Here is a 214,660-nt window from a genome sequence, read left to right as displayed (position 1 = left end):
CAGTTCAAAGGCGATCCGGAGGCCGCCGAGTCCGCTGCCGAACGCATCCCGCAGGGGATGCAGACCGCGCTGGGGTTCCAGGACCTCTCCAGCGGCGCCGGCTACCTGCAGGCCGTCATCTACACCGTGTTCGTACCACTACTGCTGATCATGGCCGCGACCGTGTTCGGGACCCGCGCGATCGCCGGACCCGAGGATGCCGGTGTGCTCGACCTGCTGCTGGCCAACCCGATCAGCCGCCGCCAGTTCGTCCTGCAACGCTTCGCCGCCCTCACCGCCGCCGTGGTCGCTGTCGGCGCGACCGCCTGGCTGCTCGTCCTCGCCCTCGCCGCCGCGTTGGACATGAACGTCGGCGCGAGCAGGATCAGCGCCGCCTCCCTCGGCCTGCTGCTGGTCGGGCTCTGCTTCGGCACCCTCGCCCTGACCGTCAGCGCGTTCGTCGGACGACGTCCCGTCGTACTGGCCACCACCGGCAGCGTCGCCCTGGCCACGTACCTGCTGCACACCCTCGGCAACCAGTTCGACGCCATCCGCCCGCTGCGCTGGCTGTCACCGTTCCACTACTACCTCGGCGCCGACCCGCTCCACACCGGCTTCCACGCCCGCTACCTCCTCGTCCTGGCCGGCATCATCGCCGTCCTCGTCGGTGTGGCCGCCGCGGCGTTCGAACGACGCGATCTCGCCGTCTGACGTCTCGTCCGGTGCCGCCGGTTACACGGCGGCACCGGGCAAAGGAAAACCGTCCGTGACCATACAGTTCTCGCCGTGGAGCCCACTGTGAGCGACGAGCCGTCCAGCCCGTTGGCTGACACCACCTCCAACGTGCCGGCCGACCTGCTCCACGGCTACCTCGACGCCATCGCCGCCGCAGCGGCGACCGGCCGGCGTCCGCAACGCGCCGACCTCGACGCGTGCCGCCGCCAGGGCGAGCGGGCCGCCGACCTCAACATCACCCTGCGCGCCCTCACCGCCGCCTACCTGCACGCTACCGAGGCGATACTGCCCACCCTGCCCGGCCTCGCCGACGCCCCAACCCCCAGCGCAGCCCGCGCCGCGGCCGTTACGGTATGGAGCGCGGCGCGGCGCCTGCTCGACGCCGCCGCGGAGGGACACGAACGCTCACAGCTACACGCCGCCCGCCGCGACCACACCGCCCGCCGCGAACTCATCGACGACCTACTCTACGGCCACGGCCACCCCGGCCGACTCGCCGAACGCGCCCACCGCTTCGGTGTCCAACTCGCCGGCCGGCACCAGGTCACCGTCACCCGCGCCGACACGCCGTTCACCGACCCCGTGGTCGAGCATGTCGAGGCCGGGCTCGCCGCCCGGTTCGGCAGCCGGAACATCCTGACCACCACCCACGACGGCCTGCTGATCTGCATCACCCCGGGCGCACTCCGCGGCACCACCGGCGAAGTCGCCCACCACCTCCTCACCGCCCTCGGCACCGACAACCGGTGGCAGATCGGAGTCGGCCGCCCCCACCCCGGACCCGGCGGCGTCCAACAGTCCTACGAAGAAGCCCGCGACACCCTGCAACTCGCCGACCGGCTCAGCCTCACCGCCCCCGTCCTACGCGCTGCCGATCTGCTCGTCTTCCCCGTCCTGCTCCGCGACCGCGCCGCCATCACCGACCTCGTCCACACCGTCCTCGCGCCACTGACCGAAGCCCGCGGCGGCGCCACCCCGATCCTGGACACCCTCACCACCTTCTTCGCCTGCCACGGCAACACCACCGCCACCGCCCGGCAACTACACATCAGCGCCCGCACCGTCGCCTACCGACTCGACCGGGTCCGCCACCTCACCGGGTACGACCCCGACGACCCCACCCAACGCTTCACCCTGCAAGCCGCCGTCCTCGGCGCCCGCCTACTCAACTGGCCCACCGAACCGTAGGGACCCCTACCGGAACCAGGCGTTCGCCGACGGAACCGCCAGCAGGATGATCACCAGCACCGAGCCGGCGGTCACCAACGCGAACCGCGTGATCACAAGCGGGCGGAGCAGCCTCGGGAAGGCCCGCTGAGCCGCCCCGATGAACGCCTGAACGTCGATGCCCCGCGCCGCGTCACCCGACTTGGCGAAAGCGGGCGCGACGTAGCGGACCGGAAACACCTGCGCGGCGGTGGTAAGGCCGCCTCCGACGAGCAGGATCGGCTGGAGGATCCAGGTCAGGATCCGGCCGACGTCACTTCCGGCGAGGTTGAGCGTGCCCAACACCGTGAGACATACGGCGATCCCGAACGGGAACAGAGCGTCGACCGCGCCCTCGGAAAACTTGACCCGATGCCGGGCCAGAACCTCGACGGGGAAACCCTGCCTCGCCACCTCGGCCTGAGCAGCCCGCTGGGCATCGGTGCCGTAGCGATAGGCGATGACAGTGATGACCACGAAGGTCGCCGCGATCAGGTACTGCAGTACCGATGCGGCGATGACGACAGGTGGCGCCACGAACACTCCCCCCAACCGACTTGCACACCGTTCAAGTCGAGCGTACGAGCTACTTGAACAGTGTGCAAGTCTGGTCTCGAACGCTGTGCAAGAGCCCATTTATCCTGGGTGGATGCCGCGTGACACGTTGAGCCGGGAACAGATCGTCCGGGCCGCGATCGAGCTGATGGACACCGAGGGGATCGAGGGCCTGAGCATGCGGCAGCTCGGCCAGCGGCTCGGCTCCGCCGCCACAGCCGTCTACTGGCACGTCACCAGCAAGGACAACCTGGTCGTGCTCGCCAGCGACGCGGTCTGGGACGAGATCGACCTACCCGACCTGGACACGGTCCCATGGCGCGACGCGGCCACCACCATGGCCCAGGGCCTGTACGCCATGATCATCCGACACCCGTGGCTGGTGCCGGCCATGAGTACCCATCTCCTGCACGGCCCCGGCAAGGCGCGACACGACGACCACCTACTCGGGGTCTACGAGGCGGCCGGGTTCACCGGTCCGGACGCGGCGCAAGCCGCCGGCGTCGTCGTCACGTTCGTCCTCGGCACCGCCCTCGGCACGGCCGCCGAAACCGCATGGCAGAACCGGCTACGCCGCACCGGCCAAGAAGACCAGATCCAGGACCTGATCACGCAGGCCACCGAAACCGCGATGCAGTTCCCCCGACTACGCGCCCACGCCACGGCGTGGACCAGCGACGACCCGGCACTGAACCCCGCCCAGGATCTCGAGTTCGGACTTCAGACGATCCTCGACGGCCTGCAGACCCGACTCGCCGCGCCTTCCTAGACCCCGGTGGTGGCACTCGCGACCCCTCGCACAGAAGGCCGTCCCAAGCGAAGCACGCAGTTCGCGCCCGGTCCGACAGACGAGCGAGGGCTGCGCAAGGCCCTGGCTGGTCACCGCGGCGGTCCCCAGGAGGGCAGCAGGGGCGGCAGATCCGTCAGCAGAGCCGACGAGTTGCGCGGGACCGCCACCACCAGCAACCTGCCGGGCGGTTCCGACACCGGAAACAGTGCCGCCGCCAGCAGCGCCGCGCCGACGACAAGCCCCGCACCAGCCGCTGTGCTGATCCCTACCGGCGTCCGGTTCCCGATCGCCCGGGCGTAAGGATTTCGGATGACAGGCACGGCGCGCCTCCGCCGGAGGCTGGTTACGTGAAACGGGCGTCCCGACTCGGCTACCCACCCCAACGCTGGTAGCAGCCCACCACCCCTCCGGGCGGGGCCGCCTACTCGGTGGCGGGGACAGCGACCCGCGAAGTCTTGGCGTTCACGCCGCGATCGCAATGGCTGGCAGCGTTGCGCGGGCCTGCCGGCCTACGTCGTGCGGGATGTAGACCACGACCTGCGGGCGATCCTGCGGGACGGCTCTGCGAAGAGCTACCACCGCAGCAACGACGAAGCCAACATCGCCCGCGCCACCAGACGCGCCAACGGCCGCCCTCATGACCTGCTCAGTGCCGTAACCAGCACAACGAGAACGCAATGACCCTGTTTACTCGGCCGGTTTATGCTGTGAGTGACCTGGGCAAACGTGCGTGAGCATGCGCTGGGCCACCGGACTACTGGGGGTCAAGGGGTCGTCGGTTCGAATCCGGCCGTCCCGACAGAGAAGAAGCCCTGACCAGCTAAAAGTTGGTCAGGGCTTCGGCCTTCTTCTATGAATTTTGAGTCTCACCCCAAAAACCCCTTACAGGGATTCGCAACCAAGTTCGTCATCAGTTGCATCGGTCTGTCCTACCGACGAGGACCGCCCGTCGTGGGTGGCGTCGAGTCGTTCGAGGAATCCCTGCTCGCAGAAGAGTTCGCCGCCCTTTACACCGGCTCAGGAATGAACCGACTCGCTAGCCCGGCCGTACGCACGGGTTGGTGAGCCGGTACGTCGGGCTCTCTCCGGTACGGCCGTCGCTGGCCGTCGCCCGTACCGTCCAGGTCAGCGTCGACGCGCGCAACCGTCCCACGGTCCCCCGGGCGGCGGATCCGTCCACGGTCATGGCCTGACTGGACGTGGCGGCCCCGGCTGGCGTCCAGCGCACCTGTGCGGCCCCGATCGCGGCACCGGCGGTGGCCTGTACGACCAGGCTGTACGTGTCCTGACCACACCGGACGTGCGCGCTCGCCGTAACCGTGAACGCGATGGCCAACTGCGGCCCGGCGGTCGGCCGTGGCGCGGTTGGCCGGGGTGCCGTCGGCCGGGACGCGGCCGGTTCCGGCGCGGCCGGCGACCTGGGCGGTGTGGGTGACTCGGCCGAACCGGCGGCCGGGCCGGTGCGCCCAGCCGCGGCGCCTGGCGTGCCCGGGGTGACGGACGGGCCGTCGGCGCCGACCGGGCCGGGCATCGACGCCGGTCGGGCTACCGGACCGGCGGCGGGGGTGGTGACCGCCGGCAGCGACGGCCCGCCGGCCGGGGGACCGGACCTCTCGACCGGTACGCCGGAGGTCGCCGCCGCCTCTCCGGCGGTTGGTCGGTCAGGCCCGAACGCCCAGACTCCCACGGCGAGGACTACCAGCAGACCGGCGGTCGCGGCCAACCGCCGTCGACGCCGGCCACGGCTCGCCACGTCGGAGGTCGGACGGACGGGATGGGCCGCGGCTGTCGGCGCCGCCGCGCCGCTCGCCGGCCGCGCAGTCGGTCCGTCGGCCAATGCTGGGATGGGCCCATCGCCGGACCTCGCGCTCGCCCCCTGCGCTGCCCCGGCTTTCGCCCCGTCCCCGGACGCCTCGCCCGGCGCATCTAGGGGTTCCTTGCCCGGTTCGTCGCCGGATTCCTGGCTCGGCTGCTGCCCAGATCCTGGGCCCGGTTCGAGCGCTGTCCCGTCGTCCGCCGGGTTGGTGGGTCCGGCTGGCGGCGCGGCGGGAGACGGCTCGAGTCCGGCCTGGCCGCCGGTCGCGTCGTCGCCGGCCGCGTGGCCGGCTCCGTCCGGCGGGCCGGCTGGGACATCGGTCGCGTCCGCTGGATCGTCGACCTCGTCTGCCGAACCACCGTCGGTGTCCGCCGGGGCGCCGGTCTTGGCCAGTCTCGACCACACCGGGCCGGCGACGGCGAGGAACGCAGGCGCCGTGTACGCGGACAGCAGTGCCGCCGGGTTGAGCTGTTCGCGTCGGAGCAGACCACAACTGGCGCAGCCGTCGATGTGCCGGGAGACCCGCTTGCGCAGGGTCGGGGTGAGCCGGCCCTGCCAGCCGTCCAGCAGGTCGGCCAGCGCCGGGCAGTCCCGGGCGCCGCTGCGGGCGACGAGCAGCGCGCCGAGCGCCCGTTCGAGTTGTGACCGGGCCCGGGACAGCCGCGCGTGTGCGTGGTTGGTGGGCACTCCGAGCGCCGCGCCGATGTCGACGGCGGACAGGTCGTGCCGGATCGCCAGGTGGACCACCTCGCGGTCGCCGGGGTTGAGGGCGGCGGTCGCGAGGTGTACGAGGTCGCGCACCTGGTCGGCGTTGACGCCGGTACCCGGGTCGGCGGTGTCGGCCACCGGCTCGTCGGCCTCGTCCAGCGGCGAGGAGCGGGACCGTTCCCGCAGTTGCCGGAGGCATTCGGTGCGCACGATCGCGTAGAGCCAGGGGCGCAGCCGGTCGGGATCGCGGAGCTGGTCGATGCGCTGGCCGGCGACGAGGAACGCGTCGTGCAGCGCGTCCGCCGCCGCCTCCTGCTCACGCAGCATCGCCCGGGCGTACGTGTAGAGCCGGTCGGCGTACCGCCGGTACAGCCCTTCCAGACCGGCCCGGTCGCCTCGACGCATCGCCTCGACCAGTGTCCGGTCGTCCGGTTCCGCCCTATCCATCAGTGCTCCACCGCTCGTCGACCGGTCCAGTAGACCGAAGAAAAAATTTCCTGGGGTCTTTCTGTTGGCATACCGACCCGCTCGGGCTCCTACCGGTGTCACCGCACCGACGGGATCGAGGAGACGCCCATGACTGTGACACGTTCCGCCCGCCATCCGGTTGCCGGCCCGCGCCGGCTGCTGGCCGCCGCCGTGGTGGCGGTGCTCGCCGGTGGGCTCGTCGCCAACACCACAGCGGACGCTGCCGCCGCGGCGACGGTACCCGGCAGCCCGGCCAGCACGACCCGCGAGGAACCGCTGGCCTTCCGGGTCGACCAGCGGCTGTCCGCGCCGCGGCTGCCGCTCGACCCGGTCGGTCGGCTTGGCACCAACCGGGAGATCGGGGTAGTGGCCGGACCAGACGGCGCGCCGGCCGGCCTGGTACTCGACGAGGTGATGGTGCGGGTGGCCGACCAGGCGGCGTTGGATGCCTTCCTGGCCCGCTGGGACGGGCAGGTGCTCGACTCGTTCGCGCCGGACGAGCAGGGTCAGGACCATCTGGTACGGGTCGACGCCAGCCTCGCCGACCCGGCGGGACTGGTCGCCGACCTGCTCGCCGCCGAGCCGGGTCAGTCCGGGGCGTACCGGGTCGGCGACGAGCGGACCCTGCGGCTTCTCGCGCTGGCCGCGGCCGAGTGGCGGGCCGGGACCGAGCTGGTTCTCGACTGGCTGGTGGAGCCGTCCGGCATCGCCGACGGCGAGGTGTTCGAGGCTCCCGACATCGCGAAGAACGTCTTCGACTGGTCGTACATGCGTGCCGGCGGGGCGATGGACATCGGGGTCGCGCCGGCCTGGCAGCTACTCCAGTCCAAGGGCAAGCTGACCAAGCAGGTGACGTACCTGGTGCTCGACGGCGGATTCAAGTCCAATGCCGACTTCCCGACCAAGGTGTCGCTGCACGGGGCGGAGTGGGGCGAGCCCAACGTCAACGACTGCACCGGCGGCGCTGCCTGTCCGTGGCACGCCACCGACGTGACGCTCGCCGGGATGGGGCGGGTCGACAACGACTACGGCACCGCCGGACCGGCCGGACCGGTGGTCGAGGAACTCGTCGCCGTCCGCAACGGGATCGACTACTGGACGGTCCTGCGCCGGTTGGAGAAGGCCGCCGAGGCGACCCACCCGGACGTGGTCAACCTCAGCTTCAGCCGTCAGGTGAACATCGGCAAGGCGTGGGCCAGCCACTTCACGGACCGGCGGATGAAGCGTGTCCAGGACACCGGGGCGCTGATCGTCGCTTCCGCCGGCAACGACAGCCTGAACATCGACGCCGGCACCCTGCACGTACCGTGCGAGAGCCCCCAGGTGATCTGTGTGGGCGGCATGAACACGGACGCGACGGTGTCGGGGGGATCGAACTTCGGCACCAGCGATCTCGACACCTCGGTGGAGATCTACGGCCCGATGTGCGTCCGGACCCTCGCCGACCCTGGAAACCCGGCGAACAACGCGACGAAGAGCACCTGCGGCACCAGCGTGGCCGCGCCGTTCGTGGCCGGCGTCGCCGCCCTGGTGCGGGCCGCCGACCCGACCCTGACCTCCGCCGAGGTCCGCGACATCCTCCACAGCACCGCCCACGTCGGCGGGCTCGGTGCCAAGGTGACCGGCAGCCAGCGCCGGGTCGATGCCCTGTCCGCCGTCGCCAAGGCGCTGGGGGTCAAGGTCGAGAAGCCCTCGGTGAGCATCACCACGCCGAAGACCAAGCAGCAGTTCGGCGTGCACCAGTCGGTGGACCTGTGGGGTACGGCGACCGACTTCCTCGGCAAGGAGATCCCGCTCACCTGGACCAGCAACCTCGACGGCAAGCTGGGCGAGGGGTCGATGACGTTCGTGCCTTCGCTCTCCGCCGGCACGCACGTCATCACGGCCAGCGCCACCGACAGCCTGGGCCGTACCGGGTCGGCGGCGGTCACCGTCACGGTGCTGGACAGCCCGACCAAGGCGGCCATCGTCTCGCCGCCGGCCGGGCTGACGCTCGCCGCCGGTCAGTCGGTCAGTCTGGTCGGCACCTCCGTCGACCCCGACACCTTCAACCCGGTGCCGGACGCGGAGACGTCCTGGACCGTCCGCCGGGGTGACACGGTGGTACTCCAGAAGACCGGCCACCAGACCAGCCTGCCGGCCAACCTCGTGACCCCGGGGACGTACACCGTGACGTTCACGGCGGGCGGGCCCAGTGCGCAGCGCGTGTTCATGGTCGCGGCGGTGCCCGCCGGGCAGGCCCGGCCGATCGCCACGATTGTCCAGCCAGCGTCGGCGCTGAAGCTGACCAGCACCGGCGAACCAGAGTCGATCACGTTCGCCGGCACCGGCACCGACGCCGAGGACGGGGCGATCGCCGGGACCCGCTACCGGTGGACCGCGTACGGCAACGGCGGGGTCAAGAAGGTGCTCTGCCAGGGCAGCGCGGTGCCGACCGGTGGGCCGCTCGACAACGACGTGGTGTTGCCGAAGAGTTGCGCGAACCTCACCGCCGAGCTTGTGCTGCTGGACAGCGGAAGCACCATCACCACCTGGTCGGTGTGGCTGGAGGTCTTCGACTCGACCGGGCTGGTCGGGGTGGACTCCGTACCGGTGGAGATCCTGGCGGTCACGCCCTGACCGCAGGTTCGTCCACCACCGCACGTCCCGGCGGCACCTGGAAGACGTCCGCGTACCCCGCCCGGGTAACCTGACCGACCGTACGGGCCCGTGGTTCCACACCACGGGCCCGGCGTCATGGTGCCGCGGGATGGCACCGATCCGGAGGGTGTCGGAGCTCGGTCGGCCCCGGCACCTGAACAGTTCAGCCGACGGGTGGGTCGGTCCAGGAGGACCGGATCAGCGCCCGCTCGGTGGCGGCGAGGTGGGCGGTCGCGGCGAGCCAGGCCCGGGCGTACCGGTCCGGGTCGGGATCGGCAAGTCGGCCGAACACGTCCCGGCCACGCCGGTCGGACTCGTGGGCGAGCGCGGCGGCCACCGTGGCGGCGGTGGTGAAGCCGGCCCGGCGCAGCGGACCGGCCAGCTCGGCGCCCTCGCTGCGGGCCGCCTCGCCGACGGCACGCCGACCGCCGGAGACGGCCAGTTCCACCAGCCGGCGGACCCGCCACAGCGGGGACTCCGCAACCGCATCGACGCCGGCGGCGAGCACCGGCTGGGCCATCGCGGTAGGGTCGCGGGGCGGGAGGTGGCCGCCCTGGAGCTGGTCGTAGCCGAGGTCGGCCCGGCCGTGCCAGTCCGGCGGCAACCGCAACGTGACGACAGCACCGGGCACCGGGCCGACCGCGAGCGGGTGCAACGTGCTGGGCCGGGCCGGGTCCAGCCGGCCGACCACCCGGATCCGCAGACCTGGCCAGGAGGCGAGCCGTCGCAGGTTGGCCACGTGGGCGAGTACCGGGTGGGGGTTGACCGGCACCAACCGGATCACCGGCCCGTCCGGCACCGGCGTACGGTCCGGCCCGGCCTCGGTGCCGGGGGCCAGTTCGCGGGCCAGCACCTGGTCACCGGCGGCACCGACCACCATCAGGTCACAGCCGACCAGTGCCGTTCCGGCCCGGGCCGGATCCTCCGGGTCGTCGGCGGCGAGTTGGGCGGTCACCACCTCGGCGAGCGGGCGGGCGAACAGCTCCGCCAGCGGTCCGACGGACCAGTCGGTCCCGCCGAGCGGGGTGGCCCGGACCCCCTTGCCGGCGCCGAGCCGGCCGTCGGGCGAGACGGTGGTGCCGGTGATCCGCAGACCGCCGCGGGCCAGCACCGCGTGGTTGACCGCGACCGCGCCCATCTCGGTGACTGCCCGGGCGCAGTCCCGTGCCCGGTCCGGGCCGCCCGGTTTCACGTCGTTGAAGGAGAGTTGGCGCCCGTCGGCCGCGATCAGGTGGGTGACCACTCCGGCGTACCCGGTCGTGCTGATCACCGGCTCCCGGCAGACGCCGTACACCTCCAGTGTGCCGTCCGGCTGGTAGGTCCGGCGGAGGATGCCGACCAGCGCTGGATCGGGGTCGCCGGCGGCGAGCCGGCCGGCCACGTACAGCAGGTCGTGCAGCACGTCGACCAGCTCGGCCAGCCGGTGACCGGCCTGTCGTTCCCGGTGGGCGCGCAGGCCGCGTACCGCCCGTAGCGTGGCGCTCTCGGCTCTGGGTAGTCCGGCCAGCCGGGCACTGTGCGCGGCGCGCAGCAGTTCGGCCTGGGGAACCGCGCCGACGGCCGGCGCGCCGGCCGCGAGCACCGCGGCGGCGGCCCGCCACAGCGCGGTGGCGGCGGCCCGTTGCGCCTTCGTCGGCGCCGTGCTCCGGCCGGCGGGCGCCCGGTCCGGGCCAGCCGATTTCCCGGTACGCCCGGACCGGCCCCTACGCCCGGTGGGCGCGCCGGTGCCGCCCGGCGTGGACGATGCGGCGGGGTGGGACGCCGGGTCGGGGTGGGCGGCCGGGTCGGCGACCGGAGCAGCGACCAGGATGGCGGTCCGGTGCAGGCAGCGGGGCGCCAACAGGCAGCTACACCGTGCCTGCTCCGGGTCGGTGACCACGCCGGTCGGTCCGGGCGTCAGCGTGACCAGGGCCTCGGGGCCGCAGTAGACCGACACGCCGCGGTCGATCCGGTCGGCCGGTACCCCGGCCAGCCGTTCGATGGTGGCGTCCAGCCGCTTGTGCAGCCGGGGTGGCAGGGCCGCCACCGCCGCGGCGGCGACCCTCGGCAGCACCGGCGGCAGCCGGTCGGCGTCTGTGGTGGTGGGCGTGCGTGGCGTCAACGTGATCCTCCGCGTACGCGGTCGCCCACCCAGCGGGCGAGTTCGAGCGGGCTGAGAGCGGCGACCGGCATCCCGGCCGCGACGAGCTGCTGGGCGACCGGTACCGAATAGCAGGGCACTCCGCTGTCGTTCAGCGCGGCACAGCCGAGCAGGTGTACGCCGGAACTGGCCAACGTGCGCACCTCGCCAAGCAGCCCGGCCAGCGGGTACCCCTCCTCGAAGTCGCTGACCACCGCGACGATGGTGCGGCTCGGTACGGTCACCAGTGCGCGGGCGGCGGCCAGTCCGGCGGCGATGTGCGTACCGCCGCCGACGCGTACCTCCAGCAGCAGTGACAGCGGGTCGTCGACCCGGTCGGTCAGGTCGGCCACCATGGTGGAGAAGGCGAGGAAGTGGGTGGAGAGCGTGGGCACCCCGGCCAGTACGGCGGCGGTCAACGCCGACCACACCACGGACGCCTCCATCGAGCCGGACACGTCGACCACCAGCACCAGCCGCCAGTCGGCCTCCTTGCGGACCCGGGTGTTGAAGACCGGGCGTTCCGGCACCACCACCGTCCGGCCGTCGCCGAGCCGCTGGGTGTGCGCCAGGTTCGCCCGCAGCGTCCGGGCGAGGTTGATCCGGCCGCCGGGACGGCGGGACGGGCGCGGGTTGGTCAGCCCGGTCAACGCCGGGCGCAGCTGGGTGGCCAACTGCTTGGTCAGCTCGTCGACGAGCCGCCGGACCAGTGGCCGTAGCTTGGCCAGGTGCCCCTCGGGCAGGCCACCGGCCAGCGACAGCACCGAGGTCAGCAGCTCCATCGAGGGGCGTACCGCGGCCGGGTCGAGTTCGGTGAGCACGTCGGTACGACCGTTCTCGGCTGCCCGGGCGATCACCTCCTCACGTACCGAGGTGCCGAACAGTGCCTCGAGTTCGTCGGCCCACTCGCGCGCGGTCGGGAAGGAGGCTTCCTGGCCACCGCCGGCCGCCTGGCCGAGGTCGATGACGCCCTCGCCCTGGCCCGCCCCGTACAGCTCGTCGAGGGCGCGCGCGTAGCGGCGGGCGTCGGTCGGCAACCGGTCGGACTGACGGCCGAGCAGCAGTCGCCAGCGGTGGGTGGGGGTGAGCTGGGCGGCCGACGCGTCGTCCGAGCCAGGTTCGGCGTCGGTGCCGGCCGGGGCCTCGGTGCCGGTCGGCGTATCGAGGGCGTCGGTGCCGGTCGGCGTATCGAGGGCGTCGATGCCGGACGGCGCATCGGGGGCGTCGGTGCCGGTCGGCGTATCTGCGGAGCCGGCCGGCGCGTCGGCGGAGTCGGTGGGCGTGCCCGGGATCGGGATGTTGCGGGCGACCAGAGCGGCCCGGCCAGCCCCGTCGGCGGCGGCCCAGCGGGCGAGCAGTTCGGGCGAGGCGGGCAGGGTCAGGTCGAGCCGGTCGGCCAGCCGATCGGAGACGGTGTGCAGCAGTCGGTCCCGGGCCGCCGGGGTGAGCACGTCGAACCCGCCACGCAGCGCCGGCAGCCGGTCCAGGAACTCGGTGTCGGTGAGCCGCTCGATCCGCTCCAGCAACGGGTCCAGCGCGGCCGGGGCGGACTGCAGCAGCGGGTGCGCCGCGGTGAGCAGCCCACCGAGCAGCCCGCGCAGGTGTCGTCGGGTATCCGGTCCGGTCGCCGTATCGACCCAACCGGCCACCCGGGTGCCCAAGGTCTCCAGATCGGTCAGGTCGAGCAGCACCCGGGCGGCCAGGGCGGCGCCCTGGATCAGCGACGAACCGGTCCGGGCCAGCTGATCGAGCGCCTCGTCCAGGCGCAGCCCGATCCGATCCTCGCCGGCCCGCACCGCCAGGTCGACCAGTGCGGCGGCATCGGCCGGAACATCGCTGCCGGCCACGCCGGGCAGCCCGCGTACCGCGGCGTCCAGCAGTACGACGGCCAGCTCGGCCGCCCGGGCCCGGCCGGCGGAGGTGGTGCCGGGCAGGTGTTCCCGGCGCAGCGCCTCCAGCAGGTCCAGTGCGGCCAGCAACTCGGGCAGGGTGCCGGTGTCCGGCAGCACCGTGGCGGCCAGTTCGAGCCGGTCGGTGACCATCTCGGGCAGGTCGCACCGGGCGGCGTCGCGCAGCCCGGTGAGCAGTTGCGCGGCGGTGGGGCCACCGTCGGCGGCCTCCCGGCGGAACCGTTCCCGCAGGGTACCGGCCGCGGCCAGCGCAGCGGTCACCCCGCGTACGCCGACCAGGTCCAGCCGGGCCGCCACGGACGGCGTCCAGGCGAGCTGCCAGCGGGTGGTCAGGGCCGCACCGTCGCCGGTGCCGGAGACCGCGATCGGCTCGCCGTAGCCGACGCCGCAGAGCTGGAGGCGTTGCAGCAGGATCTCCCGCCGCCCGTCCAGCTCGGTGCGCAGCGGGTCCAGCCGGAACTCGCGGGACTTCGGGTTGTCCGGGTCGGGCAGCCGCAGCGCGCTGAGTTCCGCCTCGACCGCGGGGCCGAGCCCGGACCGGGGCGTACCGGGGGCGATGCGGCCCCGCTCGGCACCGACCAGCACGGTCTCCAGCGCGGTGGCCAGCGCTCGGCCGCGGCCGAGCAGTTCACCCTGGCCGAGCACGGTGGTCACCGCCTCGAGCACCTCGCCACGGCCGGGGGCGGGCAGGTTCCGCAGCCGGGCCAGGTCGTCGGCCAGCCGTACCGTCTCGGCGGCCTCGCCGGTTCCGGCGGGGTGGCCGGCCGAGCGGAGTTCCCGGCACAGGTCGGTGACCGCCCGGGCGGCGGCGGCCCGGATCCGTTCCGGGTCGCCGCCGGCGCTGAAGACGGACTGCTGCCAGCGCGGGTCGCGGATCCCGGCCGGGTAGCCGGAACGGGAGTCGAGCAGGTCGAACGCGTACGGCACCAACGAGGTGATCGCGGTACCGTCGCCGCCGTCGGTGGTGGCCGGCCGGGGCTGGCTCGTCACGGACCGGACCGGAGCGGACGGGGCGGCGCCGGTCCGGGTGGGCGCGGCGGCGGCCACCGGATCGCCGCCGACCGGGCCGGGCGTCCGATCCCCGCCGTCATCCACGGTGTACTCCGGCGTGATGCCGCCGACCGTGCCGGCGGCCCGCGTCGGGCGGCCGTCGGCGCCGACGCCGGTCGACGCGGCAGCGAGCAGCGCCGGGGCGTGGAAGGCGCCGACGACGGCGGCGACCCGCCGACCGGTCGAGCCGGCCTCGGCCAGCACCCGACGCATGTGCCGCTCGCGCGCCAGGTCCCGGGCCGGTACGCCGTCGCCGCTGGCGCTGTCGGTGCGCATCGCCCAGCCGACGCCGAGGGCCGCCCGGCGGACCGCCTCGGGCGGGCAGCCCGGGGCACGCACCTCGACCACCCGGTCCCACAGGTCGTCGCCGTCCCGGCCGGTGCTGCTGGCGCCCAGCGCGGCGGCGTAGCCGGACCGGCGCGGACCGGAGACCGGCGTACCGGCGCCCGGGGCGGGATCGCCACCGGCAGCCGGCTCGGACCCGACGGTCGATTCCGACCCGGTGGTCGGCTCGGAACTCGCGGCCGACTCGGACCCGGTGGTCGGTTCGGTGTCGGTGTCGGTGTCGATGGCCGGGGCGGTGGCGTCCGCGGTCCAGCCGGGGTCGGTCAGCGGCAGGTCGCAGCAGACCACCTCGACGCCGCGCTGCCGGGCCCAGCGGATCGCGGCCAGTTCCGGCGAGAAGTCGGCGAACGGGTAGAAGCCCATCGGCCCGTCCGTGCCGTGGCTGCCGACCAGGGCCAGCGGGGCCCGGGCGGCGGGGTCGGACAGATACGGCAGCCAGCGCTGGAAGTCGGCCGGCAGTTCGATGCAGACCACCTCCGCCCCGGCGGCGTCCAGCAGGGCCGGGACCATCGCCGCGAGGGCCGGGCTGTGGTGCCGCACCCCGATCAGGTACGGCCGGACCGAATCGGCGAGCGTGTCGACCACGGCTCGCGGGTCGGCCGGCGTCGGATCGACGGTCCGGGGCGCGGCGGCCGGGGCAGCCGCACCGATGGACGAACTGGAGAGGGTCGTCACCGCAGGCTCTCCCGCAGGTCCCAGAGCCGGCGCCACATCGCCGAGCCGTCCTCGGCGCGGCGGCGCACCGGGCCGTCCCAGTAGCCGAGCAGCCGGGCGTGGTCGTTCTCGTCGTCCTTGCGGACCACGCCGAGCAGGTGCCCCGGGACCAGGTCGAGCGCGTCCCCGGCGGGCAGGTACGCGGCGGCCAGTCCGAGCGACACCGCCACCTGCACGGCCTCGGCGGTCGACATCACCGTGCCGGGCCGCTCCACGTCCCAGTTCTCGCCCGACCGGCCGGAACGCAGGTCGCGGAACACGGTGACCAGCGCGTCCAGCACCGCGTCGTCCACCGTGTACGCCGCACCGGCGCGCTGCACAGCGGCGGTGGCCTGCCGGCGGACCAGGTCGGTCTCGGTCTCCGCGTCGGAGATCGGGTGGATGGTCTCGAAGTTGAACCGGCGCTTGAGTGCCGAGGACATCTCCGACACGCCCCGGTCCCGCAGGTTCGCGGTGGCGATCACGGTGAACCCGGGCATCGCGCGGATCAGGCCGTCCCCGGTGCCGACCAGCTCCGGTACGTTCATCCGCCGGTCGGACAGGATGGACACCAGCGCGTCCTGGACCTCGGGCAGGCAGCGGGTCACCTCCTCGATCCGGACCACCCGGCCGGTGCGCATCGCGGTCAGCACGGGCGAGTCGACCAGCGCCTGCGGGGTCGGGCCCTGGGCGAGCAGCAGGGCGTAGTTCCAGCCGTACCGGAAGGCGTCCTCGGTGGTGCCGGCGGTGCCCTGCACGGTCAGCGCGCTGGTGCCGCAGACCGCCGCGGCCAGCAGCTCGGAGAGCATCGACTTGGCGGTACCGGGCTCGCCCACCAGCAGCAGCCCTCGCTCACCGGCGAGGGTGATCACACACCGCTCGACCAGGCTCCGTTCACCGACGAACTTCGGCAGGATGGTCATGCTGGCCGGCAGCTCGGTGCCGTCCGGACCGGTACGCCGGTCGGCGGGCAACTTCAACGCCTCGCCGTCGCTGCCCTGGACGAAGGTGACCACGGCGCGCGGGGTCAGCGCCCAGCCCGGTGGCCGGGCTCCGCCGTCGTACGCGGCCAGGAAGGCGAGTTCGTCGGCGTACCGCTGTTCGGCGGAAAGGACCTGGGAAGCGGTCTCCGGCACCGCGGTGGGGCGGACGTGTTCCGTCACGGTCACGGGATTCCTCGATCTCTCTGTGGTTCGGATGGGACGTGCGGGACAGGGACGGCGCCGCAACGGCCGGGTCGGTCGTCGCGGATGTACCGCCTGCGGGGTTGACGTCAGCGGCGGGTGCGGCCGGTGGGCAGGCTGTCGAAGCGGGGGCGCTCGCCGTCGCGGATGCGTTGCCAGGCCCGTCGGTAGAGTTCGGCGGCCGGTTCGAGCGGCACGGTCACGCCGAGCCCGGCCGTACCGTCGGGTGCGAGGTCGAACAGGGCGACCTTCCAGCCCTCGATCGGCGCCTGCCCGCTGCCACGCTCCAGCCATCGACCGGGCAGGAACAGCGACCGGCCGGCCCGGGACCGGGTGGCCGCGACGACCAGGTCGGTGCCGGCCAGCTCGGCGCGAGCCGCCTTCAACCGTGCCGGCTTCCAACCGGTCCACTTCGCCGTGTTGCGGTCGGTGGGGTCTGGCATGGCCAGCAGCATCAGGTACACCGCCGCCGCGTCGACGCCGAGGCCGTGTTCCGTGGCCACCTCGGCCACCAGGTCGGGCACCGACCGGGTCGGATCCTGCGGCCACCACGTCCCGGCCTCCGCCCGCGCGCCGCCGACCGGCTCACCCGGGTCGCCGAGCAGCGCCGCGAACCGCGGGTCGCGGACCAGCCGCAGCGCCACCTCCGTCGGGTACGGCTTGGCCGCGTCCCCGCGCAACGCGGGCAGGTACGGGTCCGTCCCGTCGGCGTCGAGCAGGTCCGGCCGCAACGCCGGGGACGGCTGGTCGTCGTAGGTGGCCAGGACGATGGCGCCGTACCGTTCCCAGCCGGGGCCGGTCTCCGACGGGGTGCCCGCCACCTGCCGGAACCCGGACAGCCTGACGTACTGGTCAAGGTCGAGCAGCAGTTCGCGGTTGGCCAGCCGGTCCCGGATCGCGGCCAGCGCGGCCGGCAGCGCGGCCCGGCACGGGTCGCCGGCCGGCGTGTGGTGGGCGACCCAGGCGGCCAGCGAGACCGTGGAGCGCAGCACCTCACCGGTGAAGCCCACTGCCCGGCCGTCGACCTGCCGGGCCCGGTCGCCCTTGATCCGGAAGACCAGGTCGGTGCTCAGCTCGGCCGAGCGGGCCGGGTCGAGCAGCGCCGGCAACGCCTTCGCGGGTCCCCAGCCGGACCGGACCGCGCGGACCGCCTCGGCGAGTAGCTGTTCGGGCACCACCACCCGGCGCCCCAGGGCGGTGTTCCAGACCGCCGCCGCGGCGGCCACGTCCGGGCCGTCGGTCCACAACCGGGCCGGGTCGTCCGGCAGCAGCGCCGAGACCACGGCACGCCGCAGCTCCGGCCCGGCCTCGTTCAGCATGCCGAAGGCCAGCTTTACCTCGCCGACCTGCTTGACCCCGAGCGCCTTGCGCAGCTCGACCGGCACGGTGTTCGCCGAGTCCGCGTACGGCAGGCCGGCCAGCACCAGCTTCGCGGCGGTCGGGGTGACGCCGGTCAGCTCGGCGAACGACTCGGCCGCTTCCGGCCGCCAGGGTAGCGGCCCACGCGCGGTCCACTCGGTCAGGAAACCGTCCAGCCAGCCGGCCGGCCGGCCGTCACCGACCGACGCCGAGGACTGCACCGTGTACGGCTCGGGCACGGCGAAGACACCGGCCGGATCGTGGTACAGCGCGCCGAGGGTGTAGCCGGTGGACGTGCCGCCGGAGGTGAGGACGGCGATGAACGCCCCGTCGGACACCGGCAGGAGGCCCGGCCCGGGGTACCGGCGCGTCCCGTCGGGCATGGTCAGGTCCTCGTCCAGCAGGTGCAGCGTGAACCGGCGCCACCGGGACGGTTCGGCCGCCCCGCTCAGGTCGAGCCGGTCGAGCTCGGTGAGCAGGGCACGCAGCGTCTCCCGGTGTTCGTCCGGGGTGACCGCCGCGACGGCCCGGTAGGCGACTGCCGCGACACCGTCGAGCAGCGGCGACCAGTCCAGAGCGCTCGGCAGCGACGGTCCGTCGAGGTGCAGCCGTACGGCGGGTTCGCTTCCGGTGGTGGCGGCCCGCTGGGTGGCCAGCGCATGGAACTGGGTGAAGACGTGGGTCGAGCCGCTCGCCCCGTAGACCGAGCCACGGAGACCGTCCAGCACCGTCGCGAGCTGCTCGTCGGTGGGGCCGGTCGCGGTGGCCACCGGCGGCACCGCCTTCGGGGCGGACAACGAGGTGTTGAGCTTCTCGGTCACCGCTTCCAGGTCGGTGCACACCCGGGCGGCGAGCCGCAGCATTCCGACCACCCCGGCCAGCATCGCGTCGTGGCCGACCGCCGGCAACGTCGAGCGGACCAGCTCGACCAGCGCGTCCTTGTCGTCCTCGTCGGTGGCTGGTCCGGAGCCGCCGACCGGTGCGCCGGAGCCGCCGACCGATGCGCCGACCCCGGACGCCGGGACGGCGGTGCGGAGGCCGGTGGTGGCGTGCGGGGCTCTGGTCGACCCGGCGCGGGTCGCGGCCTGGGCCGCGGCTCGCGCAGCCGCTTCGGCGAGGGCAGCGCGGCGTTCGTCGAGCGCGACCTTGAGCAGCGCGGCGGCGGTGTCCCGGTCCATCCGGCGCAGGGCGGCGGAGCCGGCCGGGTCCCGAGGCAGCATGTTGCCGAGGAACGAATGCCCCGGCAGCGGAATCGTGCCGGCGCTGTAGGACCGGCTGGACGGCGGCCCGGCGGCGGCCGACACCACCCCGTCCGGGTCGACCAGGACGAAACCCTTGAGGACGGCCCGCGGTCGGTCGTCGCCGGGCAGCACCAGCGCCGCGATCGGCTCCTGGCCCGGGGCCACGGTGACGGTACGACCGGCCAGGTCCTCGCCGCGTACCGAGCCGTCCGGCAGGGTGACGACCCGCCAGCCGAGTAGACCGTCCACCGGGACGGCAGCCGGGGTGGCCCGGTCGGACAGGGCCGGCCGCAGCCAGCTGTCCGACTTCCGGAGTTGGCTACCGTCGACCGGGAGGTCGGCCAGGAACCGGGGCAGGCTGCGCCGGCCGTGGGTGTTGCCGACCGGGTCGTACTCGCGCCAGCCGTAGCCGCCGTCGTCCACGCTGTGGTCTTGGACCCAGTGCGAAATGCCGTCGGTGATGACCGGCCGCTGCGACGGGACCACGGTGTCGCCGACGTGCAGCACGCCGTCGCCGGTGGTCCGTCCGCCACCGGGCAGCGGCAGGGTGATCTCGTGCCCGCGCCGCTGGCCGTCCTGGATGGGCTGTGGCTCGTCGGGCGAGGAGTGCCAGTAGCCGCGCGGGTCGTAGCCGAGCGACCTGGAGCGCCAGTAGACCAGGAGCTGGCCGTCGACGTAGTGGTAGTCGGGCTTGCCCCACATGTCGCCGGCCGGGATGCGCAGGTCGTGGCGGAGCACGATGCCCTCCGCGCCGAGCACGCGTACGGTGGTCGGCCCGGCCAGGATCACGTACGGCCAGGCTTCCTGCCAGGTCCACTCGACCCGGTGGTCGCCGCCGGTCACCTCCTGCCAGGCCAGCTCCCACTCCGGCCAGCCCAACTCGTCGATGATTCCGCCACGCAGGCTCCGGGCGACGTGCTCGGCGAGGTCGACCCGGACGGCCTGCCCGGGGTCGCCGCCCGCACCGGGTTCACCGGGCTGGGGGAGGTCGTCGGCGACCAGGCGCACCGCCTCGACCGGGAGCCTGCCCAGCCAGTCCACCGACTCCGGCAGGTACGGCAGACCGGTGCTGAACCGGTGGCGGATCCGGGCCCGCAGCCAGTCGGTCAGCATCGGCCGGATGCCGGCCGTCTCGGCCACCCGGCGCAGGGCGTGTGGCTGGCCGTCGAGCTGGTCGAGGCTCCGGCGCAGAGCCCCGACGAAGCGGTCGTCGCCGGCCACGGCCAGCAGTTCCCGCTCTCCCTCGGTCTTGACCCACTGCGCCAGGTCCACGGAGTCGTCCTTCGGCGGAGCCACCGGCACGTCGAGGAGGAGCAGCAGGTCGGCTAGGTCCAGGTCGCCGTCGGCGGCGAGGGTCTCGCCGTTGTCGGTCAGTTCGGCGCGGAGTCGGTCGGCCATCCGCTCGACGAGCGGGTACATCTCCGGCACTCGGCGGCGGTAGTGGCCGGAGCCGGCTCGGCTCACGAAGCGGCGCAGCCAGCCGACGGAGCCGTCCTGCGGCCGGGCCGTGTCCGGCACCTCCGGGTCGGTGAGTCCGGCGAGCGCACCGGTGTCGGACAACAGGGCCAGCCAGCTGGTCAGGTTGTCCCGGTCGGTGGGCATCAGGTCGAGCAGGCTGCCCCGGATCGCGGGGTCGCGGTCGGCCAGCGCCTTCACCGCCGGCAGGTGTGCCTTCCACCAGCCGGCCGGCGCCTGGGCGGCCACCGGCAGCCGGAGTACCTCGGTCAGGTAGGCCGCCTCACGATCGGCGCCGGCCTTACCGGCGGCCCGGACCAGCCGCTTCACCGCGTTGGCCGACTGCGCGGACGGGACCACGCCGGCGGCCGCGGCCCGCAGCGCCAGCCGGCAGAACCGGTCCAGCGCCTCGTCGGCCGGCAACTGGGCGGAGAGTTCCTTCGCGTACCCGGCCAAGCCGGTCGCGGAGACCACCTTGGCCGACGCGAACTCCAGGTAGACCTCGTCCAGCCGGTCCAGGTCGACGGGTAGGCCGTGCTGCGCCTCCGCCTTGCGCGCCTTGTTCAACAACTGCGTCGCGTAGGCGTCCTGTCCGGCGGCGAGGAACAGCCGCGCCGCCTGCTCGAAGAAGGCCGGCAGGAAGTGCGGCAGCGTACGGGCGAATCGGTCGGCGATGGCCTGGTGCCCGTCCAGGGCGGCCTTCGGCCGCGACCGTGCCTGTTTGGCCAGCTTCTGCAACTCCGGCACCACCGCCAACGCGTGCCGGCCGTCCGCCGGGTGGTGTACCAGCACCCACTCCGGAAACGCCAGCGATCGGCGCGGACCCAGCCCGACGACGGCAGGCTCGGCCGCCGTTGCCAGGCCCAGGAACCCGACGGCGAGGTCCTCGCCCTCCCCGAGTACGGCGTCGACCACGCGGACCACCAGCCGGTCGCCGAGGGCCGGGTGCCGGTAGGTACGGGCGGTGAGCGGTACCGCCCGATCGCCGGCCCCGGCGGTGTCGGTCGGCAGTACCGCGCCGGCGGCCAGCAGGCTCTCCGCCGTCTGCTCGCCCGACCTGGTCGTCATCCCGGTCACGCCGCTTTCTCCGTCTTCGTCGCGGCGCCGGACAGGGCCGTCGCCATCCGCATTCCTTCCGACCACGCCACCGGCCCGACTTCGGTCAACCGCAGTGTCGGTCCGTCCACCAGCGACCAGGAGAGGGTGCCTAGGGTCGCTTCGGAATCCCAGTAGTCCTCGTCGAACCACATGGCGGCCTCGACCGTGCGGCCGGCCTCCCAGACCCGGCAGGTGACCTGCGAGCCGGAGACCCGGAAGCCGAGCGTGGCGGCCCGGGCGGCCAGCCGGTTGGGGACCGCGGTACCACGGAAGTCGGTGATCGTGGTGTCGCGGTCCTTCAGATCGGTCGGTTTGCTCCAGGTGCCCCGGTGCAGTTGCTCGATCCGCTGGGTGATGTCGAGTTCGTCGGCGAACTCGCGCAGCTCGGTCAGGTCGGTCAGGCGTACCGGGTGGGGCAGCGTGGCGCTGGCCGGCGAGAGCCGGACGGTTTCCCCGTCGAGGTTGACCATGCGCAGGTCACCGGTGTCGGTGACGTCTCGCAGGAAGCCCGGCTCGGCCGGATCGTCGCCGAGCACCACGAGGTCGCGCAGCGCGTCCTGCCAGCTCGGGTCCGGCCAGACCCGGGCCAGCAGCCCGGTCGGCACCGGCAGCGAGGACACCACCCAGGCGTCGATCCGGGCCAGGCATTCGGCGGTGTGCCGGTCCAGCCACTGGGCGAGCTGGCGTAGCCGGTCCACCTCGGGGTTGTCGCGCAACACCTTCGGCAGGGTCTTCAGTGGGCGGCCGGTAGCCCGCAGGCCGGTGGACCGAGCCGTCACCTTTCCGTCCACGAGGGAGATCTCGTGTGAGTCTCCCACCGGTAGCCAGCCCATCAGGAATACCCTCCGTAGCGGAAAATCAGCTAAATTTCAGGAGATATCGCCCGCGATCGACGACGTAGGGGACGCTAACAGTAGTGACCGACACGGCGGGGTCCGCCGGCCGGCGCGGTGGGCGTACCGGGGGTCGAGTGTGGCCCGAAAGAAGGCCCGGATCTGCGAGAGTCCGCAGGTCCGGCCGGTTCGGGACCGCCACGGACGGCTGGGCGGTGACCGGACGAGAGGCTGGGAAGTGGCCTAGGTCACATCACCGCGTCGCCGGGCTCCCAACGAATGGCACAGCGTCGCCGTGTGCGGTGCGTGGGTGGCCGGGGCGAGGCCCGGTCCGGCGGGTGTTTTGACCATGGCCTAATCCGCGGCAGTTCGAGGCCCAAGAAAGCGGGACCGATGTTGCTGAAGGGGTTGGCCTCTTTCCGGAACCCGGTCGGCCCCCTCTTGTCGCCCTCTGCTCGGGTTCTAGGGGTCGTTGCAACGCCTGACCTGATCAGGGGTTGCAGTGTTCGAGGTCCGTGGGGACCGCCAGCCGCAGGGACGGAAGAAGCCTCGCGCGGAGCGCCAGGCATATTTGGATCTTGTGGCGTGGGGTGTGAGTACGAGTGAGGCGTGCCGGCTGGTCGGGATCAATCGCAAGACCGGTCACCGCTGGCGGTACGGCCGCACGAGCCAGACGAGGGCCGGGCAGCAGGGAGTACGTCCCGCTGCATGAGCACGTACCAGATCGGTGCGGATTCGATTGGGCCGGCAGCGTTCGGCGCTGGCTACCGGGATACGTCCTTGGCGAGGCAGGTGGTTCCGTCGGGGCCGGCGAGCGGCATCGATTGGTACCCCTCGCTGCGGTAAAGGTCGATGTTCCGCATGCTCTTGGCGCCGGTGAACAGCAGGATGCGACGGCAATCCGGTTCTGCTGCGGCTTCGGCGGTGCGCAGCAGCCACCGGCCCAGCCCTTGGCTGCGCAGGTCAGGCACGACGGCGAGCCGACCGATGTGCCAGTCGGTGTCGAGGCGACGGGTCCGCACCATGCCCAGTAGCCGGCCGTCCAGCCAGATGCCCGTGGTGTGCCAGGTCGCCAGCCATTCGCGTACCTCCTCCGGCGACTCATGCAGGGCCGGTATGGCCGTGGTGTCGTTGACGACGGCCTCGTCAACCCAGCAGCACAGCTGCAGTACGGTGACCTCGGGCGCGTCGTCGGGGGTCAGCCGTCTCGCGTAGGACCCTGGCAGCGGGCCGGAGAGCGTCCCGGATTGTGCACGTTCGCGCATCGGCCGTAAGGCTTGGGCGACCCGGACCAGTTCGTCCAACAGGCCGACGGCCGCCGTGTCGCGGGTGGCGTCGGGCCGCAGTCGCCCATTCTCCGTTGCGTCGCCGATGCGGAGCGCGACCGTGGCGCCCAACGGGACCAGGCGCAGCGTAGTCACCACCTGCTTGGCGTGCTGGACCGACCGGGTGCCCGCCGACGTGTTGCCGTAGCTGACGAAGCCGATCGGCTTCCACGCCCATTCGCCGCTGAGGTAATCCAGCGCGTTCTTCAGGGTCGCTGGCATCCCGTAGTTGTACTCCGGCGTGACCGCGATGAACCCGTCCGCGGCGTCGACGATCGCGCTCCACCGACGTGTGTGCTCATGCTGGTAGACACCCGACGACGGATGTTCCTCTTCGTCCAGGAACGGCAAGTCCAGGTCGCCGAGGGCCAGCGGTACGAGCTCTACGCCGAGTTCCGCCGCACGAGGGGTGATCGTCTCGATCAGCCACTGTCCGACCACGGGGCCGAGGGCGCCGGGGCGGGTGCTGCACATGAGCGCCAGGACACGGATCGGTTTCGTTGACATGGAAACGAAGCTTAGATGCTAGATTGATTACATGTCAACGAAACGGCCGGCCAGCACCGTGCGCTGGTTGAGCCCCGACGAGGAGCGGGCGTGGCGCGCGTTTCTGCGTGTGATGGTCACCGTCCAGACCGGCACCGCGCGCGATCTGGCCGCGATCGGACTCTCCGAGTCCGACTACGAGGTACTGAGCACGCTGTCGGAGCGGCCCGGCCACACCAGCACCCTGGGGGAACAGGCCGACAAGATGGGCTGGTCACGCAGTCGGCTGTCCCGGCACGCCACTCGGATGGAAGCGCGTGGTCTCCTGAGGCGCACGCCCGACCCGACCGACGGCAGAGGCTGCTTTCTCGTACTCACCGCGCAAGGTCTGGACGTACTCGACAACGCGGCACCGGCCCATGTCGAGTCGGTACGACGCCACTTTGTCGACCGGCTCGCCCCGGAAGACCTCGTCGCCATCGAACAGATCGCCCGGAGGCTGGAAGAGCCCCAAGCCGGCGACGATCGACCACCCGAACGGCCCCCATCGGCATGATCATGGATGGGTGACGCACTGAACTCGGCTTCCGCAACGGGTTGATCAACGAATACTCCCAGGTGGCGTAGCTCTGACCGACTTTCCGAGCGGTACAGCGAGCCGACCCCGAAGATAGAAACTCCGAGCTCCCGCGACGTCTGTTGTGGTCCGGACCGCTGCTCCCACCGGCCTCATCCGTCCGCTGTTCACAATCCCAACCCACGCCCGTCGCTGTCTGAAAGCGGATTTTCGCGGCGACGAGACCTCACATCGCCTTGACTTCGCGTGGGCGAGACTGGCGGCGCCTGCGATGTCAGGCGATATCGATGTGGGCACGGCGGACGGAGACGGGGTATGCCGGAACGAGAGCTACGAGATCGAGGCGATCTCACGCAGGCCCTGCTGGACAACGCAATCTGGCCAGATGGCCTCGTCGCGGAGGCCGGCATCCCGGTGTACGACGTGCCGCTGGTCACGGTGGGCGGCGGCATCGGCTCGTTCGTACTGGTCGACTACCTGCGCATCGCGGGGGTGCCGACCGCAGACATCTGCGTGCTGTCCAATATCGGCTCTCCGTGGCAGACATACGAGTACCTGACCCGCGTTTCGCAGATTCCCGGGCCGGAGCGCATCCGGTCCGACTCGTCCTCGCGGCCGGACAACATCTGGGGCTTCCCGTCGTACGCGCTGAGCGAGGCGTGGCGGGAGCGGACCCTCCGGCCGCTGGTGCACGTGCTCGGTGAGCCGATCTTCGCGGACTACTGGACGCCGCGCGTGGGCGACGTGTTCAAGAGCATGGCCCGCGAGTCCGCGCGTATCGGGTACCCGACGATGCTCGTGAAAGGCGTCGTGCGGATGGTGCGGCGGCGGGCGGGCGGCGGCTACTTCACGGTGCTCACGCCACCGGGCGGCACCGGCCCGACCAAGCGGGTCGCCTACCGGTCGCGCTTCGTGCACCTGGCGGTCGGGTACCCCGGACTGCGGTTCCTGCCCGACCTGCAAGAGTTCCGGGAGAAGTACGGTGACTTCACGCGCGTGGTCAACGCGTACGAGTCGCATGAGCACGTGTACGAGGCGCTGCGTACCAGGCCGGGCACCGTGATGGTGCGTGGCGGCGGCATCGTCGCGTCCCGGGTGCTGCAGCGGTTGATGGACGACCGCGAGCGGTACGGGCTACAGACGAAGATCGTGCACATCTTCCGCACGTTCGTCACCGGCAGTCACGGGCCGCACCTGTGGTCACGGCGCAAGGGCGGCGACGGCTGGGCGTACCAGGGATTCAACTATCCGAAGTCGGTGTGGGGCGGGCAGCTGAAGGCGAAGATGCGGCGGCTCGACGGCGCCGAGCGGGTGACCGAGTACAAGCGGATGGGCGGCACCAACACGCCTAAGCGCCGCCGCTGGCAGCAGCAGATGCGCGCCGGCCGCGAGGGCGGGTGGTACGAGGCGAGCCAGGGCCTCGTGGAACGGGTCGAGCCGGCCGCCGACGGCACGCTCGTCAGCCTGGTCACCGGCGACGCGGGCACGCGGAAGATCGGCGCCGACTACATCATCGACTGCACCGGGCTGGAGGCCGACATCGCCGAGCACCGCGTCCTCGCCGACCTGCTCGCGCACGGCGGCGCCGGCCGCAACCCGCTGGGCCGGTTGGAGGTCGAGCGGCACTTCGAGGTCAAGGGGACGGCTAGCGGCGACGGCGCCCTGTACGCCACCGGCGCGGCCACGCTAGGCGGGTACTTCCCGGGCGTGGACACGTTCCTCGGGCTGCAGATCGGTGCCCAGGAGATCGCCGACGACCTCGCCCGCCGCGGCTTCGGTCGCCGCATCGGGCCGGTCCGCTCCACCACCCAGTGGGTGCGCTGGGCGCTCGGCCGGCCGGTCCAGGAGGGATGAGACGTGGTGCCAGTGCTGTCCGGAAGGATCCAGACCCGGTTGGTCCTCCTCCTGGTAGTGGGCTCGGCCGTCACCGCGGTCGTCACGCCTCTCGTGGGTGCCGACTACCGGACCACATTCGCGGTGCTCGCCGCCGTGGCGGTGCTCGGCGTCGGCTGGGAGCTGCTGTACCACCTGCTCATGCAGTTCCGCTGGGAGAAGGACTGGCCGTCGCTCTTCGGCCTGCTGACGGCGGTGCCCGAAGGCCTGCTGCTGTGGCTGCTGCTCGACGCCGGCCTGCTGCCCACAGTGGATTCCGCGCCACTCGCCGCGTACGTCATACACTTCGCCGCCGTGTGGCTGGCAGTCTGGCTCGTCGCGAACGGTCCGATGCGGGTGCCGTTCCTGCGCTGGCGCTTTCGCGGAGGGCGGCTGACATGAGGCAACCCGACCGCAACGCGCCCTTCGAGGCGGTCCTGCTCCTTCCCGGAGCGGCGGACGCGCCGACGGAGGTGACACCGCGGAACGAGCTGACGCGGCTGCTTGTCGAGGGTGTGCACTGCGCCAACGGCCACTTCAACGACCCGGCCGTGCCGTACTGCCAGATGTGCGGCATCTCGATGGCGCAGCGTACGCACATCACCGTCCTCGGCCCGCGGCCGCCGCTCGGCGTGCTGCTTGTCGACGACGGCGCCACGTTCCGGCTGGACGCCGACTACGTGGTGGGGCGCGAGCCGCACCGCGATCCCGCGGTGGCGCACGGGGCGCGGCCGCTGCGCATCGCCGGGCCGGCGAGCGGCGTGTCGCGGCAGCACCTGCGGATGGCGCTCGCCGGCTGGACCGTCCGCGCTGTCGACCTGGGATCGGCCAACGGCACGGTCGTCGAACCGCCCGGCGACCCGCACCCCCGGCGGCTCCAGCCGGGTGTACCGGCGGAGATCCGGCCCGGCACCCGGGTCGTGTTCGGGACGCGCTGGCTGCGCTACGAGTCCCACCGAAACCCGTGAACACCCCAGGGGAGCAGATGCGCGGCATCGCCGACTACGAGTTCATCCGGCCGCTCGGCTCGGGCAACCACGGCCAGTACTTTCTCGCCCGCCGGCCGGCCCGGCTGCCCGTCGAGGCCGCCGAGGTGGCGGTGAAGGTGCTGGCCGCCGAGTCGACCGGGGTGGCGTTCCGCCGAGCTACCCGCGAGCTGCGCGCGTTCGCGGCGGTACGCTCGCCGTACCTCGTCGCGCCGTACGACGCCGGGCAGCAGGACGGCATCTTTTACTACTCGACCGAGTACCTGCCGGGCGGCTCGCTCGCCGCGCCGGCCGCGCCCCTCGACCGGCCCGCCGCGCTGCGGGCGGTGGCACACGCCGCGCGGGCGGTCGCCGCCCTACACGCCGCCGGCGTCGTGCACCGGGACGTCAAGCCCGGCAACGTGCTCCTCCACGAGGGCAGCGCGCGACTGTCCGACCTCGGACTGGCGCACGTCTTCGCCGAGGGCGTCACGATCACCGGCATGGGAGCGCTCGACTCGGTGGAGTACGTCGATCCCGCGCTGCTGCTGGGGGAGCGGCCGCAGCCACCGCACGACGTCTGGTCGCTGGGCGTGCTGCTGCACCGCGTGGTGGCCGGCACCGGCATCTACGGCACGCTGCCGGAGGGCGACGGCCTGCTGGTGCTGCGCCGTGTGGTCTCCATGCCGCCCAAGCTGAGCGCGGAGCTGCCGGAGCCACTGGCGGCCCTGGTACGCGAATGCCTCGCGCCAGCCGCCAACCGGCCCACCGCGGCGGCGCTGGCCGACCGCGTCGAGCGGTTCGCGGAGGCTGTCTCATGAGCGCGCACGCCCTCATCAACTTCCTGCTCGCGGTCGCGGCGATCATCGTGCTGGCCCGGGCCTTCGGCTGGTTGGCCCGGCTCGTCGGCCAGCCACCCGTGATCGGCGAGCTCGTCGCCGGTGTCCTCATCGGACCGACGCTCTTCGGCACGGCGGTCAGTGACTGGCTGCTGCCCGCCGACGTCCGGCCCGCGATGTCCGGCCTGGCCAACCTCGGCCTGGTGCTGTTCATGTTCATCGTCGGGTACGAACTGGACCACGCCTCGCTGCGCGGCCGAGGCCGTACCGCCACCTCGGTCTCCATCGGGTCGATCTTGGCGCCGCTCGGGCTCGGTGTGCTCCTCGCCATGTGGCTCGCCGGCCGCCACGAGGTCTCCGCCCCGCTGCCGTTCGCTCTCTTCATCGGCGCGGCGATGGCGGTCACGGCGTTCCCGGTGCTGGCCCGCATCCTCACCGACCGCGGCATGGTACGCACGCCGGTCGGCGGGCTCGCCCTCGCCAGCGCCGCCGTGGACGACGTCGCCGCGTGGTCGCTGCTCGCCGTCGTGGTCGCCGTCGCCGGCGCGGACAGCGCCAACCCGTGGCTGCCGCTGCTCTGCGTACCGTACACGCTGCTGATGCTGCTCGTGGTGCGGCCGCTGCTGGCCCGCGTCGACGCCGCGCGGGCGCGCGCCGGCCGGCTCACGCCCGACATCCTGGCCGTGGTGCTCGTGGGCCTGCTGCTGTCCAGCCTCGCCACCGAGTGGCTGGGGCTGCACGCGATCTTCGGTGCGTTCCTCTTCGGCGCGGTCATGCCCCGGGCACGCGCCGGTGCGGCGGAGCCGAGCGGCGCGGACAGGCTCCGGGTCGAGATCCTCGAACGGCTCGAACAGGTCAGCGTGCTGCTCCTGCTGCCCGCGTTCTTCGTCCTTTCCGGTCTGCGGGTCGACCTCTCCACGTTCGGCGGGACGGGGCTGCTGGAGCTCGCCGCGATCCTCGTCGTGGCGATCGGCGGCAAGTTCGCCGGCGCGTACGCGGCTGCCCGTCTGAACAAGGTGGCCGCCCGCCCGGCCGGCGCGCTCGCCATCCTCATGAACACAAGGGGGCTCACCGAGATCGTGATCCTGACGGTCGGGCTGGAGCTGGGGATCATCGACGAACGCGTGTTCTCGATGATGGTGGTGATGGCGCTGGTCACCACCGTTATGGCCGGCCCGCTGCTCAGCTTCGTCTACCCGCGATGGATGGTCGAGCGGGACGCACTGGCGGTGCAGCGGCCCGAGCCACCGCCGGCCGGCTACCGCGTGCTCGTCTCGCTGCCCGGGGGGCTGGCGCCCGCGCCGGCCCTTGTCGACCTCGCCGCCGACTTCGCCGAGCGGGGTGCCGCCGCCGCGGGACACGGCATCGGCGAGGTGGTGCTGAGCCGGCTCGTGCCGTACCCGGCGCGGCCGCTTGACGTGGGCAGCGGCCTGTCGGAGGAACTGCTTGGCATGACCACCGCGATGGGGGAGCTGGCCGGCCTCGCCGAGTCGGTACGGGCCCGCGGGCTCGGCGCGCCGGTGCTCGCCCGGTTCAGCCGCGACCCGGAGGCCGACCTCGCCGCCCAACTCGCGGCCGTCGAGCCCGACGTGCTGCTCCGCGGCGGCGAGCCTGCGGTCGTCGTACCACTGGGATCCGGCGCGGAGGCCGTGCGGCGCGACGCGGCCGAGCTCGCGGCTGCCCGCGGGTTCGATATCGTCATCCAGTGTGGAGGGCCAGCGGAGCCCCGGACGAGCGGGGTGACGAGCGGATGACCGGCGAGGAAGAGCGGCGGTCGGCGGCGCTGCACCCCGGCGACCCACGGCGGCTCGGCCGGTACGAGCTGGTGGGGCGGCTCGGCCAGGGCGGCATGGGCACCGTCTACCTGGCCCGCGACGCCGGCCGGCCGGTCGCCGTCAAGGTCATCCGGGCCGACGTCGCCGCGCACGAGGAGTTCCGGCGACGCTTTCGCGGCGAGGTCGAGCGGGCGCGGCAGGTACCGCCGTTCTGCACGGCCGAGGTGCTCGGCGCCGACCCCGACCACGACCCGCCCTACCTCGTCGTGGAGTACGTCGACGGCCCCAGCCTCGCCGACGTCGTGGCCGAGCGCGGCCCGCTCAGCCCGGCCAACCTGCACGCGCTCGCGATCGGCGTGGCGACCGCGCTGACCGCGATCCACGGCGCCGGCGTCATCCACCGGGACCTCAAGCCCAGCAACGTCCTGCTCGCACCCGGCAGCCCGAAGGTGATCGACTTCGGCATCGCGCGCGCGGTCGAGGCGACGAGCCACCACACCCGCACCGCCCAGATGCTCGGCACCGTGGGATATATGGCACCCGAGCGCTTCGGCTCCGACGCCGCCAGAGTGATCAGCCCGGCGGCGGACGTCTTTGCCTGGGGTGCGGTGCTCGCGTACGCCGGCACCGGCCACCCACCGTTCGGTGTGGACACCCCACCGGTCGTGGCCGCACGCATCGTCACCCAACCACCCGACCTCGCCGGGCTGGTGCCCCCGCTGCGCGACCTTGTCGAACGCGCCCTGGCCAAGGACCCGGCCGCCCGCCCCACGTCGCGCGAGCTGCTCGACATGTTGCTCGCCCCCGGCCAGGTACGCCCGCCCGCGGTCCAGGCCGCCCTGGCAGGGCAGCCCGCCCTGTTCGCCGCTGCGGCCGAGGCCAAGGCGGCCACGGAACACCTCGCCACCCGCCCCGCCGGCCACGACACCACCCGCCTGGCCGGCGGCACTCCGGGGGCCGTGCCCGCGCCACCGGCGCCTCAGCCGCCGGCCCCGCCCGCGCGCACCGGCCGGCGCTGGGGGAGGGTCGCGAACGTGGCGCTGGCGGTGGCGGTACTCGTCACGTCGCTGACCGTCGCGGGCATCGCCAGCGGCGTGCTCCCATTCGACGGCGACTGGTCGAATGGTGTGACCCCGACACCCACGGCGACCTCGCAGGCCACCGCGGCCGCTATGAGCTCGCCGCCCACCCCGCCGGCCACGAACTCGGCCCTGCCCGGGCCGCCGGTCGTGCGCGACCCGCTGACCGCGCCCGGGCTGTGGCAGGTCCGCGAGGACGAGGCACAACGCACCACGTGCACATTCGACCAGGCGCTGGTGGTCACCCGCGACAGCACCGGTCCGTACCGCTGCCCGGGCCCGACCAGCGCCTACACCGACGTCTCCGCCGCCGTCGACGTACGGCTCCAGACACCGGGTAGCTGCGCGGCGCTGTGGTTCCGCTTCGCCGGCACCGCCGGCTACCTCGTGCGCGTCTGCGCCGACTCGGTCGAGCTCGCCACCCACGGCATCGGCGACGGCGCGAGCGTGACGGTCCTGCGGACCATGGCCCTCGACGACCCGATCCCACCCGACACCACAACCCGCATCGGGGTTTCCGCCCGTAGCACCACCATCACCGTCGACCGCGACGGCCAACGCGTCGGCACCGTCGACGACGCCACCTTCACCCAGGGCCGCGTCGTACTGGGCACCTTCCCCGCCACCACCGAGGAGGAGTCACCGTTCCGAGTCGCCTTCACCAACGTCGAGATCCGCCCCCTCGGCGACTGACGGCCCACGGTCTCTTTCGGACGAACGGATTCGTCCGGACCAACCGGCCGCCAGTACCGCGGCGCGTGCCTGTGCCAGCACATCGCCCGGTCGGTGCTGAACAATTGAACCTTTTTCAACCTGGACCGCGGGGAAGCGGAGCAGCCGCTCGCCGACGATCGCGTTCAACTGACAACTGTCGACAGCAACCCGTTTCCTGGCCAGTCTTCACAGTACGTGGCAACGCCACCGTGGACCGGTTGTTGACAAACCGATGGCGGCGCGGTGATGTCCGAGAACCACGACACATGGCCGAACGGGACGAGGTTGAGCACAGTGCATCGCCCAAGGCGGGGACCACTGAGATCCGCTACACTTCGCTCGCCCGTCCGTCCGGAGCAGGCGCTGTGCACCGAGTGATCGGGCGACCACAGTGGACGGGCGATTGAGCCCTCCGCTCTCCAACGCCTTAACGCCTTCGCAAAGGAAGCCGAATGGCCGCGATATCAGCCGAGTCGGAGTTGTTGCTGCTGCTCAGCAGACAGCATGTAACAGACCCGCAGATAGCCCGTCTGCGCGAAATCCTCGGTCAGGACGAGCCGGTTCTGGACTGGGGACGGATCGCCGGTCAGGCCGCTCAACACCGCGTCGCCGCCCTCGTGGGATGGCATGGATGGCGCCTCTTGACCAGGGAGGCGATGGCTGGCTTGGACGCCGCCGTCGTGTCGCTTCTCTACTCCGCTTACCGGGACACCCGGCGGAGCAACGAACTCATGCTGGACGAGATCCAGGCGATCAGCGACGCCGCGGCGGCACAGGGCATCACCGTGCTCATGCGCAAGGGCGGCCATCTGGCCTTCGCGGTCTACCAGGAGCCGGGCATGCGGCCTATGGGCGACCTGGATGTCCTCGTCACCAGAGCGCAGGCGCCCGCCCTGGTGGAGGTGCTTGAGCGGTTGGGCTATGCGGAGGGAAACCCAACAGAAACCGGCATCGTCCCGCTGAGCAAGCGGGACCGGGCGTTCTGGCGCCTGTACGGCAGCGACCTGCCCAAGTTGAACAAGCTGACCGGCCAGCTCGACCGCCCGATCATCAGCGTCGACGTCAACGTGTCGCTGGCGCTGCCCGGTAAGGGGTACGACGTTCCGGTCAGCGCCGTCCTGGCGAACGCTCGTCGGCACCGGTACGGTGACGCCTCGTTCCTGGTGCCATCCCCCGAGGACGCGGTCATCGACCTGTCGGCCCACATCTACAAGACCTCGACGACGCTCAGGTTCATGAACCGTGGCAGCAAGCACCGGCGTCTGATCAAGTACGTGGACATCGCCGAACTCGTGCGCTCGGCCGGACAGGACTTCTCCTGGGACCTGTTCCGCAAGCGCGTTGACGAATACGCGGTCGCCGGGCCCGTGTTCTACGGGCTCGCTCACCTGCAGATGCTCTTTCCGGGCGTCATCCCTCCGGACGTCCTCGCCGCGCTCCGGCAACAGTGCCCGGAGCCGGAGCGCCTGCTTACCGAGTACGGCCAGTGGGATCTGCCACAGCCGCGTGTGTGGCAGCAAGACTTTCTCACCCGGTTCTTCGACCCGGCCACCGATCGCGACCTGCCTGCCTCGAAGTCACTCGTATGACGACAGGAGGCGCCTGAGCGACTCCACTCAAGCGCCTCCTGCTGGCTACCGGCTATTGGCAGGCCTTCGGACCGCCGACGATGTCGTCCAGTTCCTCGTCAGCCATCTCGCGGATGTCGACGCCGTCGAACTCTACCTCGGTCATGTGGGTTCACCCCCTTCCGGCATCATCGTGTGGCTTGGGTTTGTCTCCACCGCAGCGGGGTTCGGACCCGCAGTCGAGTCGGCGCGTTCGACTTGTCGGCTCCACTGTGGATCCGGTATACCGAAATGGAGGGTGGATGCCACAGGATACCTCCGATATGCCCCGAAGAATGCCGCGTCGACCGCGTTCAACCGACAACCGTCAGCGGCCATCAGCCCGACTCCAGGTCAGCCTTGACCGCATGCAGGAACGCCACCGCCGACCGACCGTTGACGAACCGATGGTCGTACGCCAGACCGAGATGGAAATACTCACTGCTCGTGATCGGACCGTCGTCATGACGTACCAACTCACGCTGCATCGAGGCGAGAGACAACGCACACATGTGTCCCGGGAAGATGAGCGGCTGCGCGTACACGATATCGGCGTCCGCGTGTATCGCGAGCGCGATGTTCGACCCGGTCAGATCTGCCTCAGTGAATTGGCCCCGCATCGCGGCAAGCCGGAACCGTAACAGATCGGCCGCAATGTCCCGCAGCGGCCTGGTGTCGGCGTCGGCGACGACCGGCAGGTAGAGACCCTTTCCCACGTCGATCGTGACCCCGACGTGCGCCCCCGGCCGCACGGTCACCGTCTGGTCGTCCACCGCGTGCGCGAAGAAGAGCCGGAACTGCTTCCGTCGCGCCGCGATCGCCTTGACGACCAGTTCCGGGACGCCGAGGAAGCCGACGGTCGCCGCCTCGTCACGCAGGCGCTGTTTCAGCCGGTCGGCGACCACCTTCACGACCGAGTAGGCGGCGGGGATCTCGCGATGCGAGGCGGACACCGTACGGGCGACCCGTCGCTGGGCAGCCGAGACGGGCACCCGCTCAACTGCGGCCCGCCCCGCCTGCCCGGCGACGAGTTGCTCGATGTCCGACCGCGAGATGACCACCTTGCCGATCGACCGTACCGTCTCCTCCGCGACACCGTATTCGACCATCAGCTGCCGGGCTGGCCGGGTGATGGTGATCGGATCCGGGTCGGCGTTCCGCTGCGCCTGCACTGGACGGTCGTCCCTGGCGAGGGTTGCCACCACCTCCCCGGGACGGCAGGTTGAGGGCGCGTGGATCCGTTGCCACAGGGTGCCGGCCTCCTCCGCGACGAGCTCGTGTGCCGCCTTGGAGGTCTCCACCAGAGCCACCGCGGTGCCCGCACCGACCGACGCGCCGTCACCGACCAGCCACTCGAGAAGCGTGTACTCCTCGTCGGTCGCATTGAGCCGGGGAAGGCGGATGTCACCCACCGGCGACCGCCGTCACCATGGCGCGGATGTCGTCTTCCTGGACCAGCACCGCACGCTCGAGATGAGGGGCGGCCGGGATGGTGCGGGATGGCGCGTGGAGCAGATGGACGGGCTGGGACAGCAGCCCCCACATCTTCTGGTGGATGGTGTGGGCGACCTCGGCCCCCCACACCCCGCCGGCCGTCGCGTCCTCGACGACCACCACCCGCCGAGCCTGGGCGACGAGTGGGGCCAGTGGCGTGGGGTCGAACGGGTAGAGCCGGGACGGCACCACGGCCCGCACCGCCGTCTCGGCACTGAGGTAGGCACCGCGCATCGCACCGAGGACCCTGCCGGTGAGGCCACCCGGTGCGATGACGACGACGTCCACCGCGTCCACCCCGTGGATACCCAGCACGGCGAAGTCGCAGTCGCCGCCGATCCGTTCGCAGTGGAACAGCTCGTCTCCGGTGGCCGCGCCGAACCGCCGCCGTCCGTAGAGCACCTTGTCCTCGAAGTACATCGCCGGGGCCGCGGAGTCGAGGATTCGGGCCAGCGTGGCGTGCCCGTCGTGTACCGGGCTCATCTCGTAAACCGCGAGGTTGGGGATCCCTACGAAGTGCTTCTGGAGGCTCTGGCTGTGGGTGGGGCCGTAGCCGCGGTGGCCCCCCGTCGGGCACCGGATCACCAGTGGCATCCGCACCGACTGGCCGTACATGCTGACCACCTTGCTGGCGAGGTTGACGATCTGGTCGAAGCACAAGGTGGCGAAGTCGGAGAACATGACCTCGACCACCGCTTCCCGGCCGCGCAGGGCCAGGCCCACCGCGAAGCCCAGGATCGCCTGCTCGCTGATCGGCGTGCTGAGTACCCGTCCGGGATGGGTGGTGGAGAGCCGGCGGGTAACGCCGAAAGCGCCGCCGTATGGGTCGACGATGTCCTCACCGATCAGGAAGAGATCCGGTCTCTCGGCGAGCAAGGTGGCCAGGCCGCGGTTGAGGTTCTCCCCGACCCGCTCCATCGCCCGGTCATCCACGGCCGGCACCGATCAGCGGCCTGGCGAGTACGTCCTCGACCACGGCCCGGATTCCCGCGGTCGCCGCGGCATCGAGCCGGTCGACCTGCTCGGGAAACGCCGAGCGATAGTGCGGGTACCAGTCGCGCCCGGCGATGGCGTCGAGCTCCGCCGAGGTGCGGGTGTCGTCCCCCTTGCTGTGCGGCCCGAGCCGTACCGTCTCGAACTCGACCACCAGCGGCGCACCGTCCTGGCGTACCTCGGCGACGAGCGGCGCGAGAGTGGTCCGGATACTACCGACGTCGATACCGGTCACCTTGACGTGCCGGATGCCGAAGCCGGCACACCGGTCGGCGATGGTACCGGCCATCTGTGCCGGCGTCGGGGTGGACTGGGCGATCCCGTTGTGCTCGACGACGACGACCATCGGTACTCGCCAGAGGGCGGCGAGGTTGAGCGCCTCGTACACCACTCCCTCGCCCCAGGTGCCGTCTCCGACGTAGACCACCGAGATCGACGCCGTGCCGGTGCGCCGCATGTCAAAGGCGGCGCCCACTGCGACCGGCGCCAGTTGCCCTTGGATTCCGGTGGACATGAACCCGGCGCGGCGGATGTGCTGCGAACCGCCCATCCCGGCACACACCGCACCTTCACGGCCCGCGAGCTCGGCGAGCAGGCCGGCCGGATCGTCGTACCTCGCCAGGTAATGCCCGTGTCCCCGGTGGTTGCTGAACACCTCGTCGTCGCGGCGGAGCAGAGACTCGACCGCGACCGGGATGTACTCCTGGCCCAGGCACGTGTGCGTGGTGCCCCTGATCAGTCCGCGGCCGAGCAGGTCGAGTACGGCGTGCTCGAAGCGGCGGATGGACAGCATCGCCCCGAGCTCGGCGTCGGCGAGCGGGCACAGCGGCGGGCTCTCAGGCATGGGCGACCTGTTCGCCGGCCAGAAGGTCCCGGGCGCGCGCGGCAAGCGCCGCGCGGTCTATCTTGCCGTTCGCGGTGTGCGGGAGCGCGTCAACGTCGTGACACAGTCGCGGCACCATGTATCCCGGCAGGATCGAGGCGATCGGGCGACGGATGTCGAGGCCCGGGGTACCGACATAGAACACCGCCAGCTCGGTCCGCCCGGCTGCCTCGAACGCCACCGCGACCGCGCGTTCCACCCCGGGCAGCTGCCCGACGTGCCACTCGACCTCGTCCAGCTCGACCCGGTAGCCGCGGACCTTCACCTGCCGGTCCATCCGGCCGAGATAGCCGAGTTCGGCGCTGGCGAGCTGCCGGACCCGGTCGCCGGTGCGGTACCACCGCACGCCGTCACCGTCGTAGAAGCGCCCCTGGTCGTCGGCGGTGTCGAGGTATCCGGGAAACATCTGCGGTCCGGTGACGCACAGCTCGCCTTCGGTACCATCGGCGCCGTCCTCGGTGATCCGGTACCGGAGATGCGGGTACGGCGTCCCGATGGGAACGACGCCGTGCACGGCGAGCTCGGCGGACTGGTCGGACAGCCGATGCGCGGAACAGGCGATCGTCAGCTCGGTCGGGCCGTACAGGTTTTCCACTATGGATCCCGGCGCGGCCCGCTGCCAGTCCTGGGCGTCTGTCAGCCGCAGCGCCTCACCACAGAACAGGCTCCACCGCAGCGTCGGCATCGCGCCGGGCGTCAGCCCGCCCCGGCGCCGTACCACCTCGATGGCGCTGGGCACGGAGAACCAGAAGGTCACCCGCTCGGAGGCCAGGAACTGCGGCAGCGCGGTGAACACCTGCGGCGGCGTGGACACCACGGCCGCACCCGCGCCCCAGGCCACGAACAGGTCGAACATCGCCAGGTCGAAGGTCTGGTCGAAGGTCTGTGAGCAGACGTCGTCCGGGCCGAGGTCGTATCGGTCCAGGTTGTACCGCAGGAAGCTGTCCATGTTGGCGTGCGTGACCGGAGCACCCTTGGGGCGGCCGGTGGAGCCCGAGGTGAACAGCACGTAGGCCGCCCCGTCGTACCCGGCCCCGGGCAGGGTGCCCAGAGGCGTCGCGGCCGGCGCCGCCACCCGAAGGCCGGGCAGGGCCGCCGCAAGGTGCGGGAGCGTTGCCGCCGCCGACCGGTCGGCGATCAGCGTGTCGATCCCGGCCATCGCCGCCATCCGGCAGGTACGTGCGGCGGGGAAGCCCGGACTGAGCGGCACCGCCGTCGCGCCGGCGTAGAGCGTGGCGAGGAGCCCCGCGTACGACTCGATGCTGCGCATCGCGAGGATGCCGACGGTCCGCGCCCCGCACGCGGTCAGTCCGCCGGCCCAGCGCCGAGCCACGTCGTCCAGCTCAGCGTAGGTCCATTCCTGGCGGCCGATCCGCAGTGCGACGCGGTCCGGCGCCATTGCCAGGCCGGCGGTGAACCACTCGTGCAGCATCCGCCGCGGTGGCTGGCCGGTCACCAGGCGACCATGCTCTCGGTGAAGAGTCCCATCCGGCTGAAAAACCGGGTGGTCTTGCGCATTACGGTCCGGTGGAACTCCTGACGGTACGGGTCGTCGATCACTTCGGAGCGGATCTGCCTGGCTCCGGTGAGCGCCGCGTCCGCGTACACCGCAGGGTTGTAGAACGCCCGCAGGCACGAGCTGACATATCGCGACAGATACGCCGCGGCGCCCGCGACCTCCTCGGGTGTCGCGCGGTGCGTGGCTTCCTCGTACAGCGCCCGCATCATCTGCCGGCCGAACGCGATGTGTCTCGACTCGTCCTGGTGATGGACGGCGTTGATCCGCTGCGCGATCGCCGGCAGTCGGTCGTCGGTCGCCATTTTCGCGTTGTAGTAGTCGCACAGCTCCTCCGCGATGAGGATGCGACCGAAGATCATGACGTCGCGTACCGCGTCGTTGCCCTCGGCGGCGTGCCCGATGACACGTTTGGTGCGGTAGACCTTCCCCCCGTACCGGTTGCAGAACTGGGCGAAAAACCACATGTGTTCGTTCTCTTCGTGGATGAAGTCGTGGAAGAACTCCGAGAGGCCCGGGTACCGCGTGTCGTAGATCCGCCCGGCTACCTCGCCGATCAGGTCACGGATGAGATGGACATTGAGGCTGAAGAAGTTCACTGCCTCGGCCTGGGTCAGGCGCAGCCGGTCGGCCTCCGACAGGCGGTCCCACACCGGGGTCCCGTAGCACGTGGTCAGCTCCGGACTCATCCAGAACTGGTCGGCCGGCAGCTCGTCCGGCCAGTCGAAGATGTCGAAGACGTGGTAGCGCTGGTCCCGCGACTGGCTGCTCAGCTTGGCGGCGACCGTGGTGAGCCGTGCCCATGTCTGCCGCACCGATGCCTGTCCCTCCTCGGCAGTGCCGGTCACAGCAGGCCCCTGACCGCGTGCCAGATGGTGCCCGGCGTCGCGAACACCTCCGGCTGCAGCAGCTCGGGTGGGAGCTCGATGTCGAACTCGGCCTCGAGATTGACGATCAGCTCGACCACTTCCAGCGAGTCGACCCCCAGCTCGGCCAGGCCGTGGTCGGGGTCCAGGGGCGCGGCGGCGCCGAGCAGCCGGCTGCGCTGCCGGATAAGCGATTCAAAGGCTGGTGGCCAGTCCACCATGTCATTCTCCTGTGTCGCGGTAGGTAGGAAATCTCGCGGCGACCGGCTGACCGGCGTGGGCCACAAGATCACGTCGGTGGGCTCCGATGCGGCCGAGAACGCCGCCGAGCGAGCGGGTCCGGTGCCACCGCGGCCCGGCGATACCCCACTGCCGCAGGGCATCCACCAGCACCGGGTCGACGGGAACCCAGACCCCGTCGACGTGGAACTCCGCCCACGAGTGCGACGCGGAGATCGGCGGGGTCAGCGACCTGCCGAAGGAGAACCGGGCGGTCAGTCCCCGGTTGGCGGCCTCCTCGACCAGCATGCGGGCCACGCCGACGCAGTCGCCGATGCCGGCGGTACGAACGAAGGCGGTGTCGGCGCGCAACGTCTCCGGGAGCCAGAGGAACCGGATGTGCCGGGTCTCCTCCAGCAGGTCGAGCAGCGCGTCCGGCAGGTCGGGCCAGGTGCGCGGCCGATCGAACGTCACCGAGTGCAGGGCACCGCCACGGGCCGGCGCCGAGGCCGTCTCATGCCAGCCGTCCTCCGGCACCGCCAGGCGGTACCGGCACGGCCCGTCATGCCCGGGATCCGGGCACTGCGCCAGGTAGTCCATCCGGTAGCGGGCGTGGGCGGTAGGGCGCTCCAGCTCGCGGATCCACCAGGAGAGCACCTTTCGCTCGCGGGACCGCGCATCCAGGTGTACCGCGACGTTGCGCAGGTCGGTGGCGTCGAACCGGGCGCCCTCCGCGCCGGACGCCGAGGGCAGGCCGGCGTCGACGAGGGCGGCGACCGTCGGCCCGTCGATCTGGTACTCGGCGGCGGCAGCGGCGGCGTCGACCTCGAACCGCCGATGGGCGTCCGGCACCTGCAGGATCAGCGCTACGACGGCGTCGAGCTCCCGGCGCTCAAGGCTCAGCGACGACGTCACGGCGCGAGTCCAGCGAGGCGGCGGTACGGGCCGTCCTGTGTGATCAGTTCCTCGTGCCGTCCCCGCTGGACAAGCCGGCCGTTGCTCATCACCAGAATTTGATCGGCGTCCTCGGGGTGGGAGAGCCGGTGCGCGACGACCACCAGGGCTTGACCCGTGCCGCGCAGGTTGGTCACGATACGGTCCTCGGTGCGCCGATCGAGGGCGCTGGTCGCCTCGTCGAGGATCAGCAGCTCGGAGTCGCGAATCAGGGCCCTGGCCAGCGAGACGCGTTGGATCTGTCCACCCGACAGGCCCGCCCCGGCCGCACCGAGCAGCGTCTCGTACCGCATCGGCATGGCGTCGATGTCGTCGTGGATCTCGGCCAGCCGCGCCGCCGCGATGACGTCGTCGAGGGAGCACTCCGGCCGGCCCAACGCGATGTTCTCCCGGATGGTTCCGGCGGAGAGCCGGGCGTCCTGGCGCACGAACGCCATCGACCGCCGCACCGCTGGCCGGTCGAGCTGATCGGTGGGCACGCCGTCGATGAACACCGTGCCGGAGCTGGGCAGGTAGAGCCCGGCCAGCAGCATGGCCAGCGTCGACTTGCCGGAGCCGGACTCGCCGACGATGAGGGTGAACTGTCCAGGCGCCATCTCGAAGTCGATGTCGGCCACTGCCGGTGACGCGGCGCCGGGGTAGGCGAACCGCACGGCGTCGAGCCGGACCGCGCCGGTGACCCGGGACGGTGCCACCGCATCCGGCCCGGCCTCGGGTTGCGCGTCAAGGATGTCGGCGAGCCGGGTCAAGGTCGGTCCCAGACCGGCGATCTGCAGCCCGGTCTGGGTCAGGCTCGCCAGCGGTACGAACATGCCCATGGCCAGGGCGGAGAAGCCGACCACGCGGGACAGTGAGATCTCGCCGCGACCGAGCAGGACCAGGCCAGCTCCGAGCACGGTGAGGGGGGCCAGAAACTGAATCGCGGTGCTGGCGGCCTCGCACACGGCGAGGAACCGCCGGCTGCGAGTCCTGGCGTTCACCTCGTCGGCGAAGGTGTGGCTCCAGTTCTCCGCCGCGGCGCCCTCGAGCCCGGACGCCTTCAGCGTCGGCACGCCGTCCAGCAACTGGAACAGCTCGGTGTGTGCCCTCGCCTGCGCCTCCAGCAGAGCGGCGGTGAGGTACTCCTGCTTTCGCCAGCTAGCGGCGAGCAGGCCGACCTGGGTGACGGCGAGGGCAAGCACCAGCGCGCCGAGGCGCGGTTCGGCGATGACGACGAGCCAGCCGTACACCAGCACCAGCACCCCGTCGAGCACGGCCGACAACGCGGATCCCGTCAGGACCTGCCGTACCGCGTTGCTGGTCCGGACCCGAATGGCGAGGTCCCCGGTGTGACGCCGGGCAAAGTAGTCGAACGGCAGGGAGACAAGGTGGTGAACTGTCCCCAGGGTCACCGACTTGTCGGCGAGGGTCTGGATGGACAGCATGGCCATCCTGCGGGCGGTCTGCATCCAGAAGTACATCGCGAACAGCACGATCGGCGCCGCGACGAACAGCCACGTGCTGACCGGCTCGCCGGGCTGGTTCGCCCGGTCCACGACGTAGGAGGAGGCGATCGGCACGACCAGGCTACACAGGGTAAGGGCGACCGAGGTCACCGCGAGTGGTACCCACGCGCTGGTGCGAGGGAAGAACTTGCCCACATAGGGCATGCGGCTCGCACCGAGGCGCTGGCGGCCGGACCTTCGCCGCGGTGTCCCGGCGCCGACCGGCGGGTGGAACTCCAGCGCCACCCCGGTGAACGCCTTGCCCGCCTCGGCCAGGCTGACCTTGCGGCGCCCGAAGGCCGGATCGACGATGTACAGGTGGTTGCCGGTCACCCGTTCCAACACGACGAAGTGGACGAAGTTCCAGAACAGGATGGTGGCCGGAGCGAGGTGGCGCAGCCCGTCGAGGGAGACCCGGACACCGCGGGCGGCCAGACCGCGACGCCGGGCCGCGGCCAGCATCGAGCGGGCCGGAACCCCGTCCCGGCCCGTGTTGGTCTCGATTCGCAGCGCGTCGAGCGGCTCCGGCCGACCGAAGTAGGCGAGGACCATCGCCAGGGCGGCAGCTCCGCAGTCGCTCATCTGCGCCTGGAGCACGAGTGGAACCCGGTTGCGCCGGACCGTCAGCGCGGCCCACATGTCGCGCCACCGCAGGTCGCGCCACCGCAGGTCGCGCAGCAGGCCCAGGCTCGGTAGCGCCCGCCAGCCGACGTCCACCGCTTCCCCGGCATCCCGGGTGAGGCCGTAGTTGCGCACCGCCTCGCGCCGGAAGCGCTGGCGTCGGTCCGTGAACTCCGTCGGTGGACTGGTTGCCGCCGGTGGCGGGGTGCGCTGTTCCGCGTGTCCACGCTCGTCCAGCGTGCTCATCCGGCGCTGCCCGAGTCAACCCGGATCACCTGCGCGGTGATGGCCTCCGCGGCAGGCGAGAGCAGGAACTCCACCGACCGCGCCACATCGGCGGGTGTGGCACCCCGGTCCAGCATGTTGCGCCGGTTGATCGCGGCGCGGAGGTCGTCATCGATCGCCGCGGTCATGGCGGTATCGATGAAGCCCGGTGCGACACAGTTCACCGTGATACCCCGGCCGCCGACCTCGGCGGCGAGCACTCTGGAGAACCCTTCGAGAGCGCACTTCGTCGCGGTGTAGGCGCCGAGTCCGCGGAAGGTCCGGTGGGCCGCGATCGACGAGATGTTGACGATGCGTCCACCGCCGCGATACATCGCCTTGACCGCCGCCTGGCACAGGGACATCGGGACCTCGACATTGAGCTGCCACATCCGGCTCACGTCCGACCAGGCAGTGGCTACGTGCAGGGCCCCACTCGCGACCCCGGCGTTGTTGACGAGGCCGTAGAGGTCGGCGCACTTCCGGAGCCGGTTGGCCACCGCGATCCGGTCATCGCCGGAGGTGAGGTCGGCGGCAAGGAATGTCAACGGGTCGCCGACGGCCTCCCGCAGCGCCGCGAGCTCGCTGGAGGCGGTCCGCGACACGGCGACCACCCGATACCCGGCGGTGAGCAGCTGACGGGCGACGGCCAGCCCGATGCCCCGCGAACCGCCGGTGACGAACACCGTCCCGAGCGCCTCACCCACCACGGACCGCCTTTCCGGACAAGGTCATCGGGATCTGGTCGACCACGGTGACTCGGCGCGGCTGTTCCGCCGGGGCCAGTACGCGGCGGGCATGGGCCTTGACCCGCTGGACGACCGCGTCGTGGTCGCATTCCGGCAGTGTGACGATGTCGGCGCCGACAACGGCACCGAGCACGCTGCTACGGACCGGATAGACCCGGGCCGCGACGACCTCGGGGTGCTCCTGCAGCAGCCGAGCCACATGGCCGGGTACGACTTTCGTGCCACCCACGTTGATGACCTCGCCGCGCCGTCCGAGAACGTGCACCCGTCCATCATGGATGGTCGCGGCGTCCCCCGTCGGCAGGTACGGTGCGCCCGGACCGGGCGACACCAGGAGTTCGCCGTCGCGTATCGCCAGTGCCTTCCCGGCCGGCCCGTACCCGTCGAGGACGGAAAGAGGCAGGCCCGGAAGTCCGTCGGTGACGGTGGCGATCCGGCCGAGTTCGGTGCTGGCGTAGATCTGCAGGACGCGCCGCGGCGCGAACGCCGCCCCAACCAGCCGAAGCAGGCTCGCGTCCACCGGCTCGCCGCCCATCGAGACGGTGTCTACCCGCGGCCGGGCGGCGTCGGTCCCGCGGTGCAGCGCCGCCATCCGCCAGAACGACGGTGTGCCGGCGACGACCTCGTAGCGCGCACCTGTGCCGGCGGCGAGGTCGGTGGGCGCGAGGAAGTCGATGCGGGCGGCCCGTCCGAGCGCCTGACTCACGGCTTCCACGCCGGCGTAGGTGAAGGGGGCGTATCCGACTCCCCACCGTTCGTCGCCGTCCACGGTGTCCCAGTCGACGCCGCGGGCCAGGTCATGCCACCTCCAGTGGGTCGGCGTGGGGGTACCGGTGGTCCCGGACGAAAAGATCCACAGTCCTCCGGGCCGTTCGCCGCGGCCAGGGTCGGCCGCACCGGTGTGCCGGATCCGGCCGCCCGCGACGTCCAGTACGGCCTGCGGTCGCAGGGCCGCCAGCGCCGACGCGGCGATGGTCGGGCCCACCACTACGACGGACGCGTCGAGCGGACGGAGCGCGCACAGCGCGACGACAAGGTCCGTTCCGGCGGTCACCTCGACCGCGAGGTGGCGCAGGCCGGTCGCCGCGACGGCGGCTCGCAGTCGGGCGCCCCGCCGCCGCAGCAGATCTTCACGGGTGACCACGGACACGGCTCAACTCGCCGCCGGCCGCAGGGCCCGGCAGAGGTCGCCGAGCGTCTCCATGCGGTCGACGGCGACGACGTCCAGCAGTACGCCCAACTCCTGCTCGAACTCGACGATGAGTTCCGCCATGACGAGGCTGTCGATCTCCAGATCGACCAGCCGCATGGCGCCGGCATAGCGTGCCGCGGCACCGGGCGGCGGCCCGGTGAGCACCCGCTTGACCACCGCGTCAAGGGCCTTTTCGTCGATCACTGTGTCCGCGCGGGTGCTTTCCACCGGTCAACCAACTCCATCCCTGGATAGCGCCTCGGACCGTTCGCCGCAGGCTGTGCTGGGCACCACCGCAATCCGCCCGGGAACCGCCAAGAACGGCCGACTCGCGACCGTGGAACGGATATGGTTGGCGAGATCGTCCGGCGTGACCTCGACACCGGCAACCGTGACCTCGGCGGCGAGCAACGATCCACCATCCTCCGCGATCTCTACGAAGGCCCTGGACGAGACAACCGCGGGATGTGTGTCGAGGGTCGAGGTCACCTCGGCCAGGTCGACGACCAGCAGGACCGTACCGTCGGGTGCCCGCAGCGGCGTGAGCTGCGAGCCACTGCCCGTTGTCGGCGTGATCCGGCAGGAATCTTCCCCACGCAGTTGTGCCCGGAAGGCGGCGACGAACCCGGCGAAGCTGGCTTCCGACATGGTCGCGCCATCGACGGTCAGCCGGATGCGCAGCCCGTCGGGCCGCTCGTTGGCGGCGATCCGCAGGCCGTCGGCGGTCCGGTGGAACTCGGGGGTGTACGCGCCACGCTCGACGGTGATCGCGCTGCCGTCCGGAGAGTCGTGGTCGGCGTTGTCCGCCAAATACGTCATGACCAGGGTGCGGTGGACCGGATGGCCCAGGCGCTGCGCCACTGTCGCCCACATGTCGTCCAGTGCCTGCGGCGCGACGTTGCGGCGCGAGGTGGCCGTCAACAACTCCCGCCGGGTCTGCACCAGCAGGTCGACCGGCCTGGCCGGCCTGTCCAGTACGACCGGCACGGTGACGTCGAACATGCCGACGACTTCCCGCTCCACGTGACGCCTGCCGTTCAGGCTCATCGAGACGGCGATCCGATCCTGCGGCGTCGCCAGGAACACGGTGGTGGCGAACACCGCGAGCAGCCATTGGACCGTGGTGAAGCCGGACTCCTGCCAGCGGCCGCGCACATCTTGCCACTCGTCACCGACGACGAGTAGCAGCTCGGTCTGGGCGACCGGTGCGGCCGGTTCACCGAGGCTGGGCAGGAACTGGCACCGGGGCGGCAGCCATGGGCCGCGCCGCCGCCAGTACGTGGACACCGCGTGCGACCGGTCGGTGGCGGCGGTCGCCTGGCCGGTCACCGCAGCGACATAGCCGGCGTCCTCCGGGTCGGTGTCGGTCGCCCGGCCGAAGTAGGTGTCCCACAGTCCGCGTACGACGATCATCCGGGCAGTGGCGTCGACGGCGAAGCCGGAGAACACCCCGATCACCGCGTGCAGCGTCGGCGAGAACCGCAGCAGGCGGAAAATGAACGGGTACTCGACCGCCAGGTCGAAGGTGTGCTTGAGGTCCGCCGCCAGGACTGCGCGCACGTACCGCGCGAACTGCGCGGCGTCCTTGGCTGTCACCTGCGTCAGTGCGACGAGTTGGCGATTGTCCGGCATCGGCCGGATCCACTGGACGGGTACGCCGTCAAGGGTGGTGACGCCTATCCGCAGCGCTGCATGCCTGGCGACCGTCGAACGCACCGCGGCGAGGAGTGCCGCAACGTCCAGTGGACCACTGACCCGGTAGGACATGAAGAGTGACGTACTGCCGTCCGGCCGTTCCAGGAGCGCGCGGTGGTGCGCGAGCTGGCCCGGGAGCAACGGATGGACCGCGTCGGTGTCGAGGCTGACTGGCTCAAGGCGGGCTTGCCGCGATGGCATACGGGTCCTCATTCCAGCAGTGAACCTCTTTCAACCTGGACCGCGCGGCGCTTACGAACCGCATCCGGCATTGCGATCCGGCGGACCGCAAGGAGAGGTTGAAAATGGTTCACTGGTCACCTACCGGAGGGCAACGTTCAGCATGGCCGTCCACGTCGGCACCGGTCATGCTCAAGATCGGCACAGTACCAACTCCCTCGGTACCGTCAAGATCTCCGCATTTGAACGGAGGTCGACGATCGGTGCGGTTGCACGATCGCACGGATCCGTTTCCGGTCCACTTTGCCGTGTGGGGTGAGCGGCAGGGCATCGACCGCGACACAGCGGTCCGGCACCTTCGCCGGTTCGAGGCGGCGGGCCAGTTCCGTCAGCACGTCGTCCTCCGGCAAGGCAGTGGCCACCACGACGGTGAGCGGGCCGTCCTCGTCCGGCGGAACAACGGCGGCGCCCTCGACGCCGGCGATGTCCAGGGCCGCCGCTTCGAGCTCGGCGACGCTCGACCGCACGCCGCGGTGCTTGAAGACGTCGTCGCGCCGACCATGCAGGTACAGGTAGCCGTCCCCGTCCAAGTGGCCACGGTCGCCCGTATGCAGCCGCCGACCGTTCGCGGTCACCCGGAAGGTGGCGGCGCCGAGCTGCCGGTCGCGCCAGTATCCGGCCATGACGTTTCCACCCTCGACGACGACCTCACCGACTTGGCCGGCGGGCAACGGTCGACCCCGGCGGTCGACGACGTGCACGACGGTGCCGGGAATCGCGCGCCCGACCGACCCCGGGCGCACCAGGTCGCCATCCGGCTCCAAGATGGTGGCTCGCTTGCACTCCGTCAGGCCATACATGTGCACCACCGCGGCGCCGGGGAACGTACTACGCAACCCGTCGGCGAGCCGCGGCGGCATCCGGGCGCCGGTGCTCGTGAACATCCGGACCGACTGGGCCACCGCCGGTGATGTCCTGGCCGCCAGCCGGAGCAGTGCGGTGGCGATCTCCGGCACCACGGGCACGATGGTGGCCCGAGAGCTGTTTATCCGCTCGAGAAGGGCCATTCCCTCTCCTGGCCCAAGCGTCTCCAGCCGCGCGCCGGCGGCCGTAGTGAGCAGGATCTGGTAGAGCCCGTAGTCGAACGAGGGCGGCACGCAGGAGAGCACGACGTCGTCCGGCCGGTAACCCAGGACCTGCCCGATCGCCCTGGTCGCGAAGAGGACCCGGTCGTGCGGGCACACCACGCCCTTCGGTCGCGCGCTGCTGCCCGAGGTGTACATCAGGAGAGCGGGCGGCCCAGGGTCGCGGTCGGTGCGGCCGGCGTCGGTCGGGCGCGAGTCCGCGACGGCCCCGTCGAGCCTACTCAGGATTTCCCCGAACCGCGCCGGTGACCAGGTGGGGGCAGGGACGTCGACACTTGCGGGGTCGATGCCCATCACGAGGGCCGGAGCGATGTCGGCAAGTACCATCCGGAGCTGGAACGGGCGCATTCCGGCCGACAGCGGCGCCAGCGTCAGGTCCGCATAGGCCGCCGCGAACAGGATTGTGGCGAACCCGGCACTGCCGGACCGCACTGCGATCCGGTCTCCCGGTCGCAGGCCCTGTGCGCGAAACAAGCCGGCGAGGTTGACGCTACGCCGCCGGAGTTGTTCGTAGGTCCACCGATGGACACCGTCAACGACCGCGATGCGATGGGGATGCCGTCGCGCGGCAGTGTCCAGCAGGGTATGGATCCGCATGTCAAACAGGTATTGAAGCATGGCGGGGCGACGACGGGGCCACTGAGGTTCAACCGACGACGCCGTTCAACTCCCAGCCAGGGGCCGCAGGCTCCGGTCTTCGGACCGCGGCACGGCCGGATCGGCCGCGTGACGCGGAGCCGAACGGCTACTCGGCCGGGCTCGGGTCGCTGGCCGTCGCGTTTTTCGGGCGGTGGCCCGCCGAGGCGACCTATTCGGACAGCATCTCGCTGAACTGGTGCCATCCGCCGGCACAAGCTTGGGCGACAGCGCGAAGCGGCTCATGGCAGTGCGCGGGAACGGTCTCCGCGGCGTTCGCAGACTGCGAGATGAACGCAAGCGTCGCCGAAAGCAGCCGGAGTAATGCCTTGCCATGATCTGTATACCGCAGGGAAGGATCCTCGATGAGCCGTGCCAACTGTGGCCGGATGACGGCTTTGAGGTCCTGTACCGTCGCCGGCAGCCTGTCGGTGGACGACGAGCCCCGCATCTCAGGTGACGGTCCCGCCGCAGCCGCCTCGGTCGCTGGGGCACGAGCCTCGCCGAGCGTCTTGCGACGAACGTCGAACGCCGTTCCGACCGAGATGCCGGACCGGCGCGCCATCTCACGCAGACTGACACCAGGCTCACGGCGCACGATCTCCTCGGCCAACCGCCTGCCTTCCTCGACCGAGACCGGATGCCGGCGCCCGTCCCGGCCGATCCGGATGTTCAGGTGATGACTCTCGTCGGTTGAACGCCGCCGAAGCGCGGCGACGGTCTTTGCCGCGACCCCGCACACCGACGCTATCCGGCGGTCTGACCACTGCGGATGCGAGGCGAGGATCCGTTCAGCCGCGGCCAGCCGGTCCCGCGTGGTCAGCGGCAAGCCGTGCTCGACGTTCAACTGCACCGCCGCGACGAACGCGTCGACATCGGAGCCGTCGAAATAGACGACAGGTATCTGCCTGTCCCCTCGCGCACGCGCGGCGCGCAGCCGATGCATGCCGTCCACCACCCGCAGCGAGGACCGCTGGACAACGATCGGGGGTACCTCGTCGGCCAGCTCGACGAGCAGCCGCGCGTGCCTTGCGCTGACCCCGTCCAACCTCGGCGAGAAGCCGGCCCGCAACGAACCTACATCAACCGTATCGACATGCCGAACTGCATGAGCCGCCTCGCTGCCTGCCTTACCAAGCTGCGCGGTGTCGCCGCCATCCGGTCGCCTCTTCATCTGCCCCTCGTGCCGGTTCATCACCATGAGAATGGTTGCCTTGGCGCCCGCCGCCCGCGCGCCGACGAGAGCCTGGAGCCAGGGCGGTGCAGAGCCGGATTCGGAACCTCCCCGCCATTGCCCGTCGGCAACGACGCATCCGTGTCGAAGATGGTACGACCGCCTGCGTATATTTGGAGTATATAAAAGGCACATTCGATACACCCTGTGTCTGTCGCGTGACGCATAGCGGATGGTGGCACGCTTGCTCAGAACAGGCGTTGATCAGGGCTTGTGGAGCATCGTCGTAGTGGGTATCGTCCAGGACCCAAAGCCTCCGGCGAGCAATTCAGGGTCAAGGATTAGGGCGGCGAGGAAGAAAGGTCGTCCACCTCTATCCTGAGGTACTTAGGCGCCTCAAGAACCTACTCAGGACGCACGGGCGGGATAGCTGATGTCACGGAAGTCAGAACTGTCGACCACAGATAAGGGCGACCTCCTAGTTACGCCATGGTGGTAGCAGCGATGACGTCACAGCAGTCGACACTACGTACACCCGGGCCGAACGAACCGTTGTCGGTGATCTTGAAACTCGTCGGGGACGCCTGCAACATCAACTGCTACTACTGCTACGAGAAGCGTAAGCCCTACGCCGGCTACGACAAGCTCTCCCTCGAGACCGTCGCACGCCTGCTGGACCTGGCAGACGGCCGACCACTGAGCCTGGAGATGCACGGCGGCGAGCCGCTGCTGTACGGCATGGAGGCGACCTCCGGCCTGCTGAGGTTGCTGCGGGGCTACCCGGGAAACGTGTCCTTGAGCGTACAGACGAATGCCACCATGTTGACGCCGGCATGGTTCGACCTGTTTGCCGAAGAATGGCCGGAGATCGACATCGGAATATCTCTTGACGGGGATCCGGAGGCCAACCGCAGCCGTGTCGACTACCGTGACCGGAGCACATCCGAGCAGGTACACCAGGCGCTGGAACTGGCCGCTGAGCGCGGCCTCGCAGTTGGCTTGATCTCGACCGTGACCAAGGACGTGTCGCTCCGCCCGGAGGAGACGCTCGACTTCGTCGCACGGTTCGAGGCGGTGAAGGCGGTGAAGTTCTCACCCTGCTTCGACTTCAACGTCATGCCAAAACGAATTCCGGTCGGCAATCGCGAGACCATGCTGCCCCTGTTACCCAAGGGCGAGGAGCATGCCGGCTGGGCGATCACGCCACTTGAGTTCTCCGCGTTTCTTGTCAGGGCGTACGACCACTGGCGCGGTACCGGCCTGTTCCGACGGTTCCTGCTCGAGCCGTTCACCAGCGTGATCCGGGTGCTCGCCGGCCGCGACACCCGATTTTGCCACTTCACAGAGCAGAAGTGCGCCTTCGTCCTGACCCTCTACCCCGACGGTCGGCTTGGCAGCTGCGACGAGTTGGGCGTACCCGACGGGTTGCTCGGTACCGTCCACGACCTACCGTCGCTGGCCGCGGCGACATCCCTCGTCACCAACCCTTCGCTGCGTACCGGCCTTGACGAACTGCTCGACAAATGCACCGACTGCGACTACCGGCAGACCTGCGGCGGAGGCTGCCTCGCCACCCGCCTGCGTTACCGGAACAGCGCCTTCTACGAGGACTACTGCACCCATCGCATCGAGATCATTGATCACATCGCGGCGGATATCGCCGGAGAGCGGGCAGCCCGTGAGCACTGACGTCGCCCTCACAAACGTGTGGCCGAGCCTCGCCCATGACCTGAAGGACCTACGCGAACGTCGCGCGGCACAGGTGCGGGCCGCCGCGGCACGCCTCGACGAGCGCTTCGTCGTTCCACCGACGCTCGATGCGCGGCAGTACGCCCTACTGCACCATTTCACCTATGCCATCACGGCCGCCGTGCGCGCGCGGCGCCTTGACGACGCACGTGACCTGACCCGACGTTGGGAGACGGCATCCACCGCGAGCGGCACCTCGCTGCTGCCAGGGCATGACGTACGCATCGTCGCTGCCGACGAGTGTGAGCGGTCCGACGACGACCGGTACGAGTCGCCGCTATTCCTCCACCTGGACCCTGCGCCACGAACGGTGCCATCGGCGCCGTGGTCAGGTGCCGGGGAAGCGATCCAACGCGCCGGACTGGACCACTTCATTACCTCCGTGACAGGTGTCGTTGTCACCATGCAGGTGCGCGGTCGACGCGACACCACACAGAGTTATGCGTTGAAGGCTCTGCCCGGCACGATCTTCATCGACGTCGTGCAGGATCCCGTCCGCCTGGGCGAGTTGATCCTTCACGAATCGGCCCACACACTGCTGAATGAGATCTTCGCGGCATGCGGGGTGGACTTGGACCCCGAAGCGCGCTGGTACTCGCCTTGGAAGCAGGCCTACCGGCCCGCGTACGGGTTGCTGCACGCCGGCTTCGCCTTCGGCGTCCTTCAGAAGTACTTCGAGTTCCACGCGGCAGCCGGCGATCGGCCGTCCGCGTACGCCCGAATCCGGGCAGAGATCGGCGCGGAACAGTGGGACCTCGCGCGCGGCTCCGTGCGGGACGCCCTGGCCGAGGTCCGCGATGAGCGGGTGGCGTCACTGCTGTGGAACTTCGTCGCCTGATGGCGCCCGTTCCCAGCGGCAGGCGCCAACCGGTCCATGTCCCCAACCAGCCGCAGAAAGGAGCAGCATGAAGTCAGACCAGGAGTTCGAAGAGTTCGTGGACGCGATTCAGTCCGCCAACTTCGATCCTCGCGACACCCGCGCGACCGCCCACACGGCGGCCGTCTTCGCGAGCGACTGGGATCGCGTCGAAAAGGCGATCGAAGCTGACCAGCCCGACAACTGAACCTTTTGCAAAGGTTCACTGGTCAGCCACGGCCGGTGGCTTCCGGGCTACCGGTGGCCACCGGCCGTTCCCCCGTCGACAACCTCGGAAGAGCCCATTGATCATGCTGTCCAGCCCCACCGAAGAGGCCGTGTTGGCGGCGGCCCGTGCCTGGTCCGCCAGTGTGGGGGTGACCCGTAGCAGCAGCATCACGCGTCTCGACCGCATCGGCGTGCCCGTTGCCATGGCCGTGCGGCCCGGCGCGCTGGCCGGATCACTAGTCGTCACGGGCGGTAAGGGAACGACCGAGGCCGCGGCCGAGATCGGGGCCCGGCTTGAGGCGGTGGAGTTGGCGGCTGCCGAGCACACCCGATCCCAGGTACCGCTCGTCCGGACTACCTACCGGGCAATCGCCGCCCAGCTCGGCGGTCCCGCCGCGCTCCTGCGGCTGTGTCCCCGCATGGACGTACGAATTCCACTGGACGAGGAGGTGACTGCGGCCCAGGGAACAGACCTGTGCACTGCCGCGCCCCGCTGTCTCCCCAGCGAGCTGGTCCTCCTTCCGCCGCCGCCCGACGCGGCCGTCCGGCCGTACTTCGCGGCGAGCTCCTTCGGACTCGGATGTGGCCTGACGCTGGAGCAGGCCACCATGCACGCCATGCTGGAGGTGCTGGAACGCGATGCCCTCTCGTTTCCATCGCACGCCGGTCAGGAATGGGCCATCGACGAGTGCTCGCTGCCCGACCGCCTCAAGGACCTGGTGGCGCGCGTTCGCCAGGCCGACGTCGCGGTGCGGCTGCTGGTCGTCAGGCAGGAGTTGGGACTGCCGGTCGCGCACGTCGTGCTCTGGGATCGGGCCGAGACGGACCGGCGGTTCGTCAACGGCGGGCACGCCTGCGCGCGTTCACTCGAAGCGGCTCTGGAGCGTGCCCTGCTCGAGGCGCTACAGAGCCGTGCCGCCTTCATGCACGGCGGCCGCGAAGATCTACCGAGCCTCGTCGAGGTCGCGACGGAGCAGCCCCGGCCGGGTGACGGATGTTCACCGAACCTTTTTCAACCTGAACCGCACGGCGCTCACACACCGCGTCCGACCTCGCGCTCCGACGGACCGCAAGGGGAGGTCGACAAAGGTTCACTGTCCGACGTCAGGCATCAATTCAGCCAGCCGATACCCGACGACTCCGCCGGTCTCGCACACTGGCTGGCCGAACGCGGCGTCGGTCCGACGATCCGGTTCGTCCTCCGTGACGGGAGCATGGGCGGGCCGTGGGTGGTACGCACCGTCATTGTCGGCTGCGAATCATACGTACCCCGGCTCTCGCCCCGAGTGGGTCCGAGACTTGCGGCGTGGTCGCATGGCTGACCGTGACCTGATCTTCGTCGGGCCGACCGGCTACCAGTCGAACCGTCTCGGCGCCGTCTCCGAGCGGTACTCGGTGTTTCCGCCGTTGATCCGAGGCATGTTGGCACCGGTACTGCACGATCACCCCTCAGGCCGGGTGATCCTTGTCGACGGTGGCTTCTACCACGAGTACGCGGTGGACCACCGGGAGATTTGCGCCGCGTTACGGGACGGACGCGAAGTGATCGGGCTGGGCTCGATGGGAGCGTTGCGCGCGGTCGAACTGCGGTCCCACGGCATGCGCGGCTACGGCGCGGTGGTGGAGCTCATCGGACGCTACGGGCTCTACGACGACGAGGTCATGCTCCTACACGGAGCCGAGCCGCCGTACCGGCCGGTGACTGTTCCTCTCGTGGAGGTTCGCGCGGCGCTCGGACATCTGCTGCTCGCCGGGCTCGTGGATGCCGACGATGTGGCAGGTGTCATCGCCGAGATAGCCGGCCTCTGGTTCGCCGACCGCAGCATGCCACGGATCCTGCAGGCACAGCAGCGCCGGACTCCCGGCCGTCCCCAAGCTGTGGAGGCGCTACGCAACCAGTTGCAGGGACCGGCGCTGTTGAAACGAATCGACCTGGAGTGCCTGCTCGCCGGCTCACCACCGCCTGCGGTCCGCATGCTGCCATGCGGCGCGGTCGTTCCGGACTCACCGCACGGGTTCGAGCCGGCCTGATGTTCACCGCACTCAGCATGCCCGCAGACTGGGCCCACATCTCCGCCAACGGCGTTCCCTACCATGATCCGGTCATCGGGCCCCGCCTCGCCGAACTGCAGTGCCGCGACGACAGCGAGGTCGCCGGTCGCAGTACGGCGGCGGTGCGCCGCGAGCTGAACTGGCTCGGACTCACCGGCGACGAGCGGATCTTCCACCCCTGTTGCGGCCCGGGAACCTACGCCCGCGAGATCGCGAACGGCACGGGCTGCCGCGGTTACCTGGGCGTCGACATCAACCCGGCAGCGATCGCCGCGGCGACTCGTCGCTGCACCGATCGGAGGTGCCGCTTCCACGTCGGCACGTTCGGAACAGACTCCGCTGTGCCGGCGCATGACCTCTGCCTGCTCAGCTACGAGCTGATCAACCAATTCGAACCGCCGGCGCTCGTGGCGACGCTCGGTCACATCGCCGCCGGGCTTGCGCCCGGTGGCCGGGTCTTCGCCGACGTGCGCACTCGGGCGGGCTCCGGGATGCACCCGGTCGACAGCGAGTCGAGTCACTATCCTGCCGGCACAGGAATCTTCCTGCCCGACGAACACGACGTCGAGTTCCAGGCCCGGTTCGCCGCCGAAGGGCGCCTCTACGTGCAGCGTTTCCGGATCATGCGTGACGACGGCACGAGGCGAGAGTTCTACTCCTGGCTGTGGCTGTACGACCAGGACGAAGTCGCACGTGCGGCCGCATCGGCCGGCCTCGACCTGGCCGCGGCCGCGCACGTTCATGCCGGCACCGACATGCGGCCGCCGTCCGCGGCCGGCTCGATCCAACTGGTGTTCGTGAAGAAGAGGAAAGGCGCACGACCATGTTGACGACCTCGGAATCGCTCCTGGTGCACAGTATCGAGCAATTCCTGACCCCGACCGAGTGCCAGGCGATCTGCGATGCGGTGGATGAGCAGATCGAGGCTGAGGGTCGTTCCACTTTTGAAGGGGAGCGCACCGTGTCGGTTCACGCCGTCGACGGAATGAGCACCCGGGACGTGATGGACCTCTATGAGCCGGCGGGCCGCCTGGAGCTGTTTCCGCTGCCCGAGGCGGCGACGACGGTACTGGATGAGGCGGCGAGGCGCGCTCTTCCCCACCTGTGCAGCCTGTTTCCCACGGGTCGCCGGCTGACCTCCTGGATCTATCTCGAGTACGGTGTGGGTCAGTACATCACGCCGCACATCGATATGCCGTTCGACGAGAACCAACCGGATCACGTAAAGGTCGCCGGAGTGAGCATAGCGCTCAACGACGGCTTCTCCGGCGGCGAGTTCGTTGTCGAAACCTGCGGCAGCCCGGACTTGTGGACCGAGCCTACGGATGAGTTGCGAAGAGTCCGCGAAGGAGGGGACTACACCACGCCGTGGTACAAGGCGCTGCCGCGGACTCAATGGCGCACCCGCGTAGCCACGGGCAACCTGGTCATGTTCGGCAGCCAGCTCAGCCACAGTACGGAGCCGGTCACCCAGGGACGGATCAAAAAAGTCATCGGCTTCTTTACCAACTGACGGAGAGTGCAATGGACGCGCGTCTCGCATACGAACTGGCTGCGCTCAATTCCAATATGTCCGATGTAGAGCGCCTGGTCTCACTGCACTGGGGCCTGTCCTCGGTCTTGCGGGCCGGGGTCGCGGGCGACGTTGTGGAGATCGGTTGCAACGCCGGTTATACCAGCGTCTGGCTCGCGACAACCATGCTGGCGCTGGACCCCGAACGTGAACTGGTGCTGTTCGACAGCTTCGCCGGGATGCCCGCACCAGGGGAACTGGACACCCATCTGCCAGAGGGCGAGTGCCTGGCGTCGGCGGACCAGGTCGAGCAGAACTTCCGCGCCAGGAGTCTGCCGATGCCTCGCATCGTCGCCGGCTGGTTCGACGAGACACTCTCCCAACTACCCCAGCAGGTGTGTTTCGGTTACCTCGACGGCGATCACTACCGCTCCATCCAACTGAGCCTGGAGCAGGTGTGGCCGCGCCTGGAGCCCGGCGGGCTGCTCGTCATCGACGACTACTGCGACTTGAGCCGCAACGAGCGGGCCTGGGATGGGCTGCCCGGTGTGAAGAAGGCTTGTGACGAGTTCTTCGCCGGCACCGGCTGCGTCGTAGAGGTCGTCCCAGGCACCTCCGATCTGACCCTCGGCTATGTGTACAAGCCCGCACCGCAGGGCGAGTCCCGATGACGGCCGACACGCCGGCGATGCACCTCGAGTCCCTGGCAGGAGTCTCGCCGACCCACGTGTTCCGCGACGTGCTCGAGACGACCACGGCCTACAAGTCCAGGTCGGTGGTCTCGTTCACCGGATGGAGTACCCTCCTGCTGGTCGAGCGGGCCGACGTCCCGGGCGCGGAGTTCGTCGCCAAGGGGTTCTTCGGCTACCACAGCGTCATCGACGCCGCCCCGGTCGAGCTGCGTCCGGAACTTCATGGCTACTACTGGTACCGGCAACTGCCGGAACAGGCACACCGATATGCGCGGGACCAATTCGTTCAGGAGGCGAACCTGCTGTCGCGGCTGAGCGGCTCGCCGTACTTCCCCCGCCTGGTGGAGATGAACCTCGCGGCCCCGGTGCCGCATTACGTGATGGACTACCTACCGCTCGGCTCGGTGCGTCAATGGCTCGCCGCGCACGGGGCACCGTCGACGAACGCCGCCGTCGCCTTTGCACGCCGGCTGCTGACCGGGTTGGCCGTCCTGCATGACGCCGGGTATGTCCACCGGGACATCAACGCCGAAAACGTGCTGATGGCCGACGACGGGCCAGTCATCGCCGATCTGGGTTGCGTCCGTGCCCTCACGGCCGCCGAGCCACGATCGCCGAAGTCAGCCTTGATCTCGTGGCCCCCGGAGTACGACGCGGGGTACCACGAGGCGGACTTTGCCAGTGATCTCTACTGTTTCGGAATGGTGATGTACGAACTGCTCACCGGCACTATGCCCCGGTACGGCGCCCCGCCGTTGCGCAGCGTGGCGACCGAGCACGATCCACGATTGGTCGATCTGGTCGAGCGGTGCGTGCAGTGGCGGCGCGACGGCCGGCCGCAGAGCGCCGCCGCCGCCTTGGAGGCGCTGTCGTGACCGCCCAGACACTCGCACCGCGTTCGCCGGTGTCCGCCCCGCCTCATCCTGACGACCTGATGCGGCACATGTTTCTCGGCCGATTGATCAGCCAACATACGATGATCTTCGAGCCTCTGGTGTACGCGGAGCACCTTCGCGTCTTGGCGAGGCTGGTCGACGACTCCGTGCTGACCCCGACCGGCGCCGGACAGCTCGCCGCATACACCCCCGCGAATGTGGCTACCGCATGTATGGCCGCCGCCGCTGGCGTGCGGGACGGTGGCTGGCCGGCATTCGCCACCAGCCTGCGGTCCCACGAACTGTCCCTCGGCGTCCGCCACCACCGGATCGTGGTCAGTTCGTCCAGCACGGAGGACCTGCAATGTATGCGGGCGGCAGTAGAAATCCTCGTGGACGGCGACCTGAGCGCCCTGGTGGAACTGGGGACGGGTGGATTGGTACCCGTCGCGGCGCTGCCCGGGCAGGGAAGCCTGGGCGCCCGGCTGCTGCTGGCGCGGGATCGAATGTTCGCGCCGGGCGCCTCCGTGCTGGAGTGCCTGCTGTACGAGGTGATCGCCGCCCCCGCACGGATCTGGGCGGCAGTCGAGCCGTCCGTGTACGAGTGTCTCCGTCGCATTCTCGCCCCGGTCCGAGTCGAGGACGTCTTCGTCGCCGGCTGCGTGGCTCAACTACTCGAGCGGGCGGACGACCGCGGAGACAATCTCGCCGGGCGTATACCTGCGCTGGTCGCGCTGGTGGAGACAGTCCGTTCGCCGCAGACGAGCGCCGCTCGAACCGTCGCCCTGGGGCTGAAGGAGGCATCGTTGTTCGCCGAACTGCTGTGCTGCTGGTGGCCGGGAACCGAGCGGGCGGTGCATCTGTTCACCTCCCGGCTCGACTACCTGACCCGACACCCAGCCGGGCATCGACCGCAGGAGCGCTGGTCGTGATCCCGACGAGCCGGCGGGATCGGAGGTTTCCGTTCATCGCATTGGAGGGAACCGACGGCAGCGGAAAGTCGACGCTACGGATCGAACTGGCGAAGGCGTTACGGCGAGTCGCACCGACCGTGACGGAGCTCGGCCAGCACAGCTGGCTTGACGCCGCCTCCGCGCGTGTCATCGTGGGCAACCGCATGGCTCGCAGCAGCTGGAACGCCGAAGCTGTCGTGGAGGCATACCTTCGGGACAAGCATCTCCACTTCGAGTTCAACATCAAGCCCGCTCTCGCCGTCGGTCCGGTACTCACCGACCGGTACGTGCTGAGCGATATCGTCTATCACCACGTCCTGCACGGTGTACCGATGGAACGCATCAGCGCCGCCATGGAAGCACTGCGAATGCCGGCCCCCGACGTGATCGTCTTCGTCGACACCCCACCCGCGCTGGCATGGACGCGGATCGGCACACGCAACAAGGAGCTCCGTCCCTACGAACGCCCGGACACACTCGTCCAGCTGTACGACGCCTACGACCGCGCTATTGCGGCCAACCTTGTGCCGACGCGCATCCTGCGGTTCCGCAACAACGATCAGCTGTCGGAGAGCGCCGTACAGGGCCTCGTTGACCTGCTGCTGCCAGAGTTCCCACATTTGTCGACCAACCGAGAGGCGCCTACCGATGTCTGAGGTCCGAGTACGCGTTGCCGCCTATGTCGTGCGTGACACGCCCACGGGACCGGAATTGCTCGTGTTCGACCATCGGGATCAGCCTGAGGCAGGCACGCAGGTCCCTGCCGGAGGCGTGGACGCTGATGAACCGCTCGAGGACGCGGTCATTCGCGAGGTGGCTGAAGAGACCGGCACCGTCGCGGTCACCGTGCGGACAAGTCTCGGCGTACAGCAACGGCCACACCCGCACACCGGTGAGCCACGGGTCACCGTCTTCTACTACGCGACGACGACGGAAAGTCGGGACCGCTGGTCTCACCAGGTCGCGGGCAGTACCGGCACCGATGACGGGATGGTGTTCGACTGCTTCTTCATCCCGCTGACGCAGGCGCTGGACCTGCTGCCGGACCGGCAGGACGAGTTCGTTCCCGCGCTACTCAAGCTGCTGCCCGAGAATGCATAGCGTATCCGCGGACTTACCGGGGACGTCTCACCCGGCGTCGCGGCCGAACGACCTCTCGTCGGGCAACCCAGATCCGGACCTGCTCCTCTGGCGCCACGATCGCTGGCCCACCACGGTTCCATCCGACCTGCTGCTCTACGGCACCCCCCGGATCGTCGACGCTCTGCTCATTCAGGCACAGGCATACCTCGCCGGCCAGGGGGTCGTCCGCGATCACCTGACGCTACTGCCCGGCGGGCTCGAGGCGGTTGACCGTGCACTGGCGACTCTGCTGCGCTCCGGAGACCGCATCATCGTGGAAAGCCCCACGTACAACGGGGACCTTCCGCTCATCGCCGCGCTCGGTCTGGTGCCCGTGCGGGTACCTGTGGACGAGGAAGGATTCCAACCAGAGGCGTTCGCCGAGGCGCTCGCGGACGCCGCAGGCGTCCTGTACCGTCCGCGGGCGCAGAACCCCACGGGGGCGGCGCTCACGGCGCGGCGCGCCGAGACACTGCGCGCCATGATCCAGCAGGTTCCGCAGCTGCTGGTGATCGAGGAAGACCACGCCGGGGGGATCGCGGGTGCCGACTACGTCTCCGCCATTCCCGCTGGACACCCGCGATGGCTACACGTCGCCTCCGTGTCCAAGTGGCTTGCCCCTGACCTGCGGTTCGCGATGGTGTCTGGTGACAGCGAGTCGATCGGGCGCCTGGATCAGCGCAGGCTGCTGGGCGGCGGGTGGATCAGCCGCATGACGCAGCTCGCTGTGGCAGCCCACCTGGCCGACCCCGGACTTCCGGCCGACCTAGCCAGGGTGCGCCTGGAATACCACACGCGCCGCCGGCACATGCTTGAGCAGTTGGCGGAGCGCGGCCTGTGCGGGCACGGGCGCACGGGGCTGAACGTGTGGATCGAGGTACCCGATGAGGCGGAGACCGTGGCGCGGCTGGCTGCGCACGGTTGGCGCGTCGCCCCCGGAGCGCGATTCGCGGCCGCGGTGCCGGCGATTCGGGTGACCGTGGCCGGCCTCCGTGCAGCGGAGGCGAGCCGGTTCGCCGATGACCTACTGTCAGCATGTCAGGGAGCAACACCGTGTCGCTAATTGAGGCTGCGATCCATCACGAGCTACGCAAAGCCGCAGATCATGGCAAGCGTTCGGTGGACGAGGTTCTGACGGGACGGTCCTTCGCGGTCGTGGTACTCGACGACGGCAGCATCGGCGCCGCCATGGACTACGAGCGGTTCCGTCCCGGCGTCGCATCACCCGCCGCAGTCACGAGTCTGCGCGGCGTCGACCTGGCCGACTACCTCGGGACGTCGCCCGGCGCATCCCTATTGGACTGTGACCTGGTGTGCACACCTGCGGCCGGCTCGGACCTGACCAGGCAAGCCGTCAAGATCGCTCTCCTCAGCGCCTTGTCTCGATCCTGGTTCCGGCATGGCGCGCTGGAGGAAGCGGGATTCGATCACATAGTCGCGCCGTTCGACGAGGTACACCCTCATCAGCCGGGGTCAGCGGTGACGGAGGCACTGACCCGAGCCGTCGGAGACGCCCAGACAGTCGGCATCATCGGCTTCGGCGGGCTGATGGAGCACCTGGCCGAAATCGACGGTGTACGCCGCGTCCTGGTAGCCGATCTGCACGAAGCCCCACGCGTCGAGCGCGTCCGAGAGACTCTCGCCCGGTTCAACGCCAGGTTCGGTGAGCCGCGCATCCAGATGGTGGGCAACGACCTCCGCCGCTTGGCCGACGAGTGCGAGGTCGTCCAAATCACACCCTCGTCGCTCTGCAACGCCACGATGGACGAGGTACTTCGGACGCTGCGCGGGTTGCGGCTGATCGTCGTCGGGCCCAGCGGCGCCCTGCCACCGCCGGTGTGGCGTGGGTACGGTGCGGTCCTGGTCTGCACCGAACTCAAGGACAGCCGCTTCGTACGGGCCTACCACAACGACGACCACCTGTACGAATGGTTCGTGGAGTATGACCGGCGGCTGATCTATTGGCCGACGAGCGGCGATGGCCGGTGATATCGGGCACCCGTCCCTGTCGATCCGGTCACGCCGTCCGTTGAACTCGTGCTCGACACGGCAGCGGATCCACGAGGCCATTGATCGGTCGCCGGCCTCGGCGCGGCGCTCGGCCTCCTGGAGCACGTCGGAGGGAAGCGTGCGGGGATGGGCGAAGTCTCCCGCGCTCCGCGACTACAGCGGCGCGCTCGCCGCGGCGAGCCAGCCGTGCGAGTACGACGAGCTGGTACACAGCAGCCTGGCCCTGCCCGCGCTCATCGAGGCCGCCGTCCGCGCCGGTGAACCAGCGCGCGCCGCCGCCGCGCTGGACCGACTCAGCTCGCGAACGCGTGCCAGCGGCACCCAATGGGCGCTAGGACTGGAGGCGCGCTCGCGGGCGCTGATGAGCACCGGACCGGCCGCCGAGGACCTCTACCGCGAAGCGATCCAGCGGCTCGGCGACTGCCGGATGGCCACCCACCTTGCCCGCGCCCACCTGGTATATGGCGAGTGGCTGCGCCGCGAGGGCCGGCGCCTGGCCGCCCGCGAGCAACTACGCACCTCCCACCAACTGCTGACAGGCATGGGCGCCGAGGCGTTCGCGGCGCGCGCCGCCCGCGAACTGCGCGCTACGGGCGAGCGCCCGCGCAAACGGACCGACCAGTCAGTCGACCAGGTGCTCACCGCCCACGAACTGCATATCGCGCGGCTGATCGCTACCGGGGCCACTACCAAGGAGGTCGGGGCGCAGCTGTTCCTGAGCCCACGCACGATCGACGCACACCTGCGCAACATCTACCGCAAACTCACCATCACCTCCCGCCGGGAGCTCAGAGAACTGCAGCTTCCCTGAGTTCAGAGCGATCCCAGGACCGCTTCGCGCTAGGCAGGCCCTGGTCTGCTCTCCCGATCACATCGGCTACGCGGCGCTTCACGCCGCCTACATGGTCGGCGACCACATCGTCGAGTGAGACGGTCAGGCCGAGGCCAAGGCCGCACCCCGCACGGGCAAGGCGAACGCCGGTGTCCACCCGTGGCGCGGCTGGATCGCCTGTGCCAACCACGCCAGCAGCGTCACCGAGTCGGCGCCGTGACCTACGCCGGGTACGGGATTCGGGTCGACGCGATCACCCGGACGGGCCGCCGCGCCGGAGGAGATAGCCGAGGCCGCGGCCTGGCTGAGCGATCGTGCGTCGCACGTGGCCGTGGTACTGCCGGTTACCGGGCATCGCAGTGTGACCGGGCCGCGCAGCGACTGGCACGGCCGCCAGAACGTCCCGAAGGCTCTGCGGCGCAGTTCAGCGGCCCCTGATCCGCCGGACTGGGACTCGCCCGCGTGTACCCGGTCGGTCTGCCGACCTCACTGGCGCCCGCTGGGAGCTGGCGCGACCGGAACTATCTCGCATCGGTGGGCGACTACCTCTGCGAACCAACGTGTCAGAGCCGATACCACGATGAGGAGCAGTTGATGGATCGCCGGGATGTTCTTCGGGTCACGGCCGCCGTCGGTGCGGTTGCGGGTGGTGCGGTACTGATGCCGGGAAGCGCCTCGGCGGCGCCGGTCTTCACTCCCGCCCGGCCGCTACGGGTGCAGATCGTCACGTTCGGCGGTGTCGAGGAGCTGGACTTCGTCGCCCCGATCGAGGTGTTCGGCATGGCGAAGGGGTTGGGCGGGGCGATCACCACCAGCATGGTGACGGTGGACGGCGCAAACCCGGTCGCCGCCTTCCATGGCAGCCAGGTCGGGCCGGTGGGGCGGTGGGCGCCACGTGAGGCGGACCTGTTGGTCGTCCCCGGCGGCGGTTACCGGCGGGCCGACACGCCGGGCGTGTTGTACGAGATCCAGCGGGGTGTCGTCCCGGCTGCGATCGCCGCCGCCCGGCGACGTGGGTTGACCATCGCCGGCATCTGCACCGGCACCATGCTGCTCTCCGCGGCCGGACTGACCGCCGGCCGGCCGTGCATCACCCATCACCGGGCGGTCGAGGACCTGCGCGCCCAGGGCGGTGTGGTCACCGAGGCGCGGGTCGTCGACGACGGGGACCTGGTCACCGCCGGTGGCATCACCTCCGGCCTCGACCTGGCGCTCTGGCTCGTCGAACGGTTCCTCGGCGCCGACCTCGCCGTGCAGGTCGAGCAGGTGATGGAGTACGAGCGGCGCGGCACCGTCTGGCGCCGTTGACACCTGCCGACCGGCAGCAGGACCGAGCCCGGTGGGGCGGACTGGAAGGAGTCTGGCGATGACGCGGTGGGACGAGGGGCGACGGACGCTGCTGCGGGCCGCCGTGGCCGGTGGCCTCGGCGGGGGACTGGGATCCGCCGCCCTGGCCACATCCGCTCGGGCCGGGGAGCCACTCGGTGACACCCGTCCCGGACGGAGGCTGCGGATCGCGATCCTGCTCTACGACGGGTTCACCGCGCTGGACGCCGTCGGCCCGTACGAGGTGCTGTGCCGGGTGCCGAACGCGTCGGTGGTGACCGTCGCCAAACGGCCCGGCCCAGTGCGCACCGACACCAGGGTGATGGCGCTGACCGCAGACCGGTCGCTGCGACAGGTGCCGGCGGCGGACGTGCTGGTGGTGCCCGGGGCCGGCGACCGTGGCGTACTCGGCGCGATGGACGACGCCGAGACGCTTGCGTGGATCCGCCGGATCCACCGGAGCACGAGCTGGACGACGTCCGTGTGCACGGGCTCGCTGCTGCTCGCCGCCGCGGGCCTGCTGCGGGGCGTGCGCGCCACCACGTACTGGGCGTCCCGTAGCTATCTGGAGTCGCAGTTCGGGGTGGTCGTCGTACCGGAGCGGGTGGTTGAGGCCGGTAAGATCATCACGGCCGCCGGGGTCTCCGCCGGGATCGACATGGCCCTGCGACTCGCCGCCCGCCTGGCCGACGAGCAGGTCGCCCGGGCACTGCAACTCGCCGTCGAGTACGACCCGCAGCCGCCCTACGACACCGGAAGTCCAGAGAAGGCCGGACCGGAACTCCAGCAGTTGGCGCTCAAGCTGCTCGCCGACGCGGCCCGGTAGCCCGTCAGCGACGGGTGCAGGTTCCCCGCCTGGCGAGGGCGGATCCCGATCACGCGGCGAACGGCCGCTAGTGCGGCTCCCGGCCGGTGCCTCCGTTCCGGCCGGGAGCGCGGCCGCCGTCGACCTGGGCGGCGGCGTGCAGGACTGCGGGGAACTGAGCCAAGCCCTCAAATGCACGCCACGAAACGTGACCGGCCTGGTCGACGCTCTGGAAGCGGCCGGGTTCGTCGCCCGAAGCGCGCACCCCACCGACCGGCGGGCCACCGTCGTCTCGCTCACCCAGGGGGAACGACCCTCGTCACCGACTGGCACCGCGACCGCGACCACGGCACCGGCCACCTGCTCGGCGGCACGTCCGCCGCCGAGCTGACGACCTTCGTAACCGTGCTCGATCGCGTCCTTGGCGGCCTTCGCGCCGGGTAGCTTTTAGCCGTCGGCGACGCTCCACCGCAGCCGCTCTTGCCGTCACCACGCTGCCTTTCGGTGGCTGCGGTCGAGGTAATCGATGAGCGTGCCACGTTCGACCTCGATGCCTTCCGAGAGGCGGGCTGCGGCGTGGACCACCAGCCACGAGCTGCACTGCCGCAAAGCTGCGGCGAGCCGGCGCGGTATGCCCGTGCGTAGGCGTGGGCGAACGTCGAACGGCCGGCGGTGATCAGCGCGCGGGACGCCCGGGTCGTGTCGGGAAGCGGGTCGGCCCAGCGCAGCAGCAGCATGGTCCGGGCGTGGTCGGCTTCCGGCGTACCGCGAGCCGCGTTCGGCCAGTCGATGACCGCGACCCGGTCGGCGGCGACCAGGACGTAGCCGGGGTGGTAGTCGCCGTGACAGCGGCGATCGTCGTCGGGGAGCCCGCCGAGCACCCGTAGCGCGTAGTCGCGTAGGTGCGGTGGCATGACGGCGTCGTGGATGGGCGCGGCCAGGACCTGGCGGAACGGTGGAAGGTCTGCTGGCGCCGGGACCTGGTGGACGGCGAGGTGCGTGCCAGCCAGGGCACGGGCCAGGCCGAGCACCGCCAGGGTTGTGCCCCCAGGCAGGCGAGCATGTCCGAGCCGGCCAGCCGCTCCAGTACCAAGCCGGTGCGGTCATCGCGGTCCACGGTGTCGATCAGCTTCGGGGCGACGCCGTGACCGTCGAGGTTGGCCAGGGCCACCGCTTCGGCGCGATGTCCGCCGGAGCCGGGACGGTACAGCTTGAGCACCGCGTCGTCGCCGTATGCGTACACTTCCGCCTCGCGGCCGACACCGAGCCTGATCCGATCATTCCAGGGCCCTCCACGGCGTGCCGGGTATCAGAGGGTGGCTTGCTTGCGGGCGAAGATGCGTTCGATCGAGCCGGCCTTGAGGCGCTGCACCTCGACGATGTCGAATCCCGCTGCCCGCACGAGCGGGAGCTGGCGGCGGGTGAAGTGCTCACCGGCGGCGCGTATGGTCACGCGTTCCAGGAGCCACTGCGCGGCCCGGATCGGTGGCCAGCTACTGCCGATGTGGTCGAGCAGCAGCAGCCGCCCGCCAGGCACCAGTACCCGCCGCATCTCCCTGATCGCGGCGGCCGGGTCGGGGATCGTGCACAGCGACAGCGCGCAGACCACGGTGTCGAACGCTTCGTCCTCGAACGGTAGCGCCTGCGCGTCGCCGGTGCGCAGATCGAGGTCCAGCCCGAGGTCGGCGGCGCGCTGCCGGGCGATGGCCAGCATCGCCGGGCTCAGCTCGATCCCGGTGATGGTCACGTCGGCCGGGTACAGCGGCAGGTTGCGGCCAGTGCCGATGGCCACCTCCAGGACCCGCCCGTGTGCGCGGGCGGTGAGCCATTCGCGGCCACCGCCGAACCAAATCTTTTCGAACAAGACGATCTGTTTGTCGTAGCCGGGCGCTGATTTGTCCCACACCCGCAGGGCTTTAGCGGTCGGGTCTTCCTTGCTCTTCACGCTGGGCCTCCCGATCCGGGGACGGTCAGGAACAAGGGCGATGCGGTCCATGGTGGACTGTGCGGCGGCGGCGATGAATCCGCCGATCGCGGCGCGGATCCGGTCGGCCGCCTGTGCCGGGCCGGGTTGGCCGGCATCCAGCCAGGCGATCACCGCCTCGATCGCGACGGTCGGCGCGAGGTGAGACGCCCACCGCGCCCACGCCGAATCGGCGACAACAGCCTTGATCTGCACGCGCGCGATGTCGTGAATCTCGGTCCGGAACCGGTCGGACAGGGCACGGAACTCCGGCTCCCGAGCGGCGTGCTGGAACAGCAACCGGAACCCGGCCGGCTCGGCCGCCGCGGCGGCCGAGCCGGCCGTCGATGCTGGTCTCGGTGAACTCACCAACCTGCTCCCCGACCTGCGCCGCAAGCAACCGGCAAACCGGCCAGCCCGTACGCCGCTACGAACGCGACCGGCCGGCCCTGATCGATGACACGCGTGACGAGCAGGCGGCGGGCGTACACGGTCAGGCGGGCGTTACGGTGGGCCATAGAGCCTCCGGTAGGTATGGGCATTTTACTCGGCCGGTTTATGCTATAGGCGACCTGGACAAAAGTGCGTGAGTATGCCGCTGGGCCACCGGACTACTGGGGGTCAAGGGAGTCGTCGGTTCGAATCGGGACGTCGCGACAGACAAAGCCCTGACCAGCGTTTCTGCTGGTCAGGGCTTTTTGTCTACAGAGTTTTGAACCTCCCCCCGAACTCCCCATTCACGGGTGCCGGCAACCAGGTCTTTATCCGTGTGCGTCGTTGTGCCCTACATCTGCGGACCGGCTATCAAGGTCGGTTCCGAGGCGTTCAAGGATCTCGGAGACGTCCGGAGCTTGGACGGGCCTGGCGATGTAGTAGGTGTCGGTGACCTCCTCGCTGGAGTGTCCAAGCTGCGCCGACGCGCTACCTGCGCCTCGGCGGCGGCTACGCGGCAACGCGGATCGTGACCGGCTACCCCGCCGAAGTCGGCCCCGCCTGGCTCGACCCGCTGCTGGCCTGGCCAGGCCGCCTCGACGTCGTCGTCCACATCGACCCCCTGGCCCCGCAATCGCCGCCGCCCGGCTACGCAAGCAGCGAGCCCTTCTCCTACCCGGAGACGCTACGGCGTCCGCTGACCCGCGTTGGTGAACCGCTCCTGCCGCCGCTGACGCAGTGCCAGCGCCGCCAGCCACAGCCAGCCGGCGCCTACGCCGAGCCGTTGCCACAATCCGGCCGTGGCAACAAGTTCGGGATCCTGACCGAAGCCCGCGCCGGCAAGGAAGAAGAAGGCGAGAAAGACGGCTGCGCTCAATCCGGAGTACAGCGCCCAGACGCCCGCTCCGCGCCGGGCGAATGCGTACGCCATCACCACCACTGCCCCAACGGCTCGACCAGCCAGACGGGTGCCGGCTCGGCCGCCCCGTGCACGTACTCGCACAGTGAACCTTCTTCAACCTCCCCTTGTGGTCCGACGGACCGCAAGGTCGGACGCGGTGCGTGAGCGCCGCGCGGTCCAGGTTGAAAATGGTTCGGTGAGGGCCCGCAGGGCACCCACGTGGCCGGCATCGCCAGCCGCAGCGGCAGGTCCCCGATTGCATCGCTGGCGGGTGGCCGACCGGGCCGGTTCGGGTAGGTCCAGCGGAGTAGTAACCCGACTTGGCTCATTTAGTGCGTGCCGTGGATGACGTCGAGTGCGGCGCGGAGTTCGTCGGGTAGGGGGTCGGCGGCGGTGATGCTGTGGTCGCCGGCCTGGATCGTGATCGTCCGGTAGCGGCGGGCGGTGGTGACGAACCGTTTGATGCTCCAGCCGGTGGTGTTCTCGATCCAGCGGGACACGGCCAGGGCGGCGAACACGATGGTCAGGTGCGCTTCGATCGATTCGCGGGTGTGGTGGTAGATCGGCCGGGCGGCCAGGTCGGCCTTGGACATTCGGAAGGACTTCTCGACCTGCAACAGTCGGCTGTAGGCGCCGATGACCTGCTCGGGGTCGGGGTTGGGCAGGTTGGTGACGTAGCCCTTGACCCCGGCCAGGGCCCGGTTCTTGACCTCCAAGGCCCGGTGTGGGCGTTGCGCCGCTCTGTGACGACGTAGGGCACGTCGGGGACGCGGGCGCCGAGGATGAACGACAACCCGGCGGCTTCGATCGCGCGTTTGTTCGCCTCCGACATCATCCCCGCGTCGGCCACGACCGTGATATTCGACAGGTGGTGCGCGTTCAGGAAGGCCCGTAGGACCGGCAGCATGGTGGTGGTCTCGGCCCGGTTGCCCTCGAACGCGTGCACCATCAACGGGAAGCCCGACCCGTCGGTGAGCAGGCCGACGGTGATCTGCGGCTCCAGCCGGCGTTCCTTGGAGAACCCGGGCTTGCGGAACCCGTCACCCTCGTCGGTCTCGAAGTACAGCGTTGTGACGTCGTAGAGCAGCAACGTCGCCGGCCCCAAGCTGACGTGCGCGGCGCAGGCGCGGGCCAGCCGGGCCCGCCATGGGCCACCGGCCGGATCGAACGTCGGCTCAGCGTCGCCCTCGACCGGCACACCCTCGGTCTTCCCACCGGCCGCGGAAGCCTTGCCTCCCGTGGCATACACCCCCAGCCGCCGCTTGATCGTCGCGTACGACGGCGCCCACGCGCCGGCCTCGTCCAGCACCCGCAGCGAGTCGAGCTTGCTGGTCGGCTCGATGATCCTGGCCAGGACCAACGCCTTGAACACCTCGTCCCGCTCGGCAGCCGCAGCGAACCCCAGCGTGTCGTATCCGCGGCCCAACGCGTCCAGCAGGTGCCCCGCACGCGTGGACGTGATTGGCAACGGACCGCCTCCGTTGGCCGGACCGTCCGGCAGACGCAGATCCAACTCGCCCTGCCCCGCGGCCAGCCGCTGCCGCGCCACCGCCTTGAGCAGCTCCAGGTCCGCATCCGTGTGCGCAGATCCGACGTGCTCGATGTCCCGCGAACCCCGCCGCTGGGAATGCACGATCTGCACCGCCCGCGCCCCGGACGCCGTCTTCACCGTCCGCACGTACGCCACGACCGACACCATAGAACCCGACCCGTTTAGTGCGTGCCTCCCGACACAACACCCCAGGTCACACCCCCACAGACCCCCGAATCAGCCAACCGTGAGTCAAGTCGGGTTAGTGCGTGGCTTTGCCGGCGTGGATCCTCGAGGATGGCCTGCTTCTCGGCGGGGATGGCGGGGCGAAGGTCTGTGTCGTGCCATTGATCGCGATGGTCGCCGAGCGCAGCGGCCGCGGCTGCTTGATGACGTTGCGGATCGCCAGCTGAGTCGGCAACCGAGACCTCCCGCCGACGCTGGTGGCTCTCTGCAAGGATTTGGCCATGGCGAGCTTCCACGCGCGGTACGTGTCCGGTGATCCCGACGACGTATGGCGCGACCTGCGCGGTCTTGGCCTACGGGTCTTCGACGCCCCGTACCGCGAGGACGCCGAGGCGGTGGCGCGCGAGTTCGCCGACCGTGCCCGCAGGAACGTCGAGACGCTCGTTGAGCGGCTGCAGGCGCGGGGCTTCCGTGCGGAGGAGAACGACGACGAGGGGACGCCGTGTCGCGCCCACGTTCCCCCGTCGCCGGGTGCGCCCGCGCTGGCCGACTGGCTGGAGGTGACGTTCGCGCCGTTCCCGATGACGATCAGCGCGTGGATCCGGCAGGTGGGCGATGTGTGGCTCGTCGGGGAATTGCCGGGTTGGCCGGCCAGCGTGCTCGCGGACCCGTTGGTGGTGCAGCTCGAGTGGGCCGAGCGGGGCGGCTCGCGCTCCTACTACGAGGCCGAGCACGCCGCGTACCTCAGGGACACCGCGCGCCGGGACGCCGGCATCCCGTTCCAGCTCGACTACGCGCCCGACGAGCTCCACAAGGCGAATATCAGCGGCGACGCGCCCTACGGCATCGACCTGCCCGGCCCCGGAATCGACGGGAAGGTGGGGCCCGCGATCTGGTTCGTCGACGATCTCAACACTGCGTTCGCGGCCGGCGGCTTTCCCGGTGCGCTGTGGGACGAGGGCTACCAGGAGCCGCCCGCCGGATTGCGTGAGTCGCTCGCCGCGGGGCTGCTGCGGCTCTGAGGCCGCCAGACGGCTGGCCGGTCGGACCCAGTTGACTCATTCGGTTAGTGCGTGAAAACAGCCCCACTTGCAGGCATCAGCGCAGGTGAACGCGACGCGGGCCTCACGAGCGCGGCACCGTGAGCCAACTCAGGTAGTAACTGCGGTCGGTGCCAGGCCGGCGGTGGCCCGCTGGGTGATCGGGTCTCATCGCGCGCCGCCGCCGTCACGGATGATCTTCTCGATCTCCTCGGCTGAGGTTATCCCTCGAGCGGCAGCTGCGGTGCCAGGCCGACCTTGTTGATCGCATCGACCCGCGACGTGGCGGCGAGCTTACGGAAGATCTTCCGCAGGTGTGTCTTCACGGTGGGCTCGCTGATCGCGAGCTCCTTCGCGATCTCGCGATTGGAGAGCGCCCGGCTCGCGCACTTCAGCACCTCCCATTCGCGTCCCGTGATGTTCTCCGGGCGGGCGACGGGTCGGGACCCACCTCGGTGCTCTCTCGCCGGAGCGGGTGCGCGGCCGGCGAGCCGGACGTGTTCGTGTGCCACGCTGCCGATGTAGAGCCGGATGCTGATCGCCTCGTGCAGCGCCTCCAGCGCGTCCGGCAGGCGCTCGCGGCCTTCGGGGCCCTCCGTCGTCAGGACCTCCCGCAGGACGGGGACCGCCGCACGCCACAGCAGGGTGCCGGCGCGAATGGAGTCGGCGACGAGGACCTGCTGGTGCGCCCGATCGATGCCGAGTTCGCGGGTCGGGGCGTGCGGATCGGGCGGTTCGGCGGTCGTGAGGCCGAGTGCGCGTACGCACTCACCCAAGATCGCCTCGGCTTGGCGGCGAGCCTGGTGCCAGCGGTCGGTCGTGGTGGTGAGCGGGCTGTCGGCGTCGTGCAGCGCTTGCTCGTAGCGGTCGAGGATCTCGTCGATACGCTCGCTGACAATGTCGGCCACAGACATCCCTCTGCCTCGAACAGATCGCGTCCTCGACTATTCGTCACGTCCTTTGTGAAGACGCTCGTCGATTGTAACGGTCTCGTGGTAATCGGCGTGGGTCGTCAGATCGCATTATGTGCGAGCAGCGTGATTCCCAGCGTGGTGATGGTCGCGTACTGGGAGGCCATGAAGCTGCGGTACGGGTTGCGGGGCGTCTCACCCGCGACAGAGCGGCAGTCGCCGGCGACTCTGCACGCTCCCACCGTGAGAACCAGCATGGACGGGAGCAGGACGGGCGCCGTCAGGGCGGCCATCGTGACACCCGCGACCGCGACCGCGACGGCGAGGGCGGCGGTGTACCGGGCGACGGGGACGATCCCGTAGCGGACCGCGAAGGTGTGACGCCCGGCCAGGGCGTCGCCCGGCACGTCCGTGATGTCCTTGGCCAGTGCGCCCACCAGCCCCATCCAGCCGGACATGACGAGGCCGAACACGACGGCGGCGGCGCTGTTTCCCTGCGCTGCTCGCATTCCCGCCCAGAAGGTCGCCAGGCCGAGGGCCGCGATGACGAGGCAGGTGGCCACCCCCGACCGCTTGGCCGGGCGCGGGGGACCGGAGTAGAGGTAGCCCAGACCGAGGAAGAGCAGCGCGTCGACGGCGATTCCCGCTGTCGTGCCGATCGCCAGCGCCAGGGCGGCGGCGCAGCCCGTGAAGATCGCCGCGCTGGCGCGCGGCAGGCGCCCGGACGCGATAGGGCGCCGCGAGCCGTTGCCCCGGTCCTCGGCGACATCCATGATCCCGTTGACCACGTAGACAGCGACGGCGGCGGCGAACCACGCCACGGCCCCGGTGGCGACCGAGACGAGGTGAGCACCCGCGGAACCGGTGAGCGCGGCCCCGGCCAGAAAACGGCTGAGGAACATCACCTGCACCAATGGCCGGGACTCCAACAGCCCCATGATCACCGTATGCCCCGCGGCACCCAACGACCGTCGAATGCCGGTTGGCCATTCATACCTGGTAACCAACAACCACCGCCATGCGATCGCCTTCGATGTTCGTCAACGAGACTACAAGAAAATGCAGAGCGACCGGACCCTGTCAACCAACGGCGCGGAAACGGCGGGTATCCACCGTCCTCTGTGGTCCGGTCCGGGTGCGATCGCAGCGCCGGAGGCTACCGCCGCGGCCACCTGTGTACGCCCTTCGAACGATGCTGCCATCGGCCGGGGAACAGGTCTGACGACAATCGATCAGGACGCCCCGCCCGAGGTGGACCCGCATCCGGTGCCGAACGCCCACGCCACCCACAGGACGCCCGCCATCCAGCGGCGGCTGCGCACGGCACCCCTCACTCCACCCCACCTGCTCGTCGTGGCTCAACCTCGTCGGGCGCTGGTCCGCCGAGCTGACCGCCGCAGACTCCGCCGATTGACCCACCCCGGCGGCTCCGCCCCCGCAAAGCCGACGTGGCCGCCTGGACCGAGGCGTGCAACAGCAACCCGACATCGTTCATCTGGACCAGCACAGCCGACAAGAACCTCGTCGGCCGCCGCCTACCGCCAGCGACCCAGCGACCCAGCACACTCGACCGGACAGAACGGAACAACGACGGGCCGTACCGGTCGGCCGAGGGTAATACTGGAGAACGATGCGCCGTAATCCTTTCAGGTGAAGCGGTGGGCGTTGACCAAGGAATGGATGTCCTTTAGTGTGGGGGGTGCTTTCAAAAGGGTTTGTGCCGCTAATCCTGCGCCTTGTCTCACGTAGCAATTCGGCCGTTCTCGGCAACGGGGGATCTGCACTGTGTTGTCGGCGATATCTGCGGACGTCAAACGCCGGTCGATAGTCGAACAATTCCGTCGGTGGGCGACGGGCTCACCCGACTCGGTGGCGGCCTCGGACGCCACGGAATCCGTCTCGTACGCGGAGCTGTGGCGCCGGACGGAGGCGGTGGCCCGGCTGCTGCGCGCTCGGGGGTGCCGGCCCGGTCAGCCGATCGGTCTGTGCATGTCGCCGACGGTTACCCGGCTGGCGTCGATGCTCGCCATCATGGCCACCGGTTCGCCCTACGTCCCGATCGACCCGAACTTCCCCGACAGCCGGATCCACTCGATCCTCGACTCGGCCGCGGTGGACGGCGTGCTCGTCGACGAGGTCACCGCGGAGCGTCTTGCGTCGACGCCGTATCGACTCGTCAACGCCTCCGAACGCCCGGCGGACCCGGCAGGCCCGGCGGTGATCGAGCCGGATGCGTCCGATCTCGCGTACATCATCTACACCTCCGGATCGACGGGTGACCCGAAGGGCGTCGCGATCGAACACGGCGGTGTGGAAAACCTGTTCGAAGCTTTGGACGCGGTGCTGCCGCCGCCGCGAGAACGGCCGGACGAATGCTGGCTGGCCGCGGCCAGCGTCTGCTTCGACCTGTCCGTCGTCGAATTGTTCTGGCCGCTCACCCGGGGGATTCCCGTCGTGCTCGCCGCCTTGGATTCCCTGGCCGGGAAATCCGGCGGCGGCGCCGAATTCCTCACCGGCGTGCTGACCGGCGGACGGGTCACCCACTTCTTCGTGACGCCGTCCCTGGTCCAGGTGATGCTGCGGGACCACGCCCTCGCCGCCGCGATCCGCAGGCTGCGGGTGCTGATCCTGGGCGGCGAGATCGTGCAGCCCGAGCTGATCGGTCAGCTCCGGCCGGTGCCGCATCTCTACAACGCGTACGGGCCCACCGAGGCCACCGTGGCGACGACAGTGCACGTGTGCTCCGACCGGGACGTCGAATACGTGCCGATCGGACGGCCCCTGCGTGGCCTGGACGTTCGCGTCGTCGACGAGGACGGCGAGGACTGCCCGCCCGGCGTACCCGGCGAGCTGCTGATCGCCGGGCCCGGACTCGCCCGGGGGTACATCAACGACGAGGAACTCACCGCCCGCAAATTCCCCGTGCTGGGCGACGGAGCGGAGCGGCGGCGCTGGTACCGCAGCGGCGACCTGGTCAGCATCGACGCCGACTCGACCATCCGTTATCACGGCCGGGTCGACGGCCAGGTGAAGGTCCGCGGCTTCCGGGTCGAGCTGGGCGAGATCGAGGCGGTGATCCGCGCGGTACCCGGGGTCGAGGAGGCCGGGGTATTCCCCGTCCGGGACCACACCGCCCGGGTGACCGGGTTGATCGCGGCGGCGAAGTCCACGGCGGCCGACGTCACCGAGGCCGCGATCGTCACCCGGATCGGCCAGGTCCTGCCGTGGTACGCGGTACCGCACACCGTGCGGGTCCTGCCGGAGCTGCCGCTCGCCGTGAGCGGCAAACTAGATCGGAAGGCGCTGGAGCGCCGCCTTCTGGAACTCGCGCCGGTCCCGGACCCCGCGACGGCTCCCGCCCCGCGGGCGGACCAGAGCTACGAGCAGATTGTCGCCGAGACCTGGAGTTCGGTGCTCGGCGTGGACAGGGCATTCGCCCGCGACGAGGGGTTCTTCGACGTCGGCGGAAACTCGGTCCTGCTCGGCTCGGTCCTCACCCGCCTGCTCACCGCGTTCCCGGAGGCGAATCTACAGCTGATCGACCTGTACCGGCACCCGACGATATCCGCGATGGCGGCACGGCTGCGAGCGCCCGTTCCGCCCCGGCCGCCGGCCCCCAACCAGGGCGGAACGGGCGCTCCGCTGAGCGCGGCCGACCGCCGGCGGCTGGCCCGGCGAGCGAAGTAGCCAGTACGAGACGGCGTTACCGACATTAAGGACTCGGCGAGTGAGTAACCAGCACGACGGATCGGGAGACCTGCCGCGCAAGGCGCCGGACGAGTACCGGGACGACTCGCAGAGCGTGGCGATCATCGGAATGGCCTGCCGGTTCCCGGACGCGGACACGCCGACGCAGTTCTGGTCGAACCTGGTCGGCGACCGGGAGTCGATCACCGTCGCGGAGGGCCCGGACGGCGGCCCGGCCGGGTGGATACGCGCCTCGGCGACCCTGGACGGCATCGACCGGTTCGACGCCGGATTCTTCGGCTACAGCCCGCGCGAGGCCGCTCTGCTCGACCCGCAGCACCGGCTCTTCCTCGAGGTCTGCTGGGAGGCGCTCGAGGACGGCGGCGCGGCCGGCCGACGGCATACCCCGGACGTCGGGGTGTACGGCGGCTGCGGAACCAGCCTTTACCTGATGCACAACCTTGGCGGCCAGGCGAGCAAACCCCTGCCGAACTTCCTGGACACGGCCCAGGACCTGCAGCTGACCATGGCCGCCGAACGCGACTTCCTGACCAGCCGGGTGTCGTACAAGCTCGATCTCGACGGCCCCAGCGTGGGCGTCCAGGCGGCGTGCGCCACCGGCCTGTACGCGCTGCACCTGGCGTGCCAGGCGCTGCTGGCCGGCGAGTGTGACCTGGCGCTGGCCGGTGCGGCGCACGTGCCGGTGCCGCAGATCGACGGATACCGGCCGGAGCCCGGGCTCGTGCTGTCGCAGGACGGGCGTTGCCGCGCCTTTGACGCGGGGGCCACGGGAACGGTCTTCGGTAGCGGCGTCGGCGCGGTCCTTCTCAAGCCGCTGGACCAGGCGCTGGCCGACGGCGACCGCGTGTACGCGGTCGTCCGGGGTACCGCGGTCAACAACGACGGCGCAGGCAAGCCGGGCTTCAGCGCCCCGAGCGTGGCAGGCCAGGCCGCGGTGATCCGCCAGGCGCTCGCCGCCGCGGACGTCGAGGCCGACTCGATCTCGTACGTCGAGGCACACGGCACCGCGACGCCGGCCGGCGACCCCATCGAGATCGCGGCGTTGACGGACGCGTTCGCGGGAGTCGCGCCCCGCACCTGTGCCATTGGCTCGGTCAAGACGAACATCGGCCACCTGAGCTGGGCCTCCGGCATTGCCGGGCTGATCAAAGCCGCGCTCGCCCTGTGGCACCGGAAGCTGCCGGCCTCCCTGCACTTCCGGGAGCCCAACCCCGCGATCGACTTCGCCGGATCGCCGTTCTTCGTGCAGTCCGAGACTGCGGACTGGCCGCTCGGGGGCGGCCCGCGCCGGGCCGGGGTCAGCGCCTTCGGGCTCGGCGGCACGAACGCCCACGCGATCCTGGAGGAGGCACCGCCCGCCCCCGCCGGCCGGAACGACCCCGATGCCGAGGCGGAGCCCGGCCTGCAGGTGCTTCCGATCTCCGGCCACACCGAGCCCGCGCTCCGCGAACTGGCGTCCCGGATCGGCACGGCGTTGCTGGACGAGGCGGCACCGGAGGCCGCCGACGTGGCCTTCACCCTCGGCACCGGGCGCCGGCACTTCGCCCATCGGGCGGCGGTCGTCGCGTCCGACCGCAAGACGCTCGCCATGCTGCTGGACGCCGTGGCCAACGGCGAGGCGGAGGCGTCCGACGGGTTCGACGGCGAGATCGGCCTCTCGCACGGGTTGGTCCGGGGCGCGCCGCCCCACCTGACCGCGCTCTTCTCCGGCCACGGGGCCGAGTACCTGGAAGCGTGCCGAGACCTCTACCTGTCCGAGCCCGTGTTCCGGGAGTTCGTCGACCGCGCCGATCCGCCCTACCGCCAGCACATCGGCCACCGCCTCTCGGAGTTCCTCTATCAGGACGGGGCCCGCCGGGGCATGCCCATCGCCGACTTCCGGCTTGCCCAACCGGTCGTCTACACGCTGCAGGCGGCGCTGCTGACCCTGTGGCGCAGTTGGGGAATCGTGCCGGACGCCTACGTCGGCCACAGCCTCGGCGAGTACGCGGCGGCGTACGGCGCGGGCGTCTTCGACTTCGAGACCGGGCTCTACCTGGTGTTCGAGCGCGCCCGGCTGCTCAGCACCTTGCCCGAGTCCGGTGCCATGGCCGCCGTCTTCGCCGGCGAACAGCAGGTGCGTGAGCTGCTGGCGGGCAACGAGCAGGTCGGTGTCGCGGCGATCAACGCGCCGAACCGCACCGTGATCTCCGGTGACGGAGCTGCCGTACGCGCCGTCGTCGCGGCAGCCGAGCAGCGCGCCATCACCTGCAAGCCGCTGCGGATCGGTCGGGCCGGGCACTCCTCGCAGATCGACGCCATCCTCGACGACTACTCCGCCGTCCTGGAGTCCGTCGAACTGCGCCCACCGGCGCACACGATCGTCTCCACGCTCACCGGAGCCCCGGTCGCCGAGGAGATCGCGACGCCCGGTTACTGGTTACGACAGCTGCGGCAGCCGGTCCGGTTCCTCGACGCGATCCGCGCGGCCGCCTCCGGAAAGCCCGGCGTGTTCCTGGAGATCGGCCTCGCCAACACGCTCGCCGGCCTGGCCCAGCTGGCCCTCGGCGATGATCCGGAGAAGGAGCCGACCTGCCTGGAGACGTTGCGCTGGGAGCGCAACGACATCGCCTCCACCCGGTTGGCGCTCGCCGGGGCGTACACGGCCGGCGTGGCGGTGGACTGGGCGGCCGTCTCGCCCGGCGGCCGTACGGTCACCCTGCCCACCTACCCCTTCCAGCGCCGACGGCACTGGATCGAGCCGGCCCCGTCGAGCGGCGACGCACTCGCCGGCAGCATCGACAGCGGCTCCATGGGAGCTACCGACGTCGACGTGGCGAACCAGGCGGACCCGCGCGGCCCCGCCCACTACGTGGTCACCTGGGTCGACGCGGCGCCGGCCACGGTGGCCCAGGCGGCGAACCGGCGGATCCTGCTCGTCGCCCCTTCGATGAGGTCGGCAGCCGACCTGACCCGGGAACTGGAGCGGCTCGGCGCCGAGGTGCTGGTCCACGTGCTCACGGACGACGCGGTGGCGGACGCCGCACGGGTGCTGACCGACTACCGGCCGGACACGGTCGTCAACGCCGTACCCGTGCTGCGCAAGCGCCAGGCCGACCTCGGTGGGCTCCCGCTCGCCACGGCGTCGGTCTCCGACGACGTCGTCGCCGCCGGGGGAGTGGCCAGCCTGCAGATCTTCCAGGCGGTGTCCGCGGCGAACCTGCCCGACGTCGTCGTCTGCACGGTGACATCGGGGGCGCACCGCGTCCTGACATCGGACGACGTGATCCCCGCACAGGGCGCGATCGTCGGCATCGCCCGGACCGCGCGCACGGAGTTCTCGACCGTCCGGCACGTCCTCATCGACGTGGACGCGGCCGCCACCAAGCAGCGGTGGGCCGCGTCGGCGGTGCCCCGGCTGGCCGCGGCCATCGGCTCGGCCCCGGTCGGCGACGCCGAGCTGGCCCTACGCGGCGAGCGCGTGCTGCTGCCCCGCCTGCGTCCCGGCCGGGTTCCGGCGGGAGCCGGGCGGACCCGCATCGATCCGGCCGGCTGGTACCTGGTCATCGGCGGGTTGGCCGGTGTCGGCCTGGAGTGCGCACACGCGCTGCTGGAGCTGGGCGCCCGGCGGCTGGTCCTGTGCGGCCGGTCGGCTCCCGGTCCGGAGCTCGCCGCGCAACTTCGGCGGCTGAGCCGGGAGTTCGGGGCGGACATCCGGACGGAGGCCGTGGACGTCTCGTCGCCGCGGCAGGTCGATCGGCTGTTCGCCGGCTACTGCGCCGGGGATGCCGTCGTACGCGGCGTCGTCCATGCCGCGGGCATCATCGACGACGGCATCATCGACCGGACGGAATGGAGCCGGATCGCGCGGGTACTGGCGCCAAAGGCGCAGGGTGCGTGGAACCTGCACCGCAGCGCCGCCGAGTACGCGCCCCACCTCGACCTCTTCATGATGACCTCCTCCTTCACCGGGCTGTTCGGCAATCCCGGGCAGGCGGGCCACGCCGCAGCCTGTGCATTCCTGGACGCGCTGGCCGGCCACCGCCGGGCCGTCGGGCTGGCCGGCCTGTCGGTGAACCTCGGTTCCTGGTCGGACGTCGGCTACCTGGCCGGCAACGATGACTTCCTCCGCCAGCTCGAGGAGCAGGGCCTCGGCACGATCTCCAGCGCCGCGGGCCGTCCGGTCCTGCGCTCCGCGATCGAGGGCTGGCCCTCGGGCCAGGTCGGACTGCTGGCGATCCGCTGGAAGGACCTCGATCCGGATCACCACCTCGCCTCGAACCCCCTCGTGGGCGGGCTGATCGGCGGCGCCGAGTCCGCACCCGGGGCCGCCGACTCGCCCTCGGCGGCGCCGATGACTCCGGAGGACGTCCTGGCCTGCTGCCAGGAGGTCGTCGCCCGCGAACTGGGCTTCGACGGCGACGAGCTCGGCGGGCTCGACCTGGCGGAGACCGGCATGGACTCGCTCAACGCCCTCGCCATCCGGAACAAGCTGCAACGACGGCTGTCGGTGCCGCTGCCGGCGTCGATCTGCTTCGACAAGCCGACCGTCGATGAGCTCGCCGACGAGATCAAAAGACGGATGCGGGAGGTGCGAGCCTGACATGGAGAAGGACACCGCGTACTCGGAGCACGTCGTCGGCGTGTACCCGGAGGAGTTCCTCCCGCTGGTGGCGGAGTTCGACCGGATCCACCGGGAGGGGCAGGACTCGAACGCCGAACTGTGCGTCTACGTGGACGGCGAGGAACGGGTCCGGCTGCGTTCCACAGGACGGCTGCCCGATCAGCTGCAGAACGTGCGGTCGGTCAGCAAGGCCCTGCTGTCGGTCGTCACGCACGCCCTGCACGAGCGGGGCGAGATCGACATCGACCGTCCGATCGCCGAGACCTGGCCGGAGTTCGCCGCCGCCGGCAAGGCGTCGCTCACCCTGGCCACCTTCCTCAGCCACCAGGCAGGGCTGATCGGCGTCGACCGGCAGCTCTCGGTCGACGACGTCCTCGAATGGGATCCGGCGGTCGAGGCGCTCGCCGCGCAACGCCCGTACTGGGAACCGGGAACCGACCACGGCTACCACGACCTGACCTTCGGCTGGGGCGTCGGCGAGTTCCTGCGGAGGGCGACCGGGAAGCGGGTGGACGAGCTCTTCCGGGACGAGTTCCGCGAGCCGCTCGGCGCCGAGGTCCGGATCGGCATCGACGACCTGACGCGCTTCGCGCCGTTCCGCCAGACGCGTCCGGCGGGCACCGGCACGGCCGCGGACATCCTGCACCTGCTGGGTGACAAGTCCTCCCTGCTGAGCCGGTCCCAGCGGAACCCGAATCTGATCAGCGTGGAGAACTCCCTGCGGTACCTCGGCGCGGAAGTCCCGGGATGCAACGCTGTCTCCTCCGCGCGGGCGCTGGCCAGGATCTTCGCCGCGACGATCGGCCCCGTCGACGGCACCCGCCTCTGGAGCGAGGAGACCCTGCTGCGCGCCTCCCGGCTGCAGAGGCGTGGAACCGACCGGGTCTTCGTCCGGGAGCGAGCCTACTCGCTCGGCTTCATGCTGCCCGACCACAACCTGCCCCAGGCGGGCTTGGCGGTCGACTCCTTCGGCCACTACGGGCAGGACTGCGCACTGGTCCTCGCCGTCCCGGGCGACAACCTGGCATTTGCCTACACGACGACACAGCTGAACCGCCGGCTGGACCAGTACACGAGAACCGACGACCGCGCAGACCGGCTGGGCCGGCTGGCCGTCGAGGCGGCGCGCCGGCTCGTCCGACCTCGGGCACAAGCGAGATTCAGGAGGTTCTGTCCACTATGACGACAGCACTCATCGACACCAGCGAGCGGCTCCGGGACGTCCTGAACCGGTTGAGCTCCATGTCCGTCGAGGACTATTACAACCCGTACCAGGTGTTCGACTGGCCGGACTCACTGCCGCAGGAGATGTGGTGGATGAGCCCCGAGCTGACCACCACGCACGGCACCGAGATCGCGGCGGAGCTGAGCCAGGAGCAGCTCTACCGGCTGTCCAAGTACGAGAGCGTCAACTTCTACAGCCTCAACGTGCACGGCATCCGCGAGCTGCTCATCGAGGTCACCCGGCGCATACACACCGACGAGTTCGCCACGCCGTCGGAGTTCTTCCACCACTTCATCGGTGAGGAGAACGAGCACATGTGGTTCTTCGCCCAGTTCTGCCTGCGCTACGGCGGGAAGATCTACAAGCAGCCGCGCGGCGGTGCCGAGACGATTCCGCCGAGCAAGGCGGCGAGCCTCCTGGTCTTCGCCCGCATCCTGATCTTCGAGGAACTGGTGGACCACTTCAACTCCAGGATGGCGTTGGACGAGCGGCTCGACGACACGATCCGGAAGATCAACCGGATTCACCACCAGGACGAGTCCCGGCACATCGCGTTCGGGCGGGAACTGGTCCGCATCCTCTTCGAGGGCTTCCGCGAGCAGGCCACGCCGGAAGAGCTCAGCCAGGTCAGCGACTACCTGAGGCGGTACATGACCTACAGCTTCGAGTCGCTGTTCAGCCCTCAGGTCTACAAGGACGCCGGCATCCCGAACCCGTTCGAGGTGCGGCGGAGGCTGCTCACCGGCCCGCGCAGGCCGGAGTTCGAGGCGCAGGTGTTCCGCAAGACGCACTCGTTCCTGACCAGGTACGGCCTCATCCAGGCCCCGGCGGCAGCGCCCGAGAGTGCGCGATGACCGACCTGAGCGGGAGCCGCCTCGCCGGCGGCCTGGCCATCCTGGGGCCCGCGGAGACCGCGTTGCTCCGCCTGCTGGACGACACGTTCCGCCGGTGGGCCACCGACGAGGGCGGCGCCGAGATCTCCGCCCCGCCGATCTATCCCGTGGACGAGCTGGCGAACTTCGACGTCTACGTCAACTTCCCCCATCTCGCGCTCGTCGCCGGTGGCCTGAAGACGCCGAGCTCCGCCCCGGCGGGCGGCTCGTTCCCGCCAGAGCAGATCGCCGGTCCCCACCTCGGCCTGCCCACGGCGACCTGCTTCGGCGCGTACCTCTACCTCCGGGATCGGACGGTGCCGGCGGACACCCTGGTGACGCTGGTCAACCGCTGCTTCCGGGGGGAGAGCCACTTCGACGGACTGCGCCGGCTGCTCACCTTCCAGATGCGCGAGATCGTGGCGATCGGGTCGTACCAGCACACGCAGGACGTGATCGCCCGGTACCGGACCAGGATCGAGGAGTTCCTCGGCGCGCTGTCGCTCGACGTCGCCGTGGAGGCCGCGTCCGACCCGTTCTTCCAGCGGGGCGGTGCGCGCGCCCTGCTGCAGCGGCTGCAGCCGGTGAAGTACGAGTTTCAGGTCGACGGCCTTGCCATCGCCTCGGTCAACACGCATCGCAACTTCTTCGGCGAGCGGTGCCGGATCGGTATCGAGCCCGACGGCGGCACCGCGTTCACCGGTTGCGTCGCCTTCGGGCTGGAGCGGTGGGTGAGCGTGCTGGTCGGCCGGTACGGATCGGCCGGGCGCGCCCACGAGAAGGTCGAGCAGGCGCTCCATGAGCGGCAGCTCGCCTAGCGTGCCGCGGGTCGGGGTGGACATCGTGCTGATCTCCCGGGCCGAGGACCTGGTCCGGCCGGAGCGCCGGCGGGTGCTGTCGCGCATGCTCCGACCGGAGGAGATCGCCGCCTGCACCCGGCAGGGTCGTCTCGACCCCAGCGCGGTGGCCGGCTTCCTGGCCGTCAAGGAGGCGGTGTTCAAGCTCTTCCACCAGCGGGACCGGCCGGTGCCATGGCACTCCCTGCGGGTCGACGGCGAAGCGGGTCGGTGGCCGGTCGTACAGCTCGACGGGACGTCCGCGGAGCTGGCCGAGGCCGCCGGGATGGAGTCGGAGATATCAGTCAGCGTCACGCACGACGGCGCGTACGCCGTGGCCGTCGCGGCGACCATGATCAGAAGTTGAGGAATTCCTGAGATGAGCCAGCAGACAACGGCGCCGATCGACCAGATCAAGGGATGGATCCTCGCCAAGCACGAGAACCGCACCGACGTCGCAGCCGACGAGGACCTGATCGACAACCGCCTGGTCGACTCGCTCTCCTTCGTCGAGTTCGTGTTCCTCATCCAGGAGTTGAGCGGCGTCGAGATCGACATGGACACCCTGGACATCGGCGACGTCCGCACGCTCGCCGCCATCCAGAAACGTTTCCTGGCCGGCTGATCGACGCAAGAAGAGAAAGGCGATCGCGTGGACGACATCTCCTACACCGCCCAATGGACCGCGGCCGTCCGTGCGCTGGAGAACGAACGCTCCGACGGCCTGTTCCGCGACGAGTACGCCCGGCACCTGGCCGAACCGCGCGGGTTCGAACTGCTCGAACGGTACCAGGGCGCCGGCGTGTCCGACTTCGTCGCCGTGCGCACCCGGTACATCGACGACGCCCTCGCGCGCATCCTCGCCGAGACCGGCATCCGGCAGGTCGTGCTGCTCGCCAACGGCATGGACGTGCGCACCCACCGCCTCGACTGGCCCGCTGGCACGACCGTCTACGAGGTCGACCACGGCCCGCTGCTCGGCGAGAAGCAGGCGCGCCTGGCCAAACTCGCGGCCGAGCCGCAGGTGCCGACGGTGCCGATCAAGGCCGACCTGGCCGGGGACTGGCTGGAGGTGCTGAAGTCGGGCGGGTTCGGCCCGGCCGAGCGCACCCTGTGGATCGCCGAGGGCCTGCTCTTCTTCCTGACCGAGGAGCAGGCCGGACGGCTGCTCGAGACAGTGGCCGGCGCCTGCCCGTCGGGAAGCCGGCTGGTCGTCGACATGACCAGCGCGGCGCTGCTGCGCCATCCGATGACGCAGTCGTTCCTGCGGCGCCTGCGTGAGGACGGCACGCCGTGGCAGTTCGGCACCGACGAACCGGAGAGGTTCCTGGCTGCACACGGTTGGGTCGTCCAGGATCTCCGGCAGCCAGGCGAGCCGGGCGCCGGCGAGGGCCGCTGGCCGTACGCGGTGGCTCCCCGTCAGGCGCGTGGCGTACCGCGCAGCTGGCTGATCAGCGCCGCCACGGCGGACCGACCTTGGCCGTCCGAAATGGTCACCGTGCTAAAGTAATCGTGCCCCGACGTCGTCGAATTCCGTGCGGGGAAACTCGATCGACCGCCCCTAAAATGGTTCATTGTAAATTTATCGAAGCCGTGGGTGAAGGTGCGATCTTCACACGAGAAGCACCATTGACTTCGTTGGATGTGACAATGCGATGACCGAGACCGAAACGTCTTCAAGTGAGCAGCCCTGGCGGGCGCGGACCGCGGTTCTGGCGCTCGGGACATTCGTCGTCGGAACTGACGGATTCATCATCGTGGGCCTCCTTCCGGAGATCCACGAAACGCTGGACGTCAGTACCGCCGCGGCCGGTCAGCTGGTGAGCGTCTTCGCCTTCTCCTACGCGCTGCTGGGCCCGGTCCTCGCCACGCTCACGGGCCTGTGGCCCCGGCGCCAGGCCCTCGTGACCGGCGTCGCGCTGCTGGCCGTCGGCAACGCCGTGACCGCGTCGGCGCACGTCTACGAGCTGGTCCTCGCGTCCCGCGTGCTGGCCGGGTGCGGCGCGGCGCTGTTCGTGGCGAGCGCCGTGGCCACGGCCGCGCATCTCGCCGGTGACCAGCGGCGGGGCCGGGCCATCTCGATGGTGACCGCCGGGGCGACGCTGTCGCTGGTGCTGGGCGCCCCGCTGGGCACCCTCGTCGGCGGGGCGTGGGGCTGGCAGACGGCGATCTGGCTCGTCGCCGCGGTCGCCGCCGTCGTCGCGGTCGTCCTCACCTTCCTACTCCCGCCGATCAAGCTCGACCAGAGGGCGACGCTGCGGCAGCGCATCACGCCGCTGACCGACTGGCGGGTGCTGCGGATCCTGATCGTCACCCTGCTGGCGTTCATCGGCATCTTCCTGCCCTTCACGTACATGAGCGTGGTCTTCGCGCCGGCGCTCGACGACCACGAATCCCGGCTCGCGCTCCTGCTGCTGGTGTTCGGCATCGCCGCCACGGCCGGCAACCTGACGGCCGGCTCGCTGGCCGACCGGTACGGCCCGCGCCGGGTCGTCATCGGCGCCACCCTGGGCGTCGCCGCGGTGTTCCTGATCATGCTGCCGATCCGGGACGTCTTCCTCCTCGTGGTGATCGCGGAGGCGCTCAGCGGCATCGTGTCCTACTCGGTCATCGGGCCGCAGCAGCATCGCATCATCGCGTACGCGCCGCCCGGGGGCGCGTCGCTGGTGACCTCGCTGAACACGTCCACCGGATACCTCGGCCAGTTCCTGGCCAGCGTCATCGGAGCTGGCCTGCTCACCGCCACCAACTCCGCCGTCCTCCTGCCGGTCGCCGCCGGCTTCGCCGCGCTGGCGGCGTTGCTCACCTGGTGGCTGTCCCGGGCGGGCCGGGAGGGCGACGGGGAGGCCGCCAGCGAGACCGGCAAGGTGGCCACCTCCTCCGCGAAGTGAAACCCCTTGAGAGAACGGGATGGAAACGCATGTTGACCACGGCGACGCAGCGAAGTGTCCACGTCTCCGGCATCCCCGTCGGCTACCACGTCGCGGGTGAGGGGCCGGGTCCCGCGCTCGTCCTCATCCACGGCGGCACCGGGCACCCAGAGACCAGCTTCGCCAGCCTGCTCGAGCACTTCACACAGCACCGCAGCGCGATCGTGCCGGGTTACTCGGGCAGCAGCCTCACCCCGCTCCCCGAGGGCGAGATCGACGTCGACATGCTGGTCGATCAGGTGGCCGGGGTGGTGGAGGACGCCGCACGTGACCCGGTGGATCTCTTCGGGATCTCCACGGGCGCCGTTGTCGCCGCCGCCCTGGCCGGCAAGCGGCCGGAGCTCGTGCGCCGCATGGTCGTCCTCGGCGGGTTCGCGCACTACCGCCAGCCGTGGCAGCGCCTGCTCATGCGCACCTGGCTACGCCTGGCCGAACTGGACGCGAACGCCTTCGCCGAGTTCACGCTCCTGCACGTGCTCTCGGACACCTTCATCGACTCGATGAGCGCGAGCGAGCGCCTCCGGCTGCGTTCCGGGCTGATGCCGTCCGAGGGACTGATCGCCGTGCTCGAACTCATCAACCGCCTTGACATCAGCGACTACGTGCGGAACATCAAGTGCCCCACGCTCGTCGTCGGCATGCGGCAGGACCAACTGGTTCCCGTACGGTACGCCCGCGAGTTCCGCGACGCGATCCCCGGCAGCGACTACGTAGAGTTGGACTCGGGCCACGCCGCGGCGATGGAGAAGCCGGCCGAGCTTCTCAAGACCATCGAGGAGTTCCTGGCCTGACACCCTCCTGGCACCGTGACCACGAACGTTTGAGGTGTTGGGGTCAAGCCGCCCGGGTGGAGGACTGGCCCCAGCGTCGTCGCCGCTCACCACGGATGCGAGCACGCGGCCATCCGACGCCTGGCGGGCACCGCAACCCGGTAACCAAGGCGTCCGTCACTACCCGCAGACACTGAGCTGTCTTCAACCTGAGCAGGCAGGAGGGGCGCCAGCGGAGTCGACGGCGTGTTGATCACCGAGGATGGACCGTTACCGTCGCCTCGACCCCGGTCGGCGGGCGCTGCTGGTCCTGGCACACCTGCGCAACGGCGACACCCCGGCTCGTCTGGCCGCCGGCTTCGCCACCAGCGCGACCACCGCCTGGCGCTACACCCGTGCGGCCGTCGACCGGGTCGCCGCCCAGGCGCCCACCCGCACCGACGCCATGGACCGCACCGGGTGCCTCGCCTACGCGATCCTCGACGGGCACGCTGATCCGTACCGATCGGCTGTCTGTCCGGCGCACAGGACCAACGTCACTACGCCGGTAAGCACCGATGCCACGGCGTCAACGCCCAGGTCATGGCCGCCGGCCGGCCGGTTGGCGTGGGTCTCACCCGCACTACCCGGCTCGACCCACGACCTGACCGCCGCCCGCTCCCACGGCATCATCGACGCGCTCACCGACGCCGGGGTGATGACCTTCGCCGACGACAAGGGCTACCGCGGTGCCCACGGCAGCGTGAGGACACCGTTTCCACGGCCGAACCTTCCCGCACCGATGCGCGAGGTCAACCGCTCCCACGCCAGGATCCGCGCCATCGGCGAACGCGCCATCGCCACCCTCAACCCGGAAACTCCTGGCCAAGCTCCACTGCAGCCCCCGCCGCGCCTCGGCCCTGGCGAGCGCGATCCTCGTCCGACAACTGGTCGAGGAGCAGCGCTACCCAGGTTGAAACAGCTCAGTGATCAGCGTGATCTGCCCATGCAGGGACAGCCCACCGTGGCGCGGGCATCGGCGGGGACTTCCTTCGCCGCGGCCTCGACCTCGGCGAGCATGCGCTCTCGCTCCTTGGCGGAGATGAATCGGCCCCGCACCACCACCGCCTGGATCCGCTGGGTGTTGCGGATGTCGTCGAGCGGGTTGGCGTCCAGCAGCACCAGGTTGGCTAGGTTGCCGCGGCGGATCGTCCCCTCGTGGTCCTGCCGGCCGAGGAACCGGGCTGGCTCGAGGGTCGCCGCTTGGAGCGCCTGCATGGGGGTGAGACCCGCCTGCACGAGCAGCGCCAGCTCATCGTGCAAGGCGAACCCGGGGAAGCACCCCGGAGTGGCGCTGTCGGTGCCCGCCAGCATCGGCACCCCGGCCCGGCGCATCTCGTCAACCAGCCGGAGCTGGCGGTCGAAAAGCTCCCGGTGCTGGGCAACTTCGGTCGGACCGCGGCCGGCCGCGAACAGCTCGTCCAGCGCCCACCACCATTCCTCGGCCGTGGCGGCCGGCAGATATTTCAGCCGCTCGTCGGTTCGCGACACCTCGTCGGGCATGGCGATTGCCCGCATCGCGATGAGGGTCGGGACCTGCCTGGACTGGTTGGCAACGAATCCGGCGAAGACCGCTGCCGCCTTGCCGGGATGGTAGCTGTGCGCGGCCAGCCAGTTCAGCGGATGCACCTGGTTGAACCAGCTATTGTAGTCACCGGGCTCGATCCTGATCTCGGCGATCGCCCGGCGTATCTCCGCTTCCCGGCTGGAGGTCGAGTACCAGGTCCCCCACATGTGTTCGAGGCTGCGCTGCCCGGCCTGACTGGCCTCGGTGATCGGCACGTTGTCGGGGCAGTGTCCGGCGAACGGGACTTGCTGCCGTCGGGCCTCGTCGACGACGGCGAAGTACGCCTCAGGGGACAGTCGTGAGTAGACCTTGACGAAATCCGCGCCGTCCAGCACGACCCGGCGGACCGCCGCTCGCGCCTCCGGTTCGTTGGTCACCTCGATGTACGAGACCGCGTTCAGGCCCGCCCAAAGACCCGGAGCGCCGTCGATCAAAGGGCTCGCGATGATCGAGCGTGGGCCTAGCAGGGTGCCGGCCTCGACCCGATCCCGCCATCGGTGCAGATGGTCGGCTCCCGACATCTCGCGCACCGTTGTGATCCCGTTCGCGATGTACAGCGGTGGGATGATCGCCTCATGTACGTCACTGTGGACGTGCATATCACACAGACCCGGGATCAGGAACCTTCCCGTGCTGTCGACGACCGTCGCACCATGCGGGACGTGGATATCGCGCCGTCCACCCAGCCCGATGATCCGATCCCCTTCGACGACCACGGTCTGGTCTGGCATTGGCGACCCACCGGTGGTGTCGATCACCGTGACCCCGACGAACGCGATCACGCTTCGCCTCGCCGCACCCGCGGGCGCCGATTGAGCCAGTCCTATCACCGCGCCAGCGCCCGCGGCCAACCCGGCCCTGAAGACATTCCGACGAGAGATGCTGTGCAGCACTAACTCCTCCTCTGGGTAAACGCCATCACCGTCACTGGTTCCAGGACACCCGCCGGCGAGAGCACCGGCTCACCGACCTCCGCGACCTCCGCAAGCGGCGCGAGCCGCGCCGCCACGTCCTGGATCGCGGCGGTTCCCTCGGGCCCGCCGGGGGTCCGGAGCACGCTCTCGACCGCCGGCCGCTCGAGGCCGGCCGTCTCCTGGAGCTCCTCGGCCCAGGCGGACTCGTCCGTCGCCCACCATGGATGTCGGATGCTCCATCGAGAAGTCCGGTCGTCGAACGTGGTCATGCCAGTCACCCTCGTCGGGATCGAGCCCGGGGTCACTGGACCTAGCACCCGGAACGGAGGTCGTGTCAACCCCACTGCGCGCCCGCGCCCCCGGCGGCGAGAATGGCGGCATAAGCCTGCGATACCGCTTCAGGCTGCTCGGTAGGGCGTTCGTACTGAGCCTGCCTACCGGCATCCCGCTGATCGTGGGCATCCCGCTGTTCGTACTGGCGGTGCTGCTGACCCGCCGCCTCGCCGACGGGGCAGCTCCTGGCACCCACCGTCGATGCGGTCGCCGAGCGCCTCTCCCACCTAGGCGACGGTGCCGACGACGCCGACGACGTGCTGATGGAGGTGTAAGTGGTGTTCTTCCTGGCCGTACGCTCCATCGGCAAGCGCCCCGGACGATCCGTCGCCACCCTGCTGGTGTCCTTCGCCGTCGCCTCCACCCTGACCGTGAACGTGCGTCAAAGGGCCGAGGAAATGCACCTACTGCGCCGTGCCGGCGCCACGCCGGGACAGCTCCGAAGGATGATGGTCGGCGAGGCCAGCATCGTCGCCCTCGCTGGCGCGGCGCTCACCGCCTGGCCGGCCATGCTCGGCGGCCGGGCGTTGCTCGACATGTTCCAAGGACAGCGGGCAGGTCGCCGACGGCGTGGACCATGTCTTCGGGCCGATCGCCTTGGGCTCCGGTATCGGCATCACTCTGCTCGCCTCGGCCGGCGCCGCCTTCCTCGCCGTACGCGTGGGATCCGCACCGGCACGAGACTAGGTCGGTCCGCCGGCCTGGCCAGGAAGGTCGCGGGGTACGCGGCCCTGCTCGTCGGCGCCGCCGGTATCTGCGCCATCTTCACTCCGGGCTCACCATGTCGGTCGAGGACAAGACCCTCGAAACGCTGAACCTTCGTCGTCGTCGGCATCATCGTGGTCTTCTCCTGCATGATGCTGATCAACAGCCTGTACGCGCCAGACGATTCGCGACGAGCTGGCGAGTTTGGCCGGCTCATCGCGGCAGGATGTCCTTGTCGAAGATGTCGATTGGCAGGTAGAGGGTCACGGTCGGGTTCGGGATCGTGACGATGCAACTGATGCGAATCTCGACCGGCGCGACGCTGAGAATCGTGTACGCCTGCTCCCCGGAGTAACCGAGTGTCATCAGGAAGTCGACGGCCCGGAGCATGGCCTCGCGTGCGGCGAAGCTGGCGTCCTGGTAGCCCTGTTCCTTGCCAGAGAAGCAAAAGCCGTTGAAGCCGAGGTAACGGTCGGCGCCGAAGCGGGCTTCGATCGGTCCGGGTCTGACCAGCGGCGTCGTTATCGCATATCGCTCCATGCCGCCCTTGATCACGTCGAGGCGCAGCCATGTTCGCCCGTCCATCTCCATCGCGTTGAAGCTGCACTCGCCGTCGCCGGCCGACAGGTGGTGGTCACCCAGCGAGAGCAGGCCGCCTTCCACGAAAACCGGGAAGTACACTTTCGCTCCTGGACCCAATTTGTTGATGTCCATGTTGCCGCCGTTCTCCCGGGGCGGCTGGGTACGTGCGGCAGCGCGTTGAGCCGTCCCGCCGAGGCCTCGCAGCAAGGCGTTGCGCGGTTCCGGCGCGAACGCCCGGCCGTCCGCGAACAGCGGCTCCTCGCGTTCTCCCCAAAGTTGCATGAGCTCGAACGACGGCGCCACTCCCATCGTCCCGGGGTGGGGCTGGGCGGGGATCCTGATCCCAGGCAGGTCAGGAGATTCGGCTATGCCGCCCCTGGCATGCCAGGTTGAGCGGTAACCATCAGGGAAGATTTCACCGAGTAGCCCGGGCGTCCCTGGCAGAATGTTGGAGAAGGCGATACCACTGAGTGGCTCGACTCCGAGCACCTCGGCGACTAGCAAATCTCCGGGCTCGGCACCGTGGACATGCACCGGGCCGGCGAGAGGGTGCATCCGGGAAAGGTCGACCCGTCGTAGTTCCTCAGGGCTCCCGTTGTCATGGATCTGATAGTCGTCGTAGCCTGGCGCCTCAAGAATCACCTCTCCCCTCGGGTCGATGTAAACAGCAGCCGGAATCTCCGGGTGCCAGCGGTTGTGTCCTAGTTGGGGTTGGTGAGCGAGGGGCGATCCGACCTCGCACCTCAGTCGCGGAACATCCAGATAACGGTCACGGAACCGCGACAAAGGTTCGACTTTCTCAGCATGCATCGTTGCCGCTCCTCGTAGTGTGGTGACCGGTGGGAGAGGTCATGCGGGAGGCGTGACCGCCTCGGGCATGTCGGCCGTGAAATGGACGCGGCTGAACTGCTTCCGCCAGGCGGTGACCTCCTGACCGACGGCGGACGGCTCGACGTCGGGGTCCAGCCCGCGGGCGATAAAGGACGCCAGGGCGGGCATATCCTTCTCGGTCATGCCGATTCGGGTGGTCTCCGGGGTACCGATGCGGAGCCCGTTCATGTCGCCGTCGACAGGTTCGACCGGCAGACCGACACCGCTCGTCAGCAGGTTTGCCCGGCGCAACCGACGAGCGGCGCGCTGTCCACCGCCGTACCGGTTGGCGATGACGGCGAACTGGTGTGATTGGGTGCCGCCACGGTCCGCGGCGAAGACCGGTACGCCCAGTGACTCCAGCTCCGCGGCCAGTCGGGCGGCGTTCGCGGCCATCGTTCGGGCGTATGCCGTTCCGGAGACCTTCCAATCAAGCAGCGCGACGGCCAGCGCCGCGGTCTTGCCGACGTCGAAGTTCGCGGTCAGGCCGGGATAGGCGATGGCGTCGAGTCGTCGAGCCAGATCCGTGTCGTTGGTCACGACGAGGCCGCCAGGTGGACCACCGAGGCTTTTGTAGGTGCTCATTGTGATCAGGTGGGCACCCTCGACCAACGGTTGGGGCCACACACGCCCGGCTATCATGCCGGATAGGTGGGCGGCATCGTAAAGTACTCGCGCCCCGACGGAGTCCGCGATTTGCCGTACCTCACCGACCGGGTGCGGAAACAGGTTGAGGCTACCGCCGATAGTGATCAACTTTGGCCGGATCCGCCGAGCCAGTCTGTCCAACTCCGCGACGTCCACGGTGTACGTGTCGGCCCTGATTGGTGCGGGAACGATGGTGAGTCCATAGCGGCCGGCCGCACCATCGACGTGGTGAGTGACGTGTCCGCCGATGCTTTCCGGAGGAGCGATGATGGTGTCGCCAGGTCGACAAACGGCCATGAAGGCATAGAGGTTGGCCATCGCTCCGGAACCGACCCGCACCTCAGCGTAATCCGAGTCGAAGACCTGGGCGGCGAGTTCGGTCGCGATAATCTCGATCTGCTCGATAGCCTCCAGTCCCATCTCGTACTTCGCGCCGGGGTAGCCCAGCGATGCGCGAGTGCCCAGCCGTGCCGACAGCATCGCCTCGGCCCGTGGGTTCATGACGTTTGTCGCCGGGTTCAGATTCACCGACTCGACGTCGTGGATCCGGTGGTTCTCTGCCACCAACCGGTCGATCTCTTCTAGCGTCGCAAACGCGGATCGGCCGACCAGTGCATGCGCCACTTCGCGGATTCGGTCCTGACTGCGCGAAGGAACCCACGAACGAGACAGTTGGCTTCGAATCATCACTTCGGCTCCGCATCTCCCGACAGCTCCAGGTGTCGTCGGCCGAGTCGCCAGGCCGTGCCGTACGACCATATGCGCAGCTCAGTGTCCCGCACATCGGATCGGAGCCGAGACCCGCCGGCATGATCTACTACAGTTGTCGCAGAGCTGTCGCCGTTGCAGGGCAAACTCCGAATGACATGCCGGGAGTCGGAATGTCGAGGCAGCAGCCTCGTCGAGGTGATGCGACGAGGCGGTCGTCTCGACGTACGACGCGCCGGGTCTGAGCCACACGTGCCGGATGCCGACGAGCCGGTTGGCGAGCTGAACGGGTGGGCCTTGTGGGTACGCCGCCGGTGCCTTACCGGCCGTCGTACGCGCGAGCGCCAGGCGAGATCTCGCGTACTCTCCCCACCAACCGGCAGGGACAGGGTCTTTCGTCAGGACTCGACGTCCGGGGGTGTCGACTACTCCCTCGCCGGTGGCTACCGACTCGCCCGGACTTTTGCCGGGTGGCTCACTCCCAGAGCTATCAGGAGCAGCGCATGGGGCCATTGGATGTGACCCGCACGTTTGAGCAGGGTCTCGACGAGCTCGCCAGCCGAATCGGGCACAGCGTCTCCGTCGATGCGCCGGACGGGCGTCTGATCGCGTACAGCGTGCAAGACGGTCATGCCGATCCGGCCCGCGTCGCGTCGATCCTCTCCCGCAAGGTCACGCCGGAGATTCAGGACTGGCAGCTGCGTCACGGCATCGTCGAGGCGAGCGGGCCGGTACGCGTACCGGCCAACGTGGAGCTGGGAATGGTCGGGCGGGTCTGCATCCCGATGCGGTCCGGAGATCACTGTCTGGGCTATCTGTGGGTGCTGGAGGGTGAACGCGTGCTGACGCCAGCCGCGCTCGACAGGGCCGTCGAGGCCGTCAGGGAACTGACCCACATTCTCGAGGCGCAGCACGATCTTGCCGGGCTGGGCACGTACGACGTCAACACCCTGGTCCGGCTACTCCTTGACGGCAGTGCAATGGCGGCGAGTGCCCGCGACCGGTTGGCGAGCGCGATGCCATCGTTACTCGGTGCCCGGCTGACCGTCTGCGTGGCGGTGCCGGCCAGCGCAGATCGTGCAGCACTGTCAACTCTCCCGCCCGCCGTGTTCCGCCGCCTCGACGCGTCCATTCCGTCAGCGCTCACGTCGAGTCCGGTCCATGTCGGCTCCTTTGTCGCCACGACTCACGTCGCCGTCGTGCTGTGCCACCGACCGGACCAGCCCCTGTCCACCGGCGCGATCGACCTACTCGTCCGCACCCTGAACAGGTGCGCTCGACCGGCCAGTTGTACCTTCACGGTCGGAATCAGCAATCCTGGCCCCTTCGACGTCGACTCCGTCCGTGGCATGTACGGGCAGGCTCGGGCGGCCGCCGACCTGGCCGCTCTCGACCCGGCACTGCCCCGGATCCTGCCCTGGTCGAAGGTGGGGCCCTATCGACTCTTGCTCCAGATGGCTCCGCTTGAGCCGGATCCGGTACTCCAGCGGCTGGATGAGTGCGGCGGCTCCGCCGAGATGTTGACCCGCACGCTGGAGTTGTATCTCGACCTGGGGTGCGACGCGCAACGCACGGCCGAGAGTCTCCAGATTCACCGGACCACGCTCTACTACCGGCTGGCCCGGATAGCAAAGATTCTGGACGTGGACCTCGCCGAAGGACTCGTCCGGCTGCATCTGCACGTCGCGTTGAAGGATCGTCGACTTGCGGCGCGGACCCCTCGTGCCGCAGGCCCGCCGAACCCGGACTTTCGGCCCGGAGAAAAGGAGCCCGGCCATCCCCGCACCGGAGTGGCCTGAGCCACCCGCCCTGCTGTCAACGACTCGGCGTGCCGTCTAGCGCTACGTCGCGGCGTGTGTCGCTGTCCACTTTGCTCTGCGGTTGCCTTCGTGATGTGACTCCCGAGGAGATTGAGCAGGTGCGTCCCCAGGTGATGGAGTTCACCGAGCGAAGTGCCGCCTTGCGCTGGACATGCTCGACGACATGATCCAACCGTGGGGGCCGCCGAAACTGTCGGTCGCCGCAGACTCCGGCCCCGGCTCCACGAGTTCCCTCGGCGGCCAGCGGCTCTGGCACGGCGTACAGCGTCGTTGCCGGCAGCACCGCCCCGCCCGCCCGCCCGCCGAAGAGTTCGGCGACGTCTTGGATTGGCCGCCAGAGCTGCGGGCCCGGCCGGGAGCGGGCTACGGTCGCGTGCAGCTGCCCACCCGCTCTAGCCCAAGACCCCCTCGGTTCCGCACAGTACGCCTGAACAACGCGCAGGCCAGCCGTCCGGACCCACCATGGCCACCGCAGGTGGGTCTGACACGAACGTGGTGAACGCCACGCTCGCGGATCGGGCGGTGTGTGGCCTCAGCGTGAGGTGGCCTTGATGATGGCGTCGAGCATCGTCCGGGCGGTGTGCAACTCGGTGATGGACCTGCTGATCCGGTCGCGTTCACGCTGCAAGTCGCTCAACAGGTCAGGACATGCCGCGGCCAGGCCGCCGCCAGTATCGACCGTACAGGGCAGTACGTCGGCGATGGTGGTGGTGTTGAGCCCGGCGGCGAGCAGGGTGCGGATCCGTCGCACCCGTTCCACATCGGCGTCGCCGTACTCGCGGTATCCGCTCGGTCGCCGAACTGGCCGCAGCAGGCCCTGCTCCTCGTAGTAGCGCAACAGCCGTTGGTTGACGCCCGTTCGTCGAGCCAGTTCCCCGATGCGCAAGACACTCTCCGCTTGACTCTCACATGGATGTCAAGGTCTAGCTTGACCGCACGGCGATCACGCGACCAACGCGGGTCCCATGATTACTGAACCTTTTTCAACCTCCCCTTGCGGTCCGGCGGACCGCAAGGTCGGACGCGGTGCGTGAGCGCCGCGCGGTCCAGGTTGAAAAAGGTTCACTGGAGGAACTCATGAACCAGCGCACGGGCACCCGGGTGACGGTGATAGGGCTGAACCTGCGAGCCGCGGCACTGGCCCGCGCCTTGGCGGCGGCCGGTGATGCCGTCACGGTGTGGGACGAGGTCGGCACGCTCTCCGAGGCGCCGTCCGCCGAGGACGTGTCCCGGGCCGACTCGTTGCAGGCGGCCATCACCGCCGCATCCCTCATCGTCGTCTGTGTCGATGACTACGACAGCGTCCAGCGCGTCCTTCGCCGAGCCGACCCGCACGTCACCTCCGCTGACGTGGTCAACCTGACATCGGGAACAAGTGCCCAGGCCGAGCAGGTAGCCGCTTGGATGGACGCCCGGGGCGTTCGCTACCTCGACGGTGCGTTGATGGCCCATCCGGAGCATGTCGGCAGACCGGAGACGGTGTTGGTCTACAGCGGCTCGCACGAGGTGTTCGAGCGTCACGAAGCCGCGCTCAGGCACCTGGGTGCCGCCACCTACCTGGGCGCGTCCCCTGGCACCGCCGCCCTCTACGACGTGGCGATGCTCAATTTCGCCTGGGCCACCCTGATCGGCTTCTTGCAGACCGCCGCGCTTCTTGCCGCCGCCCAGGTCCCGGCCACCACCGTGGCGCCGCTTCTGACCCGCTGGCTGGCCGCCACCGTCACAGAGGTGATCACCGACTATGCACAGCAGGTCGATGATCGGCACTACCCCGGCGACGATGAATGGCTCGAACTGGACGCCCCGCTCATGGACCACCTCATCGAAGCCGCACGGGCCTCCTACATCGATACCTCCCTTCCCGTACTGATCAAGTCACTGACCGATCAGGGCATCGCAGCCGGCCACGGGAAAGACAGTTTCGCTAGCCTGGTCGAGGTCATCCGCGGACCTGGCCGCCCGCCTCGAAGTCGACGATCACCGTGGTGAGGTTGAGCGGTAGCGGGCCAGGAACGCGGGTTCGCTCGCGTGGAGCAGGCTCGCGACACCGGGAGACGCCGCGACCGTACAGGCGAGCTGGCCGGCGGCGACGCCAGCCGCGGTGCCGGAGGAACCGTTCCAGCTCCGTCGTGGGGACGGCGGAGCTGGAATGGGGTACGACAGCTCAGCAGCGGCTCCAACCACCGGCCCAGTTGCCGGTGCCGCGGTACCGGCACCACAGGTCCGCGTCCAGGCCGAACGTCATGGCGCGTACCGGATTGACGTCCGCGAAGGCGCCGTTTCCGATTTCGGCGAGGGCCCTGCCGCCAAGGCTCTTCCACCCGCCGCTACCGCGCCAGATGTGCCAGACCGACCAGTCGGTCCCGATCACGAAGACCTCCTCGTACGTGTCGGTGCCGCTGACCCAGGTGATGGCGGACCAGTCCATCCGGCAGATGACCCAGCCCCGGTAGCCATACATCTCGAACGCGCAGACGTCCCAGCCTGGGTAGATCTGTGGGTCGTCGTCGCCTGCTGGTCGCGGGCTCGACGGCACGCGTTCGATCGTGGCGACGGTATCTCCCACGGCGTAGGTGCCCGGGCCACCCGGTCGCACTGTGACGGTCGGCTTCGCCTCGCCGCGGGCCTCGACCGTCGCCGCCTGGGCCGCCGGCGTGGCGACCAGAACGGACGTCGCCACCATCGCCGCCGCCAGGAGCACGGCGGTCCAGCCGCCACGGCCGCGCTCGCTTGTCGACACCATTCTCATCTGACCCTCCTCCTCGGTACGTCGTCGGCGGGTCCACCGACGCAGCCAAGCCTGTCAACCGGCGTGCACACGATGCGCACAGCGGCGGTCTCGATCACCTGCAGGCATGTCGATATCGACCGACGTATCTAGACGTCAGCGGGAGGCCGCTGTTCTGGTGGCCCAGGCCCGCGCGCCCGACGCGAGTCCGGAGTCCGTCCGACCGCTGATCGGTCTGGGCCGCCGTACGTACCCCGGACGATGACGGCGAAGCTGGGCCAGCGTGCCACGGTGCGTCTCAGGCCGGCACGGCAGAGGCGATCCTCGTCCCACGCCGCCTCGAGGCAGACCGTCGCGCGGTGAGAACTGGGCTCAGTCGGCCTTGTCCGCGTCGCGGGGCGGCGTGGCCGCGGCGGCTGCCGCGGGACGCATCCGGAACGCGACGATCAATGCGAGGACGACGACCACGGCCATGGCCACGAAGGCGTCGGAAAAGGCGGCGCCATGGTGACTGGTGTACAGGGGGTTGATGGCGGCGCTGCCGCTGAGCTGCCGTGCGGTCACCAGCGCACCGAACAGCGCCGGGCCGGTACCGGCGCCCAGGAACTGGGCTCCTTGGAGGATCCCGAGGCCGACGCCGACCTGGTCGGCCGGCAACGCGCTCGCCGCAGTGCTGATGATCGGGGTGATCACGAAGATGAAGCCGACGCTGAGCCCGAGGATTCCGGCGCCTGCGGGGATCACCGACGTGCCTCCAGCCGAGGTCGAGAGGCCCAGGGCGAACAGTCCCATGAGCGCGAGGCCCGTCAGCACCAGGGTTCGGGTGCCGATGCGGTCGGCGAGGCGACCGATCAACGGGGAGAGGACGGCGACGGCGACCCCGGCCGGAATCATGACCAGGGCCCCGGCTCCCGGGTCGAGACCGTTGACGTCAACCACCAGCAGCGGAACGAGTACCAGGCCGCCGAGGTTGACGATCATGGCCAGGAACGCGACGACGACCGCTGCCTGGTAGACCCGGTTGGTGAACAGCGCGGGCGGTACGAACGGCTGCGCGACGCGGACGGTACGCCACCCGAAGAGCGCAATTGCCACGACCGCCACCACGAGGCTGAGCCAGGACGAGGGTGCGGCGAAGCCGGCGACCTGTGCCTGGGTAACGCCGAACAGGGCCAGCCCGGCGCCCAGGCCAAGGAGGAGGCCGCCGGGAAGGTCGAACCGACCCGTACCCGCCGCGGGTTCGCCCGGCAGCACGCGAAACGCTGCGGGAAGCAGTACCAACGCGACCACAAGCATCAGCCAGAACAGCGCGGGCCAGCCGAGGACCTGGCCGATCCCGCCGCCGAGGGCCGGTCCGGCGGCGGTACCGACACCCGCAGCCGCGGAGACGACGCCGATCCCCATCCCTCGCTTGTCCACCGGCATCAACCTGGTGACGGCAATGATCGAGAGCACGGGCAGCGCGGCCGCGCCTGTCCCCATCACGATCCGCCCGAGCACGAGCACGAGGAGATCCGGGGCGAGCGCGCAGACCAGGCTCCCGGCGCTGTAGGTCAGCAGGCCGAAGGTGAAGAGACGTCGCAGGCTCACACGGTCGGAGATGCGGCCGTAGAAGGGGATACCGACTGCGAACACCAGCAGGAAGCCGGTGACGACCCACGCCAACTCCGCCTCGGAAGCGCCGAACTCCGCTCCGATGGACGGGAGCATGAGATTGACCATGTCGCTGGCGACGACCGTGACGAGCACCGCCGGCATGAGCACTGCCAACAGGGCCAGCCCGGAACCGGTCTGTTCGGTTGTGACCGATGTAGGTGTCATCCGGCGCATCCTCCGCGCGGCATCTACTGCCACTGTCGTAGTTACAGTTTGGGCGAGAAAATGGCGGAGGGTACGCCTCCGCCATGGCTCAGCTAGCGATTGGGTGCCGCAAATCGACGCTCGGCGGCCAGTATCTGCCGTACCAGGTGGGCGATGGTCGTCCGGCCGAGCCGTTCTTGCATGGCCTCTTCCGCGTTCCGGAACTCCGTCTCAAGCACGTTCTGCATGTGGCGCCCGACCTCGCACGCGTCACTGGGTGGATGGGTGTGCCGCGATAGGATCGGCCCCTCCTCGACGGCGGCGTACGCGTCGTAGAGCGTGATCTCGCGTGCGGTGCGGGCAAGAACCCACCCCCCGCCACGTCCCTCGGCGGACCACACCAGGCCGGCGTCTCGCAAGCTGCCGAGGATGCGCCGCACGAGAACCGGATTGCTCGCCAGACTGTCCGCGATCTCCGCCGAGGTCAGTGAGCGGTCATCCCAGCGTGCCAACATCGTGAGCGCGTGAATCGCGACCGCGCTCCTGCTGCTGAGACCCACCGTGCCCCCTCGCGCACCGCCGCCGTACCGACCTAACTGCTATCAGGCTAGTTGCAGTTAGGTGGCACGTCAATCCTGCGTCTGGGTTCACGGCCGCCACCGAGACGCGGTACCGACGGCTTGGGGGATCTCGTCGGTGAGGGCGACGACGGCTCAGGACGTAGATGGCGAAGGTCTGTTCGACGCCCTCGGTGCCACGCCGCGGCGCTGGTCGAAGCCGCCGGCCGCGAGTACCAACACGTCGGTTCTGTCCGGGAGCCGGGTGGCGAGGGCACTGCCGATGTCACGCGTGCCATCCGCGATCATCACTGAATCTTTTTCAACCTCCCCTTGCGGTGCGGTGGACCGCAAGGTCAGACGCGGTGCGCGAGCGCCGCGCGGTTCAGGTTGAAAAAGGTTCCCTGGGCGCATACTTGATCCTGTGCATTCGCCTGCACCATCGGAAAGGGGGCACATCGATGTCACCGGTAATCCCGCTCCCTGCCACCCCGGCCGATCGTGACGCGTGCGCGGCGAGGAGCTGACGGGGAGGCTGAAACCGGGACGTCGGCCGAGGGATGGGATCGATGTGGCTCGTGGCGCTCGCGGTGCTGGCCGGTGGGTTCACCGGCGCGGGTCTGATGGCGCTGTACGGCCGCCGCACCCGCGGCAGGCTCCGGGCCGAGCTCGTCGAACTGGAGCAGTCGGTGCAGGGGCGGGCCGACCAGGTGACCTCGCTCAGCCACGAACTGCGGACCCCGCTCAGCATGATCAAAGGGGCGGTGGACCTGCTCCGGGAGGGGATGCCGGGCCCGCTGACGCCAGCGCAGCGCCGGCTACTCCAGGTGCTCGACCACCAGTCCACCCAGGTGATCGGGCTCTGTGAGAGCCTGCTGATCCAGGCGAAGATCGAGTCGGGGCTCTTCACCCCGAAACTGGAACGGGTGGACCTGTCGGTGGTCGCCCGGGACGTCGTCACGGCGATGCGTCCACTCTGCGCGCAGCGGCAGCAGCGGATCAGTCTGGACGCCCCGCAGGTGACGCCGAGGATCGAGGCCGATCCGATGCTGCTGGCCCAGGCGTTGACCAACCTGCTCTCCAACGCCAGCCGGTTCACCACGACCGGTGGCAGCATCGACGTCAGGGTGACGCCGATCGACACCGGGATCGCCGTCTACGTGACCGACGACGGGGCCGGCATGAGCCGGGAGGAGCGGCACCGGCTGTTCCACCGGTTCGCCACCGGCCGACCGCTGGCCGACGGGACCGGGCTCGGCCTGGTCATCACCAAGACGATAGTGGAGCTACACGGAGGCGAGATCATGGTGCACACCGCGTCGCGGCGGGGAACCACATTCCTCTTCACCCTGCCCCGGACCGCGCCGGCCGGTACCGGGTCGTGACCGGTCCCGTCGAAGCCCGGGCCGACCGGTCCGGTCCGACGGCCCTGGTCGTCGACGACGAACCGCAGATGACGGTGATCATCGAGTTCGCCCTGCAGACCCAGGGGTTCTCCGTGCTCGTCGCGCACGACGGCGCGACCGCGCTGCACCTGCTGCGGACCCGGCCGGTCGACCTGGTCGTGCTGGACGTGCTCATGCCGACCATGGACGGGTTGAGCCTCTGCCAGCGGATCCGCGCCCGGTCCGAGGTCCCGATCATGCTGCTCACCGCCCTGTCCCAACAGGACGACGTGATCGCCGGGCTGGAGCACGGGGCCGACGACTACGTGACGAAGCCGTTCCACCCCCGCGAGGTGGCGCTGCGGGCCCAGGCACTGGTACGCCGGCGCCGCGACACCGGCTCCGCGATCCGGGTCGGCAAGCTGGTGATCGACCTGACCAACCGGACCGTCGTGCTCGCCGGACGTCAGCTCAACCTGCCGTACACCGAGTTCAAGCTGCTCGCCCACCTCGCGGCCCGACGCGGCACCCCGCAGTCCTGGCAGGACCTGCTCCGCGCGGTGTGGGGGACGACCGACCTGATCGGCGGCCGGGACGTGGTCAAGTCCACCGTCTACCGGCTGCGCTCCCGGTTGGCGGCGACCCCGGACGGAGCGGGATACATCCGCACCCTGCGCGGTGTCGGCTATCTGATGCCGGACTCCCTCCGCGACCCTCCGGAGGGCGGATCCAGGTAACGGCGGTGTCACCAGGGCTCACGGATGTGTTACCGGAGCGTCCGTCACCCGCCTCTAACCTGGCCGCAACATTGCGACAACCTGGGAGGTCGGGATTCGATGGCGAGTCGATTTCGGCGCGGCGTGAGCTGGCTGGGGTGCGCGGCGGTCCTCGTCCTGGCCGCCGGCTGCGCCCGGGAGCCGGGCAACGGCTCCGGTGGTACGGCGGACGGCGGCGTCGTGCACGTCGTGTGCGGCGGGACGGAGGAGTGGTGCGCGGCGACCACGGCGCAGTTCAGCGAGACGACCGGGGTCAGGGCCGACTTCGTACGGCTCTCCAGCGGCGAGGCGTTGGCCCGGATCAAGGCCGGTAAGGGTAACGCGGAGTTCGACGTCTGGTACGGCGGCCCGGCCGACGGCTACGCCGCCGGCGCCGCGGAGGGGATGCTGGAGGCGTACGCCTCGCCGAACGCCGGCGCGATCCCGGCCAAGTACAAGGACGCGTCCGGGCTCTGGACCGGCGTCTACGTCGGGGCGCTCGGGTTCTGCGCCAACCCGAAGCTGCTGCGAGAGGCCGGGATCGAGGTGCCGGACTCCTGGGCTGACCTGCTCGATCCGTTGCTCGCCAAGGACGTCGGTATCGCCCATCCGTCCACCTCGGGCACCGCGTACACGGCGCTCTGGACCCAGGTGCTGCTCGCCGGCGGCGACCAGGACAAGGCGCTGGAGTACATGCGCCGGCTGCACCCGAACGTGTTGCAGTACACCAAGTCCGGTGCGGCACCCGCCCAGATGACGGCCCGTGGCGAGGTGGCGGTCGGGGTGATCTTCTCCCACGACTGCGTGGCGGCCAAGGAAGCGGGCTTCCCCGACCTGGTGGTCTCCTTCCCGGCCGAGGGAACCGGCTACGAAACCGGCGGGGTGGCGCTGGTCAGCGGCGCCAAGAACCCGGAGAGCGGCCGGAAGTTCGTCGACTGGGCGTTGACGGTCGAGGCACAGGAGATCGGGCCGACGGTGAAGTCGTACCAGTTCCCGACCAATCCGGGCGCGAAGGTCTCGGACAAGGTCGTGGACCTCAGCACGATCAGGCTGGTCGAATACGACGCGGTCGCGGCGGGTGCGGCGAAGACCGCGCTGAACCGGCGGTTCGACGCTGAAGTGGCCCAGGCGCCGAAGTCATGACCGCCCTGATCCACGAACCGGAGCTGGCCCCCGGCCCGGCGGCGCCACCGCGCCGCCGGCGCCGGCGGCGGCTCGACCTCGGCATCCGACTGTTGCTCGTCGCCTGCGTCGGTCTGGTGGCGGTCGGCAGCGTCGTCCCGCTCGTCGCCGTCCTCGCGGCGGCGTTCGGACCGGCGGCGTTACCGCGTTACGCGCGCTTCTTCAGCTCCCCGGTCGACCTGACGATCCTGCGCAACACGCTGGTCCTGGGCGTGCTGGTCGGGCTCTGCGGGACGGCGCTCGGGTTCCTCTTCGCCTTCGTCCAGACCCGCCTCGCCGTACCGGGCAAGCGGATCCTGCACGTGGTGGCGCTGGTGCCGATCGTCAGCCCGCCGTTCGCGGTCGCCACCGCCACCGTCGTGCTCTACGGCCGGCGGGGCGTGATCAGCAACGGCCTCCTCGGCCTGGAGTACGACATCTACGGGCTCGACGGACTGGTCTTCGTGCTCTCCCTGTCGCTCTTCCCGGTGGCGTACCTCGGCCTGCTCGGCATGCTCCGCGGGCTGGACCCGGCACTGGAGGAGGCCGCGATGAACCTCGGGGCCAGCCGGTGGCGGACCCTGCGCACGGTCATCCTGCCGTTGCTGGCACCGGGGCTGGTGGCGCCATTCCTACTGCTCTTCGTGGAGGCGATCGCCGACCTGGCCAACCCGCTCGTCCTCGGCGGTGACTACACGGTGCTGGCCAGCCGGGCCTACCTGGCGGTCACCGGCGAGTACGACACCACCAGCGCCGCCGTCTACTGCGTCATCCTGCTCGTGCCCTCGCTGGGGTTGTACGTCGCGCAGCGGTACTGGCTGAACCGCAAGGTCCGGACCACCATCACCGGGCGGCCCTCGGGCAGCGTGCACCTGATCGACAACTGGGTACGGTGGCCGATCTTCGGGCTCGCGCTGCTGGCGGCGGCGCTCATCCTCAGCGTCTACGGCACGGTGCTGCTCGGTTCGGTGACCCGGGTCTTCGGCGTGGACAACACGTTGACCCTGGAGTACCTCCGGGAGGTGGTCGCCGGGGTGGGGCGGGAAGCCGTGCTCGACACCGTCATGTTCGCAGCCCTCGCCACCCCGGTCGCGGCGGTCTTCGGGCTGGTCATCTCCTGGCTCGTGGTCCGGCACCTGCGCCGGGCCGCCGGGCTGCTGGACCTGGCCGGGACGCTCGGGGTCGCCGTACCGGGCACGGTGCTGGGGATCGGCTTCGTGCTCGCGTACCGGCCGGAGCGGTGGCTCGGCCCGGTCGAGGTCTTCCCCAGCCTGGTCGGCGGCAGCGCCATCGCCGGCGGGGCGGCGGCGATCGTCGTCGCGTACGTCATCCGGAGCCTCCCCGCCGGCCAGCGCACCGCGGTCGCGGCGCTGACCCAGATCCACCCGCAGATCGAGCAGGCCTCGACCGACCTCGGAGCGGGTCCGCTCTACACCTTCCGGCGGGTCACCCTGCCACTGATCCGGCCGGCGCTGCTGACCGGCCTGAGCTACAGCTTCGCCCGCAGCATGACCTCGATCTCGACGATCGTCCTGCTGGTCACGCCGGAGACGAAGATCATCACCTCCCAGGTGCTGAGCGCCGCCAGCACCGGCCGGTACGGGGTGGCGTTCGCCTACTGCACCGTGCTGACCGCCATCGTGCTGGCGGCCTTCGCGCTCATCCGTCTCATCGTCGGCGCGGGCGCCAACCTGAACCGCGTCGCCACCGACACCGAAAGGCCGAAACGATGACCGCTGTGGTGCCCGACCTGGCCGTGGCCGCGTCCGCCGGTGCCGGCACCGGACGCCTGCGTCTAGAGGCGTTGACCAAGACGTTCGCCAGCCGTACCGGCACGGTCACCGCCGTCGACGCGGTCGACCTCGACGTCGCCCCGGGCGAGTTCATCACGCTGCTCGGGCCGTCGGGGTGCGGCAAGACCACCACGCTGCGGATGGTCGCCGGATTCGAGGACGCCACCAGCGGGCAGATCCGGCTCGACGACAAGGTGATCGACTCGATGCCACCGCAGCGGCGTCCGATGGCGATGGTGTTCCAGAGCTACGCGCTCTTTCCGCACCTCACGGTCGGCGAGAACATCGCGTACGGGCTCAGGCTGCGTCGGCGTAGCCGCCAGGAGGTCGCCACCAGCATGCGAATGGCGCTGACCAGTATGAACCTGGTCGGTCTGCAGGACCGGAGCCCGCACGAACTCTCCGGCGGCCAGCAGCAGCGGGTCGCCCTGGCCCGGGCCCTGGTCGTGCAGCCGAAGGTGCTGCTCTTCGACGAACCGCTGTCCAACCTGGACGCCAAGTTGCGGGGCTCGATGCGCGCGGAGATCCGCCGGATCCAGCGGATGTTCGAGATCACCAGCATCTACGTCACGCACGACCAGGACGAGGCGATGAGCATGTCGGACCGGATCGTGGTGATGAACCGGGGACGGGTCGAGCAGGTGGCCACGCCGGGGGACATCTACCTGCGCCCGGCGAGCGTCTTCGTCGCGGACTTCATCGGGCGGGCCAACTTCATCGAGGTGGTGCCGGAGGGTGTCAGCGATGGCCGGGCCGTGGTGCACGCCCTCGGGCAGCGGTTGACCGCGGCGGCCCACCCGACGGTGTCGGCGAACGACGACAACGCCTACCTGATGGCCCGGCCGGAGACCATGAAGCTGACGCCGGTCACCGACGGCGGGACCGGCATCGGCGTCGTGCTCCGCTCGACGTTCCACGGACCGGCGGTGGACTACGAGATCGAGACCACCAGCGGCACGTTGGCGGTGACCGACCCCGGTGCCGATCCCCGGGAGGCCCTCGCCGAGGGCACCAACGTCAACGTGCGGATCGACCCGGATCGGGCCTACCTGCTGACCCGGGACTGACGGGCGGCCGTCCGGCCGGTCCGGCGGCGTGCTCGGCGGGCCGGATCGACGGCACCGGCGGCAAGGTGGGGCGGGGCGGGGTGGTCCCGCCAGCGGCGGGAGTCAGCGCAGCAGGTGACCGACTCCGCGTACGGTGTGCAGCACCGGTGGCGTGCCGAGCTTGCGCCGCAGCTGGGCGATCAGCACGTCGAGCACGTTCGAGGTGGGCGGGACCAGCTCGTCCCAGGCGACCGCGATCAACTCGGCGCGGCGGACCGGTTCGCCGCCCGCGGCCAGCAGCCGTTCGAGCACCTTGAACTCCTTGACGGTGAGGGTGAGTATCCGGCCCGCGCGCCGGGCCTCGTGCCTTCCGACGTCCAGCTCGATGTCGCCGTGCCGCAGCACCGGGGCTCGGCCGGTGTCGCCCCGCCGGCACAGGCTGCCCACCCGGGCGACCAGCTCGGCGGCCGCGAACGGCTTGACCAGGTAGTCGTCGCCCCAGGCCAGTCCGTCGATCCGGTCGCTCACCGCGTCCCGGGCGGTGAGGAACAGCACCGGCACGTCCCACCCGGCACGCCGGCGGCCCGCCACGTAGCGTAGCGAGTCGCCGGCCGGCAGCATCCGGTCGAACACCGCGCAGTCGTAGCCGTTGACGCTCAGCGCCTCGTCGGCCTCGGGCAGGTCGATCACGGTGTCCACGGCGAACCCGGCACCACGCAGCGACGCGTCCAGGGCCAACCGGAGAATGTCGTCGTCCTCGGTGATCAGTACCCGCACAACTGCACACGGTATCCGGCCGGCGCACCCATCAGGGTCGCCGCACCAGCCAGCCGCGATCGGCCGCCTTGATCCCGGCCTGGAACCGACTGCGGGCGCCGAGCCGGTTCATGATCCCGGACATCGTCCGGCGAACGGTACGCACCGAGACGCCGAGCCGGGCCGCCGCGGACTCGTCGGTGCAGCCCACCGAGAGCAGCCTGAGCAGTTCCCGCTCCCGCTCGGTCAGCCCGGCCCGGTCCGGTACGTCCGACGCCATGAGCGACACGGCCGAGGGCCAGACCTGCTCGAAGAGTTCGACGACCGTGCTCACCACACTGGGCAGGTGGAACACCGCGACGTCACCCGACCGGCTGTCCGGCAACTCGAAGGGGAGCATGGCCACCGCCTCGTCGACCACCGTCGCGTCCGTCGGGACGTCGGGCGCGGTACGTACCTCGGCACCGGCCATGGCGAGGCTGCCCAGCTGGAGGGCCAGCGCCGGGACGGTACGGGCACGGTCCGGGAACAGCACGCGGTAACGTACCCCGCGCCGCAGGTTCTCGTGGTCGATCCGCCGGAGCATGCCGAGCGGCTCGTTACCGGCCGTGCACTGCGTGCTGGCGATGAGGACGTCGTGGTTCGCTGCGGCCAGCGCCGCCGTGATCGCGGCATGGGTCGACAACACCAGCGGCTGCCCGTACCGGTGCGGCACGGACGGGCGAGCGGGCCGGGCCGGTGAGCACCGGTCCCGGAGAGTGGTCAGCGGGTTGACGGTCATGGGGCTCCTCCTCGGCCACTCGTGTGGTTGCCCGGCTCGGCGGTCATCGGTGTGCCGCCCGCCTCAGGCGACCCGGCGGTCACGGTGGTGTTCCCGAAACGGGTGGCCGGCCGGCGCCGAACACCGGGCCAGGTGCCGGACCAGGACGTGGCTGCGGTAGCGCTCCGCGCTGGCGACGTCCAGTAGTCCCTGGTCGACCAGCGTCTCCAGGGCCATTCGCGCCGCGCCCACCGGGACCCCCAGCGCCCGTGCGGCGGCGGGGGGTCCGAACTCGCCCGGCAGGTCGCCGAGGGCGTACCACGCCGCCAGCTCCCGACCGGCCAGCCGGCGACCGGCGTCGACTATCGAGCGTCGTACCGCGTCGGAGAGCACCCGGCACGGATCGTCGTCCAGCTCCTCGACCAGCCGCCGCGGCGTCCAGTGTGGTCGGCACTGCAACCGGGCGGCGGCGTCGCGCAGCGCGGCCGGAAGCCCACCGCAGCGCTGCCCGACGGCGAGCAGGGTCCGCCGGTCCGCGTCCGCACCCCGCCCACCGAGCGCGGACCGGAACAGCGCGGCGGAGTCCTCCGCTCCCAGCGGTGCCAGGCTGATCCGGGTCGCGCCGCCCGGATGCCAGCCGCGGTTCCGCGTGGTGACCAGGGCCAGGCAGCCGGGAGCGGCGGGCAGCAGCGGTGCCAGCGCATCCGGGCCGGGGACGTCGTCCAACACCAGCAGTACGCGCCGCCGGGCCAGCTCCGACCGCCACAGCGCGGACCGTTCGTCCAGGTCGCGCGGGATCTCCGAGTCGGGTACGCCGACGCCGCGCAGCAGCCGGTCCAGCGCGGCCGCCGCTGTGGACGTACCGGGGTGACCGGCGTCGCCCAGGCGTACGAAGAACTGTCCGTCCGGATGGTCCGCCGCCAGCTGGTGGGCCGCGTGTACCACGAGCGCGGTCTTACCCACCCCGGCCATGCCCTCCACCAGCACCACGGGCGCGGCGTCGTGCGCGGCCCGGCGTACGGCGGCCAGCTCGGCTCGGCGACCGGCGAGCGGTACGTCCCGGGGCAGCTCCCGGCGTACCGACCCGCCAGGGGCGCCGCCGAGCGCCGTCCGGTGCGAATCGCCCAGCGCCAGCCGGTACGCCTCGGCGAGCGCGGCTCCCGGTTCGACTCCCAGCTCGGCGGAGAGCAGCTCCCGGGCCTGGCGGTACGCGCCCAGGGCCTCGGCCCGCCGGCCCGTCACGTGAAGTACCCGGATCAGCTGTGCCCAGGCCGCCTCCCGCAGCGGGGCGTCCACGGTGATCGCCCGCAGCGTGATCAGAGCGTCCTGCCCGTGACCCGCCGCGAGCTGGGCCTCGGCGAGCTGTTCCGCCAGCCCCAGGCGCAGGTCGTCGAGATTGGTCAGCACCTCTGTGGCCGCCGTCCCGTCGAGCTCCGCGAACGGCCGCCCGCGCCACATCCGCAGCGCCTGGTCGAGCCGGGCGGCCGCGGTACCGGGATCACCACCCGCCGAGGCGAGCCGGGCCTGCTCGGCGAGTTCGCCGACCCGGTCGACGTCCAGCTCACCGCGACCGATCCGGATCCGGTACGCGCCGGGACGGCTCTCGATCCGCGGACCACCGTTGTGGTCCGGCAGGCGCCGGCGCAACGTCCAGACATAGGTCTTCAGGTTGGCCTCCGCCGAGGCCGGCACGGCCTGTTCCGGCCAGATGGTCGCGATCAGCTCGTCGATCGTCAGCCAGGCGTTAGGCTTCGTCAGCAGGATCGCCAGCAGAGCCGCGCGCTTGCCCGCGCCGATCGGGCGGGTGCCGGTGGCGCAGTGCACCTCGAGCGGGCCCAGCACGTGGAAGAGCACCAACCCCATACCTCCCGATCGACCCGCGCCGCCAACGGCAGCTTCCACTGGGCATTACCATCCGTCCCGGTACATGAGGTTCCGATGACACGATCCACGGGAGGCCCCCGGTGCGGGTGATGGTGGTCGAGGACGACGAGAACCTGCGGCTGGCGGTCACCACCGAACTGCTCGGAACGGGACTGCGGGTCGACCAGGCGGCCGACATCGCCGCCGCCGATGCGGCGCTTTCCGCCGGAAGGTACGACTGCGTCGTGTTCGACCGGATGCTGCCCGACGGCGACGCCATCGGGTACGTGCACCGCCGCCGGCAGCAGGGCTGGGCGGTACCGGTGCTGTTCCTGACCGCGCGGGACAGTGTCGCCGACCGGGTGGCGGGGTTCGCCCAGGGCGGCGACGACTACCTGGTGAAGCCGTTCGCCGTGGCGGAGATGGCGGCCCGGGTGCGCGCGTTGGTCCGGCGGGCCGGCTCGGGGCGTCCCTCGGTGCTCCGGCACGCCGACCTCGTGGTGGACTGCGCCCGCCGGGAGGTCCGCCGCACCGGCGTGCTGCTCACCCTGACGGTGAAGGAGTTCGCCGTGCTGGAATACCTGATCGCCCGGCCGGAGCAGGCCGTGGGTCGGGCCGAGCTGATCGAGCACTGCTGGGACACCAGCACCGACCCGATGTCCAACGTGGTCGACTCGGTGGTGCGGCGGCTGCGGGTGAAGCTGCGCGAACCGGAACTGATCCACACCGTACGGGGGCACGGGTACCGACTCGCCGGGCCGCGGTGACCCCGGTGACCACCCCGACGACGGCCCGGTTGCACCGACGGCGCCGGTGGCTCGCGCTGCTCTTCACCGTGGTGACCGCCGCCGGTTCGATCGTGCTCGCCGGGCTCGCGATCCGGCTGGACGCGGACCTGGGGGAGCAGCGGCTCGACGGCGAGCTGCGCCGGGTGACCTCCACCGTGACCCGGCTGATCCAGTACGACGGCACCCTCATCACGGCGTTCGTCAGCGAGGACGAACTCAACACCCGGTGTCCGCAGTTCGCGATCCTGCCCGGCGGCGCCGAGCGGTTCAGCGGCCACTTCAGTCAGCAGAGCTGCGTACCGCTGGATCCGGCGCTGCTCGCCAGCCTGGCGGCGGAGGCGGTGCGTACCGGCCGCCTGCTCAACGGCTACGTCCGGGGGACGGGTGGGGAGCTGGTCCGGGTCGGCGCCGAGCCGTTCCGCAACTCCCGGGGGCAGTACATCGGCGCCGTGGTCGCGGCCGTCGACGCGGGGCCGGAGCAGGACCGGCACCACCGGATGCTCCTGTTCGTGGTCACCGGCTGTGTGCTGCTGGTGGCCGCCGTCGGGGTGGCCGGCCACCTGCTCTCCGGATGGGCGCTCCGGCCCGCCGCGGCCGCCCTCGAACAGCAGGAGGTGCTGCTCGCCGACACCGCGCACGACCTGCGTACGCCGGTGGCGGCGCTGCGCGCGCTCGCCGAGACGGCACTGGAGAACCCCACCCAGCGCGCCGACCTGCTGCCGCGTACCGTCCAGCTCGCCGGGCGGATGGGCAGCATCATCGACGGGCTGCTGGTACGGGCACGGCTGGCCGCCGGTGTCGAGCAGCTCGCCATCCAGCCGGTCTGGCTGGACCAACTGGTCACGACGGTGGTGGAGGAGACGCCGACCGACGGGGCACAGGTGACGGTGACCGCCGCACCGACAAAAGTGGACGTCGACCCCGCTCTGGTGCAGCGGGCGGTCGGCAATCTGCTGGACAACGCGCTGCGCCACGGCCGGCGGCCGGGCGACCGGGCGATCGTCCACATCACCGTCGCCGGCGGGCGGCTCATGGTCGCCGACCACGGCCCGGGCATCGACGCCGCGATCGCGCAGGAGACCTTCGACCGGTTCAACAGTGGCGGCGGGTCGAGCGGACTCGGTCTCTCCATCGTGCGCTGGGTGGCGCGGGCGCACGGCGGGGTGCTGCGCGTCTACAACGCGGAGGAGGGTGGAGCGATCTTCGAACTCGTCCTGGGCACCAACGATTCCTGAATGTTGTATCGATGATGGACCGGTCGTGTATCCGGCCTCTTATGCTCGTTGGGTGACCAAGCTGGGCATTTCGCTTCGCCACCTCGTACGCTCCTGGCGCGGCATGCGCCTGGGGCACCGCCTCCGCGCCTGGTACGACGCCGGCTCGTGGCGTGACCGCGGTCCGCTGTGGCGCCGGCGGTTGCCGCTGGTGCTGCTGGTGGGCGCCAGTCTCGCCGCCGTGACGGCGGCGGCCACCGGGGCGGTCGCGCCAACCCCCGAGCTGCGGTTCGCCCAGGGCGGCCACTGGGTCGCGAGCCCGTCGCTGGGCCAGGTCGTCCACGTCAACGGGTCCGCACGCCGGGTCGACGCCCGGGCGCCGGTGCCCGGCATCGAACCAGGCAGCCAGGTGGTGCAGGGCGACACGAGCGGTTACGTGGTCGGCCGTTCCCGGGTCATCGAGTTCGGCAAGTCGAGCCTGGCGGTCGAACGGACCCTCACCCCGCCCACCGGCGAGCGTCCGGTCGCCATCGAGGTGGCCGGCGGGCCGTACCTGGTCTACCGGGAGGCCGGGCGCGTGGTGCGGCTCGGCGACTCCCCGGCGACGATTCCGGCCGGCGGTGTACTCGGTGAGCCCGTCGTGACCCCGGACGGCACGCTCTGGCTGCACCGCGTCGACTCCGGGGTGCTCTGCCGGCTGGCGGCCGGCACCGACCGGATCTCCTGCCCGGCCGCCGCGCCGGCCGGACACACCGGCGCGCTCACCGTGGTCGGCAAGCAGCCGGTCTTCGTCGACACTGCGGCGGACACGCTGAGCCGGGTCGCCGAGCACGGCCTCGGCCGCCCGACGCCGATCGGGCTGGACGTCCCGCCCACCGCACGCGTCGCGCCGGTCGACGCCGGTGGCCGGGTCGCCATCCTCGATCCCACCGGGCGGCGGATGCAGCTGGTCGACGCCGCCGGGCTGGACGCGGGCCGGATGGGTGCGCCGCCGGTAACGGTCGCTCTGCCCGACGGCACGTACTCGGCCCCGTCCGTCGCCGGGTCGTCCGTGGTGCTGCTGGACCTGAAACGCAACGCCGTGCTCACCTACAACAGCGGCGGCGAGCAGCAGTGGAGCACTCCGCTGCCACCGGAGGCCGGTGAACCCACGCTGATCCGTGGTGAGGACGAGCGGGTCTACGTCGACGGCGCCGAGGGCCGGCACGTGCTGGTGGTCGACCCCGGCGGCACGGGCGGGCTGGTGCCGGTGGTCGGCAACGAGGGGCGGGGACCGTCGGGTACCCCGGTTCCCCCGTCCACCAGGCCCGACCCCGGCCCGCGCTCGCCCGACCCCGGCCCGCGCTTGCCCAGCCCCGGCCCGCGCTCCCCGGACAGGCCCACGGGGGACGATCCGGCTCCCCCACGGCGGACGGCCCCCGCACCCCGCTCGATACCGGCCAGCCCGCCCGGGATGCCGGGGAACCTGCGCGCGACCAGCCAGGGCGCCAATCTCCGGGTCACCTGGAGCGGCGCCGCCGCGAACGGAGCCGCGGTCAGCGCGTACCAGGTCACGTGGGTGCCGGCCGCGGGCGGGACCAGCCGCTCGGCCACCCGGCCCGGCGACGCCCGCTCGACGACGATCACCGGTCTCACCCGGGACACCACCTACCGGATCACCGTGGTCGCGCGGAACTCCGCAGGGCGCGGATCGCCGGCCACCGTACGGGCCAAGGTGCCACCACCACCCCGGTCGGTCACCGTCTCCCGGGGCAGCGACACCACGTACGAGGACAGGTGCCACGAGCCGGACTGCGCGTACTTCCACATCGTGCTGCGCGGGTTCAGCCCGAACACCGACTACCACATCAAGCCGGATTCCAGCAGGTGGCCGGACTTCAACTCGGGCGCCACCCGGCGTACCGACAGCAGGGGAAACCTCACCTTCGAGGACTTCCCGTACGACTCGGTCGGGTCGTACGTCTGGGTCACCGTCGACGGTGTCGAGTCCAATCGCTACCTGTGGAGGGCAGGGTGAGCGCTTCCAGCCCAGCGGAGATCGCCGCGCGGATCTCCGAGAACGTGCAGCGGGTGATCCGCGGCAAGCCCGAGCTCGTACGGCTGGCCGTCGCCGGCCTGCTCGCCGAGGGTCACCTGCTGATCGAGGACGTGCCGGGGCTCGGCAAGACCAGCCTCGCCCGGGCCCTCGCCCGCAGCATCGGCGGACGGTGGAGCCGGATCCAGTTCACCCCGGACCTGCTGCCGAGCGACATCACCGGGGTCACCGTCTACCAGCAGAAGGACGAGCGGTTCACCTTCCACCCCGGCGCGGTGTTCGCCAACATCGTGGTGGCCGACGAGATCAACCGCGGTACCCCGAAGACCCAGTCGGCGCTGCTGGAGGTCATGTCCGAGCGGCGGGTCACGGTGGACGGGACCGGACACGAGGTACCCCGGCCGTTCCTGGTCATCGCGACCCAGAACCCGATCGAGCTGGAGGGCACCTACCGACTGCCCGAGGCGCAGCTGGACCGATTTCTGATGCGGCTGTCGGTGGGCTACCCCGACCTCGACTCCGAGGTGCTGGTGATGATGGGTGACTGCGCGGGGGTGACCCCGGACGACCTCCCCGCGGTCGTCGACGTCGCGGCGCTGCGGGAGGCCATCGTCGAGGTACGGACGTCGCACCTTGACCGGGCGGTGTACGAGTACGCCGCCCGGCTCACCGCGGCGACCCGCGACCACCCCGCGGTGCGGTACGGCGCCAGCGTACGGGGCAGCATCGCGCTGGTGCGTACCGCGCGGGCGCTCGCGGCGATCGAGGGACGCGACTTCGTCACGCCCGACGACGTCAAGGACGTGGCCGGGCCGGTACTGGCCCACCGGCTCGTGCTCACCCCGGAGGCCGAGATGAACCAGCGGGCCGCCGCCGAGATCGTCGCCGACCTGCTCGCCTCGGTCCCCACGCCCGCCGCCAGCGCGGCGGGTTGACCGTGCGCCTGACCCGCCGCGGCATCGTCGTGCTCGCCGTCGCGGTGCCGCTGCTCGCCTTCGGGCTCTGGGGCGGTTACCCGATGCTGCGGGCGCTGGGTGCGGTCCTGCTCGGCGCCGTGCTGGCCGCCGTCCTGCTCACCGCGCGCCGCCGGCCGGTCGAGGTGCGCCGCTCGGTCTACCCCGAACGGGTCGAGCGGGGCAGACCCGCGCTGGCCAGCCTGCGGGTCCGCAATCCGGGCGGTGGTCGGCGGAGTGGATTCGTGGCCACCGACGCGGCCGGGGGAGCGACCCGGACCGTCCGGGTACGGGCCCTGGCGGCCGGTGCCGAGGTGGTCCACCACTACCAGGTGCCGACCGCCGTGCGCGGCAGGCTGACCGTGGGCCCGCTGACGCTGCACGGGGTGGATCCGTTCGGGCTGGCCCGCGGCGAGCCGCACGTCGGGGAGTCGGCGACCCTGTGGGTGCACCCCCGGCAGTTCCCGGCGCGGGCGCCGATGGCCGGCTACCCCCGGCACCACCACGAGGGCCCCACCGACGGCGCGTTGCGGGGTTCGGCACAGCTCCTGGACGTCCGGGAGTACGTCCCCGGCGACGAGGTACGGCACCTGCACTGGAAGGCGACCGCCCGGACGGGGCGGTTGATGGTTCGCGACCTGGCCGATCCGGAACAGCCGAGGTTCACCCTGTTGCTCGACACCCGCCCCGCCCCGCTCACGGCCGCCGAGTTCGAGGAAGCGGTGGACCTGGCGGCGTCCCTGCTCGGCGCCACCGCCCGGGCGGGACACCATACCCGCCTGGTCACCTCGGCCGGTCTCGACCTCGCCGTTGCCGGCGGGGCACCCGCGGCGCGCCGGCTGCTCGACGAGCTGTGCGCCCTGGGCCGGGACGACGTACGCGCGGCCGACCTGGTGCCGCCGTCGCTGGCCACGAGCGGCCCGGCCGGCGGCTGCCTGGTGGCGGTCACCGCCGGGGAGACGCCGCCCGCCGCGGTGACCGCGTTGTGGCACCGGTTTCCGATGATCGTGGTCATCGTCCTGGGCCGGACCGGGGACGGTTCCGGGCCGCCGTCCGGCGAAAGTCCTGCCGAGCCGGAGCCGGCGCGCCGCCGGCCCGACGCGGCGACCTGGATCCGGGTCCTGCACGCGGACAGCGCCGAAGAGGCGGTACGCCGGTGGAACGAGACGCTCGGATGAGCCCGCCACTCCGGGCCGTACCCGCCACGTGCGTGGTACTCGCGGCCGTCGTCGTGGGGATGCTCTTCGCACCGGTCTTCGGCGTGCCCGCGCTGCTGTTCCCGATCGGTGTACCGGCGCTGGCGGTGCTGCTGACCACGCTGGCCTGTGCCCGGCGCAAGGCCCTGCTGCCCTGGCGCCCGCTGCTGCTGGCGGTCGTCGGCCTGCTGGCCGTCGTCGAGACGGTGCTCCGGTCGACGACGGTGGCCGGGCTGCCCACCGGGCGGACGTTGCGCGCCCTGGCCGCCGGCGTCACCGGCTCCTGGCAGCTCGCCCTCCAGTCGACCTGGCCGGCCCGGCCGGATCCCGAGCTGCTGCTGTTCGTCCCGCTGCTGGTGGTGCTCGCCGGTGTGCTCGGGGTCGAGCTGCTGGACCGGCCGGGCAGCCCGTTGCTGGCCCTCGCACCGAGTTTCGCCGTCGCCCTCCTCAGCCAGTTCTACGCCCCGCTGCCACCCGGCCCGGCGGTCGCCGCCGCGCTCGGCTACGCCGCGGTCGCAGGAGTCCTGCTTGCCACCGGCGGCGGGACGGAGTCCGACCGTGCCGGGCCACCGAGGTCCGGCCCTCGCCCGATCCGGAGCGCCGGCCACCGGCGCGGAGGCCGAATCGTTGCTGCCTGGGGCACGGCTGCGGCCCTGCTGCCGCGCATCGTCCCGGCGGTGGCCCTGGCCGGGGTGGCGGTGATGCTGGCCGGGCTGTTGCCGCCGACCGTGCCGCCGCGATACTCGCTGGGCGCGGACCGGACGGCCCCGCTCGCCGAGACCCGGGTGGCCAGCCCGTTGGACGAGATCGCGTACCGGCTCGCCCACCCCGGTACCGCCGTGTTCCGGGTGAGCGGCGGCGAGGGCGTGGACCGGTGGCCGTTGGTGGTGCTCGAAGGCTTCGACGGGGTGAACTGGCACCCCGGCGGGCGGTACCGGCGGCTCGGTATCGAGCTGCGGCCGGGCCCCGCGGTGACCGTACCGGTGCATGCCCGGTCCGCCGAGATCGAGATCGACGCGTACGCCGCCGGTGCCGGCCCGTGGTTGCCGAGCCAGACCTGGCCCGCCGGGGTACGCGATGTCGATCCGCTGGTCGAGGAGGACCACGGAACGCTGCTGCTGCCCGGATCCGACGGCGCGGCACGGTACACGTTGAGCTGGTGGCAGCCGGCGGTCGACGCCGAGGCGCTCGCGGGTGCCGCGATCGACCCGGTCGCCCCGGGCGGGCTCGGCGGCGTCGGCCCGGTGCCGTCCGGGGTGGCCGAACTCGCCGAGCGGGCGACCGGCGGGTTGCGCCCGTCCTTCCAGGCTGCCCTGGTGCTGGAACGCTTCTTGCGGGAGAACTACCGGCTGGCCACCGGGCAGGACCTGCCCACCGGGCACTCCTGGCCACAGCTGGCCGACTTCCTGTTGCAGGCCAGGCGGGGCACGACCGAACAGTTCGCCGCCGCGTACGTGGCGCTGGCGCGGATCCGGGGCATCCCGGCGCGCCTGGTCGTCGGCTTCCGCGCACCGACCAGTCCCGACCCGGACGGGCGGTACACGGTCCGCAACGGCGACGTACTCGCCTGGCCTGAGGTCGCCGTGCAGGGGATCGGCTGGGTACCGCTGGATCCGGCGGGCGGGTCGTCGGCCGGGGGCGCCGCGTCCGGTGCCGGGCTGTCCGCCGCCGCAGCACAGGTACGGGCGCAGCTCCCCGCACCGGAGGAGCTCCGTGACCCATCGGTCGCGCTCCAGCAGGCCGCCGTGGAGCGACCCGACAGTGCCGGCCTGCCGGGCACCGCGGCGTGGCGCCTGCTGCTCGCCGCCCCGGTGGTGCTGCTGGCGGTGTGGATCGTCGGGGTACCCGCGGCGACGGCCGGACGGGCCTGGCGCCGCCGGCGCCGCCCGGGTACCGGTGCGGTGGTGGGCGCCTGGGAGGAGGTCCGGGACCGACTTCGCGCACACGGTGTCCTGATGTCGGCCGGGATGACGGTACGCGACCTGGCGACCAGCGCGACCGCCGTCGCCGATCGATCCACCGTGACCGCCATCCGCGAGCTGGCCGCCATCGTGGACCGGGCGCTGTGGGCGCCGGCCGCGCCGGGGGAGCGGGACGGTCGCCAGGCGTGGGCGGCGGTGCGGGCGGTACGTCGTGGACTGGCCCGGCGCGGTTGGCGGGCCCGACTCCGGGCGCTGCTCGACCCGCGTGCGCTGCTGCCACCCCGCTGACCCGTCTCACTTCACGCAGCTGGCACCACGGATCGGCTTCGGCTCGCTCTCGTACACCTGGTTGCCGTCGGTGCCCTGGATCGCGAAGCAGTACCGGCGTACCGGATCCACGGGTACCCGGTAGGTGGTCTTCCGCTGCGCCAGTATCGTCCGGTTCGGCTCGCCCTCGGCCGCGACGATCACGGCGAAGTTCAGCGGCTCGTTGCTCTGCCAGGACAGCTCCACGAAGTTGCCGTGATCGGCGGGATCGGCCAGTTCCAGCCGTACCACCCGGGCCGGGCTGCTCGCCGCGCCGACCACCCCGACCCCCGCCGGGGCCGGTGGGACGGTGAGCTCGCCGGGCCGGTTCAGCAGGAGCGGTACGGCGACCGCCGCGAGCAGCGCCAACCCGCCGACCCCGATCAGCAGGGATCGGGTACGGGTGGCGCGCCGGAGCCGTTTCTCCGAACCGAAGACGAGGATCGGCTCCCCGTGCGGGCGTGGGGCCGCAGGGCTGGAGACCTCTGCTCCGGGACCCGGCGTCTTGGCTGCGGTCTCCGGCGGTCCCGCCGTCCGGTCGGGTGGTTCGACTCCGGGGCTGGGCGGTCCCGCCACGGTTGCCGGTGGTGCTGGCACGGTTGCCGGTGGTGCTGCGACGGTTGCCGGTGGTGCTGGCACGGTTGCCGGTGGTGCTGGCACGGTTGCCGGTGGTTCCGTCGGCCGGACCGATGGCGCCGTGGGTTCGGGCGGTTCCGCTCCAGGGGCCGGTGATTTCTCCACTGTCGGCGCTGGCGGTGCCGGCTCCACCGGGCCTGGCGTGGCAAAATCGTCAAACCCCAACTGCTCCGCAGGCTCCGCTCGGTGTTCCGGGCCCGGCGACGGTCGGCCCGTGGGCTCTGGCGGTGTCGGCTCGGGCGGGCTCGACGTGGCGAAGTCGTCGAACCCGCGCTGCTTCGCGGGCTCCGGTCGGTGATCCGGGCCCGGCGACGGATGGTCCGTGGATTCTGGCTGATGGTCGGCAGGCGGTGGCTGGTCCGCCGGTGCGACCCGCACCCGCAGCGCGTCCAGGCGCGCGGCCACCGCCGACGCGGAGACCGGGCGGTCCGCCGGGTCCGTCGCCAGGAGCGCCGCGACCACCTGCACCAGTTCCGGCGGCATCCCGGGGCGATCGAGCGGTGGCACCGCGTTGCCGAGCACGCGCAACAGGCGTTCTTCCGGCCGCTCACCGGGCGGACCCTGATGCGGGGAGCGGCCGGACAGGGCCAGGTAGAGCACCACGCCGAGGCCGTAGAGGTCGGATCGCTCGTCGGCCGTGCCGTCCCGGACGGTTTCCGGCGGCAGGAGGTCCGCGGTCCGCAGGGGATCGCGGGGAAACGCGTGGCGCAACGTGAGGCCGAAGTCGGACAGCACCGGCTCGCCGGAGGGCCGGAACAGCACGTTCCCGGGGACGACCCCGCCGTGGACGAGCCCCGCGCCGTGGGCGGCTGCCAGCGCCGTCGCGAGGACGGTCCCCAGCACCAGGGTATCGGCCACGGAGAGCGGGCCGAACGAGTCGAGCAGTTCCGGCAACGACTGTGCACACAGCTCCATCCGCAGGGCACAGCGGCCGTCCGGGCGCTCCTCGACGCGGTCGGCGACGAGGACCGGGGCGTGCGCGCGTAGGGCGGAGAGCCGGGCCAGTTCGCGGCTCAGCTCCGCCCGGGTGCGCCGGTCGATCCGGCCGGGGAAGACCTTCAGCGCGAACGCCTCACCGGCCGTGGCGTGTACGCCCGCCCACACCGTGGCCACCGGACCATCACCCAGCGGGACCAGCTCGCCGTCGTGGGGATCGGTCGTCATGCGGTGGTCGTCCTCTCCGGCCCGAGCTTCGCTGGCTGCCGTGCCGGTGCCACTGTGGGTCGTCTCATTCATGCTAGGCAACGGGGGTTCCGGCCCGGCGTGGGGCGGCATCTTGCTGCCGTGGGACGGGAACGAGCCGAGAGCGGCTCCGGGCCAGGCCAGGTCAGGCACTCGCCGCCCGTACGTCCGCGGCGGTCACCGTACGCAACTCGGTCACGTCCGGCACCCGCCCGAGCGCGCGCAGCCGCTGTGACTGCGCCTTGCGTACCCCTTCGAAGAGCCGGCGGGCGTCCCGGGCGTTCCCGAAGTTGGGGTCGCGCGATACCCGGTCGAAGTAGTCCAGCAGCACCGGGCGTGCGTCGTCGTCCATCAGGTAGTCGCCCTGGGCGACCATCCTGCCGATGATCTGGAGGAGGTCCTCCGGAGTGTAGTTCTCGAACTCGATGGTCTTGGAGAACCGCGAGGCCAGGCCGGGGTTGACGGCGAGGAAATCGGTCATCTCCCCGGTGTAGCCGGCGACGATCACCGCGACGTCGTCCCGGTGGTCCTCCATCAGCTTGACCAGGGTGTCGATCACCTCCTGGCCGAAGTCGCCCCCGGAGCCGGCCTGCCTGGACAGGGTGTACGCCTCGTCGATGAAGAGCACCCCGCCCTTGGCCGCCTCGAACACCTGCGTGGTCTTCTCCGCGGTGTGCCCGATGTACTGGCCGACCAGATCGCGCCGGGAGACCTCGCGGAACTGGCCGCGGGCGAGGACGCCGAGCGCCTTGAGTAGTTTTCCGTAGGTGCGGGCCACCGTGGTCTTCCCGGTGCCGGGTGCCCCGGCGAAGATGAGGTGGTGGCTGACGCCGCCCACCGGCAGCCCCGCCTTGCGGCGCCACTCGTTGACCTGGATCTCGTCCACCAGCCCCCGGACCTCCGCCTTCACCGCGGCCAGGCCGACCATGCCGTCGAGCTCGGCGAGGAGGTCGTCGAGCCCGACGTCGCCGGTGGCGGCGGGGCGTCGTACGGGTTCGGTCACCGTCGGCGTGGCGCCCTCGGCGATCTCGACGCTCGGCTCGGCGGTGTTGTCCAGCTGGCACTCCTCGACAGAGCCGGCGCAGCCGGGGCCGAACGCGATCCCGACGCCCTGCACGTTCCGCACCCGGGTACGGCGTACGACGGGTCGGCTCTGGTGCGCCACCGCGATGCCCGGGCCCGTCGTACCGGAGATGTCGCAGCCCTCGATGACCGGGCGGGCGTACTGGTAGACGTAGATGCCGCGCTGCCCACAGTCGGAGATGGTGCAGTTGCGGATCTCCGGGTCAGCACCGAGCCCGACCACCACACCGTCGCTGGCCACGTCCTCAACCGAGCTGTCGTCGACCCGGCCGGACGAGCTCTCCACCACGATGCCCTGGGCCGAGCCGGAGATGGTGCATCGGCGCACCGCGAACCGGGGGCAGCCCCGTACGCTGATCGCCGGGCCCACCCGGGCGCTGATCGTGCACCGGTCGACCGTCAGGTGCGCGTTCTCCACCTGGATGGCGGCGACGCTCGCGCGCACCTCGACCCCTTCCAGGGTCAACGACCCGCCCCGTACGGCCAGCACCGGCCAGTCGCCGCCAGAGCCGTCCAGGACCACTGTCGCACCGTCGACCGCCCGCACCGTCAGCGAGCGGTCGAGCAGCTCGAACGTCTCCGGATAGCTGCCGTCGGCGACCGAGACGACACCCCCGTCCGGTACGTCGCGCAGCGCCGCCCCGATTGTCTGGTACGCGCCGTGCCGCCCGGGCGCGACCAGTAGCGTCCGGGGGCCGGACCCGGGCCGGGTTGGGTGGGGGCCGTCGTTTACGGCAGGTGCGGTCACGTCAGAAACACTCCGATCGGAAGCGAGGCGGCCACGCCACGGGACTGCGTGCCGTCGAGTCGAGCGGGACGTACACCGCAGGCCGTGGCGCGTACCACCGTGGTGGCAAGTGCCGTCTCGATGGCGGTCTCGCTGGTCGCGGCGATGCGCAGCACGGCGCCCACCCGTGGCCCGCCGTCACCGGACCGGGCGGCGAGCGTCACCGTGACGGCGACGCCGGTGAGCGCCGTGAGCAGCTCGCCGACCAACCGCCGCGCCTGCGAGTCGGCGAGGCGGTGCCAGCCCCGCAGCTCGAAGGCGGCCTGACAGACGGGCCCGGTGCGCCAGAACCGCCAGTCCTCGCGTACCTGGTTGCGTCCCCCGGTGACATGGGCCAGCCCGGCGAGCATCGCGAACGCCGCCTCCTCGGCCAGCGGCTCGGTCGGTACGCCCGCACGGCCGAGCATGCGCCGCATCCGGCGCATGGCGTTGCGCAGGACCAGTGCCAGCTCGTCGTCGCCGGGAACGTCGACGCCGCGGGTGGCGTGTACGGCCAGCCACACCTTCGCCGGGACGTCCCGGCGGACTCCGGCGTGGTACACCGTCTGGACGCCCAACGCACGCTGCTGCCCGTCGACGAGCGGAACCAGTGCCGCAGGCGTGGGCAACCGGTCGACCAGACCCGTGCCGCCGTCGTGCGGTTGCATCACGGCGGTCAGGCCACCGCGGTGGCTGGCGGTCATGGCCAACCCGTGACCGGTCTCGACGGCCTGTACCGCGCAGTTCGGGATCAGCAGGTCCAGCAGCGCCGGGGTCTTCCCGGCGTCTTCGGGCAGGTCGCGGCGCCGGGTACGGGACAGGTAGCCGACGGCCAGCGCGCCGTGCTCGTAGAGCCAGCGACCGCCGATCCGTACGGTGGTCAGCGCGACCAGTACCGCCGCACCGACCGCCACGCAGACCAGCACCGGCACCGGCTGGCGGACGGCGAGCGCCACGGCCAGCACGGCGACCTGCCAGCAGACGACCTGGGTCAGGTTGAGATGGGCGAGAAACTCCCGTCTCCGGCTGCCGTCCGGTGCCGTCTCCGGCGGCGGTCCGGCGGCGACCGTCGTGGGGTTCGGCGCGCGCGCCGGGGTCGCCCGGGCTGGGACCAGAGGCTGGGCGTCCGGGACCGACTGGGTGGTCCGACCGGTGGCCTGTTGGGCGGCCGTGGTCTGGCCGGTGGCCTGTTGAGCGGCCGTGGTCTGGCTGGCTGCCTGTCGGCTGGCCGTGGCCTGGCCGGTGGCCTGTTGGGCGGCCGTGGTCTGGCTGGCTGCCTGTCGGCTGGCCGTGGCCTGGCCGGTGGCTTGTTGGGCGGCTGCCACGGTGAGCCGCGCGGTCCCGGGGGCGACCCGTGCCGGGTCGGCGGGCGTGGCCTGGCCGGCGCCCGGCGGCCCGGCGGTCCGGGCGGGCGCCGGGACCGTTGCCCCGGGGGCGGCGCCCCGGTCAGTGGCGCCCCGGTCAGCGGCGGCCATGGCTGACCTCCCGCCCCGCCGGTTCACCCGCTGTCCGTACCGGGCGGGTCGCGTCGCGCTGCGATGCGCCGCCTGAGCTACTGCCGGCTGACGAGTTGCCGCCTGAGCTACTGCCGGCGGTCGTGGCCAGCGTGGCTATCACCAGGGGAGAGCGCACGGGGTCCTCACTCTGTCCGTCGCGGCCGGGTCGACGCGTTCGCGCCACCGCCGTACACGATCGGACGGGAGACATGAGGTTTCCATGACGCCCGATCCGCCGCGCGAGCTATCCAGAGTCGGACGTCCCGCCGTGGGCAGCCCGGCAGCGTCGTGCGCGTCCGGATGCCGATCTGCCCCGCAGGTCCTGAGCCTGTCGTTCACGCTCCGTGTTGGCTACCTCCGGTGACGTGCGGAGGGCACCATGCCCTATCGGGCTATCCGAACCGGGCCGCGATGTCACGGTAGGTGTCGCGGACGGCTTCGAGGCGGTGCCGACGGAATCGGCCTGGCCCGGCTGCGTAGATCTCGCGACCCCGGCCGCTCCACAACGCCTCCGCCGGCACCGCGTCGGCACCCGCCGGGACGAACTTCAGCACCTCGGAAAGGGCCGAGGCCGCGGTGAGCAGATCGATCCGGGCGCTCTGGCGATCCTCGGCGCCCACCCCGCTGGGCTGGGCCGGCGCGCCGCGGGCGAGCGCGTCCGCCAGCCACAGCCACTCGCCCGCGTCCAACAGCTCGGACGGCCGATCGTCGCCGAACCGCAGGTCCTCGTCGCCGGGCAGCAGGATCTCGTCGGGAATCCGGAACGTGAACTCGCGGGCCGTGCCGCACGACGGGCAACTGCCGGTGTACCGGCTGGCCAGGTCACCCTCGGCCTCGACGACCGAACTGGCTGGTTCGAAGCCGCTCTCCCCACAGGATTCACACGGGTGCAGCTCCATGTAGAGGTGCGCCTCCGCGCTCGTCCGGGCCAGCCGCAACGCCATGCCGCCCATGCTATGGCACCCGCCTCTCAGTACGCCTCGTCGAGGAAGCCCGCGTCGGAGCAGACCAGCAGATGCAGCCGGCGGAGCAGGTGGGGCAGCAACTCGTCGGCCCCGGTCACGGTGGGATCGTCGTCGTCGCGCGGATCCTCGTACGCCGGGGCGAGGGCTTCGCAGGCGTCCCACAGGGTAGGGGTGACCGGTGCCCACCGCCAGATGTCGTGGGCCAGGTTGTCGACGAGAATCCACGGCCCGTCGGGTCCACCGATGCCGTAACGGCCGTGCCAGCCGAGTCGCATGCCGTGCCCGTGGAGCATGCTGTTCCACCGATACGACCGCGCCATGGCAGCGGCCTCGGCCGGGTCGTCGGGATCGACGACGAGCAGCAGCCGGCGCTCGGCGAGTTGGGCGACGGCCCGGTCGAGGCGGGCCGGGGTCAGCCACGGCGCCGGCTCGGCGATCTGGGCTGGCTCGGCGATGTGGGCCGGCTCGGCGATCTGGGCCGGGGTCCAGGGCTGTGGTGCGCCGACGACGGTGTGGGCGAGCAGCCAGAGGGTGTACGGGTCGCCGCCCGGCAGCGGGTGGATCTGACCGGCGACGCGTACCCGGTGCGGGCCGGCGAGGGGGTCGGAGGCTCCGACGGTCGGCCCGAGGTAGTGGCCGACGGGGAACATCAGCGGCGCTGTCCTGGTGGGCATGTCACTCCGATCCCGGAGCGGCGGGCACGGCAAGGTCGAGGCAGGCCGCCCCGGCGGAGGTGAGCGTGTCGAGCCGGTCCCGCAAGGCGAGGAGGACCGCGTACGGGTCGATCAGGGTCGGTTCGGTGGCCGTGACGGCGAACCTGCGGCAGGCGTCCCACAGCGACGGCTGGCCGCCCGCTTCGACCCACAGTTCGTAGCCGAGCCGGTCCACGGTGACGACTGGTCGCCCGAACGTACCGATGCAGCAGTTGTCCGGATTCTCCGGGTTGGGCCCGAGCCCCGAGAGCAGCGGCAGCAGGCGGTAGGCGCGGGCGAACCCGATGGCGTCGTCCCAGGAGACCGGCACCAGCAGGCCGCGGCCGACCAGGGTGTCCAGGATGGATGGCCGGTGGCTCGGGTCGCCGGGTGCCGCCCAGGCCCTGGCCTCGGGCTCGGTGAGCCGCTCGATGTCGGGTCCGCGCCGGACCTCGTGATGCCACTGGCCCTCCTCGGCGGGAAAGAGGCCCAGGTAGTGGCCGATCGCGACCAGTCCGGCGGTCGGCGTCGTCGCGACGAGTTGCCGTTCCTCACCGGCTTGACCGATGGCCCCGGAGGCCGCATCGCGGGCGTCGTGCACCGCGCTGTGCGCCGGCGCCAGCCCGGCGATCGCCTCTTGCGGTGTGCCTCCGTGCGGCATCGCTGCGGATGCCGTCGCCGCCGCGCGGGTCGACGTGGAGTGACGGCCCGGGCCGGTCAGCCCTCGTGCTCGATCGGCGCCGGTCATCAATGAACCTTTTTCCACCTCCCCTTGCGGTCCGCCGGACCGCAAGGTCGGACGCGGTGCGTGAGCGCCGCGCGGTCCAGGCTGAAAAAGGTTCAACGCATGCGGCTCGGCGTTGATCTTCTCGATATTCGACACGTAGCCAGCTTCTCCCCAGAATCCGGAGCCGTTTCCGGTCGACGGTGCAGGTGCGGTGCGGCGGGTTTCTTTGGCGGCGTTGGCGGCCAGGACCGGAAACCAAGTCTTGGACCGCCTTGGACTGTGCCCGGGGCCGGGTGGTTCTCCGCGGGGTCCGCGAAGAAACTACGACGGACGACCGAGGCGGAGGGTGCGTTGGCGGGCTATGTGGAAGGCGCGTACCGCCTCGGAAACGGCGACCGCACCCTCGCGATCCCAGATGGTGTCGTCGCCGAACTCCAAACCGGAGACCAGCAGGACGGGACTGCCGGCGATGTCGACATTCTCGGCGGTGAACTCGTACTCGCGGGTCTCTCCGTCGTCGTCGACCACGCTGAGGGTGTAGGTCGAGTCGTCCTTTACCGCCATGCCGGTCAGCCGCCAGCGGGCCGGGGGTAGGTTGTCCGTCATTCTTTGAACACCGCGTTTCCGTTCCAGTACTTGAGGAATTCGTCAAGGTCCATAGCGTATGACGAACCGCCGCCCCACGGGTCGCGAATCATGATCCGCCCGTCGGCGCGTACCCCGTCAACCACGACCGCGTGTCCGATGGAGTTGAGCGGGTCCTTGAGTTCCGCGCCCCAGGGTGCGCGTTGGTTGAGTAGGTGCAACACGTCGGGGCCGACGTATCCGCCGCGCCAGTCTGGGCCGAGCGCATTTGGCAGGCGGGCGATCGGCGCTGGCGCGCCGAGCGTATCGATGAGGTCATCCTGCGACTTTCCGGATAGCATCGCGCCGACAGCGGAGACACAGGAGGCATTGTTCTGCTGCGCTATCGCCCCGCCGGGCATTTCGTCGATGGTACGCCAATCCCCGCCGGCGCCGGCCATGGACGGTGTGGTACTGCCCTCGCTCGGGTCGCGGAAGACCAGGACGGTGGCACCGCCGAAGTCCGGCACGGTCAGGCGACCCGGACCACGATCGGCAAGCCAGGCATTGACGGCGCCGTGCAGTACCTCTGCCAGCCGGGCCGGGTCACCGATGACGGCGGGGTCGACGTAGAGCCGGTGCGGCCCCTTCGGCTGAGGTTCGAGCATGGCCACGCCGGCGTCGGACCCGTTGGAGCGGGGCCGGACCTCTAGCTCGAACGAGCCCTCCTGAGTGATGACCCGGACCCCACCGGACGGGGTGAGACGCAGATCGCGCAGGCCGCTCGGCGCCGCGACGTCTGCTGTGGACCAGCCCTTACGGGCCATCACGTCGAGCGCTTGGATCAGGTTGTATCTCACGGGCTTTTTCTGATGTTCCTTGTTCACCCAGTCGTGCAACGCGTCCCGCTTCGCGTTGTCCGACCAATCCTCACCGAATTCCTTGCGCAGCTCGGCAAGCTCCGTCTTGCTGTTCAGGTCCAGATTGAACCGGTGCCGAACGTCCTTGACCACGGCCTCCCACCGGGCGTCCGAACCAGCCTGGTCGGCCAGCAGGCCCAGAGACTCCAGCTGTAGCCGCAGATCTCCGCGCAGCATCTTGGGGGGCTGGCCGACGGGCACCCGCTGCTGACTCTGCTCCAGCGCCACGACCCGATCCAGGTCCCTGGCGATTTCCACCAGGCGGTTGACGGCCACCGAGTCCCTGCGACTCAGGCCCACGCCACCGGGGGGATTGTCCCCCGGCCGCAACGCCATGGCGCCGCTGGGATCCTCGGTGAGAAGGCGTCCAGCGCCGAGCGCCGCCCGGATCGTGCCCTCGGCGACCCTGCTGGCCAACGGCGCCCGCTCGTCATTCGGTACCGGTATCGGCGTGATCTTCTTGGCCGCGATGACGGCCTGCTCGGCCATCTTGGTCACGTCCTGCGCGATCTCCAGCGGAGTGAACGGGAGGCGTCTGGCCGCTTCGCCAAGCTGCCGGTCGGCATCGATCCGCTGCATGATCGGGGTGACCACGCGCATGACGCCCTCACCGAGGGCGTACGCGGCGGCGTAGGCGGCCGACCCGATCAGCCAGACCGTCTCACTGCCGACGGGAATGTCCGCCAGAAGTAGCGGACCGGCGGCGATCGCCGAGCCGACGAAGCCCGCGACGTGCTTCAGCGACTGCAATCGGACCGACTGCTCCTGCGGGATTTCGGCCGCTCGATCCCGCTGGATCTGCATGAGAATCGCCAGGCGTCCGGATGGCGGATCGGGGCGTTCCTCGCGCGGCGCGCGGCCGAGCAGCTCGTCGATCATCGCCCTGGACTCGATGAGCTGGTTCCAGGCTCTCGCGGCGGCCACTGCCGTCTTGTCGTCGGCCTCCCACGCCGACAGGTGCGTCCAGACCGCCCCGTAGGCGAGGCCGCGCCCGCCCTGTCCGAGCAGGTTCGCGAGCATCAGCTCCGGGGTGGTCTGATAACCGAGGTACAGCGATGGCGCCTGCATCGCCGCCTGTTGGAAGCCGACGCGCAGCGGGTTGACCGGAGCGGCCGCCTGCGCCTTCATCAGTAGATGGCGCAGCTCGTAGGTCTGGCCCGGCGCCGGCTTGAATCTCCATGCGTCGGAAACCCGCCCCACGGTGCGGTTCCACAGGGTCTTGGCTGGCTGGACGACTACCTTGCGGCGCCGGTGCAGGGCGTCGACCTTGTCCTTGACCTCGTCCCTGGATTCGTCGATCGCCGACTGGATGAGTGTGCGAGCTTCTTCCAGTTGCCTTTGCAGTTGCGCGTCGGGCGTCCGCTCCTCGTCGTGGAGCCTCCGAAGCAGGAAGTAGACGTTCTCCGCCCAGGTGTTGCGGACCGTGTCCGGCTCCAGCTTTTCCAGGTTGCCGTACTTGCCGGTCGCGCTCTTCTCGTGCGGATCGGCGGCCTTGTCGGCAACCGCCTGACTGAGCGACGCGGCAAGCATGAGTCCACCGCCGGTGCCGGCCCTGCTCAGGTCCCCGCCGACGAGCTGGATGACAAAAAACGTGGTCACGCTTGACGAAGCAGCATTCAAGACCCGCTTCTGGAGGTTGTCCTTGAACGGGTCGCCCGTACTGCGGGCGGGTGGTTGGCTCACCTTTCCCTCGTCGACCAGCTTGGCCTCGGGGTCGGCGACGAGCTGGACCTCGGGGAACGGCTTGCCGAGGTTACCGTCGGCGTAACTCTGGGCGATATTGCCGATCAGACCGGAGGACACGCTCGTCCACATGCCGACCGGGGCGCGCTCGAAGTCCACGCCGACCACCACGGTGTTGACGCCGCCGCCGACCTGCGAGACGAGCCGGCGGAACATGTGGGGCCAGTACGGCTTGCGCCCCTCCGGGCCCGCGGTCAGCGCCTTCTTGAGTCTTTTCCCCCGATGCCTGGCCGCGTCGCGCAGCTCGTCGCGGCGGTTCAGCGGGCCGGAATCGCGCAGCTTGTGAACGAGATGCGGCCGGCCCGGCATCGTCGCCTCGACGTACTGTTCGATCAAGAGCCGTTCGGCCGGAGTGGCACGGCCGTAGAACCATGTGAGCACCTCGAGCCGGGCACTGCGCGCCGCGACGCCGGCCAACCTTTCCGACTTCTCGTCGAGCGCCTCGCCCGGGGTGACCTGACGCGCGAGAACGTCGTATTCCGCCAGCGCGCCGGCGACCTCGGTGAGGATCGCCGCCTCGCTCGCGTCCGCTCGCACCTGCATCCGGTACCCGCCCGGGACGTTCCGGTCGGGCACGAGCCGTACGGCGAAGTCACGCTGGCCAGGCGCTGTGACCTCGACTGGAATCTGGTGGTAGGAGTCGTCGATGCGTATCCTCACCGCCGGATTCGGAACCTTCAGGTCACGGATTGCGGCACCACGGACATGGCCGGGCGTGAACTTCTCCTTTACTGCCATGTGGAGCGCCCGCTGCAGAGATTGCAGTGCGGCATCGCTCTTCCGCAGCGCGCCGGTGTCGAACATCCGCACCGGGATGATGGTCCGCTTCGCCTTGTCGAGCCAGCTGCGCAGTCCCTTGACTCGCTGCCGGGATCCGGGCTGGTCGCTGAGCAGGCCCGCCTCGGCGAGCTTCGCCACGACCTGGTCGGGTTTGCCTGTCCGTTGGGCCCGTTCGACGGCAGCGAGCAGCTCCCTATCCGCCGCCTGGTCGCCGCTGCGGGCGGTGTGCAGCAGGTCGTCGAGGCGACGCAGCGTCTCGACCGTCCACACCACCGCCTCGGTGACGGTTGCCTTCAGCTCCGCGTCGAGGTTCTCCGCGATGACCAGCCGGGCTTGGCGCGTCGTACCGGGGCCGGAGTCGACAACCGCCGCCAAGCGGGCACTCTCACCCGCAGGCAGCGCGCCGAGCTGCAGCTCTACGTCGATGTCACCGCCTTGGGTCCGCACCCGGACGACATACTGGTCGCCCGTATTGACCCGGCCGACCAGTGACGCATCGACCGCAGTCAAGCCGGCCTTGATGTCGTCTTTCGCGGAGCCGAACGCCTCGGCCAGCGTGGCCACCTCGGCCGGCGTGTTCACCCGCGACATCTGCGGGACGAAGGTGGGTGGCTCGAGCTGGGCCCGCAGTCGTTCGATGGCGTCCTGCGCCACCTTCGGGATGTTGGCCCGCCGGTCGAACACGACCTCGGCAGGGTCCATGAGCACGCGCCCGTCGGGGCCGCGTACGGGCAGCCCGTCCTGACCGGATCGCGGTTTCGGCGGGTTGACCGTGAACCCGGTCCCGCCGCCGTCTTCCCGTCGAGAGAACCGCACAGGCACGGGGGACCCGTCGCGGAGTTCGATGGTCCCGACCTCGCGGGTTCGCGCCAGCTGGTCCACCCGCCGCCCGGGCGAGCGCCACTCGGCATCGTGGCTCAGCAGTGGCCGGACCGCCGCGAACTCGTCGACGCCGAGGTTCAACAGGGTCAGCCGATGTTTGGCGTGCCGCGCGTCCGGGGCATTCGGATCCGGACGCCCGATGCCGAGGTGGTCGAGCAACAGACCCAACTCGACCTCGATGTCTTGCACGGCTCTCGCCGACGCTGCCTGCCCCGAGGCCGCCTTCGCCGAGGCCGCCTTCAGCTCCGCCACCAGGACCTTGACCTCGGCCCGGTGGCCCTCGTCGTGTGGACTGAGCTTTGCAAGCGACGGATCGGCCCCGGGCCGCAGCGCGTCGGGATGCGCCGGCCCCCCGGCCAGCGACCGCAGCTTCGCCTTGGCCCGGGACACGAAGCTCTCGTTCCGCAGGGCGGCGTCCTCGGCCAGCTCGTGGCTCACGATGCGGTTGACCCACCGCCTGCCCGCTGCTCCGCCGGCGGGCGGGCGGTCAGAGACCACGACATCGACAACGGGCTTGCCATCGACCACGACGTCGGTCCGGTGCGCTCGGGTGCCCCCGGGCGGAGTGCCCACGATGAACCGCATTGCCGGTCTGCCCGGCATCCACAGGGTTGCGGTGCGTTCCTTGTTGTTGACCTCCAGCGAACCGTGGTCCCGCAACGCCCGCTTCAGATGCCAGAACACCCGATGTGGCGCCGACTCACCGACGGCTGCGGGTGCCCCCGGCAACTCCGTGGCGGTATGGGAATTGTCCGCGTGCGGTCCGGAGTGCGCCGCGGCGGCGAGGTCCGGGAAGGCTCGCGAGAGCTCGTCGGACAGTTCGGCCCGCGCCGACTCCGGCGCCCTGGTGCTGGCCGGCTCACCGGCTTCGGGTCGGCCGTCGATCCCCTGGGGCGAATCTGGCCCGTGCGGATCTCGCCCTCCCGAACCCCGGGCCAGGACTGGATCCCGCCCCCCGCCGGCCAGGTCTTCTCTGCGGCCTCCCGGGTCAGGATTCGTCGTACCACCGCTCGGAAGGCGTGGACCTCCCGCCGGTCCGTCACCCGGAACGTCCGGTCGAACGTGTTGATGGCTCCGCGTGACGGCCGACGGCTGGCCGCCGTCGTGACCGATTAGGGCGTACCGTTCCGCCTCGACCGCCTGTTGTTCGGCCCACAGTGCCCGCGCCGACGCGGGGATCTGCGGGTCGTCCCACGAGATCGGCCGGTCATCGAGGATCAGCACCTCGGTGCGGACCGGCGACCCGACCCCGAGGAAATCCTCGACGGGCACCGTGTCGGGTGCGTTGCCCGCGACCGTCGTCTCCCGGCCCGTCTGCGGGTCGTAGCCGAGCACGACACGCCGGCCGTCCTGCGACCGGTCCAGCAACGCGTACCCGCGCTGTTGTCCATTGGAGTCGGTGACCACCAGGTACACCGCCCCGTCGGGTGCCGAACGACTCAGGGTGTCCAGCACGGTCCCGACGTCGGTGGCGAACACCTGCCGCGCCCGGTCGGGCGGAAGGTTCTCGAGTCCTTCGTGCAGCAGGGCGAACCGCGCCCCGGGCAGGCGCCGGGCAAGTTCGGTGCGTACGTCCCCACCACCGAACACCTGGGCGGCAAGGGCACCGGCCAGCACCCCGCGCGGGTCCTGCCCGTCGAGCATGGCGACCCGCACGAGGTTGCTGTCCGGATCCCGCCGCAGCCCGTGCCGCTCCAGTTCGGCGTCGAGCAGGCCGTCCAGCCGCTCGTACTCCTCGTCCAGGAACACGAATTGGTCGGGCCGGGCATGCCCCGCGTCGCCGAACTGGCCATCCTGGTCCGGGCCCGGACCGTTCGGACTGGTACCCGGCCCGTCCGTGCGGGTCGCCCCAGGGTCGGTCGGGCCGGGACCGGTCGGGTCGGGGTCGGTTGGCTCGCTTGGACGCGTCGGGCCGGGGTCGGTCGGGCCGGGACTGGTCGGGTCGGGGTCGGTCGGCTCGCTTGGACGCGTCGGGCCGGGGTCGGTCGGGCCGGGACTGGTCGGGTCGGGGTCGGTCGGCTCGCTTGGACGCGTCGGGCCGGGGTCGGTCGGGCCGGTTGGGTGTGCCGGGACGGACGGGCTGGCGCCGGCGACTGCCGGGGTGGTCGGGTCCTGGCCGGCGGCGCGACCGACCGGGGCGGGTGGACCGGCGAGCTGGGTATGCGTGGGGATCGTCTGCGGCGCCGAGGAGTCGACAGGCGGCACGGGGTCGACGGCCGGTGCCGCCGCCGCGAGCGCCCCGGCCGTCGCCGAACCGGCGGTGACGGGCGTACCGGGCAGGGCAGGCTGCGTCGGCTCGGGGCTGGTGGCCTCCGCGACGGGATCGGCCTGCCGGTCGCCGCCTTCGGGTGTCGGGTCGGCCGAGCTGTCGGCGGTGCTGCTCCGGCCCCGGCCGGTGCCGGACTCGGAGCCCGGGCTGTCGGGGTTGGCCGCCGGGCCGGTTGGTACGCCGGCCTGCGCTGCGCTCGGTGGCGCGGCGGCTCCGGGCGGTGCCGCCGTGGCCCCGCCGGTCCCGGCCGGGACGGTCGGACCGACCGAGGCGAGTCCTGTCGGTGGCCCGCTCGCGGCCGCCACGGCAGGACCCCTCGGATGCATGGCGGAGTACGCGATGGGGTGCACGGCGGTGTTGGCGGCCGGTGTGGTGATTGGCGCGGACGGGTTGGCCGCTGGCGTTCCGACGGGTGGTGAGCCGTCCGCAGACGATCCGTCCGCCGATGGCCCGGCCGCGGACGGGCCGCCTTCCGATGGGCCGGCCTCCGCTGCGCGGCCTTCCGGGGAGCCGCCCCCCGGTGGGCTGCCCGCTGACGGGCCGGCCTCCGCTCTGCCGTCCGCCGGTGCGTCGGTGGTCCCCGAGGTGCCGCTGGGCGCGACCGTCTCGGGCTGGCGCACGGCCTCCAGGTCGGAGGGTTGGGACGGGCGCACCGCCGGACCGGCAGCGGTCTCGGACTGCGTGGGGCCCGAGGAGCCGGATTCGGTTGTCCCGGCGTCGTTCGGCATCGAGTTCGGCATGCCAGCGCCCGGGGCAGTCGCCGGAGGAGCGGCGCCGGTCGCGGGCGGCGCGCTCTGCTCCTGCTGGTTGGTGCCCGGTCCAACCGAGCCCGCATCGCTCACCGGCGGCGTCACGACCTGCTCGGGCGGTCCCACCGCCGCGTCGGGCGTTGTCACAGCCTGGCCGGCCGGTGTCACAGTCTGGCCGGGTGAGGAGGGAGCCGTGGCCGGGTCCGGCAGCGGCGCCGCGGGCTGATTGATCGGTGGGTTCCCGTCGACGGGCACCGGCGATCCGGTCCCAACGGCGGGCCCGGTCGTGGGCGTCGAGCCGAGCTGGTTCAGCTGCATCCCGGCATGCAGGGTGTTGGCGGCGCCCGCACCCATGAGTCCGGCGCTCAACCCACCGTCCCGTACGGCGGTGACGTAGCCGTTGATGTCCCCGAGGGCCGCCCAATCGCCGTTCACGGCCTTGTCGGCGGCGTAGCTGGCCGTCGGTGAGGTGAGGCCGTTGTTGACGATCGCCTCGGCGGCGATCGCCGGATGGCTGGCAAGCGGCGCGGGGACGCCGACTCGGCCGAGCCCCCGCTGTACGGCCTCGATGATCTCGCCGGTGGCCACCCTCCGGAGGGCGTCCCCGGCCACCTCCCCGCCGGCGCCGGCAATGCCCGAGATCAAGAGGTCCTTGCCACTGAACTGGTCGCGGTGCCCCGTGGCCATACTGACGAGCTGTGTCGTGGTGTTGTTGCCCATCTCGGAACCGGCCCCGAGAACGGCCTGCGTGAGGAGATGCTTTGCCACTTGCAGGGGCCCGCCGGCCGCCATCTGCCCGGCCCTTTCCGCGATCAACGTCGCCAGGCGTCCGGCAACCCGCGACACCACCGCGGGGCCACCGCCGATGGGGAGCAGGGCGACGAACAGCGCCGCGCTGGCGCCGATCTCGATCCAGATGCTGATCTTCGTCTCGATGATCGTCCGGCCGTACTCGCGGGCGCCCTTGGCCAGTTCCCGCAGGACCTGTAGGAACGGGAGAAACTCGGCGGCGAGGACACGCACAGTTTCCGCGAACTTGAATCCGTCCACGTCCACCCAGACCGTGGGCAGCTGACCGGCGATCGCCTGAATGTCGGCGGCGGCTCGCTCGACCACTCCGGCGGCAGCCTCCAGGGTGTCCGCGAGTGCGTACGCCTGGGTCTCGCCGTCCTGCGGCCACGGGTTGGCCAGCGCCTTGACCTCTGCCCACAACCCGCTCGGGTCGGGCGGCTCGGGGATGTCCATGGCGTGGCCCGCCGACCGCTACGACTGGTCCGCTCGGGGCACGTCCCTGATGACCTGCTCGGTTTCCGCCTTGGTGATCTCGTAGCGGTCCACGGCGAGATGGCCCGTCTCCCCCCGTCGCTCGACCTTGCCGATCAGCAGGTCGATGTCGACCGCGAGCTGCTCCGCCACCGGGTCGAACGACTCGCGGAAGCTCCGGCCCAGCCGGTCCTTGCCGAGTTGGCCGGCCTGGGATTCGATCCCAGCCTCAGCGCTGGTCCAGCCGGCCCGGAGCGTGGCGGCCACTTGGCTGAGCACCTGCATCACCGCCCGGGTCGACCCGATGTCCATGCCGATGCCGTCGCCGGTCACTCCCGCCATAGCCGCCGACTCCTCTCCGCCTCGCCGTCGAGCAGCCGCAGAGCCGGGTCGAACAAGGGGTCCACCCCCTCGTCGGTCCCGGCACCGGTCACCCGCCCGGCGATCCGGGCCGCGTCCTGGGCCGCCGCCTCGGCCGCGTCCCGGATGGTCCCGGCGATGCTTCCGGCCAGGGCCGTTGAGTCCGGCTCGCGGTAGATTCGTGGATCCAGTTCGAGGTCGATCAGCTCACCCCGGCCGCCGACCGTGACGGTGACCAGCCCGTCCGCCGAGTAGGCGGTGATGCGGATCTTGTCGATCCCCTCGCGCATCGCCAGCAGATCCTCGGTCAGCCGTGCGTACTCGGCGAGCCGCGCGGACAGCTCGCCAACTGAGATGTCCAACCTGGCCTCCCCACGTGGTCCACACCCGATAAGCAGCATGTCGCGGCCCCGGCCGCTCCGGATGACACTGACCTGTTCCGGTCACGGATGGCCAGGACCCGGAGCGCGGTCGGAGCATGCATCATCGTGAAGAGACCCACCGCCGTTCTCCTGGCCATCGCGGTGGCGGTGGCCGTGCCCTCGGTCTCGGCCGGGCCCGCGTCGGCCGCGCCGCCGGCCGGCGCCTGCCGGGACCCGGAGCCCGGGCGGTCGGCCATCACCGACCTGCCGTGGGCGCAGCAGTTGCTCGACCTGCCGGGGGCCTGGCGGCACAGCACGGGTGCCGGCGTCGTCGTTGCGGTGGTCGACTCCGGAGTGGACGCGGACCATCCGCAGTTGCGCGGGCGGGTGCTGCCCGGTCGGGACTTCTTCCTCGTCGGCGACCTGCGGGGCAACTTCGACTGCGTCTCGCACGGCACCGCGGTCGGCTCCATCATCGCCGCCGGGCCGGCGGGCGGGGTCGGCTTTCGCGGGGTCGCGCCCGGCGCGCGGATCCTGCCGGTCCGGATCACCGACCGCGAACTCAACGACCAGGGCGAGCCGAGCCCGATCGATCCCGCCGCGGTCGCCCGGGGCATCCGGTACGCCGCCGACCACGGCGCCAAGGTGATCAATCTGTCGCTCTCCGGCTACGGCGACTTCCGCGCGGTACGCAACGCCGTCCGCTACGCGCAGTCCAAGGACGCCCTGCTGGTCGCGGCGGTGGGCAACCGGCAGGACATCGGGCCGACGGCGTCGTTTCCGGCGGCCTATCCCGGAGTACTCGGAGTCGGCGCGATCGACATCGCCGGTGCCCGCTCATCAGGCTCCCAGGTCGGCGACTACGTGGACCTGGTGGCGCCGGGCACGCGGGTGGTCGGCGCGACCAGGGCGCGTGGACACACCTATCACGACGGCACCAGCTTCGCCGCACCGTTCGTCGCCGGCGCCGCCGCTCTGGTGCGTTCGGCCTGGCCCAAACTGACCGCGGAACAGACGGCCCAGCGGCTCATGGCGACCGCCGCACCGGCCCGGGGCGGCCGGGCCAGCCGGGAGTTCGGTGCTGGCGTCGTCGACCCGTACCGGGCGGTGACGGAGGGGCTCTCCGAGCGCGACCCGCTCGCGATGCCCGAGGTGGTGCTCCCCGCGCCGGATCCGGACGCGGTCCGCGTCGCCGCCTGGTGGGACCGGACGAGCGCCAGCGCGAAGCTCGGTGCGGGCGCGGGTGCGCTGGCTCTCGCGCTGGCCGCGGTCCTGGCCTGGGCGCTGCCGCGGGGCCGGCGCCGCCGTTGGCTGCCGGGGCGGGCGGAGCTGCTGCCGGCCGCCCCGCCCCGCGACGAGCCACCGGAGGAGATCTTCCTGTTTCCGCCGCCCCCCGTCGAGGAGCGGACGATCCGGAGCTGACCTGCTCCGCCGCACCCTTGGCCCGGGGGCGGCACCCTTGCCCGGACCCTTGGCGGGGCGGTGGACACCCGTGGGCGGGGCGGTGGACCCCTTGCCGGGGGCTGGGTGCGGAAACGCATGTCGCGGGGTCGGCCTCGGCGCAGCGGCCCCGGGATAGCCGGGCCCGCTGCGCCGAGCTGGTGTCCGCGCCGATCAGGTGTCCGGGATCAACCTGCTGACTTCCGCCAGAGTGCCCTGGTAGAGCTGGTTCGCCCGGTCGACGGCGACCCCCAGCATGACGAGAAATTCGTTGTTCAACCGGTCGAAGTTCAGCGCCGCAGTGGTGACCTCGTTGAATTTGGCGCCGGCCATGTCCGGCCAGTCCTCCACGAGCTGGCCGATGACGGACGACCAGGTGTCGTGTTCGCCGTCGAAACCGGCGCCGGTCGTGGCGATGCCTTGCCGGAGGTGGTCAAGAGCCCCGAATTCGGCTCTGATCCAGTCGGTCATGTGCCGAGTCCTTTCTGCTAGGTCCGGACTATCAATCGGCGACCGGGCCGCCGAGGTTACCGCCGAACGGCGCGGCCCCGCCGCCGGGCTGCGTCGCCCTCATCAGCCCTATCGCTTCGAGGTTGGTGTTGTTGTACTCGCCGCTGCCCTTCTGCAGGGCGACCGACTGCTCGCGGAGTTTGCGGACGCAGTCGTCGCCGGCCGCGCGCCACTCCGTGTGCTTGTCCTTGAAGGCCTGGTCTGCGCCTCCCCGCCATGTCGCGATCACCTCCGCCACGATCGCCTCCAACCTGTCGATGTACGACGCCATGGAATCGGCGACGACGCTGGTGGACTGCGACGCGGAATCTAACCCTGGTGTTCTACCGGCAAGCATGCTCATCGGCTGCTCCTTCTTGCTGATGCCGGGTGCTGGTGAGCCGGGTCGGCCCGGGCCGCGGGTGCGGCCCCCGGTGTCGACGCTAGGGGGCCCCGGTCGACCGGCGGTCCCGCCGGCACCTTCCGGCCATCCCGGCCCGCGCGTACTCGGCAGCGGCGACGATCCTGGCAGGCGGAATACGTAGGGAGGTCGCGGTCATGGCGACGGTGGTGGTGCGCAGGCCGTCTCGCCGGCCCGCTCCGGAGATGCCAGCCGGAGAGCTGTTACTGGAGGCGCCACCGGAGATCCCAGCGCCGCCGGCCCGGCAGTGGGCACAACTGCTGATGGTCCTGCCCATGATCGCGATGATGGGCGCGATGGTGCTCCTGTTCACGGGCGGCGGCATGTTCGGCGGCAGCGGCTCCGGATCGTACGCGACTCTGCGCTACGTGGTCTTCGGGCTGTTCGGCGTGGCGATGCTCGCCATGGTCGCGGTGGCCTTCCTCAACAGCGGTGGGCCGAGCAAGCGCGAGATGGGCAACGCCCGCCGGGTCTACCTGCGGGGCCTGGCCCAGCACCGGATCCGCGTCGGTCGCGCCGCCGACCGGCAGCGGGCCGCGCTCTGGTACCTGCACCCGGACCCCGAGACGCTGTGGTCGCTGGTGCCGAGCTACCGGCTCTGGGAACGGCGCCGGGACGACCTGGACTTCGGCGTGACCCGGATCGGCGTCGGCCGGCAGAGCCTGGCTACTCGGCTGATCCCGCCGGACACCAGGCCGATGGAGCAGTTGGAGCCGCTCTCCGCGCTTGCCCTGCGCCGGTTCATCACCACCTATTCGGCGATCCCGGACCTGCCGCTGGCGATGGCGGTCAACGGGTTCAGCCGGATCCACGTGCGCGGCGACCACGAGCGGGTCACCGGCCTGGTCCGGGCGATGCTGGGTCAGCTTGCCACCCTGCACGCGCCGGACGACCTGCGGATCGCGGTCTGCGCCGGGCCGGAGTGCCGGCCGGAGTGGGAGTGGCTCAAGTGGCTGCCGCACGCGCTGCACCCGGAGCGTACGGACGCGCTCGGCCCGGTCCGGCTGGTCGCCCCGACGATCACCGCCCTCGAAGCGATGCTGGAGGACCTGCTGGGCGACCGTCCGCGCTTCGACCCCGACAACGGGGGCGTCCGCGTCGCCGGCCCGCACCTCGTGGTGGTACTCGACGGCGGCGCGATCGCCGGCTCCGACCACCTGATGACCGGCGGCGGCGTCGAGGGCGTCGCGGTGATCGACCTGACCACCGCACCGCCAAGGGCCCTGGAACGGTCCACCGTGGTGCTGGACCTTGCCGACGACGGCTCGCTGTCCAGCCTCACCACCGAGGGGGAGACCGAGCTGGGCCGGGCCGACACCCTCGCGATGGACGGGGCCGAGGCGCTGGCCCGCCAGCTCGCGCCGCTGCGGCTCACCGGGGGCAGCCGGGGCGAGCAGCCGCTGAACGCCGAACTCGGCCTCGAGGACCTGCTCGACCTCGGTGACCCGTACGCGTTCGACCCCTCGGAGACCTGGGTGCAGCGGCCCAGCCGGGACCGGCTGCGGGTGCGGTTCGGCATCCGGCCGGACGGCACCCCCATCGAGCTCGACCTCAAGGAGTCGGCGCAGGAGGGCATGGGCCCGCACGGGCTGTTGATCGGCGCCACCGGCTCGGGCAAGAGCGAGCTGCTGCGTACCCTGGTGCTGGCGTTGGCGGTGACCCATCCGCCGAACATGCTCAACTTCGCGCTGATCGACTTCAAGGGCGGCGCCACCTTCGCCCGGATGGACCGGCTGCCGCACACCAGCGCGGTGATCACCAACCTCGCCGACGAGCTGCCACTGGTCGACCGGATGGCCGACGCGATCAACGGTGAGCTGATCCGGCGGCAGGAACTGCTCCGGGCGGCGGGCAACTTCTCCTCGCTGCGCGACTACGAGAAGGCCCGGGCCGCTGGCGCGCCGCTCTCCGAGGTGCCGACGCTGTTCGTGGTCTGTGACGAGTTCAGCGAGCTGTTGTCGGCCCGGCCGGACTTCATCGACATCTTCGTGCAGATCGGTCGGGTGGGCCGCTCGCTCGGCGTACACCTGCTGCTGGCCAGCCAGCGGTTGGAGGAGGGTCGGCTGCGCGGCCTGGACGCCCATCTCTCCTACCGGATCGGCCTGCGTACCTTCTCCGACATGGACAGTCGGGTGGTGCTGGGCGTACCCGACGCGTTCTCGCTGCCCCGGGCGCCGGGCCACGGATTCCTGAAGTTCGGTACCGAGCCGATGGCGCGGTTCCGCTCGGCGTACGTCTCCGGCGTGCACAGCCCGATGGTCGGGACCGCCACCGGTGCGGGCGAGCCGGAACAGCTCGGGCTGATCGAGTACACGACCAGCTACCTCGCTCCCCGGATCGAGGCCGAGGAGGAGCCCACCGAGGCCGAGGAGGATCCGGACGAGGCGGTCGGGGAGAGCCTGCTGGACATCCTGGTGGAGCGGATCGTCGGCCGCGGCACGCCGGCACACCAGGTGTGGCTGCCGCCGCTGGCGGAGTCCCCGACCCTGGACGGGCTGCTCGGCGGGTTGACCACCGAGCCGGGACGGGGGCTTCGGGCGACCCCGCCCGACCGGTGCGGATCGTTGCGGGCGGTGGTGGGGGTCGTCGACCGGCCACTGGAGCAGCGGCGCGATCCGCTGGTGTTGGAGCTGGCGGGTGCGGCCGGACACGCCGTGGTGGTTGGTGCGCCGCGGAGCGGGAAGAGCACCGCGCTGCGTACCATCATCGCCAGCCTCGCGCTCACCCACACGCCGCGCGAGGTGCAGTTCTACTGCCTGGACTTCGGCGGGGGCGCCCTCGGCTCGCTCCGGGGGCTGCCGCACGTCGGCGGAGTCGCCGGCCGGCAGAACCCGGCGGCGGTGCGGCGTACGGTCGCCGAGGTGGCGACGCTACTCACTGAGCGGGAACGCCGGTTCGCCGACCGGGAGGTCGACGGCATGGCCAGCTACCGGGCGCTGCTCGCGGGCGGTGCTGTCACCGACGACCCGTACGGCGACGTCTTCCTGGTGGTGGACGGCTGGCTGACGTTCCGGAAGGAGTTCGAGGACCTCGAGGAGGTGGTTGCCGGGATCGCCGCCCGCGGCCTGGCCTACGGGGTGCACCTGCTCGTCGCCTGCTCGCGCTGGTTCGATCTGCGGACCACGGTGCGGGACCTCTTCGGCACCCGGGTGGAGCTGCGGCTCGGCGACCCCATCGATTCGGTGATCGACCGGAAGGTCGCCATGCGGGTGCCGGCGGACGCACCCGGCCGCGGGATCAGCGTCAGCAAGCACGAGATGCTGATGGCGCTGCCGCGCGTCGACGGCCAGCGGACGTCCGACGACCTGGCCGCCGCGGTGGCCCGAATGGTCGACGCCGTGCGCGGCGCCTGGACGGGTGACCCGGCGCCGGCGGTGCGGATGCTGCCCAACCGGGTGCCCTACCTCGACCTGCCGCCGGCGGACGACCCGCAGAACCTCCAGATCGCGATCGGCATCGCCGAGCAGGATCTCGGGCCGGCGCGGCTGAACTTCGACTCCGAACCACACGTGTTGCTCCTCGGCGACATCGAGTCCGGCAAGACCGGGTTCCTGCGCCTGCTCGCCCGCCGGATCGCGCACACGTACGAGCCAGCGCGGGCCCGGGTGCTCCTGATCGACCACCGGCGGGGGCTGCTGGGCGAGGTGGGCAACGAGCACCTGCTCGGCTACGGCACCGATCTGGCCACCACCGCGCACCTGATCGCGGAGGCGGCCCGGGGGATGGCCGACCGGCTGCCCGGACCCGACGTCACCCCGGAGCAGTTGCGCAAGCGGGCCTGGTGGGCGGGGCCGGAACTTTTCGTCCTCGTCGACGACTACGACCTGGTGACCACGCCGGCGAACAACCCGTTGCTGCCGCTGCTGCCGTACCTGCCGCAGAGCCGGGACATCGGTCTGCACCTGGTGGTCACCCGGCGTACCGGCGGGGCCGGCCGGGCGATGCACGACCCGTTCATCGCCCGGCTCCGGGACGTCGGCTCGGCCGGCCTGCTGCTGTCCGGGTCGAAGGACGAGGGACCGCTGCTCGGCGGGCTCAAGGCCGAGCCGCTGCCGCCGGGCCGTGGACGGCTGGTGACCCGCCGGGGCGTACCGCAGATCGTCCAACTCGCCTGGCTGCCACCGGGGGATCCGGCCTGACCGCTTGCGGTCGTCGGGCACCCTGCCCGCCGAGGCGAATGCTGAACTGAATCCACCGCACCGACCCCAGTGGACCGGGAGGACAGATGACACATCCAGGAGGCGGGCTGCTCAGTGGGCAACCCGACGCGATGCTTAGCTACACGCTCGTCAGGACCAACCCGCCGACAGAGCAGCTTTCCGGTTGCGGAGGGCTGGAGGAATGCAAGACGTTCGTCGAGGCGAACAATAGAGCCCTCGAGGGCCTGAAGAATTTCATGACCGCTGTCAACACCCGCTTCGACGGGTTCGAGTACGCGGCCCGGCAGGGCGGCCACGAGTATCTCGCCGCGAACGAAGAGAACCGGATCTCCATCGAGGGCGTGTTCAACCCGACCACGCCGACGCCGGGGGGGAACTGACGTGGACTACCGCGCGGAGTTCGAGCGGCTGGTGAAGATCATGACGGCCGAGAAAGGCCACGCGGTGGTCGTGCTGTCCCAGGCCGGCGTGTGGCAGCGAGCCTCGGAGGAGGTGGCCGCGGCGGCGAAGTCGATAAGCGAGGAAACCACCGCGCTGAACGGCGCGTGGCCCGACGGCAACGGCGACAAGATGCTCAACTCCGCCATGAGCGATGCGGTGGCGATCGAGGGGAGGAGCGAAATTATCGCCACGGCGGCGCCATGGGAAGCGATCCGGCTCGCCGGTGACGACATCATCCCCACCTATTACTTCGTCCAACAGCAGTACGAGTTGGCCAAGCCGCTGATCGCACAGCTCGAGGCGGTCGACAGTCTTTCCGGCGGGTTCGGGGCCGATGCCGGCTGGGCGATGGGCGGTGGCATGCTCGCGAGCCAGATCGAGGCATACCTCCGGGCCGCCAATGACAGGATGGCCAATCTCGGCAGGCTCTTCGGCGACGCGACCAGAGCGGTGACGGCGGCCGCGAACGGGGACATCTGGCTCCCGGACCCGATGGGCACGCTGCCCGCCGACACCCCGTCCCCGGCCCTCGGCCCCGGCGGCAACACTGTCGGCCCCGGCGGCAACGCTGTCGGCCCCGGGCCCGGAGCCGTGCCGCCGGGCAGCGTCCCCAACGGCACGTCGGAGATCCCCGCCCAGGGGGGCGAGGCGACGACGCCCGGCGGCGGCACAGCGCCGTCTCTCTCCGGCCAGCCATCCACACCCACCCTGCCGTCCACCGGCGCCCCGTCCCCGGGCGGAATAGGTCCCGGTGGACCCACCCCGCCGATCGGCGGTGGCCCCGGCATCGGTCCCGGGATCCCGCCGATGATCCCGCCGATCGGCGGTACCGGCGGAAACGGACGGGTGCCCTCCGCGAATCTCGGCGGCGCCCGCGTCCCGGGGGTGAACCTCGGCGGGCTGGGCGGCGGTGCCGGCGCGGCCAGCCTCGGTGGTGGTGGTGCCGGTGCGGGCGCTGCCTCGATCCCGCAGGCGGCCGCCCCGGTCGGCGGGCCGGCGCAGGTCGCGCCGAGCGGCCCGCCGCCAGCGCTGCCGCCCGCCACCCTGGCCGGGACTTCGGCCTCGGCCGGCGGCACCCCGCCGATGATGCCGCCCATGATGCCGCCGATGGCCGGAGCCGGGGCGGGCGTGGGCGGCGGCGGGGGATCGGGCGCGGCCCGCCCCTCGGGCACCGGCCGGGGCCGTGGATCCCAGAACCCCACCCCCGGCATGCCCGCGTTGCTGAGCGGCAAGGCGGGCAAGGGCGACCCGCACGCGGTCCCGCCCAGGGCCCGACTGATCCGGGAGACGGACGCGCCGGCCACCGTGGAGCTGATCGACGAGGACCTGTGGCAGGTCGGCGAGCGGCGCACCGAGGAGTCCCGCCCGGCGCGGATCCACCGCCACTGACCTCGGTCACCCGACGCGTCGCGGCCCCGGGAGAAACCTCTCCCGGGGCCGCTTCCGGCTGACCCCGACCGGAACCGCCGGCCGGGACCAGGTCAGGTCTGGCTGTGACGCATCGCGCCGTCGTGACTCAGGGTGGTGCCCATCGGCAGGCGGCTGACCACTCCGGCCGGCATGCGTACCGGGCGTACCCCGGGGTAGCCCAACACCTCGAGGACCTTCGGCTCGGCCAGCGGGTGGGCGATGCCGAGGTCCGTGACCATCAGCAGGGTGCCCGCCGGAGCATCCGGGGCGGGCATCGACTCCACGACCGCGGCCCTGCCACCCGGCACCAGCACCCGGTCGGCGAGTCGAGTACCTCGGTCGGTGCTGCCTGCGGTCTGCCGCATCGGGTCGACGCCCGGCATCGCCGGGTCCAGCAGCACGGTCGGCACCGGCCCACCCGGGGCGAACACCAGGCACATGGTGGTCGTCGTGGCGCCGGCCGCGAACTCCGGCGGCAGCACGGGGGGATCACCGGCCGCCACGGGTACGGCGGGCGCCTGCTTGGCCCCGGCCGCCTCCAGCAGGCTGAGCGGGACGCCGGCCGGCTTCTTACGGGGGTACGCGGCGGCGGTCCGGCGGGAGGCGAGCTGGATGTCGTACTGCAACTCGCTGATCGGCCGCAACTGACCGACCTCGGCGAGATAGTGCTGTACGCCCCCGGAACTCGTCGCCACCAGCAGCTGGCCGGCCCGGATGTCCTTCCGGCCGGGCACCGCCCGGGATTGCTTGCCGACATCCCGCACCGCGATCGGCGCGATCGACCGGCCGGCCGGCAGCACGTCGAGCACCGCCGGGCTGATCGGGATCGCCGGTCCGGCGCGCAGCGCCACCTCCACGGCGACGGTGTCCGCCTTGTCGATCGCATGTCGGTATCCGTGCCACACCAGGTGACGCTCGCCGGTTCCGGCCACCGCGACCAGCAGCGCGCGCTCCGCCAGCGGGTCGCCCGCCGCCGGCCGGTGCCCGACCATCAGCACCGACTCGGAGACGGCCGCCCCGGTCCGGTCCCGGCCAGGCTGGGAGCAGAACGTCCATTCCCCGGCGAGCAACCGCTTCGGCGCGGGCAGGGCGTCAGGCGCGTCCGGGATACCGATGCGCGGCCCCCGGGTCGCCCCGAGCAGCGAGTTGCGCGACACGACCCGGGTCCGCGCGTGCCGCTCGAGTGCAAGCAGGGCCGAGGTGTAGTTGGCAACCGGATGCAGCCGGCCGTCCAGGTAGACGTAGCGGGTCCCGGTCTCCTTCTCGACCACCACCGCGTCGCCGCCGCGCCAGCTCTTGGCGCCGCCGGGCACGATGATCCCGTAGATGCCGACGACGGCCAGCGCGATGACCGCGAGGGCGATGCCACCGTACGCGGCGTAGACCGGCCGGCGGAACGGAGGCTGCTCCGGGTCGCTCTCCCTGGTCACCAGGCCCGAGATCACCCGCTGCACCAGAAACTGGTACGCGTGCAACTGGTCGCGCTTGGACGCCATGTCAGCCGCCCAACCCGCGTACGTAGCCGTACAGGCCGAGCACGGAGCAGACCACCGGCAGGACCGCCAACACCACCAGCACCTCCAGCAGCTCCGCGTACCGTCCCAGGTACGGGCCGGGCCGGCGGACGCTGTACACCACGGCGAGCAGCGCGACGAGCCCGCCGGCCAGCAGCAGGACCGGTCCGGTCACGGCGAGCAGGTCCGACCGGTCGGCCATCAGCGGCCCGGTGGCCAGGGACACCGCCCCGGTGAGCCCGGGGAGCAGCAGCGGCAGTCGTTGCCGCCCGATCGGATACAGCCGGGCGCGGAGCAGGAAGCCGATCGTCAGGACGGTCACCAGGATCGTCGCGGCGGCGCCGCCGGCGCGTACCAGTAACACCTGGCAGACGGCGGCGGCCAGCGCCAGGCCGGCCACCATGCCGGTGAGCAGGCTGTCCGCTCGCAGTACGGCGGCGTACACCGCGGTCCGGGGTGGCTGCGGGTCGTCGCGTACCAGGTCGGCGGCGACGCGGGGCAGGACCGGCATCGGTACCCGGCTGAGCCGGATCGACAGCGGGGCGAGTACCGGTGAGAACGCCAGACCGAGGCCCGCCACGAGCGCGGCGGTCTCGTGCGCCTCCAGCGCCTCCAGGGTGGTGAGCCAGCCGCCGATGACGCCGAACAGTCCGGCCGTGGCACCGGCGACGAACAGCGCGGCCCGGTCCACCACACCGAGCAGGCCGACGATCGAGGCGAGGAGGAGCGCGGCTCCGGCGGTCAGCAGATGCGGCGCGCCGAGCGCGGTCAGCGCGCGGTCACCGGCCAGGGCGAGGCCGCCGCCCGCGACGGCCAGCGGCAACGCGACCAGCGCGCTGACCACGCCGCCCCCGGCGTCACCGGCCGCCCGGGCCAGCACGACACCGACGGCGAGCAGCAGGCCGGCCGTGCCGAGTGCCCACCCTGCCGGACCGGACCACGGCGGTCCCGCCCGTAACACCGCGACCAGGCAGAGCAGGGCGGCCAGCGCGCCCACGCCGAGACCGGCGGCCCGGGTGTGCGCAGGACCCCAGGCGCCGCCGAGCCGGGCCGAGCCGGTGGCGATCGCGTCGACCAGGTCGTCGTACTCCAACTCGGGCCAGTCGGTACGGGCGTGCGTCAGGTACAGCACCTCGCCGTCCCGTACCCGATGCCCGGCCAGCGTACGGGCCGGCTCCAGCGTGGTCCCGTCAACCCGGCGCAGCGCCCACCCGCCGGCACCCACCCCGGCGTCGGCGAGGCTCTCGCCGGCGTGCGTCAACAGGGCGGGCAGCAGTTCGGCGAGCGGCGACCGCTCGGGCAGGGCCAGGTCGATCCGCCGGGCCGGTGCCGCGACGGTCACCCGGACCAGGCCAGTGTTGTTCATGGCAGCTCCGCGACATCCGCCCCCGGCGGCGAACTGCCGGAGGGCCCACCCGGGGCGGGGGACGCACCTACCCTGACTGGACCCGATCCGCCAGGGAAGCGGGTCGGCAGCTAGCGGCCACGCGCTTGCCGTCGCATCCCGGCCGGCTACCGTACAGATCGCCGCGATTAACGAATGGCTGTGACCGACTTCAACACAGGCCCTAGCACAGAACTGGTGAAGGTGTGGAGAAGATCGGCGGTCCGCGGAGGATCTTCGAGCATGGGTGAGTGCCCGACACCCGGCAGCGCCGACCGAAATGGCACAGCTGCGGCAGAGCGTGGACGGCGATATCCGAGCAGGACCCGATCACGCCGGAGCCGGGCGAGCGATGGCCGCAGGAGTCCCGAGTCTATTTCCACGATTGGCTCACCGCCCTCGCGCGGAAGTTACTAATCAGCTTTGCGGTGGACGACTTCGGGGCGGCTACGCTTTGATGGCTCGTTGTCGAGCTGTCTCTCCACAATGGTTAGACGTACCGTCGCGTTGACGATCATCGGTGTCGCCAACCCGACACATTGTGCTTGTCGGCCATCCTCCGCAGCCTCCGTCGGGCAGAATCCGAGCAGCCTGGATTTCACAATCGTGAATGGATCGGGCATTGCGACGGGAAGGGTGAGCATGGGGGTACGTCACATTATCGCCGCGTCCACGGCGGCGATGATCTTCTTAGCTACGCCGGGCGCGGCTCTCGGCGCGCCGCCGCCGGGAGGGCTTGCGAGCAGGGCCGGCACCACGGTGGACGATCCGCCGGACACCGAGGTCCCGAGTGACCCCGCGGAGCTGCCTCCGCCGCCGGAGGCCTCGATCCTGGAGAAGGAAAAGGCCGGCCTGGTCGTCGGCATGCCAGCCTCGTCCTGGGAGGAGTACGCCAAGGTCGACTATCAGTTCACCATCGAGCTGTGGCGCCGCGCGGTCTTCGACACCGAGGTACGCGCCGGCGCGGAGCTGGCGATCGGCACGTACGCACCGGAGACGCAGCGGTGCGACGCGTGCACCACGTTCATCCGGACGAACGTGTACGCCGCCAACGACCGGGACATCCGGCAGGAGACCAAGGATCGGACCGCGGCGTTCGAGGCCCGCTACCGGCGTCAGGCGGTCGCCGACATGGTGGACTACACGTTCCCGGACGCGTCCGCGGTCGGCTCCGGTGACCGCAACTTCGCCTTCAACGTCTGGGAGCACCTGCGGGCCACCAAGCCGTGGGCGACCCGCTCGATCGCCGCGGCGGCCGCCGCGGTGACCGCCACGCCGGACGCGCGGGTCGAGTTCCTGACCTCGTTCGGGGCAAGCTACTTCTACCCCGACCAGGCCGACCATCTGGCCGACATCTACGAAGGCGACCAGGAGAAAAGGGCGGAGGCCGAGCGCCGCGCCAAGCGCAAGTACGCGGGCATCGCGGTCGGGACCTCGTTCGGGCAGCCGGGCAACGAGGACGAGTCGTGGTATCTGGTCAGCGACAGCGTCTTCCTGGACCGGCTCTACACGAGAATCGAGAGCGACCCGTTCTACACGTTGACCTCGCACGCGATCGCCATCGTGCTGTACGACGAGGGCCCGGCCCAGTGGCGGGAGTTCATCGACAGGGGCATCCACGACGTGGCCGCCCAGGACGAGGAGCGCCGCCGGATCGAGCGGTACGAGGAGATGCGCGCGGTCGTCATCGGCATCCGGGACGAGGCCGAGCGGCTGGCGTACAAGAACCGTGCCGTGGCCGCCAACGCGGCGCTCGCGACCGGCAAGCTCAGCGCGCTGATCACCTTCGAGCAGACGTACGACCGGTTGCCGCCGGACGCCAGTGACCTGACGGCGTTCTACGACAACGGCACCGCGGCCTCGACGCTGTGGGTCTTCGGGCACGTCGGCCGCCAGACCGGCACCGCCCGCCGGGTGTGGAGTGCGCCGGCCGGGTGGCGTGCCCTGAGCGCGCAGCCGGTCAACGGTGAGTTCGATGGCAGAGCCGGGCAGGACAGCGCGGTCCTCTACAAGCTGGCGAACTTCAGCTACCGGTTCGAAGTGTTCGGCAACGTCGATGCGTTCACCGGCGCGCCCCGCACGGTGTGGGAGGCCAAGCCGGCCACCTCGACCACGGGCTACACCCTGCAGACGCCGGTCGCCACCGACGTCAATGCCGACGGCCGTACCGACATTGCCGTCTATGGCACCGACGCGGCCAAGAGGCCGATCCTGATGACGCTGTACGGCGAGGCGGGCGGCACGTTCCGGCAGGAGGTCGCCACCGCGCCCGCCGCGCTGGTGACCGGCCGGGTGGTGGCCGGGGACGTCGACGGCGACCGCAAGGGTGACCTGGTGACGTTCGTCCAGCACGCCACCAAGGGTGCGCAGATGTGGCTCGCCCTGGGCGGCGACAGCGGGTTCGCCGCGCCGGTGGAACGCTGGTCGAACACCGGGGTGAAGCTGGCTGAGGCCGGCACGCCGGTGATGGGCGACTTCGACCGGGACAACCGGGCGGAGGTGGTCATGATTCGCAAGAAGACGGCCACGACCTCGGGGGTGTGGCTGCACGACAACATCGCCTCGGGGACGGTCAGCTTCGCGGAGAAGTGGGCGTCGCCGACGGCGTGGACGTTCGACGCGCTGTTCCCGGTCGCCACCGACGTCAACGGTGACGCCCGGGTCGACCTGGTGGTGATGCGGCGAGACGAGGACGCGAAGGCGTCGCTCTGGTCGATCCGGGCCAAGTCCGGCGGCTTCGACCCGGCGGTTCAGCCATGGACCTCGGCGAAGGGCAGTTGGCGGATGGCCAACACACGGATTTCGCACTAGCGCGCGGGGAGCGGAAAGGGCCGGGTCACCTCGCGGCGACCCGGCCCTTTCCGTTGGTCTAGCTGACGTGGGGCCGGATGTCCTCCTCCGCGGCGAGCGCGTCGGCGACCACCTGCTGCCAGTACGCCGCTCGATCGCGGGCGTTGCGGCTGTCCCGCTCCCACGCGTCGCGGTTGCCGCGCGCTGGCTTGGTCATCGCCTTCCAGTTCGGACCGGTCTGTCGCAGCGCGAGTTGGTAGACCGCCGCCCACTGTTGCGCCTGAGCGTCGGCGGTCTGTTTGGCCGCCAGCCACCCGGACGCCGAGGGCGCGGCCCCGGCGGCCACCTGACCCCAGGCGTCGGCCGCCTGCTGCTGCAGCGCTTTCTGCGCCTCACCGCTGGCCGCTTCGGCGGCCGCCTGCGCCTCCAGCGCGGACCGCTGGAGCCGGTCCACCGCGGCGAACCAGCGCATTTCCTGGTCGGCCGTGGTCAGCTGGAACCGCTCAAGGTCCAGCTTGCCGAAGCTCGACCAGGCGTACGTGTAGAACTCGACGATGTCGCTGTCGGTGGCCTCCGGCCGCAGCGCCCACGCCGCCGCGATGCGCACCTGCTCGCCCTGCGCCGTGTCGCGCAACTGGGCCACGTAGTCGCGGTCGTACTGGCGGAGTGCCGCGGCGTGCGCGCCGTCCTCGTCTCTCGCGCGCTGGTCGGCGGCCCGCGCCTCCTCCAGCCCGAAGCGGACGAAGTACTCCTTTTCCGCAGCGGGAGCGGTCTTGGCGGCGTTCGCCGCGGACCACACCCACGGAGACGTCTCGTACGCGTGGGTGGCCAGCACCCGCGCGATGATGTGGTCGTTCATCGCCGCGTCCTGCTCGGCGCGGATCGTCGCCTGGCACCACCCGGCGGGGATGAACTCCCACACCGCGACCTCGCCGCGCGGCGAGTTGAGCGCGGTCATGGCCGCGGCCCGCACCGCGCCGTACGGCGAGGCGACGGCCAGGTGCGTGGCGAGCGCCCGCGGGGGCAGCAGTGTGGTGGGCGATCCGACGGTGAACTCGCAGGGAATGCTGCTCGGTTCGGCGGCGAGCACGGGCGTCCCCGCGGTGACGCCCGTGACGGCGGTGGCGGCGACCAGAGTGCCGGCCAGCCAGGTGCGAATCATGTTTGCTCTCTCCCCGTTCTCGTAAATTCGGACCGTTTACTGTGGCACCGGCCAAGATCAGAAAACGACGTGTGTCATTGTTCTGACTCGCCGAGATCTTGGTTGCCCATAGATGGTGCCTTATGTTCAAGCGGCTTGCGGACCGGACGGGGGTCCGTTGTACGACGGACTGGAGCCGCTTTGTCGAAGACACATCTGCGCCGCCTCGTGGTCACCACGACGGCGGTAGCCGTGCTGGCCGGCCTGACGCCGGCCGGCGCATTCGCCGCACCACCCACTCCACCATCACCATCACCACCACCGGCGCCGGCGCCGGCTGCGGCCAAAACTGCCGGGCAGTCGCTGAACGACTTGTTCAAATACCCGACGTTCGCGCCGAAAACGGTGCGCTCGGGCAGCACCGACGATGTCACGTATCAGTTGATGTGCTGGTACGCCGAGGCGCACGCCGATCCGGAGGTGCGCGAAGCTGCGGCTGCTGCGCTGGCGGCGGGTGACGCGGCAATCGTGGCGTTCCTTGCCCCGAACGGCGGCTACACCCAGGCCGTCAAGAGGGCCGAGCAGCGCCGCCAGCAGGCCGATCAGGCGTTGGTTACCGAAATCCGCGCGCTACGCGGCACTGGCGGCCCGACGTTCAACGCAGAGGTCGAACGCGTTCTCGCGCCGACGGCGAAGCCGCGTGACCGTGAGGCGTTCAAGGCGTACGGCGCAGAAATCGCCCGTCAGCGCGACGCTGAGTTGACCAAACATCAGGCCGACCGTGCCGCGGAACTGCGCAACCGGGTTCAGCTGATCATTGATTCCACCGATGAGGTGGAGAGCCCGAACGTGCATGCCGCCGCGGTCGACGCCTTGGCCGGTGGCGACGCGGCGATCACCGAGTTCTTCGAGTGGGGCTTGGTCGAGGCCGGGATCCGGGACGCGGAGCTGCGTGAGGAGCTGATCGCCAGCCGCGAGGCCGAACTGAAGGCGATCGAAGAGGCCGGCGACCTCGCGGTGCGTTCGCGCAAGGCCAATGAGGCCCGGGTGCGGCTGATCCAGGCCCACGGCGCGGGTGTGAAGGCGCTGCAGCAGGTTGCGAACGCGATGACCAGCGGCGCGATCAACGGCCGCCGCGCGGCACAGATTCTGGACGCCAGGGGCCCGCTACGCGACCTGGAGGCCGTGAAGACGGCGGCCGCGGTGAACCTGACGGATGCCCGCAACTTCGCCACGGAGGCCAGGAACGCCGCCGCCGTCGCCCAGGAAGCGGCGAACGTTCTGGTCAACGAGGCGCAGCTGCCCTACGGCACGGAGTGGGCCGACATGGCTCAGGGCCTGTCGTTGTCGGCCGAGGCGGCGCACCAGGCGACGCAGACCGCGGTGCACGCGATCGACGCCACGATCGCCACCCACAAGGCCCTCGGAAATGCCGACGAGGCCGCCAAGCGCGCCGAGCAGGCGCGCCGATGGAAGCTGCAGGCGATCCAGCACAAGGACGCGGCCGCGAAGCTGGCGGAGGTGGCGGAGAAGCAGGCCGACGCCGCGGAGAAGGCCGCCGAGCGGGCAGACGCGCACCGCCGGGCGGCTGCCTCCCGGACAGCGGAGGCGTGGGACCACGCCGCCAGAGCGCGGGCGCACCGCAACGAGGCGATTCGGCAGGCCGACATCGCCGCCGACCAGCGGGAAATCGCCGAGGCCGAGCGGGCCAACGCCGAGCGGCATCACATCATCACGAAGCTCCAGGCCGACGAGGCACACCGGCTGCGCGGTCTGGCCGAAGTGGACAGGCACAACGCCGCCAGTGAGCGCCTGCGTGCGGAAACCGCGGAGGGCAAGGCGCGGACCGCCCGGGACAACGCGGCGGTTCGTGAGGAGAACGCGCGCCGGCTTCGTGAGCTGGCCCGCGACGCGGCTGAGGAACGCGACCTGACCAGGATGCAGGCAGAAGCCGCGGAACTGGCGGCGGCCGCGGGGCTGACCGGTCAGGACAAGCGCGACGCCGACGCCGCCGCCCTGGAGGCGCGCCAGGCGGCCGACGCTGCCCAGCGGCACGCTGACACGGCCAAGGCCAACGCGGACGCGGCCACGACGGCGGCATCGAAGGCCGACGCCGCGGCGACCGAGACCGAGCGCGCGGCCGACCGGGCGCGGGCGGCGGCGAGTAGGGCGGCTGCCGCGGCTGCCGCCTCCGACCGGGCGGCCAGTGCCGCCGAAGCCGAAGCGGCGAAGACCCGTCAGGCCGCCCGTGCCGCCGAGCGGGAAGCGGCTGCGGCGACCGCGCAGGAAGTCAACGCGGCCCGTGCAGCCCAGGCCGCCGATCGTGCCGCGCAGGGCGCCGCGTCGGAGGCGGTCAAGAGCCTGTGGGCGGCGGATCGCACGCGGGACGAGACGGTCGCGGCGACCAACGAGGCGGCGTCGGCGACGGTGCAGTCGGAGAACGCGTTGCGGTCGGCCAACGCGGCCCGGTCGTCGGCGACCGCGGCGTTGATTCCGGCGTCGAACGCGGTCGAGTTGCTGGCGCCGTTCACGGCGACCGACATCAACGCCGTCTTCGCCACGCAGGTGTCGAACCTGGCGATCGAGATCAGCGAAGAACAGGCCAGAGCGGCCGAAACCCGCGCCGTCGAAGCCGACGCGGCCGCGGTGCGTGCGCAGCAGGCGGCTGAGGCCGCGCAGGCCGACATGAAGGAGGCGTACCAGGCGGCAGCCGATGCTGCCGGATCCGCTGCTGCGGCAGCCTTGGACAACGCCCGCGCCAAGCGGGCGTCGCTGCGGGCCAAGGAATCGGCGCGGCTGGCCCGCGACTCGGCGGCCAGTGCCCGCAACGCCGATGCGCAGGCCCGGCAGGACGCCCGGGACGCCCGCTCGGCGTCCAACCGGGCGTACGAGGACGCTCGGATCGCCGGTCTCAACGCCGACCAGGCCGAGCGTCTCGCTGCGGACGCCCGCACCATGGCCGACCAGGCGCAGAAGGACGCCGACGACGCGCAGCGGTTCGCCCGCGAGGCACAGCAGCACGCGGACGCCGCGGACCGGGCGGCGACGAACGCGGAGGAGTACGCCAAGGAGACCGCGAGATACGCGGAAAACGTTCAGCAGTACGCCGACGAGTCGCAGGCCGAGGCGGCGCGGCTCGAGGCCGAGATCCGGGCTGCGGAGAACGCGGACCTGGACGGGGCCTTCGAGTTCACGGCGGCGATGCTCACCGATGCCCGGGACTATCTGACGACGGAGCAGTTCGCGTCGATCGAGCCGTTCATCGCGGTGTCGCGGGGCGAGGTGTCGCAGTTCCTGGTGCAGTACGGCCCGGAGCTGATCGGCGACTTCTTCAATATCGACGACATCAGGGCCTGCTTCAGCGGCCAGATCCTGTCCTGTCTGATCCTGGTCGCCGAGCAGCTCGGTCCGGTCCGGGCGTTCAAGGCCCTGAAGCTGCTCTACAAGGCGACCAAATCGGTCAAGGCGTTCTGGGACGCGGTCAAGAAGGCCCGCAAGATCATCCGGAATGTCAACAAGAAGATCACCGACTGTCAACGCGGTCTGATCAAGGAGATCACCGGGGATCTCGTCGGCCAGGTGGCCGGCGCCTCCCCGGCGTCCGCCACGGGTCCGAGGGCTGCCGCCGCCGGACCCAACAAGAAGTGCAAGCAGGATCTGCCGTGCGTGGTGACCAGCAGCGACAGCAGACCCCACGGGTTGATCGCGGCCACGTCCGCGAGCCACCGCGCCCGGGCCGCCGATGACGATGACGATGATTGTCCCGAGTACACCGACCACGTCGTGCTCGGCGTCGCCCCGTTCTCCGATAACCTGGCCGAGGCTCTGCGGGACGGGGGCGACGAACGGGCCCACACCTACAACGGAGACGAGTACGGCGAAGAGGGCCTTGGCGGCAGGCCCGAGTGGATGGTGAGGGTCGGCTCGGCGATCACCACGGAAGAAACCAAGATCAGCGTGGAATTGTACGATACGCGCTGGACCGGTCCGGCAGAGGCTTTCCGGGGCCTTTACCGGCAGGGTCTGCCGATCGTCAACAACTACGTAGAGGCCCGCAAGCCAGGTAACGGAACGGCCTGGGAGATGGCGAAGCTGGGCAACGCGGCGCGACTGCACAATTATGGCAAGCGGTGGTCCCGCATCGACTTCTACTGGAGGGGTAGGTTGCTGACGAAGACCGAGTTCCCCGAGCCGAACTGGGCGGAGCTCAGGGCAGGCTTGGTGTGACGGCCCCCGGCTCGCCCTATCTGAGGCCCGACTTGTACTACCGGGTCTGGGAGTTCAACGCCAATCACCGTCAGCTCCTGATCCGCTGTGACTATGCCGTCGACGGCATCGAGTTGGATCGCTCTGAGGTGTGGTTCGGCAACGTCTCCTTCATGGTGCTGGCGCCCATCATCCAGGGCCTGTATCTGCGCCGGCCGGACGAGTCGGACCTCGCGCGACTGCGAGCCGCACACGGTCAGGAAAAAATCAACTGGGCGTACGTCTGGCTGATCAACGAGACCGGAACCCAGTTCGTGGCGTCGGGCCGGCCGTCGTGGCGGGAGGGTCGCCGACCGATCGAGGCTCCGTCATTCTTCGCCGGCGGCCCCTGGCCCGAGCGTCCAGAGGATACCTCCGGATCGATCTGACGGGGAGCGCGTACCCGGATGGACGGTGGCGGTGACGTCACCGTCCATCCGCCGGGGGAAATGCGACACCGAGTGACGACTTCCGAGGATCGTGAGCTGATTCTTTCCTCGTGGTGGTTGGGCGGGGCGCCTCGGGATCGAAGGTGGACGTCCTCCGGCACTTCGCAACGACCGACGGCGTGGGTCTGGGCCGGCGACTTGTCTGGGCATTCGGCGTGGCGCGGAGAAGGCACTGGCCGAGCGTATGTGGGGCACCGTGGACATTGCCGTGGAACCCGGACCGGTCGGCCTGGGAAACGGTCGTCGGTGGCTCCCGGCGACGCCGACCGACAGTCATATCGATCTCTGTTGCCCGGTAGTCGACAGAAGGCGCTGACGGGCACATACGCCAATATCCCGGCGTCCATAGTTAGGGCTCCCGTGGCGCCCGTTCATCGACGATGGTCGGGCTGCCGCATGCCCCGAAGGAGGTTTCGTGAAGCGTTTCCGATCATCGGCGCTGCGTACGGTCCTGGCTGCGGCCCTGACCGTGGCCGGATCGGTGGCCGTGTTCCGGATCGGCGCCGCCACTGCCGTCGACCCACCGTCCGAGGCCCGGGCCGCGGCGGTGCGGCTCGACCGGTTGGTGCAGAACAACCCGGGGGCGCGGAAGCTGGCGCCGAACGCGGTGCGGCTGCCGGATGGGGCGGTCCTGTCCTTCCCGATGGCCGGCGTCGCCGAGGACAAGTGCTCGTACGAGGACGTGTGCCTGTTCGAGCACCACGACTTCGGCGGCGAGCGGCTGCGGTTCAGCCTCTGCATGGTGTACGAGCTCCGTAACTACAAGCTGTCCGACGGGCGCCTGTGGAGCACTCAGGTCAGCAGCGTCATCAATCGTCTGCCGGTGAGCAGCTGGGCCTACATCTGGCACAAGGGCGGCGCGCCGCCAGCGGAGGAGGGCATGGCGAAGTGGGAGTTGCTGCACTCCTCTCGCGCCAACGCCGCGGATCAGCCGGCACAGCAGTTCCCGTCGGTCGGGTGGAACGACCGGGCCGAGGTCGTCAAGCCCGCGCGCGTACCCACCGCTCAATGCCTTTAGGAGAAACCGTGCGTTTCCATCGTCTTACCCTCAGCGCTCTGCTGGCCGCGGCCCTCATTGCCATCGGATTCGGGGTCGGGCCCGCCGCCCAGGCCGCACCCGACGACCGCCTGCAGCGGCTGCTGGCCTACAACCCCGGATCGCGGCTCGCCGGTCCGGACTCGATCATCACGGAGAAGGGGGTCACCCTCTCGCTGCCGTCGTCGAAAGAGGCGAACGGCACGGCTGTCGGCCTGCCCGACACCCTCTGCTCGTACGAGCATCTCTGCCTGTTCGAGAACGCCGAGTTCGGCGGCGAGAAGCTCACCGTCGGCACCGACTGCAGCCTCTACCCGATCTGGCAGCTGAAGACGTCCAGCGGCCGGTTCTGGGGCAACGAGGTCAGCAGCTACATCAACAACCAGAAGGCCGGCACCTGGGCCTTCATGTGGAACAACTACGGCGCCACCGACACGGCGGACCGGAACAACTGGGAGCTCATCGAAGGCTCCAAGGCGGCCGGTAAGGGCTTGGCCGAGGGCGTCGCCTGGATGCCCAGGAACGACATGGTCAACGTGCTGCGGGCGTGTCCCGGCCCGTGGTGACGCGACCGGTCGACCGAACGTCATTTACTCGTTCCACTTCTTCGGGGGATCTGATGGGCACATCGTCGACAATCAGTTCACGTACGAGTTGGGTCACCGCGGTCGCCGCTTCGCTGGCCGCCATCCTGGCGGTCCCGGCCCTGGCGATCGCCGCTGAGCCGAAGGAGCCGAGCGGTGCATTGCCGCTGCCCGCGCCCACCGCCAGCCAGTCGACCAGCGCCGGATCGTCGGCGAAGGGCACGACCGGCCGCGGCACCCCGCGCGCCCTGGCGATCGCCGACGACGGCACCGTCCCGGCCGCCAGTGACGACGAGAAGCTGAGGGCGGCGCCGATCGTCGGGCTGGACCTGTCGCAGCCGAGCAACCCACTCGGCTTCCCCGACCGGGACTTCGTCTTCGAACTGTGGCTGCTCGCCAGGCCCGGCACCGAGGTCAAAGGCGCGGCGCTGCTCGCGCTCGGCGACTGGGACCCGGACCTGCAGGCGTGCGTGGCCTGCAGCCTCTACATCCGGCGCGGCATCCATGAGGCCGCCGACCGCGACCTGCACAACGAGATCCGGGACCGGCAGAACGCCGAGGTCGCCGAGCGCCGCCGCACGCAGGCCGCCGAACTCGTCGAGCTGCCCGTGACGCCCCGCCTGACCAGCTCCAGTGACCGCGACTTCGTCATCGCGCTGTGGACGTTCCTCAGGGACAACAAGGCCGAATTCACCGGCACCATCGCCGCGGCGGAGCAGGCGTTCACCACGACGCCCGCGGCGGTCGACTCCTTCCTGGCGTCCGGCCTGACCAACGTGTACGCGGCCGACCAGCACCGCCTGATCGCCGAGGCCGCCGACAAGGACGAGGCGCAGAAGGCCGAGGCCAACCGCCGCTTCGACCGCAAGAAGGCGGCCAACGCCGTCGGCATCGACGTCAAGGTCGACGACGAGGTGTGGATGGCCAGTACGGACGACGTCTTCCTCCGCGACATCGCCCGCCGCCTCAAGGGCGTGCCGTTCTGGTCGCTGACCTACGCCAAGCTGGCCGACGAGGTCCTCAACGGCTCCGAGGACTCGTGGAAGGTGATGATCGCCACCGGCATCTACGAGCAGGTCGAACTCGACCGCCTGCGTCGGAACAGGGAGATCATCGACGGCTACAAGGCCAGGGTGACCGAGGTCCGCGACGCGGCCATTCGCGACGGCTACAAGAACATCGCCCGGGCCGGCACCGCAGCGCTGGCGAGCAACTCGATCAGCACGCTCTGGTCGTACCTTGAGAAGCGTGAGTCGCTGCCCGTGGACGCCTCGGAGATGACCGTGATGAAGGCGACCGGCGCTACCTCCACGGCCGTCATCAACCGCGGCGAGATCGGCCGCTGGTGGAGCGCCGACCGGACGGTCTACCAGTCGGGCACGAGCTGGACGCTGAGCAGGTCGCGGCCGTACAACGGTGACTTCAACGGCGACGGCAAGCGCGACGTGGCCGTCCTCTACGGTGGGGGTGCAGCCTGGCGGGTCCAGTTCTTCAGCAACATCGACGCCGCCGCGCCGACGCCGAGGCTGGTCTGGGACTCCCCGGCAAACTCCGCCGGCAAGGGGTACGACCTGAGGTCCGCCGCGGCCGGCGACATCGACGGCGACGGCCGGACCGACCTGGCGATCTACGGCAAGAACGCGGCCGCCAAGTCGGTGCTGCTCACGCTGACCCCGGGGGCCAACGGCACCTGGGTGGCCAAGGAGATCGCCGCTCCGGACGCGCTCGTCGCCGGCCGGCTCGTGGCCGGTGACGTGACCGGCGACAGGAAGGCCGACTTGATCACGATCACCCAGGACGCCACCCTGGGCATGCGGATCTGGATGGCGCCGACGTCCGCTGCCGGGGCGCCCGGCACCGCGGTGGCGAAGTGGGCCGACAGGAACTTCGCGATAAGCACCACGACCGAGCCGGTCGCCGCCGATTTCAACAATGACGGCCTGGCCGAGCTCGCCCTGTTCCGCAAGGAGAAGGAGGAGTTCTCCGACAACGGCGCCAGCCTGCACCTGTTCTCGAAGCTCAACGGCACGGTCGCGCGCAGCGAGGCGTGGCGGATCGAGGGCGGCCTGGGCGCGGCGAAAATCATCCTGCCGACCCCGGCAGACGTCAACGGCGACGACTACGTCGACCTGCTGGTGCACTACGCGATCGTCGATGACCAGACGCGTACGTACGCCGTGCTGAACAGCGCCGGCGGCTTCACGGTCGTCAAGGAAGCCGGCATGGACGGCAACAAGATAGCCGACCTGCGCATCGCTCGCTGAGGTCCACGGCGGGCTCCCCCATGGGGGGAGCCCGCCGTGCTGTGCGGGCGGCACGACCACGACATCCGGACGTCAACCACGACTACAGACCGGGTCGTCGCATGATCTCGCCCTACTCACGTTCGTCACCGAATCCTTCAACGAGACCGCCGAACTGTCGTGCCTGCCACCCAGCCGGCGGATCCTCACGAACCAACCCGTCCACGGCCTCACGGAGCAGGTCGGCCTGCCCGGTGTGCCGGCCGTACTCCGCGATCAGGTCGCAGACGAGCCGGCGCAGGCTGGGATGGCGACCGTCGGGCCACGAGACGTGGGCGAGCACGAGCACCCCTCGGCACGCTCAACGCCGTTGCACTAGTGAACCTTTTTCAACCTCCCCTTGCGGTCCGGCGGACCGCAAGGTCGGACGCGGTGCGTGAGCGCCGCGCGGTCCAGGTTGAAAAAGGTTCAGTGATGAGTTTTCGCGCCCGCACCCGTCACACCTACGACGGGACCCGACGAGACGGAAGGATGACGTGATGAGTGCGGACATGCGGCTGGAGGAGCTGGGCGTGAGCGGGCTGGGCGAGGTCGACGAGCCGGCGTTCTCGGGGCTGGCGGAGCGGCACCGGCGGGAGCTGCACGTGCACTGCTACCGGATGCTCGGGTCGTTCGAGGACGCCGAGGACACCGTGCAGGAGACGTTCCTCCGTGCCTGGCGGCGGCGGGAGACCTTCGAGGGGCGGTCGACGTTCCGGGCCTGGCTGTACCGGATCGCCACCAACGCCTGCCTGGACCTGCTCGCCAAGTGCCGCCCGGAGCCTGCGACCGGCGGCGAGGTGCTGTGGCTACAGCCCTACCCGGACCGGCTGCTCGACGAGCTGCCTGCGGGCGACGCGGACGAGCCGGAGACCGTCGCCGTCGCGCGGGAGACGATCGAGCTGGCGTACCTGGTCGCAGTCCAGCACCTCGCGCCGCGCCCGCGGGCCGTGCTGATCCTGCGGGACGTGCTCGGCTGGCCGGCGAAGGACGTCGCGGAGCTCCTCGGGGATTCCGTCAACTCGGTGAACAGCGCGCTGCAGCGGGCCCGCGCCGGCATGCGGGAGCACCTGCCCGCCGAGCGGCAGGACTGGACCGGCGGCGAGGAGGACGCCGGGACGCGCGAGCTGGTGCGCCGCTATACCGACGCCAGCGTGGCCACGGACGTCGACGGGCTCGCCGCACTGCTGCGGGACGACGTCCGCTGCTCGATGCCGCCCACGCCGGGACTGCACGTCGGCCGCGACACGGTGGTGAACGGCTGGATCGAGGACGGCTTCGAGGGCCTGAAGGGGCTGCGCGCCGTCCAAACCTCCGTGAACCGGCAGCCCGCCGTCGCCTTCTACCAGTGGCGAAAGCGGGAGGGCGCGTACCTGCCGCTGACGATCGACGTCCTGCGCGTCACCGGCGGGGCGATCACCGAGATCGTCACGTTCCACGACGATCAGTTCCCGCGGCTCGGGCTGCCGGAGCGCCTGCCGGCGGACGGCACGGAGTAGTCCCGGTGTGGACGCTCGCGCTGCGCGGTGGCGCGCGTGTCGCGGTGGTCGGGGCGGAGTAGCGCGACGCGTTCGGCGTGGTCACCCGCGGGCGGGTGCAGCTGGAGCTGCGCGACGGCGAGCCCGGGCCGGTCCTCGGACGCGACGCCGGGTTCTGGCGCCGCGGCACCGGCGTCCGCGCCCTGCGGAACCCCGGCCGCCGCACGGCGAGGGTGCGCATCGTCACCCCACGGCCAGGACCGTCACATGCCAGTCAACACACCCCGTACGCCAGTTACTTCGATGATGGAGGAACGACATGAACAGCATGAATGACACCGGGGTCGTCGCAGGCCCGGCATCGGGCCAGACCAGCCACACCCACCGACTCCGCCGGCTCGCCGGCACCGGCCTCATTGCCGCACTCGCAGCGATGGTGGCCACCACCCTCGCCGCTGCGCTTGCCCAGGCCGTTGGCGTCGACTTCGAGGTCCCCGATGGTGGCGAGACGATCCCGTTGTCCGGGTTCGCCGTGGTGACCGGCTTCTTCTCGGTCGTGGGCATCGTCATTGCCGCCGCTCTTCTTCGTTGGAGCGCTCACCCCGCCAAGCGATTCGGGTGGACGGCAGTGTCGCTGACCGCGATCTCGTTGGTCCCGCCCCTCCTCGCCGGGGCAAACACCGCCACCACCACCGCCCTCCTCGGGCTACACCTCGTCCCTGCGACGGTGATGATCCCCACCCTGGCGCGGAGCCTCCGCACCAGGACCGATTGACGATCCGCAACGAAACAACGCGCGGCGCAAGGGAGTGCGCGAGCGCACTAACGTGGCCCCGGTGCTGCCACCCTCCATTCCAGGTTCCTTTTCTTGGTCAATTCGAAAGCTGAGTCGCGTGTGCGAACAAGCACAGGGCACGGTGCGGGTGCGGAAGTGGCGGCGGTGGACGTACTCAACCTTGATGGTGGAGAAGGTGGCCTCGGCGACAGCGTTGTCGAAGCACGACCCGACCCGGCCCATCGATTGGCGCACCTTCCATCGGGCGCAGGCCCGGGCGACGTCGGCCGAGGTGTACTCGGGAAGTACACCTCGGCCGAGTTCGGCCGTGCTCTGCGCTCCTGTGGCGTCCTGGCCTCGTTGGGCTCCGTCGCCGACTGCTTCGACAACGCTCTGGCCGAGACGCTCTTCGCGACCTTAAAGACCGAGTGGTCTACCCCCGCGCCTGATGGCCGGTCAATGTCTTCGGGCAGGTGGCGGGGACCCGACGCTGCGGCTACTGCTGGGGATCGATGATGGCGAACGGGAGGCGGAGCCGGAGCTGCCCGGCGATGGGTACGTTGTGCTTCCGGATCCTCCGCAGCTCCTCCGTGGTGAGGGCGCGGCCGTAGATGCGAAACTCGTCGAGGGCACCGCGGAACGGGTTGTTGAGGCCGTCGACGCGTCGGCCGAGGTAGACGCTGCGGATGCCGAATTCCCGGCCGGTGGTCACCGAGCCGCGGGGAGCGGCCAGGTCGGCGACGGTGGCGCCGTCGATGAGGACCGTGACCCGGGTCGCCGTTCGTCGCATGGCGACGTGGTGCCAGAGCCCGTCGTTGTATGCGCCCGCGATGGTGATGTTCGCGTCGCCCTGGCCGGTGCCGACGACACCCCGGATGCGGTTGCTTGCCGGTTCGGCCCGCAGCCAGATCTGCGCGGCTCCCGTACCCACCTGGTAGAACCACCAGATCACGATGCTGCCGGTGGTTTCGCTGTACCGGAACCACGTCATGATTGTGAACTGGTTGTCGCCGAGGTCGACGTCCGGGTTGTACGGCACTTCCACGTGGTCGTCCACGCCGTCGAGCGCGAGCCCGGCGCCGTACCGCCCGGCACCCAGCGTGGCGTCGCCGCGCACGTAGGCGGTGTTGTCGTAGCGCGGTGCCGCGTCCGGAGTCGTCGGTCCCGGCACCGGTGGCGGCGGCAGGCTCGGCGGCGGGCCGTTCGGGGTGTCGAGGTACGCCTCGTTGAACCGGACGAACTGGACCACCTCGTACAGGGCGGCCACGCCGCTCTCGTACAGGACTCCGGCCACGGGGCCCGTGACCGGATCGGTCTCGATCTTGACCAGGTCGGAGTACCCGCCCGGACCCCAGCTGATGACCTTGCCTTCCTGCCAGGTCTCCCAGGTCTGGGCTTCGTCATACGAGGACCGGATCGTCAGGGCCTCTCGCTTACCGGGGTTGGCGGGTCCGGAGAACAGGATGCGGTTCCGCGCGTCACCTTCGTCGGTGGCGGTCAGACGCAGCAACGCTCCCTGCACGACCGGCATCGTCAGCTCGGGCACCATCTGGAACGGCGCGTCGTAGCTGTCGCCGCCGTCGCTGGAGATCGCGTACGCCCGCGTGCCCTCAGCCGTGCCGGCTTCCCGCACGTTGACGTAGATCCGCCCATCGGTCAGCTCCACCAGGGTCGACTCGTTGACGAAGATGTCGGCGGCGGCGCCACCGGCGCTGGCGCCGAGGTGCCAGGTGTCGCCACCGTCGTCGCTGTACCCGAGGTGGATGCCGGCGATGGCCCGTCCGTCGGGTCCGGGGGACTCATGATTGGCGCTCATCACCAGCCGCCCGGCGTGCGGGCCGCGTTTGAGCTGGATGGCGTGCACCGGGCCGGTGGCGTACCAGGCGGTCCACTCTGGCAGTACCAACTCGGTCATTTCCCGCGGAGCACTCCAGGTCGCTCCCTGGTCGTCGCTGACCTGCAGGAACGGATCGCGGCCACCGCTTCCGGCGGCCGGGTTGTGGGTCGTGAACAGCAGGACCCGACCGGTCCGCTCGTCCACGATCGGCATCGGGTTGCCGTGCGTGTCCCCGTTGCCGCGCGAAACGACCTGCAGCGGCCCCCAGGTACGACCACCGTCGTGGGACCGCTTCAGCACCAGGTCGATGTTGCCTCTGTCGTCACAGTTGTTGATTCGACCTTCGGCGAACGCCAGCAGGTCCCCGTTGGTAGCCTTCACGATCGCCGGGATCCGGAAGCAGTGATACCCGTCCGTGTGCGCCGTGTAGACCGCCCGTTCCTCGTAGTACGGCTCGGCGGCGTGCGCGGTGCCGCCAGCGAGCAGGGCGGCGGCCATCGCCGCGACCACCACGGTGGACAACAGCCGACGGTGTCGCTGGCCGAGTCTTTGTCTCGTCATGAGATGCGATACCTCCACTGCTCACCGCTGAGGCGGATCCTGTCGAACGGCAGGTAGCGCCGGATCTGCGGGTTGTCGCGCCGGTGCGCTCGCGGGCCGTCCGTCAGCTCGCCCACACCGCCACCTCTCGGTTACGTAGGACACGCTTTCGTTTACGTAGGACACGGTGGTGAACTTCCTGTGTTCCGCCTCGGACGACCGACCGCACCCTTCCGACGTATCGGCGCGGCCATTGGCGAAACCTGGCTTGGACATCCTACGTCCAGCGTCCGGCACCGCAAGCCTCTCCGGGCAACGTGTCGGTCAGCTTGGTCGACACGTCCCCTCCGTGGCGCGTGACCCAAGGCGACATGCTGCGATTTGTCATCACCCCTGCAGGGCGACGTCGACGGGGTCGCAGCCGGCCCATTGCCTGGATGGCCCGCCAAGATGATTCACCCGCATCGACCCCTCCCCGGGCACGTGGTGCAGGTGAAGAACGAGCCGAGTCGCGAGCGGGCAGAAAGCCGGGCGACTGTTGACCGTGACGGGGGCGGGGAGCAAACTCGTTCGCGACCGTGAGGAGGTCCTATGTCTTACGTCTGGAGACTGACGCAAAGCGCCGGCACCGTGCTCGCGCTGGTGCTCGGTCTGACAAGCCCGGTCTCCGCGGCCGGCCAGTACGCCGAGTCGACGGCACCGCCGGGTGACTGGGTCGGCACCTGGTCGGCCTCGGCCTCCGGCACCGTACCCAATCTCCCTACCGGATACGTGGACCGGACCATCCGCAACGTCGTGCACACCAGCGTTGGTGGTTCGAGTGTGCGGGTCTCGCTGACCAACGTCCTCGGCACGGTGGCGGTACGGATGGACGTGGTGACGATCGCGGTCGCCGACGCGCCCGACGCGCCCGACGCGGTCGCGGGCACGATGCGAGCGCTCACCTTCGGCGGCGCGCCGTCGGTCACCATCCCGGCCGGCGGCGAGGTACTCAGCGACCCGATCTCCCTTGCCGTGCCGGCAGATGCCGACCTCCTGGTCAGCGTCTACACCCCGGTGTCGTCCGGGCCGGTGACCTATCACCAGGTGGCCAACCAGACCTCGTACCTGTCGCAGAACGGTGATTACGCGGCCGAGGAGTCCGGCGCGGCGTTCACCGAGACGATCACCTTCTGGCCGTACGTGAGTGGCGTGGACGTCCTGGGACATGCCGAGGGTGCGGTGGTCGCGCTCGGCGACTCGATCACCGACGGCAACAACTCGACACGGAACGCGAATCACCGCTGGCCGGACTACCTGGCCGACCGGCTGATCGCCGAGCCTGGACCGACGCGGCTCGGCGTGCTCAACGCCGGCATCAGCTCGAACCGGTTGCTCAACAGCACCTGGAACCCCAACGCGATATCCAGGTTGGACCGGGACGTGCTCACTGCGACCGGTGTGCGCTCGGTGATCGTCATGTTGGGAATCAACGACATCGGCGGCCAGCCGCAGCACCACGAGCCGTCGAAAATCATCGCGGCGCTGGGCCAGATAGCGGCTCAGGTCAAGGCAAAGGGGCTGCGGGTTACCGGTGGCACGCTCACGCCGTTCGGCGGGTCGAGCAACTACACCGAGGAACTGGAGGGCGTGCGGCAGGCGGTCAATGAATTCATCCGCGACGGCGGCGCGTTCGACGCGGTGGCCGACTTCGACGTCGCCCTGCGGGACCCCGCGGCGCCGGACCGGTTACGGGCGGAGTATGACTCGGGCGACCACCTACACCCGAAGGACGCCGGTTACCAGGCGATGGCGGCGGTCGTTGACCTGGACAAGCTTGACACCCGCCGGCCCGGCCACTGGGTCGGCACCTGGCAGACGGCCATGGCGCGGACGACGCCCGGTACCGACCAGGGCATGCCGAACCACACGATCCGCAACGTGGTACACACCAGCGTGGGTGGCGACGCGGCTCGCGTGCGACTGTCCAACGCGCTCGGTACGGTGCCGGTCCTGATGGGACGGGCGACGCTGGCGGTGGCGACCAGGCCTGACGCGCCGGACGCGGTCGCCGGCACGATGCGCGAGCTGACCTTCGGCGGTGTGCCGTCGGTGACAATTCCGGCCGGCGGCGAGGTGCTCAGCGACCCGACTTCCCTGGGCGTGCCGGCAGATGGGGACCTGCTGGTGACTGTCTACACCCCGGCGCCCTCCGGCCCGGTGACCGAACACCCGCGCTCGTACCAGACGTCGTTCATCACCGCCGACGGCGACCACGCGGCGGACGAGCAGGGCACCGCGTTTACCCAGCCGACCACGGCGTGGTACTACGCGACAGCCGTGGATGTCCGGTCCAGCTCGGCTCGCGGCACGGTGGTGACCTTCGGCGACTCGATCACCGATGGGGACAAGTCAACCATCAATGCGAACCTGCGGTGGCCCGACGTCCTCGCCGATCGGCTCGCCGCCGAGCCGGGACCGACCGCGCTCGGCGTGGTCAACAGCGGCATCAGTGCCAACCGGATCCTCGACAGCAGCACCGGAACCGGGATTGGCGGTCCGAACGCGTTCGCCCGCCTGCCCCGGGACATGCTGACCACGTCCGGGGCGCGCACGGTCATCGTTCTCGAGGGCGTCAACGACATCCTCAACCTCGAACACCTCGACCCGGAGACCCTGAAACTCGCCCTACGGCAGATCGCCGCCCAGGCACACGCACAGGGCCTGCGGGTCGTGGTCGGAACCATCACACCGATCAAGGGATGGCGCTCCTACACCGAGGAACGGGAGAACGTGCGGCAGGCCGTGAACGAGTTCATCCGTACGAGTGACGACTTCGACGCCGTCGTCGACTTCGACGCGGTGGTGCGCGACCCGGCCGACCCGCAACGGATCAACCCGCCGTACGACTCGGGCGACCATCTGCACCCATCGGACGCGGGCTACCGCGCGATGGCCGAGGCCATCGATCTCCGCACACTCCGCTGAGTGCTGGCTGCGTGCCGCCCCACCCAGGTCGGTGCGCAGCCACCCGCCGGCGCCGTCACCCGCGTCGAGCGGCCAGCACCCGGACGCCGATCGCCGGCACTCCGGGCCGTACCAGGTCGAGTGGTCTCCTGGCTGACGGATAACCGATCACGAGGAAGCCCCACCCGTCCTGGCGTAGTCGCGCGCGTAGGTCGTCGTGATTGCCGTAGAAGCAATCCGCAACGACCGCCCGGCACACCACCCCGGCGGTGCGGGCCTTGGCGGCCAGGCCGGCGGCGATCTGCAACTTGATCCCGAAGTCCGGGTCGACGCGCCGTCCTTGCGGTCTCCGGAATCGTCGATAACCAGCACGCCACGCTCGTGCGGCGCGGTCGCCGGATCACCGAGCAGCAGCTTCAGTCGCCGCTCGTTGATCAAAGCGTTGTCTAATGTAGACACCAGCAGGAAATACTGCAACCTTTGCGCCGCGGCGTGGTGCGCGCCGGCACCGCTCGACCCCGGCCAGGCAGGTCAACGTCTTGTTCCGGTCACGCGGTGCCAGCAGCCCGGCCAGGTACTCCCGAAACCCGCGGCCGTGGCGATGGCAGCGAAGTGGCCAACGGCGTCCCGGCTGGCGCTATCGCCGGCGTCGGACCATTGCCATTGTCGGCCACGGTGACGGCGGTTCAGGGCATGAGCGGATGTCCAGCTCATCGCGAGCCTCTTTCGCGCGCAACTGGCGAACATTCTCCAACTTCTATGAATATAGGACCTGTACCTGGCGTGTCCCCGTAGGACTGCTCTACCGTCGCGGTATGGTTTCGCGTCGATCGGTCCTGCGAGCGGTACCGCTTGCGGCCGCTGCCCTTACCGCTGCCCCAGGCCATCCCCGTTGGCTCGGCGGGTCGTCCACATCGACGGATCCGGTACGCGTTCCCCCCGACCCGGCTACGACGGAGGCCGCCGCGACTGCGGTACGCGGCTTCACGGCCGACCTCTACCGCACCCTGGCGTCGACTCGTGCAGGCGGCAACGTGGTGTGCGCGCCGTACTCAATCGGGCTCGCGCTCGCGATGACCAGGGCGGGCGCCGGCTCGACCACGGCGGACGAGATGGATGCCGTACTCCACGCGCCGTATCCGCGACCCGGCGCGCTCGACAGCGGGCTCAACACCGTCGATCAGATGCTCGCCGGCCGGTACCAGGACGGCGACGGAACCAAGCAGCCCCGGCTGACCACGGCCAACGCCCTGTGGACACGGCTCGATCTGGGCTTGCGACCCGGGTTCCGGGACACCCTGGCCGGCTACTACGGTGCCGCGCCGCACCCGGTCGACTTCCGCGGCGCGCCGGAGGTGGCCCGCCAGGAGATCAACACCTGGGTGTCCGACCGGACCAACGCGAAGATCCCGGAGCTGTTGGGGTCCGGCGCCGTGAGCCCCGACACCAGCCTGATCCTCACCAACACGACCTACCTCATGGCGGCCTGGAAGTACCCGTTCACCGCGACGGCCACGGCGGTGGGGCCGTTCACCCGGGATGACGGCAGCGTCGTCGATGTCCCGATCATGCGCGGGCCGTTCGATAGGATGGGCTACCTGGAGGGGGACGGGTGGCGTGCGGTCGACGTGCCTTACGCGGGCGGCGGGCTGGCCATGGCGATCGTCATGCCGACCCGGGACGACCTCGCTGCGGTCGAGGCGAATCTCGATGTGACGTGGCTGGGCACGCTGTTGACCGGGTTCCGGCTCACCGACGTCCAACTGCGCCTGCCGCGGTGGACGTTCCGCCTGCCGGCCGAGCTGGGTGCCGCGCTGGGCAGCCTCGGCATGCCCACGGCGTTCACGTCGCAGGCCGACTTCACCGCCATGAGCACCGAACCAGCCCTGTGCATCGACGACGTGGTGCACGAGACGTTCATCGCGGTGGACGAGAAGGGTACCGAGGCCGCAGCCGCGTCGGCCGTCATCATCCGGCCGCCGTCGATCCCGCAGGGGCCGCAGTTCTTCGTCGACCGGCCATTCCTGTACGTCATCCACGACCAGCTCACTGGCGTACCGCTGTTCCTCGGCCGGGTCCACGACCCGCTGGTCACTGGCCCAGCCTGACCGGACCGGGATCAGTCGAGATCTTCGGTTGATCCGCACTGTGAGTCGGGAAGGGCTCGTAACCTTGCGTACCGACCGGGTCGCGGTAGATGCGGATATCCGATCAAGCCGAACCGTTCTATGCCTGCACGCGGTGCACGGTGACTACGATCGTGGGCCGCGGGCGCGCGTACATCGATTCGTGTTCGTCGAGAAGGCCAGGCCAAGGCGGCCGATGTCCGGAGAATGCGCGTTCCTTCGACTGCTGTCGAGGGTCATTTTCGGAAGCATCGGCTGGTGCGTCGGCGTTCGGCGCCAGGCGGCGGTGCAGGGCATTGGCTATGTCTACCTGCTCGATGGGGCGGACACGTGATGCGGGCGGGAGAGAACGGTTTCCCTCCCGCGGCGCTCACCCGCTGACCGGCAACGCGCCGGTCGCGGCATTACAGGCTGCTTGATCTTTCAGGTCGAGTTGGTCTACCTGGTTCATCATGTGTCTCCTACCCGGAGTCGTACCTGATCCGGCGCGCAAGGGCTCGGCGCCTACCCGGCGCCACGTGCGAAGCCAACGACGTCACGATCTCGCCACCTTTTTCCGGGTCATCGGTCATCGCTGCGGCAATCGGGTGAGCAGGGGACCACGGCTCGCCGCGACGGCCAGCGACGCGACGAGTAGGCCGGCGGCGACCGCGCACAGTAGGCGTACCCCGGTGGTGTGCGCCAGCGACGCCGCTGGCAGGAAGGGGGTCGCCGCAGCCAACGGCAGTGTGACGCCGCCAGCGACGGCCCAGAACAGGACAGGCCGCGCCTGCCCCGGCGGCGGCTCGCCGTGGCATTGGCGTAGCAGCCGCCGCCGGCCGATCCGCACGGCGATGGCCAGCAATCCGGCGCCGCCCAGTACGTGCATGACGTACTCGGTCGCGGGAAGGCCGACCTCGACCCGGTCCAGGACGAGGTGGCTGGCGGCGCCGAGCAGCGCCGAATACACGGTGATCGGCCACCGATGTCGACCCTGCCCGAGCGAGCCGTAGTCGGGAAGGGCGAGCGGACCTCCGGCCGGAAGGTGGCTCGCGACTACCGGCGCCGCGCGACGGATCAGCCAGGTTCCGGCAAGCGTGACTGGCAGGCACCATCCAACGAGGCCCGGCAGTTGGTGGGAGAACGGCCACACCGGCAGGCCGGAGCCGTCGAACAGGTATGCCAGGTCCGGCGCCATCGATCCGACAACCAGCGCGACACCGTCGAACCAGCGCGGCCGCCATAGCTTCAGCGGCAATGCGGCGGCGGGGTGTGACGGGAAGGTCAAGGGCACCCCGGAACGGTAACGGCCAACTGTGCAGACCGGGTGCTGCCGTGATGGAGATGCCGGGACGGGCAGGGCCGTCAAGGTCGAACGATGGCCAATCGGTGCCGGAGCTGTGCCACAGCACCGATAGCCAAGCCGGCCAGTGAGCGCCGTCAGGACAGACAACACGTCGTGCCGAACGAGCGACCGGCGGCGACGGCGCGGACATCAGCAGTTCGGCATGTCCGCAAGGGACCGCACCGATGCCGACCTCGACACAGCGTGACCGGTGCCGGGGCCCCAGCGCGCACGGTCCGGGGCACATGCGCGTGTCGGGCGGTTCTCAGGTGGGTCGCCGACGTGCCGCAGTGATCTCGGCGTGGTGGTCGACCGCCCAGTTGGCCAGGGCGGAGAGCGGCTGTAGCAGGCTGACGCCGAGTGGCGTCAGCCGGTACTCGACACTCGGCGGCGATGTGGAAAACAGTTTCCGCTCGACCAGGCCGTCGCTCTCCAACGTGCGCAGCGTTCGGGTGAGCATCCGCTGGCTGATGCCCTCCACCGCCCGATGTAGCTCGTTGAACCGGTACGGCTGCTGACCGAGCAGGGTGATCAGCAACAGCGCCCATTTGTCGCTGACTGCCCGCAGCACGTCTGTGACCGGACAGCACTCGTACTCGCCGATCGGAATGGGGTTCGGCAACCGGTGGCTGTCCAGCGCGGCACGCACACCGGTGTTCCTTGTGGCCATGAAAGTGCCTTCTTTCGCCTCCGCCGATCATCTGCCCAGGATGAGCACGGTCAGTGGAGAACGGTACTGGAGGCGACATGGGAGTCGTAGTGGTCAGTGGCGGCACCAACGGAATGGGACGCGCGTTCGCTCTCGGGCGGGCCGAACGCGGTGACCGGGTCCTGGTGCTCGGTCGCAACCGCGAACGCGGCGAGGCGCTGGCGGGTGGCTCCGTCGCCTTCCTTCCCGTCGACCTCTCCAGCGTGGCCCAGACGCGGCAGGTCGTCGAGCACATCCTCACCGAGTACCACGTCGTGGACGCGCTGACGCTGTTCGCCAATGCTGTGGCGCCGCGTCGGATCGTGACCGCCGAGGGTTTGGAGCGCACGTTCGCGCTCTACTACCTGAGTCGCTATCTGCTCAGCTTCGGCCTGCGTCCCGCTCTGGACCGGGCTACCTCGCCGGTGATCGTGAACATCGCAGGGGTTGGTGTCACCAGAGGCGGGGTGCGCTGGGCCGACCCGCAGCTGGTGTCGGGCTACTCGGTCATCACCGCACAACTACAGGCCGGTCGAGCCAACGACCTGCTCGGCGTGGCCTTCGCCCAGCGGTCCGGCAGCCGCGCCCGATACGTGCTCTACCATCCCGGCTTTACCAAAAGCGGTGACCGTAGCCAGTTCCCGATGATCGTCCGCGGGCTGCTGGCGGCGGTGTCGGTGGCGGCCCGCCCCGTCGCGGACGCGGTGGCCCCGATTCACCACTTTCTCGACGCGCCGCCAGCCGCGCCGCTGACCGCCGTTGACCGGAACAAGCGACTTTCGCCCAGCTTCACCACGCTCGACCCGAAGAAAGCCGAACGCTTGATGGACCTCACGGAGAAGCTCCTCGCCTGAAATGCTATCTATCGCCTATAGGGCGCCTGACGGACGACAGACCTTCCGGGTAGCAGGAAGCCACTGCCCGCAACCACGTAGGCGCCTCACATCGGCACGAGCGTGCATCCAACAGACTGAACCTCAACCTGGACCGCGCGGCGCTCACGCACCGCGTCCGACCTTGCGGTCCGGCGGACCGCAAGGGGAGGTGGAAAAAGGTTCACTGGACGTGTCGGGCAGCTCGACTCAGCCGTCCGCTAGTCTGCCGTCTCAGTATCATCCTGCGCTTCCTCGGGATCGGTTCTTCCGCTCGCGGGGCCGGTATAGCCCATCGCCAGCAGGTAGCTGTCGAGGATCTCGTAAAGGAAGTGACCCTTGCCGGCCCGCGATTACCGTGGGGTGATTCGCTGGCTTCCCACGCCGTTGCACGTCGATCGACCCGGCAACGCTCGGTTACGGCGGCGCTGGCGGGTCCGAGCGGAAGGCGGCAGATCCGTGCACGTGGTCTTGGCGTCAGCGCGGCCGGGATCGCGGCTGTGAGAGGTCGTCGCTGGGCAGCTCCGGCGTTGGCCGACTCGCCGTAAATGTCGGTGGGTCCGGGCATAGTGCCGCGCATGTTCAGCGGACTTCGCGATGTCGACTGGGCCTCGATGCATCATGCCTACGGTTCAGCCGAAGAGGTGCCGGCGCTACTGGAAGCACTGCGCTCTCCGGATGCCAAGGAACGGGGCCAGGCACTCAGTGACTTCTACGGCAAGGTTCACCACCAAGGTGACGTCTACCCGAGCACCACGGCGAGCCTGCCGTTCCTGCTCGAGCTTGCCGTTGATCCGGCCACACCAGACCGTGACAGGATCGTCGCGCTGCTGCTCAGCATCGCCGAGGAGGCGGTCGAGCGATGCGAGATCGACTATGTCGACGCGGACTTCGCAGGCGCTGCGGCGTTCCTGCGGGCACACGCAGAGGCGTTCGTTGACCTTGCCGGGGATGCCACCTGCCGGGTGCGCCAGGCCGCCATTCCCGGCCTTGGCCTGCTCCTCGACGATGCCAGCCGGGCCTTCGACCTGCTTCAAGACCGGTCAGCGATGGAATTCTGTTTGCTCGAACGCCTTTTGGTGACGCAGACGACGGTCACGTTGGCCCAACGGCTTCCGGTGATCATCCCGGCCGCGAGAGCGTGGCTCGCCGGCCTGGCTGCGGATCCGGCCGGTGAACCAGAGTTCCGGCTCGCCGCGTTGATCCACCAGGCCCGGTGCGCTCCGGATGCGATCAGCGACGATCTCGTACCAGCCGTAATCGGGCTGTTGCGCGAGATCGCCGACGCCGCACCGCCGGAGCAGCCGTGGCCAGAGCCGCCGCCCGTCGCGCCGCCGGCCGCGGATGTGCCGCCGTTCGTCGCCGCCGCGTTCGAGGATCTGGAGCGCATCGACCGGCGGCACGCACTGACCACAGACCTGTTGCGAACGCTGCACGCACTGCTGAATGCACGGGTTCCGCAGCGCACCGACCTGCTGGTCGAGCAACTCCGCAGTCCTTATCCCGGCGCCCGGCTGGACGCGATCCGGATGGCAAGCGATCTCGTCGGAGCCTGGCGTGGTGACCACAGTGCCCTGATCCGGCTGGTCGCCGCCCAACTCGGCGGAAGCAACCTGGAAGTCGCTGCCGAAGCGGCAACGCTGCTGGAGAAGCACTACGCGATCGCAGAGCCAGCCCGGGAAACCATGGCCGCCCTACTCACCGGCTATGGGCCGGACGGGTGGGCCACTCCGCGACGGCATTTGCGCCGGCTGCACCAGAAGACGGCCGTGGCTTTGGCTCGGCTCGGGGATGTACGGGCACTTCCCAGCCTGCTGATGGCGCTGGACAGCGACGTCGACGCCTGGCTCGCCGTCCAAGTGGCGGGAGCGCTGCCGCAGGCCGCGGATCAGTTGGTACCCCGCCTGCATGACCGGCTGAGCAGCGCAGACCTGTCCAAGGAGTGGCCGTCCAACCCACGTGGCATCCTGTCCGCTCTAGCCAAGCTCGGCGACTCCAGCGCACTGCCGACAATCACCGAGACGCTCGTCGCCGCCGCCGAGCGGCAGAACTGGGACGTGGTGAAAGCCGCTCTGACGGCGCTGCGGGCGTCCGGTCCGGCGGCGGCACCCGCGCTCGCCGCGATCAGGTCGTTGGTCGCCGTCGACGATACGTGGACCAGGTCCGAGGCTGTCAGCACGCTCTGGGCGGTCGGCGGCGACCGCGACGAGGTCCTGCCGCTCTCTCTTGCGCTGCTCGACACCTTCGCGCTTCGGGAGGCGGCCGAGGTGCTCGGCCAGATCGGTCCGCCTGCTGCGGCTGCGCTTCCCCGCCTGCGCGAACTGTTGGCGGACCGCTACGAGTGGAACCGTGTGTACGCCGCCGCAGCGATCTGGGACATCGAGGGCGAGCCGGAAACCCCGGTCGTGCTGAACACCCTGCTACAGGCATGGCGGCAGAACCCAGCGACGGGCAACCACGTCGCGGCCTGCCTGAAACGGATGGGCTCGGCCGCTGCACCGGCATTGCCGCATATCCGCGCTGAGCTCGCCCGCCCCGGGCGGGGTGGCCGGTTCGGAGGTGTCGACAACGACGAGGAGATGCTGCGGGATCTCACCGAGGTACTGCTCATCGATTGACGCCAGCGGCCCGACAAGATTCAGCCGCAACAAATCAATATCCTCGCTGGATTAGCAACAGATTCCGAGACCCTACTGCGCGGAGTTGAGAAGCCGGTTAACGAGTGAACCTTTTCAACCTCCCCCTTGCGGTCCGATGGACCGCAAGGTCGGACGCGGTGCGTAAGCGCCGCGCGGTCCAGGTTGAAAAGGTTCAGTGAGATGAGTTGTTGCCTCAGGGCTCTGCCGGTGTCCTTTCAGTAACCTGCCGGCGGCCCTGGGGCAGCCGGAGCGGCGAGGTGCTTGAGCCGGCGGGTCGCCGCGTGCCGGTCCATCCGGGCTCCGAGGGTTGCGCAGGATCGGACCGGATGATGGGCGCCTCATCGAGGGGTACCTGGACCGGAAGCGCGGGCGCAGGACTTGGTCAGGCTGCGGCGTCAGGGTCCCGGCTGATCTGCTCCGATGTGCTCTGCCAACCCGACCCGCTCCTGTTCAGCAAGCCGTCCGAGCACTGGTAGTTCGATGAGTTGGAGCCCGAATCCTCCGGCATGGCCGTCCGGTCGATCTCCGACCCGTCGGCCTTGGTGATCCTCGTACCGTCCGCATCGGGCTGAGCACTAATGATCTTGCCGCCGCTGGTCGTTATCATCGAGGTGACCCGGCCGGTGAGGACGATCTCGTACTCGTGACCGCCTCGGCGGGCGGTGAGGCTAATTCCGTCGCCGTACTCGAGCATGGTTCTGCCGTCTGGCCAATACCGGTGGATGGCACCCGATCCGGTGAACTCGACATCCTCTTTGCCGCCGTCGTCGTCGAGATCGACCGACTCGATGGCGACCTGGTTGGTCACCCGCCAAGTCCCGACAAGGCAGTCGTCGATGGGCGTTGCCGCGGAGGCGGGGGCGTACCGTCCCGGGTCGTCGCCGCCACCGTTCTCCCCGGACGAGCCGCCAAGCTTGTCCGCGACGAGCTGCCCGCTCAGTAGCGTCACCACCATGATCGCGGCGACACCCACTGTGGCCCCTCTCCGGGAGCGGTTTCGGGTGGGCGCCACGACCGGACCGTTCGGTGTCGGTTGCCTCGCCGGGGGCCGGCCGGCCGGGGCCGGTGGCATCGCGGGCCGAGCCGGCGCCACCGCAACCGGAGGCTGCTTCGTAGCCAACCGGTCCGCGTGCAGGCTGCCCTCGGCCACGACCAGTTCCGGCTGCTCCACGGTGGTCGGAGCGATCCGCAGGGCGCGGTGCAGCATCGTGCCGACCAGCGGGAGCCGGCTGCCGCCACCGACCAGGTACACCCCGGAGAGCCGGGCGGCGTCAACCCCGGCGGCGCGCAACATGGCCCGGACGACGGCGACCGTACGGGCGATGATCGGTTGGGCGAGGTCTTCCACCTGCTCGCGGCCGAACGGTACGTCATCGCTGAACAGCGGCACGTGCACGGCCACGTTCGCGGAGTTGGACAGCAGCTCCTTGCCGGTCCGCACGTCGTCCCAGAGCGCCCGGCTCAGCCGACGGTCCGCCCCGTCGACCGGATGGTTCAACCGCTCCCAGGCCGCCGCGTTCCGGTCGGCGTAGATGGTGCCGAGGAAGGCGACCATCGCGGCGTCGACGTCCAGTCCGCCGGCGTCGGTGAGCCCGTCGGCGGCGAGCACCTCGAAGCCGTCAGCCGTACGACGCACCAGCGAGGTGTCGAAGGTGCCCGCGCCCAGGTCGTAGATCAGCAAGGACGAGCCGACCGGTACGGCGCCACCGCGCACCGCGACGAAGTGACTGGCGGCGGCGACCGGCTCCGGCACCAGGGAAACATCCGGAAAGACGGAGTGCGCCGCAGCCAGCAGGCTGTTTCGGCGAGTCTGGGCCCAGGCGGCCGGGCAGGTCAACACGGCGTGCCGGACCGAATGGCCGGCTGTCCGCGCCGCCTCCTCGGCCACCCGCCGCAGCACCGCGGCGATCAACTCCACGACCGGCACCGTCGACGATCCCGCGGGGCCGAGCAGCACCGCGCCGTCGTCGATGCAGCGTTTCGGGTAGGGCTCGAAGCGCTCCGGCTGCGTCCGGGCGGCGTGTACGGCGGCACGGCCAACCGCGATCTGCCCGTCGGGACCGACGAAGACAGCGGAGGTCAGCAGCGGTGAGCCGTCGAAGAGCAGCGGTCTGACCCGACCGTCCGGCCAACGCAGTACCGCCACCGTGTTGGACGTGCCGAAGTCCACTCCGAGCCGGAAGTCGTTGGCACCCACCGAGCAAGGATACGGTCGGTGCGCGGCCGCCGGTGCCGGCGAGCATGCGGTAACCGGTGCCGGTGCGCCACCCGACCGGTAGCCTCAGCGCATGATCGGGCCCGGCCCGGATATGACCCGGCGAAGTGGGGGCGTCGGGCGGCCGAGCAACCGATCAGGTCATGGCTGAGCGGGCCGATCCCGCAGTACGCCGGGCGGTAGTCGCTGCACCAGGCGTACGCCGATCGTGGCCCGAGCGTGCTCGGCGTACCCAGCAACCAGTTCGCCGGCCGGGACTCGGTACGCCGGCCGACATCGCCGGGTTCGCCCGGTCGACGTACGGCGCGGCCTCCCCGATGACCGAGAAGATCAACGTCAACGGGTCGGGTCGGCACCCGCAAGCCGGCGAGCACACGATCACCGCCGCCGACCCCATACCGGACGGCCGCCAACCGCGCTCGACGCCGTCAACGGCACGCACTAGTACCACCGGGCCGCCTGAACGAATCCTCGAAACCGCAGGTCAGCAGCCGGAATCTAGTTTTGGCACCCGACAGGATGATCCACGAGATCGACTACCAGGCGGAACTGGAGCCGGCCGCTTCATGCTTCCTAGAGGGCGGGGGATGGCGCTTCGGGTGGGCGACCGTGGGCGCGAAAGAGGTCTGTGGCGACGATCCCGGCCAGGACGAGGGTACCGACAATGGCGACTCCCAGCGGTGGTACATGCATCATCGCGGGTACGGCGACGGCGAGCACGAGTAGCGCGATCAGTCGGGATGGGGATATCCGGCTGAATACCTCGTACTCGAATCGGGCTCGGCCGGCCAGGAACAACGCGGGACCGCCGAGAACGACGCCGACGAGCCCGAAAGTGGTGTCTCCGGTGGGATGACGGATGACGGATTCGGCTCCGGCGGCGGAGGCGACCACGCCGGCCACCATGAACAGGTGGGTGTAGGGGGCCGACCGCATGAGCCGCCCCGGGTCACGGGAGGACTCGATGGCGGCCTGGAGCAGGGCTCCGGCGCGTTGGACGTAGATCTGCCACAGCAGCACCGTGGTGGCGAACGCGACCACGAAAGCGGCGGTTCGGTCGACCGCGAACCCGGAGCCGGCGTACGTGAGGGTGGTGACCAGGATGAGATCGCCGAGCGCGAGGGTGAAGAACTGCTGGTAGCGCTCGGCCAGGTGTTCAGCCGCGATTCTGTACTGCGACCTGGGGACCCGCCCGAGCCAGGGGGTGGGGTAGCGGAGCCAGGCCGCCCCGTAGTCCAGGGCGAGTGCTGCCGTCCACAGCGCGCCACGCGCGGTGCCCGTCACGATGGCTCCGAACAGCCATGGCACGGCCGAGACGGAGAACCAGAACAGGAACCGCGCGGCGTGCCGACGTGCCTGCCGACTCCGCAGCGCGGGAGTCAGGAAGAGGCTGCGGCCAAGGTGGATGGCCACGTACCCGCCCGCGAAGACCAATCCGTCACGGCTGAACGCCGCGGGCAGCGCGGCGACCATCAGCATGGTGCCGAACATGACCGAGATGGTCATCAGGAAGATCGGTGGCCGCTGCGGCAGGTAGAGGTCGGTGGTCAGGGCGGTGATCGACCAGACCCACCAGATCGCCAGCAGCAGTAGCAGGGTCTGGAAGACGCCGGCCCAGGTCATGTCGGTGGCCAGCTTCTGCGAGGTCAGGGCGAGCGCGGCGACGAACACCAGATCGAGGAACAGTTCCAACAGGGTCGCTCGTTGCGGCCCCTCGACGCGGCGCGCCAATCCCACCGCCGGGTCGGTCGTCACGGGATGCCGGATCCGGTCGACGATCGGAGCATCGTCGACCCGCATCGGCGTCGATTCTCCACCGCCCGCATACCCTCAAGCGACATCATAAGCTGCCAGGACGCCTCCTTCGATCCCAGCGTAGGCGGGGTGTCACCGCCGCGGACTCACCGACGGTGGGGAGGAGGTTTCGTGTCTTGGGGCAGCCTCGACGCGAGGATCCACGCTGGTGGCTTCGCGGGTACCGGAAGGCAGGTGTCATCGATGCCGGGGCGCCGGACCCGAGTATCGGGTTCGAGCGGCCCGGTCGCCGAGGTGATGCCGGAACCGCTGTCCCGCGTCGCTCTACCGTGCGGGTACGTCGTCCATCGCCGCCATCAGGGCGGTGAGGGAGACGACGGCGAACCGGACCCGGGCATCGTTGGCCCCGTACGGTAGCCACAGGGTGCCGGCGTGCAGCAGGCCGCCACACGAGTAGACGACGTTGGGCACGTATCCGTCGCGTTCGGTGCCGTCGGGAGCGAGGAGTACGCCGGGTAGTTCGGCGAGGACCCGGTCGGGCCGGTGCAGGTCGAGCAGGAGAGCGCCGATGGCGTACCGGCGCATCGGGCCGACTCCGTGGGTGAGTACCAGCCAACCGGCTTCGGTTTCGATGGGCGATCCACAGTTGCCGACCTGGATCAGTTCCCAGCCGCGATGCGGAGCGTGCAACGGCACCGGAGGCTGCCACAGGTTGGCTCTGTCAAGGCGGGTCAGGCCGATGGTTTCGCCGTCGGAGCGGCACAGCGCGAGGTGACGGCCGGCGATCGGGCGGGGGAACAGTGCGATGCCCTTGTTGTGGGACGCCGGCCCGCGCATCGGCGTCACCTGGAAGTGGCGAAGATCGTCGCTGCTGAGCATGCGGGCGGCGACGCGTCGGCCGTCGTAGGCGGTGTAGGTGGCATGGTAGGCCGGTTCGCCGTCGTCGCCGGTAATTCTGACGAAGCGGGCGTCCTCCATGCCGTTGTTCTCGGCGGGGGCGGCCGGCCAGAGGATCCGTCGTTGGAGCGGGACGTCGGCGGGAAAGGTCACGGCGTAGCTGGCCGAGGCGGTACGGCGCAGTTGCTCGAGGGTGCGCTGGCTGGTGGTACGGGTGAGCAGGTCGGTGGGAAGGCTGGTCAGCACCTGTTCGAAGGTGTGGTCGTCGAAACGTTCGGGCAGGCGTCCCAGCACGGTGGCGGAGACTTCGTTGTCCCAGCCTTCCTCGGCGAGTCCGGCGGCGAGCAGGTCCCTGCGGTGACGGGCGCTGATGCGACGGCCGGTGACCAGCGGGCCTGACCGGTCGGTGACAGTGAGGCGGTGCCCGGGTCCGAGTACGGCGGTAGCGAAGCCGATCGACGACAGGTGTCCCTCGCCGATCTGCCGCAGGCTGACCGCGACACGTAACTGGTCGGGGTCCAGGCCGGTCTGATCCGGATGCGGCACCATGGACGGGTTGCACAGGGCGGCGGCCTCCACGGCGTACTCGTGGCTGAAGTATGCGCCGACGAGCAGGCGGGCCGTGGGTGACAGCTCGCTGGTCCGGGGAACTCGGTGGTGGACCAGGTCGTGGTGGTGCCGGAAGGTGGTTTCCAGATCGTGGTGCCGGCCGCCGAAGCGCTGCAGGGTCTGCTGGAGCAGGCGGGTGGCTTCGTCGTCGTCGAGCCGGGCGATGCGTTCGATGATCGCGGAGGCGCGAGTGCGTACCAGGGCCGCGTCCTCGCCGGGGACGAAGAGTTTGACGACGACCCGGGCCGGGTCGGGGTTGAGGGTGAGGTCCAGCCGGGTGGCCAGGTCCGGCCCGGTCATGTCGGCTCGCGCCGGCAGTCCGAGCCGGAAGCTGCCGACCGGGTCCGTGGCGGGACTGGTGGCTGCACAGCCTGCACGGTCATGACCACCGCCGGCCGTGCTGCAGGGTGGAGATGAGCGCGAGGGTCGATTCCGCGCCCTGGTTGAGGTTGGGGCCATCCGGGGTGAGGCCGTCGTAGCCACCGCCGGTCGCCGGGTCCCACATGGCCGTGCCGCCGTCGTTGGCGCCGAGGAACCAGGCGACGGCCTGGCCTACCCCGGTTCCCCAGACGGAGTCGCCCGTGACGGCGGCGGCGGTGACGCACGCGTCGGCGAGGGCGGCGACCTCGATCGGCTGCTGGTCGTGCCGGGCTCGTGGAGCATGGCGCTGCCAGCCGGCGACCGGGATGACCGACAGCACACCATTGGCGAACTGGATGTCGCGCAGCCAGGCCAGCATCCGCAGTCCGGCGGCGAGCAGCCTGGTGTCGCCGCGCAGGTCAGCGGCGGCGATGACGACCTCCGCGAGAGCGGCGCTGGCGTAGGTCAGCCGCTGCTGCGGCCATGGCCAGTCCGGGTCCCCGGTCGGGACGCCGACGGCGAGGGCGGCGTCGACCAGCAGGTCGGCCGCGATCCGGTTGTCCGGCTGTCCGTGCAGTACCTCGGCGGCACCGAGGCCGGCGAAGGCCATCGCGTGCGGCGCGGGCGATCGCCGACCGGCACTGAGCGTGAAGGCGACGAGGGCCTCGTCGCGGATCCACGGGGCGCGGCTGCGCGCGGCGGCGGTGCCCAGCCCCCACACCGCCCGCCCCCACCAGTCGCCGAGACCGGGCTCGTCGGTCCAGCGTCGATCGTGACCGAGCCGGTTGTGGAAGGCGCCGCTGTCGTCCTGGGCGTGGGTGAGGAAGGTCAGGTAGCACTCGGCGAGTTGCCGCACGGCGTCGGGCGGGTCGGGTTCGCGGCTGGTGACGACCAGGCCACGGGCGACGTCGTCGGTGCAGTAGCCGTGCTCGCGGCGTACGGTGGCATTCCGGGCATGTTCGAACAGGCCGGTGTCGTCGGTCAGCCGGGCCAGGTGCGCGAAACTGGGCGCGGGCACAGGCACGCGGGACGCGGGTGTGGTCATGCCGGCGCGGCGGTCACGGCAGGTGCGCCCCCGGTGCGGACTCTGTCGGCGAGGAGCCGCTCGGCGAGGGTGTGGTAGCGGGCCGCCACCGCGGGCCATCGGAGTGTCGACGTCCTGGTGCGGGTGCGATCGGCGAGGCTGGTGGCCAGACCGGGTTCGGTCAGGATCCGCCGGATGGCGGCGGCCAGTGCCGCCGGATCCCGGTGGGGCACAAGCAGACCGGGGCCGTCGGTGAGCAGCTCGACGGCGTGCGGGAAGGGCGTCGCGACGACGGGGACTCCGGCGGCGACCGCCGCGACGAGTACGCCGGAGGTGACCTGTTCGCGAGAGTCGTAGGGCAGCACGACGGCGTCGGCGGAGCGGATCAACCGGCTCAGCGCGCTCTCTTCGTGGTAGACCGGCTGGTAGTCGACGGCGTGCGAGACACCCAGGATCGCGCCCAGGCGGTGCAGGTCCGCCCGGTACGCCTCGCCCTCGTGCTCGAGCACCTTCGGGTGGGTCCGGCCCGCGACCGTGTAGCTGGGCATCGGGCGGAGGTCGCGGAGCCGGGCGAGGGCCCGCAACGCCCACTCGATTCCCTTACCGGGGCCGAGTAGTCCCCAGGTGAGCAGGTGGGGGCGCTGGCGCGGTTCGACGGCCGGTGCGGTGTGCTCGGCCGCGCCGTGCGGGATCACCGTGACCTTGCCGGCCTCGACGGTGTAGCCGACAAGCAACCGGTCGCGGGCGGTGTCGGTCATGGTGACGACCGCGGTTGCCGCGTCCACGAGTTGCTCCAGCACCGCCTTCTGCCCGGCGGTCGGATGCGCGAGCACGGTGTGCAGGACCACGATGCTCGGTACCGTGAGCCGGCGCAGCAGCGGCAGGACATCCTCGCCGTCGGGTCCGGGGTAGATGCCGTACTCGTGTTGGACGACGGCGATGTCGTAGCGGTCGAGGGCCGCGGCGGCGTCCCGCCAACCGGCGACGGTCCGCGTCGACCAGTCATGCACGACCTCCGGGCCGAACGGTCCCGCGTGCGCGGTGGTCCGCGTTGCCGGAGCGGCGGGCTCCTCGCCGGCGGCGATGATGCGGACAACGCCGTCCGGCGGTCCGTCCGCGGCGAGATGGGCGGCCAAGGCCGCGTTGAAGGTGGCCAATCCGCACTGGGTCGGTGGATGGGTGCTGAGAAAACCGTAGCTGCGGGCCATCTGCCGCGCCTTTCGGTTGTCGGCCGCAACCGCGCGAGCGGCTACGGACCTCACGCGATCGTGGCGCCCACCCGGCCAGCGTGTGTGACGGGCGGGACGGGTCCGCGGGGAGCCACCGCCTCACGCGGGGTCTGGCCGATCGCGGACCTACGCCGGACCCTCGAAAAGCCATCGGCGGGTCGACACTATCAGCATCGACCCGTCAGCGGACGGCACCGATCCGGTCAGCGGACGACGTCGCGGTACACGCGCAGGTAGTCGGTCACCATGCGGTCGGGGTCGAACCGCTGCCGGGCACGGGTCCGGCAGCCGAACCGGTCGATGGTCGCGATCCGGGCGACGGCCGCGACGGCCTGCTCGACGGCGTGCACCAGGAAACCCGTCACACCCTCGTCGACGACCTCCGGCATCGCTCCGCGCCGGTATGCCACCACCGGTGTGCCGCACGCCATCGACTCCACCACCGACAGGCCGAACGGCTCGTCGAAGGCGATCGGGTGCAGCAGCGCCGCACTGGCGCCGAGGAGTTCACCGCGGCGACGCGGGCCGACCGGGCCGTGGAAGACGACGCGCTCGCCATCGATGTGCGGGGCCACCTCTTCGGCGAAGTACCGCTCGTCCTGGACTATCCCGCAGATGGCCAGCGGCCGGCCGGCCCGCCGCGCGATCTCGATCGCGACGTGGGTGCCCTTGTCGGGGTGGATCCGGCCGAACACGATCAGTCCTGGTCCCCCGTCGGGCGCGAACGGCAACCCGTCGAGATCGATTCCGTGGTACACGGTGGCGACATAGTCGAGCGCGGCGACCCGGTCGGCGTCGGAGATGGACACGTAGGCCGACCCGGCCCTCGCGTACGCGGGCAGGATCCCCGAATCCGAGAAACCGTGGATGGTGGTGACCAGCGGGGCGTGGCAGTGCGCGGCAAAGGCCAGCGGCAGCCAGTCGAGGTGGTTGTGCACCAGGTCGAACTCGGCGGACCGCGCCAGCGCGTGCGCGACGTGCATCGCCTCCGCCACCCGCCCGTCCACGGCCGGATCGTCCGCGTACCCCCGCGGACACACTCCGTCCAACCGGGCCGAGGTGACCGAGTCCAACGTGGCGAACAGCGTCACATCCACACCCCGGGCAACCAGACCATCGGCGAGCAGGCCGGTCACCTGCTCCCACGGCCCGTAATGGTGTGGGGGCGTGCGCCACGCCACCGGTCCCAGCATGGCCACCCTCACCGCGATGCGCGATCGGCCAGGACGGCGGGGTCGAGGCCGGTCGGCAGTGGGCCCGCGGGACAGACGCCGTCGACCCGGTTCGGCAGTTCGCGGTCGATCCAGTCAGCCCTGACCTGGTGACCACGACCACGCAACACATCGACGGTCCTGTCGTTGTCGATCGCCATCCGCTTCTCCTCGCGTACGAATTCAGCCGGGTCGCCGTAGGTTCTGGTCTCCGATCGCACCCGAACGATCGCCGACGGCACCCGCCCGCTGGCCTGGAGCCTGATCGTGGCGGCCCTCGACGTCCGTCGGCCGTTCCCGATCAGCCTCCACGCCGGTCTCGAAGCGCCGGAAGGTGCCGGAGCGGGCCGGAGCGGAGCGAACGCGTCAGCCCGGGTAAGCCCGAAGGCTACGCCCCGACGCGCCCGGATCGGCGGTTCGCGTTCACCCGAGGACGGCGGAGTGCCCGACACGCCCCCGTACTCCCGCCGCGGCCGGCCCGCGAATCCACCACCTCCGGCGGGACGACACCTCGCCCGGGCGCGTATTCCGGGACGCTCCGGACGCAACCACTCGGCGGTCCTTTCTCCGGCCGGCGACCGACGTACATTTCCTGGGGGCGCACGGGCGGCTCCCCATGGGCATCGCGCTGCTGATGGCCACGGCGTTCGGGGTACTGCTGGTGACCGTGCCCGCCCTTATCTACCCCAGGATGCCGGCCACCCGCCGGCGCACGGCGCTTCGGACAGCGTCGCCGTCAGGCACTCAGGTGACAACCGATGACACCAGAAAAGGTCTGCATAGCATGTTAAAAGCCGGCAGTTGAGAATCAAGCTCAAGATATATTTGAATATGCACCAAATGCGCTGGCATATTGGCGGCCGGAGGGTCAGGGTTGGCCCATGACACAGACCGTCCAGGTAAGTGACAAGGACCTGCGGACCAACGTCACCAACGAACTGACTTTCGATTCCAGCATCGACGCCGCGCATCTCGTGGTGCTGGCGAACGCCGGCGTGGTCACACTCTCCGGCGACGTGGGCACGCTGCCCGAGCGGCATACGGCGAAACGGGCGGCCATGCGGGTGGCCGGTGTTCAGGCCGTCACCGTCGACATCGTGGTCCGCGACCCGGGCGCGTTCGGCGCCAGGGACAGCGACATCGCCGAGGCGGCGAACCAGATGCTCGGCTGGGCGGTCGACGTACCCTCCGACGCAGTTACGGTCGAGGTCCGCAATCGTGTGGTAACCCTCTCCGGCACCGTCACCCGCCACTACGAGCGGGAGGCCGCCGCACGCGCGGTCATGTATCTCAAGGGCGTCACGGCGGTCAGCAACACGATCAGGCTGATGGCGACCGCATCGGCGTCCGACGACCTGAAAGCGGCGATCGGCTCGGCGATCCGGCGCAACGCCCAGCTCGACGCCGAGCAGGTCGAGGCGGAGGTCAACGGCACCGAGGTAACGCTGCGGGGGGCCGTGCGCTCGTGCGCCGAACGCCGTCAGGCCGAGAACGTGGCGTGGTCGGGTGCCGGCGTCACCAGCGTCAAGAACCAGCTCACCGTCACCGCCTGAGCCCAGATCGACCCGGTCGTCCGGAGACGGCCGGGTCGATCTGCTTCATCCCCTGCCCGGGTCGGTCAGTGCGGCCGGGGCCGTGCTGACCGGCCCGGTCGGTGCCAGACCCGAGGTCGCGGCTGACCGCCGACCCGGCGCCCGGCCGGCTACGGCTTGTCGACGATGAGTACCTCGGTGCTCAGGAACAGCGCGGCAATCGACGCAGCGTTCTGCAATGCGGAACGGGTCACCTTGGCAGGTTCGACGATGCCCGCTTTGATCATGTCGACATACTCGCCCGTGGCGGCGTCGAGGCCCTGGCCGGGCGGAAGTGACTTGACCCTCTCTGCCACCACTGCTCCCTCATGGCCGGCGTTGTCGGCGATCTGCCTGAGCGGCGCGGTGAGCGCGACCCGTACGATGTTCGCGCCGGTGGCCTCGTCACCGGCCAGGTCGAGCTTGTCGAACGCCGTGCCCGCGGCGTTGGCCAACGCCACACCACCGCCGGGGAGCAGGCCCTCTTCGATGGCGGCCCTGGCGTTGCGGACGGCGTCCTCGATGCGGTGCTTACGCTCCCTGAGTTCCACCTCGGTGGCCGCACCGACCTTGATCACCGCGATGCCGCCGGCCAATGCGGCCAGCCGTTCCTGTAGCTTCTCCCGGTCGTAGTCGGAGTCGCTGTGCTGGATCTCGGAGCGGAGCTGCGCGACGCGCCCGGCGATCTGGCCCAGGTCACCCGCGCCGTCGATGACGGTGGTCTCGTCCAGGGTGGCGACCACCCTGCGGGCCCGGCCGAGCATGTCGAGGGTCACGTTTCCCAACGTGTGACCGACGGTGTCGCTGACGACCTGAGCGCCGGTGAGGACGGCGAGGTCGGCCAGCATGGCCGTGCGGCGGTCACCGAAGCCGGGCGCCTTGACTGCCACCGAGGTGAGGGTGCCGCGGACCGTGTTCACGACAAGGGTGGCGAGGGCCTCCGCCTCGACGTCCTCGGCGATGATGGCCAGCGGCTTGCCCGCATGCATGACCTGTTCCAGGATCGGGAGGAGGTCGGTCAGGTTCGAGATCTTGTTCTCGACGATGAGCAGGTACGGGTCGTCGAGAACGGCTTCCATCCGTTCCGTGTCGGTGACGAAGTAGGGCGAGATGCAGCCCTTGTCGAAGCGGATGCCCTCGGTGAACTCCAGCTCCAGGCCGAAGGTGTTGCCCTCCTCGACGGTGATCACGCCTTCCTTGCCGACCTTGTCCATCGCTTCGGCGATGAGTTCACCGACAACGGGGTCGGCGGCGGAGATGGACGCCGTGGCCGCGATCTGCTCCCTGGTCTCGACCTCCTGGGCCTGGTGGCGCAGCGCCTCGGTCACCGCGACCACGGCCTGCTCGATGCCGCGCTTGAGTGCGACCGGGTTCGCCCCGGCGGCCACGTTGCGCAGTCCTTCCCGCACCAGCGCCTGGGCCAGGACGGTGGCCGTCGTCGTGCCGTCCCCGGCCACGTCGTCGGTCTTCTTCGCGACCTCCTTGACCAACTCCGCACCGAGCTTCTCGTACGGGTCGTCGAGTTCGATCTCCTTAGCGATGCTCACGCCGTCGTTGGTGATGGTCGGCGCACCCCATCCGCTACCCAGCACGACATTGCGGCCCTTGGGGCCGAGCGTCACCTTTACCGTGTCGGCGAGCATGTTCATGCCGCGTTCGAGGCCGCGACGGGCGTCCTCACCGAATACGATCAACTTGGCCATCTGTGTCGTCCTCTACTCGTCGTGCCGACATTCAGCACTGCTCGGACCGACCTGCGACGAACACATCGCGCACGCCCACAAAGGGCTCATCCCATTCGGCTGGCACTCACGAAGGGCGAGTGCTAGCTACGGTGTAGCACTCGCCGCCCGAGAGTGCAAGGACAACGTCCTCCTCAGGAACCTCGCCGTACGCCGCCGTCTGGTGCCGCCGGGTACGCGAGGTACCGAAAACCCCGCCCCACCGTGGTCTGCCCGCACCGCCGGTGGGACGATGCCGCCTTACCGTGCGTCCGACAAGGCCCGGGGCGGCGTGAGACCTGGCTGACCGCCTTCGTCCTCCCAGACGGCTGCGGGAGCGTCATCGACCGCAGCGGGAGTGGACGTGGTGACGGCGAGCAGGATGTGTTGGGGGTGCACCTGGTTGCTGGTGACGGCGGCGAGGACCATCGCCGCGTCGGCGGTGTCGCTCGCGGTCTCCGGCGGGACGATCAGCAGGTCGACGCGGTCGCCGTTGGCGCACAGCGCGGTGATCAGGCTGATGGGCTGGCTGCTGAAGTAGCCCAGCCGGAGGACCCGGTCGGCCAACCCCAGCCGGCGGGGGTGGGTGTCCCAGCCGTCGGCGGCGAGGACGAGCCTGGTGACGGGTCCGCGAAGTTTGTCGATGGCCAGGACGAGACCCGGCAGTTCCGCGACCGGGTCGGTCGAGCGGGGCCACCAACCGCCGTCCAGGAGGGTACGGCGGGAGCCGGTGGGTTCCATCCGCAGTCGTGGAGTCGATGGCGGCGTTGGCGAGATCGTCGTCGCGCGGCTGGTAGCAGTGGCGTGTGTCATGGCAGGTTCCTTCTGCCCGTCGCCGCAAGGGATCCGGCGAAGGGCTGCAGTCGGGAGAATGGCAGGCCGGGGCGTCGAGCTTGGCGGCGGGGTCGCGGAAGGCGCGGTTGCGCAACCGCAGCCGGATCTTCGCGCCCAGGCTCGTCGTACGGCCAGCTCCAGGGCGCAGATCAGTGACGCTGGCGGCGGGACAGTCTGCGCAGTTGGGTGATGCGGGCGGCGCCAACCACCATGGTCAGGATCGCGACGCCGACACCGGCGATCAGCAGGGCCAGGGCCAACGGCAGAGTGCCCTGCATCCACAGGAAGGTGACCTCGACGCTGCGGGTGTTCTGCAGCATGAAGACGATGAGCACCACGCAGATGAGCGCGGCGGCGCAGATCCCGAACCAGGCGGCGCCGGTGCGGGTGTGTGGTACCCGGGTCGTCGACCGTGCGGCCGAGGGCTTCGGCGATGCCGTGGTGGCCGAATCGATCGGCGCGCCTCGGGTGGTGCGGAGATGGTTGGACACGACATCCCCCTCTGGGGGGTGGGCCGGTATGGCGGGCACCTCAAGGCTGGGATGTCGTCGCTTCCGGGATGACCCCATCGTACGCCTGTTCGGCCCAGCATGCCCAGTTGCCTCGATCGAGGGCGGCTGCCCGCGCCGTGGTCTAGGAAGCACGCCGAGTCTGTCGAGGCTGACGCGCGAGCTGTTCACGTACACCTCGATGGACTGTCTGCTGACCCCAGGTTCACAGCAGTGGTCAACACGTACTGCACGACGACAAAGTCGCAGTCGTCCCTGCTTACTGCTCCGATGATGCTTGATCGATTGACGGAATCGATCCCGATCATCAGTCCGTCGCTGGTAGTGCGGGGCGAAGGCTGGTGCCGGACTGGCCTCGACGCTCCTGATGGCGCGTACCCGGCAAGCGAGGTCCTCGGTGCAACGACCTCTCACCGGCGCCCGCGGGTACATCGCCGGCGCGATCCGGGTAGCGCGTTTCGCCGAGCGCCTCCAACGGCTGCGGCAGCGGCTGGTGGCCACCGCCCGGCACGGCAAGGGCGCCCCCGCTTCGCCGGGCGTCAACCACCGTCCAGCCGCGACGTTGCAGCTCAGCCAACACCTTGCCGGCACGAACGGCCCAGAAAATCACGGCCTCGTCGTGACCGCGTCCCACAATCTTGAAGCCGCTGGCCAGCACCGGGACGCGGCCGAACTGGCAGATCGATACCAGGCTGGTGTGAACTCCGTACAGGATCGAAGCCGGTACCCGGCGGATCAACCGGGCGCCGCAGATCATCCCTATCGGCCAGGCCGCGCCGTGACACCGAAGGCGTCGCTACTACCGGCGTGGACTGGCTGCGGGCAAGACCCCGATGAACGGGCTACGGGCGCTGAAGCGGCGGCTGTCCGACATCGTCTACCGGCAGATGGTGGCCGACGCGAAGCAGCTCGGGACGGGTCCCGGAGGACTCGTGGGGGCGACTCTGCGATCCGGCGCGGCCGACCCGAATCGCATGATCGACACTTCGGAAAGTCACTTCCCGGATCCGCCGCACCCCAGCCTGGAACAACCCTTGCCGCGGCCGCTTGACGACACCGAGGGGTGCCAGATGCGGATGGCCGATCATGGTTGGTTGATCGGACTGGGCGGGGCGTCGCTCAAGGTGTTCCCAGGGTGCGAACGTCGGTAGGACGGGCCTAAGCTTGCGGGTCGTGACGACATCCCTCACTCCGGTCGAGGTGGCTTTCGCGCTGTTGCGGGAGGGTCGTATGGGCGACGCGGAGAACCTCGTGACGCGCGAGTTGCAGGCCGCCACGGACAAACACGGTCACGGCAGCCCGGAATGGGCCTCGGCCCAGTGCGACCTCGGCAATGTGCTGCTCAACACCGATCAGCGCGACCGCGCGATCGAGTGCTACCGCCGCGCCGTCTCCGCGACGCCGCGCGATCACGAGTCCCGCAAGGACCAGTTGACCTACCGACTCAATCTGGGCTTGGCGCTCCGCATGGCCGGACGACTCGACGAGGCGGAGACGGAGTTGCGCCAGGGCGTTCAGGAGCGGCTCGCCTTCTACGGTCGCGAGCATGCCGGGTACGCGTTCGGCCTCGAACCGCTGGCGGACCTGCTGCGGCAGCGTGGCGATGTGGCAGGTGCCCGGCAGGTCGTCGAGGAGGCGGTGGCCAACCTGTGGCGCAACGGGCACGAGCGGGTGGCCTCCGCGTTGGCGCTGCGAGCAGCGATTGTGCATGCCGGTGGCAGCGGCGAGCCGCTCTTCGCGGGCCTGCACCACCTGCCGGACGAGGTCGTCGAGCAGCTCGGGCGGGCCGTCACCCAGATGCTGGACCATGACGATCCAGCGTCCAAGTCCCTGCTCACCTCCCTGGTCGCCGATTTGGAGGAGCGGCTCGGCGTCGACCACCAGGCGACGCTCAACGCCTTGTCCGCGCTGGCGAACCTCGGCCGTGATCTCGGTGACCAGGCGGGGCGGATTGATGCGATCGAGCGCGTGCTCGCTTCATACGACCGCCAGGGCCGGCAGGAAGAGGCGCTGATGGCAGCGCTCGGCTTGGCGATGGCCCAGGACGAAGCCGGCGATGCCGTGGCGGCGCTGCGCACGTACGCGTCGGCGCACGCGAGGGCGGAGCGCATCGGTCGTCCGGAGCTGCGGAGTCAGGTGCTGCGCAACTGGGGTCTCGCGCTGAAGGAGGCCGGCCAGGTGGGCCCGGCGGAGCAACGGCTGACCGAGGCAGTGAACCAGGCGCGCCGCGGCGCCGACCACGACACGGTCGGGAGGGCCTGCATCGCCCTCGGTCTGTTTCTCCAGCACGAGGCACGGCTGTCGGAGGCCCGCACGGTCCTGGAGGAGGGCCTGACCGTCATGGATCCCGTACACCCGGACGCGATCATCGGCCGGAGCCACCTCGGTGCGGTCCTGGATGGCCGTACCTGCGGGTGCGGCGACATGGCGGGCACGATCGCCGACGCTTTCCGCGAGTTCGTCATCACCAGGCTTCCCGCCGACCTGCTCGACCGCCTCGACGTGGCGATCGTAGAAGGCGACTTCAAGATCGATGTCGGGCTGCGTCGACAACCGACCGAGTCCGAACTCGAGCGGCTCAACCACGTCTTCCAGACCGCTCACGCGGAATTCCGCAGCCGGCTCAGCGAGCCCCGCTACGCCGGCTGACCACCCGACTGCCGGTGCAGTACCCGGGCCATCGGCGCGCGAGGCCAAGCTTGGACCTCGCCATGATCACACGCACTGTGCTCGGCAGTTCCGGATAGCTGATCTTGGCCGTTTTCGGTCGGATGTAGTACCTGAACGGCGATTGAACCTTTTTCAACCCCAAGGGGAGGTCGGGGCGCACGCGCCGCGCGGTTCAGGTTGAAAAAGGTTCATTGGTGATGCTTGTGCGGGAGTCGAGTCTTCAGCAGGTGTTCCACCCAGCTGTCAGTGCCCCACCTGTGAAGTGCCCCTCCCGCAAGAGTTTCGGTGAGCCGGTGCCGTCAGTTCCTCTTGCGGGAGGGGCACTTCGCTTGTCTGCACCGGGCGAACCGGCTCACTTGGTGATCGTCGTGCGGAGCCAGCTCAATATCCGAAGATCATTTTATAGGCCACCTCGGGCAGGAATTGCCCGGCGCTGGATCCGGCTCCGACCCCGCAATTGCCGTCGGACTCTCCCGGTGTCTTGAGCCACAGCAGCATCTCGGCACCGCCTCCGATCTGGGTCGGCGTGCCGATCCTGCGGCCGGCCGGGTTGCACCACTGACCGTTGGAGCCGTTGCCGTTGCGGCTGGTGTCGATCACGTAGGGCTTGGTGTATCCGAAGTCGTTACGCAGCGTGGAGACAACCGCGTTGCCGTAGTTGGTGTTCTCGCCGGTGGTGAAGTAGTTGGATACGTTGAGCGCGAAACCGTGGGCGTTGGCGACGCCGGCCATGTTGAGGCGTTGCGCCATCGTCCGAGCGTCGACCCAGCCGGGATTGCCGGCGTCGAGGTAGGCCCATGTGTTGGGCGCCTTGGACCGGAACTGGTTGGCGGCGCGGGCGAGCATGCCGACGCGGTCGTTGATCTGCGCCTGGGTCATGCAGTTGAAGTCGCCCAGTGAGTCTGGTTCGAGGACCACTACAGCGGGCCGGTTGCCGATAGCGCTGGCGAAGGCTGCGATCCATGCGTCGTAGGCGGCGACGCTTCCGGCACCACCACCGGAGTGTCCGCCGCAGGCGTCTCTGGCGGGGAGGTTGTAGGCCACGAGCAGGGGAAGTTTGTCGACGGCGTCCGCAGCTGCGACGTAGTTGCCGACTGCAGCGGTGATGTCGCCACTCCAGTTGCCGAACCAGGAGGCCATCGGTTTTTGGGCGATCTCGGTTCTGATCGCGTTGGCGCGTCCGTCGCCAGGGTTGGCGGCGACCCATGACGCGGGGCTGGATTGGGGATTGACGTAGAAGCCGCTGGTCTGGCTGATCGGATCGGCGTGGGCGGCCGACGAGCCGAACAGGATCGCCGGGACCGCCACTGTCAGCGCGGCCGCAAGCGCGAGCAGCGGACGGGCGGGTCGTTTCATTGCGAGTCTCCTAACGCGTTGAGAAGTGCATCGACATGAACTGGTGCTGGGTGCCTGGACCCGCGGTTCCGTCAACCTCGGGACCGCCAGCGACGGTGCCGTGGTGGGTCAGAACACGTTCGCCTCATCCGCTCCCTACCGCGTCGCCATCACGCAGCCGGCGCGGGGAAGCGCTCTGAGTGGACGTCCGGGTGATTCCGAAGCTGACGGATCGACCTCCACCTGTCTGATCACCGCGCTGCGGTCGGTGCTCTGTGACGTCCCGCGTTGAGGCGCTGGTGAACTCCCACGGACCCAAGGCTGGAGTCTTGCTGGAAGCGCTTCCAGCATGATTCCATCCAGTCACATCGATCTAATGGTGAGCATCCGACGAGCGAAAGTCAAGGTTGCTCCCCGAGTCAACGGTTCTGGCGCATGGTCCTCGCGGGGAAAAGACTGGAACCGCTTCCAGGCCGTGACGCTGGTTCACTCTCCGACTCGGGCGGCGCGACGGCGCGCGAGCGCGGACCAAGGTTCGTGTGCGCTTCCACCGCGTGGCGAGGAGCTACGGGAAGGATCTACCAAGGTCCGGCTACTCGAAGATGCCCATGGCCCTGGCAGCGCATCGCATGTTGGTGCGTGGTTCCTGGCATGACCGTATCGACCATGGTCGTCGGAGGCCGATACCATCTACCAGCGACGTCAGCACCGCCGGTAGCCGGGTTGGCGCCGAGCGAGCCACGCCGGGTGCCTTCGTCGCCGGCCTGTCCCCGACGTTAGGCAGGAAGGACGCGGCATCGAGATGGAAACAGACACGACTCGGCGTCAGCCCACGCTCGATGAGGTGGCCGCGCGCGCCGGTGTGTCACGCTCTGCCGCGTCTCGGGTCCTCAACAAGGCGCCGCACGTCAGTCGCGCCACGCGCGACGCCGTCGAGAGGGCCATCAAGGAACTGGGGTACCTGCCCAACCGCACTGCTCGTGCCCTGGCCACCCAACAGACCGGAATCGTCGCCCTCGCCATCCCCCACGACGATCCTGAGCTGTTCGCCGATCCGTTCTTCGGTCAGGTCATCGTCGGTGTCTCCTCGGCGCTCGAGGACACCGACTTACACCTGTTGTTGTGTCTGGCCAGTTCCGGTCGGGGCCGTTCCCGGCTCACGAACCTGCTGAACACGCGGGGCGTCGACGGCATCATGTTGATGGCCCTACGCGGAGACGACCCGCTGACCCACATTGTGCGCCGAGCCGGCCTGCCGGCCGTGTACGGCGGTCGGCCGTTGCATTTCAAGCCGCAGTGGTACGTCGACTCCGACAACCTCGGTGGGGCACGGCTCGCTACTGAGCATCTCATCAGCCTCGGTCGAACCCGTATTGTCACCGTCACAGGCGAGATGGACACTGAGGCCGGCGCAGCCCGCTACCGCGGTTACCGCGAGGCGATGATCATGGCGGGTCTGACCCCGTACGGCATGGCGGAAGGTGACTTCACCGAGGCCAGTGGCGCCGCGGCGATGACAACGTTGCTCGACAACCATCCGGGTCTTGACGCCGTGTTCGCTGCCAGCGACAACATGGCGGCCGGGGCCCTGCGCGTGCTGAGCGAGGCCGGTCGGTCCGTACCGGCGGACGTGGCGGTCGTGGGCTTCGACAATCTAGGAATAGCCGAACGAACCGATCCACCATTGACCACGGTTCACCAATCGATTCAGTCCTTGGGAAAGGAAATGACCCGAGTACTCATCGAATTGATCGCGGGCCGGGAAACCGCGTCCCTTATCCTTCCCACGAGATTGGTACTGCGCGAATCCGCATGATTGAACCTTTTTCGTAACTGATCAGGTGGTGCTCGGCGTGGCGGCTTGATCGGGCTGTTGGGCAGTTGAGGATGGTTCGGTGTCTGGAACGCCGTCCATAGTGGAGCCGGTTGAGCGGCTCGCGATGGTGGAGACGGCGTTGGCCGAGGCGGGCCGGCGGGTTGAGGCGTTGGAGGCGGAGAACGCGCGGCTGGTGGAGGAGAACGCGGAACTGCGTCGGCGGTTGGGGCAGAATCCGCGGAACTCGCATCGTCCGCCGTCGTCGGAAGGGCTGGGCAAGCCGGCTCCGAAGTCGCTGCGCGGCCGGTCGGGGCGTAAGCCGGGTGGGCAGCCCGGCCATGAGGGTCGTACGCTGCGGCAGGTCGATGAGCCGGATGTGGTGGTGCGCCACGAACCGCGTTTGTGCTGTTCGTGCGGGGATGGTCTGGCCGGCGCTGGTGAGGTCGCGGTGGTGCGCCGGCAGGTGTTCGAGATCCCGCCGGTGGGTGCACGGGTTACCGAACATCGGCTGGTGACCCGCCGGTGTGGGTGTGGGCAGCAGACCATGGGTGCGGCGCCGGCCGGGGTGGACGCGCCGGTGCAGTACGGGCCCCGGCTGGCCGCGATCGTGGTGTACCTGATGGTCGCCCAGTTCGGGGCGCAGAAGCGGGTCGCCCAGGCGATCGGCGACCTGTTCGGTGTGCCGGTCAGTCAGGGCAGCGTGGCCGGGTTGACCGGGCGGGCCGCCCGACGTCTGGAGGGCGACTTCCTCGGCTTCGTCCGCCAAGCCTTGGCCGACTCGCCGTTGGTGCACTTCGACGAAACGGGGCTGCGCGTGGACGGCAAGCTGCACTGGGTGCACTCGGCGTCCACCGACAAGTACACCCTGGTCTACGTACACCCCAAGCGCGGCACCCAAGCGATGGACGCCGGTGGGGTGCTACCGGGGTTCACCGGCATCGCGGTCCACGACGCATGGGCACCCTACGACTGCTACACCACCGCCACCCACAGTCTGTGCTGTACCCATCTGATCCGCGAGTTGGTCGCCGCCGCCGAGGCCGAGCCCGCGGCGGCCTGGGCCGGGCAGGGCATCGACGCCCTCGTCACACTCAAGCAGGCCGCTGATGCTGCCGTCGCCGCCGGCCAGGCCACGGTGGACCCGCAAGCACTGGCCGAGCAGACCGACCGGTTCCGCCACGCCGCCCTGATCGGTATCAAAGACCACGCCGGGCAGAGCACGAAGACCGGCAGGAAGCTGCACGCACTGGCCAGACGCATGCACGCCCGCATCGATGACTACCTACGATTCGCCCATGACCCGCACCGGGTGCCGTTCGACAACAACGCCGCAGAGCGCGAGATCCGCATGGTCAAACTCCGGCAGAAGATCTCCGGCTGCCTTCGCACCCTCACCGGCGCACAACAGTTCTGCACTATCCGCTCGTACCTGGCCACCGCAGCCAAACACGGCCTCAACCTGCTCGACGCCCTCACCCGCCTGACCGCCGCTGACCCGTGGCTACCCGCAGCCGTCCAAGCTCAGCGTTTCTGCACGAACTTCACCTGGTGACCGTCGGGATCGCGGACCCACGCGTAACGCAGCCGTCCATCAGGCGAGTCCATCGGCGCGACCACGCTCGTCGCCCCCGCCCGCATCGCCCGCTCGTAGGACACGTCGACGTCCTGGCCCCACAACACAAGCTCGGTCGACGGGCTACCAACAGCCGCCACCCCAAGACCGACAAGAGCGTTGGCGACCTGTGCCGACGTAAGCCCTATCCGGATACCAGCAGCCTCGACCTCGACATGCTCGACCGGGCCGACGCTCGGCGCCCGGAAAGCCTCCACCAGTCCCAGCCGAGTGTAGAAGGACAAGCATCCGTCCACATCAGCGCAGAACAGATTGACCTGTACCTGGGCAACCGTCATCACATCATGATCCTTCCAACACGCTCAGCGATAGTGTCTTCCAAGCGGTGCCAACGGCTCGGGACACAGGTACTGATCCGGTCGTGATGTTACGTTGGCCCCAGCCGCACCAACATCCTCGGGCAGCCGGCGTCTGCGTGTCGCGGCAACTGACCGGTCGGCAACAGCCGGCTTCCACCTGGTTACAAACGCGCACGCCGCCTCAACCCCCAAGCATCCGGCCGACCCGAGATCAGTCACCTACCAGGGCCTAAACAACCTGATCAGTTACCCTTTTTCAACCTTCCCTTGCGGTCCGACGGCAAGGCCGGACGCGGTGCGTAAGCGCAGCGCGGTACAGGTTGAAAAAGGTTCATTGGGTTACCGCACCCATCATCGGGACCGAAGCTGGCGCGGCTACTTCGCCCATGTTTGACGAGGGGCGCCAACCCCAAGCAAGCTTGCTGTCCGTTCCGGGTGCCCGCACTGGCGGAACGAACCTCAACTTCGTCGATGTTGAGGACGCCGAACCCGGATCTGGCGCACGAACCTGACCATGCGCCAGCTCGGCCGCTGTGTCGGGCATCCGGTCATCGACACCATCGGACCCCTGCTCGCCCTCACCCCGGTCCGACGGCGACCGGGCGGACGACCGGTACGGCACCATGCGATGCACGGCCTCGCAGTCGTCGGCGACGACCGAGCCTGGGACCAGGCGCTGTCCCTGCTGATCCGCATCCTGGACCGCCAGGTCGCGGGCACGGGCGGGTGCCGATGTCGTCGCTGCACGGCTTCTTCGAGGCCATGGAGATCATCACCTACCTGATCCGGCATCTCGACGACGGCACCGGCACCCGGAAGCGGCACGCCCGTGCCCGCGACAGGTGCGGTCGATGCGGGGACAGCGCTGGAGGCGCGGCGCGCATCGTGAGGTCTTCGGAGGCTGACCGGGTGTGGCGAACCGGGCCGCGTGGCTAGCTGTCGTGCCCGTGTGTGAGGCTTCGGGGCATGGCGACTTTTGTTCTGATCCATGGCGGCGGGGGCAGCGCCTGGGACTGGCATCTTCTGGTCCCTGAGCTGGCCAGCCGCGGCCACGACGTGGTGGTGCCGGAGCTGCCGATCGAGGACAGGTCGGCGGGGTTTGCCGAGTTCCGCGAAACGGTCGTCAACGCGATCGGTGACCGGAGCGACCCTGTGGTCGTCGGACACTCGTACGGTGCGTTCACCGCGCCACTGATTGCCGACAAGCTGCCTGTGCGGCTGATTGTCCTGCTCACTCCGATGGTCCCGGAGCCCGGCGAGAGGCCCGGGGATTGGTGGGGCAACACCGGTTACCGCGGCGTGGAGGGGCTCAGCGAGGAGCAGCAGTTCTACAACGGTGTGCCGGCCGAGGTTGTCGCGGAGGCTGCGGCGCATGGCCGGGAGCAGGTCAGCGCGGAGTGGAACGAGCCGTGGCCTCTGGACGCCTGGCCGGACGTGCCGACGGAGGTGCTCATCGCCCGCGAGGACCGGTTCTTCCTGGCGGACTTCCAGCGCCGGGTGGCCGCCGACCGGCTTGGCGTCGTTCCGGATGAGATCGACGGCTGTCACTCGGTGGCGCTCAGTCACCCGAAGCAACTCGCCGACCGGCTGACCGCGTACCTGTTGCGCTGAAGGTGCAGGGAGCCGTCCCACAGCAACTGACGGCGACGACGCACCGAAGCGGGCGTCCCGCTCGCGGTCTCCGAAACCCGGCTGTGCCGCAGCCACTCCTTCGTCCCGTCGTCGAAGGCCATGACCACGCCGTTGCCTGGCGTACCCGGTGCGGTGTGGAAGGCGATCACGGCGTCGGTCGCCCCGTTGCCGTCGAAGTCCGCCAACTGATAGTCGTTGATCTCACCCTCATCCTGCTTGACCGGCCCGGGCACGAACTGCCCAGCGGCGGTGTTGAGGAAGGTGCCGAAGCCCTCGCCCTGGTTGCTCCACCAGAAGACGTCGGTCAGCCCGTCGCCGTTGAAGTCCGCCGTGCCGATTTCGTTGAGCTGGATGTCGGCGGTGGTCAGCACCCGGGGACGAAGTTGCGGAGGACCAGCATCGAACCGTCGGCGCCGTCGGCTCGCCGTAGAACGATCCGAGAACCAGCTCGACACTTCCGTCGCCACCCAGGTCGACGGCGGTCCCCATGCCCAGGCAGTGGGTGACGGCAAGGTCGCACCCGGTGGAACGTACAGGTGTTCCTCGGCCGTGCCGGTGCCGCTCCACTGGACATGGACCGCGCACCGGTCGAAGTTGCCGGACATGCCCAGGGTGACCCGGTCGAGGCGCCGGTCTCCGTTCAGGTCACCCCAGACCAGTGGGCGCCGGAGGAGATCTCGGCGCACGTGCAGTGAACCTTTTCAACCTGGACCGCGCGGCGCTTACGCACCGCGTCCGACCGTGCGGTCCGTCGGACCGCAAGGGGAGGTTGAAAAGGTTCAGTACATGCGCGACTTCGCGGCCCGGCTCGAGGGGAACGGCGAGTTCGTCGACGGTCAGGCACTCGGCCCCGAGGGGACGTTCGTCCAGTGCGACGGTGAGGGGCGCCGGCCAGTCACCGACGGGCCGTTCGCCGAGACCAAGGACCGTGTGGGCGATTCCAAGAGCGCGTGTGCTTTTCCCATGCTGTCCAACGGCCATTCAGGTCTTCTTCAGATCGGCCTGCGGCTTCTCGTTCTGACGGCGCAGCCTCGCCAGTCCGGCCTCTTCGGCCCTTCTCTTCGACCGCCGGGCCGGGCGGCTGGTGTCTGTCGCACCGCCGCCCAGCAAGCCCACGCCACGCGCCCTCGCCCACTCGATGACATGCGACGAATAGGCGCCCTCCCGGTGCAGGATTGCCCCCTTCTCGCCGTTCGGGGCGCCCTTTTACTCGGCGACGTACACGAGGATCTCCGATCCCGTCCCAGGTCAGCATCCCGCGTTCACGCGAGGTGTCTCACACCATCCTGACCAAGAGGGCCTCGAAGGTTGAACGCAGGGGCGTTCGGAGTCGTTCGGAAGTGTCCCGGACGGCGTTCGATCTTGTGTCCGCCGGGACCGACGAGGACCGTTTATGACGCCTTTCCCGGTCGCATGGATGTCCGGCCGACGGGTGTGCCATGGAGGTTGCACATGTTTCTTCCGCCTGTCCGATGGAGAACGGAAATACCCGCAGCCATGCCGAAACGGATGTTCGACGGGATGCCAGGCATAGATCCGGACGGTTCGTCGCCGCCCGCCCCCTGCGGTGGCGGACGTGATCCGGGCCGGGCTGGTCGCGCCCTCTCCTGCCGGGGCCTGGATGGACCGGTGCCCCGCGGCTCCCACCGGCTGCGCGGCGGGGAGGGCCGGCGTGGTGCAGGCGCTTGAGATTCCCGCCGAAGGGCTCAGGCATGTCCGCTTCGGCTGGTCGATGCTGAGCGAGGCCACCCTGTCGTTGTGGGCGGCCACCGGAGGCGACCAGACGCCGTGGATCCGGCGATGGTGGAGCGATGTGCGTGGCCGGCTGACGCCGGGCAGGCCGCGCCTGTTGCGCGAAATCGTCGGGCTGGGCGGGTACCTGCCGGACTTCCTCCTGCCGGTGGCGGCTGGCGGCTCGTCCTCACTCGACGAGGAGCTACATGCACTGGTGACCACACCGACAGGGTCGATCCGGGAGGAGTTGACCGGCGCCATCACGGGTGCGAAGCGAATGGGGCTGGTCGACCCCGCTCTGCCGCTGGCCACTCGCCTGCTGGACGCGCGCGGTGAGGACGCCTACCTGGCCACTTTGGCGGATGAGCTGAGAACCTACTGGAAGGCGGCCTTGGCCCCGTATTGGGACGGGCTGCGGGCCGACCTGGAACTGGAGTTCGATCACCGGGCGCGACTGCTCGCCGCCGGCGGGGTGCAGGCGGCCATCGCTGACATGAGTCGGCACCTCGCCTGGAGCGGCGACACTCTCCTCATCGACATCCCGCCACGCGCCCGGCTGACCGCCGGCTCGGGGCTGTGGTGTGTCGGCTCGGCCTTCATGAGCGACCGGATTCTCATGACCAGCCGTCCCGACGACACCGTGGCCATCTACTTCCCCGCCGCCGGAAGAGCCACCGCCGCGTCGGGACGGCAGCCGCTTAGGCAGGTATCGCGGGACCTCACGGAGCTTCTTGGCGCGACCCGTGCCGCGCTGCTGGCCGACCTTGACATCGTTCACACCACCGCCGATCTCGCCCGGCGCCACCACCTGTCGGCCGGCACCGTCTCCCATCACCTGGGCATCCTGCACAAGGCGGGGCTTCTCGATCGCGGGCGTGACGGCAAGCGCGTGCTGTACCGGCGTAGCCCCCTCGGCAACGCCCTCACCCGCCGATCCATGCCCCAGGCCGATGAAAACGTGCAGGCCAGTTAGCCTCGTCGATTCGATGCTAGTCGAATCGACGGCTCAGTTGGTCCTCGACCGGGCTCGATCATCATGTTGTAATCGCTGAAGATTCGCTTCGGCGACTTGATTTACACAACGGAGGGAGGTGAAATTATGATCACGACTTCTGTCGTTGACAGGCTGGCTGGTAATAGCCTCCAGCAGCACATGTTTGCGGCCCAGTCCACTGTGGCTCAGGAATGTGGAAGGGAAGGCGCTACGTGTCTCTTCACGTTCGCGTGCTGCGATGGCCTGTACTGCCGCTGGTATGGCCCGGACGGGGCGGACGGTCACTGCCGCGTCGGCTGAGACATTTCTGTCTTGGTTGTCGACGCTAGCCCCGGTGGGGTTGCGGTGCAGATCGCTCAATTCCAGAGCTGGGTCGGGCCGCTCGTTGAGCGGCCCGACCTGGTGCGATCGAGATGGATTGCACACTGACGCTGCCCGCCTGGAAGGATTTGACTGCCCACGCTGCGACTCCAGAACTGGATATGAGCCCAAGCGAAGGAGTTCCAGTAATGGGGAGGACGGCGGCGATGGAAGCGTGTGAGTCTCTGGGGTCGGTACTGCAGGTGATACCGGGTCGCCCGGCGCGGCGGGTCGACGGCGCTGTGGCCTCGTTGCGGGTGGAGCAACGCAACGCGGGTGTGACGGCAGGCGCGTGCTGTACCGGCGTCGCCCCCTCGGCAACGACCTTACCCGCCGATCCATGTCCCAGGCCGATGAAAACGCGTAGGCCAGTTGACCTCGTCGATTCGATGCTAGTCGAATCGACGGCCCTGTTGGTCCTCGACTCGGGCTCGATCATCATGTTGTAATCGCTGAAGATTCGCTTCGGCGACTTGATTTACACAACGGGGGGAGGTGAAACTATGATCACGACTTCTGTCGTTGACAGGCTGGCTAGTAATAGCCTCCAGCAGCACATGTTCGCGGCCCAGTCCACTGTGGCTCAAGAATGTCAGCCGTATGGCCGTATGTGTCTATTCACGTATACGTGCTGCCCTGGCCTGTACTGCCGCTGGGCGGATGCGGACGGTCACTGCCGCGTCGGCTGAGACATTTCTGTCTTGGTTGTTGACGCTAACCCCGATGGGGTTGCGGCGCCGATCGCTCAATTTCGAAGCTGGGTCGGGCCGCTCGTTGAGCGGCCCGACCTGGTGCGGTCGAGATGGATTGCACACTGATGCTGCCCCGCCTGGAAGGATTTGACTGCCCACGCTGCGACTCCAGAATTGGATATGAGTGCAAGGGAAGGGGTTTCCGTAATGGTGAGGATGGCGGCGATGGAAGCGCGTGAGTTTCTGGAGTCGGTACGGGATGGCGTGGGGGCGTACAGAATCGAATCGTGGCCCCAGGTGACACCGGATCGCCCGGCGCGGCGGGTCGGCGACGTGGTGGCCTCGTTGCGGGTCGAGCAGCGTACCAGTGTTGGGTTCTTGGGACCTGTGGAGGACGCGCTGTATGTGACGGCAGGGCTGCGCGGGTTGGGTTTCCCGGCTTCGTTCCACCTAGGCCGGGAAGCGGTGCCTGCGATGCCACCGGCAGGATTCTACGCATGGGTGGAGTGTGACGGCGAAGTGGTGAGTACATCCCTTCCTGTCAAGGAGACGTATCTAGAGGTATATCGGGCATGAATCGAGTTGAAATAACCAAGCGTGGCGTCCGGTCGAGTGGTCCGGGGACGATGGTTCCCGGGCTGCGAATCGCCAATTCGAAGGATTCGTTTGAATTGGCGCTAGAGCTGCCGTCGACGCTGCCGATGTATTACCGGATCGATCCTTCGGGGTTGGAGTGGGGCGAGGATCTGGCGGCTTTTGCCGGTGGCGCGGCGGTTCCCGCTCCGGAGGCGTGGGATCTGCTCGCCCTGGTGCACGGCAACGTACCGGCGCCGGATGACGCGCTGGGTGTGCCTGGGGTTCAACGACTGACGCTCGGCACGGTGGTGCGGGTGGACGCCGCTGGGGTGCGGGTAGAGCGGCAGGCACCACGATTGCCTGCCCCCGAGAGGAAACTGATCGACGTGGTCGGTGCCGCGCTACCGGATGGTGCGTTCGGGATCGCCTACAGCGGTGGACTTTCCTCGGCGTTCCTGGCGGTGGCGGCGTACCAGGCGGGCAAGCGGCCGCTACTGGTGCACGCGGATCTGGGCGCGGCCTTCGCGCACTTGCCGGTGCCCGAGATACCCGGCCTGGAGCTGCGACGGGTACCGATGGATGTCTCAGAGTTGCTGGACCATCACCTGATTGCCACCGAGGCACCACGACCCCCGACGCCGGAGGTGGAGGTGCGCCGCCGCCTCCTGGCGAAGTTGTCCGCGGCGGTGGAGCTGCCGCTGGCAACCGGGGCACTGCTGGAGGACCTGGTCTCGATCCGGTTGCCCGAAGCCGAAATCAGCGACGAGAAGCTCCTCGAATGCGAGCCGTTCCACGTGGCCGGCACCCTGCGCACATTGGCCGAGGCGCGCAAGCTCCTGCAGGAACAGACCGTGTATACGCCCATGGCCAGCGTGGAGGGCACACCAGAGCAGCAGCCCGGTGCCCAGCCGCCGCCGGTGCTGGCGGGAACGAACTTCATGCCTGGTCTGACCGAAGCAGGCCGGGAGGAATGCGACATCGCGCGACAGTTGCGCCTTCCGCTGTGGGAAGAACACATCAAGTCCCTCCCGCCGGTGTTGGGCAAGGCCGACGCCGCTCTGGCCGAGCGCGGGGGAGCCGGCGCGGTGCTGCCAGCCCTCGACCCGCAGGTCCTCGCTGCGGTGGCCGCCCTTTCGGCCGACGACATTGGCCGGATCGAGCAGGGCGTGTTTCGGAACAACCTGCCGCTGTGGCAGGCGATCGAGGCGCACGGCGTCACCGGCGTACGGCGGGCGGCGTCCGGTTACTGGCTGCGCCTGGCCGCTGCGGAACACCTGTATGCGCAGCGGGACAAGCTGGCCGCGTATGTCGCTGATTCCCCCCTGGCGAAGGCAGGTCTGGTCGACGCCGAGCAGGTCGCCGCGGCACTGCGCGACCCTCGGCAGATGAGCGAGAACGCCCTGGCCCTGCTGCGGTTGGTGTGGACCGACCACTGGATGCGAGGTCAAGCATGAGCACGGTGAAACTGGCGCCCCAGGTAACCCTGACCCGATTGCCGTACGGCGGAGCGGTCCTAGTGAACGGCGTGAATCTGGCGATCGCCGAGTGCGATGAGCCGCAGACAGAGGCAATCAATGAACTGCTGGCTGGCGGCGTACCGGAAGGGCAGTTGGCCCAGGCTCTGATCGCGGCCGGTTGGGTGATGCTGAGCGATGCTGGCTGATCTGCTGGTGGCGGTCCTGGCTGGGCCCCTCGTCGCCTCCGGTGTGGCGAAGCTGGCGGCGCCGACCGAGAAGTTGTCCTGGCCGATCCGCAGTGGGCCCCTGGCGGCGCCGCATGGCCCACGGCTGATCGCCGCCGCCGAGCTAGTCGGCGCGGTGCTGCTCATCGTGGTGCCTGGCCGCCTTGCCGCGGTGGGTGGCCTGGTGGCGTACCTGGCGCTGACCGGCGTAGCCCAAGCGCTGCGCGGCCAGAAGTGCGCCTGCTTCGGGCTGGCGCGGCTGGCCTCGGTAGGTCGCACCCACGTCCTCATGAACGCCGCCGGCGCGCTGCTGGCAGTCATCGCTCTACTCATAGGCCCCGGCGACCAGACGGCGTTGCGCGTCGGGTTCGCGGTAGCAGCAACCGCCTTGATCACGGGTGTCGTCTTCGCGGTGGACCACCGTGCCCGCGCGATCGAAGCAGCAAAGGAAAAGCAGATCGTGGAACGCACCGATGCGGTGTACAGCGTACAGCTCTACACCTCCGAGTCCTGCCCATCCTGCCGGGCACTGAAGAAGCTTGTGGCGGGTATGGAGCCGGCCCGCCGCGACGCGGTCGCCGAAACCGTGCTCAGACCCGATGGTGCAGCACCCGGAGCGATGGCGGAGATGGGTGTGCCCTGCGCGCAGGGCCTCGATGCCGCCGGCAAACCCGTCGGCGGACCGGTCTCCGGAATCGGCCCGGTCAAGGCCTTGATCAACTCGATCGTGGTCACTGCACATGCTTAACAGTTGGAGGGACAGCTCACCGAACGGCGCGTGGGCGCGGCTGACCGCCCCGGCCCAATCCTCGATCTCGCAGGCGAATCCCGCCGCCACGTACTGGCGTGAACTGCGGGTGGACCCGGACCTGGCCGGGCTCGCAGTAGACCGGGCATGGCCGACGGTCATCGAGATCCACGCACACCACACGTCGCCGGGTTGGATCCTGCCGCTCACCGACGTGCTGCCCGCACAACTGGCCTGGCACCCCGAACGGCCCCTCGTCGCAGGACTGGTGGTGCGGGACCGGCGTGCCCATCCGTGGGTGGCCGACTACGCCACCCAGACCGTCACGGTGTTCGACCAGGTGCGGGCCGCGACCTCCCACGCATGGCCCCCTCAAGTCTGGGTGGACGACCGCCTCGTCCTGCTCCTCCCGTCGCCCCCGCCGGCAAAAACCCCGCCGGCACACGGGAATCCGGTGGCGCTGGAGGCGACGGGTCCGATGTACGTCAAGTTCCTGCCTTCCCTACCCGAACTCGCCGCTCTCATCGCTGCCCAGCCCGCGGCGCTGGATCCGGCTACCGGCCAGGCGATCGGACTGACCCACCCGCTGGTGGTCCGGCGTCTGGCCGACCTGGACGGCGAGCTCTATCTGGAGTACGCCGAGGATGACCCCGCCTCCGAGGACGGCCTGTCCTGGTCCAGCCTGACCGTATCGGTGGATGGTTCCGGCCCGCCTCGTCCGGTCCCGGAGGCTCCGCACGAGCCGGCGCCGTGGGAGGCGACACCGGCCCCCGAACCAACCCACCCAACGGGGATCAGTATCGAGACCGGGTACCACCAGGCCAGGCTCACGCAGCACCCGGGAAAGCCAGCAACAGTCTTGTGGCTGCGCAACGCCCGCCCTGGAGACCGGGTAACGGAGCCCCCGCTGCTGGATACCGGACACGCGGTCGCGCACCTGGACCTGCCGCTGCACTGGCCGGCCGACGCCACAGTGGAATCTCTGCACCCGCAGATAGTCGAGACGGTGCGCGCCGCGATGGCCATCGTGGACGGCCCGATGCTGGTGGGCGGGCACAGCTTCAGTGCCACCCTCGCTCTCTATGCCCTCGCCCATGTCCCCGAGCTGCGTGCAGCGATCGTGCACAGCGGCTGCTACAACCGCACCCTCACCCCGACCGGCTGGCAACACGAAAAACGCCACTTGTGGCAGGCCCCGGACATCTACCGGGCCTTCAGTGCCCTGGAGTTCGCCGACAAGCTCGATCGGCCGGTGTTGTTAGCCCACGGCACCAACGACACCAACCCCGCCACCGCCCCCGAACAATCCGTCGAGCTCTACAAAGCCATCGTCGCCAACGGCGGCACTGCCCGCCTACTCCTCCTCCCCGGCGCAGGCCACACGTTCTACTACGCCGAACACACCGCGTTCCTCAGCACCGAGCACCGCAACTGGATCGAGCGGTGGACCAGGTGACGCCCAGGCTCACCGTCCGCGACATGTGCGCGGCGGCGGTACAGGCCGTACGCATGTCCTGGGCGGCGGACCGGCGCGGTGTCCTCACCGTGGTGGGGCTTCAACTGACCACTGCGGTCGGCCTGGCCGGCGCGTTGCTGCTGTTGCGGGGCATGGTGAACGACGTGATGGCCCTCGTCGGCGGGGGCCGTGCCGGAGTCGACCAGTGGAGGCTGGTGTCCGGGATAATGGTGCTGGTCGCCCTCGGCGCGGCGGGTGGCATCTTGCAGACGCTCAGTGGGATGCGGCAACAGCTCCTCACCGATCGGGTGGACCGGCACGTCATCTCACTGGTGTTACGTACCGCCGCCCACACCGAGCTGTGGGAATTCGAAGACCCGGATTTCCACGACCGGTTACAGCGCGCGGTACACGCCTCGCGGCACAAGCCAGCCATGCTGGTCATGATGCTGGTCGCGATACTGCAGACGGTGCTGACCGTGCTGGCCATTGCGGCCGTGTTCATCACCATCGCCTGGTGGCTGCTCCCGCTGGCGACCCTCAGCGCGTGGCCACTGTTCAAGGCCGCCAAGGACCGACGCAACGCCGTGTACACAATGCACCACTCCCTGGCCGAGAACCACCGCCGCCGCCAGTACTTGGAGCAACTGCTCATCGGCCGGGACGAGGCCAAGGAGATCCGGGCCCTGGACCTCGGCGCCACCCTTCACACCCGCTGGGACAGCGAATACGTCCAAGAGTTGAACGGCATGGCCCGCCTCTTCCGCACTCATGCGGGACGCGAAATCGGCGCCAAACTCCTGTCCGGCGCCCTGATCGTCGGTGTCATCGTCTCCGTCTGGGCGTTGATAAACGCCGGCATGGTGTCCCCGGCCGCCGCCTCCACAGGCATGGCTGGACTCTGGTTGCTGTCGAGCCGCATGGGAATGGCCAGTCAGATGCTCAACGACGTGGGCCAGTCCCTCTATTTCCTCAAGGACCTACACAACTTCGCGGCCGCAGCCGTCGAGCCACCACCCGGACTCACCGAACCCGTACGCCCATTCAGGACGCTGCGTGCGCGCGACCTGACCTTCACGTACCCCGGGGCCGACCGCCCCACGCTCTACGGTATCGATATCTCACTCCACCAAGGCGAAATCATCGCCCTCGTCGGAGCCAACGGCTCCGGGAAGACTACCCTTGCGAAGCTTCTCGCCGGCCTGTACGCGCCCACTGGCGGAACACTGGTCCGCGACGGCAGCCCCGCCACCGACCTGCACCAACTGCGCCACGGCTGCGCCGTGGTGTTCCAGGACTTCGTCCGCTACAAGCTCACCGCCCACGACAACATCGCTTTCGGTCGCGTCGACGACCAACCCCACCACAGCCGCATCAGACACGCCGCCGAATCCGCCGGCGTCGCCACCCTTTTGGAGAGCCTCCCTGACGGCTACCACACCGTCCTCGGTCGCGAATTCACCGATGGCACCGACCTCTCCGGGGGGCAGTGGCAGAAACTCGCCATCGCCCGCGCCTTCTACCGCGATGCCCCCTTCATCATCCTCGACGAGCCCACCGCCGCCCTGGATCCCCAGGCCGAAGCCGACCTATTTGCCCGCATCCGTCATCTCTTCGCTGGCCGCACCGTCCTACTCATCTCTCACCGCTTTTCCAGCGTCCGCAGCGCCGACCGCATCTACGTGCTCGATTCTGGCCGGGTAATCGAGCACGGTACGCACACCCAACTCATGCGTACCCAGGGCCGCTATGCCGACCTCTTTCTCACACAGGCGGCAGGGTATCTCGACGCCACGCCAGCCTGAGCTTGTTCTTTGTCCTCGAAATCGTTGTGCTGAGCGGCGGGTTGATCGTTCCGTGGACAGCGGGACGGCCTTGACTGAACCTTTTTCAACCTCCCCTTGCGGTCCGTCGGAGGGCGAGGTCCGACGCGGTGTGTGAGCGCCGCGCAGTTCAGGTTGAAAGAGGTTCACTGGTCATGTGCGGTGTCGAGTAGCTTCAGATCACTACAAGGCGGTGAGGGTAAACCTGCTGAAGTCCATCACCTTTGGGCGATGAGGCCGCATACGTGCCTAACGACGCGGCAACCGGTCGCAGACCCGCCGCCCGAGCCGCCGACCCATCGAGATGGACAGTGGCGGTTCACACCAGCTCGTCGACCAGCACCCGAAGCTCGTCGGCCACTGTCTGCTTGCCCAGCCGCAGGTAGATCGTCCGGGCCTCGTCGAAGGCGCGCCGCGCCTCGGACCGGTCGATCCCCGTGTACGCCTGGCCCAGACTCGTCAGCGCAGCCGCCTGCAGGGAGCGCCAGCCACGGGTACGCCATATCGCGACGGACTCCTCCAGATACGGGATGGCCTGTGACGCGCGACCCTCGGCCATTTCGATCTTGCCCAGGATCTCCAGTGCCTCGGCCAGATGGTGATCCATGCTGAACTCACGGCTGAGCCGCAGTGACGTCTTCGCGGTCGCCCGTGCCTCGGAATCTCCGCGCTGTAGCTGTAGCCGGGCCAACGCGAGCATGGTCAGGACCTCCGTGTAGGTGTCCTGGTAACGGCGGGAGATCGTCCACGAGTCGGTGAGCAGCTTTTCGCTCGAATCGAGCATCCCGAGTTCGCGGTGTGCGATACCCGCGTACTGGAGGACAGTCGCCTCGCAGCGCGGATTGCCCAGCTTCCGTGCCTGGCTCAGCGCGAGCGGGAGGTGCGTGGCCGCGACCTCATAGTTCGCCTGCTCGTAGTGGGCAACCGCCAGCGCCAGATGGGCCCGAATCTGACCGCCGGGATGGTTGGCGTGTTCGGCCAGTCGTAGCGCGGTCGTCGCCGTCTCGACCGCCGCGGCGTGGTCACCGCCGGCGGTCGACGCCCAGGAGCACATCACGGCGGCGTCGGAAGCCCCCGCCTCGTGTCCGAGCGCCGTGAACATCTCGAGCAGCCGGTACGCTTCGGTGTGCAGCCGTGCCATGGCCTCGTCCGTGCGGCCCTCGCTGATCCAGGTGGTTACGTCGATCAGCCCTCGCAGCATGACAGCCTCGCCGAGACGGTTACCGGCGCGGCGGCATGTCGTCATGACCTCGGTGTTGACGGTGACCCAGTCGCCGTACATCCCACGTACGTCGAAGTACTTCTCCATGCAGCCGGCGAGGTCGAACGCGAGGTCGTCGAGATCGAGGGCACATGCCTGGCGTACGACGGCCTGCAGGGCCGCGCACTCGGCGTCGAACCAGAGGATGGGGTCGACCTGGGTGAGGCGTTCTTCGAGACCAGCAAGCACCACGCGCGGCGCTGGTCCGCTGATCGCCGCATAGCACGGACCGGGTATGACGTTGGCCATCCTCTCCGTCACCCAAAGCCACGCACCGAGTGCCCGGCCGAGGGCGGCCTCCGGGTCGTCACCGGCCGCGCGGCTCTCTTCGATCGCGAACAGCCGGACCAGGTCGTGGTAGCGGTAGCGTTGCTGCCCCGCCGGATCGCTGCCGCAGGACTTGATCAGTTGTGCGTCGACCAGGGCCTCCAGCAGCTCCTCGGCGTGCTCAAGCGATATGTCCAGCGCGGCGGCTGCGAGCCAGGTGGGGAAGTCGGGCACGCCGACCAGGCCCAGCAGCCGGAACAGCCGGCGCGTCTCCTCATCCAAACCTCGGTAGCTCAACGCGAGCGAGGCGCGGACGCCCAGGTCGCCGGCGACCAGGTGGTCGAGTCGTCGGTGCTGATCTCTGAGCCGCTGTGCCAGGTCGGCGACCTGCCACCGCGGCCTGGCGGCCAGTCGCGCGCCGGCGATCTGTACCGCGAGGGGCAGCCCGCCGCAGAGTTCGACGATGCGGGTGGCCGATACGAGTTCGGCGCGCACCCGTGGCTCGCCGGCGACCCGGCTGAGCAGTTGCAGTGCCTCGGCAGCCGGAAGCACCTCGAGGTCGATCCGTAGCGGTCCCTCGAGTCCGGTCAGCCGGTTCCGGCTCGTGATCAGCACCGCGCACGTCGCCGTACCAGGCAACAAGGGGCGAACCTGTTCCTCCGAGACCGCGTTGTCCAGTACGAGCAGCACCCTGTGATGCGCCAGGCGGGCACGGAACAGCTCGGACGCCTCCGCGACCTCGGTGGGGATCGCCCGGCTCGGCACCCCCAGGCGGCGCAGAAACCGGGCCAGTACCTCCTGCGGCTCGAGCGGGGACGCCTGGGCACCGAGCAGGTCTATGTAGAGCTGACCATCCGGGAAGGAGGCAGCGGCCAGATGCGCGACGTGAACGGCGAGGCTTGTCTTGCCCACTCCGCCCATGCCCGCGATCACCGTGATAGGTGTCGCACCTCTGCCGTCCTTCAGGTTCTGCAGCAGCAGGCGCGATTCTGCAGCACGCCCGCTGAAGTCCGGCACGTCGGGCGGCAGGGTGCATGGCGCCAGAGTCTTGCTGCCCCACGGTGGTACCCGGTAGCCGGCCGAGGTCCAGCCGGCTGCTCGGACTTCTGCTTGCTCGTGTTGGTCGGGCCTGGGCGCCGGCGGCGCGAGGCTACCCGGCTCCACGGTGGTCACTTCGGCGTCCACCGCGAGCGCGTCGCGCGCCGCGACCCAGGCGGCTACCGACGCCTGGTCCAGGCCACAGGCCCGTACGAACATCTCGACGGTATCCCGTTTTGGCAGGGTGGTGCGGTGTAATGCGGTGGCTACGGTACTGGCGGGTAGCGAATCGCCGCCTTTTCGTGCCCTTTCAGCGAGCTGACGATAGGTGAGCCCCGACCACAGGCGCAATTGTCGGAGAGCGGCGATGAAACGTTCGATGGTATCCGTCTCGTCCGGCTGGGGTGGATGCCCGACTGCCCTGGTCACACCGTTCCTCCAGCAACGACCTTGACCGCAGTCACACTCTACCTGAGTGCTGTCGTACTCCTAATACACCGTAGATACACCTATCGTGTGGGGCCACGTTGACGAGTCGGTGGGTGGTCGAGTGCGGGAAGACGGAGCGTGAGCACTGGTGCACGTACGGTTCCGTAGCGCCGGTGAGTTGGATGCCACACTCGTTGGAAAGGGCGAGGTGGGGGCTTCTGTCGTGATCGGGCGCCCAATCCGACGCGCCGAGTTCGTCATTTCCGTGACCCGTGCCCGGCAGGCAGGCCAACTCATCGAGCAGGGCATCGACGTGTTCGCCGCGTATTCGAGCGGCCGAACGCGTCGGTTACCCGGCTCCCACTCGCGGTTACCCTTGCGGCCACGCCGGCCTGGCTGCTGCCTCGTGACCCATGAAAGATCGTGGACATCTCGACCGCGACGAGGCTGAGGCGCGGCGCGCCACGTTTGCTCGCGGGCGGCCAGCCGGGGGCGGAGGTACGAGCATCCTCGGCGCTGAGAGTCCATTTTGGATGCGCTGCGGCCCGCCGGCACCCCACCAACGTGGCGGGGCCCGATCGCACGGATTCGTCGATGTGGCCTGCCCGTACCGCGGCGGCGTGAGTGGACGATAGGTGCTCGGGCACCAGCAGGCTGTTCCGCACAGACTCGAACGAGATCGAACGCTGCGACCACTTCCCAACGAACCAACTATGAGCGAGTGTCGGTGGGCGTCTGTGTCGGCGGTAGGACGGGACGGGTCTGTGGACACCAGGCACATTTTGTCCGGCCTGCCATTGCTACACGGAGTGCAGTGCTATTAGCGGGGAGGTGGATTTGCTGACAAGGCAGCACGCGATTTTGTTCGATCGACAGGATGACCAAAGAGAGGAGCTCATAACCGCTCCGCTCTGTGAGGGAATTCCTGACCCAATCGGCGCATCGACGGCCGCCGAATACGTCAGATGTCTGCGGTTGTTGCGCCAGTGGGCCGGACAACCGTCACTTCGGAGGCTCCAGGCTGCCGGTACGCCGCAACCAGTTGAGGGGCGGGTCCTCGACGCGCTGGCCCCGAGCACCGTGTCCGACATACTGAGCGGGAGACGGCTGCCGCGGCTGCCGCGCAAAGAATTCGTCGAGTCGTTCGTCCGGGCCTGTTTAGTGGTGCGGAATTGTCCATTGCGTGAGATCGAAAAGACGGCCGCCGCCTGGTTGCGGAGTTGGCGCCGGCTGGTGGGAACCGAGCGGGAGTACCCAAGCGAGCCCGAGGCCCGAGCCGCCAAGGGGCCGTGCCTGCTGCCACGCGACCCGTCGCTCTTCGTCGGACGGGACACCGAAACGACCAACGTCCTGCGGCACCTTCGTGCGCCGGAACCGGGCTCCCGTACCGTCCTGATCGTCGGGCGGGGTGGCGTCGGCAAAACGAGCCTTGCGGTGCGGGTCGCCCGTCTGGCCAGTGCGGAATTTCCGGACGGACAGCTCTACGTCGACTTGGGCGGTACGCAGGGCGCGGGCATGGACCGCTCGGTCGCGTTGACGATCTTCCTGGCGGCGCTCGGCGTGTCGCGGTCAGCGGTACCCGAGGACTTCGGCGAGCGGTTGCAGATCTATCGTGCGCTGGTGGCGCACCGGCGGCTCCTCGTCGTGTTCGACAACGCCGCTTGTGCCGCCGAGATCCGGGACCTCCTGCCGACCGGGGCGGGGTGCGCGGCGCTGGTGACCAGCCGTACCAGCCTCGCCGGGTTGGACGGGGTACGGGTCTCGGTGGGCGAGCTGTCCATCGCCGCGGCGCTGGAGTTGCTCGAAGGGATGATCGGGGCCGGCCGGTTGGACGCTGAGCCCGACGCCGCTCGGCAGATCGTGAAGTTCTGCGGCGGTCTGCCCATGGCGGTCTGGGTCGCCGGCGCCCGCCTCGCCGCGGGGCCGCACCGACGCCTCTCCGACTTGGCCGCAGCTCTGTCCGACGAGCGTTACCGACTCGATGAACTGACGGTCGACGACGTTTCGATACGCGCGAGCGTCAGACTCAGCTACCAATCTCTCACCCCGGCGGCCCGGCACGCGCTGTGCCTGCTCAGCCTGATGGAGAGGATGACCTTCGCGTCGGCGTCGGCGGCCCTCGTGTTGGACATCCCGATAGCCGAGACCAACCGCCTGCTGGACGAGTTGATCGACGCCAACCTGCTGAGCGTGACGTCCGGTCCCGCTGGCAACCGGTACCATCTGCACGATCTGGTGCGGTTGTTCGCGCGTGAGCAGGAGCGCAGCAAGGAGTTCGCCCAGGTGTGCGCGGCGGCGAATAACCAGGTGAACAACCAGTTGGCGGCGGTGCCGTACCCCTGAACACAGCAGCACCGAAGAGGGGTGGGCCGGGGTGGGTCCGGGTCCCATCGGGTTCGCGGGCTGGTGGCCGGCGGACGGGTTTCCGCATGACTGGTTGCCGTACGACCGTATCGGATGATCAGTGAACCTTTGTCAACCTGGACCGCGCGGCGCTGACGCACCGCGTCCGCGCCTTGCGGTCCGTCGGACCGCAAGAGGAGGTTGAAAAAGGTTCAGTATCCTGGTGATTGTCGTCCCACGGCATGGCTGTCGGTGTTCGGGACGTGCCGGGCAGCCCGGTAGTCGTATTCACAGTGGGACGTTGCCTTTCGTGCCACGGGCCGGTGGCGCGGCGCCGAGCGCCTCGGCTAGCCGGCGGCGGGTCTGCGCGGGGTGGATGACCTCGTCGATGACGCCCAGGGCCAACGCCCGGTCGAGTCCGCCCGCACCGAGCCGGTGTTCGGCGACCAGACGCGTGTGCAGATCCACCCGCTCGTCCTCGGCCGCCGCAGCGAGAGACCTGCGATGGATGATGTCGACCGCCGCCTCCGCACCCATCACCGCCACCTCGGACTCCGGCCAGGCGAAGACGGCGTCGGCGCCCAGGGCGCGGGAGTTCATCGCGATGTAGGCACCGCCGTACGACTTGCGGGTTACCAGCGTGACCCGTGGCACCACCGCGCTCGCGAAGACGTGCAGCAGCTTGGCTCCGCGCCGGATCACCCCGCCCAGTTCCTGGCCGACGCCGGGCAGGTAGCCGGGCACGTCGACGATCACTACGAGTGGCACCCCGAGCGAGTCGCACATCCGGACGAAACGCGCTGCCTTCTCCGCGCTCAGCGAGTCCAGGCAGCCGCCCTTGCGCAACGGATTGTTGGCGATGACGCCGACCGTGCGGTCGGCCAGCCGGCCGAGCCCGATCACGACGTTCGCCGCCCATTTCGGCTGTAGTTCGGTGAACGCGGGCCGCCCCTGCACGTCATCGAGGATTGCCCGCACCAGCGGTCGCACGTCGTACGCGCGGCGGGATGTCTCGGGCAGCAGGGCACGCAGGTTGTCGCCGTCGCGTACCGTCTGCGGTTGAAACCGACCGGGGCGACCGAACAGCTCGGTGAGGTGCGCGGCCTCGGCGACGGCCTCGGCGTCGGAGTCGACCACGATGTGCGCCACCCCGGACTTCGGGCCGTGCGTGTCGGGGCCGCCGAGCGAGTCCATGTCTGTCTGCTCGCCGGTCACCTGACGTACCACGTCGGGGCCGGTGACGAACATCCGCCCCGACTTCGACATGATGACGATGTCGGTGAGCGCCGGGCCGTAGGCGGCGGCCCCGGCCGCGGGGCCGAGCACCACGGAGATCTGTGGAACGACGCCGGAGGCGCGGGTCATGGCCGCGAACATTCGTCCCACGCCGTCCATGGACTGCACGCCCTCCGCGAGCGCGGCGCCGCCGGAGTGCCAGATGCCGACGACGGGACACTCCTCCCGTACGGCGGTGTCGATCGCGTCGATGATGTGCTGCGCGCCGGCCGCACCCAGCGCGCCACCCATCCGGCTGCCGTCGGTGCAGTACGCGATGACCGACAGCCCGCGGACTCGACCCCGTACCGCACGCACCCGGCTGTCGTCCGGCTCCTGCAACCCGACGATGCTGCCGTGGTCGAGAAGAAGGGCGAGCCGGGCGTCGGGCGTACGGTGGTCTCCGCCCTGGCCCGTAGTGGCGGGCGTTCCGGCGACGGCGATCGTCACCCTTCCTCCCGTGGGTATGGACGCCGCAGTCTCCGGCGGCGGCGACGTTCACGGCTGATTCTTGACGTCGCATCCCGCGCCGGGAAGCTGTTCCGCCGTCCGGATGCGTGCCGGACAGTCGCCGTATGCCCTGCGGCGGTGGGTTCCGAA

The 214,660-nt window shown here is 70.2% G+C and carries 165 protein-coding genes and 4 pseudogenes; 92 read left to right on the top strand and 77 right to left on the bottom strand.

Annotated features, from left to right (window positions below; all coding sequences use genetic code 11):
* Together AAH979_RS14070 and AAH979_RS14065 are read left to right on the top strand one after the other, a co-directional pair.
* The coding region (locus tag AAH979_RS14070) for an ABC transporter permease subunit (protein ID WP_346258522.1) at positions 1-690 on the top strand (690 nt) is incomplete at its 5' end.
* Between the two features lie 75 nt (positions 691-765).
* Positions 766-1,902 carry a helix-turn-helix domain-containing protein gene (locus AAH979_RS14065; protein ID WP_346258521.1) on the top strand — a complete coding sequence of 379 codons (1,137 nt, stop codon included), beginning with the start codon at positions 766-768 and terminating at the stop codon, positions 1,900-1,902.
* Between the two features lie 6 nt (positions 1,903-1,908).
* Here AAH979_RS14065 and AAH979_RS14060 read toward each other — a convergent pair whose 3' ends face one another.
* Entirely contained in the window at positions 1,909-2,457 is a 549-nt protein-coding gene (locus tag AAH979_RS14060) for a hypothetical protein (protein WP_346258520.1), read from the bottom strand.
* Between the two features lie 112 nt (positions 2,458-2,569).
* On the opposite strand from AAH979_RS14060, the gene AAH979_RS14055 reads away from it, so the two are divergent.
* The gene (locus tag AAH979_RS14055; RefSeq protein ID WP_346258519.1) at positions 2,570-3,244 is read left to right on the top strand and encodes a TetR/AcrR family transcriptional regulator; all 675 of its coding nucleotides are present in this window, start codon (positions 2,570-2,572) and stop codon (positions 3,242-3,244) included.
* A 110-nt stretch (positions 3,245-3,354) separates the two neighbouring features.
* Here AAH979_RS14055 and AAH979_RS14050 read toward each other — a convergent pair whose 3' ends face one another.
* Together AAH979_RS14050 and AAH979_RS14045 are read right to left on the bottom strand one after the other, a co-directional pair.
* Complete coding sequence (locus tag AAH979_RS14050; RefSeq protein ID WP_346258518.1) at positions 3,355-3,585, bottom strand: hypothetical protein; 231 nt, start codon at positions 3,583-3,585, stop codon at positions 3,355-3,357.
* Positions 3,586-4,301: 716 nt separating this feature from the next.
* Positions 4,302-6,236: a sigma-70 family RNA polymerase sigma factor gene (locus tag AAH979_RS14045; RefSeq protein ID WP_346258517.1), complete on the bottom strand. Its 1,935-nt coding sequence runs from the start codon at positions 6,234-6,236 to the stop codon at positions 4,302-4,304.
* Positions 6,237-6,365: 129 nt separating this feature from the next.
* Here AAH979_RS14045 and AAH979_RS14040 point away from each other — a divergent pair, with 129 nt between their 5' ends.
* Positions 6,366-8,876, top strand: coding sequence for a S8 family serine peptidase (locus tag AAH979_RS14040; RefSeq protein WP_346258516.1), 2,511 nt, complete (start codon positions 6,366-6,368; stop codon positions 8,874-8,876).
* 184 nt (positions 8,877-9,060) lie between these two features.
* On the opposite strand, the gene AAH979_RS14035 is transcribed toward AAH979_RS14040, so the two are convergent.
* From AAH979_RS14035 to AAH979_RS14010, 6 genes are all read right to left on the bottom strand, one after another.
* Positions 9,061-10,998, bottom strand: a complete 1,938-nt coding sequence (locus AAH979_RS14035) for a hypothetical protein (protein WP_346258515.1) — start codon at positions 10,996-10,998, stop codon at positions 9,061-9,063.
* Entirely contained in the window at positions 10,995-14,996 is a 4,002-nt protein-coding gene (locus AAH979_RS14030) for a DUF5682 family protein (RefSeq protein WP_346258514.1), read from the bottom strand. Before AAH979_RS14030 ends, AAH979_RS14035 begins: the two co-directional genes overlap by 4 nt.
* On the bottom strand, positions 14,993-16,183 hold the full coding sequence (locus AAH979_RS14025; RefSeq protein ID WP_346258513.1) for an AAA family ATPase: 1,191 nt from the start codon (positions 16,181-16,183) through the stop codon (positions 14,993-14,995). Before AAH979_RS14025 ends, AAH979_RS14030 begins: the two co-directional genes overlap by 4 nt.
* 104 nt (positions 16,184-16,287) lie before the next feature.
* Entirely contained in the window at positions 16,288-21,330 is a 5,043-nt protein-coding gene (locus AAH979_RS14020; protein WP_346258512.1) for a hypothetical protein, read from the bottom strand.
* Complete coding sequence (locus AAH979_RS14015; protein ID WP_346258511.1) at positions 21,327-22,130, bottom strand: DUF4132 domain-containing protein; 804 nt, start codon at positions 22,128-22,130, stop codon at positions 21,327-21,329. Before AAH979_RS14015 ends, AAH979_RS14020 begins: the two co-directional genes overlap by 4 nt.
* A gap of 818 nt (positions 22,131-22,948) precedes the next feature.
* Positions 22,949-24,016: a bifunctional NAD(P)H-dependent oxidoreductase/GNAT family N-acetyltransferase gene (locus tag AAH979_RS14010; RefSeq protein WP_346258510.1), complete on the bottom strand. Its 1,068-nt coding sequence runs from the start codon at positions 24,014-24,016 to the stop codon at positions 22,949-22,951.
* A 31-nt stretch (positions 24,017-24,047) separates the two neighbouring features.
* Between AAH979_RS14010 and AAH979_RS14005 the strand changes: the two genes are divergently transcribed.
* The 8 genes from AAH979_RS14005 to AAH979_RS13970 all read left to right on the top strand — a co-directional run bounded on the left by AAH979_RS14005 (position 24,048) and on the right by AAH979_RS13970 (position 33,405).
* Positions 24,048-24,551: a MarR family winged helix-turn-helix transcriptional regulator gene (locus AAH979_RS14005; protein ID WP_346258509.1), complete on the top strand. Its 504-nt coding sequence runs from the start codon at positions 24,048-24,050 to the stop codon at positions 24,549-24,551.
* 336 nt (positions 24,552-24,887) lie between these two features.
* Entirely contained in the window at positions 24,888-26,426 is a 1,539-nt protein-coding gene (locus tag AAH979_RS14000; protein WP_346258508.1) for a hypothetical protein, read from the top strand.
* A gap of 3 nt (positions 26,427-26,429) precedes the next feature.
* A complete protein-coding gene (locus AAH979_RS13995) occupies positions 26,430-26,846 on the top strand; it encodes a hypothetical protein (RefSeq protein ID WP_346258507.1) in 417 nt (138 codons plus the stop codon).
* Entirely contained in the window at positions 26,843-27,412 is a 570-nt protein-coding gene (locus tag AAH979_RS13990; RefSeq protein ID WP_346258506.1) for an FHA domain-containing protein, read from the top strand. Before AAH979_RS13995 ends, AAH979_RS13990 begins: the two co-directional genes overlap by 4 nt.
* Positions 27,409-28,230 (top strand): protein kinase, encoded by an 822-nt coding sequence (locus AAH979_RS13985; RefSeq protein ID WP_346258505.1) that lies wholly within the window; start codon positions 27,409-27,411, stop codon positions 28,228-28,230. Before AAH979_RS13990 ends, AAH979_RS13985 begins: the two co-directional genes overlap by 4 nt.
* A complete protein-coding gene (locus AAH979_RS13980) occupies positions 28,227-30,002 on the top strand; it encodes a cation:proton antiporter (protein WP_346258504.1) in 1,776 nt (591 codons plus the stop codon). The genes AAH979_RS13985 and AAH979_RS13980 overlap by 4 nt, the downstream gene beginning before the upstream one ends.
* Positions 29,954-31,795 (top strand): serine/threonine-protein kinase, encoded by a 1,842-nt coding sequence (locus AAH979_RS13975; RefSeq protein WP_346258503.1) that lies wholly within the window; start codon positions 29,954-29,956, stop codon positions 31,793-31,795. Before AAH979_RS13980 ends, AAH979_RS13975 begins: the two co-directional genes overlap by 49 nt.
* Positions 31,796-32,268: 473 nt before the next feature.
* Positions 32,269-33,405, top strand: coding sequence for a nucleotidyltransferase family protein (locus AAH979_RS13970; RefSeq protein WP_346258502.1), 1,137 nt, complete (start codon positions 32,269-32,271; stop codon positions 33,403-33,405).
* Positions 33,406-33,761: 356 nt separating this feature from the next.
* Here AAH979_RS13970 and AAH979_RS13965 read toward each other — a convergent pair whose 3' ends face one another.
* The 14 genes from AAH979_RS13965 to AAH979_RS13900 all read right to left on the bottom strand — a co-directional run bounded on the left by AAH979_RS13965 (position 33,762) and on the right by AAH979_RS13900 (position 49,509).
* Positions 33,762-34,835 carry a 2-oxo acid dehydrogenase subunit E2 gene (locus AAH979_RS13965; RefSeq protein WP_346258501.1) on the bottom strand — a complete coding sequence of 358 codons (1,074 nt, stop codon included), beginning with the start codon at positions 34,833-34,835 and terminating at the stop codon, positions 33,762-33,764.
* Positions 34,828-35,850: a transketolase C-terminal domain-containing protein gene (locus AAH979_RS13960; RefSeq protein ID WP_346258500.1), complete on the bottom strand. Its 1,023-nt coding sequence runs from the start codon at positions 35,848-35,850 to the stop codon at positions 34,828-34,830. Before AAH979_RS13960 ends, AAH979_RS13965 begins: the two co-directional genes overlap by 8 nt.
* A complete protein-coding gene (locus AAH979_RS13955) occupies positions 35,843-36,754 on the bottom strand; it encodes a thiamine pyrophosphate-dependent dehydrogenase E1 component subunit alpha (RefSeq protein WP_346258499.1) in 912 nt (303 codons plus the stop codon). The genes AAH979_RS13960 and AAH979_RS13955 overlap by 8 nt, the downstream gene beginning before the upstream one ends.
* A complete protein-coding gene (locus AAH979_RS13950; protein WP_346258498.1) occupies positions 36,747-38,249 on the bottom strand; it encodes an AMP-binding protein in 1,503 nt (500 codons plus the stop codon). The genes AAH979_RS13955 and AAH979_RS13950 overlap by 8 nt, the downstream gene beginning before the upstream one ends.
* Complete coding sequence (locus AAH979_RS13945) at positions 38,246-39,124, bottom strand: diiron oxygenase (RefSeq protein ID WP_346258497.1); 879 nt, start codon at positions 39,122-39,124, stop codon at positions 38,246-38,248. The genes AAH979_RS13950 and AAH979_RS13945 overlap by 4 nt, the downstream gene beginning before the upstream one ends.
* Before the next feature lie 29 nt (positions 39,125-39,153).
* Positions 39,154-39,396 (bottom strand): acyl carrier protein, encoded by a 243-nt coding sequence (locus AAH979_RS13940; protein ID WP_346258496.1) that lies wholly within the window; start codon positions 39,394-39,396, stop codon positions 39,154-39,156.
* Position 39,397: 1 nt separating this feature from the next.
* Positions 39,398-40,309 (bottom strand): transglutaminase domain-containing protein, encoded by a 912-nt coding sequence (locus AAH979_RS13935; protein ID WP_346258495.1) that lies wholly within the window; start codon positions 40,307-40,309, stop codon positions 39,398-39,400.
* Positions 40,306-42,699 (bottom strand): peptidase domain-containing ABC transporter, encoded by a 2,394-nt coding sequence (locus tag AAH979_RS13930; protein ID WP_346258494.1) that lies wholly within the window; start codon positions 42,697-42,699, stop codon positions 40,306-40,308. The genes AAH979_RS13935 and AAH979_RS13930 overlap by 4 nt, the downstream gene beginning before the upstream one ends.
* Positions 42,696-43,424, bottom strand: a complete 729-nt coding sequence (locus AAH979_RS13925; RefSeq protein ID WP_346258493.1) for an SDR family oxidoreductase — start codon at positions 43,422-43,424, stop codon at positions 42,696-42,698. The genes AAH979_RS13930 and AAH979_RS13925 overlap by 4 nt, the downstream gene beginning before the upstream one ends.
* On the bottom strand, positions 43,417-44,616 hold the full coding sequence (locus tag AAH979_RS13920; protein WP_346258492.1) for a class I adenylate-forming enzyme family protein: 1,200 nt from the start codon (positions 44,614-44,616) through the stop codon (positions 43,417-43,419). Before AAH979_RS13920 ends, AAH979_RS13925 begins: the two co-directional genes overlap by 8 nt.
* A 3-nt stretch (positions 44,617-44,619) precedes the next feature.
* Positions 44,620-44,886: an acyl carrier protein gene (locus AAH979_RS13915; protein ID WP_346258491.1), complete on the bottom strand. Its 267-nt coding sequence runs from the start codon at positions 44,884-44,886 to the stop codon at positions 44,620-44,622.
* 3 nt (positions 44,887-44,889) lie between these two features.
* Positions 44,890-46,554 (bottom strand): condensation domain-containing protein, encoded by a 1,665-nt coding sequence (locus AAH979_RS13910; RefSeq protein WP_346258490.1) that lies wholly within the window; start codon positions 46,552-46,554, stop codon positions 44,890-44,892.
* A 206-nt stretch (positions 46,555-46,760) separates the two neighbouring features.
* Complete coding sequence (locus AAH979_RS13905) at positions 46,761-48,296, bottom strand: class I adenylate-forming enzyme family protein (protein WP_346258489.1); 1,536 nt, start codon at positions 48,294-48,296, stop codon at positions 46,761-46,763.
* Between the two features lie 190 nt (positions 48,297-48,486).
* Positions 48,487-49,509, bottom strand: a complete 1,023-nt coding sequence (locus tag AAH979_RS13900) for a ParB/RepB/Spo0J family partition protein (protein WP_346258488.1) — start codon at positions 49,507-49,509, stop codon at positions 48,487-48,489.
* Positions 49,510-50,046: 537 nt separating this feature from the next.
* Between AAH979_RS13900 and AAH979_RS13895 the strand changes: the two genes are divergently transcribed.
* The 18 genes from AAH979_RS13895 to AAH979_RS13810 all read left to right on the top strand — a co-directional run bounded on the left by AAH979_RS13895 (position 50,047) and on the right by AAH979_RS13810 (position 64,892).
* Positions 50,047-51,177, top strand: a complete 1,131-nt coding sequence (locus AAH979_RS13895; protein WP_346258487.1) for a radical SAM protein — start codon at positions 50,047-50,049, stop codon at positions 51,175-51,177.
* Positions 51,167-52,075: an HEXXH motif-containing putative peptide modification protein gene (locus tag AAH979_RS13890; protein ID WP_346258486.1), complete on the top strand. Its 909-nt coding sequence runs from the start codon at positions 51,167-51,169 to the stop codon at positions 52,073-52,075. The genes AAH979_RS13895 and AAH979_RS13890 overlap by 11 nt, the downstream gene beginning before the upstream one ends.
* A gap of 67 nt (positions 52,076-52,142) precedes the next feature.
* On the top strand, positions 52,143-52,301 hold the full coding sequence (locus AAH979_RS13885; RefSeq protein ID WP_346258485.1) for a hypothetical protein: 159 nt from the start codon (positions 52,143-52,145) through the stop codon (positions 52,299-52,301).
* Between the two features lie 103 nt (positions 52,302-52,404).
* Positions 52,405-53,643, top strand: coding sequence for a YcaO-like family protein (locus AAH979_RS13880; RefSeq protein WP_346258484.1), 1,239 nt, complete (start codon positions 52,405-52,407; stop codon positions 53,641-53,643).
* Complete coding sequence (locus AAH979_RS13875) at positions 53,636-54,352, top strand: TfuA-like protein (protein WP_346258483.1); 717 nt, start codon at positions 53,636-53,638, stop codon at positions 54,350-54,352. The genes AAH979_RS13880 and AAH979_RS13875 overlap by 8 nt, the downstream gene beginning before the upstream one ends.
* Positions 54,352-55,203: a class I SAM-dependent methyltransferase gene (locus AAH979_RS13870; RefSeq protein WP_346258482.1), complete on the top strand. Its 852-nt coding sequence runs from the start codon at positions 54,352-54,354 to the stop codon at positions 55,201-55,203. Before AAH979_RS13875 ends, AAH979_RS13870 begins: the two co-directional genes overlap by 1 nt.
* The gene (locus AAH979_RS13865; RefSeq protein WP_346258481.1) at positions 55,197-55,886 is read left to right on the top strand and encodes a hypothetical protein; all 690 of its coding nucleotides are present in this window, start codon (positions 55,197-55,199) and stop codon (positions 55,884-55,886) included. The genes AAH979_RS13870 and AAH979_RS13865 overlap by 7 nt, the downstream gene beginning before the upstream one ends.
* A gap of 11 nt (positions 55,887-55,897) precedes the next feature.
* Positions 55,898-56,557 (top strand): TylF/MycF/NovP-related O-methyltransferase, encoded by a 660-nt coding sequence (locus tag AAH979_RS13860; protein WP_346258480.1) that lies wholly within the window; start codon positions 55,898-55,900, stop codon positions 56,555-56,557.
* Entirely contained in the window at positions 56,554-57,453 is a 900-nt protein-coding gene (locus tag AAH979_RS13855; protein ID WP_346258479.1) for a protein kinase, read from the top strand. Before AAH979_RS13860 ends, AAH979_RS13855 begins: the two co-directional genes overlap by 4 nt.
* 101 nt (positions 57,454-57,554) lie before the next feature.
* Positions 57,555-58,385 carry a hypothetical protein gene (locus AAH979_RS13850; RefSeq protein ID WP_346258478.1) on the top strand — a complete coding sequence of 277 codons (831 nt, stop codon included), beginning with the start codon at positions 57,555-57,557 and terminating at the stop codon, positions 58,383-58,385.
* On the top strand, positions 58,382-59,062 hold the full coding sequence (locus AAH979_RS13845; RefSeq protein ID WP_346258477.1) for an AAA family ATPase: 681 nt from the start codon (positions 58,382-58,384) through the stop codon (positions 59,060-59,062). Before AAH979_RS13850 ends, AAH979_RS13845 begins: the two co-directional genes overlap by 4 nt.
* On the top strand, positions 59,055-59,507 hold the full coding sequence (locus tag AAH979_RS13840) for an NUDIX domain-containing protein (RefSeq protein WP_346258476.1): 453 nt from the start codon (positions 59,055-59,057) through the stop codon (positions 59,505-59,507). Before AAH979_RS13845 ends, AAH979_RS13840 begins: the two co-directional genes overlap by 8 nt.
* On the top strand, positions 59,500-60,591 hold the full coding sequence (locus AAH979_RS13835) for an aminotransferase class I/II-fold pyridoxal phosphate-dependent enzyme (protein ID WP_346258475.1): 1,092 nt from the start codon (positions 59,500-59,502) through the stop codon (positions 60,589-60,591). Before AAH979_RS13840 ends, AAH979_RS13835 begins: the two co-directional genes overlap by 8 nt.
* Complete coding sequence (locus tag AAH979_RS13830; protein WP_346258474.1) at positions 60,582-61,517, top strand: DUF364 domain-containing protein; 936 nt, start codon at positions 60,582-60,584, stop codon at positions 61,515-61,517. Before AAH979_RS13835 ends, AAH979_RS13830 begins: the two co-directional genes overlap by 10 nt.
* Positions 61,507-62,349 carry a LuxR C-terminal-related transcriptional regulator gene (locus tag AAH979_RS13825; protein WP_346258473.1) on the top strand — a complete coding sequence of 281 codons (843 nt, stop codon included), beginning with the start codon at positions 61,507-61,509 and terminating at the stop codon, positions 62,347-62,349. The genes AAH979_RS13830 and AAH979_RS13825 overlap by 11 nt, the downstream gene beginning before the upstream one ends.
* A gap of 615 nt (positions 62,350-62,964) precedes the next feature.
* On the top strand, positions 62,965-63,678 hold the full coding sequence (locus AAH979_RS13820; RefSeq protein ID WP_346258472.1) for a DJ-1/PfpI family protein: 714 nt from the start codon (positions 62,965-62,967) through the stop codon (positions 63,676-63,678).
* 58 nt (positions 63,679-63,736) lie between these two features.
* Positions 63,737-64,522: a DJ-1/PfpI family protein gene (locus tag AAH979_RS13815; RefSeq protein WP_346258471.1), complete on the top strand. Its 786-nt coding sequence runs from the start codon at positions 63,737-63,739 to the stop codon at positions 64,520-64,522.
* Between the two features lie 70 nt (positions 64,523-64,592).
* Positions 64,593-64,892 carry a MarR family transcriptional regulator gene (locus AAH979_RS13810; protein ID WP_346258470.1) on the top strand — a complete coding sequence of 100 codons (300 nt, stop codon included), beginning with the start codon at positions 64,593-64,595 and terminating at the stop codon, positions 64,890-64,892.
* On the opposite strand, the gene AAH979_RS13805 is transcribed toward AAH979_RS13810, so the two are convergent.
* Positions 64,798-65,532, bottom strand: a complete 735-nt coding sequence (locus AAH979_RS13805) for a phosphotransferase (protein ID WP_346258469.1) — start codon at positions 65,530-65,532, stop codon at positions 64,798-64,800. The genes AAH979_RS13810 and AAH979_RS13805 overlap by 95 nt on opposite strands.
* Here AAH979_RS13805 and AAH979_RS13800 point away from each other — a divergent pair.
* Positions 65,425-65,649: a hypothetical protein gene (locus AAH979_RS13800; RefSeq protein WP_346258528.1), complete on the top strand. Its 225-nt coding sequence runs from the start codon at positions 65,425-65,427 to the stop codon at positions 65,647-65,649. The genes AAH979_RS13805 and AAH979_RS13800 overlap by 108 nt on opposite strands.
* A gap of 161 nt (positions 65,650-65,810) precedes the next feature.
* On the opposite strand, the gene AAH979_RS13795 is transcribed toward AAH979_RS13800, so the two are convergent.
* Together AAH979_RS13795 and AAH979_RS13790 are read right to left on the bottom strand one after the other, a co-directional pair.
* The gene (locus tag AAH979_RS13795; RefSeq protein ID WP_346258468.1) at positions 65,811-66,764 is read right to left on the bottom strand and encodes a methyltransferase domain-containing protein; all 954 of its coding nucleotides are present in this window, start codon (positions 66,762-66,764) and stop codon (positions 65,811-65,813) included.
* Between the two features lie 65 nt (positions 66,765-66,829).
* Complete coding sequence (locus AAH979_RS13790) at positions 66,830-66,982, bottom strand: leucine zipper domain-containing protein (RefSeq protein ID WP_346258467.1); 153 nt, start codon at positions 66,980-66,982, stop codon at positions 66,830-66,832.
* A gap of 333 nt (positions 66,983-67,315) precedes the next feature.
* On the opposite strand from AAH979_RS13790, the pseudogene AAH979_RS13785 reads away from it, so the two are divergent.
* Positions 67,316-67,562: pseudogene (locus AAH979_RS13785) on the top strand (conjugal transfer protein TraC); the annotation flags it as partial.
* Between the two features lie 19 nt (positions 67,563-67,581).
* Here the strand turns inward: AAH979_RS13785 and AAH979_RS13780 are convergent.
* Both AAH979_RS13780 and AAH979_RS13775 read right to left on the bottom strand, forming a co-directional pair.
* Positions 67,582-67,827, bottom strand: coding sequence for a hypothetical protein (locus tag AAH979_RS13780; protein ID WP_346258466.1), 246 nt, complete (start codon positions 67,825-67,827; stop codon positions 67,582-67,584).
* A gap of 299 nt (positions 67,828-68,126) precedes the next feature.
* Positions 68,127-69,439, bottom strand: a pseudogene (locus AAH979_RS13775) (IS1634 family transposase).
* A gap of 158 nt (positions 69,440-69,597) precedes the next feature.
* Here AAH979_RS13775 and AAH979_RS13770 point away from each other — a divergent pair.
* Together AAH979_RS13770 and AAH979_RS13765 are read left to right on the top strand one after the other, a co-directional pair.
* Positions 69,598-69,741: a hypothetical protein gene (locus tag AAH979_RS13770; RefSeq protein ID WP_346258465.1), complete on the top strand. Its 144-nt coding sequence runs from the start codon at positions 69,598-69,600 to the stop codon at positions 69,739-69,741.
* A gap of 54 nt (positions 69,742-69,795) precedes the next feature.
* Positions 69,796-70,536 (top strand): hypothetical protein, encoded by a 741-nt coding sequence (locus tag AAH979_RS13765; protein WP_346258464.1) that lies wholly within the window; start codon positions 69,796-69,798, stop codon positions 70,534-70,536.
* 239 nt (positions 70,537-70,775) lie between these two features.
* Here the strand turns inward: AAH979_RS13765 and AAH979_RS13760 are convergent, their stop codons facing one another.
* Positions 70,776-71,462, bottom strand: a complete 687-nt coding sequence (locus tag AAH979_RS13760) for a helix-turn-helix transcriptional regulator (RefSeq protein ID WP_346258463.1) — start codon at positions 71,460-71,462, stop codon at positions 70,776-70,778.
* Positions 71,463-71,566: 104 nt separating this feature from the next.
* Entirely contained in the window at positions 71,567-72,403 is an 837-nt protein-coding gene (locus AAH979_RS13755; RefSeq protein WP_346258462.1) for a UbiA family prenyltransferase, read from the bottom strand.
* An 847-nt stretch (positions 72,404-73,250) separates the two neighbouring features.
* Here AAH979_RS13755 and AAH979_RS13750 point away from each other — a divergent pair.
* The 11 genes and pseudogenes from AAH979_RS13750 to AAH979_RS13700 all read left to right on the top strand — a co-directional run.
* Positions 73,251-75,152: a non-ribosomal peptide synthetase gene (locus AAH979_RS13750; RefSeq protein WP_346258461.1), complete on the top strand. Its 1,902-nt coding sequence runs from the start codon at positions 73,251-73,253 to the stop codon at positions 75,150-75,152.
* Positions 75,153-75,192: 40 nt separating this feature from the next.
* On the top strand, positions 75,193-79,755 hold the full coding sequence (locus AAH979_RS13745; protein ID WP_346258460.1) for a type I polyketide synthase: 4,563 nt from the start codon (positions 75,193-75,195) through the stop codon (positions 79,753-79,755).
* A gap of 1 nt (position 79,756) precedes the next feature.
* Positions 79,757-80,959, top strand: a complete 1,203-nt coding sequence (locus tag AAH979_RS13740; RefSeq protein WP_346258459.1) for a serine hydrolase domain-containing protein — start codon at positions 79,757-79,759, stop codon at positions 80,957-80,959.
* Complete coding sequence (locus AAH979_RS13735; protein WP_346258458.1) at positions 80,956-81,855, top strand: diiron oxygenase; 900 nt, start codon at positions 80,956-80,958, stop codon at positions 81,853-81,855. Before AAH979_RS13740 ends, AAH979_RS13735 begins: the two co-directional genes overlap by 4 nt.
* The gene (locus tag AAH979_RS13730; protein WP_346258457.1) at positions 81,852-82,691 is read left to right on the top strand and encodes a hypothetical protein; all 840 of its coding nucleotides are present in this window, start codon (positions 81,852-81,854) and stop codon (positions 82,689-82,691) included. Before AAH979_RS13735 ends, AAH979_RS13730 begins: the two co-directional genes overlap by 4 nt.
* Entirely contained in the window at positions 82,672-83,076 is a 405-nt protein-coding gene (locus AAH979_RS13725) for a 4'-phosphopantetheinyl transferase superfamily protein (protein ID WP_346258456.1), read from the top strand. The genes AAH979_RS13730 and AAH979_RS13725 overlap by 20 nt, the downstream gene beginning before the upstream one ends.
* A 12-nt stretch (positions 83,077-83,088) precedes the next feature.
* Positions 83,089-83,334 (top strand): hypothetical protein, encoded by a 246-nt coding sequence (locus AAH979_RS13720; RefSeq protein ID WP_346258455.1) that lies wholly within the window; start codon positions 83,089-83,091, stop codon positions 83,332-83,334.
* Between the two features lie 27 nt (positions 83,335-83,361).
* The gene (locus AAH979_RS13715; protein WP_346258454.1) at positions 83,362-84,219 is read left to right on the top strand and encodes an SAM-dependent methyltransferase; all 858 of its coding nucleotides are present in this window, start codon (positions 83,362-83,364) and stop codon (positions 84,217-84,219) included.
* 145 nt (positions 84,220-84,364) lie between these two features.
* The gene (locus AAH979_RS13710; RefSeq protein WP_346258453.1) at positions 84,365-85,600 is read left to right on the top strand and encodes an MFS transporter; all 1,236 of its coding nucleotides are present in this window, start codon (positions 84,365-84,367) and stop codon (positions 85,598-85,600) included.
* Positions 85,601-85,629: 29 nt separating this feature from the next.
* Positions 85,630-86,430, top strand: a complete 801-nt coding sequence (locus AAH979_RS13705; RefSeq protein ID WP_346258452.1) for an alpha/beta hydrolase — start codon at positions 85,630-85,632, stop codon at positions 86,428-86,430.
* Between the two features lie 247 nt (positions 86,431-86,677).
* A pseudogene (locus AAH979_RS13700) lies at positions 86,678-87,365 on the top strand (transposase family protein); the annotation flags it as partial.
* A gap of 13 nt (positions 87,366-87,378) precedes the next feature.
* On the opposite strand, the gene AAH979_RS13695 reads toward AAH979_RS13700, so the two are convergent.
* The gene (locus AAH979_RS13695; protein ID WP_346258451.1) at positions 87,379-88,797 is read right to left on the bottom strand and encodes an amidohydrolase family protein; all 1,419 of its coding nucleotides are present in this window, start codon (positions 88,795-88,797) and stop codon (positions 87,379-87,381) included.
* A 110-nt stretch (positions 88,798-88,907) separates the two neighbouring features.
* Complete coding sequence (locus tag AAH979_RS13690; RefSeq protein WP_346258450.1) at positions 88,908-89,198, bottom strand: hypothetical protein; 291 nt, start codon at positions 89,196-89,198, stop codon at positions 88,908-88,910.
* Positions 89,199-89,537: 339 nt separating this feature from the next.
* Here AAH979_RS13690 and AAH979_RS13685 point away from each other — a divergent pair, with 339 nt between their 5' ends.
* Positions 89,538-90,077, top strand: a complete 540-nt coding sequence (locus AAH979_RS13685; RefSeq protein WP_346258449.1) for an FtsX-like permease family protein — start codon at positions 89,538-89,540, stop codon at positions 90,075-90,077.
* 103 nt (positions 90,078-90,180) lie between these two features.
* Here the strand turns inward: AAH979_RS13685 and AAH979_RS13680 are convergent, their stop codons facing one another.
* The gene (locus AAH979_RS13680) at positions 90,181-91,359 is read right to left on the bottom strand and encodes an acetamidase/formamidase family protein (RefSeq protein WP_346258448.1); all 1,179 of its coding nucleotides are present in this window, start codon (positions 91,357-91,359) and stop codon (positions 90,181-90,183) included.
* 39 nt (positions 91,360-91,398) lie between these two features.
* Positions 91,399-92,691, bottom strand: a complete 1,293-nt coding sequence (locus AAH979_RS13675; RefSeq protein WP_346258447.1) for an aminotransferase class I/II-fold pyridoxal phosphate-dependent enzyme — start codon at positions 92,689-92,691, stop codon at positions 91,399-91,401.
* 554 nt (positions 92,692-93,245) lie between these two features.
* Here AAH979_RS13675 and AAH979_RS13670 point away from each other — a divergent pair.
* On the top strand, positions 93,246-94,574 hold the full coding sequence (locus AAH979_RS13670) for a helix-turn-helix domain-containing protein (protein WP_346258446.1): 1,329 nt from the start codon (positions 93,246-93,248) through the stop codon (positions 94,572-94,574).
* A 553-nt stretch (positions 94,575-95,127) separates the two neighbouring features.
* Here AAH979_RS13670 and AAH979_RS13665 read toward each other — a convergent pair.
* Complete coding sequence (locus AAH979_RS13665) at positions 95,128-95,481, bottom strand: MerR family transcriptional regulator (protein ID WP_346258445.1); 354 nt, start codon at positions 95,479-95,481, stop codon at positions 95,128-95,130.
* A 140-nt stretch (positions 95,482-95,621) separates the two neighbouring features.
* On the opposite strand from AAH979_RS13665, the gene AAH979_RS13660 reads away from it, so the two are divergent.
* Complete coding sequence (locus tag AAH979_RS13660) at positions 95,622-96,584, top strand: NAD(P)-binding domain-containing protein (protein WP_346258444.1); 963 nt, start codon at positions 95,622-95,624, stop codon at positions 96,582-96,584.
* 175 nt (positions 96,585-96,759) lie between these two features.
* Here AAH979_RS13660 and AAH979_RS13655 read toward each other — a convergent pair whose 3' ends face one another.
* From AAH979_RS13655 to AAH979_RS13645, 3 genes are all read right to left on the bottom strand, one after another.
* Entirely contained in the window at positions 96,760-97,344 is a 585-nt protein-coding gene (locus tag AAH979_RS13655) for a hypothetical protein (protein WP_346258443.1), read from the bottom strand.
* Between the two features lie 351 nt (positions 97,345-97,695).
* A complete protein-coding gene (locus tag AAH979_RS13650) occupies positions 97,696-99,153 on the bottom strand; it encodes an MFS transporter (protein ID WP_346258442.1) in 1,458 nt (485 codons plus the stop codon).
* A gap of 83 nt (positions 99,154-99,236) precedes the next feature.
* The gene (locus tag AAH979_RS13645; RefSeq protein ID WP_346258441.1) at positions 99,237-99,683 is read right to left on the bottom strand and encodes an Rrf2 family transcriptional regulator; all 447 of its coding nucleotides are present in this window, start codon (positions 99,681-99,683) and stop codon (positions 99,237-99,239) included.
* Positions 99,684-100,249: 566 nt separating this feature from the next.
* Between AAH979_RS13645 and AAH979_RS13640 the strand changes: the two genes are divergently transcribed.
* The 5 genes from AAH979_RS13640 to AAH979_RS13620 all read left to right on the top strand — a co-directional run bounded on the left by AAH979_RS13640 (position 100,250) and on the right by AAH979_RS13620 (position 105,841).
* On the top strand, positions 100,250-101,065 hold the full coding sequence (locus AAH979_RS13640) for a HAMP domain-containing sensor histidine kinase (RefSeq protein WP_346258440.1): 816 nt from the start codon (positions 100,250-100,252) through the stop codon (positions 101,063-101,065).
* The gene (locus AAH979_RS13635) at positions 101,062-101,802 is read left to right on the top strand and encodes a response regulator transcription factor (protein ID WP_346258439.1); all 741 of its coding nucleotides are present in this window, start codon (positions 101,062-101,064) and stop codon (positions 101,800-101,802) included. Before AAH979_RS13640 ends, AAH979_RS13635 begins: the two co-directional genes overlap by 4 nt.
* A gap of 99 nt (positions 101,803-101,901) precedes the next feature.
* Entirely contained in the window at positions 101,902-102,963 is a 1,062-nt protein-coding gene (locus tag AAH979_RS13630) for an ABC transporter substrate-binding protein (protein ID WP_346258438.1), read from the top strand.
* Positions 102,960-104,714, top strand: a complete 1,755-nt coding sequence (locus AAH979_RS13625) for an iron ABC transporter permease (protein ID WP_346258437.1) — start codon at positions 102,960-102,962, stop codon at positions 104,712-104,714. The genes AAH979_RS13630 and AAH979_RS13625 overlap by 4 nt, the downstream gene beginning before the upstream one ends.
* Positions 104,711-105,841 carry an ABC transporter ATP-binding protein gene (locus AAH979_RS13620; RefSeq protein ID WP_346258436.1) on the top strand — a complete coding sequence of 377 codons (1,131 nt, stop codon included), beginning with the start codon at positions 104,711-104,713 and terminating at the stop codon, positions 105,839-105,841. Before AAH979_RS13625 ends, AAH979_RS13620 begins: the two co-directional genes overlap by 4 nt.
* A gap of 102 nt (positions 105,842-105,943) precedes the next feature.
* Here the strand turns inward: AAH979_RS13620 and AAH979_RS13615 are convergent, their stop codons facing one another.
* From AAH979_RS13615 to AAH979_RS13605, 3 genes are all read right to left on the bottom strand, one after another.
* Positions 105,944-106,597: a response regulator transcription factor gene (locus AAH979_RS13615; RefSeq protein WP_346258435.1), complete on the bottom strand. Its 654-nt coding sequence runs from the start codon at positions 106,595-106,597 to the stop codon at positions 105,944-105,946.
* A 31-nt stretch (positions 106,598-106,628) separates the two neighbouring features.
* Entirely contained in the window at positions 106,629-107,357 is a 729-nt protein-coding gene (locus tag AAH979_RS13610) for a LuxR C-terminal-related transcriptional regulator (protein ID WP_346258434.1), read from the bottom strand.
* A gap of 63 nt (positions 107,358-107,420) precedes the next feature.
* Positions 107,421-109,190 (bottom strand): BTAD domain-containing putative transcriptional regulator, encoded by a 1,770-nt coding sequence (locus AAH979_RS13605; RefSeq protein ID WP_346258527.1) that lies wholly within the window; start codon positions 109,188-109,190, stop codon positions 107,421-107,423.
* 119 nt (positions 109,191-109,309) lie between these two features.
* On the opposite strand from AAH979_RS13605, the gene AAH979_RS13600 reads away from it, so the two are divergent.
* Genes AAH979_RS13600 through AAH979_RS13575 form a run of 6 tightly spaced genes read left to right on the top strand, consistent with a single transcriptional unit; the run spans position 109,310 to position 117,595 of the window.
* Positions 109,310-109,966, top strand: coding sequence for a response regulator transcription factor (locus AAH979_RS13600; protein ID WP_346258526.1), 657 nt, complete (start codon positions 109,310-109,312; stop codon positions 109,964-109,966).
* A 5-nt stretch (positions 109,967-109,971) separates the two neighbouring features.
* Positions 109,972-111,222 carry a HAMP domain-containing sensor histidine kinase gene (locus AAH979_RS13595; protein ID WP_346258433.1) on the top strand — a complete coding sequence of 417 codons (1,251 nt, stop codon included), beginning with the start codon at positions 109,972-109,974 and terminating at the stop codon, positions 111,220-111,222.
* Positions 111,223-111,274: 52 nt separating this feature from the next.
* Positions 111,275-113,218 (top strand): fibronectin type III domain-containing protein, encoded by a 1,944-nt coding sequence (locus tag AAH979_RS13590; RefSeq protein WP_346258432.1) that lies wholly within the window; start codon positions 111,275-111,277, stop codon positions 113,216-113,218.
* Positions 113,215-114,171 (top strand): MoxR family ATPase, encoded by a 957-nt coding sequence (locus tag AAH979_RS13585; protein WP_346258431.1) that lies wholly within the window; start codon positions 113,215-113,217, stop codon positions 114,169-114,171. Before AAH979_RS13590 ends, AAH979_RS13585 begins: the two co-directional genes overlap by 4 nt.
* Before the next feature lie 2 nt (positions 114,172-114,173).
* Positions 114,174-115,367: a DUF58 domain-containing protein gene (locus tag AAH979_RS13580; protein WP_346258525.1), complete on the top strand. Its 1,194-nt coding sequence runs from the start codon at positions 114,174-114,176 to the stop codon at positions 115,365-115,367.
* Entirely contained in the window at positions 115,364-117,595 is a 2,232-nt protein-coding gene (locus AAH979_RS13575; protein WP_346258430.1) for a transglutaminase-like domain-containing protein, read from the top strand. Before AAH979_RS13580 ends, AAH979_RS13575 begins: the two co-directional genes overlap by 4 nt.
* Positions 117,596-117,601: 6 nt before the next feature.
* Here the strand turns inward: AAH979_RS13575 and AAH979_RS13570 are convergent, their stop codons facing one another.
* The 8 genes from AAH979_RS13570 to AAH979_RS13535 all read right to left on the bottom strand — a co-directional run bounded on the left by AAH979_RS13570 (position 117,602) and on the right by AAH979_RS13535 (position 131,798).
* Complete coding sequence (locus AAH979_RS13570; protein WP_346258429.1) at positions 117,602-119,413, bottom strand: protein kinase; 1,812 nt, start codon at positions 119,411-119,413, stop codon at positions 117,602-117,604.
* Between the two features lie 163 nt (positions 119,414-119,576).
* Complete coding sequence (locus tag AAH979_RS13565) at positions 119,577-121,262, bottom strand: right-handed parallel beta-helix repeat-containing protein (protein ID WP_346258428.1); 1,686 nt, start codon at positions 121,260-121,262, stop codon at positions 119,577-119,579.
* Complete coding sequence (locus AAH979_RS13560; protein ID WP_346258427.1) at positions 121,259-122,755, bottom strand: hypothetical protein; 1,497 nt, start codon at positions 122,753-122,755, stop codon at positions 121,259-121,261. The genes AAH979_RS13565 and AAH979_RS13560 overlap by 4 nt, the downstream gene beginning before the upstream one ends.
* Positions 122,756-123,168: 413 nt before the next feature.
* On the bottom strand, positions 123,169-123,720 hold the full coding sequence (locus tag AAH979_RS13555; RefSeq protein ID WP_346258426.1) for a hypothetical protein: 552 nt from the start codon (positions 123,718-123,720) through the stop codon (positions 123,169-123,171).
* Between the two features lie 26 nt (positions 123,721-123,746).
* Positions 123,747-124,415: a hypothetical protein gene (locus tag AAH979_RS13550; protein WP_346258425.1), complete on the bottom strand. Its 669-nt coding sequence runs from the start codon at positions 124,413-124,415 to the stop codon at positions 123,747-123,749.
* 1 nt (position 124,416) lies between these two features.
* Positions 124,417-125,094, bottom strand: coding sequence for a DUF6244 family protein (locus AAH979_RS13545; protein ID WP_346258424.1), 678 nt, complete (start codon positions 125,092-125,094; stop codon positions 124,417-124,419).
* A gap of 387 nt (positions 125,095-125,481) precedes the next feature.
* The gene (locus AAH979_RS13540; RefSeq protein ID WP_346258423.1) at positions 125,482-125,766 is read right to left on the bottom strand and encodes a hypothetical protein; all 285 of its coding nucleotides are present in this window, start codon (positions 125,764-125,766) and stop codon (positions 125,482-125,484) included.
* Positions 125,763-131,798, bottom strand: coding sequence for a papain-like cysteine protease family protein (locus tag AAH979_RS13535; protein WP_346258422.1), 6,036 nt, complete (start codon positions 131,796-131,798; stop codon positions 125,763-125,765). The genes AAH979_RS13540 and AAH979_RS13535 overlap by 4 nt, the downstream gene beginning before the upstream one ends.
* Before the next feature lie 1,779 nt (positions 131,799-133,577).
* On the opposite strand from AAH979_RS13535, the gene AAH979_RS13530 reads away from it, so the two are divergent.
* On the top strand, positions 133,578-134,057 hold the full coding sequence (locus AAH979_RS13530; RefSeq protein WP_346258421.1) for a hypothetical protein: 480 nt from the start codon (positions 133,578-133,580) through the stop codon (positions 134,055-134,057).
* A gap of 273 nt (positions 134,058-134,330) precedes the next feature.
* Here the strand turns inward: AAH979_RS13530 and AAH979_RS13525 are convergent, their stop codons facing one another.
* Both AAH979_RS13525 and AAH979_RS13520 read right to left on the bottom strand, forming a co-directional pair.
* A complete protein-coding gene (locus tag AAH979_RS13525) occupies positions 134,331-134,672 on the bottom strand; it encodes a hypothetical protein (RefSeq protein WP_346258420.1) in 342 nt (113 codons plus the stop codon).
* Entirely contained in the window at positions 134,660-135,052 is a 393-nt protein-coding gene (locus tag AAH979_RS13520) for a YbaB/EbfC family nucleoid-associated protein (RefSeq protein ID WP_346258419.1), read from the bottom strand. Before AAH979_RS13520 ends, AAH979_RS13525 begins: the two co-directional genes overlap by 13 nt.
* A 126-nt stretch (positions 135,053-135,178) precedes the next feature.
* Between AAH979_RS13520 and mycP the strand changes: the two genes are divergently transcribed.
* A complete protein-coding gene (gene mycP / locus AAH979_RS13515) occupies positions 135,179-136,474 on the top strand; it encodes a type VII secretion-associated serine protease mycosin (RefSeq protein ID WP_346258418.1) in 1,296 nt (431 codons plus the stop codon).
* 192 nt (positions 136,475-136,666) lie between these two features.
* Here the strand turns inward: mycP and AAH979_RS13510 are convergent, their stop codons facing one another.
* Together AAH979_RS13510 and AAH979_RS13505 are read right to left on the bottom strand one after the other, a co-directional pair.
* The gene (locus AAH979_RS13510; RefSeq protein WP_346258417.1) at positions 136,667-136,963 is read right to left on the bottom strand and encodes a hypothetical protein; all 297 of its coding nucleotides are present in this window, start codon (positions 136,961-136,963) and stop codon (positions 136,667-136,669) included.
* Between the two features lie 31 nt (positions 136,964-136,994).
* On the bottom strand, positions 136,995-137,345 hold the full coding sequence (locus tag AAH979_RS13505) for a WXG100 family type VII secretion target (RefSeq protein WP_346258416.1): 351 nt from the start codon (positions 137,343-137,345) through the stop codon (positions 136,995-136,997).
* Positions 137,346-137,539: 194 nt separating this feature from the next.
* Between AAH979_RS13505 and eccCa the strand changes: the two genes are divergently transcribed.
* The 3 genes from eccCa to AAH979_RS13490 all read left to right on the top strand — a co-directional run bounded on the left by eccCa (position 137,540) and on the right by AAH979_RS13490 (position 143,392).
* Positions 137,540-141,541 (top strand): type VII secretion protein EccCa, encoded by a 4,002-nt coding sequence (gene eccCa, locus AAH979_RS13500; RefSeq protein ID WP_346258415.1) that lies wholly within the window; start codon positions 137,540-137,542, stop codon positions 141,539-141,541.
* Positions 141,542-141,627: 86 nt separating this feature from the next.
* Complete coding sequence (locus AAH979_RS13495; RefSeq protein WP_346258414.1) at positions 141,628-141,942, top strand: hypothetical protein; 315 nt, start codon at positions 141,628-141,630, stop codon at positions 141,940-141,942.
* Position 141,943: 1 nt separating this feature from the next.
* A complete protein-coding gene (locus AAH979_RS13490) occupies positions 141,944-143,392 on the top strand; it encodes a hypothetical protein (protein WP_346258413.1) in 1,449 nt (482 codons plus the stop codon).
* Positions 143,393-143,484: 92 nt separating this feature from the next.
* Here AAH979_RS13490 and eccB read toward each other — a convergent pair whose 3' ends face one another.
* Together eccB and eccD are read right to left on the bottom strand one after the other, a co-directional pair.
* Positions 143,485-144,909: a type VII secretion protein EccB gene (gene eccB, locus AAH979_RS13485; protein ID WP_346258412.1), complete on the bottom strand. Its 1,425-nt coding sequence runs from the start codon at positions 144,907-144,909 to the stop codon at positions 143,485-143,487.
* A 1-nt stretch (position 144,910) separates the two neighbouring features.
* Positions 144,911-146,293, bottom strand: coding sequence for a type VII secretion integral membrane protein EccD (eccD, locus tag AAH979_RS13480; protein ID WP_346258411.1), 1,383 nt, complete (start codon positions 146,291-146,293; stop codon positions 144,911-144,913).
* A 660-nt stretch (positions 146,294-146,953) separates the two neighbouring features.
* Here eccD and AAH979_RS13475 point away from each other — a divergent pair.
* Positions 146,954-149,122 (top strand): VCBS repeat-containing protein, encoded by a 2,169-nt coding sequence (locus AAH979_RS13475; RefSeq protein ID WP_346258410.1) that lies wholly within the window; start codon positions 146,954-146,956, stop codon positions 149,120-149,122.
* Between the two features lie 58 nt (positions 149,123-149,180).
* Here AAH979_RS13475 and AAH979_RS13470 read toward each other — a convergent pair whose 3' ends face one another.
* Entirely contained in the window at positions 149,181-150,263 is a 1,083-nt protein-coding gene (locus AAH979_RS13470) for a hypothetical protein (protein WP_346258409.1), read from the bottom strand.
* A 180-nt stretch (positions 150,264-150,443) separates the two neighbouring features.
* Here AAH979_RS13470 and AAH979_RS13465 point away from each other — a divergent pair, with 180 nt between their 5' ends.
* From AAH979_RS13465 to AAH979_RS13445, 5 genes are all read left to right on the top strand, one after another.
* Entirely contained in the window at positions 150,444-154,469 is a 4,026-nt protein-coding gene (locus tag AAH979_RS13465; protein ID WP_346258408.1) for a polymorphic toxin type 27 domain-containing protein, read from the top strand.
* Positions 154,466-154,876 (top strand): hypothetical protein, encoded by a 411-nt coding sequence (locus tag AAH979_RS13460; RefSeq protein WP_346258407.1) that lies wholly within the window; start codon positions 154,466-154,468, stop codon positions 154,874-154,876. Before AAH979_RS13465 ends, AAH979_RS13460 begins: the two co-directional genes overlap by 4 nt.
* A 475-nt stretch (positions 154,877-155,351) precedes the next feature.
* Positions 155,352-155,954, top strand: coding sequence for a peptidase inhibitor family I36 protein (locus AAH979_RS13455; protein WP_346258406.1), 603 nt, complete (start codon positions 155,352-155,354; stop codon positions 155,952-155,954).
* 8 nt (positions 155,955-155,962) lie between these two features.
* Positions 155,963-156,538, top strand: a complete 576-nt coding sequence (locus AAH979_RS13450; protein WP_346258405.1) for a peptidase inhibitor family I36 protein — start codon at positions 155,963-155,965, stop codon at positions 156,536-156,538.
* Between the two features lie 53 nt (positions 156,539-156,591).
* Positions 156,592-158,820 carry a VCBS repeat-containing protein gene (locus tag AAH979_RS13445; RefSeq protein WP_346258404.1) on the top strand — a complete coding sequence of 743 codons (2,229 nt, stop codon included), beginning with the start codon at positions 156,592-156,594 and terminating at the stop codon, positions 158,818-158,820.
* A 112-nt stretch (positions 158,821-158,932) separates the two neighbouring features.
* Here AAH979_RS13445 and AAH979_RS13440 read toward each other — a convergent pair whose 3' ends face one another.
* On the bottom strand, positions 158,933-159,148 hold the full coding sequence (locus AAH979_RS13440; protein ID WP_346258403.1) for a DUF664 domain-containing protein: 216 nt from the start codon (positions 159,146-159,148) through the stop codon (positions 158,933-158,935).
* A gap of 190 nt (positions 159,149-159,338) precedes the next feature.
* Here AAH979_RS13440 and AAH979_RS13435 point away from each other — a divergent pair, with 190 nt between their 5' ends.
* Positions 159,339-160,337, top strand: a complete 999-nt coding sequence (locus tag AAH979_RS13435) for an RNA polymerase subunit sigma-70 (protein ID WP_346258402.1) — start codon at positions 159,339-159,341, stop codon at positions 160,335-160,337.
* Between the two features lie 298 nt (positions 160,338-160,635).
* Positions 160,636-161,091: a DUF6069 family protein gene (locus AAH979_RS13430; protein WP_346258401.1), complete on the top strand. Its 456-nt coding sequence runs from the start codon at positions 160,636-160,638 to the stop codon at positions 161,089-161,091.
* Positions 161,092-161,587: 496 nt separating this feature from the next.
* On the opposite strand, the gene AAH979_RS13425 is transcribed toward AAH979_RS13430, so the two are convergent.
* Positions 161,588-163,489, bottom strand: a complete 1,902-nt coding sequence (locus AAH979_RS13425) for a sialidase family protein (RefSeq protein ID WP_346258400.1) — start codon at positions 163,487-163,489, stop codon at positions 161,588-161,590.
* Positions 163,490-164,059: 570 nt separating this feature from the next.
* Between AAH979_RS13425 and AAH979_RS13420 the strand changes: the two genes are divergently transcribed.
* A complete protein-coding gene (locus AAH979_RS13420) occupies positions 164,060-166,435 on the top strand; it encodes an SGNH/GDSL hydrolase family protein (protein WP_346258399.1) in 2,376 nt (791 codons plus the stop codon).
* Positions 166,436-166,490: 55 nt separating this feature from the next.
* Here the strand turns inward: AAH979_RS13420 and AAH979_RS13415 are convergent, their stop codons facing one another.
* Entirely contained in the window at positions 166,491-166,721 is a 231-nt protein-coding gene (locus AAH979_RS13415; RefSeq protein ID WP_346258398.1) for a hypothetical protein, read from the bottom strand.
* 394 nt (positions 166,722-167,115) lie between these two features.
* On the opposite strand from AAH979_RS13415, the gene AAH979_RS13410 reads away from it, so the two are divergent.
* Both AAH979_RS13410 and AAH979_RS13405 read left to right on the top strand, forming a co-directional pair.
* Entirely contained in the window at positions 167,116-168,522 is a 1,407-nt protein-coding gene (locus AAH979_RS13410) for a serpin family protein (RefSeq protein WP_346258397.1), read from the top strand.
* 181 nt (positions 168,523-168,703) lie between these two features.
* On the top strand, positions 168,704-168,874 hold the full coding sequence (locus AAH979_RS13405; RefSeq protein WP_346258396.1) for a hypothetical protein: 171 nt from the start codon (positions 168,704-168,706) through the stop codon (positions 168,872-168,874).
* A 234-nt stretch (positions 168,875-169,108) separates the two neighbouring features.
* Here AAH979_RS13405 and AAH979_RS13400 read toward each other — a convergent pair whose 3' ends face one another.
* Together AAH979_RS13400 and AAH979_RS13395 are read right to left on the bottom strand one after the other, a co-directional pair.
* On the bottom strand, positions 169,109-169,813 hold the full coding sequence (locus AAH979_RS13400; protein ID WP_346258395.1) for a DUF4184 family protein: 705 nt from the start codon (positions 169,811-169,813) through the stop codon (positions 169,109-169,111).
* Positions 169,814-170,129: 316 nt separating this feature from the next.
* Positions 170,130-170,534 carry a helix-turn-helix domain-containing protein gene (locus AAH979_RS13395; RefSeq protein WP_346258394.1) on the bottom strand — a complete coding sequence of 135 codons (405 nt, stop codon included), beginning with the start codon at positions 170,532-170,534 and terminating at the stop codon, positions 170,130-170,132.
* A 53-nt stretch (positions 170,535-170,587) separates the two neighbouring features.
* On the opposite strand from AAH979_RS13395, the gene AAH979_RS13390 reads away from it, so the two are divergent.
* Both AAH979_RS13390 and AAH979_RS13385 read left to right on the top strand, forming a co-directional pair.
* Entirely contained in the window at positions 170,588-171,406 is an 819-nt protein-coding gene (locus AAH979_RS13390) for an SDR family NAD(P)-dependent oxidoreductase (protein WP_346258393.1), read from the top strand.
* Positions 171,407-172,002: 596 nt separating this feature from the next.
* Positions 172,003-174,042, top strand: a complete 2,040-nt coding sequence (locus AAH979_RS13385; RefSeq protein WP_346258392.1) for a hypothetical protein — start codon at positions 172,003-172,005, stop codon at positions 174,040-174,042.
* A gap of 403 nt (positions 174,043-174,445) precedes the next feature.
* Here the strand turns inward: AAH979_RS13385 and AAH979_RS13380 are convergent, their stop codons facing one another.
* The 7 genes from AAH979_RS13380 to AAH979_RS13350 form a co-directional block, all read right to left on the bottom strand.
* Positions 174,446-176,260 (bottom strand): Hsp70 family protein, encoded by a 1,815-nt coding sequence (locus tag AAH979_RS13380; protein ID WP_346258391.1) that lies wholly within the window; start codon positions 176,258-176,260, stop codon positions 174,446-174,448.
* 591 nt (positions 176,261-176,851) lie between these two features.
* Positions 176,852-178,078, bottom strand: coding sequence for a low temperature requirement protein A (locus tag AAH979_RS13375; protein ID WP_346258390.1), 1,227 nt, complete (start codon positions 178,076-178,078; stop codon positions 176,852-176,854).
* 279 nt (positions 178,079-178,357) lie between these two features.
* Positions 178,358-179,839, bottom strand: coding sequence for a glycoside hydrolase family 130 protein (locus AAH979_RS13370; protein WP_346258389.1), 1,482 nt, complete (start codon positions 179,837-179,839; stop codon positions 178,358-178,360).
* 79 nt (positions 179,840-179,918) lie between these two features.
* Positions 179,919-180,944, bottom strand: a complete 1,026-nt coding sequence (locus AAH979_RS13365; protein ID WP_346258388.1) for a glycosyltransferase — start codon at positions 180,942-180,944, stop codon at positions 179,919-179,921.
* On the bottom strand, positions 180,941-182,131 hold the full coding sequence (locus AAH979_RS13360; protein ID WP_346258387.1) for a glycosyltransferase: 1,191 nt from the start codon (positions 182,129-182,131) through the stop codon (positions 180,941-180,943). The genes AAH979_RS13365 and AAH979_RS13360 overlap by 4 nt, the downstream gene beginning before the upstream one ends.
* A 224-nt stretch (positions 182,132-182,355) precedes the next feature.
* The gene (locus AAH979_RS13355) at positions 182,356-183,357 is read right to left on the bottom strand and encodes a glycosyltransferase family 4 protein (RefSeq protein ID WP_346258386.1); all 1,002 of its coding nucleotides are present in this window, start codon (positions 183,355-183,357) and stop codon (positions 182,356-182,358) included.
* Positions 183,354-183,524, bottom strand: coding sequence for a hypothetical protein (locus tag AAH979_RS13350; protein ID WP_346258385.1), 171 nt, complete (start codon positions 183,522-183,524; stop codon positions 183,354-183,356). Before AAH979_RS13350 ends, AAH979_RS13355 begins: the two co-directional genes overlap by 4 nt.
* Before the next feature lie 720 nt (positions 183,525-184,244).
* Between AAH979_RS13350 and AAH979_RS13345 the strand changes: the two genes are divergently transcribed.
* Positions 184,245-184,916 carry a BON domain-containing protein gene (locus AAH979_RS13345; protein ID WP_346258384.1) on the top strand — a complete coding sequence of 224 codons (672 nt, stop codon included), beginning with the start codon at positions 184,245-184,247 and terminating at the stop codon, positions 184,914-184,916.
* Positions 184,917-185,065: 149 nt separating this feature from the next.
* Here AAH979_RS13345 and groL read toward each other — a convergent pair whose 3' ends face one another.
* The 4 genes from groL to AAH979_RS13325 all read right to left on the bottom strand — a co-directional run bounded on the left by groL (position 185,066) and on the right by AAH979_RS13325 (position 188,737).
* Positions 185,066-186,637 (bottom strand): chaperonin GroEL, encoded by a 1,572-nt coding sequence (gene groL, locus AAH979_RS13340; protein ID WP_346258383.1) that lies wholly within the window; start codon positions 186,635-186,637, stop codon positions 185,066-185,068.
* Between the two features lie 279 nt (positions 186,638-186,916).
* Positions 186,917-187,396 (bottom strand): DUF5994 family protein, encoded by a 480-nt coding sequence (locus AAH979_RS13335; RefSeq protein WP_346258382.1) that lies wholly within the window; start codon positions 187,394-187,396, stop codon positions 186,917-186,919.
* A 242-nt stretch (positions 187,397-187,638) separates the two neighbouring features.
* Positions 187,639-187,980, bottom strand: a complete 342-nt coding sequence (locus AAH979_RS13330) for a lipopolysaccharide assembly protein LapA domain-containing protein (RefSeq protein WP_346258381.1) — start codon at positions 187,978-187,980, stop codon at positions 187,639-187,641.
* A 325-nt stretch (positions 187,981-188,305) separates the two neighbouring features.
* Positions 188,306-188,737, bottom strand: coding sequence for a hypothetical protein (locus tag AAH979_RS13325; protein ID WP_346258380.1), 432 nt, complete (start codon positions 188,735-188,737; stop codon positions 188,306-188,308).
* Between the two features lie 94 nt (positions 188,738-188,831).
* On the opposite strand from AAH979_RS13325, the gene AAH979_RS13320 reads away from it, so the two are divergent.
* Positions 188,832-189,149, top strand: a complete 318-nt coding sequence (locus tag AAH979_RS13320) for a hypothetical protein (RefSeq protein WP_346258379.1) — start codon at positions 188,832-188,834, stop codon at positions 189,147-189,149.
* 22 nt (positions 189,150-189,171) lie between these two features.
* Positions 189,172-190,647, top strand: coding sequence for a tetratricopeptide repeat protein (locus AAH979_RS13315; RefSeq protein ID WP_346258378.1), 1,476 nt, complete (start codon positions 189,172-189,174; stop codon positions 190,645-190,647).
* Between the two features lie 402 nt (positions 190,648-191,049).
* Here AAH979_RS13315 and AAH979_RS13310 read toward each other — a convergent pair whose 3' ends face one another.
* Positions 191,050-192,024: a glycoside hydrolase family 6 protein gene (locus AAH979_RS13310; protein WP_346258377.1), complete on the bottom strand. Its 975-nt coding sequence runs from the start codon at positions 192,022-192,024 to the stop codon at positions 191,050-191,052.
* A 781-nt stretch (positions 192,025-192,805) separates the two neighbouring features.
* Here AAH979_RS13310 and AAH979_RS13305 point away from each other — a divergent pair.
* Positions 192,806-193,819: a LacI family DNA-binding transcriptional regulator gene (locus AAH979_RS13305; RefSeq protein ID WP_346258376.1), complete on the top strand. Its 1,014-nt coding sequence runs from the start codon at positions 192,806-192,808 to the stop codon at positions 193,817-193,819.
* 139 nt (positions 193,820-193,958) lie between these two features.
* Entirely contained in the window at positions 193,959-195,371 is a 1,413-nt protein-coding gene (locus tag AAH979_RS13300; protein ID WP_346258375.1) for an IS66 family transposase, read from the top strand.
* On the opposite strand, the gene AAH979_RS13295 is transcribed toward AAH979_RS13300, so the two are convergent.
* The gene (locus AAH979_RS13295; protein ID WP_346258374.1) at positions 195,341-195,730 is read right to left on the bottom strand and encodes a VOC family protein; all 390 of its coding nucleotides are present in this window, start codon (positions 195,728-195,730) and stop codon (positions 195,341-195,343) included. The genes AAH979_RS13300 and AAH979_RS13295 overlap by 31 nt on opposite strands.
* 517 nt (positions 195,731-196,247) lie before the next feature.
* On the opposite strand from AAH979_RS13295, the pseudogene AAH979_RS13290 reads away from it, so the two are divergent.
* Both AAH979_RS13290 and AAH979_RS13285 read left to right on the top strand, forming a co-directional pair.
* Positions 196,248-196,349, top strand: a pseudogene (locus AAH979_RS13290) (IS5/IS1182 family transposase); the annotation flags it as partial.
* Positions 196,350-196,717: 368 nt separating this feature from the next.
* Positions 196,718-197,362 (top strand): alpha/beta hydrolase, encoded by a 645-nt coding sequence (locus tag AAH979_RS13285; protein WP_346258524.1) that lies wholly within the window; start codon positions 196,718-196,720, stop codon positions 197,360-197,362.
* On the opposite strand, the gene AAH979_RS13280 is transcribed toward AAH979_RS13285, so the two are convergent.
* Positions 197,314-197,754, bottom strand: a complete 441-nt coding sequence (locus AAH979_RS13280; protein ID WP_346258373.1) for a VCBS repeat-containing protein — start codon at positions 197,752-197,754, stop codon at positions 197,314-197,316. The genes AAH979_RS13285 and AAH979_RS13280 overlap by 49 nt on opposite strands.
* Positions 197,755-197,919: 165 nt before the next feature.
* Here AAH979_RS13280 and AAH979_RS13275 point away from each other — a divergent pair, with 165 nt between their 5' ends.
* The 7 genes from AAH979_RS13275 (at position 197,920) to AAH979_RS13245 (ending at position 207,429) form a co-directional block, all read left to right on the top strand.
* A complete protein-coding gene (locus AAH979_RS13275) occupies positions 197,920-198,078 on the top strand; it encodes a hypothetical protein (protein WP_346258372.1) in 159 nt (52 codons plus the stop codon).
* A 977-nt stretch (positions 198,079-199,055) separates the two neighbouring features.
* On the top strand, positions 199,056-200,090 hold the full coding sequence (locus tag AAH979_RS13270; RefSeq protein WP_346258371.1) for a helix-turn-helix domain-containing protein: 1,035 nt from the start codon (positions 199,056-199,058) through the stop codon (positions 200,088-200,090).
* 1,645 nt (positions 200,091-201,735) lie between these two features.
* Positions 201,736-203,193: a hypothetical protein gene (locus AAH979_RS13265; protein WP_346258370.1), complete on the top strand. Its 1,458-nt coding sequence runs from the start codon at positions 201,736-201,738 to the stop codon at positions 203,191-203,193.
* Positions 203,190-203,402: an actinodefensin-associated protein B gene (gene adfB / locus AAH979_RS13260; protein ID WP_346258369.1), complete on the top strand. Its 213-nt coding sequence runs from the start codon at positions 203,190-203,192 to the stop codon at positions 203,400-203,402. The genes AAH979_RS13265 and adfB overlap by 4 nt, the downstream gene beginning before the upstream one ends.
* Positions 203,392-204,168 carry a hypothetical protein gene (locus AAH979_RS13255; protein WP_346258368.1) on the top strand — a complete coding sequence of 259 codons (777 nt, stop codon included), beginning with the start codon at positions 203,392-203,394 and terminating at the stop codon, positions 204,166-204,168. Before adfB ends, AAH979_RS13255 begins: the two co-directional genes overlap by 11 nt.
* Before the next feature lie 109 nt (positions 204,169-204,277).
* Positions 204,278-205,624 (top strand): prolyl oligopeptidase family serine peptidase, encoded by a 1,347-nt coding sequence (locus AAH979_RS13250; protein ID WP_346258367.1) that lies wholly within the window; start codon positions 204,278-204,280, stop codon positions 205,622-205,624.
* Positions 205,612-207,429 carry an ABC transporter ATP-binding protein gene (locus tag AAH979_RS13245; protein WP_346258366.1) on the top strand — a complete coding sequence of 606 codons (1,818 nt, stop codon included), beginning with the start codon at positions 205,612-205,614 and terminating at the stop codon, positions 207,427-207,429. The genes AAH979_RS13250 and AAH979_RS13245 overlap by 13 nt, the downstream gene beginning before the upstream one ends.
* A gap of 337 nt (positions 207,430-207,766) precedes the next feature.
* Here AAH979_RS13245 and AAH979_RS13240 read toward each other — a convergent pair whose 3' ends face one another.
* Positions 207,767-210,442, bottom strand: coding sequence for an NB-ARC domain-containing protein (locus tag AAH979_RS13240; protein WP_346258365.1), 2,676 nt, complete (start codon positions 210,440-210,442; stop codon positions 207,767-207,769).
* A gap of 831 nt (positions 210,443-211,273) precedes the next feature.
* On the opposite strand from AAH979_RS13240, the gene AAH979_RS13235 reads away from it, so the two are divergent.
* On the top strand, positions 211,274-212,785 hold the full coding sequence (locus AAH979_RS13235) for an NB-ARC domain-containing protein (protein WP_346258364.1): 1,512 nt from the start codon (positions 211,274-211,276) through the stop codon (positions 212,783-212,785).
* Positions 212,786-213,073: 288 nt separating this feature from the next.
* Here AAH979_RS13235 and AAH979_RS13230 read toward each other — a convergent pair whose 3' ends face one another.
* Positions 213,074-214,411, bottom strand: coding sequence for a carboxyl transferase domain-containing protein (locus AAH979_RS13230; RefSeq protein WP_346258523.1), 1,338 nt, complete (start codon positions 214,409-214,411; stop codon positions 213,074-213,076).
* Positions 214,412-214,660 lie beyond the last annotated feature (249 nt).

This window comes from Plantactinospora sp. ZYX-F-223 (assembly GCF_039649625.1).
Taxonomy (GTDB): Bacteria; Actinomycetota; Actinomycetes; order Mycobacteriales; family Micromonosporaceae; genus Plantactinospora.
Note: the sequence above shows the minus strand (reverse complement) of the source record. Positions and strands in the feature narration are given on the sequence as shown.

Excerpts from the sequence above, each read along its gene's own strand:
- AAH979_RS13360 (WP_346258387.1), bottom strand. The coding sequence starts at position 182,131 with ATGGCCCGCAGCTACGGTTTTCTCAGCACCCATCCACCGACCCAGTGC.
- AAH979_RS13255 (WP_346258368.1), top strand. The coding sequence starts at position 203,392 with ATGCTGGCTGATCTGCTGGTGGCGGTCCTGGCTGGGCCCCTCGTCGCC.
- AAH979_RS13740 (WP_346258459.1), top strand. The coding sequence starts at position 79,757 with ATGGAGAAGGACACCGCGTACTCGGAGCACGTCGTCGGCGTGTACCCG.
- AAH979_RS13555 (WP_346258426.1), bottom strand. The coding sequence starts at position 123,720 with ATGGCGTTGCGGCTGGCCCGGACGAGCGCGGAGGCGCACCTCTACATG.
- AAH979_RS13875 (WP_346258483.1), top strand. The coding sequence starts at position 53,636 with ATGGCTGACCGTGACCTGATCTTCGTCGGGCCGACCGGCTACCAGTCG.
- AAH979_RS13880 (WP_346258484.1), top strand. The coding sequence starts at position 52,405 with ATGCTGTCCAGCCCCACCGAAGAGGCCGTGTTGGCGGCGGCCCGTGCC.
- AAH979_RS14055 (WP_346258519.1), top strand. The coding sequence starts at position 2,570 with ATGCCGCGTGACACGTTGAGCCGGGAACAGATCGTCCGGGCCGCGATC.
- AAH979_RS13420 (WP_346258399.1), top strand. The coding sequence starts at position 164,060 with ATGTCTTACGTCTGGAGACTGACGCAAAGCGCCGGCACCGTGCTCGCG.
- AAH979_RS13885 (WP_346258485.1), top strand. The coding sequence starts at position 52,143 with ATGAAGTCAGACCAGGAGTTCGAAGAGTTCGTGGACGCGATTCAGTCC.
- AAH979_RS13600 (WP_346258526.1), top strand. The coding sequence starts at position 109,310 with ATGGTGGTCGAGGACGACGAGAACCTGCGGCTGGCGGTCACCACCGAA.
- AAH979_RS13435 (WP_346258402.1), top strand. The coding sequence starts at position 159,339 with ATGAGTGCGGACATGCGGCTGGAGGAGCTGGGCGTGAGCGGGCTGGGC.
- AAH979_RS13345 (WP_346258384.1), top strand. The coding sequence starts at position 184,245 with ATGACACAGACCGTCCAGGTAAGTGACAAGGACCTGCGGACCAACGTC.
- AAH979_RS13610 (WP_346258434.1), bottom strand. The coding sequence starts at position 107,357 with ATGACCGTCAACCCGCTGACCACTCTCCGGGACCGGTGCTCACCGGCC.
- AAH979_RS13710 (WP_346258453.1), top strand. The coding sequence starts at position 84,365 with ATGACCGAGACCGAAACGTCTTCAAGTGAGCAGCCCTGGCGGGCGCGG.
- AAH979_RS13320 (WP_346258379.1), top strand. The coding sequence starts at position 188,832 with ATGAACGGGCTACGGGCGCTGAAGCGGCGGCTGTCCGACATCGTCTAC.
- AAH979_RS13445 (WP_346258404.1), top strand. The coding sequence starts at position 156,592 with ATGGGCACATCGTCGACAATCAGTTCACGTACGAGTTGGGTCACCGCG.
- AAH979_RS14000 (WP_346258508.1), top strand. The coding sequence starts at position 24,888 with ATGCCGGAACGAGAGCTACGAGATCGAGGCGATCTCACGCAGGCCCTG.
- AAH979_RS13310 (WP_346258377.1), bottom strand. The coding sequence starts at position 192,024 with ATGAAACGACCCGCCCGTCCGCTGCTCGCGCTTGCGGCCGCGCTGACA.
- AAH979_RS13575 (WP_346258430.1), top strand. The coding sequence starts at position 115,364 with ATGAGCCCGCCACTCCGGGCCGTACCCGCCACGTGCGTGGTACTCGCG.
- AAH979_RS13705 (WP_346258452.1), top strand. The coding sequence starts at position 85,630 with ATGTTGACCACGGCGACGCAGCGAAGTGTCCACGTCTCCGGCATCCCC.
- AAH979_RS13430 (WP_346258401.1), top strand. The coding sequence starts at position 160,636 with ATGAACAGCATGAATGACACCGGGGTCGTCGCAGGCCCGGCATCGGGC.
- AAH979_RS13835 (WP_346258475.1), top strand. The coding sequence starts at position 59,500 with ATGCATAGCGTATCCGCGGACTTACCGGGGACGTCTCACCCGGCGTCG.
- AAH979_RS13365 (WP_346258388.1), bottom strand. The coding sequence starts at position 180,944 with ATGACCACACCCGCGTCCCGCGTGCCTGTGCCCGCGCCCAGTTTCGCG.
- AAH979_RS13470 (WP_346258409.1), bottom strand. The coding sequence starts at position 150,263 with ATGATTCGCACCTGGCTGGCCGGCACTCTGGTCGCCGCCACCGCCGTC.
- AAH979_RS13905 (WP_346258489.1), bottom strand. The coding sequence starts at position 48,296 with ATGCTTCAATACCTGTTTGACATGCGGATCCATACCCTGCTGGACACT.
- AAH979_RS13350 (WP_346258385.1), bottom strand. The coding sequence starts at position 183,524 with ATGGCGATCGACAACGACAGGACCGTCGATGTGTTGCGTGGTCGTGGT.
- AAH979_RS13755 (WP_346258462.1), bottom strand. The coding sequence starts at position 72,403 with ATGGGGCTGTTGGAGTCCCGGCCATTGGTGCAGGTGATGTTCCTCAGC.
- AAH979_RS13370 (WP_346258389.1), bottom strand. The coding sequence starts at position 179,839 with ATGACCGGGCCGGACCTGGCCACCCGGCTGGACCTCACCCTCAACCCC.
- AAH979_RS13530 (WP_346258421.1), top strand. The coding sequence starts at position 133,578 with ATGGCTGGCAAGCGGCGCGGGGACGCCGACTCGGCCGAGCCCCCGCTG.
- AAH979_RS13540 (WP_346258423.1), bottom strand. The coding sequence starts at position 125,766 with ATGACGGACAACCTACCCCCGGCCCGCTGGCGGCTGACCGGCATGGCG.
- AAH979_RS13765 (WP_346258464.1), top strand. The coding sequence starts at position 69,796 with ATGGCGAGCTTCCACGCGCGGTACGTGTCCGGTGATCCCGACGACGTA.
- AAH979_RS14040 (WP_346258516.1), top strand. The coding sequence starts at position 6,366 with ATGACTGTGACACGTTCCGCCCGCCATCCGGTTGCCGGCCCGCGCCGG.
- eccCa (WP_346258415.1), top strand. The coding sequence starts at position 137,540 with ATGGCGACGGTGGTGGTGCGCAGGCCGTCTCGCCGGCCCGCTCCGGAG.
- AAH979_RS13335 (WP_346258382.1), bottom strand. The coding sequence starts at position 187,396 with ATGGAACCCACCGGCTCCCGCCGTACCCTCCTGGACGGCGGTTGGTGG.
- AAH979_RS13790 (WP_346258467.1), bottom strand. The coding sequence starts at position 66,982 with ATGGCCCACCGTAACGCCCGCCTGACCGTGTACGCCCGCCGCCTGCTC.
- AAH979_RS14010 (WP_346258510.1), bottom strand. The coding sequence starts at position 24,016 with ATGTCAACGAAACCGATCCGTGTCCTGGCGCTCATGTGCAGCACCCGC.
- AAH979_RS13860 (WP_346258480.1), top strand. The coding sequence starts at position 55,898 with ATGGACGCGCGTCTCGCATACGAACTGGCTGCGCTCAATTCCAATATG.
- AAH979_RS13505 (WP_346258416.1), bottom strand. The coding sequence starts at position 137,345 with ATGAGCATGCTTGCCGGTAGAACACCAGGGTTAGATTCCGCGTCGCAG.
- AAH979_RS13815 (WP_346258471.1), top strand. The coding sequence starts at position 63,737 with ATGACGCGGTGGGACGAGGGGCGACGGACGCTGCTGCGGGCCGCCGTG.
- AAH979_RS13625 (WP_346258437.1), top strand. The coding sequence starts at position 102,960 with ATGACCGCCCTGATCCACGAACCGGAGCTGGCCCCCGGCCCGGCGGCG.
- AAH979_RS13970 (WP_346258502.1), top strand. The coding sequence starts at position 32,269 with ATGGCCGCGATATCAGCCGAGTCGGAGTTGTTGCTGCTGCTCAGCAGA.
- AAH979_RS13850 (WP_346258478.1), top strand. The coding sequence starts at position 57,555 with ATGATCTTCGAGCCTCTGGTGTACGCGGAGCACCTTCGCGTCTTGGCG.
- AAH979_RS13865 (WP_346258481.1), top strand. The coding sequence starts at position 55,197 with ATGTTGACGACCTCGGAATCGCTCCTGGTGCACAGTATCGAGCAATTC.
- AAH979_RS13285 (WP_346258524.1), top strand. The coding sequence starts at position 196,718 with ATGGCGACTTTTGTTCTGATCCATGGCGGCGGGGGCAGCGCCTGGGAC.
- AAH979_RS13475 (WP_346258410.1), top strand. The coding sequence starts at position 146,954 with ATGGGGGTACGTCACATTATCGCCGCGTCCACGGCGGCGATGATCTTC.
- AAH979_RS13550 (WP_346258425.1), bottom strand. The coding sequence starts at position 124,415 with ATGCCCACCAGGACAGCGCCGCTGATGTTCCCCGTCGGCCACTACCTC.
- groL (WP_346258383.1), bottom strand. The coding sequence starts at position 186,637 with ATGGCCAAGTTGATCGTATTCGGTGAGGACGCCCGTCGCGGCCTCGAA.
- AAH979_RS13265 (WP_346258370.1), top strand. The coding sequence starts at position 201,736 with ATGAATCGAGTTGAAATAACCAAGCGTGGCGTCCGGTCGAGTGGTCCG.
- AAH979_RS13510 (WP_346258417.1), bottom strand. The coding sequence starts at position 136,963 with ATGACCGACTGGATCAGAGCCGAATTCGGGGCTCTTGACCACCTCCGG.
- AAH979_RS13375 (WP_346258390.1), bottom strand. The coding sequence starts at position 178,078 with ATGCGGGTCGACGATGCTCCGATCGTCGACCGGATCCGGCATCCCGTG.
- AAH979_RS13295 (WP_346258374.1), bottom strand. The coding sequence starts at position 195,730 with ATGACGGTTGCCCAGGTACAGGTCAATCTGTTCTGCGCTGATGTGGAC.
- AAH979_RS13930 (WP_346258494.1), bottom strand. The coding sequence starts at position 42,699 with ATGAGCACGCTGGACGAGCGTGGACACGCGGAACAGCGCACCCCGCCA.
- AAH979_RS13720 (WP_346258455.1), top strand. The coding sequence starts at position 83,089 with ATGAGCCAGCAGACAACGGCGCCGATCGACCAGATCAAGGGATGGATC.
- AAH979_RS13630 (WP_346258438.1), top strand. The coding sequence starts at position 101,902 with ATGGCGAGTCGATTTCGGCGCGGCGTGAGCTGGCTGGGGTGCGCGGCG.
- AAH979_RS13525 (WP_346258420.1), bottom strand. The coding sequence starts at position 134,672 with ATGGCGGGAGTGACCGGCGACGGCATCGGCATGGACATCGGGTCGACC.
- AAH979_RS13650 (WP_346258442.1), bottom strand. The coding sequence starts at position 99,153 with ATGCGCCGGATGACACCTACATCGGTCACAACCGAACAGACCGGTTCC.
- AAH979_RS13620 (WP_346258436.1), top strand. The coding sequence starts at position 104,711 with ATGACCGCTGTGGTGCCCGACCTGGCCGTGGCCGCGTCCGCCGGTGCC.
- AAH979_RS13840 (WP_346258476.1), top strand. The coding sequence starts at position 59,055 with ATGTCTGAGGTCCGAGTACGCGTTGCCGCCTATGTCGTGCGTGACACG.
- AAH979_RS13900 (WP_346258488.1), bottom strand. The coding sequence starts at position 49,509 with ATGAACCGGCACGAGGGGCAGATGAAGAGGCGACCGGATGGCGGCGAC.
- adfB (WP_346258369.1), top strand. The coding sequence starts at position 203,190 with ATGAGCACGGTGAAACTGGCGCCCCAGGTAACCCTGACCCGATTGCCG.
- AAH979_RS13410 (WP_346258397.1), top strand. The coding sequence starts at position 167,116 with ATGTCCAGCTCATCGCGAGCCTCTTTCGCGCGCAACTGGCGAACATTC.
- AAH979_RS13545 (WP_346258424.1), bottom strand. The coding sequence starts at position 125,094 with ATGCCGCACGGAGGCACACCGCAAGAGGCGATCGCCGGGCTGGCGCCG.
- AAH979_RS13735 (WP_346258458.1), top strand. The coding sequence starts at position 80,956 with ATGACGACAGCACTCATCGACACCAGCGAGCGGCTCCGGGACGTCCTG.
- AAH979_RS13730 (WP_346258457.1), top strand. The coding sequence starts at position 81,852 with ATGACCGACCTGAGCGGGAGCCGCCTCGCCGGCGGCCTGGCCATCCTG.
- AAH979_RS13385 (WP_346258392.1), top strand. The coding sequence starts at position 172,003 with ATGTTCAGCGGACTTCGCGATGTCGACTGGGCCTCGATGCATCATGCC.
- AAH979_RS13680 (WP_346258448.1), bottom strand. The coding sequence starts at position 91,359 with ATGCATGCTGAGAAAGTCGAACCTTTGTCGCGGTTCCGTGACCGTTAT.
- AAH979_RS13910 (WP_346258490.1), bottom strand. The coding sequence starts at position 46,554 with ATGCCATCGCGGCAAGCCCGCCTTGAGCCAGTCAGCCTCGACACCGAC.
- eccB (WP_346258412.1), bottom strand. The coding sequence starts at position 144,909 with ATGGCGTCCAAGCGCGACCAGTTGCACGCGTACCAGTTTCTGGTGCAG.
- AAH979_RS13570 (WP_346258429.1), bottom strand. The coding sequence starts at position 119,413 with ATGACGACCGATCCCCACGACGGCGAGCTGGTCCCGCTGGGTGATGGT.
- AAH979_RS13825 (WP_346258473.1), top strand. The coding sequence starts at position 61,507 with ATGGCCGGTGATATCGGGCACCCGTCCCTGTCGATCCGGTCACGCCGT.
- AAH979_RS14005 (WP_346258509.1), top strand. The coding sequence starts at position 24,048 with ATGTCAACGAAACGGCCGGCCAGCACCGTGCGCTGGTTGAGCCCCGAC.
- AAH979_RS13495 (WP_346258414.1), top strand. The coding sequence starts at position 141,628 with ATGACACATCCAGGAGGCGGGCTGCTCAGTGGGCAACCCGACGCGATG.
- AAH979_RS13990 (WP_346258506.1), top strand. The coding sequence starts at position 26,843 with ATGAGGCAACCCGACCGCAACGCGCCCTTCGAGGCGGTCCTGCTCCTT.
- AAH979_RS13560 (WP_346258427.1), bottom strand. The coding sequence starts at position 122,755 with ATGGCCGCCGCTGACCGGGGCGCCACTGACCGGGGCGCCGCCCCCGGG.
- AAH979_RS13980 (WP_346258504.1), top strand. The coding sequence starts at position 28,227 with ATGAGCGCGCACGCCCTCATCAACTTCCTGCTCGCGGTCGCGGCGATC.
- AAH979_RS13655 (WP_346258443.1), bottom strand. The coding sequence starts at position 97,344 with ATGAGAATGGTGTCGACAAGCGAGCGCGGCCGTGGCGGCTGGACCGCC.
- AAH979_RS13725 (WP_346258456.1), top strand. The coding sequence starts at position 82,672 with ATGAGCGGCAGCTCGCCTAGCGTGCCGCGGGTCGGGGTGGACATCGTG.
- AAH979_RS14045 (WP_346258517.1), bottom strand. The coding sequence starts at position 6,236 with ATGGATAGGGCGGAACCGGACGACCGGACACTGGTCGAGGCGATGCGT.
- eccD (WP_346258411.1), bottom strand. The coding sequence starts at position 146,293 with ATGAACAACACTGGCCTGGTCCGGGTGACCGTCGCGGCACCGGCCCGG.
- AAH979_RS13425 (WP_346258400.1), bottom strand. The coding sequence starts at position 163,489 with ATGACGAGACAAAGACTCGGCCAGCGACACCGTCGGCTGTTGTCCACC.
- AAH979_RS13870 (WP_346258482.1), top strand. The coding sequence starts at position 54,352 with ATGTTCACCGCACTCAGCATGCCCGCAGACTGGGCCCACATCTCCGCC.
- AAH979_RS13855 (WP_346258479.1), top strand. The coding sequence starts at position 56,554 with ATGACGGCCGACACGCCGGCGATGCACCTCGAGTCCCTGGCAGGAGTC.
- AAH979_RS13820 (WP_346258472.1), top strand. The coding sequence starts at position 62,965 with ATGGATCGCCGGGATGTTCTTCGGGTCACGGCCGCCGTCGGTGCGGTT.
- AAH979_RS13640 (WP_346258440.1), top strand. The coding sequence starts at position 100,250 with ATGTGGCTCGTGGCGCTCGCGGTGCTGGCCGGTGGGTTCACCGGCGCG.
- AAH979_RS13395 (WP_346258394.1), bottom strand. The coding sequence starts at position 170,534 with ATGGCCACAAGGAACACCGGTGTGCGTGCCGCGCTGGACAGCCACCGG.
- AAH979_RS13305 (WP_346258376.1), top strand. The coding sequence starts at position 192,806 with ATGGAAACAGACACGACTCGGCGTCAGCCCACGCTCGATGAGGTGGCC.
- AAH979_RS13690 (WP_346258450.1), bottom strand. The coding sequence starts at position 89,198 with ATGACCACGTTCGACGACCGGACTTCTCGATGGAGCATCCGACATCCA.
- AAH979_RS13955 (WP_346258499.1), bottom strand. The coding sequence starts at position 36,754 with ATGCCTGAGAGCCCGCCGCTGTGCCCGCTCGCCGACGCCGAGCTCGGG.
- AAH979_RS13940 (WP_346258496.1), bottom strand. The coding sequence starts at position 39,396 with ATGGTGGACTGGCCACCAGCCTTTGAATCGCTTATCCGGCAGCGCAGC.
- AAH979_RS13780 (WP_346258466.1), bottom strand. The coding sequence starts at position 67,827 with ATGGCGTACGCATTCGCCCGGCGCGGAGCGGGCGTCTGGGCGCTGTAC.